This is a genomic window from Aeribacillus sp. FSL K6-2848, from assembly GCF_038004325.1.
Taxonomy (GTDB): domain Bacteria; phylum Bacillota; class Bacilli; order Bacillales; family Aeribacillaceae; genus Aeribacillus; species Aeribacillus composti.
Genome location: NZ_JBBOQQ010000001.1, coordinates 1,749,556 through 1,980,241 on the forward strand (window position 1 = coordinate 1,749,556; position 230,686 = coordinate 1,980,241).

Below are 230,686 nucleotides of genomic sequence, written 5' to 3' on the forward strand. Positions count from 1 at the left end.
AAGGAGTTACAGAGTTTAATCCTAACTAAGATCCGTCTGAAGAAATAGTCGTGTACGAAACACCCCATTTTTAACTAAGCTGCCTTGTATGCGAATGCTCTGCAGTCGCAGGGATAATCACAGATCATCAACAACATCACTATTACTTGACTGTTATACGAATACAGCTCTTGTTGGAACTTCAATTACACCTTTATAGTTTTTTGTATTTTCCACTCTGGAAGTAAAGCTAAGTCAATTTTAGTCTGTATCCTATTGACTGCCTGAGAGGTTATAGCAAATGTTCCACCTGGATCTGCATGGCCACCAAAAAAAACTATTTTAAGAAAAAGATAGACTAAGAGTAACTATATCCAAAACTCGGGGGTTAATCCGATCTTTTTAAAAACTTGCAACTCCAAATACTTTCCAATTAAACCTAGATAATCAGCAAAATACTCATCTTCATCTAGGATCGTTATTCCTGCGTCTATTGAGTCCTTATTTAAAATACCTCGAATATAGTAACCCGAGCCAATACGCTCCAATTCTTCTTCTCATCGTATATTACTCTAATCTCTAACTCATCTAAAATTGTAAAACCGATTGAGACAGGATAACTTTTTCCTACTTCAATTTCATAGGGACATACAGAAGAGAAGCCTGTAAATTCAATTCCTTCCACCTCTAAGGTGACTTCCTTCTTCTATATGCGGGTCTAATCTTTTAACTAATGCAAAATACTCCATCTCTAACCCCCTCTTCTTACTCAACAGAATTGATTATCGGAATGTTTTTGCCGTTTATAGTTTTCCAAAACTTCTTGCCACTTTGAGTATGATAAGTGGTAATTCACTATTATTGTTCGTACCTACAAACTCAAATTTAGTTTTACCATCTCTGTTGTTACCCATAAATTTCACGTATCCTGTTCTAGTCTCTCCTTTATATTCAAATTGTACCTTAATTCAGTATACCCAAATTTGGTGTTTAGTCTACTTGACCTTAATTTTATTGTCCAGTTAAGAGTCGACGAGGATAAAGCCAAAGCCGTACAACGAGTGTTTGAGTTAAGAGAGCAACATAGAGAAATGTACAGTAAATCTATCAATCATAGGGAGTGTCTATAATGGCTAGACGTTTTGATAAGTGGTCGAGGAAGGAAAGGCGGTCGCTCAAATCGCAAGACAACTCGATATTTCACCAAAAACTCTTCATAAATGGGTCGCAGATTATAAAAAAGATGCCGAACATAGTTTTGTCGGAAGCGGAAACCTTAAACCAGAAGATCAAGAAAAGCGTGAACTTCAAAAGCGCATTCGGGATCTGGAGGAGGAAAACACCATCTTAAAAAAGGCCATGAGCATCTTCGCCAAAAACCAGAAGTAATTTATGAATTCATTCATACGCATAGAAAGGAGTTTCGTGTGGCGAAGATGTGCGAAGTCCTAGGTGTTTCAAGAAGTGGATATTATACATGGGTCAAACGCTCAGAAAGTCAACAAAAGAAAAGACAGGAAGCGTTGAAAAAGCAAATCAAAAAGATTCACATCGAGTCAAGAGAAACGTATGGCAGCCCCAAAATCACAAAAATCCTTCAGAAGCAAGGGGTTGAGGACGGTCGCCAGAATCATGAAAGATGGTGATATTCGTTCAAAAACAAAGAAAAAATATAAGGCAACCACGAACTCGAAGCATCATTGGCCGGTGTATCCGAACTTATTAAATCAGCAGTTTGAAGCAGATGAGCCGAATCAAGTATGGGTGGCGGATATTACGTATATTTGGACGAAAGAAGGCTGGTTGTACTTAGCCTCCATCATGGATTTGTTTACTCGTAAAATCGCAGGCTGGTATCTTTCTGAGCGTATGACAAAGGAGTTATCGGTCCATCCATCAGCGAAGTCCTCAGCCTGGTCTGATTCACCATTCGGACCAAGGGGGCCAGCATGCATCGAATGAATACCAAACCATGTTGAGGCAATACGGCATACAGACGAGCATGAGTCGAAAGGGAAACTGTTATGACAACGCATGTGCCGAATCGTTTCACAGCATCATGAAAAAAGAACTCATTTTCCACGAAACCTTTACGACAAGGGAAGAAGCGAAACAACGGATTTTGAATACATTGAGTATTTTTATAATGCCGAGCGAATTCATTCCGCTAATGAGTACATGTCCCCGATCCGGCAAGGCAAAAAGCAGCAACGTTTCTCACCATAAGTTACGATATATGGGACATCTTTCCTCTTGAGAAGAGGAATGGTTTACCAAACCGTTCTCCTTCTCAAGAGGCCACCAAACGAAGTGCGGTAGTAGGATTTTAAATTTTTCTCGATTTTACGTGTCTATTTTCTTGACATAATACCATTTGACCCTTATGAGTCAGAGCCTTATTCCCGTATAAAATACCTATATTTAGATTACTTTAACTTCTAAAAAGTCACATCCTGTTATATTATTTTTCTTTATTAGTTCTCTAAGTTCTTCTGATATGAATATTGGAATTTCATCACCCTTGAGTTTAATAATATGCTTTGATTGTATCGCCTCCTTACATAAAGCATATTTTTTTATACTATATATACTTTCACCATCAAGTTCAAATACACTATAATCTGAATTTTCTAAGTTTAATGCATCGACAACATTCAAAATGTTAGCTACCGAAAAACCTTTTAAAATTTTGTTTTCACCTTTAATCACTACATTTATAGGCAGATATTGTATACCATCATCTACTTTCTCTAAAATCGCTTTAAATCTTTCAGAAACTATAAACCACCCTAAATTGTTTGCTAAATAATCTGTTAATCTTTCTCCTTCTTTAGGGTCAAAGTAAAAGGTGATTTCGCTATTCCAATTATGAATATACTTACCTTCCGATAATTCATATTGTTCAAATCCCTTTGTATCTATACAGTATGCTACTACATCTCTATCATCACTATCATCCATTAGCAACTTATAAAATCTCATTATTTCTTCCTCCAATAATCTTTATAAAGCATCTCCGGGTTCTTTCTAATTTCCTGTTTTAATTGTTCGAATAATCTTAAAAATTTCCTTTTATCCCCCTTAGCTATTTTATCAAAAGTTCTAATATTGCTTAACACATACTCGTGATAAGCATTTGGATGTCTTCCCTGATGAGGTAGTAATTCTATATTCCAAACGTCATCCAAATCTAGTCCATATTTTTTCGTTATAGCCTCTATTTGTGGAGTATATTTTTTACTTTTATTAGTAGCATAATGATGTTTTTGTAAAGGTTTACCCGTACCCTTAGTGCTAAGTTCAACGCCATCGTTGCCTGCTTTACCTCCGCCTAGATTTAACCCCGTCTTCTCACTTAGATAAGCTCGAACTTTATTCTCCAATCCATTGGTGTTTTCGACCGGAACTTTAACGTTCCCAATCCCTTCCATGGCAAATCCCATTTGCCGGTCAGGGATTGAATTTTTCAGATTGGTCAGGGCGTTGTCTACGAACCGGGCGGTTTTCAGTGCACTGTTTGCGCTTTTGTTTTTCAAATGGTGCGGGATTTCTTTTGCCAAGCTTTTAGCATTTCTAATGCGGGGGAATATGCCTTTTTCCGCACGAACCACCATATCCCGGACAGATGATTTGGACTGCAAACCCGTTTTCGTCGCTAATAATTTTAGATCACTGGCTTCTCTTAGATGGAAAAAACGGGCGGCGCTGCTGAATGTGAAAAGCCCCTTTACGCCAGGGACGATATCCAATGGAGAAAGGACACCACGGAATACTCGTTCGTCTGTTTTCAACTCTCTCCCTGAAATCCAGTCTTTTCCGGAAACGGCTGAACTTAATTCCAGTGTACCATAAGCTGCCCCCAATGCCATCCCTGCTGGCGGACAAATGAAAGAAGTGCCTACTATGACAGCAAGTGCTGTTATTTGCCCCCAAAACTCTTTGTTCATCTGCCCGTCTTTGATCGATTCATACTGGAAAGCTTGGGAATTCAATGCTTTCTGTATATATTCCTGTTTCGAAAAATTTGCTTTAGGGTTCAGTTCTTTCCATGAAACGTATTCCCGTTCTATCAACTTAGCATAGTAGTTGCTGCCACTGAACAGATCTTCCAGTCCAACTTCCGCTTTCGGCACGTCGATTGTTTGTTGTGTGCCGTATGCTCCGGAAGCGACAACTGTTTTTTTGGCACCAATGTGATTTTTCGTTTTGATCTTTGATATGGATAAGTTGTGCATCGCTTCCACAAAAGCATCGATCTCTTGATAAAACAGATCATCGATGGTGCGGTCAACAATTTCTCCGACACGGCTGCTAAAGCGGTGCAAGACGAGATAATCTTCATATAATTGTTGATATTGTTTTTTTCGGTCTGTGTGGGTGAAAGAGATGACACCATCTGTGTCATATTTGGCGATGTCTGCTTGAACGTCTTCGAGAAGATCGTTTAGATCTTTTAATTTATCAATCATGCCTTTGCCCCATACACCGAGACCGACCAGATCGCCAATACCTTTCTTCGTCTTTTCCCATTCAGAAGGGATATACTTGACATCCACTGCCTTCATGCCTCCGATTGAAACGAAATGGATTCCAACATGTGGAACAGCTTTCTGTTTCATTATAAGAGAAAATATGAAACTTTTGGTAAACAGAAAGAAAAAAAGGGAATTTTAAGTAAAAACTACCAATCATTTTTCAGATCATGTTCTTATTTTAGGTCATAGGAACCGATCGAATAGACCTAAACCAATTTTTCCAGAATGAAACGTTAAAAATATGGTCTCACTCTTCCTTCAATTGAATGAGAAGGGAATGAGCCGGATGTTTACTTTATTAAAACAGATGGATCAGGTAAAATGGTTGATACAACATGGATTTCATTGTCGGCAGGCAAACTTTGAAATCTGTTTTAAACGGAAATAAAAAAGAGTCGTCGACCCCCAATCGTGCAAAAATCCCCGGGGATCGACGACTCTTTTAAATCTCCATTGAGCCCAAGCAAATCAAAGATTTGATAAAAATTCCACTTTTCGCTAAAATAAAAATAACCAGTCAAGCATTAAAAATGAAATGCTTATTTAACAACATTTTTTGGGGTTTTTATCTTAACTATGAGGAATTGAAACACAACATGTGTAGTATGCATGACAAATATCAAAAATGTTTTTATCTTAACTATGAGGAATTGAAACAAAGGATCAGCTTCAAAAGCTATTTATCACATCGTCGTTTTTATCTTAACTATGAGGAATTGAAACAACAGAAATCGCGCGGAATCCGTTTTAGTGCAAAAAATGTTTTTATCTTAACTATGAGGAATTGAAACACAGCATGGCTGATGATATGGATTTTGTAATTGAAGTTTTTATCTTAACTATGAGGAATTGAAACATGCTCGTTCTAGGGCAAAATCGAAAGCATGACGACGTGTTTTTATCTTAACTATGAGGAATTGAAACGAGACAGAAACAAATTTACATGCGCTTCCTGTTCCGTTTTTATCTTAACTATGAGGAATTGAAACAACAGAAATCGCGCGGAATCCGTTTTAGTGCAAAAAATGTTTTTATCTTAACTATGAGGAATTGAAACATACCCGAGGTATGCGTGCTCAACCATACTGGACACCTGTTTTTATCTTAACTATGAGGAATTGAAACGCTGGTTGTTGCACGGGCTGTGCTGGTGCTTGTTGTTTTTATCTTAACTATGAGGAATTGAAACGACAAGATTGAACGATATGAGAACGCAATAAAAGAATGGTTTTTATCTTAACTATGAGGAATTGAAACACAGACTTTGACCGACATCGACACGACCGGTTCAAAGTTTTTATCTTAACTATGAGGAATTGAAACAAGACGACTAAAGGTGATAAACAGTGACATCAACTGTTTTTATCTTAACTATGAGGAATTGAAACCACAAACAGAACAAGAGATTGCAACGAAAGTCAGCGTTTTTATCTTAACTATGAGGAATTGAAACGAGACAGAAACAAATTTACATGCGCTTCCTGTTCCGTTTTTATCTTAACTATGAGGAATTGAAACCGTTGAAGGCAGATGCTGAGTGGGTCAACGGGCAGTTAGGTTTTTATCTTAACTATGAGGAATTGAAACCTGCTGTTCAATTTTCCTTCTATTCCCGCCGCAACGGTTTTTATCTTAACTATGAGGAATTGAAACCAAGCCATTGATGCGATCGTCGCTTTAACACAATACGTTTTTATCTTAACTATGAGGAATTGAAACATTTGTGGATCATCATAACTCCACTCTGCATAATGAGTTTTTATCTTAACTATGAGGAATTGAAACCATGTAAATAATGAAACAGATAATTCAAATTGGTTTCGTTTTTATCTTAACTATGAGGAATTGAAACTCTAATATTTTCATAGAGTGCTCAGCTATGTCCGGCGCGTTTTTATCTTAACTATAGGAATTGAAACTTTTGTTTTCTATCGTCGAGGTAAATCTTGATGGCTAGGTTTTTATCTTAACTATAAGAACTTAAATCTCATTCATTCGGACTGGTTCACAACACGTAGGGCAACGTTTTTCATAACTTATTTACTACCCTTTCTCCTTGACAGATGTCTGTAGGAGAAAGGGTTATTTTATTGGCGAACATGATGTAGAAGATTCCTTTTTTTCTCGTTTTGGATTAAATGGACTTGTCATATGATCGTTTGTGACTGATTTTTGTCATAAAACGATCATTTTTGAATGTTTTTGATAAAAAATGATAGATTTTCGAAAGTGCTTACACTATAATGAAATTAGAGAAAGAGAAAACATCCAGATGGGAGTTGATAAGGTTGCTAACACCAGAGAGACACCGGATCATTTTAGAGCTGTTGGAACAAAAGGGAGTCGTCAAAATTCAAGAATTGGTGGAGGCAACCTCTTCGTCAGAATCTACGATTCGAAGAGATTTAAGCCAATTAGAAAAAGAAAAAAAGTTAAAGAGAGTTCATGGCGGAGCTTCCTTATTTCAACAAAGAAGTGAAGAGCTGAGCATCTCCGAAAAATCGACAAAGAATTTAGAAGAAAAGCGGATGATCGCTCAATATGCAGCGAGTCTCATTCAAGATGGTGATTGTATATATTTGGATGCGGGTACAACCACCTTTCAAATGATCCCGTACATTTCTGCTCAAAAAATAAAAGTAGTAACAAATGGATTAACCCATTTGGAAGCACTGCTTGAACAAAATATCGAAACCTATTTAACGGGTGGTTATGTGAAAAAGACCACAAGAGCTCTCATCGGTAAGGGGGCTCAAGAGGGGCTGCAATCGTATCGTTTTGATAAGGCCTTTATGGGTGTTAACGGCATCCACCTTGAGTTTGGTTATACAACTCCTGATCCAGAAGAAGCGGCTGTGAAAAGCCTCGCAATGAATCTCTCACAAAAGTCATTTGTTCTGGCTGATCATACAAAATTTAATGAATTTACCTTTTCAAAAATTACAGATTTAAATGATGCCGTCATTATTACAGATGAAATTGATCAAGAAATCTTAGAAGAATTTTCAGCCAAAACCGCAGTAAAGGTTGTGAAATAATCATGATTTATACGGTTACCTTAAATCCATCGATTGATTATCACGTCCGTATTAATCACTTAAAAATAGGAGAATTGAACCGAGCGGAAGAAACACTTTACTTCCCGGGAGGAAAAGGGATCAATGTGTCCCGCGTATTGAAACGCCTTGGTATCGATAGTGTTGTATTAGGGTATGCAGGCGGTTTTACAGGAGACTTTCTTAAGAATGCATTAATTAGTGAAAATATTGCCATCGATTTCACTGAGGTGGAAGAGCCTACCCGGATCAATATAAAGCTGAAAGGAGATCAAGAAACGGAAATTAACGGGAATGGACCTGCCATCTCAAAAGAAAAGCAGGAAAAGCTATTATCAAAAATTTCTTCTTTAAATAAAGATGATGTTTTAGTGCTTGCTGGCAGTTTGCCTCCAACAGTTCCTGAAAATTTTTACGAGACGATAGCATCGATTTGTCAGGAAAGGGAAATACCGTTTGTCGTTGATACATCAGGACCGAGTCTAAAACGGTTGATACCTATGGGACCTTTTTTAATAAAACCGAACCATCACGAATTAGGAGAGTTGTTTCATGTAAACATTGAGACGGTAGAAGATGCAATAAAGTACGGAAAGAAGCTGCAAAATGAAGGAGCAAGGAATGTAATCGTTACCATGGGAGGAAACGGAGCAGTATTGATTAATGCTGATCATACCGTATTGGCCAAAGTCCCAAAAGGTAACGTGAAAAATACAGTAGGAGCTGGGGATTCAACTGTTGCCGGTTTCTTAGCCTCCTATATTCAAAACCATGACGCGATCAAAGCATTCCAACACGGCGTCAGTGCCGGAAGTGCAACAGCATTTTCAGAAGATTTATGTACAAAGGAAAGTGTGGAACAGCTTCTTCCAAATATTCGCTTGGAAATTTATCGGTAAGGAGGATTGTATAATGAAAATCACGGATTTATTAACGAAAGAGACGATTATATTAGATTTACAGTCTGCTACCAAAATGGAAGTACTTAATGAATTAATAGAAACGCTTGCGAGGGCAGGGAAGCTTCACGATAAAGAAGCGTTTAAGGAGGCCATCCTTGCTCGTGAATCTCAAAGTACGACTGGAATTGGCGAAGGGATAGCGATTCCGCATGCTAAAACGAATGCAGTTAAACAGTCTGCGATCGCATTCGGTCGTTCAAAAGCAGGCATTGACTTTGAGTCTTTAGATGGTAAGCCCAGCCATTTATTTTTCATGATTGCAGCTAGTGAAGGCGTCCACAATGCTCATCTAGAAACACTTTCCCGTTTATCGACATTGTTAATGGATCAAGAGTTTCGTAAAAAAATTGAATCAGCCAATTCTGCTGAGGAAATCATTGAAATTATCAATGAAAAAGAAAAGGAAAATGAAGAAGAGAGCGAGCAGATCGATTCTAAAAAAGGAAAAATTTTAGCCGTTACCGCTTGTCCGACTGGTATTGCTCATACGTATATGGCAGCGGATGCTTTGAAGACAAAAGCGAAAGAGTTAGGCGTTGACATTAAGGTTGAAACGAATGGTTCAAGCGGTGTCAAAAATAAGCTGACGCCAGAAGAGATCGAAGAGGCAGACGCAATCATTGTGGCTGCAGATAAGCAAGTGGAAATGGACCGTTTCGATGGCAAACATGTCATTGAAGTCCCTGTTGCACAAGCCATTCGCCAACCAAAAGAGTTGATTGAACGAGCATTAAAGAAAGACGCACCTATTTACAAAGCTTCGGGAAAAGAAACAAATTCAGCGTTTCAACGCGGAGAACGAAAAGGATTTTATAAGCACCTCATGAATGGGGTTTCAAACATGCTGCCATTTGTCGTTGGCGGCGGTATCTTGATTGCCATTTCATTTATTTTTGGGATTAAAGCGTTCGATCCGAACGATCCATCTTACCATCCGATTGCTGAAGCATTGATGACTATTGGCAAGGAAAATGCCTTTAAATTAATGATTCCTGTTTTAGCCGGATTTATTGCCATGAGTATTGCGGATCGTCCGGGATTTGCTCCGGGAATGGTCGGAGGATTTTTGGCAGCAAATGGGGAGGCCGGTTTTCTTGGCGGATTAATTGCCGGTTTCTTAGCCGGATATTTAGTCGTTCTTTTAAAACGAATCTTTCAGGTTCTGCCGCAATCATTAGAAGGGATTAAGCCAGTTTTACTATATCCTTTATTCGGTATTTTAATTACAGGTTTTATTATGATGTATGTGGTGAATGATCCTGTTAAAGCGATTAACGATGGATTGAAAGCTTGGCTGGAAGGCTTAGGAACTGGGAACTTAGTTCTTTTAGGTTTGATTTTAGGGGGAATGATGGCTGTAGATATGGGAGGTCCGATCAACAAAGCAGCCTTTACATTCGGTTTAGCGATGATTGATGCAGGAAACTACGCCCCGCATGCTGCGATTATGGCTGGCGGTATGGTTCCTCCATTAGGACTAGCCATTGCAACAACTTTGTTTAAAAAGAAGTTTACAAAAGCAGAACGAGAAGCAGGAAAAACGTGCTATATTATGGGGGCAACCTTTATAACAGAAGGAGCCATTCCTTTTGCCTCAGCTGATCCAGGACGTGTAATTCCATCGATTATCGTAGGTTCCGCAATTGCCGGTGCGTTAACGATGGTATTTGGAATTGGTTTGTCAGCACCGCACGGAGGCATATTTGTCATCCCGTTTATAAGCGGCAGTCCATGGTTATATGTACTTGCTATTTTAATTGGTTCATTTGTAACAGCTCTTATGGTCGGTTTCTTAAAGAAAGAAGTAAAAGAATAAAAGACTAATACGAGCAGCAAATTTCTTTTAAGGGTTCGGATCTAGGGTCTGAACCCTTTTATGTTTGCGGTATGAACTGAAAAGGTGTGACGATATTTTTAGAAAAATGCTTGTTGGCAAGGGAGATATTGTTTTACGACTTACCCTCGGAATAGACTCTTTGTAAACTAGAAATAGTGGACGAAACTTGTAAAAGCTTTAGATGCCCCATGTCATTTACTTACTGAGTAATAGAACTGTTGTCGTCGACCCCCAAACGTGCAAAAATCCCTGGAAATCGACGACACTTTTAAATCTTCATTGAGCCTACGCAAATCAAAGATTTGATAAAAATTCCCCTTTTCGTTAAAATAAAAATAACCAGTCAAGCATTAAAAATGAATTGCTTATTTAACAACGTTTTTTGGTTTTTTATCTTAACTATGAGGAATTGAAACTGGTTGACACACTGGCATATGCCCAGTCCGAGCGATTCGGGTTTTTATCTTAACTATGAGGAATTGAAACAAAGCTTGAAAATGTCCTCATCAATGATCGATGAAGTTTTTATCTTAACTATGAGGAATTGAAACACCAATCCAATCGGCTATCATCCATCCACCCCGGATAAGTTTTTATCTTAACTATGAGGAATTGAAACACGAACTTTGGACGGCAACAAAAGAAGGTAAGTTACCGCGTTTTTATCTTAATTACTATGAGGAATAGTTTTCATCTTAAATTATGAAGAATGATGTTAGACTAAAAAGTAGACACAGATTATTAATAATAGACTGAAAAGTGAGGTGTCTACATGACAAAAAATCAAAGGCGGTACGAGGAAGACTTTAAGCTGTTCGTTATATTTTGGAGGAAGCGAATCCGTTGCACAAGTTGCCCGTGAGCTCAAAATAAACGAAAATACTCTTCACGGCTGGGTGAAAAAATATAAGCAAGAACCTGAAATATCAAAAACCCAAACTTTTCGATCTGAAGACCACGATGTTCGTGAACTGAAGAAACGTATTCGGGATCTGGAGGAGGAAAACTCCATCTTAAAAAAGGCGATGCACTTCTTCGCGAAAGACCATCGGTAAAATATTCATTTATCCATGAACATCGCTTCGATTACCGATTGGAGAAGATGTGCGAAGTATTGAAAGTTTCTCGAAGCGGTTATTATAAATGGCGTGATCGTCCCAAAAGTGCTAGACAAGAGCGTCGAGAAGAATTGACGCAGGAAGTGCGTCGTGTGTATATCGAATCTCGCCAACTGTATGGGAGTCCAAAGGTTGCCAAAAAGCTTAATCATGAAGGCATTAAGGTTTCACAGAAGACGGTTTCCCGCATAATGAACAAAGAGGGAATGAAGTCTCGTACCGTGAAAAAGCATAAGGCTACCACTAACTCAAAACATAACCATCCGGTCCACGAAAATGTCTTAAACCAACATTTTACTGTTACGAAACCAAATGAAGTATGGGTAGCTGATATCACATACATTCCAACGGATGAAGGTTGGCTTTATCTAGCTAGTATTATGAATAGTCGGCTGGCATATAGACTGTTCAATGAAAAAGGAGCTAGTATTGAGTGCTTTAAAACAAGCCTATCAGCGTCAACAACCACAAGGTTCTATCCTCCATCACTCTGATCGAGGGTGTTTTCTGCAAGAAAAAAAAAACAGAGTGTTGCAGTATACCTTTATCAAAATTTTGAATAAATATACATATATGTGATCTATCCATCAAGGGCTTGACATGGAGCCTCTGTAGCCATGATTCTTTAGCCAAGCGCCAGCTTCAACAGTTTTGGCAAAACCAAAAAAGGTTATCATGGCTCCTCTTCCATGTAAAGCCCCATTGCATATCACTGCATAAGGATTTTGCAATTCTCTGCACTTTTATTTTGCAAAAAACATCTTCTGGATAAGAGACTTGATAAATTTCTAAAAACAAGGTTTATCTTCAACAAAATCTGGAATCGGTAGAAGACTCTAAGAAACAGAGGATAATTTTTTGCAATTGAACAGACTCATTAATCATGAAGAATTGGTTCTATGGATTATTATTTTAAGAAAGTTGAGGACCAAGCAGCCTAAAAAGTGGAATCCAGAATTAATCAAACGGCTTTCATATTCTATTTGAAAAATTAGTTTTGATAGGTGATAGTTATGTTTGATAAATTGAGCATTTTGCACATTTTTCAACCCAAGAGCCATAAGGTTTTCTAAAGCATAAAAAAGGACTTCACCCCTTATTTGTAGAATTTTGAAGTGACCAAACCACAAAAATCCACAAGGAGGAAGTCACTTTGTATATTCTACAAGAAAGTCTATTTTCCTTTGAAGAATTGCAAATTTTAGAGTCAAAAGAGAAATTACCGATCTTTTTTAGTGCTCTAGATTTGCGTCCTTATGCTAAACAATTGAAAAGTTCTTCACCCCAAGGGGCTGAAGGACATTCCAAAGAAGGGATATTAAGGGCTCTTATCGCTGCCCCATTAGAAGGTATTGATACTTTTACTTCTCTTCACAATCGATTGAAAAATGACCTGCGTTTTCGTTACCAATGTGGTTTAGATATTAGCAGGCCTGCACCATCCATCTCTACTCTTAGCCGAGTATTTTCTTCACTAACCAAAACTGGACTCGTGAAAAGAATCTTTCAAGATCTCGTCCAGTTAGCTCAAGAGGAAGGAGTAATTGATGGAAAACATCAGGCTATCGACAGTGCCGCCATTGATGCTTACGAAAAGAAGCAGCCTAAGAAGCGAAGTGAACAAACAGGCAACGCCAATTGGGGGGCAAAGTTTGATTCCTTCGGTAATAAAATGACTTGGTTTGGCTATAAGATGCATCTTTCCGTTGACACCAAAAGTGAATTACCAATGGTGATTGAAGTAACCCCTGCTCATATCAACGATGAGGATGTCGCACCACAATTAATTGAACAAGTAAAGAGTTGTACAAACTCTAAAATTAATTTCCTGATAATGGATGGTGGGTACGACCAGCTTAAAAACTACGAATCGGCCAAGAACATCGGTTCTCAAGCTATTATTCCACTCAATTTGCGTAATGAAAATGATTCCCGAAGAAATTGCCTCCAATGGAACCCCACGCTGTTCTATGGGGTACGAAATGACTTATTGAGGAGCCAATAAAAGACCAGCTCAAATTCAGATGTCCACACGCAACTAGAAAAGTGGATTGCCCATTAGGAATGGCAGCCTGTTCATCCTCCAACTATGGAATGGTAGTAAAAATTAACGTATCCACACCGCGATTCCAAACGTTGGAAAGAATTACAATGAGCGAACCAGTGTAGAACGGTGCAATTCAAGAATGAAAAGTTATCTTACAGCGAACTCCCTGCATGTGTGGGGAATCGATAAAATAAAAACTCATATTTACTTGAACGCCATCGTATTACTGGTTTCAGCTCTCGCAATGGCAAAAGAGAGTAAAAAGCAACTAACCGATTTAAAAATTTTTAAAGCGAAAAATTCTGCAAGTATGCCCAAAAAAGGACAAAAAGAATATTTGTAAACCAAAGATACAAAATACCCCAATTTATTTGAGTTTCTTTTAAAACTCTTTTTAATAAAAATCTAATTTTGCAAAATGCTCAATTAGTAATCACCTATCACCAAGATGGCGTAAAAACCAGTTTTACTTGACGGTTACAATTTATCGCATTAAAGATAATTATTGATGAATTTAATTAGTTTAGAGGTGATTTTCTTGAGAAAAGTGGAAGATAAAATAAGAGACCAATTAGCTGCAAATCTAGCCTTTATTGAAAGGGGGTTAGAGTTAATTGAGAAAGAGTATATGCTAGAAAACTTTTATGGAACGAAAGGATTTATTGACATACTTGCAAAAGATAGCTACAACCGTTTTGTTATAATTGAATTAAAAAGGTCAAATCAAGCCTCTCGACAGGCGATTCACGAAATAATGAAGTATGTGGGACTATTAAAGCGAAAATTCAAAGTTAAGGAAAGTGAAATACGTGTAATAATTATATCGACTCACTGGGATGAGTTAATAATTCCATTTTCAGAATTATTAAGTCAAACTTCTTATTTTATTGAAGGATATCAGATAGAAATAGATGATAACTATAATCCAATTTCAAAAACTAAAGTTGCACCCATAGCTAATCCAGCCCAAAGAAAGTTTTCACTATTTCATTATTGTTTCTATTGTGAGGACAAAAAAACTGTAAATGCACTAACTGAAATAATTAAAAAAGCTACAAAGAGTATAGGTTTTGAAAATTATATATTAATACATATGGAAACAGTTAAAAGAAATAAATACCCAAATCCCTTTGCACTATATTTTGTACCTATGTGTTATACAAAGGAACAATACAGGGAAATTTTATCAAATATAAGTAGAAACGATGAAGATTATCATATTATTGAAGAATTTGAAGAATATATTGAAAATGATAAATACAATGGTATTGATAGTGAAGTATATTATTTAGAACAAGCTCTATATACATATATTAATAAAAAAATATATGAAGAGGAAAAAAATCTAACACTAGGATACTTTTTTTTGGAATCTGGTAGTCCAGAAGCACTTACGGGTTCAATAAAAGACTGGAGTATTTTAGAAATATTAAGATTCGGATTCCTAAAAGAAGATATTAGATTAGAAGACAAGCAGATTATATTAGAAACGATGGGACTTAGTGGAGGTAACAGCCTTCTATTCCATGATATATGTGCAACTAAATTTAAAGCAAAGTTTAAAGAAATAAGGGGAAGTGTGAAAGATTTCCTAAAATTTAACGATACTTGGCAAAATGATATTAAAAATATATTAGATGCTCATGAAAACAGCGATGCTTTAATTAGCTTGTATATATATAACCCAAATAATATCTTGGAAGCGCTTTATACTTCAATTTATACAGAAGGTAAAACTTTACCATGTTTCGAAATAATTGTTGATTTTATGGGAGGCGATGTACCTTACACCTTGATATACATAGGAGAGATTAGATGGAATGGAAAAAAAGCTAGTCTTAAAGATATTGTAAATAAACATTTTTATAATAATAAAGTAAACATATTAATGGCCATGACAATACATTCAATTGAGTCTCTTAATCCATTAATAATGCAAGATTTGGGTTTAGAGTTTGTGACCAATTCCATTAAAATAGAAGGAAATAAAAAGAGCATATACAAATCAACCCCAGCATTATCAAGAACTAAAGATATGTTTGATTTTTATAACGAAAATTATAAGTTCATTATGGATTTAAAAGAATTTTTCGACACTACAACTACTTATCCTTTATACTTTGATGGTGTTGCAAAACTAGAGTAAAAACTCGACGTTATGCATGATTATGAATAATTGTACATGCAGTTGATAGCGACGAAACCGGTACCAACGTGGTTGTTCTAATAACTGGTTAAATACTCGTTCGATGGTGTTACGAAGGCCGAACAACCATTTCACCAATCTGGTTTTCAAGAAGTCAGGAATCACGTGACCGTAAGCATCTTTTCGTTCGGTACCGTTTCGAAGATTCATCAGAGAAACGAAAAAGATGTCTATTTCTTCTGTTGCTTCATGGATGTTTTCACTGTCATAGGCTGCATCGCCAAGTGCGAATAGGATGCCCCGTCCTTGTAGCGATGAGAGTAAATTCGGTGACACGATCGTATCATGGTGATTGGATGTCAACAAGATATGTGATAAGAATGTTCCTTTCCGTCGTGGTACAAAGATGAAGTTTATACCCTTTAAACTAGCGATATAGGCTAGACTTCCCCCATTTGGCTTGAGAATCACATGTAGGGATGTGCTGTCAATGATCACAACTTTTCATTTTTGCCCCCCTAGATCATTGAAAAATTGAGCGTGTAAATCGGAAAATCCTTGTTCTTGAACCATTTACTGGCTCGTGAAAAAGTCGACAGATGTGGAACCTCTGAAAGCCCACAATTCCGTCGAAAATAGCCAAACCGACCGAGGATTAGAGAGTCGATCGCAAAGTACGTTTATTTAAGCAAGGCTTATTTAGATATCGGTGGTCTTCCTGTCACGTACGGTGTTTCCAGAAAAGAAAGTCGATCGATGTATTAAAATAACGCTTCTAAAAGAGGAACGATTTCATCCATCCATGCATGTTCTTCTACAAAATTGGAAATTATACTCATATCCACCCCTTGGATTTTTTAGTCACTGTATATAATTTCCAAGAAGGTGGATTTTTCACATCCTTTATGCATGGATTATGCGTTTTGCAACACCATCTATTTGTTTTTTTAATGAATCTAACAGACATCTCTTTTTCCTTTACTTAATTTGTGGCATACTATATCTAGGAGGAGGGTAACATCATGGCTAGGGTTGAGGTAAAACCAAATGTCCTACAATGGGCAGTAAAACGTACTGGTAATTTTGACATGCTTAAGAGCAAATTCCCAAAGCTTAATGAATGGATAAATAATGAAAGCCAACCAACTCTTAAGCAGCTAGAGAAATTCGCAAAAGCAACTGCTATACCTCTTGGTTATTTCTTTCTTCCTAATCCACCAGAGGAGAAATTGACTATTCCCCACTATCGCACTATTAAAAATGAATTTGCTACTCAACCCAGCCCCAATCTCTTAGAAACCGTTCAAACTATGGAGAGGCGTCAACAATGGATGCGTGATTATTTAATTCAACTGGGAAACGAACCTTTAAATTATGTAGGTTCTGCAGACTTATCAGACGATCCTAAGTTGGTTGCTCAAGATATCAGAAGAACGTTAGGTTTAAAAGACGGTTGGGCATCAAAGCAAGGAACTTGGCAAGAAGCTTTACGCAACTTAATAAAAAAAATTGAAGACATTGGAATTATTGTAGTGATCAATGGAGTTGTCGGTAATAATACGCATAGGAAATTGGATGTCGATGAATTTCGTGGTTTTGTGCTTATTGATGATTATGCACCTTTAATATTTGTGAATGGAGCAGATGGCAAAGCTGCACAAATGTTTACATTGGCGCACGAACTCGCTCATATTTGGTATGGAGCAAGCGCAGCATTTGATTTAACTAATCTTCAGCCTGCTGACATTAAAATCGAGCATGTATGTAACAAAGCGGCTGCAGAGTTTCTCGTACCCGAAGATGAGTTGCTCCATATGTGGCAACAAGTAAGCAGATATGAAGATTGTTTTAAACAAATTGCTCGCAATTTCAAAGTAAGTGAAATTGTTGCAGCCCGTAGAGCGCTAGATTTGAAACTAATTACTAAAGATGAGTTTTTTAAATTCTATCAAGCCTGTTATATAGAAAGACGTTACCAAGAAAATCAAGATACTAGCGGGGGCAACTTTTACGCAACTCAACATTTACGTATCGGCCACCGTTTTGCAGAAGCTGTAATAAGGGCTACAAAGGAAGGAACAATTCTCTACCGTGAAGCCTATCAACTGACTGGGCTTTATGGCAAAACTTTTTCTAAGTTCGCAGAATATTTAGATTCTGGGAGAAAGTTATGAGCTCTAACAACAAATTTGTACTGGATGCCAATGTCTTTATTGAGGCCTATAACAGGTATTATTCTTTTGACATAGCTCCTTCCTTTTGGAATGCCCTGTTTGAACATGCCAAAAGCGGTAACATAATAAGTATCGATCGTGTTAAACAAGAAATCAATAATTTTCATAAAGACGATGAATTGAGCAAGTGGATAAATAATAACTTTGCTCAATGGTTTGAACCGACAGATAAAGAGGAAGTTATTTACACATATCGGAAAATTATTACTTGGGCAGTTAATCAAAACCAATATCTTGACATTGCGAAAAATGACTTCGCCAGTGTAGCGGATAGCTGGCTGGTAGCTTTCGCAAAGACATATAATTTTATAGTAGTTACACATGAACAATTTAATGCCGATATAAAAAAAAGAATCCCTATCCCGAATGTCTGTCGTGAATTTAATGTACAGTACGTGAATACATTTGAAATGTTGCGTAGATTGAATATAAAACTTGGTTAAAATGTCAGAATTCACAAGTTAGTCTAAAAATAAAATTAATTCCCCTGAGCACGGTGTCTGGCACATCCTGAAGTAGATCGAAGATTATTAGAATATCAGAAAAAGAGAGCCTGTAATGAACTGCACCCCAATTGTTAGACACAACTAACCATTGAGGTGCAGTTTTTATATGACTAAATACAGTTTAGAAACTAAATTAGCTGCAGTTAGGGCTTATCTTGAAGGGGTAGATTCCTTTAAGGTAACCGCACAAAAGTATCATGTAAGTGTATCGATGTTAAAAATGGGTGACTAAGTACAGAGAACATGGATCAGAAGCATTTTAAAAAATGGATACAAATTACTCAATGGAGTTTAAAATGGACGGAATCAACTATATGAACGAAACAGGAGCGTCTATCGGAGAAATCTCTGCCCGATTTAACATCCCTTCCTCCAGTACGGTGTGGAATTGGAGGTATTTATTCGAAACACAAGGGATGGACGCTCTTCAACCAAAGAAAAAGGAGCGTCCATCCATGAAAAAAGAAACAAAGAAATCTCAACAAGTAGGGAGGGTCACAAGAAGCATTATTAGCTGAAAATGAGCGTTTACGTATGGAGAATGCTTACTTAAAAAGTTACATGCCTTCATTCAAGAAAAGGAAAAATTACAGAACAAGATAAAGCGAAAATCATCTTTGAATTAAGGCATGAATTTAAAGTCACCGATCTAGTAAAGGTCGCTGGCATTGCGCGCAGTACGTATTATTACTGGATCAAACAAATGAATCGTCCAGATAAATATAAGGAAATTAAGGAATGGATTAAGGAAATTTTTGAGAAACATCAAGGAAGGTATGGATACCGTCGTATCACAAGAATTACGTAATCGAGGGTTAAAAATCAATCATAAAACAGTCCAGCGCCTAATGAATGAAATGGGATTAAAATGTCTTGTCCGCATGAAAAAGTATCGCTCCTATCGTTGGCAAGTAGGGAACATTGCGCCTAATATTTTGGAGCGTGACTTCCACGCATCGAAACCAAATGAGAAATGGGTGACAGATGTGACAGAATTCCATTTGCATGGGGAGAAGCTATATTTATCCCCAATTCTAGATTTATACAACGGAGAAATTATCGCTTACAACATAGAAAGTCGGCCTGTTTATTCGCTTGTTTCCAGAATGTTGGACAAAGCTTTTGACTGTTTAAAAGAAGGAGACGCCCCCATCCTCCATTCCGATCAAGGTTGGCATAATCAAATGAAAAAGTATCAACACACATTAAAAGAACGAGGGATTGCCCCAAGCATGTCGCGTAAAGGAAATTGCTTAGATAATGCGGTCATGGAGAATTTCTTTGGCTTATTAAAGTCTGAATTACTGTACCTTAAGGAATTTGAGAGCATGGAGCATTTTAAACAAGAATTAGAGAATTAGCATATCAGCCAAACTCCATGTAGGTATAACCATCATAAACTCTGAAATTAATGTTCAGTTATTTTAAGAGCGAAACCATTAATAATAAAAAGAACCTTGAAAAGCATAAAGCCAATCAAGGTTATACAATTTAAACAACTCATCGAGATAGATAGTTAGTAGTGAAGATTTTATTCAATCTTGAATATTCTCGTATTTTTTTATCCATTCGGTTGCATCTCCACATGCAATTAGTACATCATGATGGTTAAAACATAATAAATATTCATTGTTCTTATTAGTAACATAGAACTCAACATTAAACATTTCTGACAGTAGTTTTACTAGATTTTCTCCCCCCTCTACTTCATAAGACGATTTTTCATCGGATGGGTTAAACATCAAAATAGCTTGAGAATTTCCAATATATTCAGCAATCCATTTCCAAGCTTCTGGATGTTGTACAGCTATATCGTTATCTAGATGCTCCCACAACGGAAATAATTTAGTACCGTTAGCGTATTTTCTGGAAAGTTGTTGAAATCTTAATTCTGTATCATGTTCTGATATTTTGGTTACATTGATGTTCATAGAAGCAGCAGCAGACATAATCTGTTCCTCAATATTCCACAACATATACATTCCTCCATTTATCTATTTGCAGGTACATCGTCTACCAGTATATGCCCACGTATGGCTCCTCCTCCACCTCTTTTCCCCCCAGTTTGATAACCAATGTGCGGAACATCTGGACCATTTTTTGTATGTCCAATATCAATATTGACTTCTGCACCATTTTTAGCTCTCCACTCTACTGGGAATGATTTACCATTAGCATCTCTTCCCCATTTAGTCACAGTAAATTCTGTTCTCGGTACACCTGTCCTAATAAAAGCTTCATTTAATGCGTCTCTATATGTCTTTCCTGTTCCCCTAAAATCTAAATCAACATCTTCTTTAAATTTATATCCTGTTATTTTACCTAACTCAGTGTTATCTGCACCCTTAGTGCTAAGTTCAACGCCATCGTTGCCTGCTTTACCTTCGCCTAGATTTAACCCCGTCTTCTCACTCAGATAAGCTCGAACTTTATTCTCCAATCCATAGGTGTTTTTGGGCGGAACTTTAACGTTCCCAACCCCTTCCATGGCCAATCCCATTTGCCGGTCAGGGATTGTATTTTTCAGATTGGTCAGGGCGTTGTCTACGAACCGGGCGGTTTTCAGTGCACTGTTTGCGCTTTTGTTTTTCAAATGGTGCGGGATTTCTTTTGTCCATGCTTTGGCACTTCCGATGCGGGGGAATATGCCTTTTTCTGCACGAACCACCATATCCCGGACAAATGATTTGGACTGCAAGCCCGTTTTCGTCGCTAATAATTTTAGATCACTGGCTTCTCTTAGATGGGAGAAACGGGCGGCACTGCTGAATGTTGAAAGCCCCTTTACGCCAGGGACGATATCCAGTGGAGAAAGGACACCACGAAATACTCGTTCGTCTGTTTTCAACTCTCTCCCTGAAATCCAGTCTTTTCCGGAAACGGCTGAACTTAATTCCAGTGTACCATAAGCTGCCCCTAATGCCATCCCTGCTGGCGGACAAATGAAGGAAGTGCCTACTATGACAGCAAGTGCTGTTATTTGCCCCCAAAATTCTTTGTTCATCTGCTCATCTTTGATCGATTCATACTGAAAAGCCCGGGAATTCAATGCTGTTTGTATATATTCTTGTTTCGAAAAATTTGCTTTAGGGTTCAGTTCTTTCCATGAAGCGTATTCCTGTTCCATCAGTCTGGCATAGTAGTTCCTTTCGCTGAACAGATCTTCTAGTCCAACTTCCGCTTTCGGCACGTCGATTGTTTGTTGTGTGCCGTATGCTCCGGGAGCGACAACTGTTTTTTTGGCGCCAATGTGGTTTTTCGTTTTGATCTTTGATATAGATAAGTTGCGCATCGCTTCCACAAAAGCATCGATCTCTTGATAAAACGGATCATCGATGGTGCGGTCAACAATCTCTCCGACACGGCTGCTAAAGCGGTGCAAGACGAGATAATCTTCAAATAATTGTTGATATTGTTTTTTTCGGTCTGTGTGGGTGAAAGAGATGACACCATCTGTGTCATATTTGGCGATGTCTGCTTGAACGTCTTCGAGAAGATCGTTTAGATCTTTTAATTTATCAATCATACCTTTGCCCCATACACCGAGACCGACCAGATCGCCAATACCTTTCTTCGTCTTTTCCCATTCAGAAGGGATATACTTGACATTCACTGCCTTCATGCCTCCGATTGAAACGAAATGGATTCCAACATGTGGAACAGCTTTCTGTTTCATTATAAGAGAAAATATGTAACTTTTGGTAAACAGGAAGAAAAAAAGGGAATTTTAAGTAAAAACTACCAATCATTTTTCAGATCATGTTCTTATTTTAGATCGTAGGAACCGATCGAATAGACCTAAACCAATTTTTCCAGAATGAAACGTTAAATATGGTCTCACTCTTCCTTCAATTGAATGAGAAAGGGAATGAGCCGGATGTTTACTTTATTAAAACAGATGGGTCATGTAAAATGGTTGATACAACATGGATTTCATTGTCGGCAGGCAAACTTTGAAATCTGTTTTAAACGGAAATAAAAAAGAGTCGTCGACCCCCAATCGTGCAAAAATCCCCGGGGATCGACGACTCTTTTAAATCTCCATTGAGCCCAAGCAAATCAAAGATTTGATAAAAATTCCCCTTTTCGTTAAAATAAAAATAACCAGTCAATCATTAAAAATGAAATGCTTATTTAACAACGTTTTTTGGGGTTCTTATCTTAACTATAAGGAATTGAAACTAGAACATAAGTTCTATTTTTGGGGGTCGTGGGAATGTTCTTATCTTAACTATAAGGAATTGAAACACCGTATTTGAGAGGGTCATACCTTCGAAAATATGGGGTTCTTATCTTAACAAGGAATTGAAACATTCGAAATCTACATCAGGAGTTTCAAAATTATCTCGTTCTTATCTTAACTATAAGGAATTGAAACCTTCTTCTAGCGTTTCAATTGCTTCTCGCGCTTCTGTGTTCTTATCTTAACTATAAGGAATTGAAACAAAAGCAGTCCATACAACCATCTCGTAAAGTGAAGAATCAGTTTTTATCTTAACTATGAGGAATTAAGCCCCTGTATCTAAGAAAATATGCTAGTCTACTAATAAGTGAAGCTATGAAAGAGCGCTAGACGAATACCAAAGGAGCGCATGAAATGACGTGTAAAGAACCTAAATTTGCAAAAAGTCCTTTCTTCGTTGATGAACCGGGTAACTGGCACCTAAAGCCTGGAGCGCCGGAAGACATAGTAAAAGAGTTTAATGAATACATGGAAGCCCAAAAAATGTGTGTAGAAGCTCCGAAGTTAGACGAAGCAGAGTTAGAAAAAATCCTTTCAGAGCTAAAAAAACTTTGAACGACTCTTTTTTCTACTGGCTGCTTCCCGTACAAGTATCAATAGGGTCTTGGGGCAGTTGTGATGGAAAACGCGCAGAATTTCACATTCAGCGCTGTAAAGCAGCTGGTTTAATCTTAACGAAGCTTTGGCATTGTCAGGGAAACACATCATTTAAATTGGTGTGTATTCTTTCATAATACATTAACAAATCCTTCGGGTAAGAAATGTTAAAGTGGAGCGAATGATTGCGAAAATATGAGTGATGAAAACCGTAATGATTGCAAGGACCAATCAGTAACAAATTGGCAAAAGAACCTAATCTGTGAATCAACGCCACAACGCGTTGATTCTTTTTTTTCGCGCTTTTCGATATGAAACAAATTTGTATTTAGCGTTTTCTAAATCGAATTCTTGAGTCCAAAGTGATAAACATTAAGACTAAAGAATTGTCTCGTCATTTAACTTTTAAAAAAGAGAAGAATTTGGTATGATTATAAACAATAATGATAATCATTATCATTTATAATCTTTGTGTTAAAATATTTTCCTTGCTGTTCCTTCAATATTTGAAAAGAAATGAACATGCTAGTTGACATAAAGATACAACTAATTAGGAAGGTGGAAGCTGATGAGTGGACATAGTTTTGTTGTGAAAGAGGCTTCGAATAATTTATCTTTAGATGACTTGTCTTTTAGACTTCGACATATTGAGTTATTAAAACGGAATGGAAATTTGCAAATTGAGCAGCAGCTAACCTTCTCACATGTTCTTATCATTGTGGTGAACGGACATGGACAATTGACGCTGGGCACAACCGAGTATCGGATTCAACAAAATCATGTGTATGCGTGTATACCTGGAGAGACTTATGGAGGTGAAATACAGGCTCTCGATGAAACAGAAATCTACCTGTTGAAGTTTGAGGTGTTCCGATCAACTGATCAAAGGTATGAATGCATGGTAAATGAGAAAGATGGACGTTTATTTTCTCTGCAAGGTGAAATTCAAGTGTTCCCTTTTGATCAACTCACTTCATTGTGCAAATCGATCTTTCAATATTGGGATAATGATGACGAGCTGGAACGCTTCCGCAGTCAGTTTACTTTCCAAAAATTGCTCTATATTATTTTGAAAAGCCGATCTTTTTTACATAACGGATCGTGTGCAGCGCTTGAACTGGCAAAGGACTATATGGACCATTATTATTATGAAAATTTGTCCATCGAGCAATTGGCAGCAATCGCAAAAATCAGTCCGAAATATTTTGTCGATTTATTTAAAAAAACGTACGGAATTAGTGCTATCGACTATTTGACAGAGCTGCGGATCAATAAAGCAAAACAGCTTATGGCACAGTCTAATGCCAAGCTAAAAGATATTGCCCATCAAATCGGCTACAACGATGAATTTTATTTTAGCCGCAAATTCAAGAAGCAGGTTGGAGTTACACCAACACATTATATGAAAAGACGACGCCGTAAAATAGCTGCTTATCGCTCTCCCATTACCGGTCAATTGCTGGCTCTTAAAATCATCCCGTATGCTGCGCCGCTTCATCCGAAATGGACCGCTTATTATTATAAGGAGTATCGTACAGATATTTCTGTCCATCTCAATGCTTATCGGAATGGGCAAAAATGGGAGTCCAACATCGAAAAGCTGCTTCAAGCAAAACCTGAAGTAGTCATAAGTACGGATGATCTAGATGAAATGGAGAAAGAAAAATTATCTCGGGTTGCTCCAATTTATTATATTCCGTGGCAGGAGAAAAATTGGCGGGAACAGCTGCTGCTGACAGCTGAATTTTTAGGTGAAACGCAAGAAGCTGAGGACTGGCTTAAAAACTATGACAGAAAAGTAAAGCATGCACGAGAATGGGTGAAAAATAAAGTGAAGGACGATACTTTCCTCATTTTACGAATTTCCAAACAGAATTTGTATGTTCATTGCAATCGGAGTATTACTGATATTTTATTTCACGATTTGCAGCTGGCATTTGCGTATGATTGCAATCAATTAGCCTGCGATGAACGAATGACAATAGATCAGTTAATTGAATTAGATCCTGATCGGCTTCTCTTGCTAATTCGCCAAGAAGAAGAAACGTTAGCTTATTGGAAAACTTTGCGATATTCGTTGCCATGGCAAGAATTGAGCGCAGTTCGTAATAATCGCGTTTATTTCATTTCCTCAGATCCATGGCTGGAGTATTCTGCCAGCGCGCACGAACGAATAATTGACGAAATGGTAAGTCTTTTTTCTGGAAATCGTCCAAAAAGAATTCTGGATACTGTCCATGGTCATATATAAGAAAGACTTTTTATAATTAAAAATGATAATTATTATCAATTGGATGATAGGAGGACATTCTATATTATGAAAAGAAAACTGCTTTACTATGGACTTATCACGCTAATTATACTTTTATTGGCGGCTTGCGGTGGTAATAAGGAACAAACCAGCAGCACAGGGGGAGATTCAAGCAGTAAAACGGAGCAGAAGAAGGAAGCTGAGTCAAGTGAAACGAGAACGATCAATTACCTCGGCAAAGAATATACAGTTCCTAAAAACGTAGAAAAAATTGTAATCACCGGCAGTATGGAAACGATGGAGGATGCGCTCGTATTGGGCGTTGAGCCTGCTGGAGGCATCACGGTTGGGGGAAAGTTCCCGGAAATGTTCAAGGATATTACAGCTTCAACCGTTTCGATTGGAGAGAAGGCACAGCCAAACATTGAATCGATCCTGAAGCTGAAACCGGATGTCATTTTCGCAACGACAAAGTTTAAACCAGACGTTATTGAAAAATTAGAGAAAATTGCTGTCACGATCCCGGTTTCTCATATATCAACAAATTGGGAAGATAACCTGCGATTATTGGCTGAACTTACGGGAAAACAGGATCTAGCAGAAAAAGTTTTAAAGGAATATCAAGATGACCTCGAAAAGGCGAAAGCACAAATAGGCGAGAAGTTCAAAGATAAAAAAGTAGCTATCGTTCGTATTAGAAGCGGTAATATTATGATCTATTCGAAAGATATATTTTTCAACCCTTCGTTATACGAAGATTTAGGATTTACCGTACCGGAAGAAATTCAAAATGCCAAAGCGCAGGAAGTGATTTCGTTAGAAAAATTTAGCGAAATGAATCCAGATTATCTCTTTGTCCAATTTTCAGAGGATGAGAACCAAGAGAATCCAAAAGCACTAGAGGAATTGCAAAAGAATCCGATCTGGAAAAGCATTAATGCAGTTAAAAACGACAAAGTATTCGTAAACGTTGTGGATCCGTTGGCACAAGGCGGTACAGCATGGAGTAAAATTCAATTCTTAAAAGCAGCGACTGAAAAATTGGCAAATGAATGATGCAGGGCGGGAATCATAATATGCGCTTAAAGATTCCTATATCCATTCTCATTTTATGTTCTTCGCCTATTGCGTTTGTGCTCATAGTTCTATTATCTATACTTTATGGAGCGAAAGATATAAATTTCGAAACGGTTTGGGAGGCGTTCTTTCATTTTGATCCGGAAAATGTAAATCACCAAATTGTAATACATTCCCGTTTGCCAAGAGCGATTGGAGCACTTTTAATCGGAATTTTCTTGGCCATATCTGGATCGATCATGCAGGGAATGACGAGGAACTATCTTGCCTCCCCTTCGATTTTGGGAGTTTCTGACGGATCGGTTTTCGCTATTACACTTTGCATGATTTTCATGCCGGATGCATCATCTTTGAGCATGATAATATTTTCACTACTCGGTTCAGCCATTGCTGTTGGCTTCGTCTTCGGCGTGGCGTCGCTTATGCCAAACGGAATGTCACCCGTTCGAATGGCGATCATCGGAACTATTATTGGAACGTTTCTCAGCAGTATTTCCGCTGCCTTGTCAACGTATTTTCAAGTATCGCAAAACATCAGTTTTTGGTATAATGCCCGGCTGCATCAGATGGATCCCTTTCTAATAAAACTTGCGATTCCTTTTGCAATTGTCGGGATCATAATGGCTCTTTATATTTCCAAATCGCTCACAATTCTTTCTTTAGGTGAAGAAGTTTCTGTAAGTTTAGGACAGAAAACGGTGTTGGTCAAAGCGTTAACAATGGCCAGCACCGTCATTTTGACTGGTATTTCTGTTACCCTGGCAGGAAATATTGGATTTGTTGGTTTAATCATTCCGCACATAACCCGATTTTTAATTGGAATCGATTATAGGTGGGTTATTCCTTGCGCCGGAGTACTTGGAGGTATTTTTTTAGCACTGTCCGATATTTTAAGCAGATTTTTGAATTACCCGTTTGAGACTCCTATTGGAGTTGTCACTTCCCTAATCGGAGTTCCTTTCTTCCTCTATTTAATTTACAAGAGAGGAGGAGGAACATATGCATAAACAAATGGCGAGACGATTTTGGACAGTGATGCTGATCAGTATAGTCTTTATTTTTGCTGCAATATATGTCAGCTTAACAAACGGTGAATTTGATATTAAAGTTATCGATATAGTAAAGACTTTGCTGCGGGTTGATCCCAATTCTGAGCATGATTTGGTCATATTTGAATTTCGCTTGCCCCGTATTTTAATAGCTTCATTGATTGGATTTGGTTTCGCAGTGGCGGGTGCAACCTTACAGGGGATCAGCAGAAATGGACTTGCAGACCCTGGCGTTTTAGGAATCAATTCAGGGGCAGGAGCCGCTATCGTTATTTTTATGCTCTTTTTTGAAGGACAAATAACGGGAAGCGGATGGCTGTCAACTTTGGCAATGCCGCTGTTTGGTTGGATAGGCGGACTGGCTTCAGCACTATTGATTTATTTATTCTCATGGCGAAATGGAAAACTAGATTCCGAACGTGCGATTTTGGTTGGAATTGCAATAGGATTTGGGTTTGGGGCCTTGTCTATGTTTTTATCCTTGAAAATGAACCCTCAGGATTTTGAAATGGCGACAGTTTGGTTGAATGGAAGTATATGGAATGCTAATTGGAAATACATTGTCTCTATTTTGCCTTGGCTCGTCATATTAGTTCCTATTATTATAAAAAAATCGTATATACTCGACTTGCTTCAATTAGGAGAAGATAGAGCAATAGGACTGGGAATTCGTACGGAAAAAGAAAAAAATGTGTTCCTTTTATGCAGTATCGGAATTGTGAGCGCTTGTGTCTCTGTGGCAGGAAACATTGTATTTGTCGGTTTGATAGCACCGCACATCGCCAAGCGTTTGGTCGGAATCCATCATTTTTGGCTAATTCCCGTCAGCGGAACGGTCGGCATGCTTATGGTCATTGTCTCCGATTATATTGCCAGAACTGTTTTTTCTCCAGCTGAATTGCCTGTCGGGATTGTCATTTCCATCATCGGTGTTCCTTATTTCATTTATTTATTATTTAAAGATAGTAAAAAATGAGAGTTTTCTAATGAAACGTGGAATTGTGTAAATGATTCATAAGTTCAAAGGTCATCCCGCATCATCTTACCTAATTATTTTCATATAGATGAGAATCATCGTTCGGCACCATTTTGGCATTACTAAGCGATGTCTTAAATACAGGTAAAGTCTTATGAACCATAGAAGGCGATCCATTCAAAAAAATCGGCTACCCATCAGGTTGTTTTAATGAAGGAAGGGCCCGTTTGCCCGTCAGAGAATAGAGTACCAGTTGCGAATACATATGTTTGTCGGCTTTGGAAAAGAGATTGAAATGTTCAGTTGGAGGGTTGTAATTTTTGCCCCGATTATATCAATCAATGATATGGAGGCGTTTAACCATGCATAGGAAAAAAGATAAACAAGCTGATGTGATGGACAAAGATACTGCTGGCCGAGAAGTTAGCATTCCGAGTACTGAACAATTTTTAATACGTTCAAAAGAAAATCGGCAATACAAAATTTTGCTTGGTATACCTGATGTGCCTCCTCCTCCTTCAGGCTTTCCAGTTATTTATTTCTTGGATGCTAATGCTATATTCGGAACGATGTTTGAGGCAGTCCGTATCCAATCAAGGCGGCCCGAAAGGACAGGAATCGTTCCAGCACTAGTAGTCGGCATCGGTTACCATATCGAAAAACCGTTTTCTCCTGAACGCTACTATGATTTTACACTGACTCCGCCAGCTTCGGAATTGTATTCGAGACGAGAGGGGACAGACAGACCAGAATATGGCGGAGCGGAACAGTTTTTGCAATTTATTGATGGGGAGCTTAAACCGCTGATCGAAAGCAGGTTCAAAATTGATAAAGACAGACAAGCGATTTTTGGTCATTCACTCGGCGGCCTCTTCGTATTACAAACATTGTTTACAAAGCCGTACGCCTTCAATACGTATATCGCAGGCAGCCCGTCCATTCATTGGAATAAATCGCTTCTACTTGATGCAGAGCAAAAATTTATCTCTAGTTTAGAAAATGATAAGCATCATATACGATTATTAATCACTGTAGGAGAATTGGAAAAATTCCATAAAAGCGGCATGAATGCGAATGCTAAAGAGCTTGCAGAACGACTATTACGACTCGATCAAAACAATTTTCACGTGGAATTTAAAGAATTTGAGGATGAAGGCCATGTGTCCGTGCTGCCGGCGTTGATTAACCGTGCTGTGAGGTTTGCACTAAGCGAAAAGCAGGGCACATAATCTGTCAAGGCTCCTATCATGCTTAATAAGGAGAGCGAACTTTTTTCAAAAAATTGAACTGAACCCAAAAAGTTAGACACGGAAATTTAGGCAACTGTTTGGGCATGAATTCGGTATTAAACCGGACTCATGCCTTTTAATTTTGCCTTATATGTGATTCAAAATGGATTTTTTGGAAGAAACTCATCAATTTTTGGGGTAGGAATGTCGAGAAATAAATGGATATTTCAAAAATATGTGATCTTGAATTATTTTTGTTCGAAATAATATTTACAAAAATAGCGAATATATGTATGATAGGAAAATAAAAGTAGTAATCATTACGATTTAGGAAGGTGAGAAAATGTTTCGATATTTTAAAAGCATATTAATACTTTTAACAACAATTTTTTTGCTTGTCGGATGCTCACAGTCTTCCTCAAAAGAAAAGGAGAAGAGCAGCAAAGAATTAACATTGCTTTTTAACTTTCCAACCAACACGCTCGATCCGCATTTAGACACGAACTATACGATAGTTCGTGCGGGAGTAGGAGAGACGCTTGTCAAAATTAGTGAACAGCAAAAAATTGAACCTTGGCTTGCAGAAGAATGGAAAAGTAAAGATGGGAAAAACTGGACGTTTAAAATTAGAGAAGGTGTTACATTCCATAATGGGAAAAAAGTTGATGCTCAAGCGGTGAAGGCCTCGTTAGAAAGAGCAATCAACGATAGTCCATCTGTTCAAGCGGCATTAAAAATCAGCAAAATGAAAGCCGATGGTCAATTGTTAACGATTCAAACGGAAGAAGTATTCCCGCAATTTCCTTCAGAGCTCGTACATCCAAATACAGCGATCGTCGATGTTGATGAAAAAGATATTGATAAAAGGCCAATCGGTACGGGGCCATTTAAAATTTCTTCTTTTGAGCCTGGGGTAGAGCTGAAGGTCGAACGATTTGAAAAGTATTGGGATGGCAAAGCAAAGCTTGAAAAAGCAACATTTGCTTTCAACGAGGATGCCAATGCACGGAAAATGGCGCTTCAATCAGGAGATGCGGACATTATTTTTAGACCGCCGGTAGAAAATCTTGAAAAATTAAAAGAAGAAAATGTAAAAATAGAATCAGTTCCAAGTTTGCGTACACATCAGCTGTTTTATAATATGAAGAGCTCCTATATGAAAGATGAAAATGTGCGGAAGGCGATGGATGCTTTAATAGATCGGAAGGAAATTGTTGAACATATTTTAAATGGACATGCCGTTGAAGCGAAAGGTCCTTTTTTGGCTGGCTCTCCGTTTGCGCCATCCTATGAAGAAAAGGAAAGCGGAATAGAGGCGGCGAAACAGTATTTTAGTAACGCAGGCTTTCAAGTAGAAGACGGAAAAGTTACGAAAGACAGAAAGGCCGTTCGGCTTAAAGTACTGACATACGCATCGCGTCCTGAACTTCCTTTAATTGTACAAATTCTCCAATCAAAGGCGAAGGAACTTGGCATAGAGATGTCGATTCAGCAAGTGGAAAATATTGATGAGTATTTAGCGGCCAATGATGATTGGGATTTTGCTACATACAGCAGTGTGACGGCTCCGCGCGGAGATGCGGCATACTTTTTGAATGCGACATACATGCCGAACGGAGCGCTGAACTACGCGAGTATTAACCATCCAGAATTAACAGCTAGCATTCAACAATTGAACCAAACGGTAGACGTGAACGAACGGAACAATTTGGCGAAGAAAGCATTAAAAATCATTGATCAGAAGACTCTCCATTCCTTTATCTTACATCCAAATATTATTGTTGCCTATCGTGGCGGAGTAAAAAATTGGGTGACTAGTAAAAGCGAGTATTATATGTTAACAAAAGATTTGGATGTGGAAGGGTAAATGATTCAAGTAGCGAAACGATTCATAGAGTTCATCATATTTTTACTTCTGCTGTCTTTCATTAGTTTTATATTTATAAAACTAGCACCTGGCGATCCTGTCAAACAGATGCTTCAAGTAGATGAAGTGTCCGTTACGAAAGAACAAATTGAAGCGCTAAGAGAAGAACTGAAGTTACATGAACCTATATACGTTCAATATTGGTATTGGTTGAAACGATTTTTCGAGTTTGATTTAGGCCATTCCTATATAACAAAGCAGCCGGTAGTTTCTGAGTTGTTATCAAGGTTTCCTGCGACCATTACGCTCACATGCACTTCTTTAATCGTAATGATTCTGATTTCTATTCCTTTAGGCACTTTATCTGCACTCTATAAAAATAAATGGGTGGACCATATATGCCGTTTGTTTGCACTAGTCGGTTCATCCATCCCCAGCTTTTGGCTGGGGCTCCTTTTCATTGAATTATTTGCCGTTCAATTAGGGATATTGCCAAGCATGGGAAAGGGAACGATTCAACACGTCATCCTGCCATCCCTTACGTTAGGAATCGCGATGTCAGCTGTTTATGTCAGATTGCTGCGTTCCAGTTTACTAGAAAGCTTGAATGAGGACTATGTGAAAGCGGCAAGGGCAAGAGGGATTAGTGAAAAACGGATATTTTTATTCCACGTTTTCCGCCGTTCTTTAATTCCAGTCATAACGATTTTTGGTATGAGTCTTGGGAGTTTAATAAGCGGCACAGTTGTCATTGAAGTACTGTTTGCATACCCGGGAATTGGAAAAATGGTGGTAGATGCGATTATTCGCCGGGATTACCCGGTCATTCAAGGGTATGTATTGTTTATTACGATTTTGATTGTCTTGATTAATATATTCGTTGATATTTGCTGCCGTTATTTAAACCCTGAGATACGTTTAAAAGGAGTAGAGAGACGTTGAAAATGTTTAGAAAAATGTATTGGACGCACTCACGAACGCTTCTTTTTATACTATTTGCCTTTTTTCTTGTCATCTTGACAGCTCCGCTGCTTGCTCCATATGATCCGTTGCAAATCAATATGAATGAACGTCTGCTGAAACCAAGTGCGGAGCATTTTTTCGGAACGGATTATTTGGGGCGAGACTTATTTTCTCGCATACTAGCGGGAGGGCAAGTAACGGTCGGAACGAGTATTCTCGTATTGGGCATTGTTTTGTTGATCGGCGTTCCGTTAGGCATGTTTTCAGGATTTGTCGGAGGCCGTTTCGATCGTTATTTGATGAGAATCATAGACGCTTTTCTAGCTTTCCCTGATTTTATTGTCGCAATTGTACTGAGCGGTATTTTAGGCCCCGGTATGTTAAATTTAATTTTTGCAATCGTTGTAGCGAAATGGGGAAGCTATGTGCGGCTTGTCCGCAGCACGGTGTTATCTGAGAAAGAAAAAGATTACATTTTAATGGCGGTTGTCAATGGTTTAAGCACATTTCAAATTATTCGTAAGCATTTGCTGCCCCATGTCGTGGGAAATGTGTTCGTTTTAGCGACGTTGGATCTTGGAAAAATTATTTTGTTGATCGCTTCCTTATCTTACATCGGCTTAGGAGCGCAGCCGCCAACTCCTGAATGGGGGGCGATGTTGAACGAAAGTACACCATATTTTCACACCTCGCCATATTTAATGTTTATTCCTGGAATTGCCATTATGTTTACTGTTCTAGTTTCTAATTTAGCTGGTGATGTATTGCGAGACCGTTTTGATGTAAAAGGATAAAGGGGAGATGGTATGTCATTATTAACTATTGATCAAATGCAAATTAATTTTCGAAATAAGCCGATTGTTGAAAATGTGAATATAACTGCCAGAAAAGGAGAATGGTTTACATTAATTGGCGAAAGCGGCAGCGGCAAAAGCATCACAGCTTCTGCGATTGGAGGGCTTCTGCCGAAAGAAATGTGGATAGCCGCCGGGCATATTCAGTTTGACAACAAGGATATGACTCATTTATCGAAAAAAGAATTTCAGAATTTACGGGGAAAAGAAATATCTTATGTCTTCCAAGACTATCAAAGCTCGTTTACTCCTTTTATAAAAATCGGTAAGCAAATGGATGAAATGATCCAAACTCATTGTTCTTTAACTAAAAACGAAAGAAAAGAAATCGCTTTTCAAGCATTGGAAGACGTACAACTCCCTGCAAAACGCGTCTACAATAGTTACCCTTTTCAATTAAGTGGCGGACAGCTGCAGCGTGCATCCATTGCTATGGCCATTATGCTGAATCCGAAATTGCTTATTGCTGATGAGCCTACCACTGCGCTTGACAGTATGACAGCAGCACATGTGTTAGAGGTCATCGCGAATATCAAAGAGAAAATCAATTGTGCAATATTATTTATTACACATGATTTGAGGCTTGCTAGGAAATATTCCGATACTGTTGCAGTAATGAAGAAAGGGGAGATTGTCGAAACAGGGACGAAAACAAATGTTATTTACCATCCTCGTCATCCTTATACCAAGCAATTATTGAGTGCCGCTCCAACCTTGCCGAATAAAATGCATGAAGTGATCACGTGAAGGCCGAGCGGTCATTCAGCGTTGTACCAGCGATGAGGCGTATTGCCTCGCCTGTTAAACTGGATTTTGCAATGGAAAGGAATATGTCATGATGGAAGATCTATTATTGGCCAAAAATATCAAAAAAATTTATGCTTCAGGTCATCAAGCAGTCAACGGGGTGTCGATATCGATACAAAAAGGCGAATGCGTCGGGCTTGTCGGTGAAAGCGGCAGCGGGAAAAGTACATTGGCGCGCTGCTTGCTTATGTTAGAAAAAATAAGCGAAGGCGAAATTTTTTTACATGACCAACCATTGCATAAAATGACTAAAAGAGAAATTCGAAAAATTCGCCATTGTATGCAAGCGGTGTTTCAAAATCCGGCAGCGGCTTTAAATCCAAAACGAAAGATCATCGATTCTGTCATGGAGGCATTAGATACACATCGTAATATCTGCCCCATTTATTTGCAGGATGTAAGAGAGCACCGTGAATTATGCGCAAAGCGGCTGCTAGAGATGGTTGGGATGACGGACCGCTATCTTTATCGCTATCCCCACGAGTTAAGCGGAGGGCAAAAACAACGTGTTGCCATTGCTCGTGCGATTAGCATCCAGCCGTCTTTGATCATTTTAGATGAACCGACAGCAAGCTTAGATGTCTATACACAAGGGCAAATATTAACTCTTTTAAAGGAGCTGCAAAAACAATTGGAATTATCCTATCTATTTATTTCCCATGATCTCCCGTCGGTTCATTTTTTAAGCGAGCGCATTTTGGTAATGAAAGATGGGGCTTTTATTGACTGCTTTCAAAAGAATGATATATTCTCTCAAGCCCGCCACCCATATACAAAAATGCTCATTCACTTGTTTGAAGGTTAAGGGGGATAATAATGACTCACCGAACTTATCTATCTTTGGCGATTCCGCTTATCATTTCAACGATCACCACCCCGTTATTAGGAGCTGTCGATACGGCAGTAGTGGGACAGCTTCCTGATCCAGCGTATATTGGCGGCGTAGCTGTAGGGACGATGATTTTTAATACGATGTATTGGTTGTTTGGCTTTTTGCGGGTCAGTACGTCCGGCTTTGCCGCACAAGCTTATGGTGCGCAAGATGCCAAGCAATGTTTTTTATATTTCGTAAGACCGTTCCTCATTGCGTTAGCCGTCGGCATTCTATTTATCCTCGTTCAATGGCCGATGAAGCATATCGCATTAACGCTTATTCATCCGGATGAGAAAGTCATGACTTTCACGGACGAATATTTTTCGATCCGCATTTGGGGAGCCCCGTTTATGCTGGCGAATTACGTCATTCTAGGATGGCTCATGGGAATGTCTCGTGTTAAAATTTCGCTATTTTTACAAGTATTTATGAATCTATTAAATGTTGTACTTGATTTGTTGTTTGTGAACGTTTTTCATCAAGATGTGAATGGTGTAGCTGCCGCTACATTGATTTCAGAAGTGGCTGCATTTCTCATTGGAATGTATATCGTGTTAAAGTCTTCCGATCTTCGCCTTTTCTCCATTCCTAGCAGCGAGCTGTGGAATGCAGGAGAATTTAAGAAGATGATGGCGGTCAATCGGGATTTGCTTATTCGCACGATTTGTTTGTTAACCGTGTTTAATCTTTTTACAGCGAGAGGTGCCTCTTTTGGTACCGAAATACTGGCAGCCAATGCCGTTCTCATTCAAATTCATTACATCATGGCGTACTTTTTAGACGGATTTGCCAATGCCAACAGTATTCTCGTCGGAAAAGCTGTCGGTGCAAAGGATGAAGCTTTGTATAAACGCACTTTATCGTTGACAGGGCAATGGGCGATAATTTCCCCCTTGTTTATGATGCTTATTTATATACTGTTTAAAGATTCGATCATTCCTGTTTTTACGAAAAATCAGAATGTGATCGAACTGGCCAGCTCCTACAGTATTTGGGTCACGATATTTCCACTTGCGGCAAGCTTCGGTTTAATTCTCTACGGTGTTTTTACAGGAGCGACCATGACCAATCCGATTCGCAATTCCATGCTGATTTCTCTTGCAGTATATATTGTTTGTCTTTTCATTTTGATTCCGATGTATTATAACCACGGTTTGTGGCTTGCTTTTATTGTTTTCAGCCTCGGTCGGTCTGTGTTTTTAGCTATGTATGTTCCAGCATTAAACAGAACTTTATTCAAAAAATGAGGTGCCGGTGATCTTAAGTGCTGAGTCTATCAAACGATTGGACACATAAAGATATGCCTTAACTTACAGATCACGATCACTGTATATGCTGGATTTTTCATTTAGCAAAGAAACATAGCAATTATTTTTGATCATCTCGTGCATCATGATACTAGCGGAAAATGAAGGATGTTATAATACTTCAGTCATCATCAATTTTTGAAAAGGGAGCATGAATGAGTTGGAAATAAATCATCGTTGTTGAAACAGTAGAATCCAACCAAAAAGTTACCGTGTAAAAATGTTGGAAAAGAATCATCATTGTTGGAACGGCAAGCAATGTCGGGAAATTGGCATCATGTGGGCGAGTTAAAAATGTGCGACAAAAAAGCAAGCAAGAGACCGACTTTCCCGTGGAATGTACGTGATGATTCGTCAAAGATTTGCTGCCAAAAATTTGCCTGAATTGATCGGCGTGATCAATGAAAAAAATAGCCACCGTGTTTTTTTTTCGAAGATAAAGGATTTACATGCAGTCCTGATTTATTGGCCCGCCTTTTCATACGGCGGTGCTTCATACTCGGAATTTGCGAAACATTTGTGAATGATTGTGAGAGGAGAAAAACAGATGAATAAAGCATTGCCCATCATGATTCAAGGTACGCATTCCGATGCGGGAAAAAGCGTGATTGCGACAGGTTTTTGCCGAATTTTTGCGCAGGACGGATATCGAACGGCGCCGTTTAAATCACAAAATATGTCACTCAATTCGTATATTACCGTTGACGGCAAGGAAATCGGCCGCGCCCAAGGAGTGCAGGCGGAGGCGGCAAGAACGGTCGCAACGGCGGATATGAACCCGATTTTGATCAAGCCTGTGAGCGATCACACTTCACAAATTGTTGTGAACGGTAAGCCGTATCAAAATTATAAGGCAGCAGCGTATCGGCAGGAATTTTTTGAACTTGGTTTGCAGGTGATTAAAGAAGCGTATCATCATTTGGCAAGTACATATGAGCGAATCGTTATAGAAGGAGCGGGGAGCCCTGCGGAAATTAACTTAAATGATCGCGAGCTTGTCAATATGCGCATTGCCCGGTTAACAAACGCTCCTGTCATTCTTGTCGGCGACATTGATAGAGGCGGTGTATTTGCGAGTTTAGTAGGAACATTGCAGCTGCTTGAGCCTGAAGATCGCGATCGCGTAATTGGGGTAGTGATTAACAAGTTTCGCGGGGATATTTCCTTGCTGGAGCCGGGACTTCGCTGGTTTGAAGAGTATACAGGCAAACCGGTTTTAGGGGTCGTACCATATATTTCTAATTTAAACATTGAGGCGGAAGACGCCGTCATATTAGATACGTTTCCACGTACAAATGAGAAAACTAGCGAGATTGATATTGCTGTTATTCATGTTCCTCACATTTCGAACTTTACCGATGTTGACCCGTTTCTATATGAAAAGGATTGCCATGTTCGCTATGTAAAGGAGGCAAATGAACTCAGAGAACCGGATGTTGTCATTTTGCCGGGAACAAAAAATACAATTGAGGACTTATTGCTTTTGCGAAAATCCGGCTTTGCGGATGCGATAGAAAAGCTTTATCGAGCGAAAAAATCAGTCATTGTCGGCATATGCGGCGGTTATCAAATGCTCGGAAGGGAGATTTCAGACCCTTATCACGTAGAAACATCGATAGGGAGCGCAAACGGATTCGGTTTTTTCCCGATTCGCACCGCCATGATGAAAGAGAAAAGGACGACTCTTACAACAGGGATGGCCCACTTTGCTGATTGTAGTGTGCCGGTGGAAGGCTATGAAATTCATATGGGAACAACTTCTTATGAAGGGGACGTATCGCCATTTATTACGACGGAAGAAGGAGTTGACGGCTGCATAAGCCAAGACAGCCTCCTAATTGGAACGTATTTTCATGGCATATTTCATAACGATGAGTTTCGGACGGCATTTTTGAATTTGATAAGAAAAAGAAAAGGTCTTCCGGCGATTTATGAGCGGCCATCAATGAAAAACATTCGTGAAGAAGCATTTGACCGGCTTGCCGATTGTCTCCGGAAGCATGTGGACATCGAGTGTATTTATCGGGAAATGGAACGGTTTCAAAGCAAATCTTTTTTCTAAGAAAATAAACGGAAATCTGATATGTTTGTTCGCCTCTTTATATTCATATGGCAATCTTTTTTGCACTGTGATTTTAGCTGTCTGTTTTTTTATAAAAATCCGGGAGGAAACGGTCATGCGGTTAACAGATGAAGAAGTGCAATCTCTTTTACAAGAGATGGAAGATTGGAAGCTTCTTGAAGAGCGATGGATTGCAAGAAAGTACCTCTTTCAAGACGATTTGCAAGAAATCGAATTCGTGCGGCAAATTTCGGACATTTCTGAAGAAGTAAACCATCATCCCTTCATTTCTATTGACTATAAGTTCATCACGGTAAAAATTTCGTCTCAGAGAGCGAAAGGACTCACAAAGCTTGATTTCGAACTGGCGAAAAAATATGATGAAGCTTATGAAAAAATAAAAGCAGGGTAAGAACGGAAAAAAGTGGATTATATGTGAAGCGGATGACGTGAAGAAAGCCGCATTTTCCGCCGCACCATAAGTTACGATATAAGGGACTTCTTTCCTCTTGAGAAGGAGAGCGGTTTTCAAAAAAATGATGCGATTTAAAAGGCATCCTGTTTTTCTCGAATAGATGGGCAGCTGAAATGATGCGGAGCTGCAAGAAGCGTGTATATGGTCTTTTTGGGGAAAATCTGCATTTATGGATAAAAAAAATGACGAAATTTTGCACACACAAAGCAGGCAACAAGGATGTTAGTTGATGTTGTTGAAGGAAAACTTTTAAGTGATCGGATCATGTCATAGCACCATTCAAGATATCATTGACAATGTTGAAGGAAAACAACCTGCCGAATTTAATCGTATGACCATGACCGAAGCGCTGCAAAAATCCTTTTGATTTACCGCGAAGCTTCGAAAGAATTATTTATACACCGCAGCACACTTGAATATCGCATTGAACGTGTTGAAGAAATACTCAATGTTGATTTAAATCATGCAGATATGCGCTTTGAGCTCATGATGGCATACAAGCTGTATAATTTGTTTGATTTTGACCGAAGCGAGCTGGCAAAAAGGTGAATTCTATTGATCGAGCAAAGGATTTTGGAACGGGATAAAGTCCGGCGGAAAAAACGGTTAAGCTATCGGGCAAGCGTGTAAAAAACATCTCCTGCGAATTTATGAATGAATCATTTCTGACACGTATTGGAAAGCTTTAGCAAGCTTAAAGAATTTAAACTCTAAGCGAAAAAAGGCAAATGAAACTCCGGCAGATGAGCCAATCTCCCTTGCCGGAGTTTTCTTTTTTTATGTGTTTTGCAGCCCATACAATCATTTTTTACACGATATTTAAACGCCGTGCTCGGCTGCAACTTCTATGTGCTGAAACGTTGTGACGTCAAATAATCCTAAATCTGTAATTTTGAGCTCTGGAATGACAGGCAAACTTAAAAAAGAGAGCGTGAGGAAGAGATTGAAATGCCGATGTTTGCTCACTTTGTGCAAGCTGCTGTTCAATTCATCGAGTTGATGGGCGACGATTGGATATGCTTGATCTGACATCAATCCGCCGATCACAAGCGGCAAAGAGGCGAGCGTTTTTCCATCATTCACAACTACTAGCCCACCGCCGATTCTCTTTATCTCTTGAATGGAGCAGATCATATCCTCATCGTTTGTGCCGGCAACGATCACATTATGGGAATCGTGGGCGACGGTTGTGGCGACTGCACCGCCGATTAAGCCTAATCCTTTTACAATGGCAAGGCCAATGTTTCCAGTATTTTTATGGCGTTCGAGTACAGCCAGTTTTGCCAAATCTTTTTCAATGGAAGGGATGAAGCAAACACCGTCGCTCGGAACTTCCATCATTCTTTTAACCGTTTCAATTTGATTCGGAATAATTTCTATTACATGCGCTTTTTGGTTATTTTTTACGTGAATGGCCAACCGTTCTTTTGTAACCTCGTTTATGTTTAGATTGACAGAATTTCTTGATAAAACGGAAGGTTTTGGTTGATCTATAGATCCTATATATTGACCGTTTTCCGCTATCACTTTTCCGGCTTTCAAAACTTTTTCAATCGTAAAAGCTTTGAAGTTATCTACTATGACAAGATCTGCTCTATATCCAGGTGCGATCGCTCCTTTTTGCGATAGTCCGAAACATTGGGCGGCATTAATCGTCGCCATTTGAATCGCTATGAGAGGATCAAGTCCATGCTCGACGGCAAGACGAATATTGTAGTCAATGCTTCCCTCGGCAATTAAGTCGTCTAAATGCTTGTCATCCGTACAAAATAGACAGCGGTGGCTATTTTTTTCATTGACCACGCCGATTAGTTCTGGCAAATTTTTTGCAGCAGATCCTTGACGGATCATGACGTACATTCCGCGAGCAAGGCGGTCTTTTGCTTGCTCTTTTGTCACACATTCATGATCTGTTTGAATGCCGGCCGCTCTGTAAACATTGACTCCTTCAATGCCAAGACCTGCGCCGTGTCCGTCGATCTTATATGCTGATGCCGTTAAAAGCTTGTCAATGATGCGGTCATCTAAATTTTGAACACCTGGGAAATCCATCACTTCCGCAAGCCCGAGCACCCGAGGATGCTTGTAAAAAGGTGCAAGTTCATCATCATTTAACACAGCGCCGGCATTTTCAAACGAAGTCGCCGGAACGCAGGAAGGCAGCATGCAATACACATCTAAATCTAAGCCTTCTGAATCCTCCAGCATAAAAGATATACCTTTCGTCCCGGCGACATTCGCAATTTCATGCGGATCTATAATAACGGTTGACACACCGTGGGGCAGAACTGCTTTGGAGAACTCCTTCGGTGTCACCATCGAAGATTCAATATGGACATGAGAGTCGATGAAACCTGGAACGATGAATTTATTCTCGGCATCAATGATGTTTACCCCATCATATTCTCCGATTCCAGCAATCACTCCGTCCGCAATGGCGATGTCTCCATGCAAAATTTCTAAATTGAAAACATCGGCAATTTTTCCGTTTTTAATCACAATGTCTGCCGGAATTTGTTTGCTAGCCACTTGGATTCTTTTCTTTAAAATGTTTTTGTCCATTCTCACTTTTCCCTTCTGTAGTAAACTCGCGCGTTGAGTTTGACAGGGAGAGTTGTGTATCGTCTCTCGTAGTCAAACTATTTACGGTAGTTTGGTAGAAACGTTTGGACCGTATTTCCAAACTTATACGAGAAAATCATTCGTATTTTTAAAAAGAGATTATACGACTCTAATTGAAACAAAGCAAGATAGTTGGCGCATTTCTTGACAGAAAAATTTTCTCAGGTATTGCGAAAAGCTGAGAATCACAGTTTCTCTGGTGCTCCAAACAGACCGGTTTTAAAAATTGGGCAGAACAACTCCTCCATAAACAAAGGAAATCATAATGAGAATGGCAGGGTGAACCTTCCATTTTTCTAAGGCAAAGAACGATACAGCAGCAATGATGAGCGATTGGATAATTCCGAGCGAATGGACAGAGTCTTCTATCATTTCCCAAGTTAAAAGCAGCATCATGACCGCAATAACAGGCTGTACAAGCAAGGTCATTCCTTTCACAACTAAAGATTCCCGGTGGCGTTGAATCAGTTTTAACAACAGAATCAAAGCGAAAGCTGACGGAAATACAGTCGCAAACAAGGCGATGAAGGCCCCCCACCATCCGTACACATCATAACCGACATAGGCGGCGATCTTTGTCGCAATAGGGCCCGGCAAAGAATTTCCCAGTGCGAGCATATTGGAAAATTCTGCATTTGTCAGCCATTTGTAATGATTGACAATCTCCTCATACATAAGCGGAATGGAAGCGGGTCCTCCTCCATAACCGAGTATGTTGGCCAAAAAGAAACCGATGAATAAGCTGATCCAGATTTTCATGCAGACATCTCCTTACTTCTGCTCTTCCGTTTTAAATGGAAAGCTCCATATGTTAAAAACATTAGAATTACAATAGCTGGATGAATCGAAATCACTTGCAGCAGGCAAAACGAAACAATCATCAGCAGGACGCCAAGCCATTTTCCCAATCCTTTCACGGCCTTTGCGGAAAATTCGTAAGCCAACTGCCCAAGCATGGCGGCGATCACCGGCATAACAGCAGAAATCATACCGTGGATAACAGGTGAATCGCTTAAAGCTGTGACCATTTTGAATAATAGAATCATGGCCAAACATGTAGGCAAAATATGAGCTGCTACGCAAATAAAAGCGCCTAATGCCCCTTTTTGTTTATATCCTAAGTAAGCGGCCATTTTTGTCGCGATCGGACCGGGCAGGGTATTGGCAATCGCCAATATTTCTGCAAATTCTTCATCTTTTACCCAACGGTATCTGGAAACTGCTTCATAACGGAACAGCGGTATGACGGAAGGACCGCCTCCGAATCCAAAAATTCCGGTTCTCAGCATAGCCATGATAAGACTTTTATAAGAAGTTTGCATATTTCTCCCCCTCATCCTTTATAATTTCATTCCCATGCGGCTCTTGTATCGTTTAATGAGAATTTGACAGTCAACGCTGACGACACCGCGCATCGGATACAATTTTTTTGTTAAAAAATTTTCCATTTCTTGATTATTTTTAAAGATTCCATGCATATGGAGCTTGCTTGGTCCAGTCATATGGTACAAGCTTGTAACGGCATGCTCCTCCGCCAATTGTTCTGCCACTTCCTCTAAATATTGCGGTTCCACTTCAACGTTGAAAAAGGCGGAAACATGAATGCCGATTTTCGTCGGATTGATAACCGTCGTAAATTTCTCGATAATTCCTTTTTCAATTAAGTTGTTTATTCTCGCCTGAACGGCAACTCGAGACAAACCGATTTCTTTTCCGAGATCGGTATACGATATCCGGCTGTTTTCATGCAGCTTCTCTAAAATTTGTTTATCAATATGGTCTATGTCTAAATTCGGAATGTTGTATTCGAATGCCATTCATACCACCCTTTATTTCGTTATGTAGTTAATTTTCTAATTATAATTTCCTTTAGTATACAAAATATGTTTTATGATTTCTATAAAAAAATGAAAATATTTATTTGTTTACGAAACGAAAAAAATCGTTAGAAAATGTGACAATATTAAAGCACCTTTTTATATGGATTTTTATAATGAAATCGAGTCAAAACGTACATCCTGGCTATCATGATTTTATGTGATGGAGGAAATTGAAGTCGGTGGCATTTCTATTGATTAACAGGAGGTTTAAATCTACCGTTTTTTATCACATAATGACTGATCAGTTTGGAAGAATTGTTATCCGTTTTTTGCTTTGTTTTGCCGATGTCCACTCAGGGGAACATAATATGGTTTGCAATAAGAAATTTTTTTCGGTTGGCATCAATAGTGGAAATACTTTTTCCATTTCATTTTGTTTTATAGAAGCAAGCTGTTTGGGCTCAAACTGTGCTGTTTCGCTTGTGCTCGATCCAGATATACAAAAAAAGATGTTCCGTAAAATTAAAATGGATAAATCGTTAAAGGTCTGATTACAAGAAACAATCTTTTTGTCTTCATATTCTGTAAGGTAGAAGGATCGACACAGGAAAATATCTTTTTGCGGCAGAGGCTGTTTTCTTCGGTTATGTTTCAAATAAATGAAAAAGCTGCTTATTATTTTTTAGCGTTAGCCAATTTGTCAAAATTATTCTTTGCTGCTAGCAGGATTAGTTTTTTACGGACTGCTAGGAAAATTGGCGCTCGATCCCGTATTAATATCTTATATGGCTGAAATTACGCCGTCATCCATGTACTCCAAAGTGTATGGTTTTTTCAATTTCAGCGGAATGCTTTCTTCAATTTTTGCACCTTATATTACGGGCTATTTTGCCGATATCACCGGCAAGCTTGAAATCGGCTTTTATTTGTCAGGTGTTTTGCTAATCATCGGCGCTGTTTTATTTCTATTTACGGAAGGTTCAAATCGCATGACCCATTTCGTTCAATACTACAAACCGGGGGAGGAACAAGTAAAATGAGCCAATCAATGATCGGAACGAAAAATATGGTTGTCAGTCCGCATTATTTAGCATCGGCAGCCGGTTGCCGCATACTGCAAAAAGGGGGCAACGCCTTCGATGCAGCGGTAGCGGTCAGCGCCTGCTTAGCGGTCGTTTATCCGCACATGACAGGGATCGGAGGAGACTCTTTTTGGCTGTTTTACAGTAAAAAGGATCAAGCAGTTCGTGCGTATAACGGCAGCGGCCGGTCAGGCTATAACGCCACGCCTGAAAAATACGAAGGTTTACCCGCCATTCCGTATCGAGGCATTCAAAGTGTTATCACCGTGCCGGGAATGGTTGACAGTTGGGATGCCATCATAAAAGAATACGGAAGACTTTCATTGGCGGAGGTTTTAGAGCCTGCTATCGAATATGCGGAAAATGGATTCCCTTTTTCAAAGGATCAATATGTCAACACGCAAAAAAATGTTCAAATTCTGCGAGAATTTCCGGAAACATCATCGATTTTCCTGCCTCATCATCGAATTCCGAGCATAAATGAAAAATTTATTCAGAAGCAATTGGCGGATACATTGAAAGAGTTAGCGAACAAAGGAAGAGATCATTTTTACAAAGGCAGTTTAACAAAACGCATTGTATCAAGCCTTCGAGAAAAAGGCGGGATTTTAATAGAGGATGATTTTGCGGATCATCACGGAGATTGGGTCGAACCGCTGAGCGGAACTTACCGCGGTTATACCATGTATCAGGTTCCGCCCAATTCACAAGGCTTTGCCGGGCTAATGGCGCTAAATATTTTAGAAAACTTTGATTTTAAAACGATTCCGCACGGTTCTTTTCAGTATTATCACCTTTTGACAGAATCATTGAAAAAAAGCTTTCAAGACCGAAACAAAGTATTGACAGATCCCGAATTCTACCAGATTCCGCTTGATAAATTGTTAAGCAAAACATATGCGAAAAAGCTGGCCGAATCGATCAGTCTGACAAAAGCAAGCGAAGTGAAGACTCAGCCTGTCGGAAACGACACTGCCCATGCGGCTGTCGTGGATGAAGAGGGGAATGCGGTTTCCTTTATACAAAGTCTTTATTTTGAATTCGGTTCATGTGTTGTTGCTGGTGACACAGGGATTTTAATGCAAAACAGAGGATCGTTCTTTTCTCTTGATCGTTCGCATGTCAATTGCTTGGCGCCGAGAAAAAGAACGTTCCACACGCTGATGCCTGCAATGGCTTTTAAAGATGGAAAGCCGTATATTTTATACGGAACACAAGGAGGAGAAGGACAGCCGCAAACACAAACAGCTATCATTACAAGAATGATTGATTATCGAATGAGCCCTGCAGAAGCAATATATGAGCCAAGGTTTGTGTGGGGAAGAACGTGGGGAGAAGAGACGGAAGAATTGAAGATGGAAGGCCGCATCTCAAAAGAAGTGATCGAATCGATGATCAAAGCTGGCCATCTTGTGAAAGTTGTTGAACCTATTGATAAAATAATGGGGCATGCCAACGCCATATTAATTGATGACCAAAGCTTTTTACATGGCGGGGTTGATCCAAGAGGAGACGGTGCGGCAATCGGTTGGTAACGGCGAATTCATAAAAAGCGGGGATTTATGCTATCCGTTGTTTCATATTTAAATATATAGGAGAAGGGTTTACGGAAAGTATCCAGCTAGGGCAAAGCCTGCAGAATTCATTATTGGAATTCTACAGGCTTTTATCATTTGAAGAGGTTCTCACATCGGTATATTCAACCCTGGAAATAAATTAGGAGAAGTTACAGCCAAAAAGAAAGGTTTTAGTAGAAATATATAGGGAAGCGAAAACACCAACGATTGCAACAAGCTGTTTCGCGGACTAAATCTTTCATCAAACCTCCTTAACAAAACTTACATTGATTTCCAGCTGCTGCTTTTCGTCAAAAACAAACAGCAAAATGAAATTTTATATTCCGCAATACTGGTCCATATAATTGCTACCAAATAGCCAAAAATGCCATGATGACCATTTTAATCTCCTTCACCATCTACACAGGCAATCATATTAGAACATTTTTTATGTATTTTTACTTATCAAATTTGTATTTGATTATTTACAAGTAATAATAAGGGGTATAACTAATATATAAAAAGAAAATTTTTAACAGCGCTCATTACGTTTGTTATTTCTACTTTTATCATAGCGATTTTATTTCGCCAGTAGCATTTCTTTTTGACCAACAAACAGGATCTTCTTTTCACGATCTTCTCATGATATCTTCATACGTAAGCGTTGGGCTGTTCTTTTATGGACTACCCACGATAGCAATTGCTTTCATTACCAAAAGGTTTTTCGCATTTGCTCTACATATAATCTTCGGAATATTGCCTGCTATCATATTATGGTTTTTTGCAGTTTTTTCTTTAGCTATTTCCGTTATTTTTTTCTTCGTTGACGAAGTCATTAAATATGGAATAAATAGGGGCTTAATGGTTGAATCCTCATGAAACAGAATGAAACACCGGGAAAGTTATTCTTCGGTTTAGGACTGTAGCCAATTGAGCAACATACATCTGCAAGAGAGTGCTGAAAATGTTTCAAAATAACAAAAAAACCGGAGAGCTTTGGAGTGCATGATAAATACCTTGGCTGTAGGTTGGAAAACTTTGATTGGACGAGCAAACTGGACAGAGATCAAGAAGGAAATAACGTCCCCAGAGGATTATGCGGAGAAGGTCATAAGATAATCAGATAATCCGCACGAGATAACGCCCAAATACGAAAATTAAAATAAATAGGCAAGACAACAATCCACTGAAAGTCGCTGCGTTAAATGCTAGATACGAGCTAAATCGGTTGAGAATGTACGTTCTTCTATAGTATGATAAAATAGTTATCTCGTTTATTTTTAAAAGGGTGTTTGGATATGGACACAGAAACTGCATCTGTGAGAACGTTTAAATATGGAAACAATCTCGAAGTAAAAATTGAACTAAATGATTGCGTATCCTTTTTAAAGTCTTTAAAAGATGAAAGCATCGACTTGATTGTAACAGACCCTGCTTATTCTGGAATGAATAACAAGCTGAAGCTCGGGAAGGGCAGAATCGTTGGTGAATATAAGCAAAAGGGAACGGAAAATGGGAAATGGTTTGCGGAATTTGAAGACAGTGAAGAAAACTATCATCTCTTTTTACAAGAGTGCAAGAGGGTGCTGAAAAAAGATACAGGGCACATTTACATCATGTTTGATTCTTTTTCTTTATTAAGCTTAGGGCATTTAATGAGAGAGTACTTTGACGTAAAAAACATCATCACTTGGGATAAAATCAATATGGGAATGGGGCATTATTTTAGAAGAAGGCACGAATATATTATTTTTGCTACGAACGGAAACAACCGCAAAATTAGAAACCGGTCTTTTCCGGATGTATGGAGGTTTAAACGAATTCACCATTCGAAATATCCGACGCAAAAACCGGTTGAGCTGTTCCAAGCGATGATTTATGCAAGTGCCGAAGAGGGATTTACGGTTTGCGACCCGTTTTTAGGGAGCGGATCGTCAGCTATTGCAGCCATAAAAAACAACTGCCGCTTTTTAGGATGCGATATCGCAAGCAATGCTTTTACAGCCAATGAAGAAAGAATTCATCACTATCTTAAAACAAAAGAAGACATCTATCAGCCCAAGCCTTGCCATATCGAAGGCGAACCGGTATTTTGGGAATAAAGACCGATCATAACTACGCAGCTTGCAAATGTTATTCATCTTCACCAAACCATAAAAAAATCGGCGTTTAGCCGATTTTTTTATTTTGATCATTGTCTGATCCAAGACCATATTTCTTTTGGCGTGGCATTTTTTCCGTACATTAAGATGCCGACTTTAAATATTTTTCCAGCTAGTTTCATAAATATCCAAACACTTATTATTAAGATTGCAAGTGATATGACAATTTCCGCCCATGGCCATTCCTCTAATATCGACAAACGAAGAACGTAGGTAGAAGGACTGCAAAAAAATTGCAACTTCTGGAGCTCAGGATGTAAATAAAAAAATTCGAAGCAGCTGATGAAAAAAATGTACGGAGAAACACGCAGCAAAATGGAACTGTAAAAAAGGTCAACAGCAGATGAAAAATTTCTATGTATTTTGCGACAGTCTTTTTTTAAATACTTTTTCCAGCGCATATTTGCTGAATCTATGGACAGAAGTGAAAAACTCGGGAATATTCATCCTCTTGTTTAGGAAGTATAAGAAAAAACAAGAGGAGATGTTGTGATGAGAAAATTTGTCATTTTGCTCTGCCTTTCGCTCGCTCTTTCTGGATGCGGAAATGGAAATGATAAAAAGCAGGGCGCTTCTTATGATCAACAGCAAGGAACGACAACTCAGAATGAAGGAGATAGCTCGCTCATTAGGATGCAGCATAGCCAATCTCCAGCAAAACGAATCCAAAAGGTAAACCTTGATCAGACGGCCCGCGACAAAAGACCTATTAACTCAATTGGATTTCTTGAGCCGATCACTCCGCAGCAATCCGTTTCTGACTTAAAAGGTGTCAGCCAGCATTTATCATATGTAGCTTTTTTCAGTTACCGAGTGAACGCCGATGGAAGTCTTGTTCCAATTGAAGACAGTGAAGCACTCGCAGCTGCTAAAAAATCCGGTGCGATTCCGATGATGGTCATCACCAATTTTACAGAAGGAAATTTTTCACCGGATATTGCTCATCGGATCTTTACAGATAAAACAGCCTCTAAAAGTTTGATCAATGGCGTTATTCAGACGATGAAAGCAAAAGGATATAAAGCTTTAAATATCGACTTTGAACATATTCGGGAAAAGGATCGTGAGCTGTATAACGGCTTTCTCGAAACGATTTTGCCGCAGGTTCGCAAAGCCGGCTTTACGGTTTCAACTGCATTGGCCCCAAAAACGAGTGATGAACAAAGAGGACCATGGCACGGAGCCCATGATTATAAGAGACATGGAGAGTTAGCAGATTTTGTTATTTTGATGACGTATGAATGGGGATGGTCCGGCGGTCCGCCAATGGCGGTTTCACCGATTCCGCAAGTTCGCAAAGTACTGGATTATGCCGTTTCCGTCATTCCGCGAAACAAAATTATGATGGGCGCCCCTTTGTATGGGTACGATTGGACTTTACCATACAAAAAAGGCGGTAAATTTGCCAAACGAATCGCTCCGGCAGAAGCAGCAGACCTAGCGGCGAAAGAAGGAGTTGAAATTCAGTATGACAACGAGGCGCAGGCACCTTGGTTTCGCTACACCGATGATCAAAACAAAACACATGAGGTCTGGTTTGAAAATGAACAAAGCATGCAGGCAAAGTTTAATCTCGTAAAAGAATACGGACTGAATGGAGTGGCGTATTGGGTGCTTGGCGAGCCATTCCCTCAAAATTGGACTTTGCTTGAAGAGGAGTTTATCATTCAAAGACACTAAGCGGAGAAAAATGGCATTAGCCCGCAACATTCTGAAAGAAGAAGGCGTCAACTGTTTGCAGATCAAAATCGAAGGTATACTAGCATGGAATCGGCTGTTCTTCACTTCAATACTAGCTTATTATAGCTGGTAAAGTGTTAGGACAGCTTTTTATTTTAATACACCTCATCAAAATTTGTTTAGCTGAAAATTGTGCTGAATTGTGCAATATAAAAATAGATTTACCAACTTTTTTAAGTGAGGAAAGAGGAAAAACCCTTGTTACATCTATGTTAGATAGATGAACAGTTTACATTAAAACTACAGTGGTAAGAAATCATGCACAACATGTCAAAATCATGTAATAGTCAGACAGTTCAAATCTATAACCTCTTAGAGTTAAGTGAAAATGAAACAATGTCAGTTAAGGTAAGTTAAGGTTATTTAAATTTATTTAAATTATTATTATACCACTTAATTTTATTATAAGCAATAATTTTAACTTTACTTTTCTTAAAAATCTGCTATATTTATGTTTGAATTATATTGAATGGGGTATTAAAATTGAAAAATAAATATTATTTCGGTGCTGCTTTAAACGCCGCTGACTTAGAACTTTTTAATCACTGGCATAATTGGTTAATTAGAGAATCTTTATTCGTGAACTGAGTAAAGCAGAAACTATGAGAAGAAGTATAAGAAAATCAGCGAAAATTCCTGATATACTTAACCAAATTGATAACCATATACAACGTGTTGAATCAATTTATAGTAATTTAACTTATTTTACCAAGGAAATTAAACAAGTATTAGACGGTCTAGTAAGATTAAAAGAAGCTATTGCAAACAAAGAAAAAGAAATAAATATCATAAACCAAGATATATGACAGTATGCCAACAGCAACGCAAGGAAGCGGCTTCCGGTGCTATCACAAGTAACTGTCACAATACCACACACAGCAACAGCAGGGAAAGACAACGGACAGCAGGCAGGGCGACAGGCACAGAACAAGGAAGGACAGGGACAACGACAGCAGGGACAGCGAACCCATAGCAACAGACAGCAACGAATGATCCAATAAACGAACCAAAAATGACAGCGAATGATAACCGGCGATGATGTGCCAACTACAGCTTGCCACTAGCACCCAGCCGCATGTTATTTTACAGACAGGCAGGAAGGGTATATAGGGAGAGGCTGGGTGTGTATGGATTCGATCTCACCTGAATAGTTCATACACACCAGTCCAGAAACTTCGAAGGGATCAAAATTTATTTAAACAGGTTGAGAAAAAATGAGTTTGTCCAAGCTAAATTGTTAGACTGTGCTTCGTGATTTAAGTCTATTCTTAGGCTTTCCAATTTATATTCATATTCCTTAATCGAAATAGCTTGACCCATGAGTAGTTCTGTTTGGTGCTTAATATAGTCAATTATTTCTATATCTTTACTATTTAGCATATAAGTTTTGTCTTTTTTAGACTCTTTAAGTTCGTCACAACGTTCCAACACTTTTTCAGGTGATACACCATACTTACACATATTGAGGGCATGAGAGATTAGAGTGCTTATAGTAAGAATGGCGTCATCACGTGCTGACAGCTTTAACCTTACATAAGCAAAAATTAGTAGTTGGTGAAGGGCGAATATGATTGTTACTTTGTCCAAAAAGTCGAATGTCCCTACATCTTTAAACCAAGCAAATGCAGATCCTTTTTCAAGTTTTGAATAAATACTCAATATAACTGAAATAACACTTAATACTTCGAGTAGATAAATTATTAACTGTACACGTTTTTGGTGTTTATAGTGTTTATCTCTATCTTTTATTACTGTCAATGTAAGTTTCCTCCCTTTTGTTCTTTTATTTTATGGTATGTCAACACTAAACTAGACAATTTTTTTGAGGTGTTTCTCTTTGTACTCCACCGGGCTTAAATACCCAAGTGTTCCATGGATTCTAATATGATTAAACCAATGAACATAATCATCTAATTCCAGTTTCAATCGGTCTAAATTTTCGAAATATTTACCTTTAACAAATTCTGTTTTGATAATTTTAAAGGTTGCTTCAGCTACTGCGTTGTCATAGGGGCAGCCCTTCATGCTTAACGACCGATTAATCTGAAAAGTATCTAGAGCTTCATCAATTGTCTTGTTCTTGAATTCATTGCCTCTGTCTGTGTGGAATAATTGAATTTGCCGTAAATCTGCTTTCACGGTCGATAAAGCTTGGTAGACTAGCTGGGCATTTTTGTTTGGGTCTGCACTATGACCAATAATTTCTCGATTATAAAGATCGACAAATAAACAGATGTAATGCCAGCTTTTTTCTACTCTAACGTATGTTAGGTCACTAACCACAACTGTTCATTCTTTTTGTTGATCAAATTCTTGTTTTAACACATTTTCAACTTTTGATTCATTGCATTTATCTACATGAGGTTTAAACTGGGCAACCGTATAATTTGATACTAGCCCGTTTTCTTTCATGATTCTGCCAATTCTTCGTCTTGAGGCAATCATACCAAGCTTCTCTAATTCATGTTTGATTTTACGTGTACCATAGTTTTTGCGGCTTTTCTGGAAAATTTCCCGAATGGCAGCTGTCAGTTCATCTTCTGCATTACTTTTTTCTTTTGCTTCGTAATAATAGGTGCTTCTTGGAAGTTGTAGGACATCGCACATTGCTGATATCGAGTATTTGTGTCTGTTATTCTTGATCACATTTACTTTTGTCCTAGTATCAGCGCGGCTTGCTTTAAAATATCATTCTCCATCATTAAACGCTTGTTTTCTTTTCGAAGCTGGATCAATTCATTTTCTTCTGGAGAACGATTGTCTTTTTCCTTAAATGAACCGGATGTTTTGCTTTGTTTGATCCATTTGTCCAAGGCTGAAGGCGTTAAATCATATTCACGAATAATATCTTTTCTTGGTTTCCCATTTTCATAAAGCTTGACCATTTGAGCCTTGAATTCTACAGTGAATGTTCGTCTGTTTCTCATTTTTAAACTCTCCTTAACTGTGGTAGTGTTGAAGTAGACCACCAAAACAGTGGGTTTGCGACGAAACTTGACATGGAGCCTCTGCGGGCATGCTTACCCAGCCAGGAAGTCAGATGATGTGTTCGTCTGTCTCGCCTACAAGGCTAGCATACCCGCCACTCCACGTAAAGTTTCTAGTACGGATCCTTTATGTTTAATAAGCACTATACCCAAATTTGGTGTTTAGTCTACTTGACCTTAATTTTATTGTCCAGTTAAGTGTAGCCGATTCAACCTTCCAAATAAAGGTGGTATTGTCTAATGAATATTTCGTTCGGTTATATTTGGGTTTCCTCTAAAGAGCAAAATTTAGACCGACAATATGATGCGTTAAAAAAGTATGTCACCGATGAAAAGTATATTTATAGTGACATGGCTAGTTATATGTAGTTAAATTACGGACTGCTAAGAGATTAGGTGCTTTTTATTGGATCACAATCTCAATTCCCAACACATAAACCATATCTACCAATTACTTAAATAAATAGAAAAAATTATATATAATTAACTCAACTTTCGCAGCTCAATTTTGGTAAATAAGCCTTGATATAATTAGGCAAAACTACAATCCATTTACGTAATTGACTTTCGATGAATTTTTTAATCTTTTGATTTACATTTTGAAGTGCATCTTCAAGAATTTCAATGAGTAGTTGAAGTGCAAAGGCCCAATCTAGTTCATCGATTTCATCACAAAGTTCATAAAAAATGCCGCCTAATGTTCGATAATCTGTACTTACTCGGTTTTGCCAAGACAAAACAATGTACCTTGTAAACACAATAGTGGTATGGCTGATCATGGAATCATAAGATCTTCCTTGGAACTCTTTTTGGAGTTTCAATAAGGATTTGACTGTTTTGAAGAATACTTCAATATCCCAACGTATCCCATAAATACGAATGATTTCTTGATCCGATAAAGTACAGTCTGTACTCAAAATAGCTAGCCACTGTCTCTTTTTATTACGATTACGGACAAATACCACTTTAACAGGTACGCCATTTGCCATCGTTGTGTGAATAGAGCGCAAAATACCCTTTTGATGTTGTGATGGTTTAGCTGTTTGGTATAGTTTTTTTAGGCTCACCCATTCACCGTTCACTTGATATCTTTGTTTTGTATCCTTCACCATTCCAATAACATCCAACCCTTGATCCACAATGGACTTGATCAAAGGCTGTTGGGTAAACCATGTATCCATTAAAACGTATGAGGCATCGATTCCTTGAGAAAGTGCCCGTTTAATCATATTGGGAATAACTTCCGGCGCTTTTTGTAAAGCTTCGACACGCCGCTTATAACCGGATGTACGCTTATCGATTCGGTTATCAATCCCATTGATTTGGGAATTCGTAGAGCTTAATAAAGCAAAATCAATAGGCAAAAATGTAGCACCATCTGACCAGCCGAGTGTAAGCATACGAAATCCTTTGTAATAACGCATTTTTTGAGAAGAATGATCGAAACAGCGAGCAAGCAGTTCAACCTTTTTACTGCGATTTCGTTCATAAGATGAGTCGTCCACGATCAGCACTTTCGGACGGTCGTGTCTCGTTAAACTACTTACCTTCATAATGGTGAAAGTACTCAAAACAAGTAAAAACCTGCGCCAATTGTATTGAGGGTTATTTAAGAAGCGATAAATAGCGTTTTTTTCCGGCAAATCTTTAGCTTTTTTACTTTGAAGAAGTCGAAACAAATTTTTGCCTTCAAAAACTAAACTAAAAACTAGCTGGAATAAATAGGCGCAGGAATAACCGAAACCCTTGTTAATTCCCACTTTCCTTAAATATTTTAAGATTTCAAGTTCATCAAATATAGCTTTTACTTCTTTTGGTAGTTGATTGTTCAGTCTGTTATTCGTTATCATAATAAGAGACACCTCACCTGCTTTTGGTAATGTTTTTTCTGGACAATTAAACTATACCAAAAGTTGAGGTGTTTTTTTTGCAAATTTTTATGTCAAGAAGTATTCGAAACAACCAACAAACCCATTAACCGTAAGGCTTAGAAATCCAATTTACTGTGAGAAAGTTGAGTAATTAAATAAAATATTAATCGGGAGCTGATTCAGATGAGAGCATCACAGGAATTTATAAAGAAAATTAGAAGAATTGTATCAAAACTATGAAAATGAAGTAAAAGAAAAAGCGAAAGAAGGTCTGTTAGCTGATAACACGGTAAGAACATACCTGCTCCATTCAGGAAACTTTGTGAAATGGTACCGAAATGAATTTGTCCCAGGTGGAAGAAACGAAAAGAAATAGTTTCAGCTTTAATTGTGGGAGGGGTAAAAGATGCCTGTAAGTTTAATATCCAAAAACCTACTATATCAGTTTCAAGAACTTTTAGAGAAAACGGAGAATGAATTAAATATTATTTCGCCCTTTATAGGAACGCAAACTGCAAACTTATTAGCTGATTGGCTAACTAAGAATCCTTCAGTAGTTTGTAATATCATTACACGATTTTATCGGGAAGACTTTGTTGAACGTGTCAGCAGTATATACGGACTAGAGCGCCTTTTACATACAAATGCAAATATATATGCATTTAGTTGATTTACACTCAAAACTCTATCTGTTTGATTCACATTCAACAATCATTGGTTCAGCCAATTTTACAAAAGGTGGTTTTGTATCTAATCATGAAATTTGCGTACTGATGGATGATGAACCAGAAATAGCAGAAAAAGCTCAAGAGTATTTCTATGACTTGTTAGAGCAAATTCAAGCAGCTGGGGACAAAGGAGTTGTTACACAAGAATGGGTTGACGAAGAAAAGAAGCATGTTCCTCAGCTAGCAGCAAATCAAAAGGATAAAACTGTTACATATTTCAAATGATAAGAAGAAAGGTGCAGAGTTAAAGAAAATTGTTCATCCTGATTTATTCGAGTCAATCCTAGAAAATACATATGAAGAAGACGAGGAAAGTACTGGTTATTGGTTAAAGTTTGAAGGAACCGGAGAGAACAGAATTCCTAATGATTTGAATTACCAACAAATGAAGGGTATACGTAATCGAGATTTGAAGACTACTTACTTTCCAAGCAGACAAAGCGGAATTTCCAAGGATGATACTTTATTTTTAACAATTGTTAGTTACGATGAACAAGGTCAACCTACCCCTATGATTGTGGGATATGCTAAGACAGAAGGATTCAATAAGGATAACATCGTTGACGATGCTGATATTAAAGATGCACCTTGGAAGCATCGTTTTCCATACTATGTTGAATTGACAAGTGGAAAAGTAATTAATGCGCCTATTAAGAATGGTATTCGTTTGGTAGATTTATATAATAGTATTGGGAAAGCAGCCTTCCCGTCTTTAAGAAAAAGGAATAAGGTAAGCCAGAAAACCCTACAAAGCATTGCACTTCAGAAGATCACACATTCGTATTACTCAAGAAGCGTATAACTTTCTAATGGATGAATTAAATAAGCGTTTTAGTAAATACGGTGAAATAAATTTATAGAGAACTAAAAAAATGTACCTATAATTTTAGAGACTGACTATTCATAGGTCTGCTGTAAATAACAGGTACCTCGGTTAAAGTGGGTATAATTCTGTCGTTTATGTCGGTAAAATTCTGTCACTCTACAACTACAAAAACTCAGTAGCGTTGCATAAAAAAATTTAATGTTTGTCAAGCTCAATAAAAATTCCAGTTATTTCATGTAACTGAATATTCAGACATACAATCTTTCTAAGCAAGCTTAAAAGGACAATGACGTCTTAATCGGCAGTCCATTTCCACAATTTGGTAATATATTACAGAAACATTGGATCATAAACTAAATCGTCTAGGTGTTCCACCTCCCCTTCTTCAAATTGGTACACGATGGTTTCAAAATCTTTTTCCCAATCGTATTTTTTCCGACCGTTGGACGTTCGAATTGGCTTTTTAAAAAGGGAGCGAACAAAACAGTCAAAACCTTTAAAAAGCAGATTCTGTAAAGTTCGCTTGATCTCTAATAAAGGACCATCGTGATTCACTTTTAATTGGAGCATGGCCTGTAAGCAATAGGTGATTAGGGCGATCCAAATTTGATTGTAAACGGCATTTTGACTTTTTCCATAAAATCTTTTTATCTTAAGGTGCTGTTTCATCCATTTAAAGAAGGTCTCTATCTTCCAGCGATATCGGTATAAATCTGCAATCTCTTCCGCAGAAAGATCAAAGCAATTGGTTATGATGATCACGGGATTCCCTTCGCTGTCGACCGTTTCGATCAATCGGAGAGGATGAGTCATTTTGGTATGATTACGGTCATTTCCTAAAATGACAATCTGATCCCTATAAATCAAACGTTCTGGATTGGGAATCCGTTCCGATAAAACTTCAATCTCTGCGTTCTTTTTAAGCCGGGTAATGAATCGCACCCCTTCTCGGCATAAGCGGTCGAACTGTTTGTAATCGACATACCCTCGATCAAACAAGTAAATCGCATTTGGATCGATTTCAATGAGTTCGTCCATCTGTGTGCGATCGGCATGTTTCGCGGGTAAGATAATCCCTTGATCCGGAACAGTGATATCCTTCGTTACAACAACCTTTAAATGGAGTCGAACACCAGCCTTTGTCTTACGAAAAGTTGCCCATGGATATTGGCTCAAACTCATGCTCATCGTGGTAGAATCAATGACCAGAAGACGACCAATGTTTCGGATGATCGGGGCATTTTTCATTTGCCCTTGGATCTTTAAGACCAGATATTTAAATACTTTTTCAAACAGTTGAGGGGATAATTGGCCTAATTTGCGAGAAAGTTGCGAAGTACTAATTGCATCAAATTCCAGATATGTCTGCAACTCTTCCTTGTCTTTCAAATGTTTGGCCAATTTTGTTAAGCTTTCCAATTCATTTATCTGAGCGATGATACAAAGTTGTAAAAACTTATACGCTGTTAATTTTTTAATGTATTTGTCAACGTCAATCACATTAATTAGTTTTGAAAAAGTTATTGGATCGATCTCTTTAAATAGTTCATTTATTGTGGATTCTGTGGTATTCTTATCCATAATGGTTTCTCCTTATTCTTAGGATTTGGATAGGACTGCCAATCCTAATTATAAGGAGTTTTTTTATATCCAAAAAGATGAAATTTAACATAAAATTGGGCTTGACAAATTAAAATTAACTTAATGCAATGCTACTGACAAAAACTACAAAAAGGGAAGGTTTCTGTCTCTATGTATAATAAGTTTGCGTGAAATTCTAATTTAACGAAGATTGTAGAAGAAGATATTAAATGTTTGGTATAATTTACCTGCGATATATATTTTTTCCTATAAATTTAATATGTCAAAAGTTGTTGATTATTTATATAGTTTTGTTTAGGAAAGGTTGATATTAGTGTCAAGAATTTGTGCTTTTTGTAAATCTAGTTCTGTTAAGTTAACTGGTGAACACTTTTATCCATATGGATTAATATCAAAATTCCCTGAATTTGACCATGCTTATTTTGGAGAAAGCAAAGCGGTTCCATTATCACCAGAAAAACAGGTAATTAGAGATGTTTGCGAACAATGTAATAATGTTACGTTTTCAAAATTAGATGAATACGGTAATAAGTTTATCCTAGAGTATTTTGCAGAGGAGATTTCACCTCAATAACAATTATCATCGAATATGATTACAATATTTTACATAAGTAGGTTATGAAAATCATTTATAACAGTTTAAGAAAGAGTAAATATTGTGACTGGGTGAAAAGAAATTCTAAATATATGGTCAATAAGGAACAAAATACTACAAGTAAATTTAGTTTATTTCTAGGATCTTATGTTTATATGGCACTTATGGAGAATATGTTTCCTAACATCCCCTTTCAAGCAGTGGCGAATCCAAGAATTCTAACATCTTCAATCAATAAAGAAGCTGAATATTCTAATGAAAACATTGAAATTATATATGTTTTAAGACTCTGTAACGCAATATTTGTTTTGGTTTGCTGGAAGGAAGAATGCTTCAGTCCTTCGCTAGAAGCTTAACTTGCTGAGATACTCCCTCACACATTATTAACTGAGAGTGGTAGTTCCGCTGTAATAAACAGAGTAACAGATTGCTTTAACAGGTCATCTTTATTTAGTAAGTTCAAAGCAAGTTCAAAAACAACATGATTCATATGCACAATTCTTAAAAATAAAAAAGATGTTCTCATTGTAGATTGACATAATTATGTATGGATAAAATCGTTTAAAATATTGGATTTTCTAAGTTATCCATACAAAACCGTGTTAAATTAGGTGACCAAAAGAAGAGGTTTTATATTGGATTGATCGAATCATGACCTTGATTAAATACTTGTCTTGTATAATTGGAAAATAAAATTACAGAATGGTGGGAATTAGGTATGCTTATTCTTTCGGGGCTAAAGGATTTGTATAAGAGTATGAGAAAGAACAATATTGAAAGATATAAGTTTAGTTTTACATTTCGTGGAGTGAATTTTGACGTAATGTATTTCATTGATGATAACCCACATATACTTGCAATCGGTATTGTTGCAGAGAACTATTATTTTGAAGTAGAAGTTAAAAATGGATTCAAAATTATACCTTACATAGACAATATAAATAGATTTTGTAGAATACTTAACTTTGAATATAATCCCACGTCCCCTTTTAAACCAGCGATATTTTTTAAGGAATTAAACTCAAAAATTCCTAAAAACGCTAATAAACAAAATATTCCAAAACCACATGAAATAGGGCAATATAGAAGGAATGTTGAGGAAGCAGATAAGATTTATTTTTGTGGTTGGCGCGATAATAACGCTCGGGGACATCGAGTTAGTAAGGAAAACTTAGAAAAAACGCGGAAGTTATTATCATATAAAGCTTACGAAATGTGCAAAAAGAAAAATATTAGTAGTCTTTGGACTGACGATCCGAATAAAGCCAAGAACTTTTCTCTTCCATCATAAACCTGTTTATGGATTGAATTTTATTATAATAAATGCTTTTCCCATTACATTACGCAAGGAGGATTATATATGTTTAACAAACTTTTTACCCTGATAGATCGGTGTATAACTGAAAATTAGATAACAGATAATTTATATTTGGTACATCTTCCTGAAACGACCATTATTAAATATCTTGGTTCTGATGTTAGTCTAAAAATTGGACACGGAGAACAGGGAGATTATAATAAACTTAATTACAATAGGTTCGAGGTGTCCAATCATGAAAAAGAGAACATTTGATCAAGAATACAAGATTCAAGCTGTTGAGTTATGCTTGGAGGGGGACAAGTCCATCGCCCAAGTGGCAAAAGAGTTAGGTTTGGCTTACAACACTCTTCATCGTTGGGTCAAAGAATACAAAGAAAGCAACGGAAAGAGTTTTGTGGGTTCAGGCAACATCAAGCCACAAAATCAAGAAATCATCGAGTTACGCCGTCGCAATCAAGAGTTGGAGGAGGAATTAGCGATCCTAAAAAAGGCGTTAGGCATCTTCACCAGAAACCAGAAGTAATTTGCATTCATTTTTCAACACCGTAATGAATTTCGCATGGTGAAGATGTGCCAAGTTTTCGGTGTTTCAAGAAGTGGGTATTATCACTGGCTCAAGCGTGCGAAAAGTAAACAGAAAGAACGAAAAGAACAACTCACTCAACAAATTCGAAATGAGTATCTAAAGTCCCGTAAGATTTACGGCAGTCCGAAAATTACGCAAGAACTACGCAAACAAGGGATTCGTGTGTCTCAAAAGACGGTCGCTCGCATCATGAGCGAAGAAGGCTTGAGATCCATTACCGTCCGTAAATTCAAAGCCACTACGAACAGTAACCATCCTTACAACGTATATGCCAATCTATTGAAACAGAACTTCCAAGCAACGGCTCGGAATGAAATATGGATGGCAGATATTACGTACATTCCTACCGACGAAGGCTGGTTGTATTTAGCGAGTATCATGGATTTATATACTCGTAAGATTGTAGGATGGTATATTGATACACGAATGACGAAAGAGTTAGTCATCAAAGCGTTACAACGGGCTCTAAACAGCGAAAAACCAACGGGACGAGTGATTCATCATTCGGATCGTGGGAGCCAATATGCTTCGAATGACTATCAGCAACTTTTACAGGAACATCATTTTCAAGTGAGCATGTCGAGACGTGGGAACTGTTACGACAATGCTTGTATGGAGTCGTTTCATAGCCTCATCAAGAAAGAGTGTATTTATCTGAATCGATTCCGCACGCGAAAAGAAGCGAAACAAGCCGTTTTTGAGTACATCGAATGCTTTTACAATCGTAAAAGAAGTCATTCAGCCCTTGGCTATGTATCGCCATGTGAATTTGAAGCTGCATATTACGCTAACCAGAGAAAAGTAGCTGCCTAAATTCAGCTATTTCTCTCTGTTTAACGTGTCCGTTTTCTTCCATAACACCATAATGAACTGCCCCCTGTCAAGTAGACAGTAGAAATAATAAAAATATACCTAAGCGGCTTTAGCTCTATATTCCATGGGGCTAAAGCCGTTTAATCTTTTTTGATACCTTTCATAATTATAAAAGCGGTTGTACTCATCCATCGCAAGAGCTAATTCTTTAAATGTCTGATACTTATGTAAATAATACTTCTCGCATTTAAAGCGTTCCCCAAAAAGATTCCATTGGCCCATTATCAATACATCTGCCTACTCTTGACATATTTTGTGTCATCCCTGCTTGGTCTATCCTACGTTTAAAATCATGAGAGGTATATTGGAACCCACGGTCACTATGAATAAGTGGATGCTCTCCATTTAAAAGTGCGGTGGCTTGATCCAACGTTTTGAATACAAGATGATGATGATTGAAATGTCCTAAAACATAGCTCGCAATTGATCCATCATATAGATCAAGAATAGCACTTAAATAGGCTTTCTTTGATGAACCATATTTTAATTCAGTGACATCAGCTACCCATTTTTCATTTGGCTTTTCCGCTGTGAATTCACGATTCAATATATTTTCTGCAACATGCTGAGGGGTAGATTGCTTATAAGATTTCTTCTTTTTTCGAATAACAGATTGTATACCGGCAACTTTCATCAATCTATAAATTCGTTTGTGATTGAAGTTCTGACCAAGCTTTCGATTTATATTCAACGTCATTCGACGGTAACCTATAAGTGGTTAAAACGTTCGCCTTCCTCCCGAGAACTTCAGAATGAAGAAATCGTAAAAGAGATGAAAGTTCGTGAAATACCGAATCCAATAAAAGGAACTATATATATTAAAGCAGGTTATATGCAACAGGAGATCGAATAGTTAATAACTGTATCCTATTTTATTAAGCAGATCGCAGACTTCCATTTCAAAAATGACATGATCCTTTAAGCGAATTTTTTTACTTGAATTTAGGGCAAGGCTATTATGAAAATAAAAATTCATGAGAAAAGAAGGTGTCGTATGTCAACGAACAATAAACCTAACCGATTAATCACTGAAAAGTCTCCGTACTTGCTTCAGCATGCTTATAATCCTGTTGACTGGTATCCATGGGGATCAGAAGCTTTTGAAAAAGCAAAAAAAGAAAACAAACCTTTGCTTGTCAGCATCGGCTATTCAACTTGTCACTGGTGCCATGTCATGGCTCATGAAAGCTTTGAAGATGAAGAAGTTGCAAAGATATTAAATGAACGGTTTGTCGCTATAAAAGTAGATCGTGAGGAGCGACCAGATATTGATTCCATATATATGAGGGTATGCCAGATTCTCACGGGGCAAGGCGGATGGCCGCTCAATGTATTTATCACACCGGATCAAAAACCTTTTTATGCAGGCACTTATTTTCCTAAGCAAAGCCGTTTTGGCCGTCCGGGATTTATCGATGTGTTGCAGCAGCTTTCGGAAATTTATCAAAAAGAGCATGAAAAAATTGAAAAGACAGCAGCACGCATAACGGAAGTTTTAAATAAAAATGCCAGTCGAAATAAGAAAGGTGAGCTGAAGCAAAGCGTTCTTCATGAAACGTTTCATCAGCTTTCAAGCAATTTTGACACAATTTATGGAGGGTTTGGTCAGGCACCGAAGTTCCCCATTCCTCACATGCTCATGTTTTTAATGAAATATCACGAATGGACTAAACATGAAAATGCTCTTTATTTTGTGAATAAAACGCTTGTGCAAATGGCAAAGGGAGGGATTTGGGATCATATCGGCTTCGGATTTGCCAGATATTCGACAGATGCCATGTGGCTCGTTCCGCATTTTGAAAAAATGCTGTACGATAATGCCCTTTTGCTTTATACATTCTCCGAGGCCTATCAAGTGACCCAAAACCCTCAATTTAAAACAATTGCAGAACAAATTATTGAATTTGTCCGACGGGACATGCGGAATGAATCAGGGTCTTTTTATTCTGCCATTGATGCAGATTCTGAGGGGGAGGAAGGGAAATTTTACGTATGGACAAAACAGGAAGTGGTAGAGATTCTCGGGCAGGAATTAGGCGAACAGTTTTGTCATATTTACGATATAACTGAAGAAGGGAACTTTGAAGGAAAAAATATCCCGAATCTTATTCATACGAATGAAGAAAAAGCGGCAATTACCTATCAAATGGGGCTGGAAGAGCTGAAAGAGCAATTGGAGCAGGCGAGACAAAAGCTTTTTGAAAAACGAATTGAAAGACCGTTTCCACATGTTGATGATAAAGTGCTGACCGCGTGGAATGCTCTCATGATTGCTGCACTAGCAAAAGCAGGAGCTGTTTTTGATCAGGAAGCATATATCGAAATGGCAAAAAAGGCGCTGAATTTTATTGAAAATCATTTAATTGTAGACGGAAGAGTTATGGTGCGCTATCGCGATGGCGAAGTAAAACAACAGGCGTTCATTGATGATTATGCATACCTTCTTTGGGCCTATATCGAAATGTATGAAGCGACATTTGATTTAACTTATTTGCATAAAGGAAAACAGCTTGCTGATAAAATGATTGATCTTTTTTGGGATCAAGAAAATGGCGGATTTTTCTTCACAGGTCATGACAGTGAAGCAATGCTTGTCAAGGAGAAGGAAATTTATGATGGTGCGCTCCCTTCAGGAAACAGCGTTGCGGCCTTCGCGCTTTTGAAATTGAGCAGGCTGACCGGCAATTTGGATTTACACGAAAGCGTTCAGCAAATGTATTCTATTTTTAAAGAAGAAGTGGAGCAATACCCAAGCGGTCATACGTTTTTCTTGCAAAGCCTTTTGATGGAACAGCTGCCGCAAAAAGAGGTTGTCATTATTGGTCCGAAAGATTGCAGCAAAAGGAAAAGATTATTGAATCGTATTCAACAGGCGTATACAATGGAACTTTCAGTGTTAGTTGCTGAAGATCCAAATCAATTTGCACAAATTGCGGAATTTGCGAAAAATTATCGCATGATCAATAATGAAACAACTATTTATATATGTGAAAACTTTGCCTGCCAACAGCCGACAACAGATGTAGAGGAAGTTATAAATACATTGAACTTATAATGAAAATGTACGATACTATTATCCCCAACAGGCAGGCAGTAAAAAACGATGCATTTAATACGATGCTTTGAAAAAGTCTGCCTCGGACTGGGGTTTTTATGTGAAAGGACAATCCTGAAAACGGGGAGTCGTTCGTTTGCAGTTTAAAGAGCACTTTCTGATCGGTGACTTGATCCGATTGTTGCCTGGCAGCGCAGAAGAAACGCTGATCTTATCGGCGGTGCTGCAAACATATTGGAATAAAGAGCAATGCCCAGATAGCACAAGGGATTAAGAAAGCTCACATTGCTAGGTCATTGAAAGATCAGCGGGAAATGTGATTACAACATTTCAGTACATTAGACAGGGATATGTATGAGCATTATATGATAAAAAACGCCTGGAGACTATTCACCGGAAGCGATCGAAGCCAAGATATGTATGAATATTATTTGAGAAGACTGTCTCACGCTCAAATCGCCAGCTTGTTGCCATTTTGACGCAATGCTGGTGTTTGGCAATGAGGCAGTCTTTTTTGTGTATTTTCAACAACAATTGTTTAGTTTTCAATGATTTTTAAACAAACGCTGTCATTGTCTGAAAATTCAAATCAATTATATGATAGAACCGTAGAGGAAATACCAGTTCATTATATTTTCATTTAGGAAGGTGATAAAAGATGATGAATGGTAAGGAATATTTAGAAAGTTTAAGAGATAACAGGGTTGTTTATTTAAATGGAGAAAAGATTGATGATGTTACAACACATTCTGCCTACGAAAACTCTGCTCGCTCCATAGCAAGAATGTATGATGCTCTTCATGATGAACAGATGGGAAAAATTTTAACGACGACTACTGAAGAAGGCTATCAAACTCACAAATTTTTTAAAGAACCAAAAAATGCTCAAGATCTTTTAGAAGCAAGAGATGCGATTGCACAATGGGCCAAGCTGAGCTATGGCTTTATGGGGCGCACCCCTGATTATAAAGCTTCTTTCACAGCACATTTGAAAGCGTTTGCGGATTATTACGAAGGTTTTGAGGACAATGCGCGAAATTGGTACAAAAAAACAACAAAAGAAGTTCCGTTTATTAACCATACGATTATTAATCCGCAGGTCGACCGTTCAAAACCTCTTCATGAAAATAAAGATGTTTATGTTCGCGCTGTAAAAGAGCGGGATGACGGTATTATTGTAAACGGTGCCAAAATGGTGGGAACGGCAGCTGCACTAACTCATTATAACTTCGTCTCTAACTATGGAGCTCAAGATTTAGGAGATGGTGATCAAAGCCATGCACTCGTCTTCTTTGTACCGATGAATGCGCCTGGCGTAAAAATGATCAGCCGTCAATCGTATGAACAAATCGCAAAAACATTAGGTTCTCCGTTTGATTATCCGCTTTCCAGCCGTTTTGATGAAAACGATGCAGTCATTGTATTAGATAATGTATTTATTCCTTGGGAGAACGTACTTGCCTACAAAAATGTAAACGTAGTAAACGGGTTTTTTGTTGAAACGGGATTTGTAAACCGCTTTACATTCCAAGGTTGTACGCGTTTTGCCGTCAAGCTTGACTTTATGGTCGGCTTATTAATGAAAGCGACAGAGGCGGCAGGTACGAAGCAGTTTCGTGGGGTTCAGGCAAATATCGGTGAGGTTATTGCCCTTCGCAATATGTTTTGGGCTCTTTCTACCGCAATGGCAGCCAATTGTGAAACGAAAAATGGCGTTGCACTTCCGAACCTTCAGTACGGCGCTGCTTACCGTGTGCTCGCTCCAATGGTATGGCCGCGCGTCAAACAAATTTTTGAACAAATCGTTGCGGGGGGCCTCATTCAATTGCCTTCCAGTGCCAGCGACTTTTTAAATCCGGAGCTGCGACCGTATCTCGATCGTTATTATCGCGGTTCAGGCATTGATGCAAAAGAGCGGGTGAAATTGATGAAAATGATTTGGGATGCGATCGGAACGGAATTTGGCGGACGTCATGAGCTTTATGAAATCAACTATGCGGGCAACCATGAGAACATTCGTCTAGAGACGTTAAAAATTGCTGATGCAACTGGAGATTCCGACCGATTTAAAGAGTTTGTCGATTCCGCTTTGGATGATTACGATCTAAACGGTTGGCTCAATGATACTTGGGTATCTCCACAAAAAGAACTTGTGCAGAAATAAAAAGAAAGGAGTTGGTGGATATGGACGATCGCTTGTTTCGCAATGCGATGGGGAAATTTGCTACAGGGGTGACGGTCATTTCAACGGAGCATAACGGAGATATTCATGGAATGACAGCAAATGCCTTTATGTCCATTTCCTTAAATCCGAAGCTTGTATTAATTTCCATTGGAGAAAAAGCGAAAATGCTGGAAAAAATTCAACAATCAAAAAAATATGCTGTTAACATCTTGTCGCACGATCAACAAGTGCTTTCGATGAATTTTGCCGGGCAGCTGGAAAAACCAGTCGATGTACAATTTGAACAGCTAGGGGGGCTGCCGGTCATTAAAGATGCTCTTGCGCAAATTTCCTGCCAAGTTGTTAATGAGGTTCAAGCAGGTGATCATGTCCTTTTCATCGGGGAAGTGACGGATATAAACATGACAGAGCAAGATCCGCTTCTGTTTTTCAGCGGAAAATACCATCAGCTTGCTCAAAGCGAACAAGCGACGGCGTCGAGCTAAAAAAAGGGGGCATTTCATTGAAAACAATCATCATTGATCATCAAAATGATCTAGATCTTATTGCCTCTTGCCCTGTCGTTGCTGCACTAGGGTTTTTTGACGGCGTTCATCTCGGACATCAAAAAGTCATTCAGACCGCTAAAAACTTGGCGGAAAAAATGGGGGTAAAAACAGCGGTTATCAGCTTTTTTCCGCACCCTAAAGAAATAATCGGCAAAACGGGAAAACGTGTCCAATATTTGCTCCCGCCTGCCGAAAAAGCAAAAAAGTTTTCCCATTTAGACATTGATTACTTTTATTTAATACGATTTACATCGGAATTTGCAAGACTTGAGCCGAAGGAATTTGTCCAGAAATATTTAGTTCCGCTGCAAATCAAGCATGTAGCAGCTGGATATGACTTCACGTACGGCCGAAAAGGAAAAGGAAGTTTAGATACGATGGAGGAAGACAGCGGATACTCAATCACTGTCACGAAAGTAGAAAATGTCAAACGAAACGATGAAAAAATTAGTTCTACGTTGATTCGAAATAAGATTCAATCAGGATTGATGGAAGAACTTCCTGATTACTTGGGAGAATTTTACGAAACAAAAGGAAAAATGATCCATACTGATGCAAAAGATGAATTGATTTTGGATCGGTACTATATGCTTCCTCCAAAAGGATGCTACGACGTGGCAATTGATATAGGAAAAGGGTGGTTTGAGGGACGCGTGCTTGTTACTAAGCAGAAAAAAATCTATTGGCTTGGTCCATCCATATCTTCTGTGTGGAGTATTTCTCGAGTCAAAGTAAAATGGATTGCCAGAAGTTTCGATTTCACATTAGAGATCGAAGAAAAGGAAGAGAAAAATCTAGTATTTACAAAAGGATAGCGGTGTTGACTTTAGGAAAGGGGGAAGAAATGTTGGCGTTTTTACAGCAAAAAAGCATCAGCAGTGACTTGGCGAAAAAAATGATTGACAAAGCGGTACAAAAGGCTGAAGAACTTGGAGTGAAAGTGAACATTGCTATTGTGGATCAAGGCGGAAATTTGAAATCGTTTTTCCGGATGGACGAGGCGCCTCTTTTAAGCATACAAATTGCTCAAAATAAAGCCTATACAGCAGCGGCATTCGGGATTCCGACCCATCAATGGTATGACATGATCAAAGATGAGCCGAGTTTGCGCCTTGGGATTGTCCATACAGAAAAGCTTGTCGTTTTCGGAGGAGGGTACCCGATTTATGACGGAAACGATTTAGCTGGAGGAATCGGGGTCAGCGGCGGCTCAGAAGAAGAAGACAGATTGTGCTGCGAGGCTGCGTTATCTTTATTGGAAACGCTTTAATGGAAAGAGCTGATGATCAAATTCATTAAAATAAGATTTTTCAATGAAAGGGAGGATTCAAATGAGCGAAATTTTAAGATTAGGGCGATTGGAGCTTCGGGTGTTGGATTTAGAAGAATCTGTAAAATATTACACAAATGTCATTGGGCTTGAAGTGACAGGACGAGAGGAAAATCGAGTATATTTAAAAGCTTGGGACGAATATGACCATCACAGCATCATTTTGCAAAAATCCGATACAGCTGGAATGGATCATATGGCATTTAAGGTAAAAGATATTTACGAGCTGGAAAAATTAGAATATAAAATTGAGCAATTTGGCTGCAAACTTTCCCGAATTTCCAAAGGTACTAGATTAGCAGAAGGAGAAGCGGTTCGTTTTCAGCTTCCAACAGGCCATCATATGGAGCTGTATACGGAAATAGAACAAGTAGGGACAAAAACTGGGAATCTAAACCCAGATCCATGGCCGGATGGACTAAAAGGAATTGCTCCGCATCGATTGGATCACGCTCTTTTAACAGGCGATGATTTAAAAACAGCAACCCGCTTCTTTACGGAAGTGCTCGGTTTTAGACAAACCGAGAAAATCGTTACGGTAGATGGAGAAGATTTAGTCGGAAGCTTTATGTCAGTGACGAACAAAGGTCACGATCTTGCATTCGTGAAAGGACCGGATGCGAAATTTCATCATGCAGGATTTTATGTCGATAACTGGTATGAAGTATTAAAGGCAGCAGATATTTTAACCAAAAATAATGTTCAAGCAGAAGTGACGCCAACAAGACACGGCATTACACGAGGCCTTACCGTTTACTTTTTTGATCCATCCGGCAATAGAAATGAAGCATACACAAGCGGTTATATGAGCTATGCAGACTTTCCGACCATTACTTGGACGGAAGATAAAATTGGAACAGGTATTTTCTATCATCGAAGAGAACTCATTGAATCATTCTCTAAAGCACTAACATAAAAATACAAAGATCAAGAATATTCTTGTTAAAGGGGTTCGATCATCTCTTCTGATTCGGGAAACACGTAAGGAGATGTTTGCAGCCCCTTCGCTATTTATTTTGCATTCTTAAAAAAGAAATGCTTCAGATGGCTGACCGAAAATCGCTTGAAGTCGATGTTTGGGGTCAGCTTCTTTATATACGGACATGCGAATTCATAATTTACGGATTGTTCTTTTGATGCGGTTTCCATGCCCAATTTTAATTTCTTTAACAGTACGTTTCGCTTTGTTGCGATTTCATGCCCATTTTTTTCTGGAAATTTCTTTAACAGCACGTTCCACTTTGTTAGGTCTATTCAAGGATCTGTTTTAATGTATGAAAAAATTTGTTATTTTTTCCTTTTGTTTCTTATTATGAAACAATGGAGTTGTATAAACAATAATTACCGTTTACGATTGGGATAATTAGTATTTTCTAAAAATTGCGTCAATTAATTTCGTGTCAGGAGTACGTGTTGGAAAATGATTCGATAATAGAGTCGAGAGGGGAGGAATTGGTTTGCAAGAAGCGACAAGTGTCCGTGTCAAAACCGGAGACTATGAAACTTATTTTTACCGCACCGGCATCGGAAATAATGAAGCGATTCTTTTTATCCATGGGTCCGGTCCTGGAGCAACTGCTTGGTCTAATTGGCAATATGCGCTCCCTTTTTTCAAGGAAAAGGGATTTGATTGTATCGCGCCAGACTTAATCGGTTTTGGAATGTCGGAACATCCGTCTTCACCTCCGAAAGGCATCCGGTCATGGATGAGGTTATGGGTGGATCAGCTTAAAGACCTTTTGGATGAATTGGAAGTGAAAAACGTTCATTTAGTGGGAAATTCTTTAGGCGGGGCTGTTGCTCTTCATTTATTGGCCGAGGCGCCTGATCGAATTGATCGCGTTGTGTTGATGGGCTCGGCGGGTGCTCCGTTTCGATTGACTCCAGAACTTGACCGCGTTTGGGGGTTTTATGAGGATCCATCCGCAGAGGCAATGACGCAGATCATTCGCTGGTTTGCATATGATGAAAGCTTTATTAAAGACAATCTTGACAGCATTAGTAAAATGCGCTTTGAGGCGGCAATGAATCCTGCCGTGCGCCGTTCCTATGAAGCAATGTTTCCTCCGCTTCGCCAGCGGATAGTAGATGATCTTGTTTTGCCAAGCGCCACTTTGTGCCGCATACAACAACAAGTTTTACTCGTTCACGGGCTGAATGATCCGATCGTTCCTGTTGAGACAAGTTATTATTTTGCCAAACATCTTCCGTGGGTAAAAATGATGATTTACGGACAATGCAGCCATTGGACGCAAGTGGAATATCGAGACAGCTTTCATTCTTTGCTTTTGCATTTTTTTCACAATGAAATATAAGAATATTTTTATGTTTTTATCAAAAACAAGGTTATGATTCGCTTTTTTCAAAGCCAGACAGCATTGCGAATATGCCTAGTACAACACAACAGTTACGGTTGTTGTACATTTCAATCATTGACGCTTTATCTAGAAAGACAGCCTGCACTAAAAGCGATTTGAAATTTTTTGCAGCCGGCATCGCATTTTCTCACTTTAGCGGCTGTCTTCCCGCATCATGTTAAAAGAACGATTTACGAAAAATGTTGGATCATATGTATGCTTCATCTTTATAGTTTTTTAAAGGAATGGTGCCATTATTTCGACGGTTGCGGTGCTAGTGTGTCAGGGGCCATTATTTGAACAATAACAAACTTTCTCGTGACCAGGAATCAGTGCAATGGTAGAAATCGTTCTAAGCGGGAGTTAGCCGATGCAATAGCAAAACGTTTTCTCCATAAGCCTGAACTTCTTTCGTTCGGTTGAAGCCTTTTTATCTTTGGAAAGGAGAGTCAAAACGTATGCCTTTCATTCAAGTTCACTTGTTAGAAGGTCGTTCTCCGGAAAAAAAGGAGACACTTATCTATGAATTAACGGAGACGGTGTGCAAAGTATTGGATGCGCCGAAAGAAAATGTCCGCATCATGATTCAAGAAATGCCTCTAGAACATTGGGGAATTGCTGGAGAATCTGTGAAAAAACGAAGAGAGCATGAAAAAGAGGGATGAAATCGGTAGATACAAAAGTAGAAAGTTAATTGTTTATGAATGGGGAACATGTTGCGTGATTAAGAACTCCGTTCGACGCTTTCAAGAACTGCGGCATTGGTCGTGAAGAAGAAAACATACCTTAAGCAAAAATATTTATTATGCTTATAGGTGTCGGATAGCCATGATGATATGTTCATCAACGATGCGATCAATGCTATGCATTTTTGTTTCTTTTCGCCAGCGCTAGTAAAAGCAGGTGCAAAATGGCGCATAACGTTATGCTGTAGAGCATGCTTGAATAATAGAAAAAATTATCATGTTGGGAGGGAGATAATAATGGTATATCAAATTCATATAGGCGGAGAAATTTTTTCTTGCGGAGAGAGCGTTGATTTATTAAAAGCTGCGAGATCTCATCAAGTAAAAATTCCTTATGGATGTGCAAATGGAGGTTGCGGAATGTGCAAAGTCAAAATCCAAAAGGGAGAATACAAAATTGGATTGTGTTCGAAAGGAGCTCTTTCGGATGAGGAGCGGCAACAAGGTTATGTATTGGCTTGCAAAACGTATCCGCTCAGCCACTTGATTGGTGATCTTGTTGAATAAAGCTAAGGTGGTAACATATGAACAAAAAAAGATCGGCATTAGATCAGCTGGAATTAAATTTTGATAACGGTTACATTTATATGGGGAAGTCCCGCTCGATGATTGTGGCGACAAATGCGCTCGGATTATTGCGCAGAGATTTAATTCGCGACATGGGATTTGAACGGATGAAAGGTTTTTTGTTTCGGTATGGATGGAATCTAGGTAGACAAGACGCGAAAGAATTGATGAATCATGCAAACTGTACAGTAGAGGAGTACATTCAAGATGGCCCAAAGCTGCATACGATGAAAGGTCATGTGAAAGCGAGATGTACTTTTTTAGAAGTCAGAAGGGAAAATGGAAAATATCAAGTCAGAATGGAAGGATATTGGTGTCATTCCTATGAAGCAGAAGAACATGTGCGCCATTTTGAGACATCATCCATCCCAGTTTGCTTTACCCTTTCTGGTTATGCCAGCGGCTTCGTTTCAGAAATTGTCGGAGAAAAGACGATTTTCAAAGAAATTGCTTGTCAAGGTATGGGAAAAGAAGAATGCCATTGGATCGGCCAAACGGTGGATCGATAGGGAGAAGAAGCGGAACAAGAGCTGTGCTATCTTGAAGAGTCCCCAATCGTAGAAGAGCTGGCGGCAACATACGAAAAACTTTTAGAAGAACGGAATAATTTAAAATTTGTGACGGATGTTCATAAGAAGCTCACTGAGGAAATCATTAAAGGAAACAATTTAGACTCCGTAGTTCGTCAAGTGTTTCAATCGACGAATATCCCAGTTTTAATTGAGAACCTGCACCTTCATCCGATGGCCTATGCTGGGATTACTTCCAATGAATTAGAACAATATAAAAACGAACTTATTGACTATGTAGGAAAAAATCCTTTTTGCCAGCCTCAAGCCATCGTCACATCAACACAACTTCTTCATTTGCGCCATCATGATCGCCTGATGACACCAATATTTTTGCAAAACAAAATTGTAGGATATTGTTCGTTTGTTTATCGCGATTTGCATCAATATAACGCCTCAATTTCTCCTATGATTTTAGAGCGGCTGGCCTCTGTCAGCTCGGTATGCTTGCTCAATGAAAAAGCAAAGCTAGAATCGTATGAACGGATTAAAGGATTTTTTTTAGAGGAAATCATTAATGCGGGACAACAAAGCAATGATCACGACTTAATCATGAAAGCTAGTTTAATAGGAGTGGATTTATCCAAGCCTTTTTATATTTGTGTGCTGGATTGCCGGTTTCAAGAAGATGATTTATCGAAAGAGCTGGAAATGCAAAAAGAAGTTTTAAGTTTTCTTTCCGCTTACGACAAAGATCAAAAACAAAACATGTTGATTGGCCAGCGTGCAAAACATCTTATTTTGCTGGTAACAGAAGATCAAGTTGCCAAAACAGGTATACAAACATGGCTGTCAAAAATCGTTGATTTACTATCTTCACAATTCTCTACTATTAAATTTTACGGGGGAATCAGCTCCAAAGTAAACAATGTGTCAAATGCCGGGGAAGCATATAAAGAAGCACTTACAGCGGTCAGGGTATCATCGAAGCACCAACAAATCATTTCGTTTGAATCGTTAGGGGTTGTTGGTGTGCTGATTAATGAAAAGAATGAACAAGAGGTAAAAAAAATGGCCAAAGCTTGCCTTGGAAACTTAAAACTGGATGATCCAAAAAATATCGAGTTCTTGCGAACATTGTACATCTTTCTAGTCAATGGAGGCAATTTGGAACAGACAGCGGCAGATTTGGCGTTATCCATCAGCGGATTGCGTTACAGGGTGAGCAAAATCGAAAGCATTATTCAGCAGGAACTGCGAAATCCTATGATTCATCATCAACTTCTTTTATCGATCCAGTCATTAATGATGATTGGAGAGATCGATATCGGCATTAAATAATGAAGGCACTAAAGGTACGGACATTTTCCTGCATGGGAATGGCACCGGTTGTGCTTTTGTATTCATAATAAAAGTTTCATATGGAAATTCTAAAATTTGCAGGAATCAAGTGCAAATTTTGAGTTAAATTCCATTTGGTATCCCCTACTAAGGTAGACAAAAAAAACAGATGCATTTCATATGATGTGTAAAGAGTCTGCCTGGGATGGGGGTTTTTAATGGCAAAGAAAAAACAAAACCTCAAATCAGGAACCTTTCATTTGAAGGAAAAGATTAAAGACACTTATATGAAGCACACCCCGAAACGATCGAACAGGTTCTCATTTTTTTAGCCTTAGCCGCTTTAAAAAATGCCTGTCCTGCGATCGAATCATTGTCCCGGCATAGTATTCCCTATTTTCATTGTTTTACTTGACAGAATATATGCACGACTAGATCTTTGTTAAATGAAAAATAAATAAAGAAAACTGGCGATTTGCCAGTTTAAAGTTCCGGATCCATCTCTGAAAGACAAGGCGCATATAAGATGTTTTTACAATTTAATCAATTCGGCAGTAGGAAACGGGGCAATTTTCACAATTGATTTCATCTTTTAAATATTGAAGATCATGAATGGTGATTTTTTTATTTTGAAAAGAAATTACGCCTTTTTTCCGCAAATTGCTCAACATTCGATTGATGCTTTCTCTAGTCGCTCCGCAAAAATTCGCAAGCTCCTGATTGGTCATGTCGATATTGATGAGAATGCCATTTTCAGTTTCTACTCCATAGGTGTTCGCCATTCGTATGAGTGTGGAGTATAAGGCACCTTTCTTCCCGTTTAAAATCAAATCGCGGAATTTTGTTTGAGTAATTTGATATTGCTCGCTCATCCATTTTAGGAACGAAAGGCTAAGATGCGGATTTTCAAACAGTTTGCATTCTAATCGTTCTTTTTTTATGAAATAAATAGAACTGTTTTCCAAAACTTTTGCGTTAAATATGTGCTTCGGGTCATTTGAAAAAATAGAAAATTCACCAATAAGGTCGCCTTTTTTGCAGATCTTTAGCGCCAATTCTCTTCCATCTGAAGTTGTTTTGCTTATTTGCACCAAGCCGGATTGGATGCAATATAATTCATGAACCTCCATGCCTTCTTGAAAAAGATATGTCCCTTCCCTCACGTTTATGATTCCGTCGAAATATTCATGCAAAGCACTCAATGGATCGGTTAAGAATGGATCCGCCACTTGTTTGACCATTATAAAACCTCCTTTCAAGAAGGAAACCATCTATATACCAATATTTTACCAGAACCTAGGAATCTTGATTGTGAAAAAATGGTGAATTGTGATGTAAAGCACATTTTTTTATGAATAAAAATTAGGTGATTACAAAAAAATAAAATGAATTTAAATGATAAGGAGGGAAAAAGAGTGCCGCAACGCATTCAATCGTATGTAAATCAAGCGCAGCAAGCATTGCAGCAGATTCAACAAATTGCCAAAGTACTGAAACAGCAAGAACAGCAAAACGCTAATCAAGCATTTAGCTCAAATCAATTTACAGCACAACAGACACAAGCATTTGGACAAAAGGAACAAAATGCGGTGCAAAATTTGCAGCAAATTGAAAATTTGGCTCAGTCGCTTCATAGTCAAGCACAGCAGCTGCAAAATTATCAACCGAAAAACCAGTATCAAGCAGTATACCAAGCTCAACAACCGCAAAATCAATATCAAAGTCAGCAATCATCAGGCTTCAGCTTCAATCCGTTAAGCGGACAAGCGAGCCAAACGAACATCAATGAAGTGCGCCAGCAAAATCAGCAATCAGCACAGCAAATACCGAATCAGTATCAAGCGCAGCAAGCATCCGGCTTTAGCTTCAATCCGTTAAGCGGACAAGCGAGCCAAACGAACGTCAATGAAGTACGCCAGCAAAACCAGCAATCAGCACAGCAAATACCGAACCAGTATCAAGCGCAGCAAGCATCCGGCTTCAGCTTTAATCCGTTAAGCGGACAAGCGAGCCAAACAAACGTCAATGAAGTGCGCCAGCAAAACCAGCAATCAGCGCAGCAAATACCGAACCAGTATCAAGCGCAGCAAGCATCCGGCTTCAGCTTTAATCCGTTAAGCGGACAAGCGAGCCAAACAAACGTCAATGAAGTGCGCCAGCAAAATCAGCAATCAGCACAGCAAACCCAAACCCCGTTTTAAAAAAACGCGGCAAGCAGGAGCAAATTAGAGCTAAACAACATGCGGACAAAATGATAACCAAAGAGTTAATAACCTGTAAAAGACCGTAGAATGTATTTCTGCGGTCTTTTCATCATGTTAAGGGAAGTTTTTCAAAATATTTGTAAGAAATTCAAAAAATGTGAAACTTCATTCTTATCAATCTCGTAAAATAAATTGAAAATAATCATTATAATGGAGGAGATGACTTTAATGAGTGAGCAACTGAACATTCAGCATTCAAATGAAAAAGTGGATAAACCGTCGTTGTTAGGGATTGTGACAAGTCCGATTGAGACGCTTGAGCGGATCAAACAACAGCCAAAAGTATTGCTTCCATTAATTGTTGTCATTATTATTTCATCTTTGGCAGCTTACCTTTCAGTGTTATCAGTCGACTATAGCATCGTGGAAGAGGAATTAGGTGCAGAAGGAGCAGCTTACGTCGGCGCATTTACAACAGTCGGTGCACTTGTGTCTGGTATCATTGGCGGACTTATTACACTATTGATTTCGGCACTCATTCTTTTTGCCATTGTAAAAATTGCCGGAAAACAAATTCGTTTTAAACAAATGTTTTCAATGACCGTTTTTATTTCTCTTGTTACATCAATAGGAACACTGTTAAATGCGATTATTTTATATTTTGTCGGTGGAGGAGACATCACTAATCAAGTATTTACTAGTTTAAACAGTATTGTAGGAGCTGAAGGGGCGCTTGGATCATTTTTGTCATCTATCGAAATTTTTGGAATTTGGGGAACAATATTGACCGCTTTTGGGCTTCATCATGTAGGTCAACTGTCAAAAGGTGCATCTTGGACTATTTCAATCGTTTTATTCATTCTTGGCAGTCTGCTATTGACATTATCTGGAGCAACACAATCATTAGTGGGGGCATAGTTATAGTATGAGAAAGAAAGTTTTGATCGGTGTAGGAGTAGCAGTTATCATCGCTTTATTTGTTGGGATCAGTATTTTTCGTGCTGCATCGAAGGAAAATCCGACTGTAGAAACAGTCAAATTGGAGCAAAAAGAAATTACCGGGAATGTTATGATTCCCGGTACTCTTCAATTAATGAATGAACAAAAAATTTATTATGATGCTGAAAGAGGAAAGATCAAAAAAATCCTTGTCAAAGAAGGGGACAAAATAAAAAAAGGAGCACCTCTCGTCATTTATGAAAACGAACAATTAGAGCTTGAAAAGGAACAGGCCAAGCTTTCGATTGAACAAAGCTATATCAAACTAGATCAAATCAATGAGCAGTTGGATGATCTGAAGAAAAAAGAAGAAGAATTGAAGAAACAAGTCGGTAAAGAAGAAGCAGAAAAGCAGATAGAAAATGAAAAAAATCAACTGCAAATGGATAAGAAAATGACGAATCTTGAGCTTAAACAACAGAAGATTCAACTGGAAACAGTAGAAAAGAAGATTTTAGAACTTGAAGTGAAAAGCGAAGTTGATGGAATTGTGATTACCGTAGATGAAGACGCAGCAGTAGCAATGGGCGAAAATGTGAAGCCGCTCATACATATTGGCAGTTTGAACAAAATGAAAGTGGAAGGGGTCATTTCTGAATACGATTCTTTAAAAATTAAAGAAGGTCAGCCTGTAGTTTTAAAATCTGATGTGGTGCCTGATGCAAAATGGAAAGGAAAAGTATTGAAAATTGGCATTTTGCCTCAACAAGGCAGTGAGATGGCGGCGGAAACAGGAAACGAGGCTGTCCAGTATCCAGTGGAAGTTCTTGTCCAAGATCAGAACATCCCGGTGAAGCCTGGCTTTAAATTGATTATGGAAATTGAAACGGAAAGAAAAAAAGCGAATGTTATTCCTCTTACCGCTGTTCAACAAGATGATGATCAACAATATGTTTATGTAGTGAAAAACGGAAAAATAACAAGAAAAGAAATTAAAACCGGTACTTCAACCGATGAATATATTGAGGTGACGAGGGGTTTAACAAAAGATGATGAAATTGTTCGTGAACCATCTGATGAAATCAAAGCAGGCGTGGAAGTGACAATCAAATGATCAAGCTGGAAGATGTGACGAAATCTTATAGAAACGGTAAAGAAACAATGGATGTGCTCAAAAAAATCAATTTAGAAATCCGGCAGGGGGATTTTGTGGCCATTATGGGGCCGTCCGGTTCCGGCAAATCAACTCTCATGAATATTATTGGCTGTTTGGACCGCCCGACATCAGGTGCTTACTATTTTGAAGGGAAGGATATATCGTCCCTTGATGATCAAGAATTGGCCAAAATACGCAACAAGAAAATCGGTTTTGTTTTTCAGCAGTTTCATCTTCTGCCGCGGTTGAGCGCCTTAAAAAATGTAGAGCTGCCAATGATTTACGCCGGCATTGGAAAAAAACAGCGGGATGAACTCGCTAAGCAGGCTTTAATAAAGGTTGGTCTCGGCGATAGAATTCAGCATATGCCAAACGAATTATCGGGAGGCCAAAAACAACGGGTGGCAATAGCTCGAGCCATTGTGAATAATCCAAAGCTCATTTTGGCAGATGAACCGACTGGTGCATTGGATACGAAAACAAGCGAAGCAATTATGGAACAATTTACAATGCTAAATAAAGAAGGGACAACCATCATTGTCGTAACGCATGAACATGAAGTGGCTCAATTTGCTAAGCGTACGATTGTAGTAAGAGATGGAGAAATTTTACAAGAAGATTTGGGACGGGGGAGCACATTATGAATTTGATGGAAAATTTTCGGATGGCGTTTTCCTCCATTCTTGCCCATAAGCTCCGTTCAATTCTGACAATGCTAGGAATAATTATCGGTGTCGGATCTGTTATTTTAGTTGTAGCAATCGGCCAAGGGGGCGAACAAGCCTTAAAAGCCCAAATTGCAGGCAGCAGCAATACGATAGAAGTGTATTATCAACCAAGTGAAGAAGAGTTGAAAGCAAATCCGAACGCAATGTTAGTGGATCCGTTTACCCAAGAAGATGTTGAAGCGTTGAAAGAGATCCCTGAAGTTAAACAGGTTGTTGCTTCCACGACAAGTTCTTATCAAATAAGGTATAAAGAAGAAACAATCGATGCCACGGTCTATGGGATCAATGCTGCATATATGGATGTCAATCAATTAAACATTCATAAAGGCCGACTGTTTACGGAAGCGGATTTTTTAGGCGGCAGACGTGTTGCGATTATTAGCGACCAACTAGCAGAAGATTTATTTAAAAAACATAATCCGATTGGCGAGGTCGTTTGGGTATCGAATCAGCCGTTCGAAATTATCGGCATACTTGAAAAACCGACAGGAATTTTTGCCTTTGGCATGTCGGAAATTTACACTCCATGGACGGCTTATCGAAATGCTTTCGGTCAAACGAATTATACGCAAGTAACGCTTGAAGCAGTTAGTGCAGACGAAATCAAAGCTGCAGGGGAAAAAGCTGAGCAATTGCTAAACGACATGCATCAAACAGAAGATTCGTATCAAGTGGTGAATTTTGAAGAAATTGCAGAATCCATCGGCCAAATTACCCGTATTATGACCATGATTATCGGAAGCATAGCCGGAATTTCCCTCGTAGTTGGCGGCATCGGTGTCATGAACATCATGCTCGTCTCCGTCACCGAGAGAACGAGAGAAATCGGCATCCGCAAAGCTCTTGGTGCAACAAGGAGACAAATTTTGCTGCAATTTTTAATTGAATCGATGACATTAACATTAATTGGGGGAACTTTAGGGATTTTATTAGGTGCAGGAATTGCATCCATCATTTCCATTTTTGCCGGTTGGCCATCATTAGTATCATGGCAGGTTGTCGTCGGCGGACTTTTATTCTCAATGTTTATTGGGATTCTCTTTGGACTATTGCCGGCAAACAAGGCGGCAAGATTGGATCCAATCGAATCGTTAAGATATGAGTGATACAGAAAGCTGCTGGCTCTGCCTTCCATAGGCGAGAAAAATTCATGCTAATACAATCTGTTTTTTAAACAAAACAAAAAAGGTGTCCAACTTTATTGGACACCTATTCTTTTGAAAACATAGATACACGATGGTGCCATCGGATACTGAAAATCAATCCGATCGCCATCATGCTGCCAATAAGGGAGCTTCCTCCATAGCTGATAAAAGGAAGCGGTATACCTGTGATCGGCAGAAGGCCAATCGTCATGCCGACATTTTGAAATACATGGAAGACAAACAAGCTGATGACGCCAGTACAAAGATAGCTGTTAAACGGTTCAGTTGTTTCAATTGACACTTTAATGATGTGATAGATTAATAAGAAAAATAAACTAATGACAATACTAGTGCCGATAAATCCAAATTGCTCCCCAATCACACTGAATATAAAGTCGGTGTGGTTTTCAGGGATATATACTTGTCCATGCCCAACCCCTTTTCCGAAAATTTGTCCAGATCCGATAGCTTTTAGAGAATTGAGCAAATGATAGCCTTCAGCGCTTTTATATCCTTCGGGATTTAACCATGCATAAATCCGGCCGAACTGATATTGCTTGACACCTAAATATTTGGCAAGAAATTCAGGCATTCGCAATACAAGATAAAAAATTGTTGCAGCAAAGAGGGTTACGATGAGAAACCCTAATGTAAGAATCCGCCAAGATATGCCTGAAACAAGAATAAGGCCGGCTAAAATGGCAAACATGACAAGCGCAGTCCCAAAGTCAGGCTGCAGTATAACGAACAATACCGGTACTGCTGTCGTCACACCCATTTTACATAACAAAATGAGATCGGTTTGAATGGTTCGATGCAAATACTTTTGATGATGCTTGCAAATAATATGGCTCAAAGCAATGATTAAGAAAACTTTCATGATTTCTGAAGGCTGAAACGAAAAACCGGGAAGAGTAAACCATGCTTTAGCGCCATTTATTTCTTTGGCAATTTTTTCTGGTGAAATCATTAACAAAAATAGAAGAAATATCCCAAAACCGTATAAATACCATGTCATTTTTTGAATTTGTTCTGAATCGAACAGCATGACAACTCCGGCAATAAGACAGCTGGCTGCATAGAAGGCAATTTGCTTAAAAATAAAGTTTACCGCATATTGCCCTGAAGTCATTTGCGCTCCGTAAATGGCCACGCAGCTCGCGCAAAATAGTAGAAATATAATAAATGCTAATTGATAATCAAACCGCGATTGCGCCTTTTTGTTAGAATCCATGAAGCCCACCAACTTTATGAAAATGTTTTTTTTAGAAGAGTAGAATTTCCTTATGTTAGACGAATGGTAAAAGCGAAAGGTTTCAAGCGCAAGTACGTTTATTATAGTAGCACACTTTCATTTGTTTGCACACATTTTATTCATCTATTTAAGATACCTTTGCTTCATTATTTCGTCTAATCCATAAACTGTAATTAACTGGAGATGATGAAAATGAAGAAAGTCTTGATTGGTTTGTTGCTGCTCTTCTTGGCCGCCTGCAGCAATTCAGAACAAAAATCATCCGTAGAAAGTGCTAAAATGGATCAGACCATGATAGAGAAAAAAATTGAAAAAAAAGGAGAAATGGAAACAGTTGAAGCGAAATCAGCTGCCAGCACATACTCAAACGAACGAAAAGTTATGTACACTGCGAATATAACGGCAGAAGTGGTAAGCTATGATGAAACGATTGCAAACTTAACAAAGAAGGCCAAAAGCAGAGGGGGCTATATCATTCAATCAAATGCAGTGGAACAGAATGGAAAGATCGAGGCATATGTAACGTTCCGCATTCCTCAAAATGAACTTCAACGATTTATAGAGGAAGTGAAAAAGGCAAGCAAATCAGTCAAATCGGAGCAAATGACTGGTGAAGATCAAACAGAAGAATATGTCGATTTAAACTCTCGATTGAAATCGAAGCAAGCGGTTGAAGCTCGGCTCCTTAAATTTATGGAATCGGCTGAGAAAACAGAAGACTTGTTGAAAATTTCGGAAGATTTGGCAGCTGTCCAAGAAGAAATCGAACAATTAAAGGGCAGAATAAAATATATTGAAAATAGAACAGACTATGCAACAGTTGAACTGCAATTAACAGAAATAAAATCTCATGAAAATTTTTCAAAGGATTTTAATACGTGGGAAAAAACGAAAGAACAATTTTTGACAAGCATTCATTGGATTGTTCAGGCGGCATCTTGGATTGTTGTGCTCGTTGTAGGGAATTTACCAATTGTTTTATTGGCGCTTATTATATTTTTCTTCGTCTATCGAACATTTAAAAAGAAATAGGAGAAGACTGAGTAATCTTTTTTACTTATGGATCGAGCTGTTAAAATGATAAAGACCGCACAATTTATTAATGAAATTGTGCGGTCTTTTTCAATTTGAATTTTTTAACTCCGTCTTCAAAGAAGCTTGCGAGCCAAGGCATGTTTTTTTAGGGGTATCTTTAATTCGTTTTTTCGCATAATAGAAGCCCTCATTATTGTTTTAGAAACGTTGATATATTGAGGATTTGGCTTTCCGGAAAGCCCTGGAAATACCGATTGCAGCGCTTTTGCTTTCGTCATCGTTTGTTTATTATGGGCAGTTTCGGACTTCACGTACTAAAAATGTGAAGTCTCTTTGTTATGAATTCGCTGCGTTTATTCTGCATTTAATTAACTAAGTAGTATAAAATATATCCGCAAATGATCGATAAAAAAAGATGCTTAAGAAACCGCTGCAAACGATGTTCAAAAAATGTTTTTATTTGTAGAGCCGGCTTAGTTTTTTCTGCGTTCACCATGTTCACCTCTCATTTGTACAAATATATGCGAATTAGAAGGTTAAAATGAATAAACACCTTCAATTTATTGGAATGATGATTATTCAGCTTGACGATTTTGTTTTTGGGATAAGGATGATAGGAAGAATTCATTTATTTAGGAAGACAAATAGATTAATAAACGTAGAATTATAGCAGACAAAAGAAGCTGTAAAAAGAATGAGTTTGGACGGCTTTAAAACATGTAAAAAAATTGATCTTACTGCCTTAAGAAATGATATGTGCGGGAAAGTAATGATGTTGATTCGGACATTCATCTTCTAAACAAATGAAGTAGGGGGCAGAGTAAAAAAACTGGAGCGAAAAAAATTTCGCTCCTGACGTTCCCCCTCATTGTATCTACTAAATTTTTGTAAAAAGCAGCTTTCCGCCAAGAACTGCAAATAAAATAGATTTGCCGTAATGAATAGCAGAAACTGTTTTTTTAGATTGAAACAAAATTTTTATTTTGCCGGCTAATGCTGAAAATAAGGAAAACAATACCAATGCTTGTACAATGAAAATAAGACCTAGTACAAACATGTCGAGCTGAACATGGACGCTGTTTGTTGATACAAACTGCGGCAAGAAAGCTAAAAAGAACAATGACACCTTCGGATTTAACAGGTTCATCAAGATGCCTCTTTTATATAAAGAAAAGAGTGAAAGACTTTTTACATTTGCTATTTTACCGGAAACTGCTGATTTCCCTTCCTTATAAGATTCCAATGCTAAATATAACAGATAGATCGCACCGACAGATTTAATAGCTGTAAAAATAACAGTAGATTGATAGAGTATGGCTGACAGTCCGAGTGATGCGATTAAAGTATGTCCGATAAGTCCGGTGCAAAGTCCGAGAGAAGTGATGAACCCCGCTCGAAAGCCGTAAGACATGCTTTGTGCAATGACAAATAAATTATCGGGTCCTGGTGCAACGGTTAATAAAATAGAAGCTGCAAGAAAACTTAAAATGATGGACAATTCCATTTTTTACGTTCTCCTTTTCGCGTAGTGGATCATTATAAAGTTTGGCTGTTTTTTTCTTTGAATAAGAATGAAAAGGGCAAAGTCAAATGACCGCCCATTAGCATGATAAAGTACGATTCGATTCAAAGAAGACAAATACTATGATGATGTTGATGCAGCAAATAAGCAAAACGAGAAATATAGAGCTTTTACTGACTTGCCTGAAACAAACGTTAAGGATGTACGATACAGTTTCAGCTAAGTGTTGTGCAATATTTAAGCAAGGCTTTCATGAGAAACGATCAGCCGGCCCTTTTTTAAAACGCCCAATTTCCTTTTCGGAAGATTGGTTCACGTGTGCCGTCCGGAAGAATGCCGTCGATGTCCATTTCTGCACTTCCGATCATAAAATCAACATGTGTAATGCTTGTGTTGAGACCATGCTGTTTCAATTCATCCTCTGTCATCGTTTTTCCGCCTTCTAAGCAAAACGCATAGGCGCTGCCGATCGCTAAATGGTTTGAAGCATTTTCGTCAAACAACGTGTTATAAAATAAAAGATTTGACTTTGAGATCGGTGAGTTATGAGGTACTAAAGCAATTTCGCCTAAATAATGAGAGCCTTCATCTGTTTCGACTAATTGCTTCAAAATTTCTTCGCCTTTTTCGGCTGTTACATTTGTAATGCGTCCTCGTTCAAATGTGATTACAAAATTTTCAATTAAATTTCCGCCGTAGCTTAACGGTTTTGTGCTAGTCACATAACCATTTACCCCATCTTTTTTCGGAGCTGTGAACACTTCTTCTGTAGGCATGTTTGCCATGAAAGAAACGCCTTTTTCATTAACGCTTCCTGCTCCCACCCATAGGTGCTTTTCAGGCAGTTCAATAGTTAAATCCGTTCCAGGAGCTTGATAATGGAGTTTTCTATATTTTTTCGCATTTAAATAATCGACTTTCTGATGAAGGTTTTCATTATGTTTTTTCCATGCAGAAACCGGATCTTCCTCATTAATGCGTGTTGCTTGAAAAATAGCATTCCATAATTTTTCAACTCGAAGCGATTTTTCTTCATTTGGAAAAACTTTCTCCGCCCATTCTTCGCTTGCGGCAGCGATAACCGTCCAGCTGACTTTATCCGATTGTATGTATCTGCGAAACGTATTTAAAGCTGTTCCAGATGCTTTCTGGAAATTAGCGATTCTCTCAGGCTGAATGCCTTTTAATAAATCAGGGCTTTGGGACACAATAGAAATAAAAGCTGCATTTCTTTCTGCTAGGGCAGTTCTTTCGAGAGACTTCCATTCAGGATATTCTAAAAACACGTCATCAGGAGCCTTTTCATATTTTAATCTTGTTAGAACATCATCTTGCCAGTCGATATGAATATTCCTTGCACCAACCTCATAAGCTTTTTCCGCAATAAATCGGACGAGTTCTTTTGCATCTATGCTTGCAGAAATGAACAGTTCTTGTCCTTTTTGAACATTGACTCCGACCTTGACGGCAAGTTCTGCATATTTTTCAAGCTGCTGTTTGAAAGTTGTCATCATCATTCTCCTTTATTTTCTACATATTTTTTTCTGTATTTTACCAAAAAAATTAAAATAAAACCAATTGGATTGCTTAACGAAAATGAATAATAGAGCTACAATAGAGATAGAAAAGAAAGAAAAAGAAACAGGTGTGTGAAGAATATGAATTTTTTAGATGAAATGGTTATTGTCAACAAATCGCATCGAGAATTAAGAGAAAAAGCCGAAAAACTTGCGGAGAAGTTCGCGGAGCGAGCTGCGAAAAATGATCAGGAATCTTCGTTTCCATTTGAAAACTTTTCAGATTTAAAAACGGAAGGATTTCTGAAATTAACTGTGCCAAAAAAATATGGAGGAAATGAAATTTCTTTATATGAATTTCTGCTTGTGCAAGAAAAAATTGCAGAAGGAGATGGAGCGACAGGTTTATCGTTAGGGTGGCATAATGGAATCGTAATGGATTTATCCGAATCAAAAAAATGGGATGAACGCACGTTTGAGCGCATTTGCGAAGAAATTGTCGCTGAAGGAAAATTAATCAATAGCTGTGCATCAGAACCGGCTGCCGGAAGTCCTGCAAGAGGCGGAAAACCAAAAACAACGGCAAGAAAAGAAGGAAGCAGCTGGATTATTAATGGCCATAAATCGTTCACTTCACTGGCCCCGATTCTAGATTATTTTATTGTAACCGCAACAATTGAAGAAACAGGTGAGGTTGGCGAATATTTAGTCCCAAAAGGAGCAGAGGGGCTTTCCATAAAAGAAACATGGGATACAATCGGCATGCGCGCGACAAGAAGCGACGATTTATTACTGTACAACGTAAAGGTCGAAAAAGACGCTCTCGTTTCGATTAGACAAGCTACATTCAGTCCTTCCACTCCGAAAGGATGGCTTTTACATATTCCTGCCTGCTACCTCGGGATCGCTATCGCCGCAAGAAACTTTGCTGTCAAATATGCAAAAGAGTATCAACCTGCCAGTCTTTCTCATCCAATTTCAGAACTTTCGGAAGTGCGGCGAAAAACAGCTGAAATGGATCTGGAGCTTACAAGCGCACGGCATTTTATGTACAGTGTGGCGAAAAAATGGGATGAACAGCCGCATTTACACGAACAAATGGGGCATGAGCTGGCTGCCGTAAAATATGTTGCCACAAACAGTGCGATCAAAGTCGTTGACCTAGCCATGCGAATTGCAGGCGGACAAAGCTTAAGAAAAGAATACCCATTGGAGCGCTACTATCGGGATGTCAGATGCGGTCTTCATAATCCTCCAGCAGATGATATAACGTTAAAAATTTTCGGTGACCGTGCTTTTCAAGAATAAAAGAACACAAAAGGCGTTTTCTCAGGCTGAAAAGTTGATGGACAGCCGAAAAACGCCTTTTATTATTTCTGTGTTCATTCGTTCCTTAGTACAAATAAAAGCTTTCATTTATTACGTTTGAACAAAAAATTGTTCATTGGCTTTAACTTCATTCAATCTTTTTTTATTGTCAAAACAACTTTGTCTTTTGTTTCACATCAATTGAGAAGTAGCTGCTGTCTTGTAAAAATGTTAAGATGCCCATTCTTTCAGCTTTTGATCGGAAGGTAAAAGCATGGAGAGCATGCCGATAAATGGAAGAAAGCCGCACGCGATCATAACTGGCTTTAAGCCGAATAAGTCCGCGAGAGCACCGAGCACGACTGATCCTAAAGCGCCTAAACCGAAGGCAAGACCGACCATTAAGCCTGATGCAGTTCCGATTTTTCCAGGCATTAGCTCTTGTGCGTATACGACAACTACAGAAAAGCTTGACAAAATAATAAAGCCGTTAATGAGCATTATTGGAATTGCCCAAAATTCATTCACATAAGGCAAAATGACCGCCAGCGGAGCTGATCCGAGCATTGAGAAAGCAATGATATTCCGTCTTCCGAAACGATCTGAAAGCGGCCCTCCTAAAAATGTTCCGATTGCACCTGCTGCTAAAAATATAAAAATATATAGCTGTGTTTTGCTGATGGAAAGTCCATGTTCATGAATTAAATAAAAAGGGTAAAAATTAGTGATTGCTGCATGATACCATGAACGAGCAAAAACTAAGAAGATGAGCAGCATAAGTCCAATTTTCACTTGCTTTTTTCGAGCGGCAGGAACTTGCACAACGGCTTTTTTTGCGCTTGTTTTTTTTCGGCTGTCGAGCTTTTCCTTATACCAATTTGCAATGTATAGAAGGACGATGACGGCCATGCCGGCAATTAAAGTAAACCAAATCGCGCCAAATTGTCCCATAGGGACGAAAATAAGAGCTGTCATAATGGGAGCAAGAGATTGTCCGGCATTACCTCCAACTTGAAAAATGGATTGGGCGAGCCCTTTTCGTTCTCCCGCTGCTAAATGCACCACTCTTGAACCTTCCGGATGAAAAACGGCTGAACCGATTCCGACGAAAAATACCGAAACTAAAACAATCCAATAATTAGGTGCAAAAGCAAGTCCCAGCATGCCGAAAAACGTACACGTAAGCCCGATGGGCAGCAAATAAGGCATCGGCTTTTTATCTGTATAAAACCCGACAGCAGGCTGAAGCAAAGATGCCGTTAGCTGAAGGCTGAATGTAATGAATCCAAGCTGCATATATGTAAGATTCATTGATTTTTCCAATATAGGGAAAACTGCTGGAACAACAGCTTGAATCGAATCGTTTAGAAGATGAACAAATCCGATAATAAATAATATTCTGTATAATGTAATTTGACCCATATTCTGTTTTTGAACAGCTGCTTCCATTTTGGTTTCTCCTCTCATATTTATTCGTATGTCTAAATATTTTACTTGATTTTACAAAAATATGAAATAAAAAAGTTTAACAGTTTACAGTAGTTTTATTATGTCGACTTAGTATATATAAAGGTCTGTCTAGAAAGTCAAATTTCTATTGAAAACAAAAAACTCATAAACATCGATATAACAACGTTTTCTAAAGCATTAAAGGGGCATCAATAAGCCAAAAAAGACTCATTGGACAGCCCCCTAAAAGCGTGCAAATAGTATTTAATTTAAAGCTTCAGATAACGTTTCAAGATTGCGTTTCATAATGCTGAAGTAGTCTTCGTTATTGTTTAAATCTGTTTCCGAAACACTTTCTAAATTATGTAGCGTTAATGATTTGGCACCAATTTCTTGTTGGATGATTTTTGCTACTTTTTCAGATACATTTTGTTCAAAGATCACATGTTTTAAATGATGTTTTTTCGATAGTTCAATGATTTTGACAAGCTGCTTTTGACTAGGCTCATCTGTTGGAGATAATCCCGATATTGGAATTTGTTCAATATCGTAGCGGTCTTCCCAATAACCATAAGCAGCATGAGCTACAAGAATATATTTTGTTTTCGATTTTTTTATTGTTTCTTGAAATGATTGATCCAGTTCTTCAAGATCAAGTTTAAGTTGAGCGAAATTTTGTTCAAAATATTCTTTTTGATCAGGAGCCGCTTCCGTTAAAGCGTTCTTGATGTTTTCCGCAAGAGTAATGGCCCTATTTGGATCAAGCCATACATGAGGGTCAACATCTCCATGTGCATGATCGTGTTCCTCTTCGTTTTGGTTCCCATGTTCTTCTTCATGATCTGAATCTTCTTCATGATGTGAATGCTCTTCTTCTCCACTTTCATGGTCATGTTCATCTTCGGACGCACTTAATAATGGGATTCCTTCAGCTGCTTTTACAATTTTGACATTGCCGTCTTTCAGCGTTTTTTCTGCCTTATCGGCAAATCCTTCTATACCAGCTCCAGTATAGATAAATAAATCCGCTTTCGCAATTGCTTCCAAAGTTTTTAATGTAGGTTCATACGTGTGGGCTTCTACATTCGGCGGGTAAACACTTTCGACGTGAACGTATTTACCGCCGATTTTTTTAGTGAAATCTGTCAGTGGATAGATTGTTGTATAAATTTCAATTTCTTTTTGATTGTTTTTGTCCTCATTATGATTGTTCGTTTCGGAAGCATTGTTGTTATTTTGGCCGCAGCCGATAGGAAAGATTGCAAGCATTGCCATTAAAAATGCAAAAAAGACTTTTTTCATGGATTTGAACTCCTTTCAAAATATATGTGTACCCCGCTGTATTAAATCGTAATGATTTCGATTTAATTATATATAACATTTTCTAAATGGGCAAGGCTAGAAGCACTAAAAACAAAAATATCACAAACTATAACATTTTGTTATACCCCATGTTGAATAAGCATTTCACACCAATCCTTCTCACTGGTACCCTTTAATTAGGATATTAACAGAGGTGAACTTGAATGGTGGAAATGGTTTTGCTGCTCGCTCTTGGACTTTTGTCAGGCGCTTATGGGGTAATGGTGGGAGCAGGGGGAGGATTTGTGTTTGTTCCTGCTCTCTTATTGCTGTTGAAATTGCCTCCTGAAATTGCAGCCGGTACGGGTCTTGTTGTGGTTTTTCTCAATTCTATATCAGGGTCGATGAATTATATACGGCAAAAGCGTGTTCATTTTTCTATCAGTTGGCCGATCATCTTCGGCTCCATCCCGGGAACGTTTATCGGCACTTGGCTGTTGGGAATTATTTCACCCGACTTTTTTTATTGGATATTTGCCGCTGCTTTATTCATGCTCGGGATGTTTTTGCTTTTAAAAAAAGCTCCGGAAGAGCCGGAACATAGTATGAAAGCAGGTTTTTTCAATGAGGGCAGAAACCGTTTAAAAGCTGTTTTTTTATTCATCATCGGACTTTTGTTGGGAACTTTATCGAATTTTTTTGGAATTGGCGGCGGATGGCTGCTCGTCCCCATTTTAATTTATTTATTGAAGATTCGTCCTCACGACGCAACTGCGATTTCTCTTTTTGCATTATCGATCTATTCACTTGTTGGTGCGCTGAATCAAATTGCATTAGGGAATGTTAATTGGACGGCCTGCTTGTGGGGCGGTATAGGAGTGATGATCGGCTCTCAACTGGGAGCTATCTTATCAACAAAAGTGCCTGGAAAATGGATTTTGCAAATGTTGTCTTTTTTGCTGATAGGTGTTAGCATGAAGTTGTTTTTAAGTGTTTAAATTGTAAGGAAGTGATTCCGAATTGGATTTGGAAAGTTTAAAAATGTTTTGTCTTGTTGTTGAGGAAGGGAGCATCAGCCGTGCTGCAAAGCTTGTCTATGTGTCCCAGCCGGCTGTTACGAGAAAAATCCATCAACTAGAGGATTATTATGGAACCCCATTGTTTGACCGTTCGAACGGAAAAATGACTTTGACAAAAGCCGGCAAAATGTTATATCCGATTGCCAAAAATATTGTGGAAGAAATTCAACAATCAAAAGAAGCAGTAAAGGAAATAACCGGACACAAAGATTTTACACTAAGTGTCGGAGCGACGTTGACAATTGGGGAATATCTTTTGCCTAGTCTGCTCGGAAAATTTAAAAAAGAAGTGCCAGATGTAAAGCTTTCATTAGCGATTTCTAATACTCCGGGCATTATTGATCGGCTTGTTGACCGCAAAATTGATATCGGATTTGTAGAAGGAGTTGTAGAAAACAGCATTTTTCATGTAAAAAAGCTTGTCGATGACGAGCTTATTTTAGTATGCGGAAGAGAGCATCCTTTGAAGGAGAAAAAACAAATTGACATTGAAGAGCTGGCAAAAGAAAAAATGATCTGGAGAGAAAAAAATTCAGGAACCCGTCTCATTATCGAAAATACATTAAAAAAATATGGGGTGTTAGATAAAATAAATTATTATATGGAGCTAGGAAGCACGCAGGCTGTAAAAGCTGCTATAGAATCCGGGCTGGGAATCGGCTTTTTGCCGAGGATTACGGTGTCAAGAGAGCTGAAATACGGCTACTTACATGAATTGAAAATAAAAGATGTGGAAATTAAACGGCATTTATCGATATTGTCTCGGACTGAACGGTTCCGCAAAGAAATTGTTGACGAATTTATTGATTTCATTTATAAAAAAATGGTAAGTTCAGGTTAAAATAATTGTTTTCACAATTAATAAAAAAGGATGAAAAAAGATGGCTTTGATATCCGAAATCGCTGATCTTTTGCAACAATCTAAACATGCTGTTGTATTTACTGGCGCAGGGATGTCCACTGCCAGCGGAATTCCGGATTATCGTTCAAAAACTGGTTTGTGGCGCAAAAAGGATCCGAGTAAATTGGCAAGCATTGAAGCGATGGAGACAAACCGTGATGAATTTATTCAATTTTATAAAGAACGCCTTCAATTATATAAAAGCAAATCTCCGAATGAAGGACACTACTTGCTGGCAAAATGGGAAAAGGAAGGGAAGATTCAATCGATTATTACTCAAAACATTGATGGGTTCCATCTCTTAGCAGGAAGCAAAAACGTTATTGAACTTCATGGAACACTTCAAACGTTTCACTGCCACAATTGCGGCCAACGCTTTCTAAATGATGTATACTTGAAAAATCAATATTATTGCGGCTGCGGGGGCTTTATTCGTCCTTCCATTACACTGTTCGGAGAGCTGCTTTCGGAAGATGCTTTTAGAGATGCGGAGCTTGAATGTGAAAAAGCAGACATTATGATCGTGCTTGGTTCATCTTTAACAGTTCGGCCAGCGAACGAAATACCGCTCTTGGCAAAAAGGATGGGAGCGGTATTAGTGATTGTCAACCAAGAACAAACAGACTTCGATGAATGGGCTGATTTTGTTTTTCATAACGATATTATACAATTTTTGAATGAATTGAATAATCGATTGAACAGGTGAAATGTTAAATGAGAAGGATTTGTGTCATACCTTGCGGAACAAAAAAAGTATGGGATAAAGAGCCCAGTGCAGGTGCTGTTTCCGCAGAAAAAGCGTATATAGGAGTTTTTCACCGCCTTTGCCAGGCGTATGCTAAAAAATTTTTCGATGAATGGGTGATTTTGTCTGCCAAGCATGGCTTTTTGCGGCCAAATGATTTTGTGCCTGGTCCTTACAATGTTTCCTTTAGCATGAAAAAGCATCCTGAATTAATGACAATCAACCAATTGAAGGAACAAGCGGTTGAAAAAAATTTGTTAGATGTAGATGATATTGTTCTTTTGGGAGGAAAGAAATTCCGTCCATATATAGAACAAGTGTTTACAAATAAGACAGCTTTTCATTATCCTCTTTCCGATTGCAAAGGAATAGGGTTTATGCAGCAAAAGTTGAAACAAGCGATTGATTTTGGCCAAGAAATACAAGAATAATGTCATTCAAGTTGTAATGGGGGAGTATTGATGAAAAAGGAGTTTGCCGTAATCGGGTTGGGGCGGTTCGGCGGAAGCATTTGCCGAACGTTATCGGAAGAAGGAGCAGAGGTGCTTGCCATTGATGTGGATGAGGATCGAGTAAACGAATTTGCCAATATTGTTTCACATGCTGTTGTAGCGGATACAACGGATGAAGCCGTATTAAAAAGCTTGGGAATCAGAAATTTTGATCATGTGATCGTAGCCATCGGCGACAATATTCAAGCGAGCATTTTGACAACCATTATGTTGAAAGAACTAGGAGTTAAGCATATAACGGTGAAAGCTCAAAACGACTATCATGAAAAGGTTTTGTCAAAAATAGGAGCAGATACAGTTGTTCACCCTGAACGGGATATGGGGCGGCGGCTTGCCCATAATCTTCTTTCGAACAATGTGTTGGACTATCTTGAGCTGTCGGAAGAGCACAGCATTGTTGAAATTGCTGCTAACCGCAACATTGCCGGCCATTCTCTCATCGAGCTCGATATTCGTGCGAAATACGGAATCAATATTGTTGCGATTAAACGAAATAACGAAATTATCGTATCGCCGCAAGCTACAGAAGTAATCAAGGCAGGAGATATTTTAATTGTCATCGGAGCTGACGTCGATATTGATCGGTTTGAAAAGAAAGTGCTAGGAGAATAATGAAAACTTCTATACATTCTTTCGGAGCTTTAAATGTTTCATCCGCATTGGGCAAAATCAAAATCTATTGAAGAACGAACTGAACTTATCCAGTCAAGTAAAAACAATCATTTGAAGCTTACATGGTAATTGAATGAGAAGCAGCTGTCTAGAATGCCTAAAGACAGTTCTTCTCATTCTTTTTTTGTTTGCCGGCTCAAAATCCTTGCTTATTGCAAGAATGTCGTTGTTTTTTCTGGCAATCGAATACATGTCTTCTTTAACTACAAATTGATTTCTTTATTATCTCCCTTTACTGCTGCCACTTGCAGCACCTGCTCCTGAAAAATTCTGATTATGACATTATCCAAGTCGAATTTTTTCATCAAATGTTTTTCAAATGATTGCGTATAAATTTATATGATGGCACAAACGTACATAAAATGTCTTTCTGCTCTTCTATTAAACACTTGTATATCGAAAAAATTAACCATAAAACTTTTCGGTATTTTTCATTTACATGTTTTGATCTCCGTCTTTCTTCTCTTCAAGCACTCACTTTTTCGTTTTTTATAAGAACTTTTAGCTGACGGCTGCCCGCTTTAAAACCATCTACCTAAAAAAGCAAGAGCGGCCGGATGCTGCGTGTTATGAGCCGACAAAATAACAACTGGACATTTTTGCAAAATAAATCCCTCTTATGTTAAACAGTATGTTCCACTGTCAACACAAGAGGGATCGATCACAAGTTATTACTTAAATTTCCATTATAATTGGCAAGATCATCGGTCGGCGTTTCGTTTTTTCATATAAAAACGGAGCGAGTGTATCGGCGATTTCATTTTTGATTTCCGACCACTGCGTAGTTCTTCTTTCCAATACTTTATTTAAGTGCTTAGTAATCAGTTCTTGGGCATCTTTAATTAAATCGCCGGATTCTCTCATATAAACGAAGCCGCGCGATATAATGTCAGGTCCTGCAGCAATTTTGAACTCTTTCATATTGATGCTGACGACAACGATTACGAGTCCTTCTTCAGATAAAATTTTTCGGTCTCTTAACACAATGTTTCCAATGTCGCCAATTCCGCTTCCGTCAATATAAACGGATCCGGACGGAATTTTACCGGCAATGGATGCTTCGCGGTCGTTCATCGCCAGCACATCTCCGTTATCCATAATAAAACAGTTTTCCTTTGGAACTCCGCAATCGACAGCTAGTTTCATATGCATGATCTGCATTCTATATTCTCCATGAATCGGCATAAAATATTTTGGCTTCATTAACCGCAGCATTAATTTTTGCTCTTCCTGTCCGCCGTGGCCAGATGTGTGGATGTCATTTAACGACCCGTGAATTACTTCCGCACCGGCGCGGAAAAGCAGATTGATCGTTCTTGAAACCGATAAAGTGTTCCCTGGGATGGGCGATGATGAGAAAACGACCGTATCGCCGGGAATAATTTGGATTTGCCGATGAGTTCCATTTGCAATTCTGGACAGAGCGGCCATTGGTTCGCCTTGGCTTCCTGTACATAAAATCACGACCCGATGATCGGGCAGACGGTTTATTTCATTTGCATCAACAAACGTATCTTTCGGGCAGCGAATATACCCGAGTTCTTGACCAATTTGGATAGCTGCTTCCATACTTCTTCCAAAAACAGCTATTTTTCGATTGTTTTTAACAGCTGCTTCAGTTACTTGCTGAAGTCGATGAATATTGGATGCAAATGTTGCAAAAATGATGCGGCCGCTTACTTTTCGGAAAATGTCGTGAATGCTTTCGCCGACCCGTCTTTCAGACATTGTAAATTCAGGAATTTCGCTGTTTGTGCTGTCCGATAAAAGACAGAGCACACCTTCTTTGCCGATTTCCGCCATTTTAGTTAAATTTGCAGGTTCCCCGACTGGAGTAAAATCAAACTTAAAATCTCCTGTATGAACGATATTTCCTGCGGGAGTTTTGACAACAATTCCATATGAATCTGGAATGCTGTGAGTTGTACGGAAAAAAGTTACGGCAGTTTTTCTGAACCGAATCACATCATCCTCCTGGATGATGTTTAGTTTAGCTTGTCTTAAAAGTCCATGCTCTTCAAGCTTATTGCGAATCAGTCCGATCGCCAGTTTACCGCCGTAGATAGGTACATTAATTTCCCGCAGCAAATAAGGTATACCGCCTATATGATCTTCATGACCATGTGTGATGAACAAGCCTTTAATTTTTTCTTGGTTTTTTACTAAGTACGTATAGTCCGGAATCACATAGTCAATCCCTAGAAGTTCGTCTTCTGGAAACTTAATTCCAGCATCAATTAAAATGATTTCATCTTGAAATTGCACACCGTACGTATTTTTTCCGATTTCGCCCAATCCGCCGAGGGCGAATGCTGCTACTTGGTCTCTTTTTACAAATTTCATATACTATCATTTCTCCAATACAGAAAAATTTTCGCTTTGTTTTTCAAATTCATAAAACGGACCGCTAATCGGTTGAATATATTCTATGTTTATGGAGCGGCCTTTTAATTTTTCACGAACTTCTCTTTCTGATTCCGCTTCAACGAAAAATGTTTTCGTTCTTTCCCGAACAGGCGGTTCATTCGGGTTTTCCTGATAAAAAACTTTAAACATCATTTGCGTAATCTCTCCTTACTTTCCATGTTAAACTAGCTTTTATTATTATAGTCGATTCTGATGGCAAATCCAACCTTCATTGAAAATAACGAAAACCGGGCTAAAGCCGCCCGGTTTCTTTAAGCAATCGATTTTCTGCGAAGCAATTGCTTCCACTGTTTTTTAATTTTTTTCTTTAAACGTTTTAACATATCAACTCCTCCTTCAATAAGATGTCAAAGTCGAGTCCGATTGTATTTACTTATATTATATGCTATTTTTTTATTTTTTTTATGGCTAAACGTGGAAAAGCTCTATTGACATAAAGCGTTTGCATACTATACCGTTTTGTTTAGTGTAAATAAGGTTTTCACGAAAGAGAAAAGGAGATTGAACATGGGGAAAAAATTTATTTTTTTTGATATAGACGGTACTTTATTGGATCATGATAAACGTTTGCCGGAATCTACTCTTGACGTGGTCTCCCGTTTGAAAAAAGCCGGACATCACGTCGCCATCTCAACCGGCCGCGGTCCTTTTATGTTTAAAAAGCTAAGAGAAGAGCTCGGAATCCATTCTTATGTCAGCTATAACGGACAGTATGTTGTGCATGAAGGAGAAGTCATTTATGAAAATCCTTTGAAGGTCGATGCGTTGGAGCAATTAATCGAAGCGACTGAAAATACTGATTACCCGCTTGTATTTTTGAGTGAAGAAGATATGAAAGCAAATGTGGAAGATCATCCGTTTATTCATGAAAGTTTGAAATCTTTGCACCTCTCGCATCCTGAGTGCAGACCTGATTATTTTCAAGAAAAACATATTTACCAAGCGCTTTTGTTTTGCAAAGAAGGAGAAGAAGAACAGTTCAATATTTCTGAAGAGATAAAATTTGTCCGCTGGCACCAGCTTTCAACTGATGTTGTTCCAAAAAAAGGATCGAAAGCAGAAGGGATCAAAAAGATAATGGATATGCTTGGCGTTAGCCGTCAAGATGTGGTTGCTTTTGGAGACGGTTTGAATGATATAGAAATGATCTCGTTTGCTGGAACAGGCGTTGCTATGGGTAATGCTGTTTCGCATGTGAAAAAAGTAGCTGATTTTGTTACAAAGCCTGTTGATGAAGATGGAATATTTTATGCTGCAAAGCAATTGCAGTTGATATAAATCCGAAGCTAAACTTAAAAAAAATGCCTTGCAAAGGCGATTTCAAATGGTAGTGTGCACAAAAAATTTCTCTTTATGAACAAAAAATCCCGAAAGAACTATTCGGGATTTTTTGCATGGATTTTCGTTTTGCTTCAAAATATTCCGCGGCTTGGATGCCGGGCGCTAACTTCTGGCTTCATCTGTCAATTGGAGTTGCATTTTCCGGTTCTTTAAAAGGATTCTCTTTATTGATCCGATCATAAAACATGATGCCGTTTAAATGATCTATTTCATGCTGAAACACAATAGCGACAAGACCTTTTAAACGAAGGTCGACTTCATTGCCTTCAAGGTCAACCCCTTTGACGCGGATGCGTGCATAACGCGGAACATATCCTGGAACCTCTCTGTCAACGGAAAGGCATCCTTCACCGCTTGTTAAATAACTTTGTTCCACTGAATGGCTTACAATTTTTGGATTGAACAGGCCGTACGAATATAATTTTCCTTTTTCATCCGTCACATGAACGGCAATCATTCGTTTTGATACATTAATTTGCGGGGCGGCAAGACCGATCCCAGGCCGCAATCCATATTTTTCTGCAATCTCTGGATCTTGACTGTTTTTTAAGTATTGAAGCATCTCCGCTAAAATTTTTTTCTCCTCTTCAGAAGCGGGCAATTCCACTTCCTTGGCAACTTGACGAAGAGTTGGATGTCCTTCCTTAATAATATCTTCCATTGTAATCATTGCTAATCACTCCTGAACCTATATCAACAAATTTCATTATACATAAATCTTTTAAAAGAAACAAAAAAGAATTGCCCGAAAATCGGACAATCATCAATTAATAGTTTAAGCAGGCAGCGCCAACAATAATGAGCAAAATAAAAAGCACAGCGATCAATACAAATGTCCAGTTTGAAACTGGAAAATATCCGTATGATGGGTAATGATAAGACGGATTGGAATAATAATGCATTTCTTTCACCTCCACATAAGGACTCCATATCGCCTTATTTAGGTCAAATGTCTATATCATCGTATGATGAAGCAAAATAAAGGTATAGGCGTTTACCTAGAAGCCTTCCTTATTTATATAAATTCTTCTGTAATTTATAAGAGAAGCAACACGCTCTCCAGATAAATGATTCGCTTCCGTCTGTATCTGTAATAGTGATACAGAATTATCTGTTGTATTAGTACAGATTTAAAAGTAAAAATATTTCCAATTATCTTGAAAGCGTTTTATATATTGTTTTAAAAATAAACAAATTAATTGACGCATGTGAAAAAAGGGTGTACACTATGAAGTGAAATCAATGTGTATTACTATTTTAAATAAAAAAATTAATACAGTTTGTAAAACGATCTTGCAATGTACTTGACGATTTTGGCAATTAAAGATCCGCATTGTGTGTCACCATGAACAATTTGGGGTAATCTAGTTTTATGGATGAATTTAAAGGCTGAGAAAATGAAACGAAGAGGTGTGTTGAATGGCAAAAAAGGCGAAAAATGTTGTCGTTGACAGCGAAAAGCAATTTGATGCGATTCGCAAGGAATTCCAAACGTTCCAAATTTTAAACGAAAAAGGCGAAGTCGTGAATGAAGATGCGATGCCTTCCCTTTCTGATGAAGAATTAAAGGAATTAATGAGACGAATGGTATTTACCAGAGTGTTGGATCAGCGTTCAATTTCTTTAAATCGTCAAGGTCGTTTAGGTTTTTACGCACCGACTGCCGGACAAGAAGCATCACAAATTGCTTCTCATTTTGCCTTGGAAAAAGAGGACTTCATTCTCCCGGGCTATCGTGATATACCGCAGTTAGTTTGGCATGGATTGCCTTTGTATCAAGCATTTTTATATTCCCGCGGGCATTTTCATGGAAACCAAATGCCTGAAGACGTAAACGCTTTTTCACCGCAAATTATTATCGGCGCCCAATATGTGCAAGCTGCAGGGGTAGCATTAGGCTTGAAAAAACGCGGCAAAAAAGCAGTTGCTGTTACGTATACAGGTGATGGAGGAACGTCTCAAGGCGACTTTTACGAAGGAATAAACTTTGCTGGGGCATTTAAAGCACCTGCTATTTTCATCGTTCAAAACAACCGGTTTGCAATTTCAACACCTGTAGAAGTGCAAACTTCAGCTGAAACACTTGCACAAAAAGCTGTTGCAGCTGGAATCCCTGGCATACAAGTAGATGGAATGGATCCGCTTGCTGTTTATGCAGCTGTGAAGGAAGCGCGTGAACGGGCAATAAACGGTGAAGGTCCGACATTAATTGAAACATTATGCTACCGCTACGGTCCGCATACAATGGCAGGAGACGATCCAACGAGATATCGGGCAAAAGAGCTTGATGACGAGTGGGAGGCAAAAGATCCGCTTGTTCGTTTCAGAAACTTCCTTCAAGCAAAAGGATTGTGGAGCGAGGAAGAAGAAAACGAAGTTATCGAAAAGGCGAAAGAAGATATAAAAGAAGCAATCAAAAAAGCGGATGAAACTCCAAAACAAAAAGTGACAGACTTAATCAACATTATGTTTGAAGAAGGAAGCTGGCCTTATAACCTAAAAGAACAATATGAAATTTATAAAGAGAAGGAGTCGAAGTGAGCATGGCGCAAATGACAATGATTCAAGCAATCACTGATGCGTTGCGTACGGAACTGAAAAACGACGAAAATGTGTTAGTATTTGGGGAAGATGTTGGTGTAAACGGCGGTGTGTTCCGTGCAACAGAAGGACTTCAAAAAGAATTCGGCCCAGACCGAGTTTTTGATACACCTCTGGCAGAATCAGGAATTGGCGGCTTGGCAATCGGTTTAAGCACACAAGGCTTTCGTCCGGTAGCTGAAATTCAATTCTTCGGTTTTGTTTATGAGGTTATGGATTCCATTTCTGGACAAATGGCGCGTTTGCGTTATCGCTCCGGGGGCCGCTGGCATGCTCCGATCACCATTCGTTCTCCTTTCGGCGGCGGCGTTCATACCCCTGAGCTTCACGGGGACAGCTTGGAAGGCTTGATGGCGCAGCAGCCTGGTTTAAAAGTCGTTATTCCTTCCACCCCTTATGATGCAAAAGGGTTGCTTATTTCAGCAATTCGGGATAATGATCCGGTCATTTTCTTGGAGCATATGAAGCTTTATCGTTCCTTCCGTGATGAAGTTCCGGAAGAAGAATATACAATTCCGATCGGCAAAGCGGATATAAAACGTGAAGGGAAAGATATTTCGATCATCACTTACGGGGCAATGGTGCATGAATCTTTAAAAGCTGCTGACGAACTTGAAAAAGAGGGCTTTTCAGCAGAAGTGATCGATTTACGTACAGTAAGTCCGCTGGATATAGAAACGATTATTGCTTCAGTAGAGAAAACAAACCGCGCGATTGTCGTGCAGGAAGCCCAAAAACAAGCAGGAATTGCTGCTAATGTTGTTGCAGAAATTAATGAAAGAGCGATTCTTAGCTTGGAAGCTCCTGTTTTCCGCGTAGCAGCTCCGGACACTGTCTATCCATTCTCACAAGCGGAAGATGTATGGCTTCCAAACTACAAAGATATCGTTGAAACGGCTAAAAAAGCATTGAATTTCTAATTGGCTAAAAAGAGGAGCATCATCTTTTCTTCTTTTCGGCCATCAACTGAAAATTATTTAGGAGGTTGAAATCTGTGGCTTTTGAATTTATAATGCCGGATATCGGTGAAGGCATTCATGAAGGTGAAATAGTAAAATGGTTTATCAAACCTGGTGATGAAATCAATGAAGATGATGTTCTTTGTGAAGTGCAAAATGACAAAGCAGTTGTTGAAATCCCTTCCCCTGTAAAAGGAAAAGTATTAGAATTAAAAGTGAATGAAGGGGAAGTTGCAACTGTCGGTCAAGTATTAGTCACAATTGATGCTCCAGGTTATGAAAATCAATCAAAAGGCGATGAAAGCGGTGAAGCAGCAAAAGAAGAAAAGCCTTCCACAGAAGAGCAAAAAGTGGAAAGCAACGCTTCACAGTCTGCTTCAGAAGACGTAGATGTTAACCGACGCGTTATTGCAATGCCATCCGTCCGAAAATATGCGCGTGAAAAAGGCGTTGATATTCGATTGGTACAAGGCTCAGGAAACGGCGGGCGCATATTGAAGGAAGATATTGATGCTTATCTGAAAGGTGGACAAGAAGAAGCAAAACCTGTTGAAAACGTGGAAAAAGAAGCTGCAACAGGCGTATCGGCAGGAGAAAAAGCAGCGCCGGCTCCGGTTGTCCTTGAAGGAGAATTCCCAGAAACCCGCGAGAAAATCAGCGGTATTCGAAAAGCAATTGCAAAAGCGATGGTTAAATCGAAGCAAACTGCGCCACATGTAACATTAATGGATGAAGTCGATGTAACAGAGCTTGTTGCACATCGGAAGAAATTTAAAGCTATTGCGGCAGAACAAGGCATTAAGCTTACATATTTGCCTTATGTTGTCAAAGCTTTAACATCGGCACTGAAAAAATATCCAGTATTAAACACGTCGTTTGATGATGAAACAGAAGAAGTTATTCATAAGCACTATTACAATATCGGAATTGCAGCTGATACGGAAAAAGGACTTTTAGTTCCTGTTGTCAAACATGCAGATCGAAAATCGATTTTTGAAATCTCTGCAGAAATTAATGAATTGGCAACAAAAGCGCGTGAGGGCAAACTTACTCCAAATGAAATGAAAGGCGCATCATGCACGATAACCAATATCGGTTCCGCTGGCGGCCAATGGTTTACTCCTGTCATTAATCATCCAGAAGTAGCCATTCTAGGTCTCGGACGCATTTCTGAAAAACCGGTTGTGAAAAACGGAGAAATCGTTGCAGCCCCTGTTTTAGCGCTGTCTTTAAGCTTTGACCATCGAATGATCGACGGTGCAACTGCACAAAATGCGCTTAACCATATTAAGCGTTTATTGCATGATCCCCAATTATTACTAATGGAGGCGTAATAAATGGTAGTAGGAGATTTCCCGATTGAAACTGACACTCTCGTCATAGGAGCTGGTCCCGGCGGCTATGTGGCTGCAATAAGAGCTGCGCAATTAGGGCAAAAAGTTACGATCGTTGAAAAAGGATCTCTTGGCGGCGTCTGCCTCAATGTTGGATGTATTCCTTCTAAAGCATTAATTAGTGCAGGACACCGTTATGTAGAGGCTAAAGAATCAGAAGATATAGGAATAAAAGCTGAAAATGTAACACTAGACTTTTCTAAAGTGCAAGCTTGGAAAGAAAGTGTCGTCAAAAAACTTACAGGCGGTGTTGAAGGCCTTTTAAAAGGAAATAAAGTTGAAATTGTAAAAGGCGAAGCATATTTTGTTGATCGCAACACCGTCAGAATCATAAACGAGAATTCAGCTCAAACGTATAAATTTAAAAATGCAATCATTGCAACTGGCTCCCGTCCAATTGAAATTCCAAGCATTAAATTTTCTGAGCGAGTCATTGACTCAACAGGAGCGTTGTCCCTGCAAGAAGTTCCGAAAAAAATGGTTATTATTGGCGGGGGAGTCATTGGCATAGAGCTTGGAACTGCTTATGCGAATTTCGGCACTGAAATTGTGATTATTGAAGGAGACAAAGAAATTCTTCCAGGATTTGAAAAACAAATGACAGCTCTTGTAAAAAGAGCGTTGAAGAAAAAAGGAAATGTCGAAATTCATACTAGCGCACTTGCAAAAGGTGTTGAAGAAACAAAAGACGGAGTAAAAGTGACATTTGAAGCGAAAGGAAAAGAGCAAGTAGTGGAAGCGGACTATTGTTTAGTTACAGTAGGACGCAAACCAAACACTGATGAACTTGGTCTCGAACAAGTCGGAGTAGAAATCGATGAAAAAGGCTACATTAAAATTGACAAACAGTGCCGGACAAATATTTCAAATATTTATGCTATCGGCGACATCGTTCCAGGACCTTCACTTGCTCATAAAGCTTCATATGAAGGGAAAATTGCTGCAGAAGCGATTTCTGGAAAACCTTCTGAAATCGATTATAACGGAATTCCTGTCATTGTCTTCTCAGAACCTGAGTTGGCTTCTGTCGGATATACGGAACAACAGGCTAAAGACGAAGGAATTGACATTGTAGCAGCTAAGTTTCCATTTGCAGCAAACGGCCGCGCATTGTCATTAAATGCAACCGATGGATTTGTAAAATTGATTACACGAAAAGAAGACGGCCTTGTTATTGGGGCTCAAATCGCAGGTGTCAGCGCATCAGATATGATTGCTGAACTTGGACTTGCGATCGAAGCAGGCATGACGGCAGAAGATATTGCCTTGACGATTCATGGCCACCCGACATTAGGAGAAATTGCAATGGAAGCTGCCGAACTTGCACTTGGAACACCGATTCATATTATAAATAAGTAATGCAGCCCAAAGGGGCAGTCTAATAAGTCGTTTTTTCGGCTTATTGACTGCCCCTTTTAATGTTATAGAAACGTTGATATATCGGTGTTTATGATTATTTGTTTTCAATGGGGATTTGACTTTTTGGACAACACCTTCTTACCTCTAGTCAAGTATTTTTTATTAAATAATTTGGTTAATATAGATTTTATTTTGGAAGGAAGGGGGACCCCTTCCTTCCAAAATAAATTTTCGCATGACAAATAGACCTCACGATTTCCATTTTTTTCGTCAGGTCTTTGTGATATAATCTTACTTACGATTACTGATGCATTGTTGCCTTTTCGTAATCGTATTTCAGATTATGTGTGATAAGGTGATAAGCCGATTTCAAGAACTTATTCACGCATGCTATGGACGCAACTTTATGAGGTTTCCTCTGGGGTTGCGTTTTTAATTTATCATAATAATCTACAATATGATTTTGTGTGTTTTTCCGTAGTTGGATCATGGTCTGGATCATGTAAAATAGAATCTTTCTAAGTTTGTTATTTCCTCTTTTATTAATCTTGTCTTTATAAAAGGTATTCCCAGATTGATATCTCATAATATCAATACCGACGTAAGCATTCAGTTGTTTATGGTTTTTGAATCGTCGAATATCTCCTAATTCTCCAATTAAACGAACTGCAGTCGTTTCTCCGATTCCTGGAAATGAAATTAAAATCTGATACTCTTGTTTATCTTTCGATAATTTAACCATCTTTTGGACAAGTTGATCTCTTTTCTCCTTCAAGTCTGCAATCCGTTTGGCATAATCCCGCACTTGTTCACAGCGAATATCATCTTTTGAAATTGCTGGATACGCTTCTTTTGCTGCTTCGATTAAAGCGATCCCTTTTTCTTCAGCACGTGCCAATGATAAGTTTTTTCTTGTGTTGGCTTTTAAACGATTACGAATCACTGTTTTTGAACAAACTAACACATGATCCGGATGAGGGTATAATTGAACGACATTCAAAAATAAAGCAGAACGTTTACTGAATAGCTTTTCTAACTCGGGAAAACTCAATTGTAGAATCGCATGTAAACGACTATATAAATGCGTCATTTCACTACTTAATTCATCATAATATCTCGTCATTGCACGCATTTGTTTATAATATTCCCCTTCTTGATAAGTTTGTTCACGTTCAACTCTAAAGTGAGTTTTCGCAAGTTCATGAGCGTCGCTTTTATCTGTTTTTTGTCTCCTCATTGAAGCCATTTGAATATTCGCTTCGAGTGGGTTAACTCGATAATACATATAACCTTGATCACCTAAGAATCGTTCTAGTGGTTTTGAATATACGCCTGTTGCTTCAAAGACAATATCAGGTGCCTGTGCATCTTTTTGTGTTAAAGATATAAGGGTTTCGTTTAATTTCTCGAAAGAGTAGCGGTTATGGGTTATTTCACCCTCATATTCGCATTGACGATAACGGTCATAAATGACCATTGTACTTTTCCCCATACTGACATCAAATGCCACTACGTGTTTCATATTTTCTGCCTCTCCTTTTTAGCCAAACATAGAAGTTCTTCACATTGCCTTATTGATTCCATTTTCTTATACACGGTCTCTTCGGACCCAACATACTAAACTGATTCAAATAAGGATGTGAAGTTGGTCTGTTTTTAATACGGACTCTATTTGGTCCCAGGGGATGTTCGACCTTCCTTCACTTCTACTATAAAAAAATAGTAGCACAAACCTTGGCCTAGGTCTGTACTACTAATGTTAGTATGTTTTTTATGATGAAAAATAAATGATGGAACAATTCTCTCACTGTTGTGAAAGTTTTTTCACAAAAATATGTTGTGCAGAGATTTTGAGCACAAATCCTATTTAGCTAAAGAATCTTCTCAGCGCTTAATTACCTCAAACCGACATTCTCATTATTCGGAAAGCACTTCTGAGACCGGCTCTACAATTTCATCTTTTGTTGAAACTGATCCTTTAATATGCAAAATGATGCCGTCATGATCCATCACGATAATGGAAGGATATGTTTTAATATTAAACCGCTTAGATTCAGGGTTATCAGCTTGGTAGATCATCATATTGTCCATTTCCTCTGGAAATTGTTTTTTTAAATCTAATAAAGCATCGTAGTAAATTGATTCTTTTTCCATCATTTTTTGGTCGGTAAAAAAAAGAATTTGTTTTTTGTCGGAGCTTGAAATCGAGTGATCGTCTTTCGGATCAGCAATACAAGAAGACAATAGAAGCAGTACGGCAACGGTATAGGTATATGCAATAAATTTCACCATTGTCCTACCTCTTTCGTTTAAAGAAAACTGGTAAAATGTGTTCATTTTTTCTTAACGCCATTTTAACATATTTAATTCCGTCACTTTTGAATGTTATGCAAATGTTACAAAAATAAAATATTATTTAAACAAATTAAAAAATTCAAATCGTGTACGAGAAGTATGATATCTAGAGCGAATGTTTGAGTTGTTGGGTTGTAGACTTTAGATGCACGTAATGGATCATACTCAGCATCATGTAATGCTAATGATCATAAAGATAAAGGTCATTTGAAAGCTACTTTGAACCAAAAAAATGTCCCCATCCCCATATAAAATGTACAAAACTTTAATTGTAACGGATAAAATCAATTTACATATTTTTTAATGCATAAAAAAATAAATGTGTTATACAATTTTCTGCTTGACGAATATAATGTGACATATTAATATATAACTATCAGGTCATTTTGTCTCCACTTTATTCTTTATGACGCTATATGGAAAAGGGGAATACAGGATGGGAACAATTGTCTGTCAAGACTGCAATTCAACAATTCATTTCTTTGATGATGAAAAAGTTACGGTATTGTATGGTAAATGCAACAATTGCTGTACAGAAAAGAATCGTAAAAAAAGCAATCATCAATAACATATTGAATAACACGTGTAACAAAGGGGTTTAAGATAAATGGGCTGTCTTTAAGGCAGCTTTTTTTTATGTAAAGCAAATGCTGGTGATCTTAATGGAATGGATGCTTGCAGGATTGTGATTGAGAGCTAAGACAGAAAAACATCGTTTGAATTCATTTTTTATCAATTCACCTTTGTCTTTTTCAGTAAGACGGTCATTGCGGTTTTTAAGTGTTAAAACGACAGCGATGCGGTTTGTAAAGATTGATGAAACATATACCAAATGTCACTTGTGCATAAAAGGTTGGATGAAAAATTTATTGGAGTTACGACAAATTTCGCAGCCAATATTGGAACTGGCAGCAATTCGATATAGCGAAGTTTGTTATCGATGTCTTTTCAATAAAAGTATAAAAAGTGGTGTCTATTCCATTCATTAGGCGGTAAAATGTAGCTAAAGGACTTTTGTGAAAGGAGCTTTACAATGGAGGTAATGGCAGCAAGCGTCTTTTCGGCAATTATTATATTTATTACTGTCTTTTCTATGATAAGGGTATTCATCATCGCTTTTAAGAGGAAAGAAATATCGCTTCGGAAGTTCATCATCTTCACCATATCTTCAATTGTTACAGGTTTAATTATTGCTTCCGTTTTACCGTTTGTTTATCAAAAAATATTTCATTACTTCTATTAACTGTTTTTTTAATGAAAGACCTTCCCCACGAAGCAGGAAGGCCGTCGTCCATATTTTAGTTATGTATTAGCACTTTTTACAGAAGCATTCGTAGTCAATTCCTTATTTGAAAGTCCTTTATTTTTCAAAAACATACTGACTCCAATTAAAGATAGCGCTCCGCCAATCATTTGGGAAATAGATGTAGCTTCTCCTAAAAATAAGTATGCTAATATAATTGCCCCTATTGGTTCACCTAAAATACTCATTGAAATTGTCGTAGCATCCAAATATTTTAAAAGCCAATTAAATAATGCGTGACCAAAAATATTGGGGACTAGTGCTAGAAGTACAAATATGCCCCAATCATGAACTGAATAATGAATCAGCGGGATCTCGTAACTAAGATTGTAAATCAATAATACAAATCCACCTATAAAGAACACGCAAAAACTATATATTGATGTTGGAATTTTTTTGCATAATACTTGTCCAAAAAGCATATGAATGGCTACTGCTAACGTTCCTGCTAATGAAAGGAAATCTCCATATAATGCTTTTGTAGAAAGATTAATATCTCCCCATGCAATAATGATTGAACCGCTAACAGCTATAAAAATACTCACAATCCCAATAAGGTTTGTTCTCTCTTTAAAAATAAAATAAGCTCCGATCATAACAAATACAGGCTCTAATGTCGTTATAATCATTGAACTTGCTACTGTTGTATATCTAAGGGAATCCATCCAAAATAAGAAATGAAAACCTAGGAAGATTCCAGATAAAAGTAGTTGAATCCAATCCTTCCATTGAATGTTAATAGCTCCTGTTTTGATTTTCTTCCAAGGGAGAAACGGCAGCATAACGATCACCGTAAAAAGCAGTCTATACATTCCTAATATAGATGCAGGCGCATCAGACCATTTAACAAAAATAGAAGAAAATGAAATAGAAATAACACCAATTAGTAAAATAAAAATAGGCGGAACGGGAAATTGATATTCTTTCATTGTTGTCGCTCCTTTTAAAAGAATTGAATATTATTATAAATTAAATACGGTAATGGTTTTAGCCATTACCGCAGCAAAATTATTTTATGATCGATCTTCAGCAAAATTTGGTTTCATCCGTTTTTCGACTTGTCCTCGAATGTATGGATTTATAAAGCTTCTTCAGCGATTTCTCATTTAATCGGTTTATGCTCTTTAATAACGCGAATGTAGGAAAGAGTTGGATCTTCTGTACCTTGAACAGGCAGGCCGGCATCTAAATTTTTTCGGATGTAATGTAAATTTTCTTTAGTGATGATTTCTCCTGGTATGAAAATCGGTATGCCCGGTGGGTACACCATGACAAATTCTGCAATAATGCGTCCGACAGATTGTTCAAAAGGCACCATTTCCGTCTCTGCATAAAAAGCATCTCTAGGTGTCAGCGCCAAAACAGGAATATCGGGCAGAAGGACAGAGACTTCCGCTTGCTTGTTTGCCTGATGGGAAAATTCTTTTGACAAAGCACGAAGCGCTTTTATTAAAAGTGATGTTTCATATTCTGTATCACCGGGCGTGATCAGACAGAGCAGATTGTACAGATCGGAAAGCTCCACTTCAATGTTGTAATGTTCTCTTAACCACAGCTCTGCATCATATCCCGTTATGCCTAGTTCCTTCACAGAAATAATTAATTTTGTCGGATCATAATCATACGTTGCATTCGTTCCCAAAATTTCTTCTCCTACACAATATAGATGATCAATTTTGTTAATTTCACTTCTTGTCTGATTCGCCAATTGAATCGTTTGCTCTAATAATTCATAGCCCTTCGTTGCCAGCTGCTTTCGAGCTGCATCCAGTGATGCAAGAAGCAAATAGGATGTCGATGTCGTAGTCAGCATGCTTAAAATCGATTGAACACGGTCAGGAGACACAAGACCTTCCCGAACATTTAAAATAGAGCTTTGCGTCATCGATCCTCCCAGCTTATGAACGCTAGTTGCCGCCATATCTGCCCCTGCCTGCATGGCGGATAATGGCAGCTTGTCATGAAAATGAATGTGGACGCCGTGCGCTTCGTCTACAAGAACAGGGACATTATATGAATGAGCAATATTTACGATTTGTTTTAAATCAGCTGAGATTCCGAAATACGTTGGATTAATGACTAAAAGCCCTTTTGCATCAGGATATTGCTGAAGAGCTTTTTCAACTGATTCTGTCGTTATTCCGTGAGAAATGCCGAGGTTTTTATCCACTTCAGGATGTATAAAAACGGGGGAAGCCCCTGAAAAAATGATTGCTGACATGACCGATTTATGAACATTTCTTGGAACAATAATTTTATCTCCAGGTCCGCAAACCGACAGGACCATTGTCATAATGGCTCCGCTCGTACCTTGTACCGAGAAAAAGGTGTGATCGGCCCCGAAAGCTTCAGCAGCCAATTTTTGTGCTTCTTTAATAATTCCTTTTGGCGAATGAAGATCATCCAAAGGACCGATATTAATTAAGTCCATCGCGAGAGCATTATGTCCGATAAATTCTCGGAATTTTGGCTCCATTCCGGCTCCTTTTTTATGGCCGGGAATGTGAAATTGAATTGGATTTTTTTGAATATGTTCTAAAAGACCTGTAAACAATGGTGTATCATGCTGTGACAATTTTCCTTTTCACCTACTTTTTAAAGGTTCCCCAAAATTAAAAACAAATGAAATTATAGCACTTTCCTATAAAACCTGCAAAAGGCACTGAATATGGTTTTGAAAATCTTTGTGCTTCTCTTTGTTTGAGCTACGTTTTAATAAAGAAGGAATTTAATGCGTGGAAAAAGAATAATACGAAATGGGGAGGGGTAAACATGGTATTTTCAACAAAAATTACCGAATTGCTAGGAATTAAATATCCGATCATTCAAGGGGGACTTGCTTATTTAGCGTATTCAGAATTAGCAAGTGCAGTAAGCAATGCAGGAGGGCTCGGTCAAATCACGGCTATGTCTCTTCCGAATCCAGCTGCGCTTCGAGAGGAAATACGGAAGGTGAAACAAAAAACGGATAAGCCGTTTGGAGTGAACTTCGCCATCGGTCAGCATGGCCGTCCATTTTCCGACATGCTTGATGTGGCGATTGAAGAAAAAGTGCCGGTCATTTCCATCACTGGCGGGAACCCGGCTCCGCTTTTTGACCAATTAAAAGGTGTCGATGTAAAAAAACTAGTTCTCGTTGCGGCAAGAAGACAAGCGGAGAAAGCGGAAGAGCTTGGAGCAGATGCAGTGATGGTCGTCGGACAGGAAGGCGGCGGTCATTTAGGAAAAGACGATATCGGCAATTTCGTATTAATTCCACAAGTAGTGGAAGCTGTCTCCATTCCGGTGATTGCTTCTGGAGGCATTGCGGACGGGAGGGGACTAATGGCAGCATTGGCTCTTGGAGCTGAAGGGATTGAAATGGGAACTCGTTTTATTGCAACGAAGGAATGCGTTCATGCACACCCGTTATATAAAGAAGCAATCGTCAACGGTACTGAACTTGATACCGTCATTATTAAAAGGTCGTTAGGGGCACCAGGTCGGGCGCTTCGAAATAATTGGACCGAAAAAATTTTGGAAATTGAAAGAGAAAGAGGAGATTATGAGTCGCTAAAAGATTTCATTAGTGGAGAAGCGAACAAAAAATATATCTATGAAGGCAAAATCGAGGAAGGATACGCATGGGCCGGTCAATCTGTAGGGCTGGTAAAAAATATTCCGTCCGTTGCGGAACTGTTTGACGAAATCATTGAACAGGCGAAAGAGATAAGGCGGAAATAGTCCAGCATTGCTTAATTGTTTTCAAAAGAAATAATGGTCAGCGATGCAGCGCATCCTGACCATTTTTAAACAGTGCTTTTTTGTGTGATTTGATAAAGTGGCATTAACGTTTTAAACGTCTCGTCAACCTTTTCCAAAAATTGCTCCCTGCTCATGGAGAGAACTTCATTTTTTGGAAGGTTGATGCCGCATAACATTTCTGCTTTTTTCACCGATTGCAGACGTTGAAAAATTCGTTGAAATTCTTCATCAGATAAATTTTTTTGTTTTTCCGCATCTGGTTTTGTATGATCGGCTGACCAGAAATAATCTTCAGGAATTTGCTTTCGGATTTGCTGCCAATTCTGTAGAAATTGTTTTCCGATTTCTTCTTTCACAGGGGATTCATAAATAATGGCAAACCAAACAAAGACGTGTGTGCTCCATAATCCGATTTGAAAATGGGGGAGCTTCTTATAACCCCGTTTACTGTTTGCAAATGCAACCCATGTGTCATTGGGAGGGTGAACGGTACGGCGGGCATGTTTTGCTACATGATAAAATATTTCATCTCCCGTCAAAGCAGACAAAGTAGGTGCAAAATGCTGTCCCAGCGCTTCAAGTTTTGGGCGCACCCGTTTTTTTAGCTCATCCATTCTCGCTTCTAAACCGTCTATTTGAAAAACTTCAAAATCTTCCTTCACAAATGGCACAAAATCCATAAAAATCCTCCTTGTATTGTTTGTCCACATTGTAGCACAAACCGACAGAGAAAGAAAAATAATGTGGGTGAAATATTGCAAAGAAAAAGGTGAAAAACTTGATTTTCTCCATTTCTTTACAGTATGCTAAAAAAGGTGATTGAATAGAAAGTGGGTAAGATAGATGAACTGGCATGAAATAGATCAAAAAGCAAAGCAATGGATTTATGAGGCTGGTGAAAGAATTCGCCAATCATTTCAACAAAAGCTGGTCGTTGAAGCGAAATCAAGTCCAAACGATTTAGTGACGAATATTGACCGGGAAGTAGAGCGTTTCTTTTGGGAACATATTCGCAAAACGTTTCCGGAACACAGCATTTTAGGAGAAGAAGGTTCCGGTCATGAATTGAAATCATTGGACGGTATCATTTGGATAATTGATCCGATTGACGGCACAATGAATTTTGTACATCAAAAGCGGAATTTCTGCATTTCGGTTGCTGTTTTTGCGGATGGTGTCGGTCAAATAGGACTGATTTATGATGTCGTCAGAGATGAAATGTACCATGCGATAAGGGGGAACGGCGCCTATTTAAACAAAACGGAGCTTCCGCCGTTACAAAAGAAAACAATAGAAGAATCCATCATCGGCTTGAATGCATCATGGCTGGTGGAAAACAGACGAATTGACCCGGCAATTTTAAGTCCGCTTGTCAAACGTTTAAGAGGAACGAGATCATTTGGTTCAGCCGCTCTTGAATTTGCCTATGTAGCCGCAGGCAAGCTGGACGGCTATATTACAATGAGACTTGCTCCTTGGGATTTTGCGGCAGGTTTAATCCTTGTCGACGAAGTAGGCGGGGTTACGACAACGCTTGACGGAAAACCAGTCGATTTGCTTAAAAAGCAAAGCATTTTCACCGCTAATCAAACCATTCATCAACAAATTATCGAGGAGTATATTAAAGGGAAAATATAAAGCTGCAAATGCTGTTGACAGCTTATAGATCATCATAGCTTGCTAAAAAACAAGCATGAAGAAAGCAGTATAAAAAGTCTCTTATAAAAATATGAAAGAATTGGTATCGTTCGGCAAACTTCACATCGTGATGGCAGGCGAGAAAAATGGAACAAGTGTGAAGCAATGAAATGTTGTAGCAATCAACGTTTTGTAAATAGGGCTAAAAATCGGGCTGTTTAAAAATTTACATAAAATGGAACTTCTTTGTATCCATTCCATTTCTGGCTGGTCTTTTGAAAAAGGCTATTGTAAATGAGTTTTAGCTAAAACCGAACATATTGTGAAACAAAAGATGGGTCTTTGTAGGTTTGAAAGAAACTAATGCCATGTAATAAAGCCCCTCTATCAGTAGAGGGGACGATCTATGTATCATAAACCGTTTGAAAGTATAAAATGGCCGATGCCAAGATGTAAATACTTTATAATAATCCTCTCTCTCGCATTTTCTTTTTTTGGGTAAAGCCGAGTCCAAATACTATAATAATTCCAATGATGCTAACAACTACTCCCAACAGGCTGCCAGCCCCTATTGCAAAGCCGACCGACACAATAAGCAGCGCCGCAATGGTGGCGAGAACCCAAAATATCCATTTTCCGTTGCCCATTCCCATCCTCCTTTCATCAATCCAAGACGAAAACCATTAATAACCTTTAAGCCTCTTTCCATCTTTAGTTTATCGAAAAACGTTCAACGTTTCCACAGTATTTATGGTATAATAGCCTAGGTTCAGTTTAGCAAATAGGAGATGACAGTGTGAAAGTTAGAAACGACTTACGCAATATTGCTATTATCGCGCACGTAGACCATGGGAAAACAACATTGGTTGACCAATTGCTTCGCCAATCAGGAACGTTCAGGGAAAATGAACAAGTGGCGGAGCGCGCATTAGATTCCAATGACTTGGAGCGCGAGCGCGGAATCACCATCTTAGCCAAAAATACGGCGATTGAATATAAAGGAACGACCATTAATATTTTAGATACGCCTGGTCATGCCGACTTTGGCGGAGAAGTAGAACGAATTATGAAAATGGTCGATGGCGTGCTGCTAGTTGTCGACGCCTATGAAGGCTGCATGCCGCAGACAAGATTTGTTTTGAAAAAAGCGTTGGAACAAAACTTAACACCGATTGTCGTCGTGAACAAAATTGACAGAGAGTTTGCCCGGCCTGAAGAAGTTGTCGATGAAGTGCTTGAGCTGTTTATTGAGCTTGATGCAAACGATGATCAATTAGAATTTCCGGTTATTTATGCTTCGGCCATCAACGGAACGGCAAGCACTGATCCAACTAAACAGGATGAAAATATGGAAGCTCTATTTGATGCGATTATCGAACATATTCCTGCACCTGTTGATAACAGCTCAGAACCCCTTCAATTCCAGGTGGCGCTGCTGGATTACAATGACTATGTTGGGCGGATCGGCATCGGCCGCATTTTTCGCGGAGAGATGAAAGTCGGACAACAAGTCGCATTAATGAAGCTTGACGGAAGTGTGAAGCATTTCCGTGTTACGAAAATGTTTGGATTTAAAGGATTAAAACGATTGGAAATTGAACAGGCAAAAGCTGGTGATCTTGTCGCTGTTTCTGGAATGGAAGACATTAATGTCGGGGAAACGGTTTGTCCGGTTGATCATCAAGAGGCGCTACCTGTTCTTCGGATTGATGAACCGACGCTGCAAATGACGTTTTTAGTTAACAACAGCCCTTTCGCAGGCAGAGAAGGAAAATATGTGACGGCGAGAAAAATCGAAGAAAGGCTGCATGAACAACTGCAAACAGATGTTTCGCTAAGAGTGGAGCCGACGGATTCCCCGGATAAATGGATAGTATCAGGGCGAGGCGAGCTTCATTTATCCATTTTAATTGAAAACATGCGCAGGGAAGGGTATGAGCTGCAAGTTTCGAAGCCTGAAGTAATTGTAAAAGAAATCGATGGAGTACTTTGCGAACCGGTTGAACGGGTGCAGGTGGACGTTCCAGAGGAATACACAGGTCCTGTCATGGAATCATTGGGCGCGCGCAAAGGGGAAATGGTCGACATGATCAATAACGGAAATGGACAAGTCCGCTTGATTTTTATGGTGCCATCGCGCGGATTAATCGGCTACACGACCGAATTTATGTCTTTAACAAGAGGATACGGCATCATAAACCATTCGTTTGACTCGTATCAGCCTATGCAAAAAGGACAAGTTGGCGGAAGGCGTCAAGGGGTTCTTGTTTCAATGGAAACTGGAAAAGCTACCTCTTATGGCATCCAACAGGTCGAAGATCGCGGAACGATTTTCGTTGAACCCGGAACAGACGTGTACGCTGGGATGATCGTAGGTGAACATAATCGTGAAAATGACCTTGTTGTAAATATATGTAAAGTAAAACAACAAACAAATATCCGTTCTTCGACGAAAGAACAAACGGTCGGAATGAAAAAAGCTCGGATTATGTCGTTGGAAGAAGCACTTGAATATTTAAATGATGATGAATATTGTGAAGTCACGCCTCAATCGATTCGTTTAAGAAAGAAAATCTTGGATAAAAACGAGAGGGAAAAAGCAGCGAAAAAGAAAAAACTGTCAAATCAAAGCTAATGAGTGAAAGGGGGAGGGACGTAGTGACAGAAGAACAAGTAATTGAAAGGCTGTCTTTTTTTGCGCGTCTTTTCCGTGTTCATGAGCAGCATGATGTCGGAATGTGGTATTTGTATATTACCATTCTGATTTTATCAATTATTGTATATAAACTGGGATTTGCTAAGAAGCTCCCGATTTTAAAGTCTGCTATAATCTATTTATTTCTCGCTTTGGGCTGTACGGTGCTGACGTTTTTGGCAATTTTTCTGCCGATTGCAGAAGGATTGGTAGTCGCTGTCCTTATTTTAAGCATATATAAAATTCGGCTTTACTATTCGAAAAAAAATGAAAACAACACATAGCTTTAAAGAAAATAAAAACAGATGTCGGTATGTGCCAGTGCGCACCACCTTCATCTGTTTAACTTTTTTCTGAGTATTTTTCTGTTCTCAAAAAAGCTCATTCCTTTTTCTTTCGCGGTACAAACGGAACTTTCCGGTTGATAGTCTTTTGTTTGTTTTTTCCGTAATTCGATTATAGCAAGTATTGCACATATATGTATGAATCGGTCTATTCCTCAGCTGTTTTGCCTTCAATGATTCGTCATCAATTGTTTCGATTTTATCGCATAAAACACATTTGACTTTCATCTTGCTTCTCACACTTTCTAATCAAATTTTTAAGCTTTGTACAACGTTGTTCGTCTCAGCATCAAAAGGCTTCGATGATAGTTTGGATTGCTTTCAGACAACACGCCTCTATACTCACTCGCCTCTCGCATAGTATATCACGTTTTGCTTCCGCTCACACAATTTCTTTTGCAACTTTGCAAAAGAATCAAGCCAGCAGCGGCTTTATACGACTTACACACAATACAATTTCTATAAGAAAAGACAGAAAAATAAGCTATTGAGCCACTTTCGAGCATTGCAAAAAACATTGTGAGACAGGTCAATACTCTTTATCCAAACCAGAGCCATTTGCATTTCCGTTCCGACTTGGGATCGTGAATCATCCGGCGATAGTCAAGCTATTATTAAAATGAATAGACATACTGATCTTCAGCCGCGCAGGTCGATAGTGAAACAATGTTTTATGAGTTGTTATTTTATTAAATATGACAAAATATCATCGGATTTTGACTAAAAGGTGTTGAAAGCAATGAAAAACGCTTAAGCTTCGGACTTAAGCGTTTTAATGTCTTTATTGTTGTTTTTGGTTTGATTGATCACGCTGTTCTTTATTCAGCTCTTGATTTTTTGACTTCGGAAGCTGATCTTTTTCATTCATCGGCTGCTTTTGTTGATTGTCTGTCGCGTCACCAGGAAGATCCGGCATCAATCTTCCGACGATTTGAGCGAGCTCATCTAGAATGCCGCCAATGGGCCGGCCGTTTTGAATTTCCTCTCCAATTTGGCGGATTCGTTCATTTGTGTCTGGATCGGCAATAACTACAGCATAAGCCCCGTAAGGATCGTTTTTTAATGATTCTGCAACGGAATACTTAATCGATTCAACTTTTGAACGATCCAGCTTTTTGTCGACATCAATTCCGACGACTGCATAATTTCCAAGAACAACTGCAGTTGCATCATTTACATCTGGAACATTTTCGGCTATTTTTGCCAAACGGCGGGCGATTTCCTGGCCGGATTTGCGATCAACATTTTCCCGCACGGAATCTTTGACAGTAATTGTTCTTGAATAGTTTTCACCACGATTTTCCTCTCGTGCATTTTCGTTTGTGGAACAACCGTTTAAATATAAGCCGACAAGCAAAATAAACATCAAAAAGCTGCGCATGCTATCACTCCTTTTCTTACAAGTAAGGTGTAAAGTAATCCATTACTTATTTCGTGCTTCCGTCTTTGACGAATAACATTGGTTCTAGTTACAAAACTTATAAAGAAGCCTGAATCTTTCGGAGTTAACTCCCGACTGGATTGTAGAAGACATCGGCTTAGGCAGCATCTTTCTTTATTTATTGTTTAATAAACCTTCTATCTTTATTCATAAAGACATATATTTTAGCTAAGGAAGCCTCCAATAATTTCGGATGAGGGAGGAAGAAAGATTGGGCAAGATATATGTGCTGGATACGAATGTTTTGTTGCAGGATCCGAATTCCATTTTTTCCTTTGATGAGCACGAAGTTGTAATACCTGCCGTTGTTCTTGAAGAGGTGGATTCCAAAAAAAGATATATGGATGAAGTTGGACGAAATGCGCGCCAAGTTTCAAAAATCATTGATCAGTTGAGGGAACAAGGGAAATTGCACGAAAAAATTCCTCTGCCAAACGGCGGATCTTTAAGAATTGAATTAAATCATCGTTCGTTTCATGATCTGCAGGAGATTTTCGTGGAAAAAACAAATGATAACCGAATTTTGGCAGTAGCCAAAAATTTATCACTGGAAGAGCAATCAAAGAAAGATGGAAAATCGGTAATTTTAGTCAGCAAAGATGCTTTAGTGAGAGTGAAGGCAGATGCGATTGGACTTCATACTGAAGATTTTCTGAGCGATCGTGTAGTAGAAATTGACCATATCTATACAGGGTTTCTTGACCTTTACATAAGTATGGAAAACTTAAACCGATTTTATGAGAAAAATGAGCTGCTGCTGTCGGAAATAACCAATCATCCTTTTTATCCGAATCAATTTATTTTGCTGAAGGATGCTTTAGGAGGCAAATCATCTGCCATTGGGATTGTCGATAAAACAGGGAAAAGATTGAAAAAGCTTGTTTTTCAGCATGACCATGTTTGGGGAATTCAGCCGAGAAATGTTCAACAAACGATGGCATTCGAACTATTAATGAGACACGATATTCAGCTCGTGACTTTGATCGGCAAAGCAGGTACAGGAAAAACGCTTTTGGCTTTAGCGGCCGGGCTGATGCAAACAGAAGACATGGAATCATATAAAAAGCTTCTTGTCGCCAGACCAATTGTTCCAATGGGAAAAGATATCGGTTTTTTGCCGGGAGAAAAAGAAGAAAAACTGAGGCCTTGGATGCAGCCAATATGGGATAATTTAGAATATTTATTTAATACGAAAAAAGCTGGCGAGCTTGATGCGATTTTAGCAGGTATGAATTCGATCGAGGTGGAGGCGCTGACTTATATTCGCGGCAGGAGCATCCCGGAACAATTTATCATCATCGATGAAGCGCAAAATTTGACGAAACATGAAGTGAAGACGATTTTAACAAGAGTTGGCGAAAAAAGCAAAATTGTGTTGATGGGGGATCCAGGACAAATTGATCATCCTTATTTAGATGAATATAACAATGGGTTGACCTATGTAGTGGAAAAATTTAAAGATCAAGCAATTGCCGGGCATGTAAAATTACTGAAAGGCGAACGATCCCAATTGGCGCAAATAGCAGCAGATTTGTTATGAAAAAGTGAGATGCTGTAGTTTCAAAAGCCTCAGGGGTCAGAGATAAAAGTGTGAGCTTTGCAGAAGCTGATTTATCTTAAGCTCTTTGCAGCATCCAAAAAGATTTTTTGCGCTAACATTTGCGATTCTGCTCAAATTGAGCAATGGAAAAAAAGGGATTGTCCAGAAAGTCAAATCGCCATTGGTAATAAACACCGATATATCAACGTTTCTAAAACATTAATGGGGGCGTCAATAAGCCGTAAAAACGACTTATTAGACACCCCAAAAAATTATTTTACGATTATTGCTCTCACCTTTTTAATTGGATCATTGCGGTTCGAGCCATCTCCGTAAATGATGTGGACAGGGCCGTCTTCTTTTAACGGTTTTCCTTCCATGCTAAATGCCAAAATGCATTCTTCTGCTTTTTCAATCGGCATTTCGACTTCGCCGTTTTCGGTTTCAAAAACGACTGTTTTGGCGTTCGTTAACGGTTCAGCATTTGATAAAAACGGTTTAAGCGGCATGCCGAAAGTCCCGGTAAGCACCTTTTCTTTTTCAAATTTTTGTTCCGTTTTTAAAGTAGGCGGAAATACAGCTCCCTCCTGAATCTCCCGTTGCCATTGATTTGCTGTTTTTTGCACATAGTCCTCTTCTATGTTTTCCTCTTTGCGGCCTTGATCAAAATATGTATTTAAATCAATGCGGCGGTCATCAAAGATCCAAACACCTGGGTCCAAAGTAATTGGAAATTTTACATTCCCTTTTATTTGAATAATATCGCTCATGAGCATCCCTCCACGTTAAAGTATAAGCGCTTTTATGGATTTTGTCACATTCCGTTGCCCATTTCAGTTCAAAAAGGCGACAGTCAGGCGGCTGAGTCCAGACGCGGCAAATCAATCAGACGAATTCTTCTAGCATTTTTTTGGAAGGTTCATACATATATATGAACAACTTTAAAATTATTAGGGAAGGAGGGTGCGTGTTTCCTTGCAATTTTCCTTTATAACATTTAATATTAATAGATAGAATAGGGATTCCTTAATGGGGAACGGAGGGATTCAGATGGCATCATTTGAAATGGTTCTTAGTCACCGGGAAAAGGCTCTTTCGCTTTTAAAGGCGGATGCAGATAAAATCATGAAATTGATTAAAGTACAAATGGACAATTTGACAATGCCTCAATGTCCTCTTTATGAAGAGGTTTTAGATACGCAAATGTTCGGATTATCTCGGGAAATTGACTTTGCTGTCAGACTAGGCCTGATTGAAGAACGCGAGGGAAAAGCTCTGCTTGATGAGCTTGAGCGTGAGCTGTCAGCTCTGCACGAGGCATTTGTACGAAAATAAAAAGCTTGCTCAAACCGGTAAAAAAAAGGTTTGGGCTTTTATTTTATCTTTTCCATTTCTCATATCGACCTTCCACAATAGGTGTTCCTTCGCAATTTTTATTTTGCCATTGAGAAAATGAATTGTTCAAAGTATAATAGAAAATAAATTTTCTTTACACTTATGAAAACAATGACTGTGTATTTATTTTGCAACAAGAAGAGCAGCAAGTCGTAAGGAAGATGAACATGTTGAAACGAATTTTAAAATCATATGATTATTCGCTTATTTTAGCAGTTTTCTTATTATGCGGTTTCGGCTTGGTCATGGTGTACAGTTCAAGTATGATCATGGCAGTCACGAGGTATTATACGGAAAGCGATTATTTTTTTCGCAAGCAATTGTCCTCGCTCCTGCTTGCAACGATAGCTTTTCTAGTTATGATGTTTTTTCCGTACCGCGCTCTGCTGAACGGAAAATTTATAAGAATTTTGTTTTTTGGATCGATTGCTGTTCTCGGGCTGTTATTTATTTTTGGACATGTTGCCGGCGGTTCGCAAAGCTGGTTTAAAGTTGCCGGAAGAGCCATTCAGCCGGGAGAATTTGTCAAGCTTTCCGCCATTATTTATTTATCAGCTGTATACGAAAAAAAGCAATCGTACATATGGCACTTCGGAAAGGGAGCATTGCCTCCGGTAATCTTTACCGTATTGATTTGCGTTTTTGTTATGCTTCAGCCTGACATTGGGACATCATTCATTATTGGAATGATTGCCTTGTCTATTATTTTATGTTCAGGTATGGGCATCAAAAACATGTTAAAGTTAGTATTGCTTGCTTTATTTTTCTTATTGCTGCTAAGTCCGCTCATTTTATTTAAGGCCGATGATATTTTTAGTAAAGAACGTCTTTCCCGCTTTACAGGGTATACGGATCCATTTGAACATGAAGACGGAGCAGGTTATCAGCTCGTCAATTCATATATTGCGATCGGATCCGGAGGTCTTACTGGACTGGGGCTGGGGGAAAGCGTGCAAAAATACGGATATTTGCCGGAAGCGCACACTGATTTTATTATGGCCGTTGTAGCGGAAGAGCTAGGTATTTTCGGTGTATTATTTGTTCTTACACTTTTGGCGTTTATCGTTTTAAAAGGCCTCTATATTGCAAGAAAATGCACCGACCCGTTTGGTACATTGATTGCTGTAGGAGTTTCAAGCATGATCGCTATTCAAACGGCCGTCAACTTGGGAGGAGTGACAGGACTGATCCCGATCACTGGTGTTACATTGCCGTTTGTCAGCTATGGAGGCTCATCGTTATTAGTACTTTTAATATCGATGGGATTGTTAGTGAATGTTTCAATGTTTGTCAATTACCGGGAGCAATATAAAAAAGAAAAAGAAATTGCAAGCATGTAATCGTTCCGCCATATGCTGCTCTAGTTTTATTTTCTTGAAAATCTAATATACACTGCAAGGGGGATTTATATGACGAACAGAAAAATTGAAAAAATCTTAGTAGCAAACCGTGGAGAAATCGCGATTCGGGTATTTCGAGCTTGCAATGAATTGAATATCCGAACCGTTGCAATTTATTCCAGGGAAGATTCAGGTTCTTATCATCGATATAAAGCAGATGAAGCTTATTTAGTTGGCGAAGGAAAAAAACCGATCGAAGCATATCTAGATATTGACGGTATCATTGAAATTGCAAAAGCTCATGACGTGGATGCTATTCATCCCGGATACGGTTTTTTATCTGAAAATATCGAATTTGCTAGAAAATGCGAAGAAGCCGGAATCATTTTTATCGGCCCTAGAACAGAGCACTTAGATATGTTTGGCGATAAAGTGAAAGCTAGACATCAGGCGGAAAAGGCCGGAATTCCAGTCATTCCAGGCAGCAACGGTCCAGTCAAAAGCTTGGATGAAGTGATTCAGTTTGGTGAAGAATACGGGTATCCGTTTATCATTAAAGCTGCTCTTGGCGGCGGAGGCCGGGGAATGCGCATAGTCCGTTCAAAGGCTGGAGTAAAGGATTCTTATGAACGAGCTAAATCGGAAGCAAAAGCAGCATTCGGCAGCGACGAAGTGTATGTAGAAAAGCTGATCGAAAATCCGAAGCATATTGAAGTGCAAATCATTGGTGACCACGATGGAAACATTGTTCATCTTTATGAGAGGGACTGTTCTGTTCAACGTCGTCATCAAAAAGTCGTGGAAGTTGCTCCAAGCGTTTCTTTAAAGCAGGAATTAAGGGATAAAATTTGCGAAGCGGCTGTACGGTTAATGAAAAATGTCAACTATGTCAATGCAGGTACGGTGGAATTTTTAGTTTCCGGCGATGACTTTTATTTCATCGAAGTAAATCCGCGCGTTCAAGTAGAACATACGATAACTGAAATGATTACGGGGATAGATATCGTTCAAACACAAATTCTTGTGGCAGAAGGCCACTCAATTCACAGCCCGGAAGTTGGAATTCCAAGACAGGAAGACATTAAAACATGGGGATATGCTATTCAAGCAAGGGTGACGACGGAAGATCCGCTGAACAATTTCATGCCGGACACTGGAAAAATTATGGCGTATCGTTCCGGAGGCGGCTTTGGCGTTCGATTGGATACCGGAAACAGCTTCCAAGGAGCTGTTATTACACCTTATTATGATTCATTGCTTGTAAAAGTATCGACATGGGCGCTATCGTTTGAGCAAGCTGCCAGAAAAATGATTCGAAATTTAAGAGAATTTCGAGTTCGCGGAATAAAAACAAATATTCCTTTTTTGGAAAATGTCATTAAACATGAGAAATTTTTATCTGGAGAATATGATACGTCCTTTATTGATTCATCACCTGAGCTGTTCGTTTTCCCGAAACAACGAGATCGGGGAACAAAAATGCTCACATATATCGGGAATGTGACGGTGAACGGTTTTCCAGGCATCGGGAAAAAGAAAAAACCGGTATTTGATGAGCCACCAATTCCGCACGTAAAATTATCGGAGCCTATTCCAGAAGGAACGAAACAAATTTTAGAGAAAGAAGGAGTCGACGGCCTTGTTAAATGGGTAAAAGAACAAAAACAAGTGCTGTTGACGGATACGACTTTCCGAGATGCTCATCAATCATTGCTGGCAACTCGCGTGCGCACAAATGACATTAAAAAGATTGCTGAACCTACTGCGAGATTGCTTCCAAACCTGTTTTCGCTTGAGATGTGGGGAGGAGCAACGTTTGATGTTGCCTATCGCTTTTTAAAAGAAGATCCGTGGGAAAGACTTCAAATTGTCAGAAAGCATGTGCCAAACTTGCTTCTGCAAATGCTTTTGCGCGCATCGAATGCTGTCGGATATAAAAACTATCCAGATAATGTAATTAAAGAATTTGTCGAAAGATCAGCGGAAGCAGGCATTGATGTGTTCAGAATCTTTGACAGCTTAAACTGGGTAAAAGGGATGACCCTTGCCATCGATGCCGTCCGAAAAACCGGAAAAATTGCCGAAGCAGCCATCTGTTATACAGGGGATATTCTCGATCCAACAAGAAGAAAATATGATTTGAATTATTACAAACAGATGGCAAAAGAATTGGAAGCATCAGGTGCACAAATTTTAGGCATTAAAGATATGGCAGGACTGTTGAAGCCACAGGCGGCATATGAGCTTATTTCAGTGTTAAAAGAAACGGTCGATCTGCCAATTCATTTGCATACACATGATACGAGCGGAAACGGCATTTACACATATGCCAAAGCGATCGAAGCAGGGGTCGATATTATAGATACGGCGTTGAGCTCAATGGCCGGTTTAACTTCTCAGCCAAGTGCCAATTCTTTATATTATGCGCTTGAAGGTTCGGAAAGAAGACCGAATGTTAACATTCAATCATTGGAAAAGCTGTCTCAATATTGGGAAGAAGTGCGCAAATATTATCAAGACTTTGAGAGCGGCATGAAAGCTCCTCATTCAGAAGTTTATGTACATGAAATGCCTGGCGGACAATACAGCAATTTGCAGCAGCAGGCGAAGGCTGTAGGTTTGGGTGACCGCTGGGAGGAAGTGAAAGAAATGTACAGCCGCGTCAACCAAATGTTTGGCGATATTGTTAAAGTAACTCCGTCATCAAAAGTTGTTGGTGACATGGCGCTCTTTATGGTTCAGAACAATTTAACGGAAGAAGACGTATATGAGCGTGGAGAATCGCTTGACTTCCCAGATTCAGTCATTGAATTTTTTGCCGGATATCTCGGCCAGCCGTACGGAGGCTTTCCGAAAGAGCTCCAGCGCGTGATTTTAAAAGGCCGTGAGCCGATTACAGTTAGACCTGGGGAGCTATTGGAGCCGGTTAATTTCCAAGCATTAAAAGAAGAGCTGGAGCAGCTGCTCCATCGTGAGCCGACGCCTTACGAGACGATTGCTTATGCACTGTATCCAAAAGTGTTCACGGAATATTTGAAAACATATGAACAATATGGAAACATTTCTGTTTTAGATACACCGACATTCTTCTACGGAATGCGTTTAGGCGAAGAAATTGAAGTGGAAATAGAAAAAGGAAAAACGCTGATTGTGAAGCTAGTTTCCATTGGCCAACCGCAGCCTGATGGAACGCGGATCGTGTACTTTGAATTAAACGGCCAGCCGCGTGAGGTTGTCATTAAAGACGAGAGCATCAAATCAACTGTTCAGCAAAGAGTCAAAGCAGATCCGCAAAACCCTGAACATATTGGAGCGTCTATGCCTGGAACAGTAATTAAAGTCTTGGTAGAAAAAGGCGAAAAAGTAAATAAGGGCGATCATTTAATGATCACTGAATCAATGAAAATGGAAACGACTGTTCAAGCTCCATTTGCAGGTGTTATTAAAGATATTTATGTGAAGAGCGGAGAAGCTATTCAAACAGGTGATTTGTTAATCGAAATCACTAAATAATAAATTTTGTGCCAGCCATTTTTGGCTGGTTTTTTTATGTAAAATTTTAAAATTTAAAACTTCGTTTCGAAAAAACTATTGAAAATGATTTTCACTCATGTTATTCTTTAATTAATGATGAAAATCATTCTCAAGAAAGGCTGTGACGACATGACAATGCTTTTTGTCGGTAGTACGGTTTTGATTTATAGCATTTTAATCGGATATGTTTTGAAGCGAGTCGATTCAAATTCATAAATAAATTTTTCATATATTACATAGCGGGGATTGGCAAAAAACCGTCAATCTCTTTTTTATGGGAAAACTGAGCTTTTTAACAGTCGCTTGGGAGGAAGCGAAGCGGGTTTTTTCTTGATCCAGGCTCCTGAAAATAATTTTTTTGCCTTCATTTACGGGCAATATGGTAAAATCAACATGAGGAATTGACGAAAAGGAGCCTGAGGTATGGGAAATGTAGTTGAGCAAGAACAAATCAGCAGCTTGATTCAAATATTTGAAAAGCTTCCTAAAGAAGTCAAAGCTTCCTATAAACAAAAATGGAAAGAATTAATTGAAAAAGAGATGCAGGATCAAATCCAAATTGCATTTATGGGCCATTTTTCGGCAGGAAAATCATCGCTGTTAAACAAGCTTGCAAACGGAACCATTTTGCCTTCGAGTCCGCTTCCGACCAGCTCCAATATCGTCATGCTGGCGAAAGGCGAACGTTTGACCCGTGTGCATCTGTTTAATGGCAAAATGTATGAATCGAAAGACGATTTGGATAATGAGCTGATCAGCAAGCTGTGCAAACAAGAAAATGAAATTGAAAAAGTATTTATTCAACGGCCTTATTTTACGATTCGTGAACATCTGATTTTAACAGATTCGCCGGGAATTGATTCGACGGATGACGATCATCGCAAAAGAACAGAATCGGCGCTCCATTTAGCGGATTACATCGTATATGTGACGGATTATCATCACGTTCAGTCGGAGCTGAATTTTTCTTTCTTGTCAAAGCTGAGGGGGATGAATAAACCGATCATCGTCATCATCAACCAAATTGATAAGCATCAAGAAGATGAAATCCCTTTTTCAACGTTTAAAACAAACATTGAAGCCTCGCTGACAGCTATCGGAATTGAAAAGGAAAATATTTATTATACGACAACGAAATCGCCTGAGCATCCTTTAAACGAATTTAAGCAGTTAGAGGAGCGGTTAAATGGGCTAGTCGATAATAAAAAGCATTTAGTGCGAAAAAATGTATTGGAGCAGGCAAAAATTTTGCTTCAACAAATGAAGGAGGATTTGTCTAAAGAGAAAGCGGAGAGTCTTCATCTCTCATTGGATGAATGGAATCAGCTTGATCAGCTGCTTCAAAACAGCCAGCAAAAATTGTCGGAAATAGAACAGAAGCTCAAACTGATAGATGAAGACATTAAACAGTTTGAAGCAGCATTTGATCAAGAACTTGATGGTTTGTTGAGAAACGCCAATCTTATGCCTTATGATACAAGGGAAAAAGCGGCAAAATTAATTGAAACCCAGAAAAAAGATTTTAAAGTTGGTTTGTTTTTCTCAAAAAAGAAAACAGAAGAGGCAAAACGAAATGCACTTATTCAATTTTATGAAGAGCTGGCCAAAAATGTGGAATCGCAAATTGTATGGCACATCATCAATATGGCGAAAAAATATTATGAAAAGCATCATATCGACCAACCTTCTCTTTTACAGCAAATACTAAGCTTTTCGATCGAATTTGATGAAAATATGCTGCTTGACGTGATCAAACCAGGGGCTGAATTAAATGGTCAATATGTGCTCCAGTATGGGAAAGATGTTTCAAATGCTGTACAGCAATTGTGCAAACGAGAAGCTCAAAGCTTGCGCGATCACATGATCAAAGCGTTACACAAGATGAATCAAACAGAAAGAGAACGGATGAAACAGGAGCGGGAACAGCTTACAGTCAAACTGATGCAAATGTCTAAAGCGATTGATGAGAAAGAACAATTTATGAATGAGTTTAAACAGCTTTCCGACATATTAAATGGTCAAGGAACTGTTGACAATATCGATATCGAGCGATGGAAAGCCGAACATCTGCAAAAACAAATCATGGAATGGAATTCTCTTCAATTCCTTATTTCGAATGAAAAGCAAAGAAAAGATAAAAAAATAGAGAAAAAAGAAACCGAACGAAAACATGAAGCGGCGAAGAAAGATCAAATGATAAATAAGCTGCAAAAAGGGATTGAAATTTTAAATGAGACTGGGCTGGAGCATTCAGCCAACCGCTTAAAAGAAAAACTTTCTCAAATTGAGAACCGCTCCTTTCAAATTGCAATTTTTGGCGCGTTTAGTGCAGGAAAATCGAGCTTTTTAAATGCCTTGATTGGTGAAAAAATTTTCCCTTCCTCGCCAACTCCAACAACCGCTGTTATCAATAAATTAACCGGTGTTAAAGATGGCAAAAAACACGGGGATGTGGAAGTAGTCTTTAAAAATGAGCAGCAAATTTTAGAAGAAATTAATGAATTGCTAGCACCGCTTTCTCTTAAGGCAGAGAGATTTTCCGGTTTGCGCGAAGCGATGCTTCAAGCAATGAAACGAACGGAAGATGAAATGGTTCAACGAAGGCTGAACACCTTTTTAGAAGGAATCTCATTTTATGAAAAAGAAGATCAAAAAGTGAAATGGATCAAGGCAGATGAGCTTGAGTCATTTGTTGCAAAAGAAGAACGGTCATGTATGATTCAGGATGTAACGATTTATTATGATTGTGATCTGACTAGAAAAGGGATTACTCTTGTTGATACTCCAGGTGCGAGTTCATTTCACGGCCGGCATACAGAACTTGCTTTCCAATATATAAAACATGCGGATGCCATTATCTTTTTAACTTACTACAACCATCCATTTTCAAAAGGAGATCAGCAGTTTTTGGATCAGCTTGGTCTTGTAAAGGACGCCTTTACGTTAGATAAAATGTTTTTTATCATCAATGCAATTGATTTGGCGGAACATGATCAAGATGCAGAAGATGTTCGAAATTATGTCGAGCAAATGTTATTGTCCCATTCAATCCGAGAGCCGAAGCTTTTTCAAGTTTCAAGCTTACAGGCATTGGAAAAGAAAAAGATTTCAAAGGTTCGAGACGAGTTTCCGCATTTTCTCAAGTCGTTTGAACATTTTATCCATCATGAATTGATGACCGTTTTAATTCAAGCAGCTGAACATGAATTTCAACAGGCGGTCTCAGAACTTTCAGATATGATCAAGCTTTTGGAGCTTGATGAAAGCGAACGCGATCAGAAAATTCGCGAATTGAAGGATCAGCTCAATCGCATGCAGGAATTAATTCGTACGCAATCAGTTGACGAATACGTTATAACATTCCAGCAGGAAACGGAAGAATTGAACTATTACGTAAAACAGCGGCTTCTTCATAAACTTCCGGAGCTGTTTAAAGAGGCGTATCATCCTGGCAAATTTACAAACAGCACAAAGGGAGAAGCAGCCATTTTAATGGATTGTTTTAACGAAATGATAGAAGGACTGAATATTCAGCTCCAGCAGGAAATGAACGCTACAACACTTCGTATTGAAAATTATTTAAACGGAATATTGCAAAAAATCAATCAGAACCTTTCCGACATGGTTGCTAAACAATGTGTAGCAGTTCCGTTTTCAAATATAGAAGAGATTCAATGGGAAGAAATCCGGATCCAAGTTTCCGTTTTCCCTTACATTCAATTTGATGTTTCAAAAGCACATAAAGTGTTCCGAAATACGAAATCATTTTTCGAGCAGAACGAAAAGCAAAAGCTGTATGATATTCTAGAACAGAATTTGAAAGATACGATTGACATGTCGGTGAGAGCTTTTGAAGAGCATCTGGCACGCCATTACGAAGCATTATTGAAAAAGGAAATCGAACAGCTGAAGGAAAAAATGATTCAAGAAGGGGAACAATTTATTCAAGCTAGATTAAAAACGTTGACAGCTCCAAATGATGTACAATGGATGAAAGAAAAATTCAATGAATTAACATCGCTTTCATAAAGAGGGGCAGAAGCTCCTCTCTTCCTTTGAAAGAGCTCGAACTTAAAAATTAGGGGGAAAAAAGATGGCAGAAGTACATAAAGAGATAACAAAGCATTCAAACCGCCAGCACGAGATCGTGAAAAGGTTTTTGCATCTAGAAGAAAAACGGGAGCAGGCAATCGATGAAGCTGTAATGCTTTGCGAAAAGGGGCTTCATTTTTCCGTGCAAACGATTAACGAAATTACAAAAGAAATGAATGAGCTGGCCAGAACAACCGGAATCGTTCCGCAGCGAAAATACGTAACGAAAGAAATGGTAAAAGAATATGTAAGTCGGAAGCAAAGCTGAAAGGAACTGGATGACCCAGTTCCTCATAAAATTTATGGAAGAGTCTTTATTTTCTGGATGCTAACAGAACGTGCAAAATGGTTTGTGGAAATGTTTTTTGCCGGGAGAAGCCGCAAAAACCAAGCTCATCCCTCTGATCAAAAAGCGGATGATCTCATGGGGCCCCGCTCTTGATGGAACGCTCATAAACGTTGTTAGTTTATTGTGTTCTAATACATTAAAGGTCACGGTGAATGTTCACAAACGTTGTTAGTTTATCGCGCTAATACATTAAGGTCCCGCTGAACGCTCCGAACGTTGTTAGTTTATTGCGTGCTAATACAATAAAGGGTTCCAATGAAAGACCAGAACGTTGTTAGTTCTTCTTCAATAATATGAGTTAACACATAAAGCCCTCCGAACGATAAAAAATGCTGTTTCCAAATATAAGCAACGCAAAAAAACTTAAAATCAGCCGCTTGTTGTTCCTTCATGATCAATCCCTTTTTGAAGCTGCAATGCTTTTTTGGCTAATTCATCAGCCGTTTTGTTTTGCTTTTCGGGAATCCATTTAATAAAAAACAAATCCAATTGATCGATGAGCTTTAATGCTTCTTGAAGATGGCTGTTATAGCGTTGATTTTTTGCATAACGTTTAAGCACTGCTTGCTCCACTGCCTGTGAATCGGTTCTGAAAGAGACGATCTTATATCCTTTTTCAAGGCAGATCATAAGTCCTTTGACTAATGCAGCAAATTCAGCTTCATGATTATCCATGACGCCAAGGGGGAAAAAATATTTTTCTTGAATGTTCGTTCCTTTTATATAAATACCGGCGCCGGAAAGTCCGGGATTTCCTTTTGCCGCACCATCTATGTAGACTTCTACCAATCAATTTCACTCCCTTAGAGGAATTTTTTTAAAAATGAAGAATATAACATGTCATCAAGATCATGATAAGGATGAAAAAAGCTTAAAATAGATGTGAGGAGCTTTTGATCTTATTAAGTAAAACATCTATTTGACTGCCTTTTTCTTTTCAAAAAAATCGATGTGATTATACCATACAATTCGATCAATGTCTGTAAAAACCCTTTTGAGTGAATCGGTTGCAAGGTTGAACAGAATATGGTATAAAAAATTAGTCTCTTCAATTGAGAATGCGAAAGATACATTTTCGAGAAAGTACAATCTCTTTTTGTGAAACAGCATAATGATAAATAAAAAACAGTGGAGATGGAATGATGAAAGATCGTGCGGCTATATTTGAAAAAGTGACTGAATTAATGGATGAATATTGCGTAAATTGTTTTTTAAAAGCTCATTTTCGAAAAGAATACGGAAAAACATATGCCCATTCATTTTGTATTAATAAATGCACGGTGGGACAGCAAATTAAAGAGCTGGGGAAAAATTTGAGGGGGACACGTAAGCGCGGCGATCGAAAATTCAGTAATAAATAAAAATTCCGAAAATAAAAAATAAAAAGAGGCAAAAGCCTCTTTTTATATTTGAAGATCAAATGATCATCGATTATAATTTTACAACGTTCGCTGCTTGTGGTCCACGATTTCCTTGGACAATTTCAAAAGATACCGCTTGACCTTCTTCTAAGGTTTTGAAACCTTCGCCTTGAATTGCAGTGAAGTGGACAAAAACATCGTCTCCGCCTTCAACTTCAATAAAACCATAACCTTTTTCATTGTTAAACCATTTTACTTTACCATTTTGTTGCATATTTCGATTTCCTCCTAATACTTTCCGCACAAAGCCGTGCTTAAAAAATTTTTTATCATTTAACAGGAATATAATGCAACAAGCAAGGTCTCAAAACCTTAGGCTGCCTATATTCAGCTAAATGATATATCTACTATACACTAACCAATTATTGAAAGTCAAGTTTATTCCAATGATTCGAATTTTTGTCAAAACGCTAAGGTGGAAATTGATTGGGAATAAATCAGCTTAATTGCCGGCTACATGACAAGGATGCTTTCACCGTGAAAATCGGTGCTGTTTTCTCGCAAAAAAAAGCATTTTCCAGGTAATACGAGGAAGTTAATATGATAAAGCGACATCATTTTATAAAAAAACGAATGTCTTATTGACACTCGTTTATGAAATATGTTCATGAATATATTTAGACATTCGTTCACTTTCTAACTTTATGTCGTCTAAAATGGTGTCCACAGCGTTTGGATGGTACAGTTGAAAAATATTTTTACGCATCCGTTTTAATTTATCAGGTGAATGCAATAATTTGTTCACCTCATCAATCATATCAGATACATTGTTGACGATGACCGCAGCGCCGTGTTTTGCAAAGAATTCCGCGTTTTCTTTTTCCTGCCCAGGAACCGGGTTGTATAAAACGAGAGGAACCGAAAGGGAAGAAGCTTCTGTTAACGTAATTCCTCCGGGTTTTGTAATCAACAAGGAAGCAATTCGAAACAGCTCGTCCACTCTTTCGACGTAACCCAAAACTTTCAATTGATCTCTGCTTGCTTTAGCAAGAGGGGCTAAGCGGTCTTTGAGCGCATGATTGTTTCCGCATACAACAACGGTTTGGACGTTTTCTGAATAGCGCATCGCTTCGCAAATTTCTTTCACATTTTTTAAGACGCCGTGAGCACCTGCCATAATAAGCAAAATATGTTTGTTCTCACTTAATCCATATTTGCGGTACAACGGTTCTATCTCAATATTTTCTTCAAATCGGCTGCGTATAGGAATTCCGGTAACTTTTACGTCTTTTTCGTCGATCCCTAAGCTGAGAAGTTTTTCTTTTACATCTTCACATGCAACATAATATTTATCTATGTTTTGATGCACCCAAATTTTATGTAAACAAAAATCTGTCATGACATTAAAGGTCGGAATCACGTGACCGGTGCGTCTCCGGTATTCGGGTACGACGATCATTGGAAACGTATTGATGATGATATCGGGTTTTTCAGCAGCAATCACTTGTTCGAGTTTTTTTCTGCCCATTGTGTAATAAACATTCATGACTCGTTTATTGTACATTTTATCTACACCATAATAAAACAAACGGTAAAACTGTTTTCCAAACGAAAAGCTCTTTAAATACAGGTATTTTGTGAATTCAGTAATGAGTGGATGAGACTCTTGATATAGATCGCAAACGATGACGTCCATACCCCGTTCCATACATCGCTTTTCCAGCGTCTTTGCCACTTGAATATGCCCGTTTCCGTACTTTGCTGTCAAGATCAAAATTTTCTGCTTATTCATAAACGATTTCATCACCTCAATTTCAGAACGTCGTATTTTAATCCGACCAGGTTGCTATTATTATTCCCAAATATAAGGAGTTTCTTGATATACATAATAGTTAAGCCAGTTGACAAACAGCAAATTCGCATGTGACCGCCAGCGATTGTAAGGCGATTTCGTCGGGTCGTCATTAGGGAAATAATTTTTTGGGATTTCGATGTCAAGTCCTCTCGCCAAATCTCGTTCATATTCATCTCTTAATGTTGTTGCATCATATTCAGGATGTCCGGTTAAAAAAATAAATCTCCCGTCTTTCGAAGAAATAAGACATACACCCGCTTCATCCGAATAAGACAAAATCTCTAAATCTTTTTGTTTTTTCACTTCTTCCACATCGATGTCCGTATGGCGAGAATGAGGAACGTAATAGATTTCATCGAAACCTCTTAACAGCTTGACGGAAGGATCTGATATTTTATGTTCAAAAACGCCGAAGCATTTTTTCGGCAGCATATATTTATCGATGCCGTAATGATAGAATAGGCCTGCTTGAGCACCCCAACAAATATGCAAAGTAGATGTCACATTTTCTTTCGTCCATTCAAAAATGTTTGTCAACTCTTCCCAATAATTAACAGCATTAAAAGGCATTTTTTCAACAGGAGCCCCTGTTACAATCAACCCGTCGAATTTTCGATGCTTGACTTGATCAAACGTTGTATAAAATTGTTCTAAATGCTGCTTTGCCGTTGTTTTTGGCGTATGGGTTTTCGGACGCAAAAACGTGATATTAACTTGAAGCGGAGAATTTCCTAAAAGTCTGAGAAGCTGGGTCTCCGTTTTTTCTTTTTCTGGCATTAAATTTAAAATGGCAATATTTAATGGGCGGATATCCTGAGTGTAAGCCCTTTTTTCATCCATCACGAAAATGTTTTCCTTCTCCAATATTTCTTTTGCCGGCAAATTTGCTGGTATATTAATTGGCATGTATGTGCACCTCCGGAATGTAATCGAAAAACAAAAAAATGAATCATGTGCAGAGCGAAACAGAACATGATCAGACTAAGTTTTGCTAATATTATAGATAGTTTAAAATGATATTTCAATTTTAGATTTGTTATTATTATGACTGTAATGTAAAATCAACGTAAATGGAGGGGGAGGCGTGATGACTGTTTATGACTTTGATGTAAAAACCGCAGATGGGCAAACAATATCACTATTACAGTATAAAGGAAATGTCATGCTCATTGTCAATACTGCAAGTTATTGCGGCTTTACGGAGCAATACAAAGATTTGCAAAATTTATATGAAACATACAAAGAAAAAGGATTTGTCGTACTGGCGTTTCCGTGTAATCAGTTTGGCAATCAGGAGCCGGGAACGGACGAAGAAATCCAAACATTTTGTGAAAATTATGGTGTGACATTTCCCGTCTTTTCAAAAATTGATGTGAGAGGCCCGAATGCCCATCCTTTATTTGTGTACTTGACCGAACAAATTCCAGGCGTGTTTGGAACAAAGATGATTAAATGGAATTTTACAAAATTTTTGATCGACCGCGACGGCAATCCGGTAGAGCGATTTGTTCCGCAAACAAATCCGAAAGACATCGCTCCTTATATCGAAAAGCTTTTGTAAATTCTCCATTATTTCACTGCAAGTGCTTTTGGAAAGAATTTTGCAGACTGGCATGTTAAAATGGAACTAGCTAAGAGGAAGTAGGGAGTGACATCTTGTGAACATTAAGTCGATTGAACCTACCCCAAGCCCTAATACGATGAAAGTAATTCTCGACCAAGAGCTTCCGGCAGGTAAAAGGAACAATTATAAAAAAGAAAATGCTCATGAAGCACCAAAGGAAATCCAATCCATTTTAGCAATTGAAGGGGTGAAAGGGGTTTATCATGTTGCAGATTTTATGGCCATTGAACGAAACAGCAAATATCATTGGCAGGATATTTTATCAGAAGTAAGAAGCATTTTCGGCGAGCAGGTTGAAGATAACAGCCAGGACGCCTATTCTCCTGAAGAAGGATATGGCGAAGTAAAAGTGTTTATTCAAATGTTTCACGGTCTGCCGATGCAAGTAAAGCTGACAGACGGACATGAGGAGCGCCGCTACGGGCTGCCTGAACGCTTCCGAAACATGATCATGGAAGTTCAAAAGCATGCGAACAACGTTGTTTTAGAAAGGGAATGGAAGGAGCATGGCGTCCGCTACGGAGATTTGGATGCAATCGGCCAGGAGGTTGTCGATGAAATATCAGCAGCCTATCCGGATGACAGGCTGGAACGCATAAAAAATAGAATCATTCATCAAAAGGATGAAAAGGAAACGTTTAAGCGATTCAGCTACAAAGTAACGGTTGACATGCTTGATGATCCTGATTGGCAAAAGCGGTTTGCCCATTTGGAGCAAATGGATCCAACGCTTGAAGATTTAGATGTGCTGGAAAAAGCGTTGAATGATGAGAAAGCATCGATACGAAGACTTGCAACGGTCTATTTAGGAATGCTCGAAGATCCGGCTGTCCTTCCTTTGCTCTATAAAGCGTTAAAAGATAAAAGCGTTACTGTTAGAAGAACAGCAGGTGATGCGCTATCCGACATCGGGGACAAAGCGGCTATTCCTGAAATGGCGAAAGCATTGAAGGACAAAAGTAAACTTGTTCGTTGGCGAGCAGCCATGTTTTTGTACGAAGTAGGAGATGAATCTGTTTTAAAGGAACTGAAGGAAGCGGAAGACGATCCAGAATTTGAAGTGAAAATGCAAATAAAAATGGCAATAGAAAGGATCGAAAAAGGAGAAGAAGCAAAAGGATCCGTTTGGAAGCAAATGACCGAAAGCCGGCAAAAGTAGCATATTTCTGTTTCATAAACGAATAATGTTAAATATAGTAAAAATTAGGGGGATTGAAAATGTCAATGGCTTATGAAGAGTATATGCGTCAGCTCGTTCAACCGATGAGAGATGAGTTGACAAATGCCGGATTCCGCGAATTAGTTACACCTGAAGAGGTGGATCAATTTATGGAATCAGCGGAAGGGACAACGCTCGTCTTTGTGAATTCCGTTTGCGGCTGCGCAGCGGGACTTGCAAGACCAGCGGCAACACAAGCTTTAGTAAGAAGCGAAAAAACTCCTGACCATCTCGTAACAGTTTTTGCGGGTCAAGATCGGGAAGCGACGGCAAAAATGAGGGAGTATTTTATCGGTTATGAACCGTCGTCGCCGTCAATGGCTCTTTTAAAAGGAAAAGAAGTTGTCCATTTTATCCCAAGACATGACATTGAAGGCAATACGCTGGAAGGAGTTATGGAAAATCTTCTTCAAGCATTTGAAAAGCATTGCTAATAATATTCAGCTTCTTAAAAGTAAAAGAGCTCATGGTCTTCCATGAGCTTTTAGTCTGTAAGTTCCATTACAATTAAATATGCAAGTGTAATAAAGCTACCTATTATGAACATTGCATCATACATATGTACTTTCCTCCAATCAACTAGAAAAAATTTTGCAGGATGAGTTGAACGGTCATTTTCTGCCGGTTTCCCAAATTGTCGGCTTCCGATCTGCTGCCTCCAACTTCTGATTTTTATTTTACCCTTTTTTCTCGTTTTTTTGAACCCATTTCTTTTCAGTCAAAAAACTCTATCAAATATCTATTTTGATTAAAATATGATAGAATGATAGTATCGTTTGTTCATTTGGCGGAAAGGATGTTGGGAACTTGAAAAATTGGATTCGAAAATCGCTTGTCGTTTTATTTACACTCGCAACATTCGGGCTTGTAGCGCCTCCGTCCGCCTTAACCGTCAATAAACAGGCTCCTGACGCAAACTATGCACCGGAGGCCGAAGAGAAAAAACTATTACTGCATCGTGATTCACAAGATCAGTCAGCAATAGAACAGCCAAACATTGTCGATCAATTTTTGTTTGAAGCGGAAAAACAATCATTTGAAAAATTCGGCAAAAAAATCAGCGGTGTGATAGAAGATGAGTTTCGCAACTTAGTTTTGCCGCAAATGGAAGAAGTGATCAAAACCTTCTTGGCAACGGAGAAGGAAAAATTTGCAGATTTGGCTATATCCCAAAAACCTGCGAATGGAAAAGGAGAAAAAATTTTTCACATTTATGATCGTACGAGCGGAAAAGACTTGATACGATTTCATGTTCGCGTCGATCATCCGCCAAAACAGGGCTATTGGTTTGATTTTCATTACCATACATACCATGACCACTTTCAAACCCATTATGCATTGGGGAAAATTTATTGGGACACAAACACACCTCCAAATTGGATGCAGTAAAGGAAGTGATTGAATATGGCGTATTCACTTGAAAAGCTCCAAAAAAAAGCGATTGAATTGTTGGAAGATCGGGGAGTAACATTAAAAGACATTGGACAAATCGTGTTGGAGCTGCAAAAAAAATACATTCCCGATCTGTCTCTTGAAGAATGCACATACCATGTTGAAAAGATTTTAAGAAAACGAGAAATCATTCATGCTGTCTTGACAGGAATTGCTTTAGACAAGCTTGCGGAACAAAAATTGCTTCCTGAACCGCTTCAGCAAATTATCGAATCAGATGAACCGCTATATGGAATTGATGAAATTTTATCGTTATCGATTGTAAATGTTTATGGGTCAATTGGATTTACGAATTATGGCTATTTAGACAAAGAAAAATTTGGAATCATCAAAGAGCTGAACAATAGCCATGACGGGAAAGTCAATACATTTTTAGACGATATCGTGGCAGCCATTGCTGCAAGTGCAGCTAGCCGCATTGCTCATAATAACGAAGATGTAAATGATAAGCTGGAAGAGATAAAATAATTTCAGAAAGTGTGCAGCGGGAAATAATTGGCGATTCGCCAATTTTTCCATTTTTAAAGATGGAGATTGCAAAAATAAGCTGCATGAGACGGCTTTTTCGATCCGGATTTTGAAAAAATTTTTTCGTTTGACAAACGGTTTAATAGCAATGAGAGAACGAGCCGATTGTAAACTAAAGTAACATTTCAACTAAAGGATGTGTCATCAATGGAACAATACTTAAATTTATGCAGACATGTGCTTGAGCACGGGGTTAAAAAACAGGATCGGACGGGGACAGGAACCATCAGCACATTTGGATATCAAATGCGTTTTGATTTGGCTAAAGGGTTTCCTCTTGTTACGACGAAAAAAATTCATCTAAAATCGGTCATTTATGAGCTGTTATGGTTTTTAAAAGGTGATACAAACGTAAAATATTTACAAGAACACGGCGTCCGAATTTGGAACGAATGGGCAGATGAGAACGGCGACTTGGGCCCCATTTACGGCTACCAATGGCGTTCGTGGACAGGTGCAGACGGAAATACCATCGACCAAATCTCAAATGTAATTGAACAAATTAAAACGAATCCACATTCACGGCGATTGATTGTAAGTGCTTGGAACGTCGCTGATTTAGATAAAATGGCCCTCCCGCCGTGTCATGCGTTTTTCCAATTTTATGTTGCGGAAGGAAAGCTTTCGTGTCAGCTTTATCAACGATCAGCAGACCTTTTTTTAGGTGTGCCGTTCAATATTGCTTCCTATGCGCTTTTAACGATGATGATTGCTCAAGTTTGCGACTTGGAGCCCGGGGAGTTTATCCATACATTCGGCGATGTTCATATTTATAACAACCATATTGAGCAAGTAAAATTGCAGCTGACGAGGGAGCCGCGGCCTCTTCCGACAATGAAATTGAATAAAGAGGTAAAATCCATTTTTGATTTTACTTATGAAGATTTCACGCTGGAAGGGTATGATCCTCATCCTCACATTAAAGGTGAGGTGAGTGTATGATTTCCTTTTTGTTTGCGATGGATGAAAACCGGCTGATCGGAAAGGACAATAAGCTTCCTTGGCATCTTCCGAATGATTTAAAATATTTTAAAGAAACAACGATGAACAAAAAGATCGTCATGGGCCGTAAAACCTTTGAATCGATTGGACGGCCCCTTCCCGGAAGAGAAACGATTGTGTTAACAAAGAATGAAAAGTTTTCTTCTGAAGGCTGTCTCGTTTTTCATTCGATAAATGAATTTTTGCAATTTGCCCAAAACAATAAGGAAGAAGAAATTTTTGTAATTGGCGGAGCGAAGATTTTTGAAGCGCTGCTTCCGTTTGCCGATCGACTCTATGTAACAGAAATTGAGGGGGAGTTTGAAGGCGACACATATTTTCCAAAAATTGATTTTTCTGAATGGAAGCTTATTTCCCAAAAAGATGGAGTAGTTGATGAAAAAAATGTTTATCCGCACCGCTTCCTTGTGTACGAGCGAAATAAATAAGAACGGTCTGAGTCAATTTGAAGTCAAGGAAGCATTGCTTCTTTTGCCGGTTTCTAAAGGACATTAAAAAAGGCGCTTAAGCGTCTTTTTTAGTTGTGCCATATCTTGCAAGTAATACATATAAGAATCATATAATTTCACATGTAAAATTGGATTCAATCGGTCAAAAAAGCCGATTTCTAAATAAAAACAATAGATGTAATTTTATTTTTATTTGAATCGTGTTATAATTTAAAAATTAAGAAATTGTTTAAGGGCAGGGATGTACGATGACGAATTTGACAAAAGTTGAAGCATTCGTCCAAGTAGAAGATATATTAAAAGCGCATCAATCATTAAAGGATGTTGTGACACATACTCCATTGGAATTTAACCAAAGATTATCTGAAAAATATGGTTGCCGGGTATACTTGAAAAGGGAAGATTTGCAAGTTGTACGCTCTTTTAAAATAAGAGGAGCTTACAACAAAATGAAACATTTGACTCCTGAGGAAACGAAAAATGGGGTTGTCTGTGCAAGTGCTGGAAATCATGCGCAAGGAGTCGCATTTTCGTGCAGAGCGTTAAAAGTGCATGGAAAAATTTTTATGCCTTCCACAACTCCAAAACAAAAAATATCTCAGGTGGAATTGCACGGAAGAGAGTACATTGAAATTGTGTTGACAGGCGATACATTTGATGATGCGTATAAAAAAGCGCTTGAATGCGCCGAAAAAGAAAACCGTACGTTCATCCATCCGTTTGACGATAAAGATGTCATTGCGGGCCAAGGCACCATTGCTGTTGAAATTTTAAATGACAGCGATGAGCCAATTGATTTTTTGTTTGCTGCTATCGGCGGCGGAGGGTTAATGTCTGGCATCGGCACATACTTTCAAAGCGTATCGCCGGAAACAAAATTAATCGGCACGGAACCTTCCGGCGCACCAGCTATGGCGAAATCACTCGAAAAAGGCGAAGTAGTCGAACTGGATGAAATTGAAAAATTTGTGGATGGAGCGGCGGTCCAGCGGGTAGGAAATCAGACATTTTCCATTTGCCGGACAATTTTGGACGATCTTTTACTTGTGCCGGAAGGAAAAATTTGTACAACGATCTTGAACTTATATAATGAAAATGCAATTGTAGCAGAACCAGCAGGTGCGCTTCCAATCGCAGCGCTTGATTTTTACAAAGATCAAATAAAAGGAAAAAATGTCGTTTGCATTCTTAGCGGAGGCAATAACGATATTGAGCGCATGCAGGAAATTAAGGAGAGATCCTTAATTTATGAAGGCTTGCAGCATTATTTTATCGTTAATTTTCCGCAGCGTGCGGGTGCTTTACGTGAATTTTTAGATGAGGTATTAGGTCCGACGGATGATATCACTCGCTTTGAATACACGAAGAAAAATAATAAAGACAGCGGTCCTGCGCTTGTCGGCATCGAAGTCAAGCATCGGGAAGATTATCGCGGATTAGTCGAAAGAATGAAAAAGAAAGGTTTTCCTTTTACAGAGGTTAACAAGGACAGCAACTTATTCAATTTGTTAATTTAAAATATTTTTGTATATGACAAATTTTTGCAAAATTCGCTCCTATTTTGTTGTATAATAGAAGAAACGGGTAAAAAGAGGATTGATACTTTGCTATTTAAAAGCCTAGAGTTCAAACTTGAAAATGGACAGAAGGTGAAGATTGTTGAAATCCCAGTATTGGAGGAGGATAACTCTTACCGTTTCATGTTAAATATTCATTTGCAGCTTTTTATAGCGAACATTTGCAAAGAATCAAAGCCAAAAAGCCTTTATAATTTTCGAAGCTATTTGAAGCATGCTTTAAAGTGGAAAGATTATGAATCAATTTTTCAAGACAACCGATTAAAACATAACGCTTAAAGAAATATCCCTTGCAGATATTTGATTATCGGCAAGGGCTTTTTATTTTTTTAAGCGTTTTGGAGAAGAAGGAGAGATCTGCGAAATTGACCGTTTTTGAATTTTTAAGTTTCAAAATATGTTAGGACGGGTAAAGATTAGAGACTGTTTCTTTTCTTTTGATCAGAAACGTGATAAGGTTGAAATATTATTGTTTGATAGGAAGTGAATATATTGACACAAAAGGTAAGGATCGTTACCGATTCAACAGCAGATTTAGATAAAAATATTTTGGAGGAATACAATATTGAAGTTGTTCCGTTAACTTATACATTGAATGGTGTATCTTATACGGACAGCATTGATTTTGAACCAGCGGAATTTATTGAAAAAATGATGGAATCAGCAGAAATACCGAAAAGTTCTCAGCCTTCTCCGGTCCATTTTAAGGAAGTGTATGATCGCCTTCATGCAGAAGGTTTTCAAGTGCTATCCATTCATATGTCCGGTAAACTGAGCGGAACAGTGCGCGCCGCACAGCAGGGGGCAAGCCTGACCGAGGGAGAAGTTACGATCATAGATTCCAACTATATATCTAGCGCTTTAGGTTTTCAAGTGATTGAAGCGGCAAAAATGGCAAAAAAGGGAGCAATGTTAGACAAAATAATCTCTCATATAGAACAAGTACGAAAAAACACTTTTCTTTATGTATCAGTAGACACTCTCGAGCATTTGGAAAAAGGGGGACGGATTGGAAAGGGAAAGGCTCTATTAGGATCGTTATTGAATATTAAACCGATCGCTTCTTTACAAGACGGGATCTTTACGCCAATCACAAAAGTTAGAAGTCATTCGCAAGTTGTTAAATTTTTTATGAAGCAATTGATTCAAGATATAAAAGATCGCGATTTGCTGAGGATTGGGGTGGCGCATGCCAATGCATTAGATTTGGCTCTGCGCTTAAAAGAGGAATTGTTGAAGATCACAACCGCCGATAAAATTGATATTTGCACAACGACACCAATCATTTCCATTCATACCGGCAAAGGAGCTTTAGGAGTTTCTTACTATGTGAAGCCATAAGTAAAAGCTAGTTTTTTGAATCTTTTATGAATCATTTTGGAATTTGTTTTCACTTGAATGAAAATTTGATACACTTTCGATGAGAATAGGTGAAAGGTGAATGATCGATGAAGAAGAAAATGTTCATTTCCTGTTTTCTGTTATTGATCTTTTTAACGGCTTGCAGCGGAAATAAAATAAAAGATCCGTTGAATTATAAAGTGGAAAATTTTGAATTTACGGATCAAAACGGACAGCCCTTTGCTTTAGCAGATTTAAAAGGGAAGGTTTGGGTAGCTGATTTTGTTTTTACAAGCTGTGAAACCGTTTGTCCGCCGATGACAGCCCATATGGCTCAATTGCAGGAAAAAGCGGAAAAAGAAGGTGTTGAAGTCGAGTTTGTATCATTCAGCGTTGATCCGGAAGTAGATACACCAGAGAAACTGAAACAATTTGCAAATCAATTTTCCGATTCTCTTGACAACTGGCATTTTTTAACCGGATACAGCCAAGAGACAATTGAAAACTTTGCAAAAAACAGTTTTAAAACGATCGTTCAAAAACCGGAAAGCGATGATCAGGTCATTCATGGAACGAGCTTTTATTTAGTGGATCAAAACGGAGTTGTTTTAAAAAGCTACAACGGTGTTGAAAATACGCCGTATGACGAAATTATCAACGATATAAAAGCTGTTCAATAAAGTTTAAAGTTGGCCTAAAGCGTCTGACAGCAGGGGGAAAGGACCCTCTGTACATGATGCCTTTGGGTCAATTTTAAACTTTTTTTCGTATGATATAATAAAAAGAAAGAGATCGTCACAAGGTGATAGGAATGCTGTCGAAAAAATTTTCTCTTCTTATTATGACTTTTTTCTTATTAACCGGATGTGTCCAAAAATCCACTGCTTCTCCTTCAAATCAAGCGAAGGCGGAAGAGGAAGAGAGCAAACCGATTGAAACTGAAATCGCTGTCGCGGGGAATGAAAGTAGGTCCAGCTCTTTTCAATTGCAAGGAGATATCAAAATTGTTGCACTTGGCGACTCCCTGACAAAAGGAGTGGGCGACCGAACAAAAGAAGGCTATGTTGGTCTCGTTTCAGATGAATTAGAAAAAAAGGAAGACATTTCATCTGTTTCAACAGTCAATTTTGCAGCGATGGGGCATTCAACGGAAAATTTGTTAAAAAAGCTTGATGAAGATCAAGTAAAAAAGGAATTGGAAGATGCCGATCTCATTTTCATGACGATTGGTGCAAATGATTTAATGAAAGTCGTGCGGGAAAATATTTTTGAATTAACAGTTGAACTTTTTCAAGAAGAACGCCTTCTTTATGAACAACGTTTAAGAGACATTATGAACAAGATCCGGTTGACAAATGAACAGGCAGTGATTGCGTTTATTGGGCTTTATAATCCGTTTGCGTGGAAATTGGCAGAATTTCCGGAAATTGATATGATTATTTCGGAATGGAACGAGCGGACGAAACAAATTTTGCTCGGAGATGGACGTGCGGTATTCGTTTCAATTCAGGATATTTTTCAAGAAGGAGAGGACAAAAACCTCTTATATACAGATGAATTCCATCCGAACGAGAACGGATATGTATTGATTGCGGCAAGGGTTATGGAAACATTGGAAAATGGAACAAAAAAGGATTGAAGTAAATGAATAAATGGAAGCTTGCATTTTTTATCTTGTTGTTTTCCAATTTTTTGATTATTCTCATCTCCTCTGGTCTTCTGCTTATGCCTGGGGAAAAGCCGCCTCTGAAAAAGGAAGCGGAAGGTAGTAAAGATTTTGCTGTCTTTAAAGTGGAAACAGATAAACAGACAGTAACTAAGGTCATCAATGATTATTTAAAAAAGGAAGCCGTTCATCAGCCTCTCACATACTGGGTTGAAATTACGGATGATATTAAACTGTACGGCAGCCTTCTCGCTTTCGGCCGGGATTTGGACATGGTCATGTCTTTTGAACCGAGTGTACAGCAGGGAAACGTCATTTTAAAGGTGAAAAGCTTATCGGTTGGGAGACTTTCCGTTCCGGTTTCTTATGTGTTGAAATATATTGATTCCCAATACCACTTTCCAAAAGAAGTGCAGATTGATGCAAAAAATCGCCAGATTGTAGTCTTTCTTGATCAGCTGGCATTGGAAAACGGGTCTAAAATTCAAGCTGAAAAAATTGATTTGGAGGAAGGGGTAATTTCAGCAAATTTGTATGTTCCGCTCCCTCTCAAATAAGTAAGCGGGTATCAAAACCCGCTTTTGTTTTGTCAAAATTGAACACGAAGACCTTTTGGATAAAAGTTTTTAATGGTTCCTTTCGTTTCTTTTCCCCAACCGATCGATTCGCCGTCTATTGTCATTAATATCCATCCCCTGTCTACACCCAATGGAGATGAAATCGTTTCTCCCGTTAAATAAGCTTGCCAATCTTTTTCGTTCGTTGAGAAGGAATAACTGTATTTCACATCATTTGGTGTGAGTGACAGGGCAAGATGATGATTCGGTTCAAATCGTTTCTTTTTGATTTCTCCAAGATGGAGACCCGCCCGCAAAACGTTCAACGAAGTAATATCTGGGCATTTTTCAGGTAATACATACAGCTGTTGTTTTTTTAAGAAAAATGCCCCGGTTATTCTTTTCTTTAAAAAAGAATGTTCGAATTGCTGAAACTCAGCTAATTGCTGTTTTTTGACATTTGATTTTAAATATGAAACGCTGCTTCTCGTATTGGTTTCGCCATTTTTGATTAATTTCGCAACGAAATGCCCTTCACCTTTGATTTTATGCGGCCAAAGGCGGATGCATTTTGAAATTTCTTCAAAATTCGTTTTTGTCCATTCCACTCTTCCTCGATCAAAACCTTCACGTTTAGGAATTTCAACAAGAGACATTTCTGGATGCATGCTTACAAATGCCTCAATAACCTGTTCATTTTCTTCAGGAGAAAACGTGCAGGTGGAATAGACGAGAGTTCCGCCGGGTTTTAACATTTGAAACGCTAAAGATAACAGCTTTTTTTGCGTGTACGAGCATTTTTCAACAAGATCCTCGCTCCAAAATTCGATGGCGTTATCATCTTTTCGAAACATTCCCTCTCCAGAGCACGGGGCATCAACTAAAATTTTGTCGAAATAATTCGGAAAGTGTTGAACCAGTTTTTCGGGCCGTTCATTTATCACAATAGCGTTTTGAATTCCGAAACGTTCAATATTTTCCGATAGTGCTTTCGCTCGTTTGAAATGAATTTCATTTGAGATTAGAATTCCTTCATTTTCCATCGCCGCGGCAATTTGCGTCGATTTTCCTCCTGGCGCAGCGCACAAATCTAATATTTTTTCTCCGGGTTTTGCCTGAAGCACTTCAGCAGGAACCATAGCACTCGGTTCTTGTATATAATAGAGCCCAGCTGCATGAAAAGGGTGTTTTCCGGGCTCGTCTTGTTTTTCATCGTAATAAAATCCGTCTTCACATAAGGGAACTGAAGAAAGAGAAAAAGATATTTTCCGAATGAACGTTTCTTTTTCTATTTTTAGACGATTGAAGCGCAGTCCCTTGATCGGTTCATCTCGCAAAGCAGAAAAAAAATCATCTGCTTCATTTTTTAACAATTGTTTCATTTTCCGGCAAAAATCATCAGGTAATGCCATATTTCAGATCTCCTTTCCTAAAATATTATAGCGGAATATGAAACATAATGGCGAAAATTCTTTCTGGCGAATTCTTGACGGAGAGGTGAAGATAAGAGAAAATAAATTGTTAGAGATGAAACATTTTTATAGAAAAAGAAAAGCAAGGGAATTTGGTGTAGGGGTGATGTATTTGAAAAAAATATATTTAATTGCTAGCATCGTCATGTTCCTCCTTGCTGTTTATTTTGGCGGTATGGCATATAAACAATACCTTGCTGGAAACTTAGATTACAATTTAGACAAAGTTTACATAAATGTCGGTTACTGCGCCTTGTTTTTAAGCATTGCTGTATATGTACTTCATTTGCGCGAGCATAAAAGTTAAAGAAAAGCGAGATAGAAGGAGGATCCAGAAGGATGAAAAACGTCCTTTGATGGATCGCCTTCTTTCTTTTCTGTAAAAGTAAAAATTTTACATCGTAGTTGATTCTTGATACATAAAAATTTAAAGTCAAAGATATGCAGGTGAAGTTATCATGTTACGTTCAAATAAACAAAATATCTCCCTCATATTACTGCTTTGCAATGTTTTTATCGGTTTTTTAGGAATCGGACTCGTTGTTCCGGTTTTGCCTGCTTATATGAATGAACTAAATTTATCGGGCGTTTATATGGGATATCTCATAGCAGCATTTTCAACTGCCCAGTTGTTTTCCTCGCCGGTCACGGGGATTTTTACTGACCGTTTTGGCAGAAAGATTATGATTGTCATCGGTTTAGTTTTGTTTGCTGTATCCGAATTTTTATTTGCAATAGGCTCTGCGTTCTTCTTGCTTTTGATTTCAAGAATAATTGGCGGAATCAGCGAGGCATGTATTATGCCCGCTGTTACTGCGTTTATTACAGATATCACCACTTTAGAGGACAGGCCGAAAGCGCTTGGATATTTGTCTGCCAGCATTAACGCAGGTTTTATTATCGGGCCCGGCATCGGAGGATTTGCGGCAGAATTCGGCATTCGGATGCCGTTTTTTCTTGCGGCATTTATTGCGCTTGTCGCAGCCGTTTTTTCCATTCTCCTTTTAAAAGAACCGCTTCCAAATGATAACATTCAACAATTAGATGAAAAACAAACTCGTCTTCAATTTTTCAGCGAATTAAGCAAATCGATCAAACCTCCGTATGTTGTACCGCTATTGATCGTGTTTGTTTTAGCATTTGGTCTTTCCGCATATGAAACGATGTTCGGTTTGTTTGTCGACAAAAAATTCGGTTTTTCGCCGAAAGATGTTTCCATCGTCATAACAACAGGAACGATTTTTGGACTCATCGCCCAAATCGTTTTCTTTGACAAGCTAGTGAAGTATCTTGGCGAGAAAAGGTTGATTGAAATTTGTTTATTAGGCGCTTCCGTCTTTATTTTTCTGTCAACCTTAGTTGACGGCTACTTTTTCATTATGGCTGTAACGTTTGCTGTATTTTTAGCATGCGATCTTCTTCGACCAGCTGTCACCACTCTATTATCCAATATGGCAGGAGATGAACAAGGGTTTATTGCCGGCATGAACTCTACTTATACAAGTTTAGGAAACATTGTCGGTCCTGCGATTGCAGGAATTTTGTTTGATATCGACGTCGATTTTCCATACGTTTTAGCTTCCATCGTTTTGCTTTTAGCCTTCATGATGGCAGCTTTATGGCCATTTCGTGATAACATGGAGCAAAAAAGGAAAAATTCTTAATGGAACGAATATACTAGTTTTTGCACTTCGCTATGCTTGAGTTGCAAATCAATTGTTTTGTTCTTTTTAATCGTTTTATAATGTATTGTAGGAAGAACAAGTTGATCTTTACTTTTGCGATGAGAATGAGCAGGCAGGAAAATTAGCTAAAGGGAGGGAAAAATGATGAGCAATGAAAAATATGAATTGGCTACTTTTGCGGGTGGCTGCTTCTGGTGCATGGTCCAGCCTTTTGACGAGCTTCCGGGAATTATTAAGGTTGTTTCCGGATATACGGGAGGACATAAGGAAAATCCGACATATGAAGAAGTGTGCTCGCACACGACGGGTCATGTGGAAGCCGTGCAAATTACCTTTGATCCGAACGTGTTTCCATATAAAAAGCTTCTGGATATATTTTGGCAGCAAATTGATCCGACTGATCCGGGCGGACAATTTTATGACAGGGGAGAATCTTACAAAACGGCTATTTTTTATCATTCGGAGGAACAGCGCGAGCTCGCGGAACAATCGAAAGAGCTTTTAGAAAAAAGCGGACGTTTTGAAAAACCGATTGCGACCGAAATATTGCCGGCAAAACCTTTTTACCCAGCCGAAGACTATCATCAAGATTACTACAAAAAAAATCCTTTTCACTACAAACGGTATCGTCAAGCGTCTGGACGGGATGAATTTATACGCAAGCATTGGAGCGACTGGGATAAAGAAGAGCTGAAGAAACGATTGACTCCGATGCAATATGAGGTGACGCAAAACAACGGGACGGAGCCTCCATTTCAAAATGAATATTGGGATCATAAAGAAGAAGGGATTTATGTCGACATCGTCTCGGGAAAACCGCTTTTCAGCTCGCTCGATAAATTTGATTCAGGCTGCGGATGGCCAAGTTTTACAAAACCGCTTCATCAGCATGAGATCGTCGAAAAATTAGATACATCTTACGGCATGATCCGTACAGAGGTTAGAAGCAAAACGGCGGATTCGCACCTTGGACATGTTTTCCCTGACGGTCCAGAACCGACAGGCCTTCGCTACTGCATTAACTCGGCTGCGCTTCGCTTTATCCCGAAAGATCAGCTCGAACAAGAAGGCTATGGTGAATATAAAAAACTGTTTGAAGACGATCAAACAGAGTAAAGATTATATGTAAACGAATGGGCACAAAAACATGTGCCCTTTTTTTATTAAATGTTCAAATTTATGTAAAATTCCGTTAAAACCTATATACATCGTAAAACAAAATTAGTATCATATATTAGGTTGAATTTTTATGGATGAAGGAGGGTGAAAATCGTTTATGAATAGCGGTTCTTTTTTAGATCCGGACGGACCCGAGATAGGTAAGGCAGTATGTATGCGGAAAGAGGCGCTGTTCGTAAGCGATGACACTCTTGCGCGTGCAGACTGCCTCTAGCAAAGGAGGTTAAAGCATGCTGAACATTTATATGTCAAGCGCGAACGGCCAATTGAAGGAAATTGAAGATATTCAAAACGGTTGTTGGATCAACATGGTGGCACCGACTGAGGAAGAAGTTCATTTCGTGTCAGAACGGCTGCAAATTCCAATAGACTTTTTTAAAGATGCACTGGATGATGAGGAAAGATCCCGGATTGAAAAAGAGGACCACAATGTGTTGATTATTGTTGACATTCCGGTTATCACGGTAGATGACATCGGGCAAACGTTTTATGAAACGATCCCGATCGGAATGATCATTACTGACAGTTGTTTTATTACAGTATGTTTGCAAGGAAACCCAATCTTTGAACAGTTTGCCAGAAACAAAGTTAAAGGTTTTTATACGTTTATGAAAACGCGATTTGCTTTTCAAATTTTATATTTAACTTCAACATATTATTTGCGATATCTGAAACAAATTAATCGCAAAACGAGCGAAGTAGAAAAAGAGCTTCATCAATCGATGAAAAATAAAGAATTTTTTTCATTGCTCAGTCTGGAAAAAAGCTTAGTTTATTTTACGACATCGCTGAAATCCAATAATATTGTCATGGAAAGGCTGCTGCGATTAAATTACTTGAAAATGTATGAGGAAGATCAAGATCTTTTGCAAGATGTCATTATCGAAAACAAACAAGCAATTGAAATGACAGAGGTATATTTAAGTATTTTAAGCGGAATGATGGACGCATTTGCATCAGTCATTTCCAACAATGTCAATATTGTCATGAAATTTTTGACGGCAATTACGATCGTCATCTCTATTCCGACATTAGTAGCGAGCTTGTATGGAATGAATGTGCCGATACCGTTTCAAAATCATCATTTTGCGTTTTTTATTCCCATTTCCATTTCATTGCTCATGTCAAGCTTAACAGCTTATATTTTTTGGAAAAAAAGATATTTTTAAACTTGTACAACCATAACTGGTCAGATGACTCTGAACTAATACTAGCAGCTTATGTCGGAAAAAGACGAATTTGCCCACTCCTTTTCTTTCGTTGACCGCTGCCATGTCTATACAGTAATCTCAAACAATCTAAAATTTGTAAAATTGATTTTTTAAGACAATCAAAATGCGGTCGCAGATGAAGTTCCTCCTCATGTTTCTTATAGGACGATATCATCTGCCCGCTTGCACAACTGGTGTTTCCAATTTCCAACTGCAGGGCGTTTGTTCCAAAGAATTTGGAAAAATAGGCATGTGCACATACCTGAAAGTCCAAAAAAACATAATGTAAACTGAAACCTAGATTAAAAATGAGGAGTGGGGCAAATGCATTTTCACCATCACGATTTTCACCATTGTGGACATGGATACGGTTATCCGGTACATGGTGCCGGATATGGCTGCGGATCTTCATTCGTTTTGATCGTAGTATTATTTATACTTTTGATCATTGTCGGCTGCGCTTATGTAAAATAAAAAAATCCTGCCTGTTCGGGCAGGATTTTTATCTGTATTTTATGTAAACTTAATCTAAAAAATAGTTGACATATATCCTTTCTTTTTTTACCATTTAAGTATTACAGAAAAGGGGGATTACGAAATGAGAATCGATTGGGTTGAATTAGCCGAAAACGTACTATTTGGACATAAAATAACTTATGAGGAAGCTGCTGCAATTTTGGACTGTCCTGATGAAGAATTGCTGCTTCTTCTGCATGGTGCTTACAAGATTCGAAAAGCATTTTACGGGAATAAAGTGAAGTTAAATATGATCATGAATGTAAAATCAGGATATTGTCCTGAAAACTGTTCCTACTGTTCCCAATCTTCCGTATCAACGGCTCCGATCGACAAATACCCGCTGCTTTCAAAAGAAGCCATTTTAGAGGGGGCCAAACGGGCACAAGAGTTGAAAGCTGGAACTTTCTGCATCGTTGCAAGCGGAAGAGGGCCTACAAACCATGAGGTAGAAAAAATATGCGAATCTGTACGCGAAATAAAAGATACATACAACTTGACGGTTTGCGCATGTTTAGGAATTTTAAAAGACGAACAGGCGGAACGATTGAAGGAAGCTGGTGTCAATCGATACAATCATAACTTGAACACATCAGAAAGATATCATGAACATATAGTCACTAGTCATACATATGAAGATCGCGTAAACACAGTTGACAAAGTCAAACGTGCAGGGATTTCTCCTTGCTCCGGTGTGATTATCGGGATGGGTGAATCGAAACAAGATGTTATTGAAATGGCTGCTGCTTTAAAGAAGATCGACGCAGATTCTATTCCGGTTAATTTTCTTCATCCTATTGAAGGAACTCCGTTGCAAGGAGAAAATAATCTTAATCCTCGATATTGTTTAAAGATGCTTGCCTTATTCCGCTACATGCTGCCGACAAAAGAAATACGCATTTCCGGAGGAAGGGAAGTAAACTTGCGCTCGCTGCAGCCTTTTGGGTTATATGCGGCTAATTCTATTTTTATCGGAGACTATTTAACAACTGAAGGACAGGAAATGTCAAAAGATCACGAAATGTTAAAAGATTTAGGCTTTGAGATTGACTTAAATCCGCTTCCAGAAACCGTTCAATAAGGAAACGGTGTCTTGGCATAATGGATCGTTGTTTTTTAATCAGTGGAGAATAAATATGGTCCATTCTATAAAACAATAAAAAATCTTTTTCCAGCTGCAGCTGAAGAAAGAGCATTTTTCTCTTTAAAACCGCTCCATAAAAAGGCGGTTTTTTTATTTTCGAAAATTTATCAAAACGTTATAATGAAACAAGCAAATTTTTTAGGAAGGTGGAAATATGAGTTCTTTTTATCATTATTTGATGACGTTCAGACATCCTAAACCGAAGGACAAAATCAGCAAGTTTGCAAACGATGCTTATCTTGACCACAGCTTTCCGAAAAATTCAACTGATTATGATGAACTCAGCACTTACTTGGAATTAAATGGATCATATTTGGAAAACATGTCTGTTTTTGATGAAGCTTGGGAAAAATATGTTCAATTGATTGAACAAAAACATTGACTGAGCCTTCAAAATAGTTCGCCCAACTCAAACAAGTTGATGATGCATATAATGTGATAATCGAAAGAGTGATGGCATTAAAGGGGGTGCCTTCATACTGAAAAGAAAAAAACCGAAGTTCAATATTGGCGATCAAGTCGTTATTACTTTGTACGGTACTTTGGGGACGATTACAAACATCCATACGATGGACGAAGAGTTTTTATATGAAATCAATTACAGTGAAATTTTATATTTTGAACATTCATTACAGTTTTTATCAGAATATGATGGGACTGTGTTTGAGTCAGAAACGGTTGAAGTGGAACTGATGTTTGGAATTGGCGACCTTGTTTATGTGAAAGGCTATGGTGATGAAATTTTCAAAATTGTCGGGTACCGGACGGAATTGTGGAGATATAAAGACGATGCGTGGGAGGAAGTGATTTATGAATTAGTGCGGGTGCGCGACGGGGAATGGATGGAATCATCTGCGGATGAATTAAAGCTGGCCGTTTCGAAAAAAGAAGCAGATCAACATTTGCAAAATATTCATATTATCCAACATATTGCTGGGATGGACGCACAGAAAAATGCTTCTGCTCCGATGAACAGCCAAAAAAACGAAAAGAAAACAAAGCCTATGCAGCAGGAAATCATTGATTCCCTCCTTGATCTGTATAATGATTACAAAGGTCTTTACGATTTATTTGGGGATAAAAAATATAAGGAAATGATGGACGTTGTCATTCAATATTTGAAAAAAATGAGCCGCTTACCATGATCTTTTTTTGAAAAATTTTCTAATGAAAAAACTGCAATGGATGACAAGTAATAGAAATAGAGGAATGGAAGATTACCAGGTCTTCCAATCTTTTTATTCAAAAAATTTTTTAAACTGAAACCAATGCAGATTTTTTTCGTAAAAACAAGTAATACAAGAAGGAGGGAAAAGGTGTATGTTGAGAAAATTCATCAAATCGTTTTTAGGCCATCGCCCTTACCATTATTCCAGCAGCAGCCACTACCACAAAAAGCATTATCCTAAGTCAAAATACAAACATGATCCAACTTCTTACGGCCATCATTATTATAAAAGAAAACATCGCTCTGGGTTTGGATTCTTTTCCGGTTCGTATAGCAGCTGATGATGGAAGTATGGAAAAAGTTTTGGAAGCTGTTTCCGCTTTGGGGTGAGCGGCTACATAAACCAGGATCTGTTATCGAACGATACGTAGTCCAAAAATTTTTAGGAGTAGGGAGCTACGGAATCACGTATCTTGCAGAAGATTTGTCCACACATCAAAAAGTCGTTTTGAAGCAGCTCCGAAAGCGAAGAAAAACAACGGGTGAACGGCCTTTTCAAAAAGAAAGGGAAATATTGCAAAAATTAAGTCATCCTGCCGTTCCAGCTTTATACGCTGAAATCAATGATGGTAGCCATCAATATCTTGTCATGGAATACAAAGAAGGGCTAACATTTGAGCAATTAATCTTTCAATTTGGAAAAAAATATTCCGAAAAAGATGCTTTTCATTATTTAACAAAAATTCTCGAAGTTGTCCAGTATATACATGATCAAAACGTTGTCCACCGTGATTTAAGAATACCGAACATTCTTCTTTACAACGACAGTATTTCCATCATTGATTTTGGCTTGTCCCGTTTGATTACAGATGAAGAAGAGGAGAGTTTTCATAAATGGGAGCCGGAAAAGCAAAGGATGCGTAAAATTAGCTTTCAGACGGATTTTTATGCGCTGGGGCATTTCGTATTGTTTTTGCTTTATTCATCATTTGATCAAAAGGGAAAAAAAGAAAAAAGTTGGGAAGAGGAGCTAGATATTTCCGTAGAATCAAAGAATATTATAAAAAAGCTGTTTGGAATGGATGGTTCATACAGATCAGCAGAGGAGATTCTAGAGGATATTCAGAAAAATTCCGAAATAGGGGGAGAATAAATGTCTCTATTTAATAAAATTTTCGCGGGCATTGGGATTGGAGCGGCAAAAGTAGATACGAAGCTTACCTCCTCAACGTTCTATCCCGGCGAAGAGGTGAAAGGCATTGTTGTCATTAATGGAGGAAACGTTGAACAAAAAATTGACGAAATTTACTTGTCCGTTCTTACGCATTATATAAAAGAAGTAGATGATCGTAGAGAGAAGAGGCAAGCAGAAATCGCTAAAATACAAATCAATAAACCTTTCGTCATACTGCCGAATGAAACGAAAGAAATTCCGTTTTCATTTCAGCTTCCGCTTGATACTCCAATTACTATCGGAGCATCCAAAGTATGGATTCATACCGGATTGGATATTAAAGGAGCGATCGATCCGAAAGATACGGACTATATCGACGTTGTTCCCGGCGGCTTAATGAAGGAAGTATTAAACAGTATAAACCGAATCGGATTTAAGCTCCTTCAAGTTGAAAATGAAGCAGCGCCATATCGTTTAAGAAAAAGGCTACCGTTCATTCAAGAGTTTGAATTTTATCCGACTTCCGGTCCATTTAGAGGCCGTTTAAAGGAGCTTGAAATTGTTTTCTATTCGATAGGCGAACACGATATTGAAATGATTATGGAAATTGATCGAAGAGCAAGAGGACTTTCCGGGTTTCTCGCCGAAGCGCTAGATTTGGATGAAAGCTACGTTCGAGTTCGTGTAAGCAGGCAGGACGTGCCGAATCTTGATAGCAAGCTTATCAATATCATTCGCCAATATAGCTGATAAACAAGGAGAGCCTAGTTTTTTTGTATGAAAATTTTTCAATCATGTCCAATTTAAAAGGCTGTTGTCATAAAATCCGACGGGGAATAGAATCAGTCGGTTATGGCGTAAGTAGGTGTATAACAAAGCTCTCATATTAGCGACAACGGAGAAGACTATTCCGTTTAGAAAAGCTGTCAAAGTAGCTGTGCAGTCAAATTACGCGGCATTTTTAACTAGCTAAATTTATTGTGGCCGCGATAAAATCGGACCAACCCAAAATGGGAGGAAGAGGGCGCATTAAGGCTGCGAAAATGGAAGGGGTGTTGGGCAGCACATATCGTCACCCCTCTGCTTTTGCTGCTCAGAAATAGAAGCCAGCTATCAAAAATTTATGGCGATGAAGAACTTAAAAATCAAAGCTCTCTATGTATATAAAGACGGAAGGGAATGTATCCAGTTCACACACTCTCTTGAAAAGATGAATGAACGGATTTATCAATGCGCGGCAACGAACGTAATTAAGTAAACTTCTTAACTTGAATAAGAAAATACCAACAACACGCAAAGGAAATTCTCCTCCACCTTATTAAAAAGGCGGCCATCACTATTATTTAACATCAAAAAGAAGCATCATTCTTTTATTGCTTTGCTCGGTTAATTTTACTATTGTTCATGAACCCATAAATAGTTAAGAAAACAAAAAAATACATAAGACTGTAAAAGTGATGCTATAACCTATATTATGTTCGCTGTATTTGTCATAAGCAAACATCCCCAGCACGATCGAATTGATCAACAAATTTAATAGTATGAATGGATGTATTTTTTTATCCACTGTTTTCCACCACCTCCCCAACTATCATTCTATCATAGGTTTCAGCAAAAATTGTTTCGAATATCAGCGATAAAAAGAATAAGACGTTTTAAACGATTTGCGTTTTTCCTATTTTTTACTATACTAAGAAATACAACGAAACGAAGGGAGGAAAAAGCGATTACCTTTCCCACTTTCGCTAAAAAGTGGCATATCTTCGCTGCCTTAGATGAATAAAACATATATATTTTTCATCCTGCTTTTTTATTTGATAACGAGTTCCTTTGCGATTAAAAATGAGACAGTTCGCCATGTTGACGATACAATTGTTCAATCAATCGAAGGGGTTCGAAATGATCCATTCACTTCCATTATGTTCTTTTTTACAGAAATTGGTTCATATCATATTCTTCTCCCTGTCACTATTTTCATAAGTATTTATTATATATTTCGAAAAAAATGGATCACGTTCATTATTCTTTACATAAATTTATACGGAGTTCGTTGGATGAATGAAATGATAAAAGAAATGGTGAAAAGAGAGCGCCCTGATTTTGATCGACTGACCGATATTTCCGGCTACAGTTTTCCAAGCGGTCATACGATGAATTCAACAGCTGTCTACGGTTTGATCGCTTATTTAATCAGCACCCGCATAAAAACAGGAAAGTGGGTCGTTTTTGCCGTTTCCAGTATTTTATGTCTGTTGATTGGATTAAGCAGAATTTATTTGGGAGTTCACTATTTAACAGATGTTTTGGCGGGATTTGCGGTTGGATTATGCTGGCTTATGTTTATCTTGACAATATCAGAAAAGGTTCGACAAAAGTAGTTGACATTCGCAGCAGGAATTCCCTCCATTGACAGCAAATAAGTTTGGAAAATTGTATTTGGAGGGGACAAGGTTGGCACTGAATCTTCTTAAATTGTCTAATCCATCGACCGATTATGATGTGACCATCTTTCAAACACCAAACATCGGGGAGAAAAAAGGGTATCGACCCGTATACCGCTTAACTGTCCGTGCAAAAAATCATCAGGAAGTGCTCAAAAAAATTTTTCGGAAATTTAATATTTCGGAAGCGATCCCTCCGGATTATAACGGACGTTATATTTGGACAGGAGACATTGTTTTTATTGATGAAGGAAAAAATGGAACAAAGTATTATAAATTAGTGACCGGCGGGTGGAAAAAAATTCACCGCATTCACGTCCGGTGATTGGAGGATGCAAAATATGCTGCACGGATTCTCATGAAAAATCTGCTATGTTATGATAATATTACTTCAATTATTTTTAAATGAAGGGGCTTGATAACATGAGCATTCATATTGGTGCGAAAAAAGATGAGATTGCTGACAAAATATTGCTTCCCGGTGATCCCCTTCGGGCCAAATATATTGCGGAAACTTTTTTAGAAAATACTGTATGCTACAACAAAGTTCGAGGAATGTACGGTTTTACCGGAACTTACAAAGGAAAGCGAATCTCTGTCCAAGGAACAGGAATGGGGGTTCCATCGATTTCGATTTACATTCATGAACTCATGCAAGAGTACGATGTGCAAACGCTTATTCGCGTTGGCTCCTGCGGTTCCATTCAAAAAGACGTCCACATCAGAGACTGCATTTTAGCTATGAGCGCATCAACGAATTCCCAAATGAACCGCATAACGTTTGGCTCTGTTGATTATGCGCCTACCGCTAATTTTGATTTGTTGAAAAAAGCTTATGATGCTGCAGTATCAAAAGGAATCGACGTCAAAGTCGGAAGCGTGTTCACGACGGATTTATTCTATAATGATCAAGCGGAGCACGAAAAATGGGCTGAATACGGAATTTTGGCAATTGAAATGGAAACGGCTGCTCTTTATACACTTGCTGCGAAATTCGGCAGAAGAGCATTATCTGTTTTAACGGTCAGCGACCATGTCCTGACTGGGGAAGAAACATCTGCTGCCGAAAGGGAATCGACCTTTAACGAAATGGTTGAAATCGCTCTTGAAGCTGCTATACAGGAATAAAACGGCATGTGCGGCGTCATGCCGCTTTTTATTTTTTAAAACATGTTCACAAAAATTGAAGGAAACGGCTTAGCTCCATTTATTACATCCACTCTCTTGTTTTAGTTTTTGAAAGATCGTCATCTGCTCCTTTCTTTTATTGAACGTTATGATAAGTTATAATGTAAGAACCGTTTTTCTTCTGTTTGGACAAGTGTTAAAATAGGAGTGAGAGATTATACAAGGTGGGAATTTTTATGCATAAAATCATCGCAGTCACGATTCTTGCAGCTTTGATGCTTGCCGGATGCTCAATGCCATTTGATAAGCTTCCCTTTTTTCATGGAAGCGACTATGTTGAAGAGAATGAACCGCAAGCAAAAACAGTAGAAAACAAAGAACTAGTCCAAACAACGGAAAAAACCGTCCAAACAGAACAAATTGATCCGGAATTTTTGCTTGAGGAGCAATATTTTAATGTCGTACAAACGGTTAACGGTCAACCCGTTATTCAAAATCCTGACAATATTTTAGTTCTTGTCAATAAAGATTTTTTCCTTCCTGTCGACTATAAACCAAATGATTTGACAGTGCCAAACATACAGTTTTCATTCGGGGACGCGGATGTTCCGAAGCGTTATTTGCGCAAGGAAGCAGCTGCGGCACTTGAACAGCTTTTTCTAGCTGCGAAAAAAGACGGCGTGATTCTTTTCGGAGCCTCAGGCTTTCGTTCGTACGATCGGCAGGTTGAGCTGTTTGAAGCAGAAAAAAAACAAAAAGGGGAGCAAAAAGCAGTTCAAGCAGTAGCAAAACCTGGTCAAAGTGAGCATCAGACAGGGTTATCTATTGATGTGACGAGTGAAAGTGTAGATTTTCAAATTACTGAAAAATTTGGGGAAACGAAGGAAGGAAAATGGCTTCAACAAAACGCCCATAAATTTGGCTATATTATCCGCTATCCGAAAGGGAAAGAAGCGATCACAAAATATAAGTATGAGCCTTGGCATATTCGCTACGTCGGAAAGAAAGCTGCAAAAGTCATATATGAAAATAATTTAACACTTGAAGAATATTTCCAAAAAGTAAAGAAAATTTAACCGAAGCTCTCCCGCTGAAGCGGGATTGATTTTTTCATAAACAAGAGATGAAGGATGAAAGAGCGTTGATTTAACGTTTTGACTTGCCATTTCTTTGCCGACAGAAACACATAGATCGTTTGACGATATTGTAATTGTCGGACATAATGAAATGGATGGATTAAAGGGGGAGTTGTGTTGTATATTAAAAAACGAAATTTTTTCATCGCTATTGTACTGACGGTCATAATAACTTGCGGTTTTACGCTCACATTACTCAACTTTACGTCAGCATCTGAAAAAGAAAATGATAGTTTTGAGAAGCTTTATTCAGCATATGATACGTTAAAGCAAGAATATTATAAAAAAATAGATGATGAAAAATTGGTAGAAGGTGCTGTCAAAGGGATGGTAGAATCTCTCGACGACCCGTATACGTCATATATGGATTTGAAAGAATCAGAAGGATTTGAAGAAAATATATCTTCAAGCTTTGAAGGAATCGGTGCAGAAGTAACAGAGACGAACGGTTATATCATGATCGTCTCACCGATAAAAGGCTCGCCTGCCGAGAAAGCAGGGTTGAAGCCGAGAGATAAAATTTTAAAAGTTGACAATAAAAGTGTTGAAGGAATGTCTGTGAATGAAGCGGTATCTCTTATTCGTGGCGAAAAAGGAACGAAAGTAAGCCTTGAAATTGAACGGGATGGCGTCGGCACGCTGACCTTTACGATTACAAGAGATACGATTCCGATTGAAACAGTTTATAGTGAAGTAGTAGAAAATAAAATTGGAAAAATACAAATCACAAAATTTTCCGAGAACACTGGAAAAGAATTGGCAGATGCATTGACAGAGCTGAAGGAGAAAAAAGTAAAAGGAATTGTCCTCGATTTAAGACAAAATCCTGGGGGACTGATGGACCAAGCCATAACGATGTCAAATATGTTTGTAGACAAAGGCAAAAAGATTTTGCAAGTTGAAGCAAAAGACGGATCAAAGGATATTTATAAAGCGGAAAATCAACCAATCGTTGATGTTCCGGTCGTAGTCATCACAGATAATGGAACAGCCAGCGCAGCCGAAATTATGGCCGCGGCTTTGAACGAATCGGAGGGAATTCCGATTGTAGGAGAAAAAACGTTCGGAAAAGGAACCGTTCAAAGCGCTAAAACGTTTGAAGACGGTTCGTCGATGAAATATACGATTGCCAAATGGCTGACACCTTCAGGCAAATGGATTCACGAAAAAGGAATAGAACCTCAATATAAAGTGACTTTGCCTGAATATGCTCATTTACCATATTTAAATCCGGAAAAAACGTTGCAGGAAGGCGACGTTTCAACAGAAGTGAAAACAGCTGAGAAAATGCTTCAAGCTTTAGGCTATAAAACAGATGTGGATGGATATTTTGATAAAGCATTAAAAAATACTGTTGTTGCTTTCCAAAGAGACCATCAATTAAAACAAACGGGGAAAATCTCACAAGATACGACAATCAAACTGATGGATTTAGTAAGAGAAAAAATTGAAAAAAATGATACCCAAATGAAAAAAGCAATTGAAGTATTGAAATCGAAGATGGAATAAAATTGACAGCAGCGGCTTGGTCTTCCGGCCGCCTTCTTTATTTTCAGATTTGTTCAAGCATATTGTTGAGATTGAAAGGACTTTATTTAGGGAAAGTCCTGTTGCAAAATCTTTACTTAACTGATTTTTTCTATACGATGAAGAAAGAGGGAATGATTGCTAATACAACTAAGGCATCCAAATATATGTAAAGTGATCGCAAATAAAAAAGGGCAAGTGACAAATATCTTGCTTTTAAATTCTTGCCTACCTTCTCCACTTTTCATTTTATTTTAAAAAATTTAATAATCATAGACCTCCCTATCGTTCTGCCATTTTCATTTCATTTTTGTTGAGCTTTCATATAATGCGGCGAACGTTCGCTTCGATATTTTTGAATAGGTGTTAAGAAAAGGGATTAAAGTAAAATGCGGTATCGGATTTGTCTGCATTTCATCTTCAGTTTCAGGAATATGTTGAAGATCCCTTTTGGCAGTGCGGTGTTTATCCATACAAAAATTGGATGAGTGGAGGCTGGTTAACAAAACCGGCCTCATTTTACTCAGATGGGAAAAGATCAATTTCCGTATAATGATGATCTTTTAATTTCACGAATTTAATTTCAAGAATTCCGTCAGAAAATACGGCTTTTGTCCCTTTTCTTTTCACAGGTGCAGGAAATACAAATTTTTTTTGTTGATTTTTTTCCGGATAATTCATAAGATGCAAATGATGTTGGTTATGCTGGATTTTTATCATTTTTTTTAAATCATCATTCATCGGAAGTTTAATATAGATAAATTCATCTGTCTCATAAAATTCAGGTGAAGGAGGAGCTTCTTTATGATTCATAATAGGAAAAGGACTGGTGAATGGGAATTGCTCCGTATAGTGTGAACCAAACGCTTGCTTCATTACTTCCTGAATATATTGTTCAACATGTCCGGCATTCATGTTTTTCCAAAGATTCATTGCTCACACATCCCTCTTCGACCCTAATTGTTACATTGTAATATATGACTGCTGCGGAAAGATCGTTCAAAACAATTTCTTGGAAAAAGCGATCGAAACAGAATATAATGTGTGATATGGGAAGGAAGATGATCTAGCATGAGATCAGGAATCATGTATATTAGTCTATCTTATATTTTATGGGGGATATTCCCTATTTATTGGAAAGTATTAGACCATGTGTCATCTGAGGAAATTTTGGCTCATCGAATCATATGGTCTTTTGTTTTTGTGTTACTGTTGCTTTTGTTCCAAAAACGATTTGCTGATTTTTTATATGAGTGCACAAAAATCATTAAATCACCCAAGATTTTGTTAACGTTGGCTCTTTCATCCTTCTTAATCAGCGCCAATTGGTTTGTTTATATTTGGGCGGTGAATCATGACCGTGTACTTGAGACAAGTCTTGGTTATTACATAAATCCATTGGTGAGCGTACTATTAGGAATGATCTTTTTGCATGAAAAATTAAACAAAGGGCAGCAGACCGCGTTTTTGTTTGCGGCTTTCGGAGTGCTCATATCAACTGTCCATTATGGCCATGTCCCGTGGACATCGTTTATTCTTGCGAGTACATTCGGGTTTTATGGACTGGCTAAAAAAGTGATAAAATTAGATTCTGCTTTTGGTCTGGCGCTTGAAACGTTTGTTGTGTTTCCAATTGGAATCATTTATGTGCTATACTTAGAATCGTTAGGAAGCAGTGTTTTTTTTGAATGGGATGCATCGACCAACTTTCTTCTAATGGGAACAGGCGTCATTACGGCGATCCCTTTATTGCTGTTTGCGAAAGGTACGCCTAAAATTCCGATGTATTTTCTCGGAGTCTTGCAATATATTGCGCCAACGATCACTTTTTTTCTCGGCGTTTTTCTTTACCACGAGCCGTTTACTGTTGTAGAATTGATCACCTTTGTTTGCATTTGGACAGGCATCATCATTTTTACAATGAGTGAACCTTCTTTCAAAACGATATGGAAGACTAGAATCTCAAAGTAACCTCATGCAAGCAGGTTCCTCGAGGTGAATAAATGTGAATGATAACGAACTTCTTCATGCATACAGAAAACTTTGGTCAAACCGAACTCTTTCAGTAGGGTCAGATGAGAAAAAAACGTTGGAAGAGGCGATTAAAAAAGAACTCCTCGATGAAATGACTCACCCTAGAGTAAGAAAAAGTCCAGATAAAAAATTACTAGATGCGCTGAAACGCATTATAGCAGCCGACATTTCACCGGAAGAGAAGCTTGAATTAATCAGCAAGCATATGGAGATGTATGAGAAAATCTTAACAAAATAAAGAAGGTGGAAGCTTTGAAACCGATTGATCCGATAAGGGTTCAAAAAATCATTGATTCTTTTTTACATAAAGAGGTGTATATTCATCTTGAAACGACAACCGGTGCTTATACTTCACACCACAATCAAAACAGCATGACTATTGTCGCGTTTGTCCGAAATGCAAAAATTACATTTTCACAAGGTAAAATAAAAGGAACAGGACCATACCGTGTCGGATTAAAAACAGAGGAAGGCTGGGTGTATGCTGAAGGTCTTACCGATTATACCGTTGATGAACAAAATCGCCTGCTCATGGCCGGCCACGATCGAGATGGAAAGCTTGCCATTGCATTACAAATTAGTGAAACTCCATTTTCATAAAAAGGAGAGAGGAATAAATGGAAGAGAGGTTATTAGTGATCCTGCCTCATCCCGACGATGAATCGTTCGGAGCAGCAGGACTGATCGCTTTAAAACGGAAAGCAAACGTACCTATCACGTATGCTTGCTGCACTTTAGGCGAAATGGGGCGCAGCATGGGAAAGCCTTTAATCGCCAATAGGGAGACATTAAAAGATATTCGAAAAAAAGAATTGGAGCAGGTCGCAAAAATTTTAAATATAAACGATTTACGAATGCTCGGCTATCGGGATAAAACGTTGGAATTTGAAGATGAAGAAAAATTGGCAGACCACTTTGAACAGATCATCCGGGAAGTCAAACCGACCCTTCTTGTCACGTTTTATCCTGGTTATGCTGTTCATCCAGATCACAACGCTTGTGGCGAGGCGGTTATTCGTGCGGTGAAACGCTTGAAAAGGGAGGAGCGTCCAACCGTTTATTGCATAGCTTTTTCAAACGATCGATTTGAACATATAGGCGAGCCGGATGTAGAAATCGATATATCTGAAGTTGCAGATATAAAAATACAGGCATTGAAGGCTCATCGATCGCAAACTTATTCCATCGTAGAAAAAATAGAAGAAGGAGGAAAAGACCTCCCTCAATTTCAACAATTTTTTCATAAAGAAACGTTCTGGATTTACCCATTTGATGATGAAAAATAAACGATCGAATAGGTTGCTTTGAAAATATTTACAATACAGGTCTATCATCCTCTTTTTTGAAAAAATGATGAATTTTATCTTATAATATAGTAAAATATGAAGAAAGTTGTCGATATAATAAGTAAGAAATTTTATTGTACGATAAACGAACATAGGATGTCTCATATGAGGAGGAAAGGCTGTATGAAGAAAAAAGTGTTGGGATTAACGACATCCGCGGTTCTTGGATCTTCGGTTTTCGCAGGAGTCGCTTCCGCTGAAACGATTCGAGTAGAAGCCGGGGATACTCTTTGGGGAATCTCGCAAAGATATAATACTACTGTTGTAAAGTTAAAAGAAGCAAATAGACTTACAAGCGATACAATATACATAGGTCAGGTTTTAAATATTCCTTCAGAAGCATCGTCTTCTCCGAAAGCGAAAGTAACTACTAATAATCAAACAGAGGCGGCTCCTAAACAAACTGGTTCGACATACACAGTGAAAAAAGGTGATACGTTATGGGGCATTGCCAAAAACAACGGAACGTCTGTCAGCGAATTAAAAAGGCTGAACGGATTAACCAGCGATTTAATTTATCCTGGCCAAGTGTTAAAACTATCTGGATCCAGCCAAGCTGTATCTAGCGAAAAGGTTAGCGCCAAAGAACAGGTGCAGGCGCCCAAACAAACCTCACAAACTTCAAATAAAGCAAGTTCACAAAATACATATACCGTCCAAAAAGGCGACTCTCTATGGAAAATTGCTGTGAAATTTAAATTAACCGTCAATCAATTAAAAGCTGCGAATAACCTTTCATCTGACGTTATTTACCCCGGCCAAGTATTGAAGCTGTCAGGCTCTTCAGCTGATAGTGCACGTCAAGTGAATTCCGGTACAAAAACGAATTCTGATTCATCTACTCAAAACGGCAAAGTTTTAGTAATGATTCGAGAAGCCAAAAAATTAGTTGGAGTTCCGTACAGATGGGGCGGAAATACGCCATCTGGTTTTGACTGCAGCGGATTTGTTTACTATGTATTAAACAAAGTGACATCCGTTTCTCGGTTAAGTACAGCCGGTTATTGGAACATGATGAAACCAGTAAGTTCACCAGATGTCGGAGACTTTGTATATTTTTCAACATATAAAGAAGGTCCTTCCCACATGGGAATCTATCTTGGAAATGGGGATTTCATTCATGCCGGATCAAGTGGCGTGCAAATATCGAATTTAAACCAAAAATATTGGAACGATCGATATTTAGGAGCCAGATCTTATTTTTAAAATTATATTTTGCGAGAATGAGAAACATGAAGCAATCAGCCGTTTGTTGGCTGATTGCTTTTTTAATCGGAAGAATGATAGAATCGTCTAATTTGCCGATACATCCATCTTACTGGAGATTTTGTATATGTATGAAATTTAGGGTTGTTAAAAATGTTTCGACATTATTGACAAGAAATACAATTGTATATAAAAATTTATATTTTGCAACGAATTCAGCAAATGATATGGAATAATTTTTAGAAAATAAGGCATACTCTGTTGATCTGAAGGAGGTGCTATAGGTATTGATTAGGAGCACGGTCATACAGGAAATTACAGATATTGTAAATCTGTTCGGTGGGACGGACTCTACCATGTAAATATATTCAATTAATATCTACTAACATGAGGTGAAGAAGCTATTGGAAGTTAGTGAAATTTAAAGAAAACGTGAGAATTTTGAAGAAAATTAAAGTTTATAGAGGGAGGGTGAAATGATCCCAACACCATTTTATTATTATGCTTTTAGGCTGAGAAGTGATATCCAAGCTGTAAGGAATGCTTTACTTCCCCCTAAAACATCGGTCTGCTTGAGGGTCAAATCAATCGCTTACAAATAATAAAACGAGTGACTTGCGGACGAACTGGATTATTTTTGTTAGAGAAACAGGTACTTTATCGATTGTGATAACTATTGCGAAATAACAAATATAAACTTGTTTTCAACCCTTACTCGTTTTCATAAAAAATTTCGTAAGAACCATATTTAAAATCATTTCTAAACAAAAGATCGAAGTCATCACGAGAAACCATGTCTTCTATCTACAACAATCATCTGGTAGACCGATTGATCATCCCTTGAAAGCAATGGTTGGATTTTAAAAAATTCTATACGAAAAAATCTTGTCTCAATCGAGGTGTAAATAGATATTGTTTTTGCACAAAAATTGTTTTATAATCACTATGGAATTAAATAAATAGCATCCTCATTCACCCGATGAGGTAGAGGTTGCGGCTTTTATGAGTACTGCGAACGAGATGCAGAGAACATTGAAGACTTCGCTGGAAAGGGAAAGCCGCCGAAGTTCGCACATTTCTCTGGATGTGCGGACTGGGGTTGCCACCGAACAGGGGCAGCACTGTCACGGTTTGCCTGGAGAAAAGCAGCCGTGGAGCGCTATCTTCACGGAAGGGTTGATACGGGTAATGTTTGTATTGCCGCCGAATCACCTTCGGCGGCTTTTTTGGTGCGCCCAGCATGGGTGTAATCTCTAGGGTGAAAGTCCCGAGCTGCAAAGGCAGAAGAGCAGTTAGCTTAACGCAAGGGGATGGTGCGGCTATTTTGCCTTGGCAGATACGCCAAGTAAGTTCAAAGAATTTGGCGAATGGATCAGACGAAGACTTCGAATGTGTTTATGGAAAGAGTGGAAAACGCCGAAAACAAAAATTCGGAAACTCAGAGGATTAAGTGTTCCAACGCATAAGCCATTCGAGTGGGGTAATACGCAAGAAATACTGTCGGATTGCCTGCAGTCCCATTCTACACAAAACCCTCGACAACTCCTACTGGAGTCGACAAGGGTTAAGAAGTCTATTCGAAAGATATCAATTTCTGCGTCATCTTAATTGAACCGCCGTATACTGAACGGTACGTACGGTGGTGTGAGAGGTCGGGGGTTAGTCACCCACTCCTACTCGATTATCACCCGGCTCCTTTCCATGACAAAGAAAAAAGGAGCGATGAAAACAATGGAAAGCGTTATTAAAAAGAAGGAAACAGCTACGACCGCCCATTCTTCGCCTAACCAGCTTCGACGCAAGCTAAAAACAAGGCATTTAACGATGATTTCTCTTGGTGGGACGATTGGCACTGGATTGTTTTTAGCCAGCGGTGGAGCAATTCATACTGCTGGGCCGGGCGGAGCGCTGGTAGCGTATATTGCAATTGGTATAATGGTGTATTTTTTGATGACCAGTCTTGCAGAAATGGCAGCTTATATGCCAGTTACTGGAACGTTTAGTACGTATGCAACTAAGTTTGTCGATCCTGCGCTCGGATTTGCTCTAGGATGGAATTACTGGTACAACTGGGCCATTACGATTGCCGCAGAGCTCTCTGCTGTGACTATAATTATGAAATTTTGGTTTCCTGATAGTCCTTCACTTTTATGGAGCGCTTTATGCTTAGTAATTATGTTTCTGCTTAATTATTTATCCGTTAAAGGATTTGGCGAAGCAGAATATTGGTTTTCGCTCATTAAAGTAGTAACAGTCATTATTTTTCTTATTGTCAGCTTTTTAATAATTGTAGGTATTATGGGTGGTGAAGCGGTTGGATTTAAAAACTTCACCATCGGCGACGCTCCATTCCATGGTGGTTTCATGGCGACTCTCGGCATTTTTATGGCGGCGGGTTTTTCTTTCCAAGGAACAGAGCTGCTTGGAGTTGCAGCAGGTGAAAGCGAGGATCCGAAACGTAACATTCCTCGCGCCATTCGGCAAGTATTTTGGCGCATTTTGCTATTTTATATATTGGCTATTTTAGCAATCGGACTTCTTATTCCATATACGAATGAAAATCTAGCGAATAGCGATGTTACGGTCAGCCCGTTTACTCTCGTTTTTGACAAAGCTGGCATTGCGTTCGCAGCATCCGTTATGAATGCTGTCATTTTAACAGCGGTTTTATCAGCTGGAAACTCTGGTATGTATGCGTCTACTCGGATGCTTTGGGGGCTAGCAAAAGAGGGGAAAGCGCCAAAATTTCTGGCTAAGTTGAATCGCCGGGGAGTCCCTGTTAATGCATTACTGGTTACTGCTTCATTAGGAACACTTGCTTTCTTGGCTTCGTTTTTTGGGGATGGGATCGTCTATGTATGGTTATTAAATGCTTCTGGTATGTCGGGGTTCATTGCATGGCTTGGCATTGCAATCAGTCACTATCGTTTCCGCAAAGCGTATGTTGCGCAAGGGAGAGATCTCCGTGATCTTCCTTACAAAGCAAAATGGTTTCCATTCGGACCGCTGTTCGCTCTGGTACTTTGCGCGGTCGTCATTTTGGGACAGAACTACAGGGCCTTCATGGGAGAATCAATCGACTGGTACGGTATTCTCGTTTCTTACATTGGATTGCCATTGTTTTTAGCAGTTTGGTTTGGCTATAAAATCGTGAAAAAGACAAAGGTCGTTCCTCTCGATGAATGTGAATTAGACTAAAAAGCCGCTTGAAAAGACGCATTAGTATCCAAAATCTGCACGTTCGGTGTTCAACGGATTTTGTATGCCATCACAACGACGAAAACGCTCGTATGGTGCAGGACAAGTGTAAACGAATGATGGTCCAATCAGAAAAGCCGCTCTTTCTTGATACGGAGCGGCATTCATCAGTTAAAGGGAAAGCTTCATCTTTTTTCCATCAAATGATTTGCTCTTTTTATTCCGATAATTAAGATTGTCTGTTCAGAGCTCCCAACATCCAGAGATGGGGGAATGGCGGAAAGGCGTCTTTCATTTGGTAAGATAGAAAACGATTGGATTGAATCCATTCCTCCCAATATATGTAACTTGACATGTTAACATCTGCATGGATATGTAGCTTGGACCGTTTTTCGACGGTCTGAAAATAGGTGTCTTTCTTAATGTTGCCAAAATGTTAAATGATACATTTGAATTACAAGATCTATATATATAAAATTTTAACTAAGCTACTGGTATGCGAAAGTTGGGTTCAATATAAATAAATTTCTATATAATTTATTGATTTATAGGGGCTGTCTAATAAGTCGATTTTTGGGCTTATAGACGCCCCTTTAACTTTTTTTAAAACGTTGATATATTCATGCTTATGATTTGATGGATTTTGACTTTCTGGACAATCCCAGTAGTACAAACCACGTCTATGGTTTGTGCTGTCTGTAAAAATTATAATATTTTAAATTCAAAAGAATCTTAAAAATTAATGTGTTAAAAAAGGATATGATATAGTTATGTAGTGAAACAATATAAAAAAGAACGTGATGATTAGAAAGGAAATTTTTATGATGTCTTTAGAGCTTCATTTGCCAAAAGAAATAATAAATGTAATTGAATCTCGCAAAAAGCGGGTGCATTCTGATCAAGATCAAAGATTAATTGGACAAGGCGGTTTTTTGTCTGACGATCCAGTCATTTTGTATGATGCGCTGGTGGCATTGGCCCTTGGAAAAAATGTTTTGTTAAAAGGACCGACCGGTGCTGGGAAAACGAAATTTGCTGAAACGCTGTCATCATTTTTTTCTCAGCCGATGCACAGCATTAACTGTTCAGTTGATCTTGATGCCGAAGCATTGCTTGGATATAAAACGATTGTCAATTCCAGCAATCAAACAGTCATTGAGTTTGTCGAAGGACCTGTTATTCAGGCGATGAAAAAAGGGCATTTTTTATATATAGATGAAATCAATATGGCGAAACCTGAGACATTGCCAATTTTAAATGGGGTGCTAGATTACCGGAGGCGGATCACGAATCCATTTACACAAGAGGTTGTGGCGGCGAAAGAGGGATTTGGTGTCATCGCAGCTATTAACGAAGGGTATGTAGGGACGGTTCCGTTAAACGAAGCGTTGAAAAACCGATTCGTCGTGATTGATGTTCCATATGTACAAAATGAAAAGTTAAAACAAGTGCTCACTGAGCAGTCTTCTTTAAAAGATGAAAAGCTGATAGAAAAGTTTCTCACATTATCTAGCGACATTATTACACAAGTAAAAATCGGGAAGGTTTCGGAAGAAGCAGCTTCCATCCGGGCTTTGATCGATGCCTGCGATTTGTCGGTTTATTTGCCCCCTTTAAGAGCAATTGAACGGGCCATTGCAGCAAAATTGGATGATGAGCTGGAAAAAAGAGCGATCATGAACATTGCAGAAACCGTTTTTGAGTGAGGGAAATCCGATGCATTATATAAAATTTAATGATGAAATCATAGATTCAATGTTAATGATGGAGCTGTCCGATTTAGCGCAAACATTGACAAAACGAAGAGATATCGATATCGCTTTTGCCGTTCAGTCTTACTTTCATCCAGCAGAACAAAAAATTTATATTAGCCATTTTTGGAACGATCGTGCGGAAGAAGACAAGCTTGCAGGATTTAAATCAGACATTTATTTGCGCGCAATTGGCAGCTATTATTATACGGATTTTCATCAAATTGCTGCATTTCATGATCTCGTTCGGACATTACATCATCAAAAATTTGCAAAACAGCTGTTGATGCTGCTTGAAGATGTGCGGATTGAAGAACTGGTTAAACGCGATCGTCCCGGGACAAAGCGCTATTTCCGCAAGCGGCTGAATATTTATAAAAAATATTACCGTGATCAGCTGAAAGCAAGCCTTGATCGGGGATTTGCAACCGATGCGCTCTTTGCGGCCCTGTATGAAATGGCTACGGCCACATCACCTGTTTTGAATGTACCAGAAATAAGCGTCCAAATAGATGAACTGCTGCCTTTCGTGAAGGAACAAGTGATGAACGTATACGATGCAAATAGCACGAAAGAAGTTTCCGATATTGTCCTGAAAACGATGAGGCTGTTGGATGAAGTGTTGAAAAAAGATTTGATCCATACTTATTTCATTTTGCCTGATTTATCGGAAAAAGATCTTCATACCTTGACTTTTGACGACATGAAACGAAAAGACCGGCTTCAAAATCAGGATGCACTGGATAATGTAAAAAAGGGTGATGAAGATCTTCATGATGAAAAAATGGCCGTATGGCATCGTGAAACATCCACACCGACGAAAAGCTTTTTGCAATTTGATTTAGAACAAGGAACGCAAACGAATTTAATAGATGAACATGCAAGGCAAACTGAGACGGGAGATCAGGCGCTTGTGATTGTAGAAGGTTCAGCTAGACAGACTCAAAACAATTATTATGACGAAGTAAATGCTGATGAAAAGCTGCAAAAAGAAGCAGAGCAAGAAATACAACAACAACTCGGGAAGGAAAACAAGCATGCAAAAGCATATTTCCTGACGGCAAACATGCCAAAGGAAGCAGAAAAATCTGCGTATGAAAAGGAATTGCAGCAATTGATCGTGTACAAAAAACGTTTGCAGCGAATCATTCAAAAAACGCTTGAACATAAAAAGACATATCCAAAACAAGATGAACATTTCGGCAGATTGAATAAAAAGCTGTTGCGTCTATGGACGGATGAAAACCCGAAGCTTTTTTTCAAAAAAAGGAATCCTGCGAATGATCTTGACGGGGTGTTTACACTGCTCGTCGACTGCTCTGCATCCATGCACGACAAAATGGAAGAAACAAAACGAGGCATCATTTTGTTTCATGAAACGTTAAAGTCCGTTCGGGTTCCACATCAAATTGTCGGTTTTTGGGAAGACTCGGCAAACAGTACAGAAAACAACCAGCCGAACTATTTCAAAAAAGTAATCAACTTCGAAACTTCACTTAGCTCCAGCTCAGGACCAGAAATCATGCAGCTTTTGCCTGAAGAAGATAACCGCGACGGTTTTGCGATCCGGCATATGACAAACGAACTGCTTGCAAGAAAAGAGAAGCAAAAATTTCTTCTTGTTTTTTCAGACGGTGAGCCTGCTGCCTACGGATATGATCAAAACGGAATTGTCGATACACATGAAGCCGTAATGAATGCTCGAAAGCACGGTATAGAGGTGCTGAACATATTTTTATCCGCCGGAGCAGTTGAAGAAAGCAAAAGAAAGGTAATGAAAACGATTTATGGAAAACACAGCATCATGGTGCAAAATATCACAGAACTCCCGGACGTCTTGTTCCCGCTTTTGAAAAAATTGCTGCAAAAAACAATCGAATAAACCGCCAAAACATGGCAGAATACAACATGTATTCAAAAAATCAAGAAAATTATTATATAAAGATGCTAATTTTTAAGTAAATACTATTGGTCAATCTGATGAATAGTGTTAAAATAGCGGTGGAAGCGGTTATTTAAAAAAATATAGCTTGCTTCTTGTGGGATGGTGATGAGAATTTAAAAAAATTTTTTGTGGGGAAACAAAGCAGAAGAATTCTAATGATTAGTGATCATTGGGGGTTTTTAAGAAAATGGAAGAAACTTCGTCAAATTTAAAAATCGCATGGCGTGATTTTCACGGACCTAATTTAGGGTATGTCATGGACTTATATGAACAATATTTAGAAGATCCGAATTCTGTTGATGAAGAATTAAGAAACATGTTTGATGCTTGGGGGGCTCCTGAGGCTCTAACTGAACAATCTTATGTAAACTCCTCATCCACTGTAAGCAGAAATTTGTCTTATACGTTTGAAAAGCTGCAAAAAGTAGCAGCTGCTGTAAGGTTTGCAGAGGATATTCGGACATTTGGACATTTGGATGCTTCTATTTATCCTATGGGGATAAAACATAACGAAGAAGATGTTTTGAATGAATCAAGATACGGTCTGACGAAAGAGGACTTAATTGAAATACCGGCCAAATTGTTGAGTCCGTATACTCCTGATCATGTACACAACGGGTACGAAGCGATCCAATATTTAAAAGATGTTTATTCAAAATCGATTGCATTTGAATTTCAACATGTCCACAATTTTGAAGAGCATGAATGGCTCAACGAAATGGTGGAATCTGGGAAAATTTTCAAAACACTTTCAAAAGAGAAACGCATTTCTCTTTTGAAGCGATTAACAGAAGTTGAAGGATTTGAATCTTTTCTCCATAAAACATTTGTCGGCCAAAAGAGATTCTCCATTGAAGGTGTTGATATGCTCGTTCCGATGCTTGATGAGCTGATTTCTGAAGCTGTGAAAAGCGGAACGACAAATATAAACATCGGAATGGCGCATCGGGGCCGACTAAGCGTGTTGGCTCATGTGTTAGGAAAGCCATTTGAGCTTATTTTCTCTGAGTTCCAGCATGCACCGAACAAAGAATTGGTTCCGTCTGAAGGTTCAATCGGAATCAACTACGGCTGGACCGGAGATGTGAAATATCATTTAGGTGCGGACAGAAAAATTAAAGATCATAATGTTGTTCGTGCACGGCTCACGCTAGCGAACAACCCTAGCCATCTAGAGTTTGTGGATCCGATTGTGGAAGGGTATACACGTGCAGCCCAAGATAATCGTAATGTGCGCGGATATCCTGAACAAGATATTCACAAATCCATGGCTGTGCTGATTCACGGCGATGCAGCATTCCCTGGCGAGGGAGTCGTGGCAGAGACTCTTAACCTTAGTCAGTTAAACGGTTACAAAACCGGAGGAACAATCCACATTATCGCCAATAATATGATCGGATTTACGACGGAAAGCCATGATTCTCGATCAACAAAATATGCCAGCGACCTAGCCAAGGGCTTCGAAATTCCGATCGTTCATGTGAATGCGGATGATCCAGAAGCATGTTTGGCAGCTGTTTATATTGCCATTTTGTATCGCAATAAATTCCATAAAGATTTCTTAATTGATTTAATCGGATACCGCCGTTACGGGCATAACGAAATGGATGAGCCGATGGCGACAAATCCGTTGCTTTATGAAAAAATTAAGAAACATGAAACAATTTGCAAATTATATGCTAAACAGCTTGAAAGCGATGGAATTATTTCCTTAGAAGACGCAAGAAAGTTTGAACAAGAAGTGCAGGATCGGCTGAAAAAAGCATACGATAAAGTTCCAAAAAACGAACACCAAGAAGAGGAAATTCATATTCCAGAAACGGTCAGCCATGGTCTGCCCAAAATCGACACGACTGTGCCGGTGGATGTCCTTGACAAAATTAACAAGGAATTAATTACGTTCCCAGAAGGATTCACCGTTTTTAATAAATTGCAAAAAATTCTAGAACGCAGGGCAAAAGTATATGAAGAAGAAAGAAAAGTAGATTGGTCGCTTGCAGAAGCGTTCGCTTTTGCGACAATCTTGAGAGATGGAACTCCGCTTAGAATTACTGGACAAGATTCGGAACGCGGGACTTTTGCTCATAGACATTTAGTCTTGCACGATGTGAAAACAGGCAAAACCTTCTCGCCGCTGCATCGTTTGTCGGATGTTCAAGCATCGTTTGCGATTCATAACAGCCCGTTGTCTGAAGTTTCTGTATTGGGATTTGAATACGGATATAACGTATTTTCTCCGGAAACGCTTGTTATTTGGGAAGCACAATTCGGTGATTTTGCAAACGTTGCACAAGTCATATTCGATCAATTTATTTCAGCCGGCAGGGCAAAATGGGGACAAAAATCTGGACTCGTCATGTTGCTGCCGCATGGATATGAAGGCCAGGGACCGGAACATTCCAGCGGGCGTTTGGAACGGTACTTGACCCTTGCTGCAGAAAACAATTGGACGGTGGCAAATGTAACGACTGCTGCTCAATATTTTCATTTGCTAAGAAGACAAGCAGCGATTTTAACAAAAGAAGAAGTGCGTCCGCTCATCATTATGACGCCAAAAAGCTTGCTGCGTAATCCAAATACGGTTTCCGACGTTACAGAGCTGACTGAAGGTCAATTTCAACCGGTTATTGAGCAGCCTGGTTTAGGTCAAAATAAAGAAAAAGTAAAACGTTTAATTTTGTGCACTGGCAAAATATCGATAGAATTGGCGAATGGTCTGCAAAAATTAGATCAAAAAGATTTTCTTCATATTGTACGGGTGGAGGAAATTTATCCGTTCCCTGAAGAAGAAATTAAAGAGATTATAGAAAGATACCCTAACTTGCAGGAAATCGTCTGGGTGCAAGAAGAGCCGAAGAATATGGGATCGTGGATTTTCACATATCCGCAATTAAAATCTATTGTGGGTGATAAGCTCGCTGTTAAATATATTGGACGTCCAAGACGGTCAAGCCCTGCAGAAGGAGACCCGACAATTCACAAAAAAGAGCAGAGCCGAATCATAACAGAAGCGCTTACATGGAATGAATGAGGAGGAAATTTAAAAAATGGCTGAAATTAAAGTTCCAGAACTAGCAGAATCCATTTTAGAAGGTACAATTTCTCAATGGTTGAAAAAACCTGGCGATAAAATTGAAAAAGGCGAATACATTCTTGAGCTGGAAACCGATAAGGTCAATGTTGAAATTACTGCTGAACATGCCGGTGTTTTAAAAGAAGTATTTAAAAATGAGGGCGATGTTGTCGAAGTTGGCGAAGTCATCGGAATCATCGATGAAGGCGCAAGTGAAGCTCCACAGGCAAGCAGCCCTCAACCAGAACAAAAAGTAGAAGCCGCTCCAGAGCAAAATCTAGAGGAGCAAACAGTTCAAGTGGAATCGGAAGAACAGTCTGCAGGCAAACCGCGCCCAATCGCAACACCTGCAGCAAGAAAGCTTGCACGTGAAAAAGGAATCGACTTATCGGCCGTGCCGACGGCTGATCCGCTCGGTCGTGTTCGCAAACAAGATATTGCATATTATGAAGCGCCAAAAGCGGAAGAAAAAGCCCCTAATAAACCAAAACCAGAACCGCAAGAAACACAAAAGGCAACGGTTGCAGATCAGAAGCCTGTGGAACGGATCAGAATGTCCCGCAGAAGACAAACCATTGCCAAACGTCTAAAAGAAGTTCAAAATACAGCAGCTATGCTGACAACCTTTAATGAAGTGGATATGACAGCAGTTATGAACATCCGCAAACGGAGAAAAGATCAATTTTTTGAGGAGCATGATGTTCGTTTAGGCTTTATGTCCTTCTTTACAAAAGCAGTTGTCGCAGCCTTGAAAAAATTCCCTCTACTGAATGCGGAAATTCAAGGCGATGAAATTGTGTTGAAAAAATATTATGATATTGGAGTAGCTGTTTCTACAGATGAAGGTTTGGTTGTTCCTGTTGTAAGAGATGCAGATCGCTTAACATTTGCTCAAATCGAGCAAGAAATTGCCGATCTTGCAGCAAAAGCGAGAGCAAATAAACTTGCGCTTTCGGATCTGCAAGGAGGAACATTTACGATAACTAACGGCGGTATTTTCGGATCTTTGTTGTCAACACCGATTTTAAATGGACCTCAAGTCGGTATTTTAGGGATGCATAAAATCCAGCTTCGCCCAGTTGCGATTGACGAAGAGCGCATTGAAAACCGTCCGATGATGTATATTGCTTTATCATATGACCACCGTATTATTGACGGAAAAGAAGCTGTCAGCTTCTTGGCAACTGTCAAAAAGCTGTTGGAGGATCCAGAGCAGCTCTTGCTGGAAGGGTAAATCACTAATGAAGGAAGAACGCATTCCGCGTTCTTCTTTTCATATGAAAACGAACGAATGAAGGAGTGGCAAACATGAATCATCTATCATGGAAAAACAAAAAAGCAAATAAAAAAGTTGTATGTTTACATACAAATGCAAAAAAGTATATGGTAAATAATGTATTGACACCTGGACAAACTTATGATGTCTTGAACGAAACGGAAGAGTATTATTTTATTATCGACAATTCCGGAAAAGTAGGCGGGTTTTACAAAGAATATTTTGAAGAAGCAAAATAGCTAATCATCCCTTTATTTTTTCTTTCCTTTTTGAGAGGAGGTGTTGTTCGTGTTCGTTTATACTGAAGAGGATATTCGCAACATTGACAATCTGGCAGAAAAAAATGGCCTTTCTTCTATTGTGTTGATGGAAAACGCCGGGCGCTCTTTATTTCAAAAGCTTGTTTCGTACGTAAAAAAAGATGATCGGATTTTAATATTGTCCGGTAAAGGCAACAACGGCGGAGATGGAATTGTTTTGGCCAGATATTTAAAACAAAACGGCTACCATGCCGATCTTTCTTTTCCGCTTGGGGCACCGATAAGTGAAGCAGCGAAGCATCATTTCGCTTTTTATAAAAACAGCGGTTTTCTCGAAACAGCCGAATATGAACAAAATCATTACCAAGTCATCGTTGACGCTTTGCTGGGGGTCGGTGCAAGGCATCCGCTAAGAGATGATGTGAAAAACATCATTGAATGGATTAATGGACAAAACGCTTTTGTCGTTTCCGTTGATGTTCCTTCAGGAGTTTTATCCGACACCGGAGAAGCGCCGATAGCGGTTAAAGCAAACGTCACCATCAGCATCCACGGATATAAGCGATCAGCCTTTTTGCTGCCTTCTTCATCTTTTTACGGAAAAAAGGAAGTTGTGTCCATCGGCCTGAAGGAAGAAGGGAAATGGAAGGTCTGGACAGAAAAAGATGTGAAGCAAACATGGCCGAACCATCCGTCTTTTTCCCATAAAGGCACTTTTGGAACAGGCTATTTAATTGCTGGCTCCGACGAAATGCCGGGAAGTGTGCTTCTTGCTGCGAAAGGAGCTATGAGGGCAGGAATTGGCAAGCTTGTGATCGGCACAACACCCTTTGTAGCGGGGGCCATCGCCGGGCAAATTCCTGAAGCAACTTATTTTTTTGAAGGTCTCATAAAAGCAGGAGATGGTGAATTCCCGGAAAAGCTGTCAGTATGTGCAATTGGACCAGGTATCGTTCCTGGAGAAGAGACCGAAACAGCCATTCAATCCATCTTACAAAACGATTGGCCTGTTGTGCTGGATGCCGGTGCGTTACAAAAACGCACATATCCGAAAAATAGACAACATCCTATTGTGTTAACACCGCATCCGGGGGAATTTAGCCGTTTAATCGATCAGCCGATCAGCTATATACAAAAGAACAGAATCGAAGCTGCTTCTAAATTTGCCGTTGAAGAAAATGTCATTGTGGTTTTAAAAGGCCAATATACAGTGATTGCATTTCCGGATGGAACAGGAATGATCAATCCAACTGGAAACATTGCTTTGGGCAAAGGCGGGAGCGGAGATGCATTAACGGGAATCATCGCTGCTTTTTTGTCCTATTATGAGAACAAAAAAGCAGCTGTGGCAAATGCAGTCTATTTACACGGTTTATGTGCAGATCTGTTTGTAAAAACGAAAGGTGTAAGATCAATGCTTGCGGGCGATATTCCAGACATTTTGCCGGAAGTGATGAAACGATTCGAATAGCCTTATCAATATGGCTTCCAAATGACTTTTTTTGCAGTTTGAAATCTTTGTTCCACTTCTGGCCAGTTGACGATTTTCCAAAAATTATCGATATATTTTTGCCGATCGTTTTTATATTGCAAGTAGTATGCATGCTCCCAAACATCTAATACAAGAAGAGGAATGACATCCCATTGGCTTAAGTTTTGATGCTTTTCCGCCTGCAATATTTCCAATCTTCTTGAACGGGGGGACCATACTAATATCGCCCAGCCTCCGCCTTCGACTGCTTTTGCAGCTTCGCTGAAATGCTTTTTAAATGCTTGAAAGCTTCCGAATGAATTTTTGATCGTTTCCTTTAATTCACCTTTCGGCTCGCCCCCGCCTTTTGGGTTCATGATATTCCAAAAAATTGTATGCAAATAGTGGCCTGCCCCATTGAAAGCTGCTTCCCGTTCCCAATGTTTAATCAATGAAAAATCTCCTGTTCTCCGTGCTTTTTCCATTTCGATTTCCGCCTTGTTTAAACCGTCTACATAGCTTTGATGGTGTTTCAAATGGTGAAGCCTCATGATTTCTTCTGAAATATACGGCTCAAGCGCATTGTATCGATAGGGAAGAGGAGGGAGCTTATGTTGTCCTATCGGCACAGCCAAAGACCGGTCATCTTCACCTTCAATAAATGATCTGAATTCATCATACAATTGATTCGCCTGTTCATAAAGTTCGCTTTCTGAAAGGGACTCGGCTTTGTCCAGCTCTGTTTTGAAACGGATTATTTTTTCCTCGAATTCGCTTGCAAAAGGGTGTTCTGAAATGATGTTTCCATAAAGATCATCACACCATTTTTTTAATTCATTAATATACGATTCACTCAAGACAACAAAATCCTCCTTTTCATTCAATCGTCCAGAATACTATATGAAGCAATTTGAAAAAGGGTGAACTAAAAGAAGCGCGTCTTTTTTTAGATGGAAGAGGGGAGCTCCTTAAAGCGGTTTTTCACCAATTAAAAACGGATGATTTTTTGAAGACGTGCATTTTTTATATGAGAGGAGAGGCTGGATGGGAAGAAATTTGTTTGTAAATACTCGGTCTTGTTATTAAAAAAGAGCAGCTGCCTGAATTATGTATGAAAAATGCCATGCATATCAGTGCAAAATAAAATCAGGGGATTGTCCCAAAAGGATACATCCATTGGAATTCAATAATCAAGAAATGCTGATATATCAGCATTACTGAACATGAAAAGGGGGATCCAATACCGTGAAATCAACTATTGGACAGCCCCTTAAGTCAATCTGCCCAAACATCGTTCATTGAACAGTATACTTTTCATCTTTTCAAATAAGCACGTCAGCTTCTTTAGCTTTTTTGGGAACTAATAGACAAACTCTATTTTATGACAGAAGTAAGTACATTCAAATTTCATTTTAACAACAAATACTATGTAACTTCTTGATTAGATCTGCCATCATAACAAAAATTTTATCATCATACGCATTTTCATCCTGCTTTAAAATGTCGTCTATATATCTTGGTATTCCTTTATAAAAGCTTTAACAAAGTCCGTGAAATGACAATCCAGTACTTTTTGTTTGCTTGAATCATAATACAACAATCAATAAACAGACGATTTTGGGATTTTTTTAATGTGATATTTTAAAGCATTCTCATAGCTTCTACGGTCCCTTGAACTATTTTTCATTACTGAATTTGATCAAGTAATCTCCGATATCTAATAAAAGACCATCACGGAATGTTGTTTTTGTCCCTTTTCAACAATATACATATATAATCTTTTGTAGAAATAAAAGGATAGCTCAAAAGGAGCATCTTTTGTATCCTCATATTCTTCAATCTCAAATAATAGCTTCATCTGTCTATACACCCTTTAAATTCATTTTGTTTACTATTTGTACAGATTTCATATATAAAATTACTTGATTTATCCCGTTACTTGGTTTTCCTTTAAAGATTTCATAATCCTCTTCATTTCTGTTTTTGAAAGATTTTTAGAAACAATGTTCATTTTATATCGCGATTTTCCCTGTAATTCCTTTTTGATGCTGTGCGTCCTTTAATTTGTAAAAAGCAGAGAAGACAACGCTTTTTTTAATTTAAAGCCGAACAGGGAAGGGGTGTTCTGCTGTATTATGGACAATTACTGTTTCTGTTGTTTTTCACAGAGGAAATGCCCGAGCTTTTCTCAATGCAGAAAGTACTAAAGCAGGCGGAACTCAACCTTTTAGGAGAAGTTCTCGACAACTGGAAAGCCCCACAGAAATCATTTTCTGTGGGGCATAGATATTGTTTTTTAGACAGGCGCTATTCTGAATTATATATTTTAATTTAAGCTAATCCACACGCTTTTTACTTCTGTATAGTTGTTCAAAGCATATGAACCCATTTCGCGACCGATACCTGATTGTTTGTATCCGCCAAACGGAGAAGCTGCGTCAAATACATTATAACAGTTGACCCAAACAGTTCCTGCTCTCAAGCGATTGGCGACATAGTGAGCGTTGGCCACATCTCTCGTCCATAAACCGGCAGCTAAGCCGTATTCGCTGTTGTTTGCCCGATCAATAACTTCATCTAAATCTTCAAAAGGCAATGCAGCAATGACCGGACCGAATATTTCCTCTTTGGCAATTGTCATTTTATCTTCAACATCAGCAAAAATTGTAGGAGTGACAAAATACCCTTTTTCAGATGGCGTAGATCCGCCGGTCACAACTTCTGCGCCTTCTTCAATTCCTTTTTCAATATAATTCAACACTCTTGACTGCTGCTCTTCAGATACGAGCGGCCCCATTTCCGTTTCCGGATTCAGACCAAAGCCTTGGCGGATATTTTGGGCATGGGAGGCCATATCTGCTAATACATTATCGTAATGTTTTTTCTGAATAAACACACGAGAACCTGCACAGCATACTTGACCTTGATTAAACATTACACCGTTTAATGCACCTGGAATCGCTTTTGACAGATCAGCATCCGGCAAAATAATATTCGGCGATTTGCCTCCTAATTCCAGCGTAACTCGCTTCAGTGAACGTGCGGCATTTTTCATTATCAGCTTGCCGACTTCCGTCGATCCGGTAAAAGCAATTTTATCTATCAGAGGATGATCAACAATCGCTTGCCCAGCTGTTTCCCCAAAGCCCGGTACTATGTTGATAACCCCAGGTGGGAAACCTGCTTCTTCAATAAGCTCTGCTAAATAAAGGGCTGAAAGTGGAGTTTGTTCTGCAGGCTTCAAAACGACTGTACAACCAGTTGCAAGAGCGGCACCAAGTTTCCACATTGCCATTAGAAGCGGGAAGTTCCATGGAATAATCTGACCGACAACACCAACAGGTTCATGTCTTGTATAATTGAAAAATGGTCCGTTGACAGGAATGGTCTGCCCGACTATTTTTGTAGACCATCCGGCATAGTAACGCAAGTGTTCAATGGCTAATGGAATATCTGCATTTCTAGTTTCCCGGATCGGTTTTCCGTTATCCAGCGTTTCCAGCTGAGCTAGTTCTTCTTTGTTTTCTTCCAGCAAATCCGCCAGTTTGTACAATAATCGGCTTCGTTCAGCAGCTGATATTTTGGACCATGGCCCGCTGTCAAAAGCAGCTCTTGCCGCACGGACAGCACGGTCAATATCTTCTTTGTCCGCTTCATAAACCGTTGCAAGAGTTTCTCCAGTTGCTGGATTAGGAGTGTCGAACGTTTTGCCGGAAACGCTTTCGACAAATTCACCATTAATGTACAACTTTTTTTTCCCTTTTAGAAACTCCGCTACTTTCCCTTCAACATTAGCGATTAATTGACTCATCGATCATCCTCCTAATTTTTTTTTTCGTTGTGTAAACTCTGGATGAACGAAATACAGTTTTATAATAAAGGAAAATTCAGAATATTTCAACCCATTTTTTAAAAATTACCAAAAATCTCCTGACCAACAACTGCTGGATGGCCGCAGAAAACTTAAGAAAACAACTTTATTTCAGTCATCAAGACAAACTATTTAAGAATAATCGTATAAAGAGAAATGAACTTCAAAGAGGTGATGACTATGAATGAGAAGCATCAAAAATCTTTTACGACCGTAAAATCATATCGTCCTTTTCATAGCAGATATGATCCATGTAAACCAATCGGTGTCAAATACTATTCCACACCGCCAAACCTTTTCCTCGGTTTTCAGCCGCCGAACTTGCAGCAATTTTCCGCAAAAGAAGCATTAAAAAAAGGGACTCTTTGGCGATTTTTTTATGACTATTACGAAAATCCGTATGAGAAAAAAGGGAGGTAGCCAAAATGAAGGAGCTTCCTCAAGAGTACTATCAGCTCCTTGAAGAAATTCAAGCGGCTGATTTCGTGCTTGTTGAATTATCGCTTTATCTAGACACTCATCCAAATGATATAGAAGCAATCCAGCAATTTAACCAATATGCCCAATACTCAAAACAATTGAAGCAAATGTTTGAATCAAAATTCGGTGCGCTGCAGCAATTTGGAAACAGCTTTTCAGACGCGAACTGGAGCTGGGGAACGATGCCGTGGCCATGGCAAGTATAGCTTTAATCCGTTTAACTATACTCATACGATGAAAGGAGAAAGAACATGTGGTTTTATGAAAAAAAACTACAATATCCTGTCAGGGTGAGTACGTGCAACCCAAAACTTGCAAAATATTTAATTGAACAATACGGCGGAGCGGATGGAGAACTTGCTGCCGCCCTTCGCTATTTGAATCAAAGATACACGATCCCCGACAAAGTAGTAGGACTTTTAACGGATATTGGAACAGAAGAATTTGCTCATTTGGAGATGATCGCAACAATGGTGTATAAATTGACGAAAGATGCGACACCGGAACAATTAAAGGAAGCAGGACTAGGCGAGCATTATGTCAATCATGACAGCGCCTTGTTTTATAACAACGCTGCTGGAACTCCGTGGACTGCGACTTATATTCAAGCAAAAGGGGATCCGATAGCTGATTTGTATGAGGATATAGCTGCCGAGGAAAAAGCAAGAGCTACTTATCAATGGATTATCGATATGTCAGATGATCCAGACTTAAATGACGGATTAAGATTTTTGCGCCAAAGAGAAATTGTTCATTCGCAACGTTTTCGGGAGGCGGTGGAAATTTTAAAAGAAGAACGTGATCGTAAAAAGTTTTTTTAAGAAGTTCAAGGAGCATCCAATCAGACGTACTTTTATCTATTGGATGCTCCTTTTATGTTTCAGGCAGAACATTGTTGGTAATATCCAAGATTGACAGCATTGATCGAATTTTTTTACTCTCTTTCTTTTAAAATAATACAAGCAGCTGTACAATCGATCAATTGAAGCTGTTCACGTACAAAAATAGTGTATTTTGCATTACTTAATCCATTTTCTTTAGCCCATGAATAAAATTCAAAATCATATCCTCCTCCTTAATATTTATGAAGACATAGTATTTTCTACTTCTACTATGTCTATCCCAATTTTATCCTTGATATATCATCTAGGTTAGAAAAGAATGGCACACCTTAAAAATAAAAATGCAACAAAAAAGGATAAAAGTAACTCTCCTCCTTGAAAAATGGACACATTACTTAAATGGTTATTTATAACATACTGTATGGAAAATACACAGCTATCTATGCAAAAGAAAACTCAAAAATGTAAGTGATCCAGTTAGGTATTATGAGCGATGCTGCGAGTCCTTTAATAATTACCATAAATCTGAGCATATAAACGAGTGCTACTGCACTTACCAATAAAGAAATATGTATAAGTCTGACCGAGAGCAATAATTTACATAGTCTCCTAAGAAATGATTAACTCCTAAAGAAACAAAGTAAATGATTAGGCTAGGAACAGCCATAGCAAAGAATAAACAAAAGCCTATAAGGAACATTCCTGTTAGAAGTTTTTTCGGGGACTTGAATAAAAAAGCCCTCTTGGTATGATTCGGGGGTGTCAATCGGATTAATTGCCCCCTAATTTGGATACCAAGGAGGACTATACATGAGTTCTATCTCAAACAAGAAGATTAATCAAGTCACCGATCAAACGCTCATCGTTGGCATGGATATCGCGAAAAAGAAGCATTATGCCTGCTTTGTGGATGAGCGAGGGAGGGTGTTAAAAAAGCCGTTTCCCGTTCTGCAATCGAAAGAAGGATTGGAATGGTTGTACCAGTGCATCGTGAAAGCGATGGAGGAAGTTGAAAAAACGGAAGTGATCGTTGGCATCGAGCCAACGGGACATTATTGGCTCAATCTCGCTTACTTTCTTGACGAGAAGAGCATTCCTCTCGTGATGACAAACCCGATGCACGTGAAGCGCTCCAAAGAGCTAGACAACAATCTTCCAACCAAGGCTTTATAAGTCCAAGACACTGCCCCTTGAGTTTGAAAATCTCCATTAACATTAGCGACTGTTCTAGCAGGGTCAATTTTTATAGAGATTGATTGGTTTTGAATAGCTTTTTGGACTCCTTTATGAACTGTTTCATCAGGCTTTGACTACTATTTACTCGAGCTATCCACGTAAATACTGTTTTTTTGTTTTTCATTCTGCTATATGAAAGAATGATTCAAACAGTATTTGTACGTTAGTAAAATAGCGGAAAAAGCAAGGTGAAACTGTTCCTTAGAAAGCCCAATAAAAAAAATAAACTTCCTGTAACCGAGCATACAAAATTTATGCTTCACGGCTGCCGCACTCTAAAACTACTGTATTCAGTTGTTCATTCCTTTTTAAAATGATCTTTTGATTTGAAAAATCAGTTAAATCAGCATCCGTTGAATGAGTGGCATAAATTAAAATTGCCTTGTTTTGCATGACGTAATTTTTCAAATAATCGAGAATAACTTTTCTTGACCTAATATCGAAATTGACAAAAGGTTCATCAAGGAGAATCAAATTAGGCGAAGATAGAAGTGCTAAAATTAAAGATAGTTTTTGTTTCGTTCCTAAAGACAGTTCGCGTGTAAGGGTATTTTTATATTTGTAGAGTCCAATTTTTTCTATAAGACCTTCTAGAGACGAATCTAATCTTTCCCCATTCAGGAAGGATAAGATCATATCAATTGTTTCAGCCGGTGTTAAATAATCGTATAAAAATGGTGTATTGCCAATTAAGGAGACTCCTTTTATATACTTTTGAAAATCGTCCTTTAATGAAATATTGTTTAACTTGATGTTCCCATCGAATGTTGTCATTCCACCGATGATATTCAACAACGTTGATTTGCCAATTCCATTTTCACCAAGTAATTCAACAATGCTCATGTTATCTATTTTTAAGTTAATACCGTCAAAAATGTAGGCTGATTCACCATATCTTTTTTTTATATTGATCAATTCAAGCATGTTTTACCTCTCTTTTGTCAGAAAATTATATAATAATAAAAAATGTGAATAAACAATAAAGAAAAAGAGTATAGGATATATACTGCCGAATTTCATTGAATAAAAAGCTACAGCGCTGCATGTAATAGAAGGCAACCCTAAAACGAATAAATCTTCTAAAGGATTAAAAAAATATACAAAAAAATTGTTTTTAATATCTTCTATTGATAATTTTTGAAAGCGATAGACTCTTTTTGAAATGATTTTTATTGTGTAGAAGTAAATGATTGTTGAACATAAAACAGTGACAGCTGAAAATAATGAAAATCCATAAAGGAGCATTCCTGTTAGAAGTTTTTTCGGGGACTTGAATAAAAAAAGCCCTCTTGGTATGATTCGGGGGTGTCAATCGCACGAATTGACCCCTAATTTGGATACCAAGGAGGACTATACATGAATTCTATCTCAAACAAGAAGATTAATCAAGTCACCGATCAAACGCTGGTTGTTGGGATGGATATCGCAAAGAAAAAACATTATGCCTGCTTTGTGGATGAGCGAGGAAGGGTGTTAAAAAAGCCGTTTCCCGTTCTGCAATCGAGAGAAGGATTGGAATGGTTGTACCAGTGCATCGTGGAAGCCATGAAGGAATTTGGAAAAACCGAGGTGATCGTTGGCATCGAGCCAACGGGACATTATTGGCTCAATCTCGCTTACTTTCTTGACGAGAAGGGCATTCCTCTCGTCATGACAAACCCGATGCACGTGAAGCGCTCCAAAGAGCTGGACGATAACCTTCCAACCAAGCATGATGCGAAAGACGCGCTCGTCATTGCCCGGTTAGTGAAAGACGGCCGATTCAGCTATCCGCGCATTCTGAAAGGGATGGAGGCCGAACTGCGCGTTGGAGCGACATTTCGCTCCAAATTGGTGGAAGAACGGGGAGCGATTCGAAATCAAATGATTCGCTGGCTTGATCGATATTTTCCGGAGTTTTCCCAAGTCTTCCCGTCATTTGGGAAAATGGCGCTCGCGGTGCTGGAATATACGCCATTTCCGAGTGATCTGGCAGGAAAAGAGCTGGAAGAGGTGCTGGCCCTTTACCGGCAAAGTGAGGGATTACAATCGCCACAAAAGCCGAAAGCGAAGAAGCTGATGGAACTGGCCCAACACTCCATTGGCGTAACGGAAGGACAACAGATGGCCCGTATCGAAATCGCCACACTTGTCCGCCGGTACCGCCAATTGGAGAAAGAAATCGAGGCACTGAATGAGCAACTGACAGAACTTGTGCAAACATCCGTGGAATACGAATGGCTCAAAACTGTTCCGGGCTTAGGGGATGCGACGATCGTGGAACTGTTATCGGAAATCGGGAGTTTTTCCCACTATCAGGATCCGCGCCAATTATTGAAACTTGCGGGACTGACCTTACGGGAAAACTCCTCCGGCCAACACAAAGGGCAAAAACGGATCTCCAAGCGTGGAAGAAGGCGGTTGCGCGCCCTCCTCTTCCGCGTGATGATGCCGATGATCCGCCACAACGAAGCGTTTCGGCAGCTGCACGACTATTACACGACACGTCCTGATAATCCGTTGCGGAAGAAGCAATCGATTGTGGTGTTATGCGGAAAATTATTGAAGGTATTGCACGCTGTATGTACGAAGCACCAAGCGTTCGATGCGAAGCGAATGATGCAGGACATCTTTGGCCTCGAAACGGCTGCTTGATGCCTATAGTCTCGATTCTCTAGACAACAAGGATGACACGGAGAAGCTGGCGCGATATCATCCATTCGACCTTGAGTCCCTAAAGGAGCTTAGCCGGCCTCTGCCTGATGACTAGACCGAACGAAGGAATGTAGGCGCAAGGATGCCAAGAGACATGGGAGGGTTCGTCATCATCAGCGATGCAGAGATCCACGGTGCATCCCATACGCTTCCCCCACTACAACCAAATTTAACCAGTAGTGGCCGCGAAGCGTACCCAGTCAATGTAAGATATACACATATTTAAGAAATAATGTTAGGAACTTTGTCGAAAAATATTTTTTTGACACCCCTGAAACGGCTACAACCGTTGATATATCAACATTTATAGAGGGAGGAATACACCAGCATAATAACTGATTAGGATTACGATGAGCCTTCTTGACAGAAATTTAGAAAGCGAATTCTCATAATAAGTTTTTTGATCAAACTTCTTTATATAATAAAAATCGCTTAAATTACAGTCGTTTAACAGTTTTGAGCTATTTATGATTCCTTGAGATATCATACTAATCATTGCGCTTTCAATTCCTAAATAAACCGAAATGATAATCAATTTATGAATATTAAAATAAAAATGAATCATACATATCAGAACTAAAGAAGCAGCTGCAAACAAATAAGTATACAATATATATAAGTAGTAAGTTCTATTTTGACAAGATCGGGATAAAGCCGCTTGATACTGATCTAAATGCAGGTCATTTTTATACCGGATGAAATGTTCTTTCTTTTTCGTAGCGTTCGGCCCGTGAATAAATAAAAAGACAATCTGAGGATTGCTCCATAAAAATTTTACAATAATAGTAAAAAAAACAGCTATTAAGAAGAAAATCTCGTATAAAAGAATGGTTATGTAACTAAAATGAAATTCTCTCATAAAAATCAACATAAAAAAACAATAAGACAAAATGTTTGTTCCAAATGTTAACAGCAATTTTTTAATAATCAGTAATTGAAATTTAATTTTGTGAGCTTTATACATCCATTGAGAAATATTCTCCAGTTCCACATGATCGTAATCATCATTATTAATATCAGTGAACAAAAGCGTTATAAAAAAATAGATAGTGGCGATATAAAAAGGATTTATATTTATAAAGGAATGAAAAAAATAAATGAGCAAATAGACAAAAATCGGTGCTAACATCGAAGCGAAAGTAATGACTGCATTTACGTTATAGAGAAAGACCAGCAGCAATTTTTTATCGCCGCCAGCAAACTTATTTAGAAAATTCCCAAATAAAATCTCGAAATTTGCTAATGCTTTTCTTTTTTTCATTAACCGCTTGTATTTAAAGTATTTCATCTTCTTCAATTCCCCAACATTTTCGTAACAATTTTTACCAGATTAAAAATTCCTACTAAAAAAACGATTATCGAGATTACGAACAATATTCTCATTTTAGCCTTAAATTTTTTTTCCATATTATGCACCTTCCTAAGATCATTGAAATTGCACAACAGTCATGAACGTTTGAATGATAAGCGTCAAACCATAAGTGGTCGAAAATATTATTGTACACAGTCTTATTTTTAGGCTGATGGAAGTGGAACTGTCTAAATATGATAAATATAAGTAGAAAAAAACAACCAATAGGATTTGCGAACCTGGAAACCAGCCCAGCCATTGAATATCTTGCAGTTGATTAAAGCCAGCCAGTGAAATGATCGTCATATTTAATAAAATGGAAACAAGATTCGCAAAAATGATGGCTGATAAAAAGTTACTAAATGTAAACTTTTTATTCGTCATGACATTTGTAATATAAGTAACAAATATTGTTTCGATTATGATCACGGTAATTCCCGCAATCAATTGTATTAAAATTAACAAAGCAGCAACAAACGAATGTGCAAACAATGGAAAGCTCGCTTGCAGTTTATCAAATTGCTCAATCACTTGAAACTGTTTAATGGAAAAAAATGAATTCGCCACAACTGCTAGCACTAACAGGCAAAAAGAAAGTAAATTTATTATTCTTTCATTTTTTAATTTGAGCATATTTATCCCCTTTATAAGAAAAGGTGTTCCGCCTTATTACAAAAATTAAAACATTAGGAGGCTAAAGGCTATTACAGTTAGAGTCAATCACCATGAAACATAAGAAATTTCATTGAGACCATCAAGAATAATTCCGGCAGCAGTCAGATTAAATTCATAACTTATCCTCTCAAAATTGCTTTAATTTCACACAAATAATATTCTTTCCTCGTTTAAAATTGCAACTGAATGGGCTGTACTTAGTTGGTCAGAAATTTTTAGTTCTAGTAGACTATAAACAACAAATTATGCAATTGTACTGAAGCGGGAAGCCAAATTGTAATCAACCGAACTTGCATAGATAAGCAGCCTGTGAATTCTTATGTGATGAAACCCGAAAACAAAGTCATGTAATTTCTTTTAAACTAGTATTTCCGAATGAGGTTTTTGGCAATTTATAGAAATATTATAATGAAGGTTGGATCCCTTGGTCAAGCTGCTCCTAAATTTTTCTAATGGTTTTCAAAAGGTGGCATGTTAGGAATAATGATTTTAAGTAATCCATCTCATTAATCTACGTTTTTTCAGACAGAATCATCTTGTTTGTAACACTCATTATTGCGTGAATAAGAAATGTTCATGCCCGATGCTTCCGAGAAGCAATCGAAATTTTAAAAAGGTCAAGATTCGGTGGTAGAGGAAAAGACTTTCGGATTGACCAACAGCCGAATGCCATTCCACTTTATGCTAAAACAAATATTTTAACAAATAGCATGGAGGTCTTGTCATATTATGTGACAATTCATTTTGCAAACAATGTTCTAAATGAAAAAAAGATATATTTTTATTTGAACTTATATTATGATTAAAATAAAAGGATCGGAAAACTATAAGTTTACATAATTATATTATTGTAAAAAGGAGATGGATGGAGAGATGACGGAAAAAAGAAAACCTAGCGGCTTTTTATTGAAGCAGCGAGCTTTTTTAAAATTATATTTAATCACGATGACGGAAAAGAAGCGGCTGTATGGTTTTAAAATATTGGATGAACTGCGGGAAGAGTTTCGCCCGTATGGCTACCGTCCGAATCATTCTGAGCTGTACAAAGCGCTTCATGATTTAATAAAAGACGGCATTTTAAAACAAATTAAACGAAAAAAGGAAGGAGCCGAGTTTCAAGAGGTTGTCTATTATCAGTTTGTCGATTATGAAAAAGCAAAACAATATAAAAGACAACTAAAAGCAGAGCTGGACCGCTCAAAAGCAATTATTGAAAAAGCTATACGAGACAATTTTGCATAAATATGGAGGAGTATTATGATCAATCTTGCAAAAAAGCTGGAACAAATCGATGGCAAAGGATATAAAGCGTACAAACAGATTCAAGGCTCGTACAAGTTTCCTGATTTTGAATTGTTGATCGATTATGTACAGGGCGATCCGTTTGCGAGTCCTTCGAAAATCAGAATATTGATCGCTAGAAGCAAAACGGCTTTTTTACAAAAATGGACAAACAGCCGGCAAAGAAAGATAAGATGTGAAGATATGATTGTCCGCGAAGTATTTCAAGCTATTTCTAATTTGAAAAATAACGTACGCGGCTCTGGAAAAAGCGGGCTGATCATGATTGACAAACCGGGGCAGAAGGTGTTAGAACGGACAGCTGTTCAGATAGGAGAAAACGATATTACAGTTTGTCTTTCAATCGGTCTTCCGGCTCAAGGGAGAACAATATTAGGCAAGGAAGCCAAAAAAATATTTTTTCAACTACTTCCCGAAATTTTGCGGCATTCTGTCTTTTCTGTGAAGGAGAAAGATATTGAGGGCGCGATTCAGCTTTGCGACCAGCAAATGGCGATCCGCTCCTATATGAAAGAGAGAGGAATAATAGCGTTTATTGCAAATAATTCAATTTTGCCGCGTGCAAGCGGCGTAAGTGATCAGCCGTTGAAAGGCGCTGTTCCTTTTCAAAGTCCAAAGGAAATGGAAGTCTCAATTCCTGTTCCGCATCGGCAAGAACCGTTGAAGGGCATGGCTATATACAAAGGCATCACCTTGATCGTTGGAGGAGGTTATCATGGAAAAAGCACTTTATTAAAGGCGCTCGAGCATGGTGTTTATGACCATATTGAAGAGGACGGCCGTGAATTTGTTTTGACGGACCGTTCAGCATGCAAAATACGTGCCGAAGATGGCCGCAGTATAAAGAAGGTGGATATTTCCGCTTTTATTAACAATCTGCCGTTTCAAAAAAGCACAAAATCCTTCTCTACGGAAAATGCAAGCGGCAGTACATCGCAGGCAGCCAATATAATGGAAATGCTAGAAGCAGGAGCAAAAACATTATTGATCGACGAGGATACAAGTGCAACAAACTTTATGATTCGGGACGCCAGAATGCAAGCATTAATTCATAAAGAGCATGAGCCCATTACTCCATTTATCGATAAAGTTTTACAATTGAAGCAGGATTTTGATGTCTCAACAATTTTAGTTATGGGCGGATCGGGAGATTACTTTTCCGTTGCGGATCGCGTAATTAAAATGGATCATTATAAGCCTTATGACGTCACACATGAAGCAAAACAGATTGCCTGTCAAATTAAAACCGGAAGAAAGCATGAAGGAGGGGAGAAATTTGGAGAATGGAAGCTTCGTATTCCGGAATCAGGCAGCTTGAACAGCAGAAAAGGGAAAAAATCTAAAATTGCTTGCCGGCTTTCTGAAATTCAATATGGACTAGAAAAAATTGATTTATCTTATGTAGAACAGCTGGTCGACGAAAGCCAGACAAGAATGATTGGAGAAATATTATCGTATATCGAACGGACAAACCTTTTTGACAGACGCTTAACAGTATCACAATTGCTTGATTTCGTAGAAAATAAGATCAATCAGGATGGTCTCCAAAGTTTTTCGGCCCATCATGGTCATCAAGGTGAATTGGCGTATGTAAGAAGATTTGAATTAGCGGCAGCCTTGAATCGGATTAGGGCGTTAAAAATTCGGGAATGAAGAAAAGACTTTCTTCCATAAAAAATTTTTCTATCATCATCAACGAACTGACGGGTGCCCCAATTTTGACAGCGCAAAGAAAGCGAGAGACTCCGAGAATTTCTTTTGCTTAGACGGCCTCGACCGCAAGCTTGCCGGCGCGAAACGGGCGCGGGAGTCGCAAGCTTTGAATCTGTCAATGCTCGTTACGAAAACGATTTGGCATGAACTTGCTGGTTTTCCCGCTTTTCCGTTTTCTTTTTCTCTTTTAAATAATCAATTAAAACTAGCAGAATAACAATGAAAAAACAAATGCTTGATAATTGAAAAATCGTTCCTAAATCAACATAGGATGATAAGAAGCCTAGAAAAACCGCACTTATTCCTATTCCTCCATCCAATGCTGAATAATACATTCCGTTTGCGACTCCTCTCCGATCGGCAGGTGTTTTAGAAAGCACCCATGATTGCAAAACAGGAAGCAGTGACCCAAAACCGGCGCCAAATAAAATACCAGCTAAAACAAGCATTCCGACTGAGTATGTGAAAGATAAAACCCAAAAGGCGATAAATGTTAAGAATGAGCAAACAATGGCAAGAAGCCAAGGACCGCTTCGATCAAACCACCTTCCTGAAATTGGTCGTACAGCAGTTGCCGCCAACGCATTACATAAGTAGTATAAGAAGATTTGATCGATCCCTCTTTCTTGGCCGAATATGACGATAAACGTGACAATTCCCCCATAACCGAAAGCTGATAATAATGTAATCAGTGCAGGAAACGCCCCATGTTTATCAATGAGTGAGCGAAAAAAAGAAAAATCCTTTACATGCATTGATTTTTCTAAAACAGACTTTGGCGTTTTGTATTGAACTAATGAAAGGGCGATAATCGATATGACACCGAAAATGGCGGAACCGATGATGAGCGGCTGGAATCCTAAATGTTGAAAAAGCAAAATGCCAAAACTAGGAGCGATGATCATCCCAATGGTGATAGATAAACCATAATAGCCCATTCCTTCTCCGAGGCGTTTCGTTGGAACCAATTCAACAGCTGCCGTTCCATTTGCTGTTGTTGACCAGCCCCAGGCAAAACCGTGAAGGAGGCGGACAATTAAAAATAAAAAAACAATCGATGTAAGCGAGTATGAAAGGGTTAAAAAGAGTAAGCCTACAGCTCCAGTTATAACGAGCCATTTTCGTTTCGCTGATTCAAGAAGAAAACCAATGAGCGGTCGAATGACAACAGCAGCGATGGAAAAAAGGGTTGTAACAAGCCCGATTTCAATGTCCGATGCTCCAATTGCTTTCGCTTGCGGCGGCAAAGTAGGCAAAAGCATTTGAAAGCTCATAAAAATAAATAAATTTCCGATAATTAACAAAATGAATGATTTTGTCCAAAGCGGCGGCTTGGCGGTATGAACGGCAGAATCCTTCATGGATTTGATGGCACCTCCTGCATCGTAAAAACAAAAATATTTAGATACTCGAACAATTACCAACTACTCTATTATACAAATTTTTCAAAGGAACTCAATGGATTGGTTGCCTTTTCTTTTTATTAGAAGCTGGAGAAGAAAATTCACAAATCGATGGAAAATCTAGAACAGCGATGGGGTGAAAAAGTTGCAACTGACACATATTACAAAAAAAGCCGATTTTCTTTCAAATAAGAGAAAGAAAATCGGCCGTTTTCTTTTATCGGTTTGGCATGATTTGTTGAATTTGACTGTTTGCAAATTTTTGTTGCAGCGGTTTGATGATGTTAGCGAATAAGTTTTGTCGTCTGCCAAATCCGTATAATGCTGCAGCCCCCAAACCGACTAAAGAAATCCACATCATGCTGTTTCTTTGCCGGTTCTTAGGAAACATGGAGCCTTTTTTTCCCATTTTGAAGAGGGACCCCATTTTTCTCATTATAAAAGCACCTCTTCCTAAGTTGTGTTTGGAAGAACATCTTCCAACAGTTATAGTATTGTTTTTTCACGATTCTTTATTAGTTACAGTTGATTCCAATTTTATTTTAGCTTCTAATCAGCTTTCTTTTCTACATATATTGGTACAAAGGGAGGGAAATTCTTTTGTACCGAAAATTCAGAAGACGACGAAGACGCGGCCCTCTGCCGGCTAAATATGTTTTTTTAATTACATTTGTCATTTTCAATGTTTTGACAGCATACAGCTTATGGCTGATCAATGCCATTATTGAACCGACATTGGTCAGAATAGCGGAAACAAAGACGAGGCAAATTGCCGAACATGCAATTCATGATGCTGTTTCGAAAAAAATAGCAGAAAAACTTGATATGAAGGAATTGATCATTATTCATGAAAAGAAATCAGACGAAACGGCGACTTACAGCTTTAATTCCCAAATTTATAACCGTCTTATTTCAGATGCGACCGTTTATATTCAGCAATATTTGGATGGGAATGTGGAGGTTGAATCGGAAGACGGCATCCCCGTCAATCAAAACCCAGATGGAAAAGGCCTGGTTTATCATATTCCACTCGGATTAATAACAAACAATGCGCTCATCTCCCATTTAGGTCCTGAAGTTCCCGTACGCTTTGAACTTATTGGTTCAGTTAATTCAGAAATTAGCACAAAATATAAGGAAATTGGCATTAATAACGCTTATTTAGAAATTTATATGGACATTTTAGTTAAAATTAACGTCATTATTCCTTCGATTTCAAAAGATATGGAAATAGAAAATTCAGTGAAAATTGGTGATTTATTTATTGAAGGAAAAGTTCCGCAGTTTTACAACAGCGGCGGGACTGGTTCGGCACCTGCTGTCATTATGCCTGAAAAATCAAAATAATAATACGGAATAAAATGGATATAAGGGAAGAACATCCCTTTTTTACTTTTGGGCATTTAGGAAATATTAAACTTGTAACAACAAAAAGGAGGAATTGACATTGACAGTTTCAACTCAAGTTCAACAAACATTAGCAGGATTAAAAAGTGCTCAAGCAAGCTTTGAAACGTTTGCACTGCAAACGGAAAACAAGCAAGCAAAACAGATTTATCAACAGGCTGCGCAGCAAACACAGTCAATTGTTGATTTGATTAATACCCGCTTGCAGCAAATCCAGAATGAAGAGCCTCAATATAAACAACAGTAAGGGGCTGTCCAGAAAGTCAAATCCCCATTGAAAACAAAAAATCATAACACCGATATATCAACGTTTCTAATACATTAAAGGGGGCATCAATAAGCCGTAAAAATGACTTATTAGACACCCCCTTTCAACACATCACAAATAAGAGTGAGCTGGTCAGGATGAAACATTTTATATTCTTTTTCACTTTCCTTTTTGTTTTCTCAGCATGCCAACAGAACGATATGGTCGATCCGACTTTAGAACAACCGACAAAAATCAATTATTCGACGAAGAACGCTCCTTTTAATCAAAAGGTCGCGAAAAAGGCGGAGGAAATAGCGGAAAGCTATGATGGAGTTCCCAAAGCCATAAGCGTCAATACAGACCGCAAGCTATTGCTTGCTTTTCAATTAGATCATATGAAACGGTTTCAATTAAAACAAAAGGAAAAAACAATTGAAAAAAAATTAAAAAAATCTTTCCGAGATTATGATGTCACCGTTTCAAGCGACATGAAAATTTATTGGGAAACAGAAAAATTAATTAACAAACTGGAAAATCTGGACAAGCGTGAAATGAACAAGAAAGTGGAAAACATTATTCAATTGAGCAGAGAAGAAACATAAGAAGGTGTTTTCGATGGCGAATGAGCAAAGAAAACTTCAAACGAAAATCATGCAGGAATACTATCAATTGGAGAAAAAAAATGAAACGAAAAGACCTGTTGTCCAAAACTGTTTACGAGCCTTTTTAGTCGGTGGAATTATTTGCTCCATCGGACAAGCGATACAGTTTTTTTACATGTACTTTTTTCATTTTACTCAACAAACCGCTGGAAATCCGACTGTTGCCACGATGATTTTTTTATCTATGCTTTTGACCGGATTTGGTGTTTACGACCGGATTGCTCAATTTGGCGGTGCCGGAAGCGCTGTACCAGTCACAGGGTTCGGAAATGCTGTTATTTCTGCAGCGATTGAGCACCGAACAGAAGGATTTGTCCTCGGTGTAGGCGGGAACATGTTTAAATTGGCCGGATCTGTTATTTTATTTGGAACATTTTCTGCATTTGTAGTTGCTTTAATCAAAACGATTTTAATTAAATGGGGTGGTTTTTGAAATGCTGAAAGGACATCGCACTTGGGTATTTCATAATCAACCCGTGATCATTTCAACCGCTACCGTTGGCGGGCCGTTTGAAGCAAATGGCAGACTAGCCGACGATTTTGATCTTCTTCACGAAGATTTGTGGTTGGGTGAGGACTCTTATGAAAAAGCTCATAAAGTGCTTTTTGAAGAAGCGTTTTACAAAGCAATAGAAAAAGGAAACATTGAAAAAGAACAGGTGGAATTTATTATTTCCGGAGATTTAGTGAATCAAATCACCCCGTCCAGCTTTGCAGCAAGAACGTTCGGCGTTCCTTATCTCGGCATTTTCGGCGCTTGTTCTACGTCGATGGAAGGGCTGGCATTAAGCGCATTTATCGTCAATTACGGCGGAGCAAAATATTTACTGACTGGTGCGGCCAGCCATAATACGGCAATCGAAAAACAATTTCGCTATCCGACCGAGTACGGTGGGCAAAAGCCACCGACTGCACAGTGGACAGTCACGGGTGCAGGAGCTGCTTTGTTAAGCAATGAAGGGAAAGGACCTGCCGTGACCTCGGCAACGATTGGCAGAGTGGTCGATTTAGGCATGTCTGATCCGTTTAATATGGGCGGTGCGATGGCGCCGGCAGCAGTTGATACGATAGAAGCGCATTTCCGCGATTTAAATATTGATGCGGACTACTATGATTTAATTGTAACAGGCGACTTAGGAAAAATCGGACGCAACGTCGCTCTTGAATTATTTGAAAAAAATGGAGTTCAAATGGATGAGGAAAAATTTCAGGATTGCGGTTTAATGATTTATCGGGAAGGACAACCAGTTTTATCCGGTGCAAGCGGGGCGGGCTGCTCGGCAATTGTCGTATACGGCCATTTATTAAATCGGATGAAAAAAGGCGAGCTGAAGCGAATTCTCGCTGTCGCAACTGGGGCGCTGCTTTCTCCGCTAACGTTCCAGCAAAATGAAACCATTCCGTGCATTGCACACGCTGTGTCCATTGAATTCAGGGGGTGAAACATTTGGTTGCGTCATTTTTTTGGGCGTTTGTCATAGGCGGATTAATTTGTGTAATTGGACAGATCATGTTTGATGTGTTTCATTTAACACCTGCTCATACATTAAGTACGTTTGTCGTGATTGGAGCCATCTTGGACGGTTTCGGGCTTTATGAACCATTTATCGATTTTGCGGGTGCAGGTGCAACCATTCCGATTACAAGCTTCGGAAATTCTCTCGTTCATGGAGCGTTGCAAGAAGCAGAAAAACATGGATTGATCGGCGTTTTAACAGGTATGTTTGAAGTGACTAGCTCCGGTATTTCAGCAGCTATTATTTTTGGTTTTATCGGAGCGCTTTTATTTAAACCGAAGGGGTGATTGGATTGACAGTAGCATCACAGGTCAAGCAAACGCTGGCCAGTTTAAAAAGCATTCATGCGGGATTGCAAAACTTGGCCATTACGTCAACTGATGAAGAAACGAAACGAGTTTTTCACGAAAACATGTTAATATCTGAAGAAATTATCAATGATGTAAAGTCTCGAATTGGAGAGCTGGAGTTTGAGGAACCTGAGTATAAAGGCTTTTGAAAAGAGGGATGAACATGCCAGAGTGGGTTGAAGTCATTATTCGTTCACTTGCCATAATAGCTGGATTATTTTTCATTTCCAAACTATTGGGAAAAAAACAGCTTTCCAAGCTTTCCTTTTTTGAATACGTCGTCGGCATTACCATTGGTGACATTGCCGGGACACTGTCAATGGATACGAATTTAAATTTAACAAACGGTATTATCAGCATTGCCATATGGGTGATGATTCCGGTTATTATTTCATTCATTTCCATGAAAAGTCCGTCGTTTCAGCAATTTATTGAAGGAAAACCGACCGTTTTTATTAAAAACGGAAAAATCATGGAGGAAAATTTAAAGAAAGAAAAATATCCTTTGGCCGCTTTGTTGGAACAATTGAGGAAAAATAATGTCCATCATGCCAGTGATGTGGAATTTGCTATTTTGGAAACTACTGGTGAACTGAGTATTTTGTTAAAAAAAGAAAAACAGCCTATAACGGTAGGAGATATCAAAACGAACGTTGCCCCTGTTAAAGAACCGCAAACCGTCATAATGGACGGAAAAATTATGGACGAAGCTCTTTCAACGACCGGTTTGAATCGAAGATGGCTGAAAGAAAAACTCGATCAATTAGGAGTCGCCGTCGAGAATGTTTTTTTAGCCCAAGTCGATTCATATGGACAACTCACTGTTGATTTATATGATGATAAAGTAAAAGTGCCTGAACCTGTTGAAAAACAGCTTCTTCTTTCATCCCTTAAAAAAGTGGAGGCAGATTTTGAATTATACGCTCTGCAAACTGAAAATACGGAAGCGAAAAACATGTATATAAAAAATAGAAAAAAAATAGCTGAAATGATCAAAACATTAACGCCTTTTTTGCAAGGTTGACTGAAAGGGTGGAAAAGTGAAAACATACGATTGCATCATTGTTGGCGGCGGGATCGCCGGTTTATCTGCGGCCATTATGCTTGGAAGGTATAAACATAATGTTTTAGTCATCGACAAGATGAACGGAAGATCGATGCTATGCAGAAGCTATCATAATTTGTTAGGGTGGCCTGACGGGGTAAGCGGACAGACACTGCGTACTCTTGGAAGAGAACATGCAGAAAAATACGGAGTAAAATTTTTGAAAAAGCTGGCAGCAAAAGTCGAAAAGCAAGGAAAAGATTTCCTTATCGAAACGGACGATCGCAGCATATACAAAACAAAAAAATTGCTGATTGCAACAGGGGTTACCGACCGCATACCAGAAGTGCTGTCAGAAATAAAGCATTGTTTAGGCATTTCGGTATATGTTTGCCCTGATTGCGATGGATATGAAGTAGATGGGAAATCGGTCATTGTAATGGGGGCAGGAAAAGCAGGAGCGAAGCTGGCTCTCTCACTAACGTACTGGACGAAAGACATTCAGTACGTGAATCATGATGGAGAAGAAATTAATGCTGCATTAAAAAATGAACTTTCTAATAAAAATATCGAATACATAAAAGAACGGTTAACGAAAGTGATGAGAGACGGTGAATGGTTTAAGGGAGTTGAATTGGAAAGCGGAAGACGCCTTTTGGCGGATAGAGGCTTCCTCGGATTTGGCGGCAATCGCGTTCATTCAGATCTTGCCGCTCAGCTCGGCGCCGAGCGATTAGAAAATAAGCATCTAGTCATCCATGCACGGACGAAAGAAACGAGCGTCCAAAATGTTTGGGCAGCCGGAGACGTTGCGGCTCACTCGGAACAAGCTGCAATCGCAATGGGGGATGGAATCCAAGCAGCGATTTGGATTCATAAACGGCTTTTAGAGGAACAACGGACTTGATGTTGATTGATAGATCTGAAAATTCCGAGCTGTTCAGGGCTCCATTATTTTGCCGATTTTACGACCGTAAAAGTTATCGACAAAGAATGACGAGCAATTTAGGAGCGAATGCTCGGATTTGTCTTGAATTAGTATTGGAAAAAGTTGACTGAACATAAAGCTAGGAGGGGGAGGACATCAATTGTTTTGAGCGCTGGAAGTTTCGATGCCCTACTTTATGTTGACATGAAGATATTTATGATTACAGCCTTTCACGGCTGCAGAGAAAGTAAATGTGATTAAATAAGTGAGAATCCGAAAATGGAAGTTCTGCACATGATAGGGATTGAGCATTTGTTTTTGGCGAAAAAGCTCTCTTCAATCTTTAATTTTTTTACGATGAAGGCTCAGATGTTTTCAACTAAAGCCCCGAATTGTTGAAGTGTATGTTTCACATACTATTTTCCAGCTTTACATAGGAATTTTTATCAAAGACAAGAAATCATTCTATATTATTTGCACGATAAGATTCATTTGCAGCTGCTTTCCTTTGTTGAAGTAAAAATAAAAATACACCTAATAAAAGGTATTATCTATAATTTCTCAAATTGCTTCTGCGAAATTATTTCAGCAGCGATCCAGAACGAATATTCCATATCCAGTGATGTTAGTTTATTCGAAAATCTATTACTCAGATAATTTCATCAATTAACTTTTTATATTATCTTTATAAACTGGTCAGCCCTGTATTAACTGTTCGAGCTGTACCAATACCTCATTAGTTTTTTCGGATTTAGAGGCTGATTTTCTCGCTCCTAAATCGATTAAATTCGATCAAATTCTGTTTTGCTTTTTTAAAGGATAAATTCTAAATAAACAGGATTTTTGATCAAACTTTCAATTTTATATAAGACGATTATTTATCAAACTTTATTTTACATCTGCATTTTGCAAATGAAGTAGATATATCGTTTAACTGAGCAGCCGTTAATCCTTTGGCTTTTTTGCTGCAAGCAATTCTTTTTCCTTGCCTAGGACAAAACATTCATATTGCACCGAAGCCCGATTGAAAAAAGAAATCGAACGGATTGCTCAAAGTGGTATTATGCACTGGTTCTATGGTCATAGAGATTCTTAAAAAAATTATGGCAATATGGATGAAAAAGAGCTATGATGAGTATATTACATATTCAAAAAATTACAATTATTGGGGTGAAACTATGGTCGCTCATGAAATTGAATACAAACTTCATGGAGACGATATGCAATTTGTCGAAATTGAACTTGATCCTGGCGAAAGCGCCATAGCAGAAGCCGGCGCCATGATGATGATGGACGATGGTATTGAAATGGAAACAGTTTTTGGTGACGGAAGTAATCAATCAAAAGGTTTATTAGGTAAACTTGTTGGCGCAGGGAAGCGTTTGATTACTGGAGAAAGCTTATTTATGACAGTGTTTACAAATCATCAGATGGAAAAAAAACATGTTTCCTTTGCCGCTCCGTATCCCGGAAAAATTATTCCGCTTGATTTAAAGGAATTCGGCGGGAAGGTCATTTGTCAAAAGGATTCATTTCTTTGCGCTGCAAAAGGGGTTTCCGTCGGAGTTGAATTTCAACGGAAATTAGGGACAGGATTTTTCGGCGGTGAAGGGTTTATTATGCAGAAGCTTGAGGGAGATGGATTAGCTTTTCTTCATGCAGGCGGAACGATTATCCAGAAGGATTTGCTCCCAGGAGAAAAACTTAAAATTGATACAGGCTGTTTAGTAGCAATGACAAAAGATGTTGATTACAATATCGAATTTGTCGGCAAAGTGAAAACGGCATTCTTTGGCGGCGAAGGTCTGTTTTTCGCAACCGTACGTGGACCGGGTTCTGTTTGGGTACAATCATTGCCCTTCAGCCGTTTAGCTGACAGAGTTTTGGCCGCGCAAAGTGGAGGCAAAGATGAAGGCAGCATTTTAGGCGGAATTGGGGATTTATTTGATGGAGATTGATTATTTGCAATGACAAGAGGAAGCGGCTCATACGATTCCTCTTTTTTTAATGAAAAAGGCCATAATAAAAACCTTTGTGAAAAAAATAAAATAGTAGTATAATATTTAAATATTAAAATTAATTGAAAATTAAAAAAGGAATTAAAAGCGGGGGGATTTATTTTGGCGCAATTACGCAGCAACATGATCAAGAAAGGGTTTGACCGTGCACCGCATCGAAGCTTGTTGCGCGCAGCTGGTGTAAAAGAAGAAGATTTTGATAAACCGTTTATTGCGGTTGTTAATTCATATGTGGACATTATTCCAGGCCATGTTCACTTACAAGAATTTGGAAAGCTTGTAAAAGAAGCGATTCGCGAAGCTGGCGGCGTGCCATTTGAATTTAATACGATCGGTGTCGATGACGGAATTGCAATGGGGCATATCGGCATGCGCTATTCACTGCCAAGCCGAGAAATTATTGCTGATTCTGTTGAAACAGTCGTCAATGCACACTGGTTTGACGGCATGGTCTGCATTCCGAACTGCGACAAAATTACGCCTGGTATGTTGATGGCAGCTATGAGGATTAACATTCCGACGATTTTTGTCAGCGGAGGACCGATGGCTGCCGGAAGAACAAGCGACGGCCGGAAAATTTCCCTATCTTCAGTTTTTGAAGGAGTAGGAGCTTATCAATCAGGAAAAATAGATGAAAACGGATTAAAAGAACTTGAAATGTACGGCTGTCCGACTTGCGGATCTTGTTCAGGCATGTTTACAGCAAACTCAATGAACTGTTTGTCTGAAGCATTAGGTTTGGCCCTGCCAGGGAACGGAACGATTTTAGCTGTTTCGCCTGAACGGAAAGAACTTGTCAAACAAACGGCAAAACAATTAATGAAATTGATCGAAATGGATTTAAAACCTCGTGATATTGTGACGGAAAAAGCAATTGATAACGCATTTGCTTTAGATATGGCGTTAGGTGGTTCGACCAACACGGTCTTGCATACTTTAGCCCTTGCCAATGAAGCAGGCGTTGATTATCCGCTTGAACGGATCAATGAAGTGGCGGAAAGAGTGCCTCATTTAGCAAAGCTTGCGCCGGCATCTGATGTTCATATTGAAGATTTACATGCAGCTGGGGGAGTTTCCGCCGTATTAAATGAGTTGACGAAAAAAGAAGGAACTCTTCATTTAGACTGCATGACGGTAACAGGAAAAACGCTCGGTGAAAATATTGCCGGATGCGAAGTAAAAGATTACAACGTTATTCGCCCAATTGATAATCCGTTTTCTGAAAAAGGCGGACTTGCCGTATTATTTGGAAGCCTAGCTCCAGATGGCGCTATCATTAAAACAGGCGGCGTTCAAGGAGGAATCACTCATTTTGACGGCCCTGCCGTAATTTTTGATTCTCAAGAGGAAGCGCTTGAAGGAATTGCGAAAGGAAAAGTAAAAGAAGGGGATGTTGTCATCATTCGTTACGAAGGTCCTAAAGGAGGCCCGGGAATGCCTGAAATGCTTGCGCCGACATCACAAATTGTTGGGATGGGTCTTGGACCGAAAGTTGCTCTCATCACGGATGGACGTTTCTCCGGTGCATCCCGCGGTTTATCGATTGGCCACGTATCACCTGAAGCTGCGGAAGGCGGACCGATTGCCTTTGTAAAAGAAGGAGACCGTATTGTGATCGATATTGAAAAACGGACGATTGATGTGCATGTTAAAGAAGAGGAATGGAACAAACGAAAAGCGGAATGGAAAGGCTTTGAGCCAAAAGTGAAAACCGGTTACTTAGCTCGCTATTCCAAACTGGTTACATCTGCTAGCACAGGCGGCATTATGAAAATTTGACGTCACTAACCGCCCCCTTTTTCAAAAAATTAAAAATTGGACAGATTTTCCTCATAGCTGCACATATTTCTAGAAAGACGCGACTGCCGCGTCTTTCAAGCATTTTTCAGATGATCTCACTTGATTTGGCGAATTTTTCTGATCCAATACTGCTGGAAAGATGAGGGGAAGCAACATACAGAAAGTGTGAAACAAAGATCTGCTCATCTCGTTTTGACGCATATAAAACAGAGAAAGGATTCAGAAGAAGCACGAGAACGGATTGTTTTTTTCATTATGAAATTATGAAAGCCCATTTTTTAATGATTTCAAATGGGCTTTTTCATGTTTTAAAGTTGAAGGGGGCTGTCCAGAAAGTCAAATCGCCATTGAAAACAACACCGATATATCAACGTTTCTAAAACATTAATGGGGGCGTCAATAAGCCGTAAAAACGACTTATCAGACACCCCCTTCATCTATTTTTCAAGCGCTTACATTTCGGCTTCTTTATATCCAGTATTGGCTTTAAACGTCACTTCAGCATATTTTTTCTCATCCCGCTTGGCGGAAACAAGCGTACCAATCAAACCACCGATAAAACCTGCTGGTACTGATATGAGCGCTGGGTTTGTCAGCGGGAAAATAGGATCGCCGACAAAAAAGGCTTTTCCAGCTTCAGGATGAATGACATTTGGGCTGATTGACACTAATACAATCGCTGTAATTAAACCAGCCAGCATGGCAGTGACCGCTCCGGCAGTGTTAAATTTTTTCCAATAAATCGTATAAACAATGACGGGCAAATTAGCGCTTGCCGCTACACAAAACGCAAGAGACACAAGAAATGCAACATTTAATGATTGAGCGCCAAGGGCTAGCAGGATTGAAAATGCGGCAACGCCTACAGAAGCCCATCTTGCAGCTAACACTTGCTGTCTTTCCGTAGCTTTTCCTTTTTTAATGATCTGTCCATAAATGTCGTGCGCGAATGCGGACGCACCAGACAAAACTAAACCTGCAACAACAGCTAATATTGTTGCAAAAGCTACTGCAGAAACAAAGGACATTAAGAAATCTCCTCCAAGTGCTTTCGCAAGCAGCGGCGCCGCCATATTTCCAGCAGGATTTTCGGCTATAATCGTTTCTGAACCGACAAATTTGGCTGCACCGAATCCTAAGAAGATTGTCATGACATAAAAGATTCCGACAACCCAAGTTGCATTAACTACTGACGCACGTGCAGTTTGTGCATCTTTAACGGTAAAAAAGCGCATTAATATGTGAGGAAGCCCTGCCGTTCCCAACACTAAGGCAAGCATCATTGAAAGTAAATCGAGCGGATTTTTAAATACAATTCCTGAATGTAAATAGTTTTCGCCGTGTGGAGTCGCTTGTGACATCTCGTTAAACATGCCAACGATATTAAAGTTAAATTTCAATAAAACAAGGAATGAAATAATGACCGTTCCTGCCATAAGCAATACAGCCTTTATGATTTGCACCCAGCTAGTTGCTGTCATTCCACCAAATAATACGTAAATGGTCATCATGACTCCAACGATCAATACGGCGATCCAATACTCAATCCCCAATAACAATTTAATGAGTGCACCTGCACCAACAAGCTGTGCGATCATATAAAATATAACAATTGTGATGGAACTAAGAGCAGCTGTTGCACGGACTTTTCTTTCACTGAATCTTGAGTTGATCATATCTGCGAGTGTATATTTTCCTAAATTTCTGAGAGGCTCTGCAACGATGAATAGAACGAAGAGATATGCGGTTAAATAGCCGATGCTGTAGTAGAAACCATCAAATCCATTCAATGCGATGGCGCCTGCGATACCAAGAAATGATGCGGCTGATAAATAGTCTCCAGCTATCGCAAGTCCATTTTGCCACCCAGTCAAGCCTCCGCCGGCTGTGTAAAATTCGTTTGCGGTTTTTGTTCTTTTTGCAGCCCAATACGTGATATATAACGTGACTAAAAGGATGATTAAAAACAGAATGAATGCTGGTACACTCATGAAAGTGCAGCCCCCTTATTTTATATTTTCTTCAATAATTTCTTCCGCCAATTGGTCAAATGTTTCCGCTTTTTTTACATACATCGTAGCGAATACCCAAACCATGACAAAAAGACCAAGCGAATAGAGCCATGTCCATGTAATCCATCCGATTGCTTTATGCTCCAAGATGGATGTATAACCCGTGAGAATCGGCAATAAAAAGTAAGTGATGAGAAAAACGATTATAATGGGTACAATAAAATTCCGCTTTTTTTTAATCAACTGTTGAAATTTGCTCGTTGCAACAATTTTCTCATAATCGAGAATGCGCTCCCCCTGTTCTTTTTCCTTTCCGAATGTTTCCATTGTACCATCCCCTTTCTTTGGTAATATTCGTAATTTTTTGTCAATTACAATAATAAGTTATGCTAAAAAAATAGTCAATCATTTTTGTAAAACGTTTTCAAAATTTCGTTTGTAACATTTTGGAAGTGAGAGGCTGCATTGACACACAAAATGGAATCGTTTACACAAATGCGTTTGGATGTCCGGAAATCAGGAAGCTGAATGAATGCATGATCAGTGATGGCCATTCAAAAAAACAGTAAAATCTATTGTAAGATTTTACTGTTTCGATCATTTTTATTTCCAATGCTTTCGCAAAAATTCATCCCGTCCGGAAATTTCCCGATCTTTTTTGTATGCTTCTGGATTTTTTTGATAAAAATTTTGATGATATTCTTCTGCTGGGTAAAATGGCGCAGCCGGTAAAATTTTGGTTACGATCGGTTTATTGAATTTTCCGCTTTTGGCTAAGGCGAGTTTAGATTGTTCTGCCAGCGTTTTTTGCTCATTTGAATGATAGAAAATGGCCGTCCTGTACTGACTGCCTCTGTCGTGGAATTGTCCGCCGTCATCGGTCGGATCGATTTGCTGCCAATAAATTTCAAGGAGCTTCTCATATGGGAACACCGATGGGTCAAATTCGATTTGTACCGCTTCATAATGCCCAGTTGTCCCTGTTTTGACCTGTTCATAAGTAGGATTTTCAACATGCCCGCCCGTATAACCAGAAATGACTTTCTCAATGCCGTCCCACTGGTCAAAAGGTTTTACCATGCACCAAAAACAGCCTCCGGCGAATGTTGCTTTCTCTAGCTTCTTCTCCAATTTCTTCACTCCTGGTCCAGTTAGAATGAGTTAAAGTTTAATAATATCATAAAGTTAATGGCAAATCCCGAGATTAAACTGTAAAATTTTAAATTGCCCAGCGATAATAGCTATCCATAAAATGGAGGCTATAGAATAGATCGCGGTTCGTTTTCTAAAATTTTTATATTTCAAGATAAAAAATGCTGCTACTGATACGATGGAAAAGAAAACAGTTAAACCTAACATTCCGACAAATGGAGTAGACCAATAATAATTGTTAAAAATCGGGATGATGATTGTTGGTGTGTAAAACTTTGACAGCGAATAGATGCCAAACAGCCATGAGATAATCATGAAAACAAAGATGGAAACAGTTGTCAATTTAATTGCCAAAGGTATCTCCTTTCTGACTTTTATTCCGATCTGTTTAATTGTATTTTATGTATGCTGCACGTTGTTGTCAATTGATTAAGTTTATAAATGATATAATAAATGAGTGAGCTATCTAAAAGCGACTAAATAGAAGAAATGTAAAAATCTGCAGCCGAAAAAAGGCAATACAAAATACTTAATTCGCTTCCGTTTAGGCGAGTAGAGTTGATCTTTTTATATCAGGCTGCGTGTCTTCTGAGCTAACAGTCAATCTGGTTCAAGGGGGACTCTTTTTTCGATTTAGGGGAGGGGAAGGTTGCAAGCTTCCAGATTTGCAGCCAGATTGAACTAGTAGCTCGAACACAAGATGGTGAAACCAACCTTTTAAGCAGCCGAAGCTAAAAGGAGGGAAAAAGCTTGCATAAAAGATCTTTAGACGGTTTCTGCGTTCAACGAAAAAAGTCCATCTTTAAATGAAAATTTTCAATATTGTGGGGCTGACCCTGTTATTTCCAACGGAAGTAATCGAAAACAAGAGCAGGATTTTAAAAAACGATAAGAGGAGGAATCGACATGGTCTTTGCAGGAAAAACAGTCATTATAACCGGCGGTGCACAAGGGATCGGGAAAGCGATCGTTTCCGCCTATGCAAAAGAAGGGGCAACAGTTGTGATAGCGGATGTGAATGAACAAAAAGGAAAGGAAACAGCTGAGGAATATGGAGCGACGTTTATCAAAACGGATGTCAAAAATCATAAGGACGTCATCAAATTAATAGAAACGGTCAAACATACAACGGGAAGAATCGATATTGTGATTAACAATGCAGGTGTTTCAAGATTTAAATCTCTTTATGAGCTAACGGTTGAGGAATGGGATGACATATTACAAACAAATCTTCGCAGCGTATTTTTATTTGCAAAGGAATCGGCAAAATATATGCGAGAAAATGAAAGGGGAGGTTCGATCATTAATATTGCTTCAACAAGAGCGTTCATGTCTGAAAAAGATTCGGAAGCGTACGCTGCATCTAAAGGCGGCATCGTTGCTTTAACACACGCTTTAGCTATTTCATTGGGGGAAGACAAAATCAGAGTCAATTGTATAAGCCCCGGCTGGATTGAAACGAACAACTATGAACTGCTTACTGAGCGCGATCATCTACAGCATCCTGCAAAGCGAGTCGGAAAACCGGATGATATTGCCAGAGCGTGTTTGTTTTTAACTCATCCCGACAACGATTTTATTACGGGAGAAAATATTATTATTGACGGCGGCATGACGAAAAAAATGATATATGAAGAATAAATCTTGATAAAAGGTAAGGAAGCAAGAGAGCCCCATTCGTTCAAAAAAAGCCCTCAGCAGGACGTGGTCGTAAATCCTTCACCTAGCGGCACTTTGCTTATTCGAAGGCTGCGTCAATGTAAGATGAAAGAAAAAGGTGATTCTTGGATGAAACAGACGGATTACTCAGAAGGAAATATTTTAAAGCAGCTCATCACTTTTTCCTCGCCTATTTTATTAACGAACTTGCTTCAAGTTTCGTATCAAATAATTGACAGTTTATGGGTTGGAAACTTGCTGGGGGCTCGTGCATTAGGGGTGGTGTCTCTCTCTGGAACTGTCATTTTCACAATTCTTTCTTTCATTATCGGGATCAACCAAGCAACATTAACGATTTTGTCCCAATTAAAAGGAAAACGCGATGAACAAGGGTTGAAACGGTATGTGAATGCCTTTGTTGTCACGCTGTTTATATTATCGATTTTGCTTGGAGTTTTTGGATTTATTTTTGCCGAACGGATTTTATTTTTGCTTGGAACACCTGACAGTTTAGTTGCAGATGCATCCTTATACTTGCGAATTAATTTTCTTGGAATTATTTTCTTATTCGGCTACAATTTTGTGGCGACATTGATGCGTGCGCTTGGAGAAAGCAAAGCCCCGGTTTATTTTGTTGTTTTGGCTGTTCTTTTAAATGCCGCTTTAGATCCATTATTTATTTCTGGATTTCAATTCGGCATAGCCGGAGCGGCTTATGCAACAGTGATTTCCCAAGGGATCGCCTTTTTATTCGGAATATATTTGGCGATTCATTACAAATTAGTTCCTTTTACATGGCCGCGTATGCCGAAAAAAGAAGAAGTTTCTCTTATTTTAAAAATCGGGGTTCCGTCCGGCATGCAAATGATGGTCATTTCCGCTGGAGTGACGGCGATCATGAGCGTTGTAGCTAGTTTTGGCGAAGACGCGCTGGCCGGATTCGGCGCTGCTCAGAGGCTCGATAATATTATCTTGCTTCCCGCAATGGCCCTCGGAACTGCTGTCAACAGCTTGGCAGGCATAAACATCGGTGCCAATCGATGGGATCGAGTTTATAAAATTGCTCAATATGGATTGATGTATAATTTAGCTATTATGGTTTTGATATCATTGCTAATTCTCTTTTTCGCCCGTTTTAGTGTGGAATTATTTATCCAGGAGGAAGAAGCGGTGCAATTTGGTGTGAATTATTTAAAAATCGTCGCTTTCTTCTATCCGTTTCTTGGCATCAATTTTGTGTTAAACGGTGTTGTTCGTGGATCTGGTGCGATGATGCAAGTCTTAATTTTAAACATCATCTCGTTTTGGGTGCTGCGTTACCCGCTCACATACCTTTTTTCCAATTGGATCGGCGAAGACGGCATCGGTGTCGGAATGGGCGTCAGCTTTGTTATTTCCAGCTTATTCGCCTTTTTATATTTTAGGCTCGGCGGGTGGAGGAAAAAAGAATTGTTTCACGGTACAGTTTAAATAAACAGCCATCCCATAAAACTATTTTAGGGATGGCTCGCTCTTTAGCATATCGATAAAATAGTAGATCATCCGGGCTGTCAGCCCCCAAATCACTTTATCTTTATAATAATAAAAATGTTCTTCTATTTTCGGTGAATTCCATTTATATTTTTTTCCCCCGATGATGCTTTCATAAGGAAAATTTTCTTCAGGTTCTGCCCGAAAATGAACTTCATAAATTTCTGGCTTCGTTTCTAAAAAGAATTGAAAAGGAACTGTAAATACTTCGCCGACTTCGTCTTTGTTTGGCTCTAACGAAGCGTCAGGATCGATCATGCCGACAAAAGGATAAACAACCGTTCCGTAGGCAGTCATCACATAATCAAGCGGATATACATGCTGAATCATATCGGCTGAAATACCTAGCTCTTCTGATGTTTCGCGAATAGCTGTATGTTTTGCATCGTGATCGGTCGGCTCAACTTTCCCACCTGGAAAACAAATCTCGCCGGGCTGCCTTTTTAATTTTTTGGCGCGTACTTCAAACAACAAATGAACTTCATCATTTATTCGCATAAACGGAAGCAATACCGCAAATTTTACTAAACGATCCATCCCAATTATCGTCGGAGTATGATTTTTAACCTTCTTTATAATATCTTCGATCTCCATACTGTCACCTTCAATCTAACATAATCGATTAATTTCATTATAAATGAAAAAAAGAACTGGTTGGCGAATGGCATGCATATTTTCGAATAAACGTAAAAAATTTCGCAACAATAAATAAGAAGATGATGATATATATGAGAGGTGAGCAAGAATGAAGTGGTTTAAAAACAAAAAACGTACACATGAACAAACGGAACTCGAAAGAAGAACGGATGTACATGACTTATATGAACCGTCCCGTGAAGCATATGGTCAAGCCTATAACGTAGAAGATGGGACAAAAAACAAAAAATAAAAATTTTATAGACAAAATGCTGTCTCCTATTCCTTTTTAAATGGCGAAGATCTACAGAATATATAAATGATTTCTGTGGATCTTTTTTAGTTGTTAAGGATTTTTCTGAAAGTAGAAATTTCAAGGAATTGTACCTTTTGCAATAAATGAAACGCTGCAAAGATGGTCTGAAATTGCGATTATAGGATTCATATGCCGGTGGGACAATATTATGTTTCGTTTATAAAACAAAAAACATGACAATTATGTAAAATATGATATAGTTTACATATAACAAAACATATGTAAAGACATCAGAAAGAGGTGAAGTTGACAAGATGAAAGAGATGTCAACAAAAAAGCTATTAGGCATTGCGGGACTCGCATGGCTTTTTGATGCAATGGATGTCGGCATTTTATCTTTTATCATTGCCGCGTTAAAAGAAGATTGGAATTTGACGGCAGAACAAATGAGCTGGATCGGGAGCATCAACTCGATCGGCATGGCTGTAGGGGCATTTTTCTTCGGTCTCTTGTCAGACAAAATTGGCAGAAAAACTGTCTTTATTATCACATTATTGTTATTTTCGATCGGCAGCGGCCTGTCGGCTTTTACAACCACATTAGCAGTATTTTTGCTGTTAAGATTTTTTATCGGCATGGGGCTGGGGGGTGAATTGCCAGTAGCATCAACGCTAGTATCAGAAAGCTCGCCGACAAAGGATCGGGGAAGAATGGTCGTGCTGCTTGAAAGTTTTTGGGCTGCAGGATGGTTGATCGCGGCAATTATATCTTATTTTGTTATCCCTCAATTTGGCTGGCGTCTCGCCCTTATTTTAACAGCTCTTCCGGCTTTTTATGCGATTTATTTGCGCATGAAGCTTCCGGATTCAAAAAAATTCAAATCGATACAAACAAAATCAAATGTATGGAAAAATATCGCAGCTGTCTGGTCAAAAAAATATGTGAAACAAACAGCTGTACTTTGGGTGTTGTGGTTTTCTGTTGTTTTTTCTTATTACGGGATGTTTTTATGGCTTCCAAGCGTTGTGATGATGAAAGGCTACAGTTTAGTGCAAAGCTTTGAGTATGTTCTTATTATGACTATTGCACAGCTTCCGGGATACTTTAGTGCGGCGTGGCTCATTGAACGAATTGGTAGAAAATTTGTTCTTTCTCTTTATTTATTTGGCACTGCACTGAGCGCATTCTTTTTCGGATTTTCCGATACAACGGCAGAGCTTTTAATATCTGGAATCTTTTTATCATTTTTTAACTTAGGGGCTTGGGGAGCGCTTTATGCTTATACACCTGAGCTTTATCCAACAGAAATTCGCGGGACAGGTGCTGGAATGGCCGCATCGTTCGGAAGAATTGGTGGCATTTTCGGACCTTTATTAGTTGGTTATTTAGCCGCTCTCAAAGTTTCCATGGTAGCCATTTTTTCAATTTTTTGCGCTGCCATTATTATTGGAGCACTAGCTGTTCTATTGTTTGGACAAGAAACAAAAGCGTTGGAGCTGGAGTAAAAATACAGCCTCTAAAGGAATTAACCCTTTAGAGGCTCATTTAATTTGAAAATAATCAGCTAGTTGATTGGCCAAGTAGCGTAGTTCAGGATATTCATGGAGATTTGACAACATTCCTTTAATGACCGGAGTTCTTGGCTTTTCAGCCGTTATTTCAGCTTCTAACACTTCAATCGTAATGTTTAACTGTCCATCATCGATTATAGAACGGCTCATTTCTTTTATCTCATTTAAAATGTTCAACGGATGGCTAGGGGATTGAGGATGATTGAACATTTTGGTCATGATCTCAGCTGGAATGATGGGGTCATTTTGTTTTGCCAGCATTCCTTTGACTAAATCATCTGCTGTTTGCAAAATGTATTTTGCCAATTTTTCCTCATCTACTCTCACCCTATTTTCAAATATGAGGAACTGAATGAATGAAAAAAAGATTCCTTGAACGATAATGTTTACATCTGCTATATACTTATCAATTGACTTGCCGTAAATGTTTTTCAGATTGTTTGTTAAAAAATGAAAAAAATCGTTTCTTAGGTTTTGTAACAACGAATCAATTTTTTCATTATTTTCTTTTAAATTTTCATGCATCTGCGTAATAAATATTTCTTTATGCGCCAAAAATTCTTTTAATTGAACAGACAATTGTTTAATAAACCGCTCTTTTGGATCTTCGTAATTTGCCCCGATTTGCTCCGTTTTTTTCTTTAACTGACTAAAAAACTGCTCCAATAATTTAATTAACAGCTCGTCTTTTGACTTGAAATAAAAATAAAACGAACCTTTCGGAATGCCACATGCATTGGTAATTTCTTGGATGGAGGTGGAAGAAACGCCTTTTCGAGCAAACAGCTTCATCGCAGCTTCAATGATTAAACGTTCTTTTTCTTTCACATGAACATCCCCTTATTGTCGGAAAAAATTTTATTAGTTTAGTTGACTACTAGTTAACCGGTCAATTATAATGACTATATAGTCAACTTACTATAAGTATGTATAAAAAAAGGAGAATTGTCAAATCTTCATGAAAGGAATGGGACTTGGTGGAGAACATTATTAAATTTTCGCTCCGTAATAAACTGGCTATTTGGATTTTAACTATCATTGCAATTTTTGCGGGACTATTTTCTGGATTTAATATGAAGCTGGAGACGATCCCGGACATAAACACTCCCATCATAAGTGTTACGACTACATATCCAGGTGCAACCCCTGAAGAAGTACAAGAGAAAGTGACGGTTCCTATTGAAGAAGCTGTTCGCAATTTGAACGGGGTGGAAATCGTCAGCTCTAATTCGTTTGAAAATGCATCTTCTATTCAAATCGAATACAAATTTGAAAAAGATATGGAACGAGCAGAAGAGGAAGCTGAAAAGGCAATCGAACAAGTCGAACTTCCGGATGGAGCAGGAGAGCCTAAAATTGCAAGATTTAGCATGAACGCTTTCCCTGTTTATACAGTGAGCTTTTTTGATGAAGGAAAAACACTTCCTGAATTAACTGAACTGGTTGAAGACATCATTGTTCCTGAATTGAAAGGAATCGATGGAGTAGAAAGCATTGTAACTTCTGGACAGCAGGTAGAAGAGGGGCGGCTTGTTTTTCATCAAGACAAATTAAAAGAGCTCGGGCTAAATGAGGAAACAATAAAAGATTATATTCAAGGTGCGGATCTCCGTGCGCCATTAGGTCTTTATACATTTAAAGACACGGAAAAGTCTGTTGTCGTTGACGGAAATATTACGACAATTGACGATTTGAAAAAGCTTAAAATCCCAGTCACTGGATCAGCACAAGGGCAGCAAGCTGGAGAGGCGCAAATGAGCCAAGTGCCAAACGGTTTGTCTGGAGCAAATGGTGCAGCGCCAAATCAGGCGATCCAGCAGCAAAGCATTGAATTGCCAACAGTCGAATTAGGAGAAATTGCCGATATCGAAATCGTCGGAAAAGCTGAATCCGTATCAAGAACGAACGGAAAAGAAGCAATCGGACTGCAAATTGTAAAAGCTACTGATGCGAATACAGTTGAAGTCGTAAATAAAGTAAAAGAAAAATTGGATGAATTAAAAGACGAATATAAAGGCCTCGGAGTCGTTTCAACGCTGGACCAAGCAGAACCGATTGAAAAATCTGTTGAAACAATGCTGAATAAAGCTCTGTTCGGTTCGATTTTTGCAGTTATTGTCATTTTGCTGTTTTTGCGCAACATTCGTTCAACGTTGATTTCCGTGGTGTCAATTCCGCTTTCCATATTAATTGCATTAATCATTTTGCGTGAAATGGACATCACGTTGAACATGATGACGCTTGGAGCTATCACAATGGCGATCGGCCGCGTCATTGACGATTCGATTGTCGTCATTGAAAATATTTACAGACGGATGACATTAAAAGGGGAGCCGTTAAAAGGGAAAGAGCTGATTATTGCAGCGACAAAAGAAATGTTTATTCCTATTATGTCCTCAACCATTGTGACGATAGCGGTTTTCTTGCCGCTCGCATTTGTCGAAGGGATGGTCGGACAGCTATTTATGCCGTTTGCCCTTACGATTGTATTCTCGCTTTTAGCGTCCCTTTTAGTGGCGATTACTATTGTGCCGGCACTTGCTCACGTTTTATTTAAAAAAGGAGTAAAACGGAAAGGCGAAAAAGAAAAGGAAGCTGGCTTTTTGGTTACTAACTATAAAAAAATATTAAATTGGTCTTTGAACCATAAATGGATAACATCATTGATTGCGATTCTGCTTCTTGTCTCCAGTCTGTTTTTAATTCCTGTCATCGGTGTAAGCTTTTTGCCGAATGAACAAGAAAAGCAAGTTATCTTAACGTATGATCCGGATCCAGGGCAAACGCTGGAAGAAGTAGAAGATATCGCATTGAAGGCAGAAGATTTCCTTGTCGACCGTGATCATGTAAAAACGATTCAATTGTCTGTCGGAAGCGAAAATCCGATGAATCCTGGAAATCGAAATCAGGCCATTTTCTTTATTATGTATGAAGATGACACACCGAATTTTGAAAAAGAAAAGGAGAAAATTGTTAAAGACTTAAATGAATTAACGAACGAAAAAGGCGATTGGGGCACCATTGACATGATGATGGCAAGCAATGAGTACACATTGTATGTGTTTGGCGATTCGATGGAAGATATTGAGCCTGTCGCCCAAAAAGTGCAAAAAATCTTGGAAGATGAAAAAAACTTGAAAAATGTCGAATCAGGTTTATCGAAAACTTATGATGAGTTCACGTTTGTTGTTGATCAAGAAAAGATGAGCAAGCTAGGATTGACCGCTGGGCAAATTGCGATGGCATTAAGCCAACACCATGAACGGCCGGTTTTAACAACAATCCAAAAAGAAGGTCAAGACATTGAAGTTTATATTGAAGGGGAAGAGCAAACATTTGATTCGATTGATGAGATGAAAAAGAAAACCATTCAGTCCCCACTTGGCATGAATGTGAAAATTGGAGATGTAGCGAAAGTAAAAGAAGGCGAAACATCCAATACGATTACTAGACGCGACGGAAAATTTGCAGTATCAGTCAGCGGAGAGATTACTACTAATGACGTTAGCCAAGTAAATGCAAACATTCAAAAGAAAATAGATGGTTTAGAATTGCCGCCTGGTGTGAACATTGAAACAGGTGGAGTGTCCGAACAGATCAATGAGTCGTTTTCACAATTAGGATTGGCTATGCTCGCTGCCATCGCTGTTGTCTACTTTGTGCTGGTGGTTACGTTTAGTCAAGGACTTGCGCCTTTTGCCATTCTATTTTCACTTCCATTTACCGTCATCGGCGGATTTGTAGCGCTATGGCTTGGGGGAGAAACATTGAGCGTTTCAGCTTTGATCGGTGCGCTCATGTTAATCGGTATTGTTGTGACGAATGCGATTGTGTTAATTGACCGTGTCATTCATAAAGAGCGTGAAGGACTTTCTACAAGAGATGCGCTCATTGAAGCAGGGGCAACTCGTCTAAGACCGATTTTAATGACTGCGCTGGCAACAGTTGGAGCATTGCTTCCTCTCGCATTAGGTTATGAAGGAGATGGAGGCATGATCTCGAGAGGACTTGGTTTAACCGTCATCGGCGGATTGACCAGCTCGACTTTGCTGACTCTCATCATTGTTCCAATCGTCTATGAAGTATTAAGCAAATTTAGAAGAAAAGCTCCAATCGAGGAATGATAAGCAAAAAACCTGAAAAGCACTAAATAGGCTTTTCAGGTTTTTTGCATAACTTGCTGAAACAGTTTTTATGAAAATAAGAATATCAATTGTTTTGAAAAATTTTTAAAAGGGTCAATTATTCAAATTCCGGCAATAAAAAAACGCGCTAAAAAGCGCGTTTTTTAAACGGAGAAGGTGAGATTCGAACTCACGCGGCGGTTGCCCGCCCTAACGCATTTCGAGTGCGTCCCCTTCAACCACTTGGGTACTTCTCCATGGTCGGGAAGACAGGATTTGAACCTGCGACCCCCACGTCCCGAACGTGGTGCTCTGCCAAGCTGAGCTACTTCCCGAAAAACGTCAGCATTGATATTATATATTAAAATAAAAAATTTGTCATCAAAAAATTTTAACCAATCAACAAAAAGTTTGGAAAAGGAAATTAATCTTTTTTTGTTGAATTATGTAGTAGGCAAATAAAAGAAAGGAGTCACATAACATTGAAGGTACAAAACATTGGCGATGACATCACATTAATTGATCTTTTTGACTTAGGATTAGAAAACAGAACAGGGGCTTACGTTCTTCACGAAAAAGAGCTGACCATCATCGAAACAAGCGCGAGCCCGTCTGTCCCATATTTATTAAAAGGTCTTGATAGTTTAGGAATTGATCCGAAGGATGTTCAAAACATCATTGTTACGCACATTCATTTAGATCATTCGGGAGGTGTCGGGCTTTTCCTTAAACATTGCCCAAAAGCAAAAGTGTTCGTCCATCCCCGCGGGAAACGTCATTTGCAAGATCCATCCAGATTAATTGCCAGCGCCAAAATGGTGTATGGAGAGGAGCAATTTCAAAAATTGTTTGATCCGATTTTGCCCGTGCCAGAAGACCAGCTAGTTGTAAAAGAAGATTTGGAAACGCTTCAAGTAGGCGATGATCGCGTGCTGACGTTTTATCACACACCAGGTCATGCGAATCACCATTTTTGTATACATGATTCCAAAAGCAACGGCATCTTTACCGGCGACACGATCGGAGTTTTTTATTCAATGCTCTTAGATTCAGACTTAGAGTTTTATTTGCCGTCTACTTCTCCTAACCAGTTTGATCCGGATAAAATGCTTGAATCATGTGAAAGAATCGAAGCATTAAACGTTTCGAAAATATTTTTCGGTCATTTTGGCATGAGCGAGCATCCAGAGGAAGTTTATAAACAGCTAAAATATTGGCTGGACATTTTTGTAGATCAAGGCAAAGCGGTTGTAAAAGAGCATGGAAGCTTGCCGTTTGAAGAAAGATCAAAGCTTCTATCTGATAGATTGTACAGCACGCTGCAAGATTACTTAAAGAAAAAACATATTTCCGAAGATCATCAAGTGCACGAGTATTTAAAAATCGATATGGGCATTTGTGCGCAAGGGATTATTGATTACTTGCAAAAAGCAGAAAATAGATAAGGCTTGTATGGAAAGGGATATACGCAAAATTAAAAATGTTGCGTTACAAACGAATAATCCGACTCATACTAATGGGTTTGTGTTAGAACCTGGTAATTGGGAGGAATATGATCGATTTTAATGCTTGCGGAGGATATTTTTCAGCAAGGGACGTTTGACCTTCATCCCCATCGGGGAATCGAAACTGTCACATATGTAATTGACGGGATTTTGGAGCATTTTGATAACAAAAATGGATATGGCAAGCAAAGCCGGGGATGTTCAATGGATGACTGCTGGAAGAGGAGTAATCCATCAAGAAGATCCTGCACCTGGATCTACCGTTCACAGTCTGCAGCTGTGGGTTAATTTGCCGAGTTCAAAAAAACTGACCGCTCCCCGCTATCAAAATTTGAAAAGTGCTGACAGGCCAGTTAGAAAAGAAAAAGGAGCGTTGATTCGGATTTTTTCTGGTTCGTCAAAAGGTATTCAAGCGCCGACTAAAAAATTACGTTCCTGTCACGATGGTGGAAATGATTCTGGAACCTGATGCGTCCGTTCATCAAGATCTTCCGGAAAACTATAATGGTTTTCTTTATATTTTAGAAGGAAAAGGCTTGTTTGGTGCGTCTAAAACAAAAGGGGAAAAAGGGCAAGTGCTGTTTTTAACAAAGGGTGCTGAGGGAGAGGAAAGCTACATAACCGTCACAACGACAGACAAACTCCGGCTGCTTCTATATGCGGGAGAACCTCTCCATGAACCTGTCACAGCTTACGGTCCGTTTGTTATGAACACGTAAGAAGAAATACGGCAAGCAATCGTCGACTATCAAACAGGAAAGTTTGAATGAAAGAGAATAACAGTTTGATAAACTCTCCGACTTTTATGCACGGAAGGAGAGTATTTTTTTTGTAAATAAAAATTATTTCTCGGGAAAGCGCAAAATTCAACAATGATAAAGAAAAAACGAGAAAAAAGGTAGCATCTGTCGAATGGTTGTATATTGAAATGTTTTGTGTCAGATTATGTGACATAAATTATGTTTCGTTCTTGTTCGGCTTGTTACAATAAAGAGTAAATTAGTGGAGACAGTAGGTGATAAATATGCTGTTTTTAAAAAAATGGAATCGAGCAGCGGATCATGAAGAAGATAGACAAAAAAAACAAATGGAGGATTCGTTTGCGGCACAGGTGGAAGTTGCTGCGGATCAATTAAAAGGCGTCATTGAGCAAATGAAATTAACCGCTGTTTCCCTTGATGAACGATCTTCCTCGAGTAAAAAAAGCACGTTTCAGCTATTAGAGCATATTGAGCAGACCGCGCAAGACACAAATAACGTTTCAGAAAAGATGCGTAAAATTGAAGAGGCAGCTGTGAAAATCACAGCATCTTCTCAAGAGATACATTCCTCAAGTATATTATTTTATGAACAGCTCGTAAAATCGAAAACGCAGCTGCAAAAAATACAAGAAGAAACGGAACAGCTGCGGCAAAATCATTTGAAAATTCTTGATCAAATGGATCGGCTCGTTTCTTTTTCCAAACAAATGGATCACATTCTTTCTTCGATTGGAGCGATTTCCCAAAAAACAAAAATACTTGCATTAAATGCAAATATCGAATCGGCAAGAGCCGGAATACATGGGAAAAGCTTCTCGGTCGTTGCAAATGAAATTGGAAATTTAGCAAACCAAACGCATGATGCGGTTGAAGAAACACATCAAATTCTTTCTTCGATTCAATCAGAAATTGAGTTTTCGACCAAAATGGTAAAATCGGAAAACGATCAGATGAAAAAGAATGTGGCTGAATTACTATCTTTAATTGATGTTATCCATTCTTTTCAAACATCGTTGGGCAAAATCACATCAATGGTATCGGATTCGAAAGACGCTGTCGAATTGCAGTGTGATCATGTACAGGAAATTACTACGGTGCTCAAGCAAATTTCAGATATGGCTCATGAAAATAAAACATATGCACTGAGAGTTTCAGAAGATATGGATAAGCAGCACCAGCATATTGAAGAGATGATTGCCATCAGCGAGACATTGGATCAAACCTCTAAAGAGCTGCAAACGTTAGTCAAAAGGGATCAGCTTCAACAAATTACAGAAATAGATTTGGCAAAAATCAACGAAATGAAAGAAAAAGTGATGAATCTTTTATCACAATTTCCATTGTATGAACTAGATGCGGATGTTCATAAAAAAGCATTGGATCAATTTTTTGAGGAGAACGAGCATATCGAAGCTATTTGGTCGAATCGACTGGACGGTACATTCGTTTATTCCAACCCTCCTGCAGGCTTAATAAATGCAAAAGCCCGTCCTTGGTTTATCGAAGCTAGTAAAAATAAAATCTTTATATCAAGCATCTATACATCTGCTGTTACAAAAAAACCGTGCATCACCATTTCCTTCCCCATTCATAAGAACGGAGACATCGTCGGGGTTATCGGTGTCGATTTAATAGTAAAATAAGCAGATGGTTTCAATCCTTTTTGAAACGATATAATTTTCGCCCTTTTATTTAAAAATGCGGTTTCACAACCGCGTTTTTCTTTTCTCTCAAACAAGAAAATTAAAAAAAAGAGAATGAATACTCAAAAAATTTTCAGAAAGATTAGCCTGTTTTTCTGCTCGATCCATCCGCTTCTCTTTAACTCCGCAACACAATGCTTAAAGCATTTTTTTAATGATGGATAAGAACATGTCTTTTTCCTCGCTTCCATTACGAGCCGCAAAATTTCCCCTTCGTTAAAGCCGTTTCTCTTGTTTATATGGAGCAAATAAAAACAAGTCAATAAAATCCAGACACACACTTCAGACAAATTTCCTTTGGCAAATTCTTTAAAAACGAATTCCGGGACTTGAAAATACCTATTTTTTACATTTTTATGTAGATGCTGTTCAATAATTGATTCATGATGGTCTTTTTTATACTCATTATTAAATATGTAGAGAGGCAGTGAAAAATATTTACGATGTTCATAGAAAGAAGGATTTAATTCATTTGTCAACATCTTGACCCCCAAAAACCCTTTTGATCAGCATGAACGGGAAATATTTTCGTAGAATTGTTTATTTTTGGCCGGTGCCCGCTTTTGTTTCTTCCAGTTTGATAAGAAAGGAAATGACATCTGCAAGTGCTTGCCTATAAACTAGCAAATTTTGAGTATCCATCAAACAATAGATGGTTCCTTTTAAATCATCGCAATCGTTTTTGGCTATGCCCAGCTTTTTAAGCTTTTCTTCAAGCTCGTTGTATAGAGCTTTGAGCTCACGGTTTTGTCGATTTAACAAAGCTTGCTCAATTCGATTATAAGCGAATTCATTGAAAGCTTGCTCAAAGTTCATCTATGCTCACCCAACCCTTTGAAGATAAAAATGAATAAAAAATATTCATTTTTATAGTAATACAAAACGAATTGAAAGTAAAATAGGAAAACGTTAAACTATATTATAGATGAAGTAGCAAAGAAGGAATGTAACAGATGGAAATCAATAAAAAAATCGGAGAACAAATAAGAGAAGTGCGAAAAAAGTATAATATATCGATGGTTCAACTGGCCGAGGATTTGGAAATTTCTCAGCCAAGGCTTTCCAGAATCGAAAATGGTGAACAAGAAATTCCTATTAGCCTCATTCAAAAGTTTTGCCAAAGATTTAATATACCGATGGGAAGCTTTTTTAAAATGATCGATAACGAGGACATATCCCTTGTTGATGATCAAGTAGAACATATTCTTTCTACTTTAAATGATGAGCAAAAGAAAGCATTATATGTTTTTTTATCTTCTTTTCAAAAATAACCCTCCATCCCTTGATCCCTTCATGAATTCGTGACGAAAGGCAGACCGAAAATAAACGAACAAATGTTCCTTTTTATTTTACCATGTTTTGATAGTTTTTGGAAGCGGTGAGAATCCTCTTTATTTTATTTTTATGGAGAGTTGAATCACCGCTTTTTAGATCCAGGCAAGTAACTGCCGTATTATATGCACAGTAAAAATGGAACATGCTGATGCATCGGCTTAAAATATTTTGCTAGAATGTAAGAAGCCAAAAAGTATGTTTGAACAAAACTATATACAGTTGATCCACTTTTCAAAAGCACAATCAAATGGAACTTCTGAACCATTTCAATAAAAATGACTCGAAAATCATTTAAACATTGTCGTAATAAAGCGAGAAATATTTGGGATTTGAGTTGGAATGGAAGTCGGCAGCGAAACATATTTATCTATAAAACGGAGCATAGCTGCTATGTTGATGCAGCTTCCTAGAAAATCTTACAGTTCTCAATGAAAGGTTTTTTAGAAGCTCGCCAATTTCATGGCGGGCCAAGCAAATTGATACAATGACAGCAGGACGAAAAATATGAAATGATGCTTAATGATTGACAGCCGCGCCATAAACTAATAAAATTGGATTGAAAATTCGGAATTTTTAGGAGGGGACCAAATGGAGAAATTTGAGAACTACAATAAAAGCTATATTAACGGACAATGGGTTGAAGGAAAAAGCGAAAGCATATTTGAAGATGTTAATCCTTACGATAATTCCCTCATCACAAAAGTGCGTTTAGCAACAAGAGAACAAGTGCAAGAAGCATTTGAAATCGCTCAACAGGCACAAAAAAAATGGGCGAAATCGTCTGTTGAAGAAAGAAAGGAAGTTATTCGAAAAGCAGCAGAATATTTAAAGTCTCATCAGGATGAAATTGTAAGCGTTATCACTCGTGAGACAGGCGGAACTGTTTTAAAGGCGAATGTAGAATTGCACTTGACGCTGGAGGTTCTCGAAGAAGCCTTGAACTATGCAGGAGCCATACATGAAGTCAGGGAAGTCCCAAGTGCAATTGAAGGGAAAGTGAACAAAATTTACCGTCTTCCGCTCGGAGTGATTTCATCAATATCACCGTTCAATTTCCCGATGAATTTATCGATGAGAACAATCGCTCCTGCGATTGCATTAGGAAACAGCGTTGTCCATAAACCGGATATACAGGTAGGTCTTGTTGGAGGCTCGATCATTGCGAAAGCATTTGAATATGCCGGACTTCCAAAAGGAGTCTTCAACATGATTTTAACCGATATTCCTGAAATCGGTGATGAAATGTTGACAAATCCGATTCCGCGCTTAATTAGTTTTACCGGCTCCACCGCCGTTGGCAGACATATCGGTGAAATTGCTGGCCGCAATTTGAAACGGGTTGCGCTGGAGCTTGGAGGCAACAGTCCGTTTGTCGTGCTGTCGGATGCCAACGTAGACCAGGCAGTGAACGCCGCTGTTTTCGGCAAGTTTATCCACCAAGGACAAATTTGTATGATCGTCAATCGCTTTATCGTTCATAAAGATCATTACGATGAATTTGTGGAAAAATTTGTTTCCAGAGCAAAATCTCTTCCTTATGGGAACCCTTCCGATCCCAATACGGTCATTGGACCATTAATCAATGAAACGCAGCTGAAAAAAGCTTTAAGCTACATTGAAGAAGCTAAGAAGGAAGGCGCAACACTTGTCTTAGAAGGGAAAAGAGAAGGAAACGTCCTCACTCCATTTGTCTTTACGAATGTCAAAAATTCAAGCAAGCTCGCGCAAACAGAAGTTTTTGCGCCCATCGCGACAATCATTAAGGCTGAATCAGATGAAGAAGCGATTGAAATGGCAAATGACACCGAATATGGTTTAAGTTCTTCTATTTTCACCAGCGACTTGAATAGAGGGGAACAGCTTGCGTTGTCCATTGATTCAGGCATGACCCATATCAATGACCAAACAGTCAATGATGCTCCAAATATTCCATTCGGCGGAAACAAAGGAAGCGGTTTAGGACGTTTCGGAAATCCATGGGTTGTCGACGAATTTACCGTGACAAAATGGGTTTCAGTTCAAGAAAAAGAGCGTCAATTTCCGTTTTAATGATGACAGGGGCTGTCCAGAAAGTCAAAATCCACTGAAAACGAAACATCATCATAAGCATTGATATATCAGTGTTTCTAAAACATTAAAGGGGCGTCTATAAGCCGGAAAATCGACTTATTAGACAGCCCCGATTTATTGTAAGAGGAATTTTGGACGAGGAAATTCCTTTTGGGGAATAAGCGATAGTTCTAGAGAAAAATATAAAAATACATCCTCTTTATAAACGAAAACAATTTCATGAAGGCACCTCTCATGCTATCTGATTTTTTATTAAAACGAATCTTACCAATTTTTGAATTTTATTGTCCACTCTTAAGTATGCGGTCAGCTTTTGCAGAAAATTGTGTTTCACGACTTGATAGAGTTGAATCTTTGTAAAAAAACTAGAAAGATGAATCATTTGCTTTTTATACCTGTAACGGGTATAATGTATACAAACGAAAGAGGGGAGGGGTGTCAGTGACAGAAAATGAAAAACATGATCACGAGAAAATAATGGTTCCTAGAACTTCTGATGAAATAGACAAGCTTTTAAAGAGGCTGAAACGGATTGAAGGGCAGGTTCGTGGGGTACAAAAAATGATTGAGGACAATCGTTATTGCATTGATATTTTAGTCCAAATTTCAGCCATTCAAGCTGCGCTGCAAAAAGTAGGTTTCAACCTGTTGGAGCGGCATGCCAGCCATTGTGTTGCGAAAGCGATCAAAGAAGGAAGCGGTGATGAGTCGATTCGCGAGCTGATGGATGTGATCAAACAGTTTTCTAAATAAGAGGTGGAACAAATGAGCGAACAGAAGCTTGTCACATTAAACATTACCGGCATGACATGTGCTGCATGTTCCGCGCGCATTGAGAAAGTGCTGAATAAAATGGACGGGGTAGAGGCAACTGTCAATTTAGCGATGGAAAAAGCAACTATTCATTATAACCCTTCGAAACAAAATCTTTTAGACATCCAGCGGAAAATTGAACAGTTAGGTTACGGCGTCGAATCGGAAAAAGTAACATTGGATATTGAAGGCATGACGTGTGCCGCATGCAGCGCACGTATTGAAAAAGGGCTGAAAAGAACGGAAGGCGTTGTAAATGCGACTGTCAATTTAGCGACAAACAGCGCTGTTGTGGAATATAGGGAAGGCGTTGTTTCGGTTGAAGATCTTTTAGAGAAAATAAAAAAGCTTGGTTATAAAGGACAAGTTCGGGACGAGACTACCCATCAATCGGATCGAAAAAAAGAACAATTGCATCATAAAAGAAGAAAGCTTATTGTTTCTATTTTATTATCGCTTCCTTTATTGTATACAATGATCGCCCATTTACCGTTTGAAACGGGGCTTGCGGTGCCGGATCTGTTTATGAATCCGTGGTTTCAGCTGTTGCTGGCAACACCTGTTCAATTTTATATCGGCGGCTCATTTTACACAGGAGCTTACCGGGCTTTAAGAAACAAAAGCGCAAACATGGACGTGCTCGTGGCGCTCGGCACATCAGCAGCCTACTTTTATAGTTTGTACGAAGCGATCAAATCAATCGGCCGTTCCGATCATATGCCGCATCTATATTTTGAAACGAGCGCAATCTTGATCACCCTAGTGCTCGTTGGAAAATATTTTGAAGCGATTGCAAAAGGTAGAACGACAGAAGCTATTTCCAAGCTGTTAAGCCTGCAAGCGAAGGACGCGCTGGTCATCCGCGACGGGAAGGAAGAATGGATCCCGCTGGAGCAAGTAAAAGTAGGGGATGAGATAATCGTAAAGCCCGGAGAAAAAATTCCAGTCGATGGAACGGTCATTTCTGGAATGTCTTCTGTCGATGAATCGATGATCACAGGTGAATCTATCCCGGTTGAGAAAAAAGTAGGGGATGCAGTAATTGGCTCCACAATCAATACAAACGGCCTTTTAACAATACGGGCAGAAAAGGTTGGGAAGGATACCGCTCTTGCCAACATCATTAAAATTGTTGAAGAAGCGCAAGGATCGAAAGCGCCGATACAGCGAATGGCCGATGTCATATCCGGTATATTCGTTCCTATTGTTGTAGGCGTTGCGATCGTGATGTTTGCTGTTTGGTATTTGTTCATAACGCCATATGATATGGCAAGAGCGTTAGAAGTAGCGATTTCCATTCTTGTCATCGCCTGTCCTTGTGCACTCGGATTGGCGACGCCGACATCCATCATGGTCGGATCAGGAAAAGGGGCAGAAAACGGGATTTTATTTAAAGGGGGAGAGCATCTAGAAGAAACACATAAAATCAATGCGGTCCTCCTTGACAAAACGGGAACGGTAACAAAAGGAAAACCGGAAGTGACCGATTGTATTGAATTAAAAACAGGCATGCTTTATTATGCCGCTTCTGCTGAGAGCGCTTCTGAACATCCGCTTGCCCAAGCAATTGTGGAATTCGGTAAAGCACGTTCTATCAACATACAAAAGCCGGAGCATTTTAAAGCCGTGACTGGACATGGCATCGAAGCCAAAGTAGATGGAAAACATATACTTGTTGGCACAAGAAAGCTGATGAAAGAACGGTCGATTGCAACTTCAGCCCATGAAGAGAAAATGGTGAAGCTTGAATCAGAAGGAAAAACAGCTATGCTAGTTGCAATTGATGGGGAGCTTTCCGGCATCATCGCTGTCGCTGATACTATTAAAGAAAGCTCAAAAAAAGCCATTCAAACATTGAAGGAAATGGGAATCAACATATTTATGGCAACGGGAGACAATAAAAGAACAGCGGAAACAGTAGCGAAGGAAGCGGGGATCGGGCAAGTATATGCTGAAGTGCTTCCGGAGGAAAAAGCGAAAATCGTGGAGGATCTACAAAAGCAAGGATATCGTGTAGCGATGGTTGGAGACGGAATGAATGACGCACCCGCTCTAGCAGTTGCCGACATCGGCATGGCGATCGGAACCGGGACAGATGTCGCCATCGAAACGGCTGACGTCACCTTGGTCGGAGGAGATTTAACACACATTCCAAAAGCGATTTCCTTGAGCCAAAAAACGATGAAAAACATTCGGCAAAACTTATTTTGGGCTCTTTTCTACAATTCAATCGGCATACCAGTTGCCGCCCTTGGCCTCTTGGAGCCTTGGATCGCCGGAGCAGCGATGGCACTCAGTTCAGTTTCCGTTGTCACAAACGCGCTGCGTTTAAAACGAATAAAACTGTAAAGTATTTGCAACGATTTAATCTGAATATCTTAAAATCATACTAAGGAGGAAATGAAAATGAATCTTACATTTCAAGTAGAAGGAATGTCTTGCAATCACTGCAAAATGGCTGTTACAAACGCTCTAAAAGAGCTGGACGGAGTCGAAAAGGTCGAAGTATCACTAGAAAAAGGGACTGTTGAGGTAGAATATGACGACAAAAAAGTAACAGTTGAAAAAATGAAAAACGCCATTGAAGATCAAGGCTACGATGTCAAGTAACCATCCTCTCCTAAAAGGGGATGGTTTTCCTTTTGCTAGTTCTATATGAAGAGCTTCAATGCCTCAAAAGGTTGAATAGAAGAGTCAGGCTATTACAACCTCTTTCTTTCTATAGATATAAATATTAACTATTTGTCGTTTGATGTCAGCATGCCCCTTTCCTTCTTCTATTATTAAATACTAACTGATAGCAAGTAAACTATTGATTGCTTGATCTGTCCAGCAAGCATATGATCTATCCGACTTTTAAAGTTTGCGAAATGATTGAACGAATCAATGAGAAAATCGGCTGTCAAGCAGGTATATTGAATATGTAATTTTGCATAATATTTGACAGAAGTTGGATTAATAATAGAGAGCTTAATTATGCTCGCAGACTGAAAAAATGTTTAAATTTTTAAGCGAACTCATGTTATAATTGTTTCAACACTTGTCATTTTGCGAGGCAGAATACAAAACTCTGAACAATCTTTGGAGTGGCTTTCCCAAAAAGTTTTAAAAGGTTGGATATCTCCCAATTTGATAAAACAGTCAAAAACAGGAATTCATAATCAAGAGTTTGTCAACAATAAATTATTAGAATATTCGAAAAATATACCGTGTATTTGACGAACTTTTGCACGATAAAACCTAATCATTGTCAGTTAACTCAAAGGAACTGCATTTGCTGCATACATAGTAAAGTAAAGAAGGAGGATTTTTATTGGAAACGATTCAAAAGATGTTTGAGCACTTGCATTGGGCGAACGAGCGTATATTAGACACTTTGCAAAAGATTGAAGGGGAAAATAATGGAGCGCTGCGCTTGTTTTCGCATATTCTTTTAACTGAAAAACTATGGTTTACAAGATTACAAGGATTGGACAGCTCACACATTGCGATTTGGGAGGATGTACATATAGATGCCTGCGCAGAACTTGCAAAACAAAATGAACAGAGCATTACATCGTTTTTGAAAAATTTGACGAATCGTGATTTAGACAACATTGTCACTTACAAAAACAGTAAAGGAATCGAGTTTCAAAATACATTAAGGGAAATTTTAACTCATGTCGCTTTGCACGGACATTACCATCGAGGACAGATCAACTTGAGACTGCGATCTGAACGGCATGAACCAGTGAACGTTGATTTTATCACATTTGTAAGATAAGCTCCAAGACAGTTTGCCAAAATTATGTTTATTGTTCATAAATGAAGCAAATAGGGGAGGAAATTAGGTATGGCAAATGTAGGTTCTATTATGACTTGGACGTTTTATGAAGAGACAGATGTTCCAAAAGAAGTGGAGGAAATTTTAATTGAAGGGGAAACTGCGGAAGCTGCGTATAAAACGGTTCGAGATGTTGCGGTCGTGACGAACAAAAGAATAATCATTGCCGATCGTCAAGGAATTACAGGTAAAAAAGTGGAAATCTACACCATTCCATTTTAAATCGATTGTCATGTATTCTTCTGAAAATGGAGGAAAGATTGACCTTAATGCAGAACTCGAACTATGGACTAGGGCAGGGAAATTCAAATTATTATTAAATAAAAAAGTGAATATTCGGAAGCTTGATCGAATTATTGCAAGTCATATTCTGTAGTTGTACTCTTTAAATCAAAAGAATTTTTATATTTTACAAAAATAAATAAATATAACATTTACAATGCTGCACTAAGAGATTTTTGAATCAATAGGTGCAATAAAATGCAAAGATTGTTAAGAACATTTAAAATTGCTTCTATGAAATTTTTCATATAGAATGATTGTTTGAGAGCAATAGCACCTATAAAATTTCTTAAATCTCGGTGCTTTTTTTGTTTTTTCAATACTAGGATGACGCTTTAAATTCCGCTTTTTAAAAAAAGTATCCCGCTTATCTGCAAAACTCTTTGGCATATTACTCCACCGTCTTCAAAAAACAGTTTTAATATTTTACTAAAAAAACTGTTCCGTTCTGTTCAAAATGGTTCCACAGAGTAAAAATAATTGTCTAACCTTCTTTATTTGTTTATGATGTAAGCAAATAAGATAAGGTGTGTGAAACATGGAAGCTTTGTTTAATTGGGAGTTAGTGATTTCATCTGTCGTCATGGCAATCATTGCTTCTTTTTTTTCTGTTCACATGATTCAGAACATACAGGTGTCTACTGAAAAGGATAAGTGGTTATACATAATGTTAGGAACGATATGGGTAGGGTTAGGAATTTGGTCGATGCAATTTATTGACATGCTCGGTGATGATTTATATTTGATTGCAACGTATTACACCGTCTGTACGTTATTATCTTTTTTGCTAGGGATCATTGCATCATTCGCTGCTTTTTCCATGAAAGATAAACAAAAAAATGTTTCTAATGCAGCAGCGATTTCGATTGTAGTGGGTTTAAGTATTTTTGTAATATATTATATTGGTATAAAATCATTGAAAGGGAATGAATATGACGGATTTTATTCCGTTCTTTCTAACTTAATCGCTTTTGTTTTAGCGGGAGCAGTGATTGCCTTTTTCCATCACAATAAGCGATCTCAAAAGCTTCAAATGAAAGCGATCATAATATCTTCAATTGTTTTGGGATTGGGTATTTTCATTTTTCAATACACGGTAATGAATGAAATAAAAAAAGCTGGATTATTCATATATGAGCAGATTTATTCGGTTTCTACATTGCTGGCAAATCAACTTCTCCTTTCAATCATCATGATTTTTATGATTTTTGCATTTGTTCAAAAAGAAAAAAACAAGCTAGAAAGAAAGTTTGAAACAACAAATCTATATTACGAGTCATTGATTTCGTATAATCCGTATATCGTTTTCATCATTAATATCGACGGAATGATTACGAATATAAATCCTAAAGGATTAGAAATCTTAAAAGCAAAAAAAGAACAAATGATTCATCAATCGATTTTTTCGTTTTTGCCTCAAGACGATGCCGAAAGGGTAAAACAGAAAATGAATCGTTTGTTGGAGCATAACGAAAATGAAATGGAAGTTTCGTTTAAAAATAGTAAAGGTGAATGGATTCCTTTACTTTTAACGTTTGTCCCTATGATCGTTGAAGGAAAAAATGAAGGTTTTTTCGTCATCGCCAAAGATATGAAAGAATTAAAACAATATCAAAAACGACTTCGAAAAATGCAGAAAGATTTAATGAATACATTAGAACGCCAGCAAGGAATGACATTTAAGTTCGTCAAAATAAACGATCAGTTTATCCATACGTTATGTGCAGGGGAATTGCTCTATAAACTTGGCTATTCTCCCCATGAGATTATTGGAAAGGATTTGCGGGATTTTTTGCCGAAAGAAGTCGCTGAAGGGCAGCTTCGAGCTTATCAGAAAGCCTGGAATGGCGAGATTGTCCATTTTGAGGGAAAGCTGAACGGATATGATTACTTGGCTGTGTTAAGTCCGGTTATAGAAAATGGAAAAGTTGTTGAAGTCATCGGTTCTTGTGTAGACATAACCGTCAGAAAAGAGCAGGAAATGAAATTAAATGAGTCGAATGCACTAAGACGGACGATTATTGACAATCTGCCAATCGGAATTGTTGTGATTGATCATGAAATGAAGATTATCGCCTTAAATAAGACGATATTGAAAATTTTTCAAATCAATGAGCCAATAAAACAGCTGATTGGGAAAAACATCACAAATTATTTTCCAGCCGTTGGCCGAAAGGTTGAAGAGAACACAGGGGAAGTATCAAAGATTTTCACGCCCTATAAGCATTTCTCTGATGAAGTGAACATCAAAAATAGTAAAATCTTGAAAAGAAGTTATTTTCCTTTTTATATGGACGGGAAACTGAAAGGCCATTTATGGACGTTTGAAGATATAACAGAACAAAAGAAGATGGAAAACAGCATTATTCAGGCGAAAGAAGAAGCCGTCAAAGCCAATATGGCGAAATCGGAATTTTTATCGAAAATGAGTCATGAATTAAGAACGCCGTTAAATGGAATCCTTGGTTTTTCTCATTTGTTGGAACTAGATAAAACTTTAACGGAGCAGCAGCAAGCATTTGTGGAAGAAATTTTAAAAGGAGGCCGCCATTTATTAA

The 230,686-nt window shown here is 38.6% G+C and carries 198 protein-coding genes, 2 tRNA genes, 16 pseudogenes, 1 CRISPR repeat array and 2 riboswitches (1 of these 219 cut by a window edge); of the genes and pseudogenes, 157 read left to right on the forward strand and 59 right to left on the reverse strand.

Annotated features, from left to right (window positions below; genetic code table 11):
• Positions 1-347 precede the first annotated feature (347 nt).
• Positions 348-728: pseudogene (locus NSS70_RS20850) on the reverse strand (hypothetical protein).
• A gap of 400 nt (positions 729-1,128) precedes the next feature.
• Here NSS70_RS20850 and NSS70_RS08585 point away from each other — a divergent pair.
• Positions 1,129-2,205: pseudogene (locus NSS70_RS08585) on the forward strand (IS3 family transposase).
• A gap of 195 nt (positions 2,206-2,400) precedes the next feature.
• Here the strand turns inward: NSS70_RS08585 and NSS70_RS08590 are convergent.
• Together NSS70_RS08590 and NSS70_RS08595 are read right to left on the reverse strand one after the other, a co-directional pair.
• Positions 2,401-2,961, reverse strand: a complete 561-nt coding sequence (locus NSS70_RS08590) for an imm11 family protein (RefSeq protein ID WP_340881301.1) — start codon at positions 2,959-2,961, stop codon at positions 2,401-2,403.
• Entirely contained in the window at positions 2,961-4,544 is a 1,584-nt protein-coding gene (locus NSS70_RS08595) for an AHH domain-containing protein (protein WP_340881303.1), read from the reverse strand. The genes NSS70_RS08590 and NSS70_RS08595 overlap by 1 nt, the downstream gene beginning before the upstream one ends.
• A 531-nt stretch (positions 4,545-5,075) precedes the next feature.
• Positions 5,076-6,366: a CRISPR direct-repeat array (repeat unit 30 nt; unit sequence GTTTTTATCTTAACTATGAGGAATTGAAAC).
• 436 nt (positions 6,367-6,802) lie between these two features.
• Here NSS70_RS08595 and NSS70_RS08600 point away from each other — a divergent pair.
• From NSS70_RS08600 to NSS70_RS08625, 6 genes and pseudogenes are all read left to right on the forward strand, one after another.
• The gene (locus NSS70_RS08600; protein ID WP_094245600.1) at positions 6,803-7,552 is read left to right on the forward strand and encodes a DeoR/GlpR family DNA-binding transcription regulator; all 750 of its coding nucleotides are present in this window, start codon (positions 6,803-6,805) and stop codon (positions 7,550-7,552) included.
• A gap of 2 nt (positions 7,553-7,554) precedes the next feature.
• Positions 7,555-8,469 (forward strand): 1-phosphofructokinase, encoded by a 915-nt coding sequence (gene pfkB / locus NSS70_RS08605; RefSeq protein WP_066248995.1) that lies wholly within the window; start codon positions 7,555-7,557, stop codon positions 8,467-8,469.
• A gap of 13 nt (positions 8,470-8,482) precedes the next feature.
• On the forward strand, positions 8,483-10,348 hold the full coding sequence (locus NSS70_RS08610; RefSeq protein ID WP_311067195.1) for a PTS fructose transporter subunit IIABC: 1,866 nt from the start codon (positions 8,483-8,485) through the stop codon (positions 10,346-10,348).
• Between the two features lie 803 nt (positions 10,349-11,151).
• Positions 11,152-11,988 (forward strand): annotated as a pseudogene (locus NSS70_RS08615) (IS3 family transposase); the annotation flags it as partial.
• Positions 11,989-12,640: 652 nt separating this feature from the next.
• Positions 12,641-13,799, forward strand: a pseudogene (locus NSS70_RS08620) (transposase); the annotation flags it as partial.
• Between the two features lie 282 nt (positions 13,800-14,081).
• The gene (locus NSS70_RS08625) at positions 14,082-15,680 is read left to right on the forward strand and encodes an endonuclease NucS domain-containing protein (protein WP_340882491.1); all 1,599 of its coding nucleotides are present in this window, start codon (positions 14,082-14,084) and stop codon (positions 15,678-15,680) included.
• Here the strand turns inward: NSS70_RS08625 and NSS70_RS20855 are convergent.
• A pseudogene (locus NSS70_RS20855) lies at positions 15,672-16,513 on the reverse strand (transposase). The gene NSS70_RS08625 and the pseudogene NSS70_RS20855 sit on opposite strands and share 9 nt — an antisense overlap.
• A 189-nt stretch (positions 16,514-16,702) precedes the next feature.
• On the opposite strand from NSS70_RS20855, the gene NSS70_RS08635 reads away from it, so the two are divergent.
• The 3 genes and pseudogenes from NSS70_RS08635 to NSS70_RS08645 all read left to right on the forward strand — a co-directional run.
• Positions 16,703-17,854, forward strand: coding sequence for an ImmA/IrrE family metallo-endopeptidase (locus NSS70_RS08635; RefSeq protein WP_340881305.1), 1,152 nt, complete (start codon positions 16,703-16,705; stop codon positions 17,852-17,854).
• Entirely contained in the window at positions 17,851-18,357 is a 507-nt protein-coding gene (locus tag NSS70_RS08640; protein WP_340881306.1) for a DUF4411 family protein, read from the forward strand. The genes NSS70_RS08635 and NSS70_RS08640 overlap by 4 nt, the downstream gene beginning before the upstream one ends.
• 169 nt (positions 18,358-18,526) lie before the next feature.
• Positions 18,527-19,775 (forward strand): annotated as a pseudogene (locus NSS70_RS08645) (IS3 family transposase); the annotation flags it as partial.
• A 180-nt stretch (positions 19,776-19,955) separates the two neighbouring features.
• Here NSS70_RS08645 and NSS70_RS08650 read toward each other — a convergent pair.
• Together NSS70_RS08650 and NSS70_RS08655 are read right to left on the reverse strand one after the other, a co-directional pair.
• Complete coding sequence (locus NSS70_RS08650) at positions 19,956-20,396, reverse strand: DUF6756 family protein (RefSeq protein WP_258561023.1); 441 nt, start codon at positions 20,394-20,396, stop codon at positions 19,956-19,958.
• A 14-nt stretch (positions 20,397-20,410) separates the two neighbouring features.
• Complete coding sequence (locus tag NSS70_RS08655) at positions 20,411-22,042, reverse strand: polymorphic toxin type 47 domain-containing protein (RefSeq protein WP_340881308.1); 1,632 nt, start codon at positions 22,040-22,042, stop codon at positions 20,411-20,413.
• A gap of 975 nt (positions 22,043-23,017) precedes the next feature.
• Between NSS70_RS08655 and NSS70_RS08660 the strand changes: the two genes are divergently transcribed.
• The 16 genes from NSS70_RS08660 (at position 23,018) to NSS70_RS20860 (ending at position 39,600) form a co-directional block, all read left to right on the forward strand.
• Entirely contained in the window at positions 23,018-23,218 is a 201-nt protein-coding gene (locus NSS70_RS08660) for a hypothetical protein (RefSeq protein ID WP_340881309.1), read from the forward strand.
• A gap of 610 nt (positions 23,219-23,828) precedes the next feature.
• A complete protein-coding gene (locus NSS70_RS08665) occupies positions 23,829-25,511 on the forward strand; it encodes an AraC family transcriptional regulator (RefSeq protein WP_340881310.1) in 1,683 nt (560 codons plus the stop codon).
• 63 nt (positions 25,512-25,574) lie between these two features.
• Positions 25,575-26,567, forward strand: a complete 993-nt coding sequence (locus NSS70_RS08670) for an ABC transporter substrate-binding protein (protein ID WP_082829472.1) — start codon at positions 25,575-25,577, stop codon at positions 26,565-26,567.
• Positions 26,568-26,587: 20 nt separating this feature from the next.
• Positions 26,588-27,595: a FecCD family ABC transporter permease gene (locus tag NSS70_RS08675; protein ID WP_340786802.1), complete on the forward strand. Its 1,008-nt coding sequence runs from the start codon at positions 26,588-26,590 to the stop codon at positions 27,593-27,595.
• On the forward strand, positions 27,588-28,613 hold the full coding sequence (locus NSS70_RS08680; RefSeq protein WP_063388261.1) for a FecCD family ABC transporter permease: 1,026 nt from the start codon (positions 27,588-27,590) through the stop codon (positions 28,611-28,613). The genes NSS70_RS08675 and NSS70_RS08680 overlap by 8 nt, the downstream gene beginning before the upstream one ends.
• Before the next feature lie 362 nt (positions 28,614-28,975).
• Positions 28,976-29,842, forward strand: coding sequence for an alpha/beta hydrolase (locus NSS70_RS08685; protein WP_066248444.1), 867 nt, complete (start codon positions 28,976-28,978; stop codon positions 29,840-29,842).
• Between the two features lie 343 nt (positions 29,843-30,185).
• Complete coding sequence (gene nikA / locus NSS70_RS08690) at positions 30,186-31,709, forward strand: nickel ABC transporter substrate-binding protein (protein ID WP_340881312.1); 1,524 nt, start codon at positions 30,186-30,188, stop codon at positions 31,707-31,709.
• On the forward strand, positions 31,710-32,651 hold the full coding sequence (gene nikB / locus NSS70_RS08695; RefSeq protein ID WP_066248451.1) for a nickel ABC transporter permease: 942 nt from the start codon (positions 31,710-31,712) through the stop codon (positions 32,649-32,651).
• Between the two features lie 2 nt (positions 32,652-32,653).
• On the forward strand, positions 32,654-33,466 hold the full coding sequence (nikC, locus tag NSS70_RS08700) for a nickel transporter permease (protein WP_340882493.1): 813 nt from the start codon (positions 32,654-32,656) through the stop codon (positions 33,464-33,466).
• A gap of 12 nt (positions 33,467-33,478) precedes the next feature.
• Positions 33,479-34,273, forward strand: a complete 795-nt coding sequence (locus tag NSS70_RS08705; RefSeq protein ID WP_340881314.1) for an ABC transporter ATP-binding protein — start codon at positions 33,479-33,481, stop codon at positions 34,271-34,273.
• Positions 34,274-34,364: 91 nt separating this feature from the next.
• Positions 34,365-35,138 (forward strand): ABC transporter ATP-binding protein, encoded by a 774-nt coding sequence (locus NSS70_RS08710; protein WP_340882495.1) that lies wholly within the window; start codon positions 34,365-34,367, stop codon positions 35,136-35,138.
• 11 nt (positions 35,139-35,149) lie between these two features.
• Positions 35,150-36,454, forward strand: a complete 1,305-nt coding sequence (locus NSS70_RS08715; protein WP_340881316.1) for an MATE family efflux transporter — start codon at positions 35,150-35,152, stop codon at positions 36,452-36,454.
• 406 nt (positions 36,455-36,860) lie between these two features.
• Positions 36,861-37,037 carry a hypothetical protein gene (locus tag NSS70_RS08720; protein ID WP_340881318.1) on the forward strand — a complete coding sequence of 59 codons (177 nt, stop codon included), beginning with the start codon at positions 36,861-36,863 and terminating at the stop codon, positions 37,035-37,037.
• A gap of 24 nt (positions 37,038-37,061) precedes the next feature.
• Positions 37,062-38,576: a cobyric acid synthase gene (locus tag NSS70_RS08725; RefSeq protein WP_340881319.1), complete on the forward strand. Its 1,515-nt coding sequence runs from the start codon at positions 37,062-37,064 to the stop codon at positions 38,574-38,576.
• 115 nt (positions 38,577-38,691) lie between these two features.
• Positions 38,692-38,988 carry a 4a-hydroxytetrahydrobiopterin dehydratase gene (locus tag NSS70_RS08730; protein ID WP_063388252.1) on the forward strand — a complete coding sequence of 99 codons (297 nt, stop codon included), beginning with the start codon at positions 38,692-38,694 and terminating at the stop codon, positions 38,986-38,988.
• A gap of 426 nt (positions 38,989-39,414) precedes the next feature.
• Positions 39,415-39,600 (forward strand): helix-turn-helix domain-containing protein, encoded by a 186-nt coding sequence (locus tag NSS70_RS20860; protein ID WP_063388251.1) that lies wholly within the window; start codon positions 39,415-39,417, stop codon positions 39,598-39,600.
• A 270-nt stretch (positions 39,601-39,870) separates the two neighbouring features.
• Here the strand turns inward: NSS70_RS20860 and ade are convergent, their stop codons facing one another.
• From ade to NSS70_RS08750, 4 genes are all read right to left on the reverse strand, one after another.
• The gene (ade, locus tag NSS70_RS08735) at positions 39,871-41,613 is read right to left on the reverse strand and encodes an adenine deaminase (RefSeq protein ID WP_340881321.1); all 1,743 of its coding nucleotides are present in this window, start codon (positions 41,611-41,613) and stop codon (positions 39,871-39,873) included.
• Positions 41,614-41,662: 49 nt separating this feature from the next.
• A riboswitch (purine riboswitch) is annotated at positions 41,663-41,764 on the reverse strand.
• 128 nt (positions 41,765-41,892) lie between these two features.
• Entirely contained in the window at positions 41,893-42,432 is a 540-nt protein-coding gene (locus NSS70_RS08740) for a chromate transporter (protein WP_094245607.1), read from the reverse strand.
• The gene (locus tag NSS70_RS08745) at positions 42,429-42,995 is read right to left on the reverse strand and encodes a chromate transporter (protein ID WP_063388248.1); all 567 of its coding nucleotides are present in this window, start codon (positions 42,993-42,995) and stop codon (positions 42,429-42,431) included. The genes NSS70_RS08740 and NSS70_RS08745 overlap by 4 nt, the downstream gene beginning before the upstream one ends.
• Before the next feature lie 18 nt (positions 42,996-43,013).
• Positions 43,014-43,490, reverse strand: a complete 477-nt coding sequence (locus NSS70_RS08750; RefSeq protein WP_063388247.1) for an Lrp/AsnC family transcriptional regulator — start codon at positions 43,488-43,490, stop codon at positions 43,014-43,016.
• Between the two features lie 695 nt (positions 43,491-44,185).
• On the opposite strand from NSS70_RS08750, the pseudogene NSS70_RS08755 reads away from it, so the two are divergent.
• From NSS70_RS08755 to NSS70_RS08765, 3 genes and pseudogenes are all read left to right on the forward strand, one after another.
• Positions 44,186-44,533 (forward strand): annotated as a pseudogene (locus NSS70_RS08755) (MFS transporter); the annotation flags it as partial.
• Entirely contained in the window at positions 44,530-46,110 is a 1,581-nt protein-coding gene (ggt, locus tag NSS70_RS08760) for a gamma-glutamyltransferase (RefSeq protein WP_445206702.1), read from the forward strand. The pseudogene NSS70_RS08755 and the gene ggt, both read left to right, overlap by 4 nt.
• Before the next feature lie 1,319 nt (positions 46,111-47,429).
• On the forward strand, positions 47,430-48,233 hold the full coding sequence (locus NSS70_RS08765; RefSeq protein ID WP_339199717.1) for a DNA-methyltransferase: 804 nt from the start codon (positions 47,430-47,432) through the stop codon (positions 48,231-48,233).
• A gap of 89 nt (positions 48,234-48,322) precedes the next feature.
• Here the strand turns inward: NSS70_RS08765 and NSS70_RS08770 are convergent.
• Positions 48,323-48,508: pseudogene (locus NSS70_RS08770) on the reverse strand (ABC transporter permease); the annotation flags it as partial.
• A gap of 277 nt (positions 48,509-48,785) precedes the next feature.
• On the opposite strand from NSS70_RS08770, the gene NSS70_RS08775 reads away from it, so the two are divergent.
• The 3 genes from NSS70_RS08775 (at position 48,786) to NSS70_RS08785 (ending at position 51,034) form a co-directional block, all read left to right on the forward strand.
• On the forward strand, positions 48,786-49,973 hold the full coding sequence (locus tag NSS70_RS08775) for a glycosyl hydrolase family 18 protein (protein WP_339199719.1): 1,188 nt from the start codon (positions 48,786-48,788) through the stop codon (positions 49,971-49,973).
• Between the two features lie 662 nt (positions 49,974-50,635).
• Positions 50,636-50,839, forward strand: coding sequence for a hypothetical protein (locus NSS70_RS08780; RefSeq protein WP_339199721.1), 204 nt, complete (start codon positions 50,636-50,638; stop codon positions 50,837-50,839).
• 36 nt (positions 50,840-50,875) lie between these two features.
• Positions 50,876-51,034 carry a hypothetical protein gene (locus NSS70_RS08785; RefSeq protein WP_340881324.1) on the forward strand — a complete coding sequence of 53 codons (159 nt, stop codon included), beginning with the start codon at positions 50,876-50,878 and terminating at the stop codon, positions 51,032-51,034.
• A gap of 190 nt (positions 51,035-51,224) precedes the next feature.
• On the opposite strand, the gene NSS70_RS08790 is transcribed toward NSS70_RS08785, so the two are convergent.
• Both NSS70_RS08790 and NSS70_RS08795 read right to left on the reverse strand, forming a co-directional pair.
• On the reverse strand, positions 51,225-51,791 hold the full coding sequence (locus NSS70_RS08790; RefSeq protein WP_339199723.1) for a hypothetical protein: 567 nt from the start codon (positions 51,789-51,791) through the stop codon (positions 51,225-51,227).
• 51 nt (positions 51,792-51,842) lie between these two features.
• Positions 51,843-52,960: pseudogene (locus NSS70_RS08795) on the reverse strand (IS3 family transposase).
• Positions 52,961-53,260: 300 nt separating this feature from the next.
• Between NSS70_RS08795 and NSS70_RS08800 the strand changes: the two are divergent.
• Positions 53,261-53,380, forward strand: a pseudogene (locus NSS70_RS08800) (recombinase family protein); the annotation flags it as partial.
• A 128-nt stretch (positions 53,381-53,508) separates the two neighbouring features.
• Here the strand turns inward: NSS70_RS08800 and NSS70_RS08805 are convergent.
• Positions 53,509-54,870: an IS4 family transposase gene (locus NSS70_RS08805; RefSeq protein ID WP_094245809.1), complete on the reverse strand. Its 1,362-nt coding sequence runs from the start codon at positions 54,868-54,870 to the stop codon at positions 53,509-53,511.
• Positions 54,871-55,114: 244 nt separating this feature from the next.
• On the opposite strand from NSS70_RS08805, the gene NSS70_RS08810 reads away from it, so the two are divergent.
• The 4 genes from NSS70_RS08810 (at position 55,115) to NSS70_RS08825 (ending at position 56,421) form a co-directional block, all read left to right on the forward strand.
• On the forward strand, positions 55,115-55,267 hold the full coding sequence (locus NSS70_RS08810) for a hypothetical protein (protein WP_339199724.1): 153 nt from the start codon (positions 55,115-55,117) through the stop codon (positions 55,265-55,267).
• A 30-nt stretch (positions 55,268-55,297) separates the two neighbouring features.
• Positions 55,298-55,561, forward strand: coding sequence for a hypothetical protein (locus NSS70_RS08815; protein ID WP_339199726.1), 264 nt, complete (start codon positions 55,298-55,300; stop codon positions 55,559-55,561).
• Positions 55,548-55,844, forward strand: a complete 297-nt coding sequence (locus NSS70_RS08820) for a phospholipase D family protein (protein WP_339199728.1) — start codon at positions 55,548-55,550, stop codon at positions 55,842-55,844. Before NSS70_RS08815 ends, NSS70_RS08820 begins: the two co-directional genes overlap by 14 nt.
• A 145-nt stretch (positions 55,845-55,989) precedes the next feature.
• Positions 55,990-56,421, forward strand: coding sequence for a hypothetical protein (locus NSS70_RS08825; RefSeq protein WP_339199731.1), 432 nt, complete (start codon positions 55,990-55,992; stop codon positions 56,419-56,421).
• 354 nt (positions 56,422-56,775) lie between these two features.
• Here NSS70_RS08825 and NSS70_RS08830 read toward each other — a convergent pair whose 3' ends face one another.
• Positions 56,776-58,026, reverse strand: a complete 1,251-nt coding sequence (locus NSS70_RS08830; RefSeq protein WP_340733408.1) for an IS4 family transposase — start codon at positions 58,024-58,026, stop codon at positions 56,776-56,778.
• Positions 58,027-58,360: 334 nt separating this feature from the next.
• Between NSS70_RS08830 and NSS70_RS08835 the strand changes: the two genes are divergently transcribed.
• The 3 genes and pseudogenes from NSS70_RS08835 (at position 58,361) to NSS70_RS08845 (ending at position 61,362) form a co-directional block, all read left to right on the forward strand.
• On the forward strand, positions 58,361-58,621 hold the full coding sequence (locus tag NSS70_RS08835) for a hypothetical protein (protein WP_339199733.1): 261 nt from the start codon (positions 58,361-58,363) through the stop codon (positions 58,619-58,621).
• Positions 58,622-59,360: 739 nt separating this feature from the next.
• Entirely contained in the window at positions 59,361-59,933 is a 573-nt protein-coding gene (locus NSS70_RS08840; protein ID WP_339199735.1) for a DUF6037 family protein, read from the forward strand.
• Between the two features lie 262 nt (positions 59,934-60,195).
• Positions 60,196-61,362: pseudogene (locus NSS70_RS08845) on the forward strand (IS3 family transposase).
• Positions 61,363-61,461: 99 nt separating this feature from the next.
• Here the strand turns inward: NSS70_RS08845 and NSS70_RS08850 are convergent.
• A pseudogene (locus NSS70_RS08850) lies at positions 61,462-62,131 on the reverse strand (IS3 family transposase); the annotation flags it as partial.
• A gap of 285 nt (positions 62,132-62,416) precedes the next feature.
• Here NSS70_RS08850 and NSS70_RS08855 point away from each other — a divergent pair.
• The 12 genes from NSS70_RS08855 to NSS70_RS08910 all read left to right on the forward strand — a co-directional run bounded on the left by NSS70_RS08855 (position 62,417) and on the right by NSS70_RS08910 (position 74,060).
• Positions 62,417-64,477 carry a thioredoxin domain-containing protein gene (locus NSS70_RS08855; RefSeq protein WP_340881325.1) on the forward strand — a complete coding sequence of 687 codons (2,061 nt, stop codon included), beginning with the start codon at positions 62,417-62,419 and terminating at the stop codon, positions 64,475-64,477.
• Between the two features lie 136 nt (positions 64,478-64,613).
• Positions 64,614-64,751 (forward strand): hypothetical protein, encoded by a 138-nt coding sequence (locus tag NSS70_RS08860; RefSeq protein WP_339229091.1) that lies wholly within the window; start codon positions 64,614-64,616, stop codon positions 64,749-64,751.
• Positions 64,752-65,135: 384 nt separating this feature from the next.
• The gene (locus NSS70_RS08865) at positions 65,136-66,641 is read left to right on the forward strand and encodes a 4-hydroxyphenylacetate 3-hydroxylase family protein (protein WP_339211357.1); all 1,506 of its coding nucleotides are present in this window, start codon (positions 65,136-65,138) and stop codon (positions 66,639-66,641) included.
• 20 nt (positions 66,642-66,661) lie between these two features.
• On the forward strand, positions 66,662-67,147 hold the full coding sequence (locus tag NSS70_RS08870; RefSeq protein WP_063389616.1) for a flavin reductase family protein: 486 nt from the start codon (positions 66,662-66,664) through the stop codon (positions 67,145-67,147).
• Positions 67,148-67,164: 17 nt separating this feature from the next.
• On the forward strand, positions 67,165-68,025 hold the full coding sequence (locus NSS70_RS08875; protein ID WP_339199741.1) for an FAD synthetase family protein: 861 nt from the start codon (positions 67,165-67,167) through the stop codon (positions 68,023-68,025).
• A 29-nt stretch (positions 68,026-68,054) separates the two neighbouring features.
• On the forward strand, positions 68,055-68,480 hold the full coding sequence (locus tag NSS70_RS08880) for a GlcG/HbpS family heme-binding protein (RefSeq protein ID WP_339229089.1): 426 nt from the start codon (positions 68,055-68,057) through the stop codon (positions 68,478-68,480).
• A gap of 61 nt (positions 68,481-68,541) precedes the next feature.
• Entirely contained in the window at positions 68,542-69,456 is a 915-nt protein-coding gene (locus NSS70_RS08885; protein ID WP_063389734.1) for a catechol 2,3-dioxygenase, read from the forward strand.
• 541 nt (positions 69,457-69,997) lie between these two features.
• Positions 69,998-70,855 carry an alpha/beta fold hydrolase gene (locus NSS70_RS08890; protein ID WP_339195349.1) on the forward strand — a complete coding sequence of 286 codons (858 nt, stop codon included), beginning with the start codon at positions 69,998-70,000 and terminating at the stop codon, positions 70,853-70,855.
• A 461-nt stretch (positions 70,856-71,316) separates the two neighbouring features.
• Positions 71,317-71,562, forward strand: a complete 246-nt coding sequence (locus NSS70_RS08895) for a 4-oxalocrotonate tautomerase (protein WP_277874811.1) — start codon at positions 71,317-71,319, stop codon at positions 71,560-71,562.
• A gap of 318 nt (positions 71,563-71,880) precedes the next feature.
• Positions 71,881-72,150: a 2Fe-2S iron-sulfur cluster-binding protein gene (locus tag NSS70_RS08900; RefSeq protein ID WP_063389622.1), complete on the forward strand. Its 270-nt coding sequence runs from the start codon at positions 71,881-71,883 to the stop codon at positions 72,148-72,150.
• A gap of 17 nt (positions 72,151-72,167) precedes the next feature.
• Positions 72,168-72,719: a XylR N-terminal domain-containing protein gene (locus NSS70_RS08905; RefSeq protein WP_339199748.1), complete on the forward strand. Its 552-nt coding sequence runs from the start codon at positions 72,168-72,170 to the stop codon at positions 72,717-72,719.
• 108 nt (positions 72,720-72,827) lie between these two features.
• On the forward strand, positions 72,828-74,060 hold the full coding sequence (locus NSS70_RS08910; protein ID WP_339211364.1) for a PucR family transcriptional regulator: 1,233 nt from the start codon (positions 72,828-72,830) through the stop codon (positions 74,058-74,060).
• Between the two features lie 539 nt (positions 74,061-74,599).
• On the opposite strand, the gene NSS70_RS08915 is transcribed toward NSS70_RS08910, so the two are convergent.
• On the reverse strand, positions 74,600-75,301 hold the full coding sequence (locus NSS70_RS08915) for a Crp/Fnr family transcriptional regulator (protein WP_082829469.1): 702 nt from the start codon (positions 75,299-75,301) through the stop codon (positions 74,600-74,602).
• A 174-nt stretch (positions 75,302-75,475) separates the two neighbouring features.
• Between NSS70_RS08915 and NSS70_RS08920 the strand changes: the two genes are divergently transcribed.
• From NSS70_RS08920 to NSS70_RS08940, 5 genes are all read left to right on the forward strand, one after another.
• Positions 75,476-76,261 (forward strand): hypothetical protein, encoded by a 786-nt coding sequence (locus NSS70_RS08920; protein WP_340881326.1) that lies wholly within the window; start codon positions 75,476-75,478, stop codon positions 76,259-76,261.
• A gap of 231 nt (positions 76,262-76,492) precedes the next feature.
• Complete coding sequence (locus NSS70_RS08925) at positions 76,493-77,182, forward strand: Yip1 family protein (RefSeq protein WP_063389624.1); 690 nt, start codon at positions 76,493-76,495, stop codon at positions 77,180-77,182.
• Positions 77,183-77,189: 7 nt separating this feature from the next.
• Positions 77,190-78,317, forward strand: a complete 1,128-nt coding sequence (locus tag NSS70_RS08930) for an efflux RND transporter periplasmic adaptor subunit (protein ID WP_340881327.1) — start codon at positions 77,190-77,192, stop codon at positions 78,315-78,317.
• Positions 78,314-79,003 carry an ABC transporter ATP-binding protein gene (locus NSS70_RS08935; RefSeq protein WP_063389626.1) on the forward strand — a complete coding sequence of 230 codons (690 nt, stop codon included), beginning with the start codon at positions 78,314-78,316 and terminating at the stop codon, positions 79,001-79,003. The genes NSS70_RS08930 and NSS70_RS08935 overlap by 4 nt, the downstream gene beginning before the upstream one ends.
• On the forward strand, positions 79,000-80,193 hold the full coding sequence (locus NSS70_RS08940; RefSeq protein ID WP_327855902.1) for an ABC transporter permease: 1,194 nt from the start codon (positions 79,000-79,002) through the stop codon (positions 80,191-80,193). The genes NSS70_RS08935 and NSS70_RS08940 overlap by 4 nt, the downstream gene beginning before the upstream one ends.
• 103 nt (positions 80,194-80,296) lie before the next feature.
• On the opposite strand, the gene NSS70_RS08945 is transcribed toward NSS70_RS08940, so the two are convergent.
• Positions 80,297-81,466 (reverse strand): FtsW/RodA/SpoVE family cell cycle protein, encoded by a 1,170-nt coding sequence (locus tag NSS70_RS08945; RefSeq protein ID WP_063389628.1) that lies wholly within the window; start codon positions 81,464-81,466, stop codon positions 80,297-80,299.
• Positions 81,467-81,679: 213 nt separating this feature from the next.
• On the opposite strand from NSS70_RS08945, the gene NSS70_RS08950 reads away from it, so the two are divergent.
• A complete protein-coding gene (locus NSS70_RS08950; RefSeq protein WP_340881328.1) occupies positions 81,680-82,519 on the forward strand; it encodes a DUF4349 domain-containing protein in 840 nt (279 codons plus the stop codon).
• Between the two features lie 880 nt (positions 82,520-83,399).
• Here the strand turns inward: NSS70_RS08950 and NSS70_RS08955 are convergent.
• Together NSS70_RS08955 and NSS70_RS08960 are read right to left on the reverse strand one after the other, a co-directional pair.
• On the reverse strand, positions 83,400-84,026 hold the full coding sequence (locus tag NSS70_RS08955; protein WP_340881329.1) for a LysE family translocator: 627 nt from the start codon (positions 84,024-84,026) through the stop codon (positions 83,400-83,402).
• A gap of 296 nt (positions 84,027-84,322) precedes the next feature.
• On the reverse strand, positions 84,323-85,555 hold the full coding sequence (locus tag NSS70_RS08960; protein ID WP_094245626.1) for an aminopeptidase: 1,233 nt from the start codon (positions 85,553-85,555) through the stop codon (positions 84,323-84,325).
• Between the two features lie 147 nt (positions 85,556-85,702).
• On the opposite strand from NSS70_RS08960, the gene NSS70_RS08965 reads away from it, so the two are divergent.
• A complete protein-coding gene (locus NSS70_RS08965) occupies positions 85,703-86,869 on the forward strand; it encodes an acyl-CoA dehydrogenase family protein (protein ID WP_340881331.1) in 1,167 nt (388 codons plus the stop codon).
• Positions 86,870-87,100: 231 nt separating this feature from the next.
• Here NSS70_RS08965 and NSS70_RS08970 read toward each other — a convergent pair whose 3' ends face one another.
• Positions 87,101-88,318, reverse strand: a complete 1,218-nt coding sequence (locus tag NSS70_RS08970) for an MFS transporter (RefSeq protein ID WP_340881332.1) — start codon at positions 88,316-88,318, stop codon at positions 87,101-87,103.
• Between the two features lie 264 nt (positions 88,319-88,582).
• A complete protein-coding gene (locus tag NSS70_RS08975; RefSeq protein ID WP_340881334.1) occupies positions 88,583-89,620 on the reverse strand; it encodes a metal ABC transporter substrate-binding protein in 1,038 nt (345 codons plus the stop codon).
• 224 nt (positions 89,621-89,844) lie between these two features.
• Here NSS70_RS08975 and NSS70_RS08980 point away from each other — a divergent pair, with 224 nt between their 5' ends.
• Genes NSS70_RS08980 through NSS70_RS09000 form a run of 5 tightly spaced genes read left to right on the forward strand, consistent with a single transcriptional unit; the run spans position 89,845 to position 93,469 of the window.
• A complete protein-coding gene (locus NSS70_RS08980) occupies positions 89,845-90,618 on the forward strand; it encodes a sulfite exporter TauE/SafE family protein (RefSeq protein WP_094245630.1) in 774 nt (257 codons plus the stop codon).
• 22 nt (positions 90,619-90,640) lie between these two features.
• Positions 90,641-91,540: a LysR family transcriptional regulator gene (locus NSS70_RS08985; protein WP_063389634.1), complete on the forward strand. Its 900-nt coding sequence runs from the start codon at positions 90,641-90,643 to the stop codon at positions 91,538-91,540.
• A gap of 40 nt (positions 91,541-91,580) precedes the next feature.
• On the forward strand, positions 91,581-92,306 hold the full coding sequence (locus NSS70_RS08990; protein ID WP_327848550.1) for an NAD-dependent protein deacylase: 726 nt from the start codon (positions 91,581-91,583) through the stop codon (positions 92,304-92,306).
• An 8-nt stretch (positions 92,307-92,314) separates the two neighbouring features.
• On the forward strand, positions 92,315-92,776 hold the full coding sequence (locus NSS70_RS08995) for a DUF6884 domain-containing protein (protein ID WP_063389636.1): 462 nt from the start codon (positions 92,315-92,317) through the stop codon (positions 92,774-92,776).
• A gap of 27 nt (positions 92,777-92,803) precedes the next feature.
• Entirely contained in the window at positions 92,804-93,469 is a 666-nt protein-coding gene (locus NSS70_RS09000) for a potassium channel family protein (RefSeq protein ID WP_269467019.1), read from the forward strand.
• 735 nt (positions 93,470-94,204) lie between these two features.
• Here the strand turns inward: NSS70_RS09000 and rnjA are convergent.
• Positions 94,205-95,872 carry a ribonuclease J1 gene (gene rnjA / locus NSS70_RS09005; protein WP_340881337.1) on the reverse strand — a complete coding sequence of 556 codons (1,668 nt, stop codon included), beginning with the start codon at positions 95,870-95,872 and terminating at the stop codon, positions 94,205-94,207.
• Between the two features lie 6 nt (positions 95,873-95,878).
• Positions 95,879-96,088 carry a DNA-dependent RNA polymerase subunit epsilon gene (locus NSS70_RS09010; RefSeq protein WP_063389639.1) on the reverse strand — a complete coding sequence of 70 codons (210 nt, stop codon included), beginning with the start codon at positions 96,086-96,088 and terminating at the stop codon, positions 95,879-95,881.
• Between the two features lie 375 nt (positions 96,089-96,463).
• Here NSS70_RS09010 and NSS70_RS09015 point away from each other — a divergent pair, with 375 nt between their 5' ends.
• Positions 96,464-97,234 (forward strand): Cof-type HAD-IIB family hydrolase, encoded by a 771-nt coding sequence (locus tag NSS70_RS09015; protein WP_311067227.1) that lies wholly within the window; start codon positions 96,464-96,466, stop codon positions 97,232-97,234.
• 178 nt (positions 97,235-97,412) lie between these two features.
• Here the strand turns inward: NSS70_RS09015 and def are convergent, their stop codons facing one another.
• Positions 97,413-97,967, reverse strand: coding sequence for a peptide deformylase (gene def, locus NSS70_RS09020; protein ID WP_063389641.1), 555 nt, complete (start codon positions 97,965-97,967; stop codon positions 97,413-97,415).
• A gap of 97 nt (positions 97,968-98,064) precedes the next feature.
• Positions 98,065-98,199 carry a YjcZ family sporulation protein gene (locus NSS70_RS09025; protein WP_082829604.1) on the reverse strand — a complete coding sequence of 45 codons (135 nt, stop codon included), beginning with the start codon at positions 98,197-98,199 and terminating at the stop codon, positions 98,065-98,067.
• 517 nt (positions 98,200-98,716) lie between these two features.
• On the opposite strand from NSS70_RS09025, the gene pdhA reads away from it, so the two are divergent.
• The 4 genes from pdhA (at position 98,717) to lpdA (ending at position 103,610) form a co-directional block, all read left to right on the forward strand.
• Entirely contained in the window at positions 98,717-99,838 is a 1,122-nt protein-coding gene (pdhA, locus tag NSS70_RS09030) for a pyruvate dehydrogenase (acetyl-transferring) E1 component subunit alpha (protein ID WP_063389642.1), read from the forward strand.
• A 2-nt stretch (positions 99,839-99,840) separates the two neighbouring features.
• Positions 99,841-100,818 carry an alpha-ketoacid dehydrogenase subunit beta gene (locus tag NSS70_RS09035; RefSeq protein WP_063389643.1) on the forward strand — a complete coding sequence of 326 codons (978 nt, stop codon included), beginning with the start codon at positions 99,841-99,843 and terminating at the stop codon, positions 100,816-100,818.
• A 74-nt stretch (positions 100,819-100,892) separates the two neighbouring features.
• Entirely contained in the window at positions 100,893-102,191 is a 1,299-nt protein-coding gene (locus tag NSS70_RS09040; RefSeq protein ID WP_063389644.1) for a dihydrolipoamide acetyltransferase family protein, read from the forward strand.
• Positions 102,192-102,194: 3 nt separating this feature from the next.
• Complete coding sequence (lpdA, locus tag NSS70_RS09045) at positions 102,195-103,610, forward strand: dihydrolipoyl dehydrogenase (RefSeq protein WP_066251282.1); 1,416 nt, start codon at positions 102,195-102,197, stop codon at positions 103,608-103,610.
• A gap of 301 nt (positions 103,611-103,911) precedes the next feature.
• Here lpdA and NSS70_RS09050 read toward each other — a convergent pair whose 3' ends face one another.
• Positions 103,912-105,132, reverse strand: coding sequence for an IS110 family transposase (locus NSS70_RS09050; protein WP_063388609.1), 1,221 nt, complete (start codon positions 105,130-105,132; stop codon positions 103,912-103,914).
• 395 nt (positions 105,133-105,527) lie between these two features.
• Positions 105,528-105,902, reverse strand: coding sequence for a hypothetical protein (locus NSS70_RS09055; protein WP_066250224.1), 375 nt, complete (start codon positions 105,900-105,902; stop codon positions 105,528-105,530).
• Positions 105,903-106,401: 499 nt separating this feature from the next.
• Here NSS70_RS09055 and NSS70_RS09060 point away from each other — a divergent pair, with 499 nt between their 5' ends.
• Positions 106,402-106,533 carry a GapA-binding peptide SR1P gene (locus tag NSS70_RS09060; protein WP_082830423.1) on the forward strand — a complete coding sequence of 44 codons (132 nt, stop codon included), beginning with the start codon at positions 106,402-106,404 and terminating at the stop codon, positions 106,531-106,533.
• Between the two features lie 734 nt (positions 106,534-107,267).
• Here the strand turns inward: NSS70_RS09060 and NSS70_RS09065 are convergent.
• Positions 107,268-108,197, reverse strand: a complete 930-nt coding sequence (locus NSS70_RS09065) for a DMT family transporter (protein WP_130158511.1) — start codon at positions 108,195-108,197, stop codon at positions 107,268-107,270.
• Positions 108,198-108,370: 173 nt separating this feature from the next.
• Complete coding sequence (locus tag NSS70_RS09070) at positions 108,371-109,843, reverse strand: aminotransferase class I/II-fold pyridoxal phosphate-dependent enzyme (RefSeq protein WP_339229062.1); 1,473 nt, start codon at positions 109,841-109,843, stop codon at positions 108,371-108,373.
• A gap of 197 nt (positions 109,844-110,040) precedes the next feature.
• Here NSS70_RS09070 and NSS70_RS09075 point away from each other — a divergent pair, with 197 nt between their 5' ends.
• Positions 110,041-110,991, forward strand: a complete 951-nt coding sequence (locus NSS70_RS09075; protein ID WP_340881340.1) for an NAD(P)H-dependent flavin oxidoreductase — start codon at positions 110,041-110,043, stop codon at positions 110,989-110,991.
• 65 nt (positions 110,992-111,056) lie between these two features.
• Here the strand turns inward: NSS70_RS09075 and NSS70_RS09080 are convergent, their stop codons facing one another.
• The gene (locus tag NSS70_RS09080; RefSeq protein ID WP_339211399.1) at positions 111,057-111,692 is read right to left on the reverse strand and encodes a YktB family protein; all 636 of its coding nucleotides are present in this window, start codon (positions 111,690-111,692) and stop codon (positions 111,057-111,059) included.
• Positions 111,693-111,855: 163 nt separating this feature from the next.
• On the opposite strand from NSS70_RS09080, the gene NSS70_RS09085 reads away from it, so the two are divergent.
• Positions 111,856-112,650 carry an inositol monophosphatase family protein gene (locus NSS70_RS09085; RefSeq protein WP_339229060.1) on the forward strand — a complete coding sequence of 265 codons (795 nt, stop codon included), beginning with the start codon at positions 111,856-111,858 and terminating at the stop codon, positions 112,648-112,650.
• Between the two features lie 461 nt (positions 112,651-113,111).
• Here NSS70_RS09085 and NSS70_RS09090 read toward each other — a convergent pair whose 3' ends face one another.
• On the reverse strand, positions 113,112-113,297 hold the full coding sequence (locus NSS70_RS09090) for a DUF5325 family protein (protein ID WP_063389653.1): 186 nt from the start codon (positions 113,295-113,297) through the stop codon (positions 113,112-113,114).
• A 149-nt stretch (positions 113,298-113,446) separates the two neighbouring features.
• Between NSS70_RS09090 and typA the strand changes: the two genes are divergently transcribed.
• Both typA and NSS70_RS09100 read left to right on the forward strand, forming a co-directional pair.
• A complete protein-coding gene (typA, locus tag NSS70_RS09095) occupies positions 113,447-115,285 on the forward strand; it encodes a translational GTPase TypA (protein ID WP_130158515.1) in 1,839 nt (612 codons plus the stop codon).
• A gap of 23 nt (positions 115,286-115,308) precedes the next feature.
• Complete coding sequence (locus tag NSS70_RS09100) at positions 115,309-115,629, forward strand: YlaH-like family protein (RefSeq protein ID WP_232515525.1); 321 nt, start codon at positions 115,309-115,311, stop codon at positions 115,627-115,629.
• Positions 115,630-115,716: 87 nt separating this feature from the next.
• Here the strand turns inward: NSS70_RS09100 and NSS70_RS09105 are convergent, their stop codons facing one another.
• Positions 115,717-115,917 carry a YlaI family protein gene (locus NSS70_RS09105; protein WP_063389656.1) on the reverse strand — a complete coding sequence of 67 codons (201 nt, stop codon included), beginning with the start codon at positions 115,915-115,917 and terminating at the stop codon, positions 115,717-115,719.
• 553 nt (positions 115,918-116,470) lie between these two features.
• Positions 116,471-117,070, reverse strand: a complete 600-nt coding sequence (locus tag NSS70_RS09110; protein WP_066250243.1) for a YhcN/YlaJ family sporulation lipoprotein — start codon at positions 117,068-117,070, stop codon at positions 116,471-116,473.
• Between the two features lie 253 nt (positions 117,071-117,323).
• On the opposite strand from NSS70_RS09110, the gene NSS70_RS09115 reads away from it, so the two are divergent.
• Positions 117,324-118,670 carry a PhoH family protein gene (locus NSS70_RS09115; RefSeq protein WP_375338794.1) on the forward strand — a complete coding sequence of 449 codons (1,347 nt, stop codon included), beginning with the start codon at positions 117,324-117,326 and terminating at the stop codon, positions 118,668-118,670.
• A gap of 272 nt (positions 118,671-118,942) precedes the next feature.
• Here NSS70_RS09115 and NSS70_RS09120 read toward each other — a convergent pair whose 3' ends face one another.
• Entirely contained in the window at positions 118,943-119,440 is a 498-nt protein-coding gene (locus NSS70_RS09120) for a molybdopterin-dependent oxidoreductase (RefSeq protein WP_066250247.1), read from the reverse strand.
• Between the two features lie 280 nt (positions 119,441-119,720).
• On the opposite strand from NSS70_RS09120, the gene NSS70_RS09125 reads away from it, so the two are divergent.
• The 5 genes from NSS70_RS09125 (at position 119,721) to NSS70_RS09145 (ending at position 129,299) form a co-directional block, all read left to right on the forward strand.
• A complete protein-coding gene (locus NSS70_RS09125; protein ID WP_063389660.1) occupies positions 119,721-120,005 on the forward strand; it encodes a YlaN family protein in 285 nt (94 codons plus the stop codon).
• Between the two features lie 227 nt (positions 120,006-120,232).
• A complete protein-coding gene (locus tag NSS70_RS09130) occupies positions 120,233-121,405 on the forward strand; it encodes an FtsW/RodA/SpoVE family cell cycle protein (RefSeq protein ID WP_066250250.1) in 1,173 nt (390 codons plus the stop codon).
• Between the two features lie 69 nt (positions 121,406-121,474).
• Positions 121,475-124,918: a pyruvate carboxylase gene (pyc, locus tag NSS70_RS09135; RefSeq protein WP_063389662.1), complete on the forward strand. Its 3,444-nt coding sequence runs from the start codon at positions 121,475-121,477 to the stop codon at positions 124,916-124,918.
• A gap of 444 nt (positions 124,919-125,362) precedes the next feature.
• Positions 125,363-128,968, forward strand: coding sequence for a dynamin family protein (locus tag NSS70_RS09140; protein WP_340881342.1), 3,606 nt, complete (start codon positions 125,363-125,365; stop codon positions 128,966-128,968).
• A gap of 64 nt (positions 128,969-129,032) precedes the next feature.
• The gene (locus tag NSS70_RS09145; protein WP_340881344.1) at positions 129,033-129,299 is read left to right on the forward strand and encodes a YpbS family protein; all 267 of its coding nucleotides are present in this window, start codon (positions 129,033-129,035) and stop codon (positions 129,297-129,299) included.
• A gap of 305 nt (positions 129,300-129,604) precedes the next feature.
• On the opposite strand, the gene NSS70_RS09150 is transcribed toward NSS70_RS09145, so the two are convergent.
• A complete protein-coding gene (locus NSS70_RS09150; RefSeq protein WP_340882599.1) occupies positions 129,605-129,772 on the reverse strand; it encodes a hypothetical protein in 168 nt (55 codons plus the stop codon).
• Positions 129,750-130,169: a reverse transcriptase-like protein gene (locus NSS70_RS09155; RefSeq protein WP_063389665.1), complete on the reverse strand. Its 420-nt coding sequence runs from the start codon at positions 130,167-130,169 to the stop codon at positions 129,750-129,752. The genes NSS70_RS09150 and NSS70_RS09155 overlap by 23 nt, the downstream gene beginning before the upstream one ends.
• Before the next feature lie 353 nt (positions 130,170-130,522).
• On the opposite strand from NSS70_RS09155, the gene NSS70_RS09160 reads away from it, so the two are divergent.
• A complete protein-coding gene (locus NSS70_RS09160; RefSeq protein WP_157728045.1) occupies positions 130,523-130,741 on the forward strand; it encodes a zinc-finger domain-containing protein in 219 nt (72 codons plus the stop codon).
• Between the two features lie 70 nt (positions 130,742-130,811).
• Here the strand turns inward: NSS70_RS09160 and cspD are convergent, their stop codons facing one another.
• From cspD to metA, 3 genes are all read right to left on the reverse strand, one after another.
• On the reverse strand, positions 130,812-131,015 hold the full coding sequence (gene cspD, locus NSS70_RS09165; protein ID WP_063389667.1) for a cold-shock protein CspD: 204 nt from the start codon (positions 131,013-131,015) through the stop codon (positions 130,812-130,814).
• Positions 131,016-131,393: 378 nt separating this feature from the next.
• On the reverse strand, positions 131,394-132,533 hold the full coding sequence (locus tag NSS70_RS09170; protein ID WP_063389668.1) for a diglucosyl diacylglycerol synthase: 1,140 nt from the start codon (positions 132,531-132,533) through the stop codon (positions 131,394-131,396).
• A 60-nt stretch (positions 132,534-132,593) separates the two neighbouring features.
• Positions 132,594-133,502: a homoserine O-acetyltransferase MetA gene (gene metA / locus NSS70_RS09175; RefSeq protein WP_063389669.1), complete on the reverse strand. Its 909-nt coding sequence runs from the start codon at positions 133,500-133,502 to the stop codon at positions 132,594-132,596.
• A gap of 181 nt (positions 133,503-133,683) precedes the next feature.
• On the opposite strand from metA, the gene NSS70_RS09180 reads away from it, so the two are divergent.
• The 13 genes from NSS70_RS09180 (at position 133,684) to NSS70_RS09240 (ending at position 144,011) form a co-directional block, all read left to right on the forward strand.
• On the forward strand, positions 133,684-134,157 hold the full coding sequence (locus NSS70_RS09180) for a glutathione peroxidase (protein WP_063389670.1): 474 nt from the start codon (positions 133,684-133,686) through the stop codon (positions 134,155-134,157).
• Between the two features lie 97 nt (positions 134,158-134,254).
• Entirely contained in the window at positions 134,255-135,379 is a 1,125-nt protein-coding gene (locus tag NSS70_RS09185) for a conserved virulence factor C family protein (protein WP_066250259.1), read from the forward strand.
• A gap of 59 nt (positions 135,380-135,438) precedes the next feature.
• A complete protein-coding gene (locus tag NSS70_RS09190; protein ID WP_063389672.1) occupies positions 135,439-135,873 on the forward strand; it encodes a BrxA/BrxB family bacilliredoxin in 435 nt (144 codons plus the stop codon).
• 373 nt (positions 135,874-136,246) lie between these two features.
• Positions 136,247-136,828, forward strand: coding sequence for a YpjP family protein (locus NSS70_RS09195; RefSeq protein WP_066250261.1), 582 nt, complete (start codon positions 136,247-136,249; stop codon positions 136,826-136,828).
• 15 nt (positions 136,829-136,843) lie between these two features.
• Positions 136,844-137,359, forward strand: a complete 516-nt coding sequence (locus NSS70_RS09200) for a phosphatidylglycerophosphatase A family protein (RefSeq protein WP_063389674.1) — start codon at positions 136,844-136,846, stop codon at positions 137,357-137,359.
• Between the two features lie 207 nt (positions 137,360-137,566).
• Positions 137,567-138,361 (forward strand): thymidylate synthase, encoded by a 795-nt coding sequence (locus NSS70_RS09205; protein ID WP_063389675.1) that lies wholly within the window; start codon positions 137,567-137,569, stop codon positions 138,359-138,361.
• Positions 138,358-138,849: a dihydrofolate reductase gene (locus tag NSS70_RS09210; RefSeq protein ID WP_340881346.1), complete on the forward strand. Its 492-nt coding sequence runs from the start codon at positions 138,358-138,360 to the stop codon at positions 138,847-138,849. The genes NSS70_RS09205 and NSS70_RS09210 overlap by 4 nt, the downstream gene beginning before the upstream one ends.
• A gap of 269 nt (positions 138,850-139,118) precedes the next feature.
• Positions 139,119-140,387, forward strand: coding sequence for a threonine ammonia-lyase IlvA (ilvA, locus tag NSS70_RS09215; RefSeq protein ID WP_063389677.1), 1,269 nt, complete (start codon positions 139,119-139,121; stop codon positions 140,385-140,387).
• 87 nt (positions 140,388-140,474) lie between these two features.
• Positions 140,475-140,726, forward strand: coding sequence for a DUF2535 family protein (locus NSS70_RS09220; protein ID WP_063389678.1), 252 nt, complete (start codon positions 140,475-140,477; stop codon positions 140,724-140,726).
• 213 nt (positions 140,727-140,939) lie between these two features.
• On the forward strand, positions 140,940-141,788 hold the full coding sequence (locus tag NSS70_RS09225; RefSeq protein WP_340881348.1) for a DegV family protein: 849 nt from the start codon (positions 140,940-140,942) through the stop codon (positions 141,786-141,788).
• Positions 141,789-141,895: 107 nt separating this feature from the next.
• Positions 141,896-142,468 (forward strand): SCO family protein, encoded by a 573-nt coding sequence (locus tag NSS70_RS09230; RefSeq protein ID WP_094245660.1) that lies wholly within the window; start codon positions 141,896-141,898, stop codon positions 142,466-142,468.
• A 131-nt stretch (positions 142,469-142,599) separates the two neighbouring features.
• Positions 142,600-143,427: an SGNH/GDSL hydrolase family protein gene (locus NSS70_RS09235; RefSeq protein ID WP_144596979.1), complete on the forward strand. Its 828-nt coding sequence runs from the start codon at positions 142,600-142,602 to the stop codon at positions 143,425-143,427.
• Positions 143,428-143,432: 5 nt separating this feature from the next.
• Entirely contained in the window at positions 143,433-144,011 is a 579-nt protein-coding gene (locus NSS70_RS09240) for a YpmS family protein (RefSeq protein WP_066250274.1), read from the forward strand.
• Between the two features lie 32 nt (positions 144,012-144,043).
• On the opposite strand, the gene NSS70_RS09245 is transcribed toward NSS70_RS09240, so the two are convergent.
• Positions 144,044-145,423, reverse strand: coding sequence for an RsmF rRNA methyltransferase first C-terminal domain-containing protein (locus NSS70_RS09245; protein WP_340881350.1), 1,380 nt, complete (start codon positions 145,421-145,423; stop codon positions 144,044-144,046).
• Between the two features lie 172 nt (positions 145,424-145,595).
• On the opposite strand from NSS70_RS09245, the gene ypmT reads away from it, so the two are divergent.
• The 16 genes from ypmT (at position 145,596) to NSS70_RS09325 (ending at position 159,774) form a co-directional block, all read left to right on the forward strand.
• Positions 145,596-145,790 carry a protein YpmT gene (gene ypmT / locus NSS70_RS09250; protein ID WP_063389739.1) on the forward strand — a complete coding sequence of 65 codons (195 nt, stop codon included), beginning with the start codon at positions 145,596-145,598 and terminating at the stop codon, positions 145,788-145,790.
• A gap of 151 nt (positions 145,791-145,941) precedes the next feature.
• Positions 145,942-147,147, forward strand: coding sequence for an MFS transporter (locus NSS70_RS09255; protein ID WP_340881352.1), 1,206 nt, complete (start codon positions 145,942-145,944; stop codon positions 147,145-147,147).
• A 165-nt stretch (positions 147,148-147,312) separates the two neighbouring features.
• On the forward strand, positions 147,313-148,284 hold the full coding sequence (gene msrB, locus NSS70_RS09260) for a peptide-methionine (R)-S-oxide reductase MsrB (protein WP_063389685.1): 972 nt from the start codon (positions 147,313-147,315) through the stop codon (positions 148,282-148,284).
• 293 nt (positions 148,285-148,577) lie between these two features.
• Positions 148,578-149,516, forward strand: a complete 939-nt coding sequence (locus tag NSS70_RS09265; protein WP_063389686.1) for a magnesium transporter CorA family protein — start codon at positions 148,578-148,580, stop codon at positions 149,514-149,516.
• A gap of 366 nt (positions 149,517-149,882) precedes the next feature.
• Positions 149,883-150,032, forward strand: a complete 150-nt coding sequence (locus NSS70_RS09270; protein ID WP_082829556.1) for a YjcZ family sporulation protein — start codon at positions 149,883-149,885, stop codon at positions 150,030-150,032.
• 124 nt (positions 150,033-150,156) lie between these two features.
• Positions 150,157-151,155, forward strand: a complete 999-nt coding sequence (bioB, locus tag NSS70_RS09275) for a biotin synthase BioB (RefSeq protein ID WP_340881353.1) — start codon at positions 150,157-150,159, stop codon at positions 151,153-151,155.
• A 217-nt stretch (positions 151,156-151,372) separates the two neighbouring features.
• On the forward strand, positions 151,373-151,600 hold the full coding sequence (locus tag NSS70_RS09280) for a YozE family protein (protein WP_066250287.1): 228 nt from the start codon (positions 151,373-151,375) through the stop codon (positions 151,598-151,600).
• Positions 151,601-151,748: 148 nt separating this feature from the next.
• Entirely contained in the window at positions 151,749-152,363 is a 615-nt protein-coding gene (locus NSS70_RS09285) for a hypothetical protein (RefSeq protein ID WP_261308781.1), read from the forward strand.
• Positions 152,364-152,538: 175 nt separating this feature from the next.
• Entirely contained in the window at positions 152,539-152,727 is a 189-nt protein-coding gene (locus NSS70_RS09290) for a hypothetical protein (protein ID WP_063389690.1), read from the forward strand.
• A complete protein-coding gene (locus NSS70_RS09295; protein ID WP_340881354.1) occupies positions 152,727-153,539 on the forward strand; it encodes a serine/threonine protein kinase in 813 nt (270 codons plus the stop codon). The genes NSS70_RS09290 and NSS70_RS09295 overlap by 1 nt, the downstream gene beginning before the upstream one ends.
• Complete coding sequence (locus tag NSS70_RS09300; protein ID WP_063389692.1) at positions 153,540-154,310, forward strand: sporulation protein; 771 nt, start codon at positions 153,540-153,542, stop codon at positions 154,308-154,310. It begins immediately after the preceding gene.
• Between the two features lie 1,304 nt (positions 154,311-155,614).
• A complete protein-coding gene (locus NSS70_RS09305; protein ID WP_340881356.1) occupies positions 155,615-155,938 on the forward strand; it encodes a phosphatase PAP2 family protein in 324 nt (107 codons plus the stop codon).
• A gap of 79 nt (positions 155,939-156,017) precedes the next feature.
• On the forward strand, positions 156,018-156,326 hold the full coding sequence (locus tag NSS70_RS09310) for a YodL domain-containing protein (protein WP_063389740.1): 309 nt from the start codon (positions 156,018-156,020) through the stop codon (positions 156,324-156,326).
• A gap of 98 nt (positions 156,327-156,424) precedes the next feature.
• Positions 156,425-157,129 (forward strand): purine-nucleoside phosphorylase, encoded by a 705-nt coding sequence (gene deoD / locus NSS70_RS09315; protein ID WP_130157585.1) that lies wholly within the window; start codon positions 156,425-156,427, stop codon positions 157,127-157,129.
• Positions 157,130-157,365: 236 nt separating this feature from the next.
• On the forward strand, positions 157,366-158,205 hold the full coding sequence (locus NSS70_RS09320) for a M15 family metallopeptidase (protein WP_063389695.1): 840 nt from the start codon (positions 157,366-157,368) through the stop codon (positions 158,203-158,205).
• A gap of 183 nt (positions 158,206-158,388) precedes the next feature.
• Positions 158,389-159,774 (forward strand): S41 family peptidase, encoded by a 1,386-nt coding sequence (locus tag NSS70_RS09325; protein ID WP_066250343.1) that lies wholly within the window; start codon positions 158,389-158,391, stop codon positions 159,772-159,774.
• Between the two features lie 537 nt (positions 159,775-160,311).
• Here the strand turns inward: NSS70_RS09325 and NSS70_RS09330 are convergent.
• Positions 160,312-160,725 carry an Hsp20/alpha crystallin family protein gene (locus NSS70_RS09330; RefSeq protein ID WP_063389698.1) on the reverse strand — a complete coding sequence of 138 codons (414 nt, stop codon included), beginning with the start codon at positions 160,723-160,725 and terminating at the stop codon, positions 160,312-160,314.
• Positions 160,726-160,863: 138 nt separating this feature from the next.
• Between NSS70_RS09330 and rarD the strand changes: the two genes are divergently transcribed.
• The 13 genes and pseudogenes from rarD to NSS70_RS09395 all read left to right on the forward strand — a co-directional run bounded on the left by rarD (position 160,864) and on the right by NSS70_RS09395 (position 177,352).
• Positions 160,864-161,763: an EamA family transporter RarD gene (rarD, locus tag NSS70_RS09335; protein ID WP_339195438.1), complete on the forward strand. Its 900-nt coding sequence runs from the start codon at positions 160,864-160,866 to the stop codon at positions 161,761-161,763.
• Positions 161,764-161,797: 34 nt separating this feature from the next.
• Positions 161,798-162,064 carry a hypothetical protein gene (locus tag NSS70_RS09340; RefSeq protein ID WP_063389700.1) on the forward strand — a complete coding sequence of 89 codons (267 nt, stop codon included), beginning with the start codon at positions 161,798-161,800 and terminating at the stop codon, positions 162,062-162,064.
• A gap of 14 nt (positions 162,065-162,078) precedes the next feature.
• Complete coding sequence (locus tag NSS70_RS09345; protein WP_063389701.1) at positions 162,079-162,426, forward strand: YojF family protein; 348 nt, start codon at positions 162,079-162,081, stop codon at positions 162,424-162,426.
• A gap of 17 nt (positions 162,427-162,443) precedes the next feature.
• Positions 162,444-163,112, forward strand: a complete 669-nt coding sequence (gene bshB2 / locus NSS70_RS09350) for a bacillithiol biosynthesis deacetylase BshB2 (protein WP_340881358.1) — start codon at positions 162,444-162,446, stop codon at positions 163,110-163,112.
• A gap of 183 nt (positions 163,113-163,295) precedes the next feature.
• Positions 163,296-164,378 carry a C40 family peptidase gene (locus NSS70_RS09355; RefSeq protein ID WP_311067245.1) on the forward strand — a complete coding sequence of 361 codons (1,083 nt, stop codon included), beginning with the start codon at positions 163,296-163,298 and terminating at the stop codon, positions 164,376-164,378.
• 977 nt (positions 164,379-165,355) lie between these two features.
• Positions 165,356-165,548, forward strand: a riboswitch (Lysine riboswitch).
• Between the two features lie 138 nt (positions 165,549-165,686).
• Positions 165,687-165,990: pseudogene (locus NSS70_RS09360) on the forward strand (group II intron maturase-specific domain-containing protein); the annotation flags it as partial.
• Between the two features lie 119 nt (positions 165,991-166,109).
• A complete protein-coding gene (locus NSS70_RS09365; protein ID WP_130157596.1) occupies positions 166,110-167,576 on the forward strand; it encodes an amino acid permease in 1,467 nt (488 codons plus the stop codon).
• Between the two features lie 800 nt (positions 167,577-168,376).
• Positions 168,377-169,282, forward strand: a complete 906-nt coding sequence (locus tag NSS70_RS09370) for an AAA family ATPase (protein WP_445290582.1) — start codon at positions 168,377-168,379, stop codon at positions 169,280-169,282.
• A gap of 10 nt (positions 169,283-169,292) precedes the next feature.
• The gene (locus NSS70_RS09375; protein ID WP_063389742.1) at positions 169,293-171,209 is read left to right on the forward strand and encodes a vWA domain-containing protein; all 1,917 of its coding nucleotides are present in this window, start codon (positions 169,293-169,295) and stop codon (positions 171,207-171,209) included.
• Positions 171,210-171,459: 250 nt separating this feature from the next.
• Positions 171,460-174,303, forward strand: a complete 2,844-nt coding sequence (sucA, locus tag NSS70_RS09380) for a 2-oxoglutarate dehydrogenase E1 component (protein WP_063389707.1) — start codon at positions 171,460-171,462, stop codon at positions 174,301-174,303.
• Between the two features lie 16 nt (positions 174,304-174,319).
• Positions 174,320-175,579 carry a 2-oxoglutarate dehydrogenase complex dihydrolipoyllysine-residue succinyltransferase gene (odhB, locus tag NSS70_RS09385; RefSeq protein ID WP_130157576.1) on the forward strand — a complete coding sequence of 420 codons (1,260 nt, stop codon included), beginning with the start codon at positions 174,320-174,322 and terminating at the stop codon, positions 175,577-175,579.
• A gap of 74 nt (positions 175,580-175,653) precedes the next feature.
• Positions 175,654-175,860, forward strand: a complete 207-nt coding sequence (locus tag NSS70_RS09390; protein WP_063389709.1) for a DUF6501 family protein — start codon at positions 175,654-175,656, stop codon at positions 175,858-175,860.
• Between the two features lie 49 nt (positions 175,861-175,909).
• On the forward strand, positions 175,910-177,352 hold the full coding sequence (locus NSS70_RS09395) for an NAD(P)H-hydrate dehydratase (RefSeq protein ID WP_340881359.1): 1,443 nt from the start codon (positions 175,910-175,912) through the stop codon (positions 177,350-177,352).
• A gap of 5 nt (positions 177,353-177,357) precedes the next feature.
• Here the strand turns inward: NSS70_RS09395 and NSS70_RS09400 are convergent, their stop codons facing one another.
• Both NSS70_RS09400 and NSS70_RS09405 read right to left on the reverse strand, forming a co-directional pair.
• Positions 177,358-178,209: a superoxide dismutase gene (locus NSS70_RS09400; RefSeq protein WP_340881360.1), complete on the reverse strand. Its 852-nt coding sequence runs from the start codon at positions 178,207-178,209 to the stop codon at positions 177,358-177,360.
• A gap of 1,469 nt (positions 178,210-179,678) precedes the next feature.
• Entirely contained in the window at positions 179,679-181,163 is a 1,485-nt protein-coding gene (locus NSS70_RS09405) for an aldehyde dehydrogenase family protein (RefSeq protein WP_340881361.1), read from the reverse strand.
• 240 nt (positions 181,164-181,403) lie between these two features.
• Here NSS70_RS09405 and NSS70_RS09410 point away from each other — a divergent pair, with 240 nt between their 5' ends.
• The 4 genes and pseudogenes from NSS70_RS09410 to NSS70_RS09425 form a co-directional block, all read left to right on the forward strand.
• Positions 181,404-181,643: a spore coat associated protein CotJA gene (locus tag NSS70_RS09410; RefSeq protein WP_063389713.1), complete on the forward strand. Its 240-nt coding sequence runs from the start codon at positions 181,404-181,406 to the stop codon at positions 181,641-181,643.
• A 5-nt stretch (positions 181,644-181,648) separates the two neighbouring features.
• Positions 181,649-181,909 (forward strand): spore coat protein CotJB, encoded by a 261-nt coding sequence (locus tag NSS70_RS09415; RefSeq protein ID WP_063389714.1) that lies wholly within the window; start codon positions 181,649-181,651, stop codon positions 181,907-181,909.
• 45 nt (positions 181,910-181,954) lie between these two features.
• Positions 181,955-182,524, forward strand: a complete 570-nt coding sequence (cotJC, locus tag NSS70_RS09420) for a spore coat protein CotJC (protein WP_063389715.1) — start codon at positions 181,955-181,957, stop codon at positions 182,522-182,524.
• An 831-nt stretch (positions 182,525-183,355) separates the two neighbouring features.
• Positions 183,356-183,709: pseudogene (locus NSS70_RS09425) on the forward strand (IS110 family transposase); the annotation flags it as partial.
• 324 nt (positions 183,710-184,033) lie between these two features.
• On the opposite strand, the gene NSS70_RS09430 reads toward NSS70_RS09425, so the two are convergent.
• A complete protein-coding gene (locus NSS70_RS09430) occupies positions 184,034-184,705 on the reverse strand; it encodes an ABC transporter ATP-binding protein (protein WP_339195466.1) in 672 nt (223 codons plus the stop codon).
• 432 nt (positions 184,706-185,137) lie between these two features.
• Between NSS70_RS09430 and NSS70_RS09435 the strand changes: the two genes are divergently transcribed.
• A complete protein-coding gene (locus NSS70_RS09435; protein WP_340881101.1) occupies positions 185,138-186,415 on the forward strand; it encodes an IS110 family transposase in 1,278 nt (425 codons plus the stop codon).
• 364 nt (positions 186,416-186,779) lie between these two features.
• Here the strand turns inward: NSS70_RS09435 and NSS70_RS09440 are convergent, their stop codons facing one another.
• Both NSS70_RS09440 and NSS70_RS09445 read right to left on the reverse strand, forming a co-directional pair.
• On the reverse strand, positions 186,780-187,763 hold the full coding sequence (locus NSS70_RS09440; RefSeq protein ID WP_340881362.1) for a sugar transporter: 984 nt from the start codon (positions 187,761-187,763) through the stop codon (positions 186,780-186,782).
• Between the two features lie 138 nt (positions 187,764-187,901).
• Positions 187,902-188,459, reverse strand: coding sequence for a hypothetical protein (locus tag NSS70_RS09445; RefSeq protein WP_063389719.1), 558 nt, complete (start codon positions 188,457-188,459; stop codon positions 187,902-187,904).
• Positions 188,460-189,374: 915 nt separating this feature from the next.
• Here NSS70_RS09445 and NSS70_RS09450 point away from each other — a divergent pair.
• Together NSS70_RS09450 and NSS70_RS09455 are read left to right on the forward strand one after the other, a co-directional pair.
• The gene (locus NSS70_RS09450; RefSeq protein ID WP_063389720.1) at positions 189,375-189,743 is read left to right on the forward strand and encodes a helix-turn-helix transcriptional regulator; all 369 of its coding nucleotides are present in this window, start codon (positions 189,375-189,377) and stop codon (positions 189,741-189,743) included.
• A gap of 15 nt (positions 189,744-189,758) precedes the next feature.
• Positions 189,759-191,456: an ABC-ATPase domain-containing protein gene (locus NSS70_RS09455; protein WP_340881363.1), complete on the forward strand. Its 1,698-nt coding sequence runs from the start codon at positions 189,759-189,761 to the stop codon at positions 191,454-191,456.
• Positions 191,457-191,641: 185 nt separating this feature from the next.
• Here NSS70_RS09455 and NSS70_RS09460 read toward each other — a convergent pair whose 3' ends face one another.
• Together NSS70_RS09460 and NSS70_RS09465 are read right to left on the reverse strand one after the other, a co-directional pair.
• Positions 191,642-192,877 (reverse strand): MFS transporter, encoded by a 1,236-nt coding sequence (locus tag NSS70_RS09460; protein WP_144597004.1) that lies wholly within the window; start codon positions 192,875-192,877, stop codon positions 191,642-191,644.
• 259 nt (positions 192,878-193,136) lie between these two features.
• Complete coding sequence (locus NSS70_RS09465) at positions 193,137-193,355, reverse strand: hypothetical protein (protein WP_063389723.1); 219 nt, start codon at positions 193,353-193,355, stop codon at positions 193,137-193,139.
• Positions 193,356-193,519: 164 nt separating this feature from the next.
• On the opposite strand from NSS70_RS09465, the gene yunB reads away from it, so the two are divergent.
• From yunB to ilvD, 11 genes are all read left to right on the forward strand, one after another.
• A complete protein-coding gene (gene yunB, locus NSS70_RS09470; RefSeq protein WP_063389724.1) occupies positions 193,520-194,266 on the forward strand; it encodes a sporulation protein YunB in 747 nt (248 codons plus the stop codon).
• Positions 194,267-194,366: 100 nt separating this feature from the next.
• On the forward strand, positions 194,367-194,573 hold the full coding sequence (locus NSS70_RS09475; protein WP_066246606.1) for a DUF1657 domain-containing protein: 207 nt from the start codon (positions 194,367-194,369) through the stop codon (positions 194,571-194,573).
• Positions 194,574-194,731: 158 nt separating this feature from the next.
• Complete coding sequence (locus NSS70_RS09480) at positions 194,732-195,178, forward strand: YhcN/YlaJ family sporulation lipoprotein (protein ID WP_063389726.1); 447 nt, start codon at positions 194,732-194,734, stop codon at positions 195,176-195,178.
• 13 nt (positions 195,179-195,191) lie between these two features.
• On the forward strand, positions 195,192-195,671 hold the full coding sequence (gene spoVAC / locus NSS70_RS09485; RefSeq protein ID WP_063389727.1) for a stage V sporulation protein AC: 480 nt from the start codon (positions 195,192-195,194) through the stop codon (positions 195,669-195,671).
• A 1-nt stretch (position 195,672) separates the two neighbouring features.
• Positions 195,673-196,680 carry a stage V sporulation protein AD gene (gene spoVAD, locus NSS70_RS09490; protein ID WP_063389728.1) on the forward strand — a complete coding sequence of 336 codons (1,008 nt, stop codon included), beginning with the start codon at positions 195,673-195,675 and terminating at the stop codon, positions 196,678-196,680.
• A gap of 5 nt (positions 196,681-196,685) precedes the next feature.
• Positions 196,686-197,042: a stage V sporulation protein AE gene (gene spoVAE / locus NSS70_RS09495; protein ID WP_063389729.1), complete on the forward strand. Its 357-nt coding sequence runs from the start codon at positions 196,686-196,688 to the stop codon at positions 197,040-197,042.
• Positions 197,043-197,047: 5 nt separating this feature from the next.
• Entirely contained in the window at positions 197,048-197,254 is a 207-nt protein-coding gene (locus tag NSS70_RS09500; protein ID WP_063389730.1) for a DUF1657 domain-containing protein, read from the forward strand.
• Positions 197,255-197,268: 14 nt separating this feature from the next.
• Complete coding sequence (locus NSS70_RS09505) at positions 197,269-198,129, forward strand: DUF421 domain-containing protein (protein WP_066246610.1); 861 nt, start codon at positions 197,269-197,271, stop codon at positions 198,127-198,129.
• A 16-nt stretch (positions 198,130-198,145) separates the two neighbouring features.
• A complete protein-coding gene (locus NSS70_RS09510; RefSeq protein WP_340881365.1) occupies positions 198,146-199,057 on the forward strand; it encodes an NAD(P)/FAD-dependent oxidoreductase in 912 nt (303 codons plus the stop codon).
• Positions 199,058-200,256: 1,199 nt separating this feature from the next.
• Positions 200,257-201,036 (forward strand): TIGR00266 family protein, encoded by a 780-nt coding sequence (locus tag NSS70_RS09515; RefSeq protein WP_063389744.1) that lies wholly within the window; start codon positions 200,257-200,259, stop codon positions 201,034-201,036.
• A gap of 162 nt (positions 201,037-201,198) precedes the next feature.
• The gene (gene ilvD, locus NSS70_RS09520; RefSeq protein WP_063389594.1) at positions 201,199-202,875 is read left to right on the forward strand and encodes a dihydroxy-acid dehydratase; all 1,677 of its coding nucleotides are present in this window, start codon (positions 201,199-201,201) and stop codon (positions 202,873-202,875) included.
• Between the two features lie 473 nt (positions 202,876-203,348).
• Here ilvD and NSS70_RS09525 read toward each other — a convergent pair whose 3' ends face one another.
• From NSS70_RS09525 to NSS70_RS09540, 4 genes are all read right to left on the reverse strand, one after another.
• Positions 203,349-204,887, reverse strand: a complete 1,539-nt coding sequence (locus NSS70_RS09525; protein ID WP_094245693.1) for a solute symporter family protein — start codon at positions 204,885-204,887, stop codon at positions 203,349-203,351.
• 15 nt (positions 204,888-204,902) lie between these two features.
• Entirely contained in the window at positions 204,903-205,235 is a 333-nt protein-coding gene (locus NSS70_RS09530) for a DUF485 domain-containing protein (RefSeq protein ID WP_311067255.1), read from the reverse strand.
• Between the two features lie 276 nt (positions 205,236-205,511).
• Positions 205,512-206,039 carry a peptide-methionine (S)-S-oxide reductase MsrA gene (msrA, locus tag NSS70_RS09535; RefSeq protein WP_340881367.1) on the reverse strand — a complete coding sequence of 176 codons (528 nt, stop codon included), beginning with the start codon at positions 206,037-206,039 and terminating at the stop codon, positions 205,512-205,514.
• Between the two features lie 54 nt (positions 206,040-206,093).
• Positions 206,094-206,414, reverse strand: coding sequence for a hypothetical protein (locus tag NSS70_RS09540; protein ID WP_311067256.1), 321 nt, complete (start codon positions 206,412-206,414; stop codon positions 206,094-206,096).
• Between the two features lie 552 nt (positions 206,415-206,966).
• Here NSS70_RS09540 and NSS70_RS09545 point away from each other — a divergent pair.
• Both NSS70_RS09545 and NSS70_RS09550 read left to right on the forward strand, forming a co-directional pair.
• Positions 206,967-207,701: an SDR family NAD(P)-dependent oxidoreductase gene (locus NSS70_RS09545; protein ID WP_066246619.1), complete on the forward strand. Its 735-nt coding sequence runs from the start codon at positions 206,967-206,969 to the stop codon at positions 207,699-207,701.
• Positions 207,702-207,848: 147 nt separating this feature from the next.
• Complete coding sequence (locus NSS70_RS09550) at positions 207,849-209,189, forward strand: MATE family efflux transporter (RefSeq protein WP_340882500.1); 1,341 nt, start codon at positions 207,849-207,851, stop codon at positions 209,187-209,189.
• 21 nt (positions 209,190-209,210) lie between these two features.
• Here the strand turns inward: NSS70_RS09550 and NSS70_RS09555 are convergent, their stop codons facing one another.
• Positions 209,211-209,843 (reverse strand): NUDIX hydrolase, encoded by a 633-nt coding sequence (locus NSS70_RS09555; RefSeq protein WP_130157232.1) that lies wholly within the window; start codon positions 209,841-209,843, stop codon positions 209,211-209,213.
• 151 nt (positions 209,844-209,994) lie between these two features.
• On the opposite strand from NSS70_RS09555, the gene NSS70_RS09560 reads away from it, so the two are divergent.
• Together NSS70_RS09560 and NSS70_RS09565 are read left to right on the forward strand one after the other, a co-directional pair.
• A complete protein-coding gene (locus NSS70_RS09560) occupies positions 209,995-210,138 on the forward strand; it encodes a hypothetical protein (RefSeq protein WP_158640157.1) in 144 nt (47 codons plus the stop codon).
• Between the two features lie 317 nt (positions 210,139-210,455).
• Positions 210,456-211,646 (forward strand): MFS transporter, encoded by a 1,191-nt coding sequence (locus NSS70_RS09565; protein WP_063389587.1) that lies wholly within the window; start codon positions 210,456-210,458, stop codon positions 211,644-211,646.
• A 36-nt stretch (positions 211,647-211,682) separates the two neighbouring features.
• Here NSS70_RS09565 and NSS70_RS09570 read toward each other — a convergent pair whose 3' ends face one another.
• On the reverse strand, positions 211,683-212,540 hold the full coding sequence (locus NSS70_RS09570; RefSeq protein WP_063389586.1) for a TetR/AcrR family transcriptional regulator: 858 nt from the start codon (positions 212,538-212,540) through the stop codon (positions 211,683-211,685).
• A 149-nt stretch (positions 212,541-212,689) separates the two neighbouring features.
• On the opposite strand from NSS70_RS09570, the gene NSS70_RS09575 reads away from it, so the two are divergent.
• The gene (locus NSS70_RS09575) at positions 212,690-215,836 is read left to right on the forward strand and encodes an efflux RND transporter permease subunit (protein WP_340881370.1); all 3,147 of its coding nucleotides are present in this window, start codon (positions 212,690-212,692) and stop codon (positions 215,834-215,836) included.
• Positions 215,837-216,005: 169 nt separating this feature from the next.
• Here the strand turns inward: NSS70_RS09575 and NSS70_RS09580 are convergent.
• Positions 216,006-216,093: transfer RNA gene (locus NSS70_RS09580), tRNA-Ser, on the reverse strand.
• A 1-nt stretch (position 216,094) separates the two neighbouring features.
• Positions 216,095-216,171: transfer RNA gene (locus NSS70_RS09585), tRNA-Pro, on the reverse strand.
• Positions 216,172-216,312: 141 nt separating this feature from the next.
• On the opposite strand from NSS70_RS09585, the gene NSS70_RS09590 reads away from it, so the two are divergent.
• From NSS70_RS09590 to NSS70_RS09600, 3 genes and pseudogenes are all read left to right on the forward strand, one after another.
• Complete coding sequence (locus tag NSS70_RS09590; protein ID WP_133309079.1) at positions 216,313-217,281, forward strand: MBL fold metallo-hydrolase; 969 nt, start codon at positions 216,313-216,315, stop codon at positions 217,279-217,281.
• Between the two features lie 7 nt (positions 217,282-217,288).
• Positions 217,289-218,060: pseudogene (locus NSS70_RS09595) on the forward strand (pirin family protein).
• A 305-nt stretch (positions 218,061-218,365) separates the two neighbouring features.
• A complete protein-coding gene (locus tag NSS70_RS09600; protein WP_066246625.1) occupies positions 218,366-219,745 on the forward strand; it encodes a methyl-accepting chemotaxis protein in 1,380 nt (459 codons plus the stop codon).
• Positions 219,746-219,867: 122 nt separating this feature from the next.
• Here the strand turns inward: NSS70_RS09600 and NSS70_RS09605 are convergent, their stop codons facing one another.
• Positions 219,868-220,287, reverse strand: coding sequence for a hypothetical protein (locus tag NSS70_RS09605; protein WP_339211442.1), 420 nt, complete (start codon positions 220,285-220,287; stop codon positions 219,868-219,870).
• 58 nt (positions 220,288-220,345) lie between these two features.
• The gene (locus tag NSS70_RS09610) at positions 220,346-220,621 is read right to left on the reverse strand and encodes a hypothetical protein (protein ID WP_063389581.1); all 276 of its coding nucleotides are present in this window, start codon (positions 220,619-220,621) and stop codon (positions 220,346-220,348) included.
• Between the two features lie 137 nt (positions 220,622-220,758).
• Here NSS70_RS09610 and NSS70_RS09615 point away from each other — a divergent pair, with 137 nt between their 5' ends.
• The 8 genes and pseudogenes from NSS70_RS09615 to NSS70_RS09650 form a co-directional block, all read left to right on the forward strand.
• Positions 220,759-221,076 (forward strand): helix-turn-helix domain-containing protein, encoded by a 318-nt coding sequence (locus NSS70_RS09615; protein ID WP_063389580.1) that lies wholly within the window; start codon positions 220,759-220,761, stop codon positions 221,074-221,076.
• A 652-nt stretch (positions 221,077-221,728) separates the two neighbouring features.
• Positions 221,729-223,189, forward strand: a complete 1,461-nt coding sequence (locus tag NSS70_RS09620) for an aldehyde dehydrogenase family protein (RefSeq protein WP_066246629.1) — start codon at positions 221,729-221,731, stop codon at positions 223,187-223,189.
• 498 nt (positions 223,190-223,687) lie between these two features.
• On the forward strand, positions 223,688-223,963 hold the full coding sequence (locus NSS70_RS09625; protein WP_063389602.1) for a metal-sensing transcriptional repressor: 276 nt from the start codon (positions 223,688-223,690) through the stop codon (positions 223,961-223,963).
• A 12-nt stretch (positions 223,964-223,975) separates the two neighbouring features.
• Positions 223,976-226,372: a heavy metal translocating P-type ATPase gene (locus NSS70_RS09630; RefSeq protein WP_063389578.1), complete on the forward strand. Its 2,397-nt coding sequence runs from the start codon at positions 223,976-223,978 to the stop codon at positions 226,370-226,372.
• Positions 226,373-226,429: 57 nt separating this feature from the next.
• Positions 226,430-226,633: a copper chaperone CopZ gene (copZ, locus tag NSS70_RS09635; RefSeq protein ID WP_066246633.1), complete on the forward strand. Its 204-nt coding sequence runs from the start codon at positions 226,430-226,432 to the stop codon at positions 226,631-226,633.
• A 703-nt stretch (positions 226,634-227,336) separates the two neighbouring features.
• On the forward strand, positions 227,337-227,786 hold the full coding sequence (locus tag NSS70_RS09640; protein ID WP_063389576.1) for a DinB family protein: 450 nt from the start codon (positions 227,337-227,339) through the stop codon (positions 227,784-227,786).
• 69 nt (positions 227,787-227,855) lie between these two features.
• Positions 227,856-228,222, forward strand: a pseudogene (locus NSS70_RS09645) (PH domain-containing protein).
• Between the two features lie 444 nt (positions 228,223-228,666).
• Positions 228,667-230,686, forward strand: the 5' portion of a protein-coding gene (locus NSS70_RS09650; RefSeq protein WP_340881373.1) for a PAS domain S-box protein. Its footprint extends 566 nt past the window's final position; the window shows 2,020 of its 2,586 coding nt (coding positions 1-2,020); the start codon lies at positions 228,667-228,669; its stop codon lies off the right edge, out of view.

What these genes read in the sequence shown, in the direction of transcription:
- NSS70_RS08715 (WP_340881316.1), top strand. Translation starts at nt 35,150, where the DNA reads ATGACTCACCGAACTTATCTATCTTTGGCGATTCCGCTTATCATTTCA.
- NSS70_RS09270 (WP_082829556.1), top strand. Translation starts at nt 149,883, where the DNA reads ATGCATTTTCACCATCACGATTTTCACCATTGTGGACATGGATACGGT.
- NSS70_RS08650 (WP_258561023.1), bottom strand. Translation starts at nt 20,396, where the DNA reads ATGTTGTGGAATATTGAGGAACAGATTATGTCTGCTGCTGCTTCTATG.
- NSS70_RS09025 (WP_082829604.1), bottom strand. Translation starts at nt 98,199, where the DNA reads ATGCATTATTATTCCAATCCGTCTTATCATTACCCATCATACGGATAT.
- NSS70_RS09605 (WP_339211442.1), bottom strand. Translation starts at nt 220,287, where the DNA reads ATGTTGACAAATGAATTAAATCCTTCTTTCTATGAACATCGTAAATAT.
- NSS70_RS08775 (WP_339199719.1), top strand. Translation starts at nt 48,786, where the DNA reads ATGAGAAAATTTGTCATTTTGCTCTGCCTTTCGCTCGCTCTTTCTGGA.
- NSS70_RS08660 (WP_340881309.1), top strand. Translation starts at nt 23,018, where the DNA reads ATGACGTGTAAAGAACCTAAATTTGCAAAAAGTCCTTTCTTCGTTGAT.
- rnjA (WP_340881337.1), bottom strand. Translation starts at nt 95,872, where the DNA reads ATGAAATTTGTAAAAAGAGACCAAGTAGCAGCATTCGCCCTCGGCGGA.
- NSS70_RS08980 (WP_094245630.1), top strand. Translation starts at nt 89,845, where the DNA reads ATGGTGGAAATGGTTTTGCTGCTCGCTCTTGGACTTTTGTCAGGCGCT.
- NSS70_RS09355 (WP_311067245.1), top strand. Translation starts at nt 163,296, where the DNA reads ATGAAGAAAAAAGTGTTGGGATTAACGACATCCGCGGTTCTTGGATCT.
- NSS70_RS09240 (WP_066250274.1), top strand. Translation starts at nt 143,433, where the DNA reads ATGAATAAATGGAAGCTTGCATTTTTTATCTTGTTGTTTTCCAATTTT.
- NSS70_RS09615 (WP_063389580.1), top strand. Translation starts at nt 220,759, where the DNA reads ATGGAAATCAATAAAAAAATCGGAGAACAAATAAGAGAAGTGCGAAAA.
- NSS70_RS08710 (WP_340882495.1), top strand. Translation starts at nt 34,365, where the DNA reads ATGGAAGATCTATTATTGGCCAAAAATATCAAAAAAATTTATGCTTCA.
- odhB (WP_130157576.1), top strand. Translation starts at nt 174,320, where the DNA reads ATGGCTGAAATTAAAGTTCCAGAACTAGCAGAATCCATTTTAGAAGGT.
- NSS70_RS08640 (WP_340881306.1), top strand. Translation starts at nt 17,851, where the DNA reads ATGAGCTCTAACAACAAATTTGTACTGGATGCCAATGTCTTTATTGAG.
- NSS70_RS09140 (WP_340881342.1), top strand. Translation starts at nt 125,363, where the DNA reads ATGGGAAATGTAGTTGAGCAAGAACAAATCAGCAGCTTGATTCAAATA.
- NSS70_RS09445 (WP_063389719.1), bottom strand. Translation starts at nt 188,459, where the DNA reads ATGCTCAAATTAAAAAATGAAAGAATAATAAATTTACTTTCTTTTTGC.
- NSS70_RS09465 (WP_063389723.1), bottom strand. Translation starts at nt 193,355, where the DNA reads ATGAGAAAAATGGGGTCCCTCTTCAAAATGGGAAAAAAAGGCTCCATG.
- NSS70_RS09145 (WP_340881344.1), top strand. Translation starts at nt 129,033, where the DNA reads ATGGCAGAAGTACATAAAGAGATAACAAAGCATTCAAACCGCCAGCAC.
- NSS70_RS09300 (WP_063389692.1), top strand. Translation starts at nt 153,540, where the DNA reads ATGTCTCTATTTAATAAAATTTTCGCGGGCATTGGGATTGGAGCGGCA.
- NSS70_RS09435 (WP_340881101.1), top strand. Translation starts at nt 185,138, where the DNA reads ATGAATTCTATCTCAAACAAGAAGATTAATCAAGTCACCGATCAAACG.
- NSS70_RS09010 (WP_063389639.1), bottom strand. Translation starts at nt 96,088, where the DNA reads ATGATGTTTAAAGTTTTTTATCAGGAAAACCCGAATGAACCGCCTGTT.
- NSS70_RS08830 (WP_340733408.1), bottom strand. Translation starts at nt 58,026, where the DNA reads ATGGATAAGAATACCACAGAATCCACAATAAATGAACTATTTAAAGAG.
- NSS70_RS09050 (WP_063388609.1), bottom strand. Translation starts at nt 105,132, where the DNA reads ATGAAACACGTAGTGGCATTTGATGTCAGTATGGGGAAAAGTACAATG.
- NSS70_RS09505 (WP_066246610.1), top strand. Translation starts at nt 197,269, where the DNA reads ATGCCAGAGTGGGTTGAAGTCATTATTCGTTCACTTGCCATAATAGCT.
- NSS70_RS09390 (WP_063389709.1), top strand. Translation starts at nt 175,654, where the DNA reads ATGAATCATCTATCATGGAAAAACAAAAAAGCAAATAAAAAAGTTGTA.
- NSS70_RS08940 (WP_327855902.1), top strand. Translation starts at nt 79,000, where the DNA reads ATGAATTTGATGGAAAATTTTCGGATGGCGTTTTCCTCCATTCTTGCC.
- NSS70_RS08960 (WP_094245626.1), bottom strand. Translation starts at nt 85,555, where the DNA reads ATGACAACTTTCAAACAGCAGCTTGAAAAATATGCAGAACTTGCCGTC.
- NSS70_RS08705 (WP_340881314.1), top strand. Translation starts at nt 33,479, where the DNA reads ATGTCATTATTAACTATTGATCAAATGCAAATTAATTTTCGAAATAAG.
- NSS70_RS09090 (WP_063389653.1), bottom strand. Translation starts at nt 113,297, where the DNA reads ATGGGCAACGGAAAATGGATATTTTGGGTTCTCGCCACCATTGCGGCG.
- NSS70_RS09365 (WP_130157596.1), top strand. Translation starts at nt 166,110, where the DNA reads ATGGAAAGCGTTATTAAAAAGAAGGAAACAGCTACGACCGCCCATTCT.
- NSS70_RS09295 (WP_340881354.1), top strand. Translation starts at nt 152,727, where the DNA reads ATGATGGAAGTATGGAAAAAGTTTTGGAAGCTGTTTCCGCTTTGGGGT.
- NSS70_RS08950 (WP_340881328.1), top strand. Translation starts at nt 81,680, where the DNA reads ATGAAGAAAGTCTTGATTGGTTTGTTGCTGCTCTTCTTGGCCGCCTGC.
- rarD (WP_339195438.1), top strand. Translation starts at nt 160,864, where the DNA reads ATGAGATCAGGAATCATGTATATTAGTCTATCTTATATTTTATGGGGG.
- NSS70_RS09085 (WP_339229060.1), top strand. Translation starts at nt 111,856, where the DNA reads ATGAACTGGCATGAAATAGATCAAAAAGCAAAGCAATGGATTTATGAG.
- NSS70_RS09130 (WP_066250250.1), top strand. Translation starts at nt 120,233, where the DNA reads ATGTTGAAACGAATTTTAAAATCATATGATTATTCGCTTATTTTAGCA.
- nikB (WP_066248451.1), top strand. Translation starts at nt 31,710, where the DNA reads ATGATTCAAGTAGCGAAACGATTCATAGAGTTCATCATATTTTTACTT.
- NSS70_RS08665 (WP_340881310.1), top strand. Translation starts at nt 23,829, where the DNA reads ATGAGTGGACATAGTTTTGTTGTGAAAGAGGCTTCGAATAATTTATCT.
- NSS70_RS08765 (WP_339199717.1), top strand. Translation starts at nt 47,430, where the DNA reads ATGGACACAGAAACTGCATCTGTGAGAACGTTTAAATATGGAAACAAT.
- NSS70_RS09065 (WP_130158511.1), bottom strand. Translation starts at nt 108,197, where the DNA reads ATGAAAGAATATCAATTTCCCGTTCCGCCTATTTTTATTTTACTAATT.
- NSS70_RS09015 (WP_311067227.1), top strand. Translation starts at nt 96,464, where the DNA reads ATGGGGAAAAAATTTATTTTTTTTGATATAGACGGTACTTTATTGGAT.
- sucA (WP_063389707.1), top strand. Translation starts at nt 171,460, where the DNA reads ATGGAAGAAACTTCGTCAAATTTAAAAATCGCATGGCGTGATTTTCAC.
- NSS70_RS09210 (WP_340881346.1), top strand. Translation starts at nt 138,358, where the DNA reads ATGATTTCCTTTTTGTTTGCGATGGATGAAAACCGGCTGATCGGAAAG.
- NSS70_RS09160 (WP_157728045.1), top strand. Translation starts at nt 130,523, where the DNA reads ATGAAAGATCGTGCGGCTATATTTGAAAAAGTGACTGAATTAATGGAT.
- copZ (WP_066246633.1), top strand. Translation starts at nt 226,430, where the DNA reads ATGAATCTTACATTTCAAGTAGAAGGAATGTCTTGCAATCACTGCAAA.
- NSS70_RS09075 (WP_340881340.1), top strand. Translation starts at nt 110,041, where the DNA reads ATGGTATTTTCAACAAAAATTACCGAATTGCTAGGAATTAAATATCCG.
- NSS70_RS09320 (WP_063389695.1), top strand. Translation starts at nt 157,366, where the DNA reads ATGCATAAAATCATCGCAGTCACGATTCTTGCAGCTTTGATGCTTGCC.
- NSS70_RS09280 (WP_066250287.1), top strand. Translation starts at nt 151,373, where the DNA reads ATGAGTTCTTTTTATCATTATTTGATGACGTTCAGACATCCTAAACCG.
- NSS70_RS09200 (WP_063389674.1), top strand. Translation starts at nt 136,844, where the DNA reads ATGGCGTATTCACTTGAAAAGCTCCAAAAAAAAGCGATTGAATTGTTG.
- NSS70_RS08680 (WP_063388261.1), top strand. Translation starts at nt 27,588, where the DNA reads ATGCATAAACAAATGGCGAGACGATTTTGGACAGTGATGCTGATCAGT.
- NSS70_RS09430 (WP_339195466.1), bottom strand. Translation starts at nt 184,705, where the DNA reads ATGCTTGAATTGATCAATATAAAAAAAAGATATGGTGAATCAGCCTAC.
- NSS70_RS09550 (WP_340882500.1), top strand. Translation starts at nt 207,849, where the DNA reads ATGAAACAGACGGATTACTCAGAAGGAAATATTTTAAAGCAGCTCATC.
- def (WP_063389641.1), bottom strand. Translation starts at nt 97,967, where the DNA reads ATGATTACAATGGAAGATATTATTAAGGAAGGACATCCAACTCTTCGT.
- NSS70_RS08925 (WP_063389624.1), top strand. Translation starts at nt 76,493, where the DNA reads ATGAGTGAGCAACTGAACATTCAGCATTCAAATGAAAAAGTGGATAAA.
- NSS70_RS09110 (WP_066250243.1), bottom strand. Translation starts at nt 117,070, where the DNA reads ATGCGCAGCTTTTTGATGTTTATTTTGCTTGTCGGCTTATATTTAAAC.
- NSS70_RS09415 (WP_063389714.1), top strand. Translation starts at nt 181,649, where the DNA reads ATGAAGGAGCTTCCTCAAGAGTACTATCAGCTCCTTGAAGAAATTCAA.
- NSS70_RS09410 (WP_063389713.1), top strand. Translation starts at nt 181,404, where the DNA reads ATGAATGAGAAGCATCAAAAATCTTTTACGACCGTAAAATCATATCGT.
- NSS70_RS09105 (WP_063389656.1), bottom strand. Translation starts at nt 115,917, where the DNA reads ATGAAAGTCAAATGTGTTTTATGCGATAAAATCGAAACAATTGATGAC.
- NSS70_RS08990 (WP_327848550.1), top strand. Translation starts at nt 91,581, where the DNA reads ATGGCTTTGATATCCGAAATCGCTGATCTTTTGCAACAATCTAAACAT.
- NSS70_RS09230 (WP_094245660.1), top strand. Translation starts at nt 141,896, where the DNA reads ATGAAGAAGAAAATGTTCATTTCCTGTTTTCTGTTATTGATCTTTTTA.
- NSS70_RS08935 (WP_063389626.1), top strand. Translation starts at nt 78,314, where the DNA reads ATGATCAAGCTGGAAGATGTGACGAAATCTTATAGAAACGGTAAAGAA.
- NSS70_RS08610 (WP_311067195.1), top strand. Translation starts at nt 8,483, where the DNA reads ATGAAAATCACGGATTTATTAACGAAAGAGACGATTATATTAGATTTA.
- NSS70_RS08915 (WP_082829469.1), bottom strand. Translation starts at nt 75,301, where the DNA reads ATGGTCAAACAAGTGGCGGATCCATTCTTAACCGATCCATTGAGTGCT.
- NSS70_RS09120 (WP_066250247.1), bottom strand. Translation starts at nt 119,440, where the DNA reads ATGAGCGATATTATTCAAATAAAAGGGAATGTAAAATTTCCAATTACT.
- NSS70_RS08595 (WP_340881303.1), bottom strand. Translation starts at nt 4,544, where the DNA reads ATGAAGGCAGTGGATGTCAAGTATATCCCTTCTGAATGGGAAAAGACG.
- NSS70_RS08975 (WP_340881334.1), bottom strand. Translation starts at nt 89,620, where the DNA reads ATGAAAAAAGTCTTTTTTGCATTTTTAATGGCAATGCTTGCAATCTTT.
- NSS70_RS09330 (WP_063389698.1), bottom strand. Translation starts at nt 160,725, where the DNA reads ATGAATCTTTGGAAAAACATGAATGCCGGACATGTTGAACAATATATT.
- NSS70_RS09450 (WP_063389720.1), top strand. Translation starts at nt 189,375, where the DNA reads ATGACGGAAAAAAGAAAACCTAGCGGCTTTTTATTGAAGCAGCGAGCT.
- NSS70_RS08675 (WP_340786802.1), top strand. Translation starts at nt 26,588, where the DNA reads ATGCGCTTAAAGATTCCTATATCCATTCTCATTTTATGTTCTTCGCCT.
- NSS70_RS09600 (WP_066246625.1), top strand. Translation starts at nt 218,366, where the DNA reads ATGCTGTTTTTAAAAAAATGGAATCGAGCAGCGGATCATGAAGAAGAT.
- ggt (WP_445206702.1), top strand. Translation starts at nt 44,530, where the DNA reads ATGAGCCAATCAATGATCGGAACGAAAAATATGGTTGTCAGTCCGCAT.
- bshB2 (WP_340881358.1), top strand. Translation starts at nt 162,444, where the DNA reads ATGGAAGAGAGGTTATTAGTGATCCTGCCTCATCCCGACGATGAATCG.
- ilvA (WP_063389677.1), top strand. Translation starts at nt 139,119, where the DNA reads ATGACGAATTTGACAAAAGTTGAAGCATTCGTCCAAGTAGAAGATATA.
- NSS70_RS08995 (WP_063389636.1), top strand. Translation starts at nt 92,315, where the DNA reads ATGAGAAGGATTTGTGTCATACCTTGCGGAACAAAAAAAGTATGGGAT.
- NSS70_RS09060 (WP_082830423.1), top strand. Translation starts at nt 106,402, where the DNA reads ATGGGAACAATTGTCTGTCAAGACTGCAATTCAACAATTCATTTCTTT.
- lpdA (WP_066251282.1), top strand. Translation starts at nt 102,195, where the DNA reads ATGGTAGTAGGAGATTTCCCGATTGAAACTGACACTCTCGTCATAGGA.
- NSS70_RS09625 (WP_063389602.1), top strand. Translation starts at nt 223,688, where the DNA reads ATGGTTCCTAGAACTTCTGATGAAATAGACAAGCTTTTAAAGAGGCTG.
- NSS70_RS09150 (WP_340882599.1), bottom strand. Translation starts at nt 129,772, where the DNA reads ATGAAGGAACAACAAGCGGCTGATTTTAAGTTTTTTTGCGTTGCTTAT.
- NSS70_RS08725 (WP_340881319.1), top strand. Translation starts at nt 37,062, where the DNA reads ATGAATAAAGCATTGCCCATCATGATTCAAGGTACGCATTCCGATGCG.
- NSS70_RS09080 (WP_339211399.1), bottom strand. Translation starts at nt 111,692, where the DNA reads ATGGATTTTGTGCCATTTGTGAAGGAAGATTTTGAAGTTTTTCAAATA.
- NSS70_RS08685 (WP_066248444.1), top strand. Translation starts at nt 28,976, where the DNA reads ATGCATAGGAAAAAAGATAAACAAGCTGATGTGATGGACAAAGATACT.
- NSS70_RS08970 (WP_340881332.1), bottom strand. Translation starts at nt 88,318, where the DNA reads ATGGAAGCAGCTGTTCAAAAACAGAATATGGGTCAAATTACATTATAC.
- NSS70_RS09455 (WP_340881363.1), top strand. Translation starts at nt 189,759, where the DNA reads ATGATCAATCTTGCAAAAAAGCTGGAACAAATCGATGGCAAAGGATAT.
- NSS70_RS08635 (WP_340881305.1), top strand. Translation starts at nt 16,703, where the DNA reads ATGGCTAGGGTTGAGGTAAAACCAAATGTCCTACAATGGGCAGTAAAA.
- NSS70_RS09245 (WP_340881350.1), bottom strand. Translation starts at nt 145,423, where the DNA reads ATGGCATTACCTGATGATTTTTGCCGGAAAATGAAACAATTGTTAAAA.
- msrB (WP_063389685.1), top strand. Translation starts at nt 147,313, where the DNA reads ATGAGCAATGAAAAATATGAATTGGCTACTTTTGCGGGTGGCTGCTTC.
- NSS70_RS09235 (WP_144596979.1), top strand. Translation starts at nt 142,600, where the DNA reads ATGCTGTCGAAAAAATTTTCTCTTCTTATTATGACTTTTTTCTTATTA.
- NSS70_RS09630 (WP_063389578.1), top strand. Translation starts at nt 223,976, where the DNA reads ATGAGCGAACAGAAGCTTGTCACATTAAACATTACCGGCATGACATGT.
- NSS70_RS09405 (WP_340881361.1), bottom strand. Translation starts at nt 181,163, where the DNA reads ATGAGTCAATTAATCGCTAATGTTGAAGGGAAAGTAGCGGAGTTTCTA.
- NSS70_RS08840 (WP_339199735.1), top strand. Translation starts at nt 59,361, where the DNA reads ATGCTTATTCTTTCGGGGCTAAAGGATTTGTATAAGAGTATGAGAAAG.
- bioB (WP_340881353.1), top strand. Translation starts at nt 150,157, where the DNA reads ATGAGAATCGATTGGGTTGAATTAGCCGAAAACGTACTATTTGGACAT.
- NSS70_RS09180 (WP_063389670.1), top strand. Translation starts at nt 133,684, where the DNA reads ATGACTGTTTATGACTTTGATGTAAAAACCGCAGATGGGCAAACAATA.
- NSS70_RS09375 (WP_063389742.1), top strand. Translation starts at nt 169,293, where the DNA reads ATGCATTATATAAAATTTAATGATGAAATCATAGATTCAATGTTAATG.
- NSS70_RS08865 (WP_339211357.1), top strand. Translation starts at nt 65,136, where the DNA reads ATGATGAATGGTAAGGAATATTTAGAAAGTTTAAGAGATAACAGGGTT.
- cotJC (WP_063389715.1), top strand. Translation starts at nt 181,955, where the DNA reads ATGTGGTTTTATGAAAAAAAACTACAATATCCTGTCAGGGTGAGTACG.
- spoVAD (WP_063389728.1), top strand. Translation starts at nt 195,673, where the DNA reads ATGCTGAAAGGACATCGCACTTGGGTATTTCATAATCAACCCGTGATC.
- NSS70_RS09055 (WP_066250224.1), bottom strand. Translation starts at nt 105,902, where the DNA reads ATGGTGAAATTTATTGCATATACCTATACCGTTGCCGTACTGCTTCTA.
- NSS70_RS09530 (WP_311067255.1), bottom strand. Translation starts at nt 205,235, where the DNA reads ATGGAAACATTCGGAAAGGAAAAAGAACAGGGGGAGCGCATTCTCGAT.
- NSS70_RS08750 (WP_063388247.1), bottom strand. Translation starts at nt 43,490, where the DNA reads ATGGCATTCGAATACAACATTCCGAATTTAGACATAGACCATATTGAT.
- NSS70_RS09525 (WP_094245693.1), bottom strand. Translation starts at nt 204,887, where the DNA reads ATGAGTGTACCAGCATTCATTCTGTTTTTAATCATCCTTTTAGTCACG.
- NSS70_RS08930 (WP_340881327.1), top strand. Translation starts at nt 77,190, where the DNA reads ATGAGAAAGAAAGTTTTGATCGGTGTAGGAGTAGCAGTTATCATCGCT.
- NSS70_RS08730 (WP_063388252.1), top strand. Translation starts at nt 38,692, where the DNA reads ATGCGGTTAACAGATGAAGAAGTGCAATCTCTTTTACAAGAGATGGAA.
- nikC (WP_340882493.1), top strand. Translation starts at nt 32,654, where the DNA reads ATGTTTAGAAAAATGTATTGGACGCACTCACGAACGCTTCTTTTTATA.
- NSS70_RS09265 (WP_063389686.1), top strand. Translation starts at nt 148,578, where the DNA reads ATGCTGAACATTTATATGTCAAGCGCGAACGGCCAATTGAAGGAAATT.
- pdhA (WP_063389642.1), top strand. Translation starts at nt 98,717, where the DNA reads ATGGCAAAAAAGGCGAAAAATGTTGTCGTTGACAGCGAAAAGCAATTT.
- NSS70_RS08885 (WP_063389734.1), top strand. Translation starts at nt 68,542, where the DNA reads ATGAGCGAAATTTTAAGATTAGGGCGATTGGAGCTTCGGGTGTTGGAT.
- NSS70_RS09480 (WP_063389726.1), top strand. Translation starts at nt 194,732, where the DNA reads ATGAAACATTTTATATTCTTTTTCACTTTCCTTTTTGTTTTCTCAGCA.
- NSS70_RS09115 (WP_375338794.1), top strand. Translation starts at nt 117,324, where the DNA reads ATGAGGGAGGAAGAAAGATTGGGCAAGATATATGTGCTGGATACGAAT.
- deoD (WP_130157585.1), top strand. Translation starts at nt 156,425, where the DNA reads ATGAGCATTCATATTGGTGCGAAAAAAGATGAGATTGCTGACAAAATA.
- NSS70_RS08720 (WP_340881318.1), top strand. Translation starts at nt 36,861, where the DNA reads ATGATTCGTCAAAGATTTGCTGCCAAAAATTTGCCTGAATTGATCGGC.
- NSS70_RS09460 (WP_144597004.1), bottom strand. Translation starts at nt 192,877, where the DNA reads ATGAAGGATTCTGCCGTTCATACCGCCAAGCCGCCGCTTTGGACAAAA.
- NSS70_RS09170 (WP_063389668.1), bottom strand. Translation starts at nt 132,533, where the DNA reads ATGAATAAGCAGAAAATTTTGATCTTGACAGCAAAGTACGGAAACGGG.
- NSS70_RS08900 (WP_063389622.1), top strand. Translation starts at nt 71,881, where the DNA reads ATGGTATATCAAATTCATATAGGCGGAGAAATTTTTTCTTGCGGAGAG.
- NSS70_RS09290 (WP_063389690.1), top strand. Translation starts at nt 152,539, where the DNA reads ATGTTGAGAAAATTCATCAAATCGTTTTTAGGCCATCGCCCTTACCAT.
- cspD (WP_063389667.1), bottom strand. Translation starts at nt 131,015, where the DNA reads ATGCAACAAAATGGTAAAGTAAAATGGTTTAACAATGAAAAAGGTTAT.
- spoVAC (WP_063389727.1), top strand. Translation starts at nt 195,192, where the DNA reads ATGGCGAATGAGCAAAGAAAACTTCAAACGAAAATCATGCAGGAATAC.
- NSS70_RS08745 (WP_063388248.1), bottom strand. Translation starts at nt 42,995, where the DNA reads ATGCAAACTTCTTATAAAAGTCTTATCATGGCTATGCTGAGAACCGGA.
- NSS70_RS09370 (WP_445290582.1), top strand. Translation starts at nt 168,377, where the DNA reads ATGATTAGAAAGGAAATTTTTATGATGTCTTTAGAGCTTCATTTGCCA.
- NSS70_RS08815 (WP_339199726.1), top strand. Translation starts at nt 55,298, where the DNA reads ATGCCTGTAAGTTTAATATCCAAAAACCTACTATATCAGTTTCAAGAA.
- metA (WP_063389669.1), bottom strand. Translation starts at nt 133,502, where the DNA reads ATGCCAATTAATATACCAGCAAATTTGCCGGCAAAAGAAATATTGGAG.
- NSS70_RS09620 (WP_066246629.1), top strand. Translation starts at nt 221,729, where the DNA reads ATGGAGAAATTTGAGAACTACAATAAAAGCTATATTAACGGACAATGG.
- NSS70_RS09035 (WP_063389643.1), top strand. Translation starts at nt 99,841, where the DNA reads ATGGCGCAAATGACAATGATTCAAGCAATCACTGATGCGTTGCGTACG.
- NSS70_RS08870 (WP_063389616.1), top strand. Translation starts at nt 66,662, where the DNA reads ATGGACGATCGCTTGTTTCGCAATGCGATGGGGAAATTTGCTACAGGG.
- NSS70_RS08905 (WP_339199748.1), top strand. Translation starts at nt 72,168, where the DNA reads ATGAACAAAAAAAGATCGGCATTAGATCAGCTGGAATTAAATTTTGAT.
- NSS70_RS08820 (WP_339199728.1), top strand. Translation starts at nt 55,548, where the DNA reads ATGCATTTAGTTGATTTACACTCAAAACTCTATCTGTTTGATTCACAT.
- NSS70_RS08880 (WP_339229089.1), top strand. Translation starts at nt 68,055, where the DNA reads ATGTTGGCGTTTTTACAGCAAAAAAGCATCAGCAGTGACTTGGCGAAA.
- NSS70_RS09610 (WP_063389581.1), bottom strand. Translation starts at nt 220,621, where the DNA reads ATGAACTTTGAGCAAGCTTTCAATGAATTCGCTTATAATCGAATTGAG.
- NSS70_RS08655 (WP_340881308.1), bottom strand. Translation starts at nt 22,042, where the DNA reads ATGAAGGCAGTGAATGTCAAGTATATCCCTTCTGAATGGGAAAAGACG.
- NSS70_RS08740 (WP_094245607.1), bottom strand. Translation starts at nt 42,432, where the DNA reads ATGAAAATCTGGATCAGCTTATTCATCGGTTTCTTTTTGGCCAACATA.
- NSS70_RS08955 (WP_340881329.1), bottom strand. Translation starts at nt 84,026, where the DNA reads ATGGAATTGTCCATCATTTTAAGTTTTCTTGCAGCTTCTATTTTATTA.
- NSS70_RS09205 (WP_063389675.1), top strand. Translation starts at nt 137,567, where the DNA reads ATGGAACAATACTTAAATTTATGCAGACATGTGCTTGAGCACGGGGTT.
- nikA (WP_340881312.1), top strand. Translation starts at nt 30,186, where the DNA reads ATGTTTCGATATTTTAAAAGCATATTAATACTTTTAACAACAATTTTT.
- pfkB (WP_066248995.1), top strand. Translation starts at nt 7,555, where the DNA reads ATGATTTATACGGTTACCTTAAATCCATCGATTGATTATCACGTCCGT.
- NSS70_RS09555 (WP_130157232.1), bottom strand. Translation starts at nt 209,843, where the DNA reads ATGGAGATCGAAGATATTATAAAGAAGGTTAAAAATCATACTCCGACG.
- NSS70_RS09255 (WP_340881352.1), top strand. Translation starts at nt 145,942, where the DNA reads ATGTTACGTTCAAATAAACAAAATATCTCCCTCATATTACTGCTTTGC.
- NSS70_RS08590 (WP_340881301.1), bottom strand. Translation starts at nt 2,961, where the DNA reads ATGAGATTTTATAAGTTGCTAATGGATGATAGTGATGATAGAGATGTA.
- ade (WP_340881321.1), bottom strand. Translation starts at nt 41,613, where the DNA reads ATGGACAAAAACATTTTAAAGAAAAGAATCCAAGTGGCTAGCAAACAA.
- NSS70_RS09545 (WP_066246619.1), top strand. Translation starts at nt 206,967, where the DNA reads ATGGTCTTTGCAGGAAAAACAGTCATTATAACCGGCGGTGCACAAGGG.
- NSS70_RS09565 (WP_063389587.1), top strand. Translation starts at nt 210,456, where the DNA reads ATGAAAGAGATGTCAACAAAAAAGCTATTAGGCATTGCGGGACTCGCA.
- NSS70_RS09515 (WP_063389744.1), top strand. Translation starts at nt 200,257, where the DNA reads ATGGTCGCTCATGAAATTGAATACAAACTTCATGGAGACGATATGCAA.
- NSS70_RS08780 (WP_339199721.1), top strand. Translation starts at nt 50,636, where the DNA reads ATGAGAAGAAGTATAAGAAAATCAGCGAAAATTCCTGATATACTTAAC.
- NSS70_RS09190 (WP_063389672.1), top strand. Translation starts at nt 135,439, where the DNA reads ATGTCAATGGCTTATGAAGAGTATATGCGTCAGCTCGTTCAACCGATG.
- NSS70_RS09560 (WP_158640157.1), top strand. Translation starts at nt 209,995, where the DNA reads ATGAAGTGGTTTAAAAACAAAAAACGTACACATGAACAAACGGAACTC.
- NSS70_RS08855 (WP_340881325.1), top strand. Translation starts at nt 62,417, where the DNA reads ATGTCAACGAACAATAAACCTAACCGATTAATCACTGAAAAGTCTCCG.
- NSS70_RS08805 (WP_094245809.1), bottom strand. Translation starts at nt 54,870, where the DNA reads ATGATAACGAATAACAGACTGAACAATCAACTACCAAAAGAAGTAAAA.
- NSS70_RS08945 (WP_063389628.1), bottom strand. Translation starts at nt 81,466, where the DNA reads ATGGATTCTAACAAAAAGGCGCAATCGCGGTTTGATTATCAATTAGCA.
- pyc (WP_063389662.1), top strand. Translation starts at nt 121,475, where the DNA reads ATGACGAACAGAAAAATTGAAAAAATCTTAGTAGCAAACCGTGGAGAA.
- NSS70_RS09305 (WP_340881356.1), top strand. Translation starts at nt 155,615, where the DNA reads ATGAATGAAATGATAAAAGAAATGGTGAAAAGAGAGCGCCCTGATTTT.
- NSS70_RS09125 (WP_063389660.1), top strand. Translation starts at nt 119,721, where the DNA reads ATGGCATCATTTGAAATGGTTCTTAGTCACCGGGAAAAGGCTCTTTCG.
- NSS70_RS08965 (WP_340881331.1), top strand. Translation starts at nt 85,703, where the DNA reads ATGAATTTTTTAGATGAAATGGTTATTGTCAACAAATCGCATCGAGAA.
- NSS70_RS09440 (WP_340881362.1), bottom strand. Translation starts at nt 187,763, where the DNA reads ATGAAATACTTTAAATACAAGCGGTTAATGAAAAAAAGAAAAGCATTA.